General features: G+C 63.3%; 196 protein-coding genes, 2 pseudogenes and 2 riboswitches (2 of these 200 running past the window's edge). Of the genes and pseudogenes, 98 read left to right on the forward strand and 100 right to left on the reverse strand.

Annotated elements, in window-relative coordinates; translation table 11 throughout:
• The 3 genes from LQ788_RS02095 to LQ788_RS02105 all read right to left on the reverse strand — a co-directional run.
• Nucleotides 1-283, reverse strand: the start of a protein-coding gene (locus LQ788_RS02095) for a phosphoglycerate dehydrogenase (RefSeq protein ID WP_231444807.1). Its footprint begins 662 nt before the window's first position; the window shows 283 of its 945 coding nt (coding positions 1-283); it begins with the start codon at nucleotides 281-283; the stop codon falls past the left edge of the window.
• Nucleotides 283-1,755 (reverse strand): Nramp family divalent metal transporter, encoded by a 1,473-nt coding sequence (locus LQ788_RS02100; protein ID WP_231444809.1) that lies wholly within the window; start codon nucleotides 1,753-1,755, stop codon nucleotides 283-285. Before LQ788_RS02100 ends, LQ788_RS02095 begins: the two co-directional genes overlap by 1 nt.
• 463 nt (nucleotides 1,756-2,218) lie before the next feature.
• Nucleotides 2,219-3,661, reverse strand: coding sequence for a lipase family protein (locus tag LQ788_RS02105; protein ID WP_231444810.1), 1,443 nt, complete (start codon nucleotides 3,659-3,661; stop codon nucleotides 2,219-2,221).
• Nucleotides 3,662-4,031: 370 nt separating this feature from the next.
• Here LQ788_RS02105 and LQ788_RS02110 point away from each other — a divergent pair, with 370 nt between their 5' ends.
• Entirely contained in the window at nucleotides 4,032-5,579 is a 1,548-nt protein-coding gene (locus LQ788_RS02110; RefSeq protein WP_231444812.1) for a Na+/H+ antiporter NhaC family protein, read from the forward strand.
• Between the two features lie 76 nt (nucleotides 5,580-5,655).
• Here the strand turns inward: LQ788_RS02110 and LQ788_RS02115 are convergent, their stop codons facing one another.
• Complete coding sequence (locus LQ788_RS02115; RefSeq protein ID WP_231444814.1) at nucleotides 5,656-6,312, reverse strand: response regulator transcription factor; 657 nt, start codon at nucleotides 6,310-6,312, stop codon at nucleotides 5,656-5,658.
• The gene (locus LQ788_RS02120; protein WP_420868414.1) at nucleotides 6,309-7,472 is read right to left on the reverse strand and encodes a sensor histidine kinase; all 1,164 of its coding nucleotides are present in this window, start codon (nucleotides 7,470-7,472) and stop codon (nucleotides 6,309-6,311) included. The genes LQ788_RS02115 and LQ788_RS02120 overlap by 4 nt, the downstream gene beginning before the upstream one ends.
• Before the next feature lie 134 nt (nucleotides 7,473-7,606).
• Here LQ788_RS02120 and LQ788_RS02125 point away from each other — a divergent pair, with 134 nt between their 5' ends.
• Complete coding sequence (locus tag LQ788_RS02125) at nucleotides 7,607-8,077, forward strand: hypothetical protein (protein ID WP_231444818.1); 471 nt, start codon at nucleotides 7,607-7,609, stop codon at nucleotides 8,075-8,077.
• A gap of 56 nt (nucleotides 8,078-8,133) precedes the next feature.
• On the opposite strand, the gene LQ788_RS02130 is transcribed toward LQ788_RS02125, so the two are convergent.
• The 4 genes from LQ788_RS02130 to LQ788_RS02145 all read right to left on the reverse strand — a co-directional run bounded on the left by LQ788_RS02130 (nucleotide 8,134) and on the right by LQ788_RS02145 (nucleotide 13,083).
• Complete coding sequence (locus LQ788_RS02130; RefSeq protein WP_231444820.1) at nucleotides 8,134-9,570, reverse strand: purine-cytosine permease family protein; 1,437 nt, start codon at nucleotides 9,568-9,570, stop codon at nucleotides 8,134-8,136.
• A gap of 214 nt (nucleotides 9,571-9,784) precedes the next feature.
• The gene (locus tag LQ788_RS02135) at nucleotides 9,785-10,924 is read right to left on the reverse strand and encodes an acyl-CoA dehydrogenase family protein (RefSeq protein WP_231444822.1); all 1,140 of its coding nucleotides are present in this window, start codon (nucleotides 10,922-10,924) and stop codon (nucleotides 9,785-9,787) included.
• A 29-nt stretch (nucleotides 10,925-10,953) separates the two neighbouring features.
• Nucleotides 10,954-12,108, reverse strand: a complete 1,155-nt coding sequence (locus tag LQ788_RS02140) for a CaiB/BaiF CoA transferase family protein (protein ID WP_231444824.1) — start codon at nucleotides 12,106-12,108, stop codon at nucleotides 10,954-10,956.
• Between the two features lie 81 nt (nucleotides 12,109-12,189).
• Nucleotides 12,190-13,083: a LysR substrate-binding domain-containing protein gene (locus LQ788_RS02145; protein ID WP_231444826.1), complete on the reverse strand. Its 894-nt coding sequence runs from the start codon at nucleotides 13,081-13,083 to the stop codon at nucleotides 12,190-12,192.
• Between the two features lie 195 nt (nucleotides 13,084-13,278).
• Here LQ788_RS02145 and LQ788_RS02150 point away from each other — a divergent pair, with 195 nt between their 5' ends.
• Together LQ788_RS02150 and LQ788_RS02155 are read left to right on the forward strand one after the other, a co-directional pair.
• A complete protein-coding gene (locus tag LQ788_RS02150) occupies nucleotides 13,279-14,226 on the forward strand; it encodes a CoA transferase subunit A (RefSeq protein WP_231444828.1) in 948 nt (315 codons plus the stop codon).
• Nucleotides 14,223-14,999, forward strand: coding sequence for a CoA-transferase subunit beta (locus tag LQ788_RS02155; RefSeq protein WP_231444830.1), 777 nt, complete (start codon nucleotides 14,223-14,225; stop codon nucleotides 14,997-14,999). Before LQ788_RS02150 ends, LQ788_RS02155 begins: the two co-directional genes overlap by 4 nt.
• A gap of 68 nt (nucleotides 15,000-15,067) precedes the next feature.
• On the opposite strand, the gene LQ788_RS02160 is transcribed toward LQ788_RS02155, so the two are convergent.
• The 5 genes from LQ788_RS02160 to LQ788_RS02180 form a co-directional block, all read right to left on the reverse strand.
• A complete protein-coding gene (locus tag LQ788_RS02160) occupies nucleotides 15,068-16,465 on the reverse strand; it encodes an MFS transporter (RefSeq protein ID WP_231444832.1) in 1,398 nt (465 codons plus the stop codon).
• A gap of 307 nt (nucleotides 16,466-16,772) precedes the next feature.
• Complete coding sequence (locus tag LQ788_RS02165; RefSeq protein ID WP_231444834.1) at nucleotides 16,773-17,681, reverse strand: LysR family transcriptional regulator; 909 nt, start codon at nucleotides 17,679-17,681, stop codon at nucleotides 16,773-16,775.
• Nucleotides 17,682-17,767: 86 nt separating this feature from the next.
• A complete protein-coding gene (locus LQ788_RS02170) occupies nucleotides 17,768-19,093 on the reverse strand; it encodes a benzoate/H(+) symporter BenE family transporter (protein ID WP_231444836.1) in 1,326 nt (441 codons plus the stop codon).
• A gap of 28 nt (nucleotides 19,094-19,121) precedes the next feature.
• Entirely contained in the window at nucleotides 19,122-20,579 is a 1,458-nt protein-coding gene (locus LQ788_RS02175) for an MFS transporter (protein ID WP_231444838.1), read from the reverse strand.
• A gap of 152 nt (nucleotides 20,580-20,731) precedes the next feature.
• Entirely contained in the window at nucleotides 20,732-21,421 is a 690-nt protein-coding gene (locus tag LQ788_RS02180) for a DinB family protein (protein ID WP_231444839.1), read from the reverse strand.
• A gap of 276 nt (nucleotides 21,422-21,697) precedes the next feature.
• Between LQ788_RS02180 and benA the strand changes: the two genes are divergently transcribed.
• From benA to LQ788_RS02205, 5 genes are all read left to right on the forward strand, one after another.
• Nucleotides 21,698-23,080: a benzoate 1,2-dioxygenase large subunit gene (benA, locus tag LQ788_RS02185; protein WP_231444841.1), complete on the forward strand. Its 1,383-nt coding sequence runs from the start codon at nucleotides 21,698-21,700 to the stop codon at nucleotides 23,078-23,080.
• 88 nt (nucleotides 23,081-23,168) lie between these two features.
• Nucleotides 23,169-23,702, forward strand: coding sequence for a benzoate 1,2-dioxygenase small subunit (gene benB / locus LQ788_RS02190; protein ID WP_275901924.1), 534 nt, complete (start codon nucleotides 23,169-23,171; stop codon nucleotides 23,700-23,702).
• A gap of 126 nt (nucleotides 23,703-23,828) precedes the next feature.
• Nucleotides 23,829-25,391, forward strand: coding sequence for a benzoate 1,2-dioxygenase electron transfer component BenC (benC, locus tag LQ788_RS02195; RefSeq protein WP_231444843.1), 1,563 nt, complete (start codon nucleotides 23,829-23,831; stop codon nucleotides 25,389-25,391).
• On the forward strand, nucleotides 25,381-26,199 hold the full coding sequence (locus LQ788_RS02200) for a 1,6-dihydroxycyclohexa-2,4-diene-1-carboxylate dehydrogenase (protein WP_231444845.1): 819 nt from the start codon (nucleotides 25,381-25,383) through the stop codon (nucleotides 26,197-26,199). The genes benC and LQ788_RS02200 overlap by 11 nt, the downstream gene beginning before the upstream one ends.
• Before the next feature lie 56 nt (nucleotides 26,200-26,255).
• On the forward strand, nucleotides 26,256-28,982 hold the full coding sequence (locus LQ788_RS02205; RefSeq protein ID WP_262908366.1) for a helix-turn-helix transcriptional regulator: 2,727 nt from the start codon (nucleotides 26,256-26,258) through the stop codon (nucleotides 28,980-28,982).
• A 118-nt stretch (nucleotides 28,983-29,100) separates the two neighbouring features.
• Here the strand turns inward: LQ788_RS02205 and catA are convergent, their stop codons facing one another.
• Genes catA through LQ788_RS02225 form a run of 4 tightly spaced genes read right to left on the reverse strand, consistent with a single transcriptional unit; the run spans nucleotide 29,101 to nucleotide 33,662 of the window.
• Nucleotides 29,101-29,970 (reverse strand): catechol 1,2-dioxygenase, encoded by an 870-nt coding sequence (gene catA, locus LQ788_RS02210; protein WP_231444847.1) that lies wholly within the window; start codon nucleotides 29,968-29,970, stop codon nucleotides 29,101-29,103.
• 46 nt (nucleotides 29,971-30,016) lie between these two features.
• Entirely contained in the window at nucleotides 30,017-31,120 is a 1,104-nt protein-coding gene (locus LQ788_RS02215) for a mandelate racemase/muconate lactonizing enzyme family protein (protein ID WP_231444849.1), read from the reverse strand.
• On the reverse strand, nucleotides 31,117-32,064 hold the full coding sequence (locus LQ788_RS02220; RefSeq protein WP_231444851.1) for a LysR substrate-binding domain-containing protein: 948 nt from the start codon (nucleotides 32,062-32,064) through the stop codon (nucleotides 31,117-31,119). Before LQ788_RS02220 ends, LQ788_RS02215 begins: the two co-directional genes overlap by 4 nt.
• Complete coding sequence (locus LQ788_RS02225) at nucleotides 32,061-33,662, reverse strand: ATP-binding protein (protein WP_231444853.1); 1,602 nt, start codon at nucleotides 33,660-33,662, stop codon at nucleotides 32,061-32,063. The genes LQ788_RS02220 and LQ788_RS02225 overlap by 4 nt, the downstream gene beginning before the upstream one ends.
• A 350-nt stretch (nucleotides 33,663-34,012) precedes the next feature.
• On the opposite strand from LQ788_RS02225, the gene hutU reads away from it, so the two are divergent.
• Together hutU and LQ788_RS02235 are read left to right on the forward strand one after the other, a co-directional pair.
• Nucleotides 34,013-35,734, forward strand: a complete 1,722-nt coding sequence (hutU, locus tag LQ788_RS02230) for a urocanate hydratase (protein WP_231444855.1) — start codon at nucleotides 34,013-34,015, stop codon at nucleotides 35,732-35,734.
• A 435-nt stretch (nucleotides 35,735-36,169) separates the two neighbouring features.
• Nucleotides 36,170-36,370, forward strand: coding sequence for a hypothetical protein (locus LQ788_RS02235; protein ID WP_231444857.1), 201 nt, complete (start codon nucleotides 36,170-36,172; stop codon nucleotides 36,368-36,370).
• A 36-nt stretch (nucleotides 36,371-36,406) separates the two neighbouring features.
• Here the strand turns inward: LQ788_RS02235 and LQ788_RS02240 are convergent, their stop codons facing one another.
• The gene (locus LQ788_RS02240; RefSeq protein WP_231444859.1) at nucleotides 36,407-37,720 is read right to left on the reverse strand and encodes a PucR family transcriptional regulator; all 1,314 of its coding nucleotides are present in this window, start codon (nucleotides 37,718-37,720) and stop codon (nucleotides 36,407-36,409) included.
• 145 nt (nucleotides 37,721-37,865) lie between these two features.
• Between LQ788_RS02240 and LQ788_RS02245 the strand changes: the two genes are divergently transcribed.
• The 6 genes from LQ788_RS02245 (at nucleotide 37,866) to LQ788_RS02270 (ending at nucleotide 45,927) form a co-directional block, all read left to right on the forward strand.
• Nucleotides 37,866-39,185: a class I adenylate-forming enzyme family protein gene (locus LQ788_RS02245; protein ID WP_231444861.1), complete on the forward strand. Its 1,320-nt coding sequence runs from the start codon at nucleotides 37,866-37,868 to the stop codon at nucleotides 39,183-39,185.
• A 150-nt stretch (nucleotides 39,186-39,335) separates the two neighbouring features.
• Nucleotides 39,336-40,616, forward strand: coding sequence for an imidazolonepropionase (gene hutI, locus LQ788_RS02250; RefSeq protein ID WP_231444864.1), 1,281 nt, complete (start codon nucleotides 39,336-39,338; stop codon nucleotides 40,614-40,616).
• A 169-nt stretch (nucleotides 40,617-40,785) separates the two neighbouring features.
• The gene (gene hutH, locus LQ788_RS02255) at nucleotides 40,786-42,510 is read left to right on the forward strand and encodes a histidine ammonia-lyase (RefSeq protein ID WP_231444866.1); all 1,725 of its coding nucleotides are present in this window, start codon (nucleotides 40,786-40,788) and stop codon (nucleotides 42,508-42,510) included.
• 1 nt (nucleotide 42,511) lies between these two features.
• A complete protein-coding gene (locus LQ788_RS02260) occupies nucleotides 42,512-43,747 on the forward strand; it encodes an allantoate amidohydrolase (RefSeq protein WP_231444868.1) in 1,236 nt (411 codons plus the stop codon).
• A complete protein-coding gene (locus LQ788_RS02265) occupies nucleotides 43,744-45,147 on the forward strand; it encodes a formimidoylglutamate deiminase (RefSeq protein ID WP_231444870.1) in 1,404 nt (467 codons plus the stop codon). The genes LQ788_RS02260 and LQ788_RS02265 overlap by 4 nt, the downstream gene beginning before the upstream one ends.
• Before the next feature lie 3 nt (nucleotides 45,148-45,150).
• Nucleotides 45,151-45,927 (forward strand): IclR family transcriptional regulator, encoded by a 777-nt coding sequence (locus LQ788_RS02270; protein WP_231444871.1) that lies wholly within the window; start codon nucleotides 45,151-45,153, stop codon nucleotides 45,925-45,927.
• 175 nt (nucleotides 45,928-46,102) lie between these two features.
• Here the strand turns inward: LQ788_RS02270 and LQ788_RS02275 are convergent, their stop codons facing one another.
• The 5 genes from LQ788_RS02275 to LQ788_RS02295 all read right to left on the reverse strand — a co-directional run bounded on the left by LQ788_RS02275 (nucleotide 46,103) and on the right by LQ788_RS02295 (nucleotide 52,900).
• Complete coding sequence (locus LQ788_RS02275; RefSeq protein WP_231444873.1) at nucleotides 46,103-47,281, reverse strand: Cmx/CmrA family chloramphenicol efflux MFS transporter; 1,179 nt, start codon at nucleotides 47,279-47,281, stop codon at nucleotides 46,103-46,105.
• Nucleotides 47,282-47,801: 520 nt separating this feature from the next.
• Complete coding sequence (locus tag LQ788_RS02280) at nucleotides 47,802-49,472, reverse strand: BCCT family transporter (RefSeq protein ID WP_231444875.1); 1,671 nt, start codon at nucleotides 49,470-49,472, stop codon at nucleotides 47,802-47,804.
• A gap of 214 nt (nucleotides 49,473-49,686) precedes the next feature.
• Nucleotides 49,687-49,986 (reverse strand): AtuA-related protein, encoded by a 300-nt coding sequence (locus LQ788_RS02285; RefSeq protein ID WP_231444877.1) that lies wholly within the window; start codon nucleotides 49,984-49,986, stop codon nucleotides 49,687-49,689.
• The gene (locus LQ788_RS02290) at nucleotides 49,983-51,380 is read right to left on the reverse strand and encodes an acyclic terpene utilization AtuA family protein (RefSeq protein ID WP_231444879.1); all 1,398 of its coding nucleotides are present in this window, start codon (nucleotides 51,378-51,380) and stop codon (nucleotides 49,983-49,985) included. The genes LQ788_RS02285 and LQ788_RS02290 overlap by 4 nt, the downstream gene beginning before the upstream one ends.
• A 56-nt stretch (nucleotides 51,381-51,436) precedes the next feature.
• A complete protein-coding gene (locus tag LQ788_RS02295; protein ID WP_231444882.1) occupies nucleotides 51,437-52,900 on the reverse strand; it encodes a CitMHS family transporter in 1,464 nt (487 codons plus the stop codon).
• Nucleotides 52,901-52,988: 88 nt separating this feature from the next.
• Between LQ788_RS02295 and LQ788_RS02300 the strand changes: the two genes are divergently transcribed.
• Nucleotides 52,989-53,873 carry a LysR family transcriptional regulator gene (locus LQ788_RS02300; protein WP_231444884.1) on the forward strand — a complete coding sequence of 295 codons (885 nt, stop codon included), beginning with the start codon at nucleotides 52,989-52,991 and terminating at the stop codon, nucleotides 53,871-53,873.
• A 15-nt stretch (nucleotides 53,874-53,888) separates the two neighbouring features.
• On the opposite strand, the gene LQ788_RS02305 is transcribed toward LQ788_RS02300, so the two are convergent.
• From LQ788_RS02305 to LQ788_RS02315, 3 genes are all read right to left on the reverse strand, one after another.
• Entirely contained in the window at nucleotides 53,889-54,608 is a 720-nt protein-coding gene (locus tag LQ788_RS02305) for an endo alpha-1,4 polygalactosaminidase (protein WP_231444886.1), read from the reverse strand.
• A 190-nt stretch (nucleotides 54,609-54,798) separates the two neighbouring features.
• On the reverse strand, nucleotides 54,799-55,179 hold the full coding sequence (locus tag LQ788_RS02310; RefSeq protein WP_231444888.1) for a VOC family protein: 381 nt from the start codon (nucleotides 55,177-55,179) through the stop codon (nucleotides 54,799-54,801).
• Nucleotides 55,180-55,539: 360 nt separating this feature from the next.
• Complete coding sequence (locus LQ788_RS02315; protein WP_231444890.1) at nucleotides 55,540-56,745, reverse strand: methyltransferase domain-containing protein; 1,206 nt, start codon at nucleotides 56,743-56,745, stop codon at nucleotides 55,540-55,542.
• Nucleotides 56,746-56,955: 210 nt separating this feature from the next.
• Between LQ788_RS02315 and LQ788_RS02320 the strand changes: the two genes are divergently transcribed.
• The 3 genes from LQ788_RS02320 to LQ788_RS02330 are packed head-to-tail and all read left to right on the forward strand — an operon-like array spanning nucleotide 56,956 to nucleotide 60,125.
• Nucleotides 56,956-58,362, forward strand: a complete 1,407-nt coding sequence (locus LQ788_RS02320; RefSeq protein ID WP_231444892.1) for an amidohydrolase family protein — start codon at nucleotides 56,956-56,958, stop codon at nucleotides 58,360-58,362.
• On the forward strand, nucleotides 58,338-59,084 hold the full coding sequence (locus tag LQ788_RS02325) for a sulfite exporter TauE/SafE family protein (protein WP_231444894.1): 747 nt from the start codon (nucleotides 58,338-58,340) through the stop codon (nucleotides 59,082-59,084). Before LQ788_RS02320 ends, LQ788_RS02325 begins: the two co-directional genes overlap by 25 nt.
• A gap of 24 nt (nucleotides 59,085-59,108) precedes the next feature.
• Nucleotides 59,109-60,125, forward strand: a complete 1,017-nt coding sequence (locus LQ788_RS02330) for a LacI family DNA-binding transcriptional regulator (RefSeq protein ID WP_231444896.1) — start codon at nucleotides 59,109-59,111, stop codon at nucleotides 60,123-60,125.
• A 79-nt stretch (nucleotides 60,126-60,204) separates the two neighbouring features.
• On the opposite strand, the gene LQ788_RS02335 is transcribed toward LQ788_RS02330, so the two are convergent.
• The 5 genes from LQ788_RS02335 to LQ788_RS02355 all read right to left on the reverse strand — a co-directional run bounded on the left by LQ788_RS02335 (nucleotide 60,205) and on the right by LQ788_RS02355 (nucleotide 64,364).
• Nucleotides 60,205-61,593, reverse strand: coding sequence for a uracil-xanthine permease family protein (locus tag LQ788_RS02335; protein ID WP_231444898.1), 1,389 nt, complete (start codon nucleotides 61,591-61,593; stop codon nucleotides 60,205-60,207).
• Between the two features lie 143 nt (nucleotides 61,594-61,736).
• On the reverse strand, nucleotides 61,737-62,282 hold the full coding sequence (locus LQ788_RS02340) for a hypothetical protein (protein ID WP_231444900.1): 546 nt from the start codon (nucleotides 62,280-62,282) through the stop codon (nucleotides 61,737-61,739).
• A 102-nt stretch (nucleotides 62,283-62,384) separates the two neighbouring features.
• Nucleotides 62,385-63,167 (reverse strand): class I SAM-dependent methyltransferase, encoded by a 783-nt coding sequence (locus tag LQ788_RS02345; RefSeq protein WP_231444903.1) that lies wholly within the window; start codon nucleotides 63,165-63,167, stop codon nucleotides 62,385-62,387.
• 154 nt (nucleotides 63,168-63,321) lie between these two features.
• Nucleotides 63,322-63,681 (reverse strand): DoxX family protein, encoded by a 360-nt coding sequence (locus tag LQ788_RS02350; protein ID WP_231444905.1) that lies wholly within the window; start codon nucleotides 63,679-63,681, stop codon nucleotides 63,322-63,324.
• Between the two features lie 32 nt (nucleotides 63,682-63,713).
• Entirely contained in the window at nucleotides 63,714-64,364 is a 651-nt protein-coding gene (locus LQ788_RS02355) for a TetR/AcrR family transcriptional regulator (RefSeq protein ID WP_231444907.1), read from the reverse strand.
• 116 nt (nucleotides 64,365-64,480) lie between these two features.
• Between LQ788_RS02355 and LQ788_RS02360 the strand changes: the two genes are divergently transcribed.
• A complete protein-coding gene (locus LQ788_RS02360; protein WP_231444909.1) occupies nucleotides 64,481-65,740 on the forward strand; it encodes an Nramp family divalent metal transporter in 1,260 nt (419 codons plus the stop codon).
• A gap of 52 nt (nucleotides 65,741-65,792) precedes the next feature.
• On the opposite strand, the gene LQ788_RS02365 is transcribed toward LQ788_RS02360, so the two are convergent.
• From LQ788_RS02365 to LQ788_RS02385, 5 genes are all read right to left on the reverse strand, one after another.
• Nucleotides 65,793-67,352 carry a lipase maturation factor family protein gene (locus LQ788_RS02365; RefSeq protein WP_394801324.1) on the reverse strand — a complete coding sequence of 520 codons (1,560 nt, stop codon included), beginning with the start codon at nucleotides 67,350-67,352 and terminating at the stop codon, nucleotides 65,793-65,795.
• 212 nt (nucleotides 67,353-67,564) lie between these two features.
• The gene (betT, locus tag LQ788_RS02370) at nucleotides 67,565-69,802 is read right to left on the reverse strand and encodes a choline BCCT transporter BetT (RefSeq protein ID WP_231447536.1); all 2,238 of its coding nucleotides are present in this window, start codon (nucleotides 69,800-69,802) and stop codon (nucleotides 67,565-67,567) included.
• A gap of 220 nt (nucleotides 69,803-70,022) precedes the next feature.
• The gene (locus tag LQ788_RS02375) at nucleotides 70,023-71,216 is read right to left on the reverse strand and encodes a hypothetical protein (RefSeq protein WP_231444913.1); all 1,194 of its coding nucleotides are present in this window, start codon (nucleotides 71,214-71,216) and stop codon (nucleotides 70,023-70,025) included.
• 121 nt (nucleotides 71,217-71,337) lie between these two features.
• Complete coding sequence (locus LQ788_RS02380) at nucleotides 71,338-72,471, reverse strand: hypothetical protein (RefSeq protein WP_231444915.1); 1,134 nt, start codon at nucleotides 72,469-72,471, stop codon at nucleotides 71,338-71,340.
• 65 nt (nucleotides 72,472-72,536) lie between these two features.
• The gene (locus LQ788_RS02385) at nucleotides 72,537-73,217 is read right to left on the reverse strand and encodes a hypothetical protein (RefSeq protein WP_231444917.1); all 681 of its coding nucleotides are present in this window, start codon (nucleotides 73,215-73,217) and stop codon (nucleotides 72,537-72,539) included.
• Nucleotides 73,218-73,303: 86 nt separating this feature from the next.
• Between LQ788_RS02385 and LQ788_RS02390 the strand changes: the two genes are divergently transcribed.
• The gene (locus LQ788_RS02390) at nucleotides 73,304-73,984 is read left to right on the forward strand and encodes a metal-dependent transcriptional regulator (RefSeq protein WP_231444919.1); all 681 of its coding nucleotides are present in this window, start codon (nucleotides 73,304-73,306) and stop codon (nucleotides 73,982-73,984) included.
• 54 nt (nucleotides 73,985-74,038) lie between these two features.
• On the opposite strand, the gene LQ788_RS02395 is transcribed toward LQ788_RS02390, so the two are convergent.
• The 7 genes and pseudogenes from LQ788_RS02395 to LQ788_RS02425 form a co-directional block, all read right to left on the reverse strand.
• Nucleotides 74,039-74,473 (reverse strand): hypothetical protein, encoded by a 435-nt coding sequence (locus LQ788_RS02395; protein WP_231444921.1) that lies wholly within the window; start codon nucleotides 74,471-74,473, stop codon nucleotides 74,039-74,041.
• Nucleotides 74,474-74,507: 34 nt separating this feature from the next.
• Nucleotides 74,508-74,619: riboswitch (SAM riboswitch) on the reverse strand.
• Nucleotides 74,620-74,745: 126 nt separating this feature from the next.
• Complete coding sequence (locus LQ788_RS02400; RefSeq protein ID WP_231444923.1) at nucleotides 74,746-76,248, reverse strand: inorganic phosphate transporter; 1,503 nt, start codon at nucleotides 76,246-76,248, stop codon at nucleotides 74,746-74,748.
• Between the two features lie 615 nt (nucleotides 76,249-76,863).
• Nucleotides 76,864-77,616, reverse strand: a pseudogene (gene erm, locus LQ788_RS02405) (23S ribosomal RNA methyltransferase Erm); the annotation flags it as partial.
• A gap of 393 nt (nucleotides 77,617-78,009) precedes the next feature.
• Nucleotides 78,010-78,603, reverse strand: a complete 594-nt coding sequence (locus LQ788_RS02410) for an HdeD family acid-resistance protein (protein ID WP_231444927.1) — start codon at nucleotides 78,601-78,603, stop codon at nucleotides 78,010-78,012.
• A gap of 47 nt (nucleotides 78,604-78,650) precedes the next feature.
• A complete protein-coding gene (locus LQ788_RS02415; protein ID WP_231444928.1) occupies nucleotides 78,651-79,676 on the reverse strand; it encodes a slipin family protein in 1,026 nt (341 codons plus the stop codon).
• 172 nt (nucleotides 79,677-79,848) lie between these two features.
• Nucleotides 79,849-80,649 (reverse strand): glutamate racemase, encoded by an 801-nt coding sequence (locus LQ788_RS02420; RefSeq protein ID WP_231444931.1) that lies wholly within the window; start codon nucleotides 80,647-80,649, stop codon nucleotides 79,849-79,851.
• Nucleotides 80,646-81,218 (reverse strand): HAD domain-containing protein, encoded by a 573-nt coding sequence (locus LQ788_RS02425; RefSeq protein ID WP_231444933.1) that lies wholly within the window; start codon nucleotides 81,216-81,218, stop codon nucleotides 80,646-80,648. Before LQ788_RS02425 ends, LQ788_RS02420 begins: the two co-directional genes overlap by 4 nt.
• Before the next feature lie 114 nt (nucleotides 81,219-81,332).
• Here LQ788_RS02425 and LQ788_RS02430 point away from each other — a divergent pair, with 114 nt between their 5' ends.
• Complete coding sequence (locus tag LQ788_RS02430; RefSeq protein ID WP_231444935.1) at nucleotides 81,333-82,094, forward strand: helix-turn-helix domain-containing protein; 762 nt, start codon at nucleotides 81,333-81,335, stop codon at nucleotides 82,092-82,094.
• Between the two features lie 2 nt (nucleotides 82,095-82,096).
• On the opposite strand, the gene LQ788_RS02435 is transcribed toward LQ788_RS02430, so the two are convergent.
• Complete coding sequence (locus LQ788_RS02435; RefSeq protein WP_231444937.1) at nucleotides 82,097-82,513, reverse strand: VOC family protein; 417 nt, start codon at nucleotides 82,511-82,513, stop codon at nucleotides 82,097-82,099.
• Between the two features lie 130 nt (nucleotides 82,514-82,643).
• Between LQ788_RS02435 and LQ788_RS02440 the strand changes: the two genes are divergently transcribed.
• Nucleotides 82,644-83,327, forward strand: a complete 684-nt coding sequence (locus LQ788_RS02440) for a 4a-hydroxytetrahydrobiopterin dehydratase (RefSeq protein ID WP_231444938.1) — start codon at nucleotides 82,644-82,646, stop codon at nucleotides 83,325-83,327.
• Between the two features lie 46 nt (nucleotides 83,328-83,373).
• Here LQ788_RS02440 and LQ788_RS02445 read toward each other — a convergent pair whose 3' ends face one another.
• The 5 genes from LQ788_RS02445 to LQ788_RS02465 all read right to left on the reverse strand — a co-directional run bounded on the left by LQ788_RS02445 (nucleotide 83,374) and on the right by LQ788_RS02465 (nucleotide 89,180).
• Nucleotides 83,374-83,775 carry an acyl-CoA thioesterase gene (locus tag LQ788_RS02445; RefSeq protein ID WP_231444940.1) on the reverse strand — a complete coding sequence of 134 codons (402 nt, stop codon included), beginning with the start codon at nucleotides 83,773-83,775 and terminating at the stop codon, nucleotides 83,374-83,376.
• A 189-nt stretch (nucleotides 83,776-83,964) separates the two neighbouring features.
• On the reverse strand, nucleotides 83,965-84,933 hold the full coding sequence (locus tag LQ788_RS02450) for an electron transfer flavoprotein subunit alpha/FixB family protein (protein WP_231444942.1): 969 nt from the start codon (nucleotides 84,931-84,933) through the stop codon (nucleotides 83,965-83,967).
• The gene (locus tag LQ788_RS02455; protein WP_231444944.1) at nucleotides 84,930-85,730 is read right to left on the reverse strand and encodes an electron transfer flavoprotein subunit beta/FixA family protein; all 801 of its coding nucleotides are present in this window, start codon (nucleotides 85,728-85,730) and stop codon (nucleotides 84,930-84,932) included. Before LQ788_RS02455 ends, LQ788_RS02450 begins: the two co-directional genes overlap by 4 nt.
• 3 nt (nucleotides 85,731-85,733) lie before the next feature.
• A complete protein-coding gene (locus LQ788_RS02460) occupies nucleotides 85,734-88,247 on the reverse strand; it encodes a GcvT family protein (protein WP_231444946.1) in 2,514 nt (837 codons plus the stop codon).
• 141 nt (nucleotides 88,248-88,388) lie between these two features.
• A complete protein-coding gene (locus tag LQ788_RS02465; protein ID WP_231444948.1) occupies nucleotides 88,389-89,180 on the reverse strand; it encodes an IclR family transcriptional regulator in 792 nt (263 codons plus the stop codon).
• Nucleotides 89,181-89,301: 121 nt separating this feature from the next.
• Here LQ788_RS02465 and LQ788_RS02470 point away from each other — a divergent pair, with 121 nt between their 5' ends.
• The gene (locus tag LQ788_RS02470; RefSeq protein WP_231444950.1) at nucleotides 89,302-90,051 is read left to right on the forward strand and encodes an IclR family transcriptional regulator; all 750 of its coding nucleotides are present in this window, start codon (nucleotides 89,302-89,304) and stop codon (nucleotides 90,049-90,051) included.
• Nucleotides 90,052-90,075: 24 nt separating this feature from the next.
• Complete coding sequence (locus tag LQ788_RS02475; protein WP_231444952.1) at nucleotides 90,076-90,558, forward strand: nucleoside deaminase; 483 nt, start codon at nucleotides 90,076-90,078, stop codon at nucleotides 90,556-90,558.
• A 17-nt stretch (nucleotides 90,559-90,575) separates the two neighbouring features.
• Here LQ788_RS02475 and LQ788_RS02480 read toward each other — a convergent pair whose 3' ends face one another.
• From LQ788_RS02480 to LQ788_RS02490, 3 genes are all read right to left on the reverse strand, one after another.
• On the reverse strand, nucleotides 90,576-91,340 hold the full coding sequence (locus tag LQ788_RS02480; RefSeq protein WP_231444954.1) for a creatininase: 765 nt from the start codon (nucleotides 91,338-91,340) through the stop codon (nucleotides 90,576-90,578).
• A gap of 80 nt (nucleotides 91,341-91,420) precedes the next feature.
• Nucleotides 91,421-91,828, reverse strand: coding sequence for a universal stress protein (locus LQ788_RS02485; RefSeq protein ID WP_231444956.1), 408 nt, complete (start codon nucleotides 91,826-91,828; stop codon nucleotides 91,421-91,423).
• Complete coding sequence (locus tag LQ788_RS02490) at nucleotides 91,825-93,342, reverse strand: purine-cytosine permease family protein (RefSeq protein ID WP_231444958.1); 1,518 nt, start codon at nucleotides 93,340-93,342, stop codon at nucleotides 91,825-91,827. Before LQ788_RS02490 ends, LQ788_RS02485 begins: the two co-directional genes overlap by 4 nt.
• Before the next feature lie 108 nt (nucleotides 93,343-93,450).
• On the opposite strand from LQ788_RS02490, the gene LQ788_RS02495 reads away from it, so the two are divergent.
• The 3 genes from LQ788_RS02495 (at nucleotide 93,451) to LQ788_RS02505 (ending at nucleotide 97,322) form a co-directional block, all read left to right on the forward strand.
• Complete coding sequence (locus LQ788_RS02495) at nucleotides 93,451-94,953, forward strand: PucR family transcriptional regulator (protein ID WP_231444960.1); 1,503 nt, start codon at nucleotides 93,451-93,453, stop codon at nucleotides 94,951-94,953.
• 173 nt (nucleotides 94,954-95,126) lie between these two features.
• Nucleotides 95,127-96,383, forward strand: a complete 1,257-nt coding sequence (locus LQ788_RS02500) for an aminopeptidase P family protein (protein ID WP_231444962.1) — start codon at nucleotides 95,127-95,129, stop codon at nucleotides 96,381-96,383.
• Nucleotides 96,384-96,533: 150 nt separating this feature from the next.
• A complete protein-coding gene (locus LQ788_RS02505; protein ID WP_231444964.1) occupies nucleotides 96,534-97,322 on the forward strand; it encodes an IclR family transcriptional regulator in 789 nt (262 codons plus the stop codon).
• 4 nt (nucleotides 97,323-97,326) lie between these two features.
• Here the strand turns inward: LQ788_RS02505 and LQ788_RS02510 are convergent, their stop codons facing one another.
• The 4 genes from LQ788_RS02510 to LQ788_RS02525 all read right to left on the reverse strand — a co-directional run bounded on the left by LQ788_RS02510 (nucleotide 97,327) and on the right by LQ788_RS02525 (nucleotide 101,501).
• Nucleotides 97,327-98,910: an FMN-binding glutamate synthase family protein gene (locus LQ788_RS02510; RefSeq protein WP_231444966.1), complete on the reverse strand. Its 1,584-nt coding sequence runs from the start codon at nucleotides 98,908-98,910 to the stop codon at nucleotides 97,327-97,329.
• A gap of 164 nt (nucleotides 98,911-99,074) precedes the next feature.
• On the reverse strand, nucleotides 99,075-99,980 hold the full coding sequence (locus tag LQ788_RS02515) for a sigma-70 family RNA polymerase sigma factor (protein ID WP_231444968.1): 906 nt from the start codon (nucleotides 99,978-99,980) through the stop codon (nucleotides 99,075-99,077).
• Between the two features lie 14 nt (nucleotides 99,981-99,994).
• Nucleotides 99,995-100,495: a carboxymuconolactone decarboxylase family protein gene (locus LQ788_RS02520; RefSeq protein WP_231444970.1), complete on the reverse strand. Its 501-nt coding sequence runs from the start codon at nucleotides 100,493-100,495 to the stop codon at nucleotides 99,995-99,997.
• A gap of 145 nt (nucleotides 100,496-100,640) precedes the next feature.
• Nucleotides 100,641-101,501: a methylenetetrahydrofolate reductase gene (locus LQ788_RS02525; RefSeq protein WP_231444972.1), complete on the reverse strand. Its 861-nt coding sequence runs from the start codon at nucleotides 101,499-101,501 to the stop codon at nucleotides 100,641-100,643.
• Between the two features lie 240 nt (nucleotides 101,502-101,741).
• On the opposite strand from LQ788_RS02525, the gene LQ788_RS02530 reads away from it, so the two are divergent.
• Nucleotides 101,742-102,962 (forward strand): aminomethyltransferase family protein, encoded by a 1,221-nt coding sequence (locus LQ788_RS02530; RefSeq protein ID WP_231444974.1) that lies wholly within the window; start codon nucleotides 101,742-101,744, stop codon nucleotides 102,960-102,962.
• A gap of 463 nt (nucleotides 102,963-103,425) precedes the next feature.
• On the opposite strand, the gene LQ788_RS02535 is transcribed toward LQ788_RS02530, so the two are convergent.
• On the reverse strand, nucleotides 103,426-104,883 hold the full coding sequence (locus tag LQ788_RS02535) for an APC family permease (RefSeq protein ID WP_231444975.1): 1,458 nt from the start codon (nucleotides 104,881-104,883) through the stop codon (nucleotides 103,426-103,428).
• A 216-nt stretch (nucleotides 104,884-105,099) separates the two neighbouring features.
• On the opposite strand from LQ788_RS02535, the gene LQ788_RS02540 reads away from it, so the two are divergent.
• Both LQ788_RS02540 and LQ788_RS02545 read left to right on the forward strand, forming a co-directional pair.
• Entirely contained in the window at nucleotides 105,100-106,434 is a 1,335-nt protein-coding gene (locus LQ788_RS02540; protein WP_231444977.1) for a TrkH family potassium uptake protein, read from the forward strand.
• 40 nt (nucleotides 106,435-106,474) lie between these two features.
• A complete protein-coding gene (locus LQ788_RS02545) occupies nucleotides 106,475-107,209 on the forward strand; it encodes a potassium channel family protein (RefSeq protein WP_231444979.1) in 735 nt (244 codons plus the stop codon).
• A 33-nt stretch (nucleotides 107,210-107,242) separates the two neighbouring features.
• Here the strand turns inward: LQ788_RS02545 and LQ788_RS02550 are convergent, their stop codons facing one another.
• The 3 genes from LQ788_RS02550 to LQ788_RS02560 form a co-directional block, all read right to left on the reverse strand.
• The gene (locus tag LQ788_RS02550) at nucleotides 107,243-107,539 is read right to left on the reverse strand and encodes an antibiotic biosynthesis monooxygenase family protein (RefSeq protein WP_009883449.1); all 297 of its coding nucleotides are present in this window, start codon (nucleotides 107,537-107,539) and stop codon (nucleotides 107,243-107,245) included.
• Nucleotides 107,540-107,685: 146 nt separating this feature from the next.
• Nucleotides 107,686-107,892 (reverse strand): FmdB family zinc ribbon protein, encoded by a 207-nt coding sequence (locus tag LQ788_RS02555; protein ID WP_262908303.1) that lies wholly within the window; start codon nucleotides 107,890-107,892, stop codon nucleotides 107,686-107,688.
• A 92-nt stretch (nucleotides 107,893-107,984) separates the two neighbouring features.
• Nucleotides 107,985-109,205, reverse strand: a complete 1,221-nt coding sequence (locus LQ788_RS02560; RefSeq protein ID WP_231444983.1) for a site-specific DNA-methyltransferase — start codon at nucleotides 109,203-109,205, stop codon at nucleotides 107,985-107,987.
• A gap of 37 nt (nucleotides 109,206-109,242) precedes the next feature.
• Between LQ788_RS02560 and LQ788_RS02565 the strand changes: the two genes are divergently transcribed.
• Entirely contained in the window at nucleotides 109,243-110,895 is a 1,653-nt protein-coding gene (locus tag LQ788_RS02565; RefSeq protein ID WP_231444986.1) for an FAD-dependent oxidoreductase, read from the forward strand.
• 11 nt (nucleotides 110,896-110,906) lie between these two features.
• Here the strand turns inward: LQ788_RS02565 and LQ788_RS02570 are convergent, their stop codons facing one another.
• Nucleotides 110,907-112,358, reverse strand: coding sequence for a helix-turn-helix transcriptional regulator (locus LQ788_RS02570; protein ID WP_231444988.1), 1,452 nt, complete (start codon nucleotides 112,356-112,358; stop codon nucleotides 110,907-110,909).
• Nucleotides 112,359-112,535: 177 nt separating this feature from the next.
• On the opposite strand from LQ788_RS02570, the gene aceA reads away from it, so the two are divergent.
• A complete protein-coding gene (aceA, locus tag LQ788_RS02575) occupies nucleotides 112,536-113,846 on the forward strand; it encodes an isocitrate lyase (protein ID WP_231444990.1) in 1,311 nt (436 codons plus the stop codon).
• Between the two features lie 270 nt (nucleotides 113,847-114,116).
• Nucleotides 114,117-115,721 (forward strand): malate synthase A, encoded by a 1,605-nt coding sequence (gene aceB, locus LQ788_RS02580; protein WP_231444992.1) that lies wholly within the window; start codon nucleotides 114,117-114,119, stop codon nucleotides 115,719-115,721.
• A 101-nt stretch (nucleotides 115,722-115,822) separates the two neighbouring features.
• On the opposite strand, the gene LQ788_RS02585 is transcribed toward aceB, so the two are convergent.
• Nucleotides 115,823-116,419, reverse strand: coding sequence for a mycothiol transferase (locus tag LQ788_RS02585; RefSeq protein WP_231444995.1), 597 nt, complete (start codon nucleotides 116,417-116,419; stop codon nucleotides 115,823-115,825).
• Nucleotides 116,420-116,507: 88 nt separating this feature from the next.
• On the opposite strand from LQ788_RS02585, the gene LQ788_RS02590 reads away from it, so the two are divergent.
• Together LQ788_RS02590 and LQ788_RS02595 are read left to right on the forward strand one after the other, a co-directional pair.
• On the forward strand, nucleotides 116,508-117,500 hold the full coding sequence (locus tag LQ788_RS02590) for a helix-turn-helix transcriptional regulator (RefSeq protein WP_231444997.1): 993 nt from the start codon (nucleotides 116,508-116,510) through the stop codon (nucleotides 117,498-117,500).
• A gap of 123 nt (nucleotides 117,501-117,623) precedes the next feature.
• A complete protein-coding gene (locus LQ788_RS02595; protein ID WP_009883440.1) occupies nucleotides 117,624-118,013 on the forward strand; it encodes a universal stress protein in 390 nt (129 codons plus the stop codon).
• Nucleotides 118,014-118,062: 49 nt separating this feature from the next.
• On the opposite strand, the gene LQ788_RS02600 is transcribed toward LQ788_RS02595, so the two are convergent.
• Entirely contained in the window at nucleotides 118,063-121,032 is a 2,970-nt protein-coding gene (locus LQ788_RS02600) for an FAD-binding and (Fe-S)-binding domain-containing protein (RefSeq protein WP_231444999.1), read from the reverse strand.
• 355 nt (nucleotides 121,033-121,387) lie between these two features.
• Here LQ788_RS02600 and LQ788_RS02605 point away from each other — a divergent pair, with 355 nt between their 5' ends.
• From LQ788_RS02605 to LQ788_RS02635, 7 genes are all read left to right on the forward strand, one after another.
• Entirely contained in the window at nucleotides 121,388-121,543 is a 156-nt protein-coding gene (locus LQ788_RS02605; RefSeq protein ID WP_231447540.1) for a hypothetical protein, read from the forward strand.
• Between the two features lie 444 nt (nucleotides 121,544-121,987).
• Nucleotides 121,988-122,953, forward strand: coding sequence for an inositol monophosphatase family protein (locus LQ788_RS02610; RefSeq protein WP_231445001.1), 966 nt, complete (start codon nucleotides 121,988-121,990; stop codon nucleotides 122,951-122,953).
• A gap of 195 nt (nucleotides 122,954-123,148) precedes the next feature.
• The gene (locus LQ788_RS02615; RefSeq protein ID WP_231445003.1) at nucleotides 123,149-124,141 is read left to right on the forward strand and encodes a siderophore ABC transporter substrate-binding protein; all 993 of its coding nucleotides are present in this window, start codon (nucleotides 123,149-123,151) and stop codon (nucleotides 124,139-124,141) included.
• 30 nt (nucleotides 124,142-124,171) lie between these two features.
• The gene (locus LQ788_RS02620; protein WP_231445005.1) at nucleotides 124,172-125,233 is read left to right on the forward strand and encodes an ABC transporter permease; all 1,062 of its coding nucleotides are present in this window, start codon (nucleotides 124,172-124,174) and stop codon (nucleotides 125,231-125,233) included.
• Nucleotides 125,234-125,241: 8 nt separating this feature from the next.
• Complete coding sequence (locus tag LQ788_RS02625) at nucleotides 125,242-126,324, forward strand: iron chelate uptake ABC transporter family permease subunit (protein WP_231445007.1); 1,083 nt, start codon at nucleotides 125,242-125,244, stop codon at nucleotides 126,322-126,324.
• Complete coding sequence (locus LQ788_RS02630; protein WP_231445009.1) at nucleotides 126,321-127,076, forward strand: iron ABC transporter ATP-binding protein; 756 nt, start codon at nucleotides 126,321-126,323, stop codon at nucleotides 127,074-127,076. The genes LQ788_RS02625 and LQ788_RS02630 overlap by 4 nt, the downstream gene beginning before the upstream one ends.
• Nucleotides 127,077-127,436: 360 nt before the next feature.
• Nucleotides 127,437-128,936, forward strand: coding sequence for an APC family permease (locus LQ788_RS02635; RefSeq protein WP_231445011.1), 1,500 nt, complete (start codon nucleotides 127,437-127,439; stop codon nucleotides 128,934-128,936).
• 100 nt (nucleotides 128,937-129,036) lie between these two features.
• On the opposite strand, the gene LQ788_RS02640 is transcribed toward LQ788_RS02635, so the two are convergent.
• The 4 genes from LQ788_RS02640 to LQ788_RS02655 all read right to left on the reverse strand — a co-directional run bounded on the left by LQ788_RS02640 (nucleotide 129,037) and on the right by LQ788_RS02655 (nucleotide 132,449).
• Nucleotides 129,037-129,753, reverse strand: a complete 717-nt coding sequence (locus LQ788_RS02640) for a cache domain-containing protein (RefSeq protein WP_231445013.1) — start codon at nucleotides 129,751-129,753, stop codon at nucleotides 129,037-129,039.
• A gap of 22 nt (nucleotides 129,754-129,775) precedes the next feature.
• Nucleotides 129,776-130,540: a FadR/GntR family transcriptional regulator gene (locus LQ788_RS02645; protein WP_231445014.1), complete on the reverse strand. Its 765-nt coding sequence runs from the start codon at nucleotides 130,538-130,540 to the stop codon at nucleotides 129,776-129,778.
• Nucleotides 130,541-130,616: 76 nt separating this feature from the next.
• The gene (locus tag LQ788_RS02650) at nucleotides 130,617-131,072 is read right to left on the reverse strand and encodes a flavodoxin domain-containing protein (RefSeq protein WP_231445017.1); all 456 of its coding nucleotides are present in this window, start codon (nucleotides 131,070-131,072) and stop codon (nucleotides 130,617-130,619) included.
• A gap of 78 nt (nucleotides 131,073-131,150) precedes the next feature.
• Entirely contained in the window at nucleotides 131,151-132,449 is a 1,299-nt protein-coding gene (locus tag LQ788_RS02655) for an FAD-dependent oxidoreductase (protein ID WP_231445019.1), read from the reverse strand.
• Nucleotides 132,450-132,752: 303 nt separating this feature from the next.
• Between LQ788_RS02655 and LQ788_RS02660 the strand changes: the two genes are divergently transcribed.
• The 16 genes from LQ788_RS02660 (at nucleotide 132,753) to LQ788_RS02735 (ending at nucleotide 147,978) form a co-directional block, all read left to right on the forward strand.
• Nucleotides 132,753-133,961 (forward strand): cytochrome P450, encoded by a 1,209-nt coding sequence (locus LQ788_RS02660; protein WP_231445021.1) that lies wholly within the window; start codon nucleotides 132,753-132,755, stop codon nucleotides 133,959-133,961.
• A gap of 134 nt (nucleotides 133,962-134,095) precedes the next feature.
• Entirely contained in the window at nucleotides 134,096-135,586 is a 1,491-nt protein-coding gene (locus LQ788_RS02665) for a glutamine synthetase family protein (protein WP_231445023.1), read from the forward strand.
• Entirely contained in the window at nucleotides 135,583-136,308 is a 726-nt protein-coding gene (locus LQ788_RS02670; RefSeq protein WP_231445025.1) for a substrate-binding periplasmic protein, read from the forward strand. The genes LQ788_RS02665 and LQ788_RS02670 overlap by 4 nt, the downstream gene beginning before the upstream one ends.
• Nucleotides 136,305-137,033 carry a gamma-glutamyl-gamma-aminobutyrate hydrolase family protein gene (locus tag LQ788_RS02675; RefSeq protein ID WP_231445027.1) on the forward strand — a complete coding sequence of 243 codons (729 nt, stop codon included), beginning with the start codon at nucleotides 136,305-136,307 and terminating at the stop codon, nucleotides 137,031-137,033. Before LQ788_RS02670 ends, LQ788_RS02675 begins: the two co-directional genes overlap by 4 nt.
• 98 nt (nucleotides 137,034-137,131) lie before the next feature.
• Complete coding sequence (locus LQ788_RS02680; protein ID WP_231445029.1) at nucleotides 137,132-137,914, forward strand: gamma-glutamyl-gamma-aminobutyrate hydrolase family protein; 783 nt, start codon at nucleotides 137,132-137,134, stop codon at nucleotides 137,912-137,914.
• A gap of 298 nt (nucleotides 137,915-138,212) precedes the next feature.
• Nucleotides 138,213-138,515, forward strand: a complete 303-nt coding sequence (locus LQ788_RS02685) for an urease subunit gamma (protein ID WP_262908305.1) — start codon at nucleotides 138,213-138,215, stop codon at nucleotides 138,513-138,515.
• Nucleotides 138,512-139,129: an urease subunit beta gene (locus tag LQ788_RS19985; RefSeq protein ID WP_231445033.1), complete on the forward strand. Its 618-nt coding sequence runs from the start codon at nucleotides 138,512-138,514 to the stop codon at nucleotides 139,127-139,129. Before LQ788_RS02685 ends, LQ788_RS19985 begins: the two co-directional genes overlap by 4 nt.
• On the forward strand, nucleotides 139,122-140,831 hold the full coding sequence (locus LQ788_RS02695; protein ID WP_231445035.1) for an urease subunit alpha: 1,710 nt from the start codon (nucleotides 139,122-139,124) through the stop codon (nucleotides 140,829-140,831). The genes LQ788_RS19985 and LQ788_RS02695 overlap by 8 nt, the downstream gene beginning before the upstream one ends.
• Nucleotides 140,832-140,839: 8 nt before the next feature.
• Nucleotides 140,840-141,535 carry an urease accessory protein UreF gene (locus LQ788_RS02700; protein ID WP_231445037.1) on the forward strand — a complete coding sequence of 232 codons (696 nt, stop codon included), beginning with the start codon at nucleotides 140,840-140,842 and terminating at the stop codon, nucleotides 141,533-141,535.
• The gene (locus LQ788_RS02705) at nucleotides 141,513-142,406 is read left to right on the forward strand and encodes an urease accessory protein UreD (protein ID WP_231445039.1); all 894 of its coding nucleotides are present in this window, start codon (nucleotides 141,513-141,515) and stop codon (nucleotides 142,404-142,406) included. The genes LQ788_RS02700 and LQ788_RS02705 overlap by 23 nt, the downstream gene beginning before the upstream one ends.
• A gap of 61 nt (nucleotides 142,407-142,467) precedes the next feature.
• Nucleotides 142,468-143,199 carry an urease accessory protein UreG gene (ureG, locus tag LQ788_RS02710; protein WP_231445041.1) on the forward strand — a complete coding sequence of 244 codons (732 nt, stop codon included), beginning with the start codon at nucleotides 142,468-142,470 and terminating at the stop codon, nucleotides 143,197-143,199.
• Nucleotides 143,200-143,213: 14 nt separating this feature from the next.
• Nucleotides 143,214-144,806 carry an ABC transporter substrate-binding protein gene (locus LQ788_RS02715; RefSeq protein ID WP_231445043.1) on the forward strand — a complete coding sequence of 531 codons (1,593 nt, stop codon included), beginning with the start codon at nucleotides 143,214-143,216 and terminating at the stop codon, nucleotides 144,804-144,806.
• Entirely contained in the window at nucleotides 144,791-145,732 is a 942-nt protein-coding gene (locus LQ788_RS02720; protein ID WP_231445045.1) for an ABC transporter permease subunit, read from the forward strand. The genes LQ788_RS02715 and LQ788_RS02720 overlap by 16 nt, the downstream gene beginning before the upstream one ends.
• Nucleotides 145,729-146,508: an ABC transporter permease gene (locus tag LQ788_RS02725; protein ID WP_231445047.1), complete on the forward strand. Its 780-nt coding sequence runs from the start codon at nucleotides 145,729-145,731 to the stop codon at nucleotides 146,506-146,508. Before LQ788_RS02720 ends, LQ788_RS02725 begins: the two co-directional genes overlap by 4 nt.
• On the forward strand, nucleotides 146,409-147,404 hold the full coding sequence (locus tag LQ788_RS02730; protein ID WP_231445049.1) for an ATP-binding cassette domain-containing protein: 996 nt from the start codon (nucleotides 146,409-146,411) through the stop codon (nucleotides 147,402-147,404). Before LQ788_RS02725 ends, LQ788_RS02730 begins: the two co-directional genes overlap by 100 nt.
• The gene (locus tag LQ788_RS02735) at nucleotides 147,391-147,978 is read left to right on the forward strand and encodes an ATP-binding cassette domain-containing protein (protein ID WP_231445051.1); all 588 of its coding nucleotides are present in this window, start codon (nucleotides 147,391-147,393) and stop codon (nucleotides 147,976-147,978) included. The genes LQ788_RS02730 and LQ788_RS02735 overlap by 14 nt, the downstream gene beginning before the upstream one ends.
• 43 nt (nucleotides 147,979-148,021) lie before the next feature.
• On the opposite strand, the gene LQ788_RS02740 is transcribed toward LQ788_RS02735, so the two are convergent.
• Nucleotides 148,022-148,516, reverse strand: coding sequence for a hypothetical protein (locus LQ788_RS02740; RefSeq protein WP_231445053.1), 495 nt, complete (start codon nucleotides 148,514-148,516; stop codon nucleotides 148,022-148,024).
• Between the two features lie 127 nt (nucleotides 148,517-148,643).
• Between LQ788_RS02740 and LQ788_RS02745 the strand changes: the two genes are divergently transcribed.
• Together LQ788_RS02745 and LQ788_RS02750 are read left to right on the forward strand one after the other, a co-directional pair.
• Nucleotides 148,644-150,557 (forward strand): amidohydrolase, encoded by a 1,914-nt coding sequence (locus LQ788_RS02745; protein ID WP_231445055.1) that lies wholly within the window; start codon nucleotides 148,644-148,646, stop codon nucleotides 150,555-150,557.
• A 76-nt stretch (nucleotides 150,558-150,633) separates the two neighbouring features.
• A complete protein-coding gene (locus LQ788_RS02750) occupies nucleotides 150,634-151,947 on the forward strand; it encodes an acyltransferase family protein (protein WP_231445057.1) in 1,314 nt (437 codons plus the stop codon).
• A 129-nt stretch (nucleotides 151,948-152,076) separates the two neighbouring features.
• Here the strand turns inward: LQ788_RS02750 and fabG are convergent, their stop codons facing one another.
• The 3 genes from fabG to LQ788_RS02765 all read right to left on the reverse strand — a co-directional run bounded on the left by fabG (nucleotide 152,077) and on the right by LQ788_RS02765 (nucleotide 155,388).
• A complete protein-coding gene (gene fabG / locus LQ788_RS02755; RefSeq protein ID WP_231445059.1) occupies nucleotides 152,077-152,871 on the reverse strand; it encodes a 3-oxoacyl-ACP reductase FabG in 795 nt (264 codons plus the stop codon).
• A gap of 51 nt (nucleotides 152,872-152,922) precedes the next feature.
• Nucleotides 152,923-154,086 (reverse strand): acyl-CoA dehydrogenase family protein, encoded by a 1,164-nt coding sequence (locus LQ788_RS02760; RefSeq protein ID WP_231445061.1) that lies wholly within the window; start codon nucleotides 154,084-154,086, stop codon nucleotides 152,923-152,925.
• A gap of 72 nt (nucleotides 154,087-154,158) precedes the next feature.
• Nucleotides 154,159-155,388, reverse strand: coding sequence for a CaiB/BaiF CoA transferase family protein (locus LQ788_RS02765; RefSeq protein WP_231445063.1), 1,230 nt, complete (start codon nucleotides 155,386-155,388; stop codon nucleotides 154,159-154,161).
• A gap of 139 nt (nucleotides 155,389-155,527) precedes the next feature.
• Here LQ788_RS02765 and LQ788_RS02770 point away from each other — a divergent pair, with 139 nt between their 5' ends.
• On the forward strand, nucleotides 155,528-156,427 hold the full coding sequence (locus tag LQ788_RS02770; protein ID WP_231445065.1) for a LysR substrate-binding domain-containing protein: 900 nt from the start codon (nucleotides 155,528-155,530) through the stop codon (nucleotides 156,425-156,427).
• 24 nt (nucleotides 156,428-156,451) lie between these two features.
• Here LQ788_RS02770 and LQ788_RS02775 read toward each other — a convergent pair whose 3' ends face one another.
• Both LQ788_RS02775 and LQ788_RS02780 read right to left on the reverse strand, forming a co-directional pair.
• Complete coding sequence (locus LQ788_RS02775; RefSeq protein WP_231445067.1) at nucleotides 156,452-157,273, reverse strand: phosphotransferase family protein; 822 nt, start codon at nucleotides 157,271-157,273, stop codon at nucleotides 156,452-156,454.
• A gap of 44 nt (nucleotides 157,274-157,317) precedes the next feature.
• Complete coding sequence (locus LQ788_RS02780) at nucleotides 157,318-157,851, reverse strand: DUF1990 family protein (protein WP_231445069.1); 534 nt, start codon at nucleotides 157,849-157,851, stop codon at nucleotides 157,318-157,320.
• A gap of 120 nt (nucleotides 157,852-157,971) precedes the next feature.
• On the opposite strand from LQ788_RS02780, the gene LQ788_RS02785 reads away from it, so the two are divergent.
• From LQ788_RS02785 to LQ788_RS02825, 9 genes are all read left to right on the forward strand, one after another.
• On the forward strand, nucleotides 157,972-158,772 hold the full coding sequence (locus LQ788_RS02785; protein WP_231445071.1) for an SDR family oxidoreductase: 801 nt from the start codon (nucleotides 157,972-157,974) through the stop codon (nucleotides 158,770-158,772).
• A 303-nt stretch (nucleotides 158,773-159,075) separates the two neighbouring features.
• Nucleotides 159,076-159,199, forward strand: a riboswitch (glycine riboswitch).
• 116 nt (nucleotides 159,200-159,315) lie between these two features.
• Complete coding sequence (gcvP, locus tag LQ788_RS02790) at nucleotides 159,316-162,267, forward strand: aminomethyl-transferring glycine dehydrogenase (RefSeq protein WP_231445072.1); 2,952 nt, start codon at nucleotides 159,316-159,318, stop codon at nucleotides 162,265-162,267.
• Nucleotides 162,267-163,550 carry an aminomethyltransferase family protein gene (locus LQ788_RS02795; protein ID WP_231445074.1) on the forward strand — a complete coding sequence of 428 codons (1,284 nt, stop codon included), beginning with the start codon at nucleotides 162,267-162,269 and terminating at the stop codon, nucleotides 163,548-163,550. The genes gcvP and LQ788_RS02795 overlap by 1 nt, the downstream gene beginning before the upstream one ends.
• A 92-nt stretch (nucleotides 163,551-163,642) precedes the next feature.
• Complete coding sequence (gene gcvH, locus LQ788_RS02800) at nucleotides 163,643-164,041, forward strand: glycine cleavage system protein GcvH (RefSeq protein ID WP_231445076.1); 399 nt, start codon at nucleotides 163,643-163,645, stop codon at nucleotides 164,039-164,041.
• 115 nt (nucleotides 164,042-164,156) lie between these two features.
• A complete protein-coding gene (locus tag LQ788_RS02805) occupies nucleotides 164,157-165,695 on the forward strand; it encodes an L-serine ammonia-lyase (RefSeq protein WP_231445078.1) in 1,539 nt (512 codons plus the stop codon).
• Between the two features lie 686 nt (nucleotides 165,696-166,381).
• Entirely contained in the window at nucleotides 166,382-166,804 is a 423-nt protein-coding gene (gene ectA, locus LQ788_RS02810; protein ID WP_231445080.1) for a diaminobutyrate acetyltransferase, read from the forward strand.
• A gap of 167 nt (nucleotides 166,805-166,971) precedes the next feature.
• Complete coding sequence (ectB, locus tag LQ788_RS02815) at nucleotides 166,972-168,264, forward strand: diaminobutyrate--2-oxoglutarate transaminase (protein WP_231445082.1); 1,293 nt, start codon at nucleotides 166,972-166,974, stop codon at nucleotides 168,262-168,264.
• Nucleotides 168,265-168,419: 155 nt separating this feature from the next.
• A complete protein-coding gene (locus tag LQ788_RS02820) occupies nucleotides 168,420-168,812 on the forward strand; it encodes an ectoine synthase (RefSeq protein WP_231445084.1) in 393 nt (130 codons plus the stop codon).
• Nucleotides 168,813-169,128: 316 nt separating this feature from the next.
• Nucleotides 169,129-169,839 carry a hypothetical protein gene (locus tag LQ788_RS02825; RefSeq protein ID WP_231445086.1) on the forward strand — a complete coding sequence of 237 codons (711 nt, stop codon included), beginning with the start codon at nucleotides 169,129-169,131 and terminating at the stop codon, nucleotides 169,837-169,839.
• Nucleotides 169,840-169,890: 51 nt separating this feature from the next.
• Here the strand turns inward: LQ788_RS02825 and LQ788_RS02830 are convergent, their stop codons facing one another.
• Complete coding sequence (locus LQ788_RS02830) at nucleotides 169,891-170,190, reverse strand: hypothetical protein (RefSeq protein WP_231445087.1); 300 nt, start codon at nucleotides 170,188-170,190, stop codon at nucleotides 169,891-169,893.
• 98 nt (nucleotides 170,191-170,288) lie between these two features.
• On the reverse strand, nucleotides 170,289-171,782 hold the full coding sequence (locus tag LQ788_RS02835; protein ID WP_231445089.1) for an alanine/glycine:cation symporter family protein: 1,494 nt from the start codon (nucleotides 171,780-171,782) through the stop codon (nucleotides 170,289-170,291).
• 326 nt (nucleotides 171,783-172,108) lie between these two features.
• On the opposite strand from LQ788_RS02835, the gene LQ788_RS02840 reads away from it, so the two are divergent.
• Nucleotides 172,109-172,924 carry a glycerophosphodiester phosphodiesterase gene (locus LQ788_RS02840; RefSeq protein ID WP_231445091.1) on the forward strand — a complete coding sequence of 272 codons (816 nt, stop codon included), beginning with the start codon at nucleotides 172,109-172,111 and terminating at the stop codon, nucleotides 172,922-172,924.
• Between the two features lie 120 nt (nucleotides 172,925-173,044).
• Here the strand turns inward: LQ788_RS02840 and LQ788_RS02845 are convergent, their stop codons facing one another.
• The gene (locus LQ788_RS02845) at nucleotides 173,045-173,938 is read right to left on the reverse strand and encodes a hypothetical protein (protein WP_231445093.1); all 894 of its coding nucleotides are present in this window, start codon (nucleotides 173,936-173,938) and stop codon (nucleotides 173,045-173,047) included.
• Between the two features lie 109 nt (nucleotides 173,939-174,047).
• Between LQ788_RS02845 and LQ788_RS02850 the strand changes: the two genes are divergently transcribed.
• Entirely contained in the window at nucleotides 174,048-175,523 is a 1,476-nt protein-coding gene (locus LQ788_RS02850; RefSeq protein ID WP_231445094.1) for a serine hydrolase domain-containing protein, read from the forward strand.
• Between the two features lie 44 nt (nucleotides 175,524-175,567).
• Nucleotides 175,568-177,838, forward strand: coding sequence for a thioredoxin domain-containing protein (locus LQ788_RS02855; RefSeq protein WP_231445096.1), 2,271 nt, complete (start codon nucleotides 175,568-175,570; stop codon nucleotides 177,836-177,838).
• Nucleotides 177,839-177,841: 3 nt separating this feature from the next.
• Here LQ788_RS02855 and LQ788_RS02860 read toward each other — a convergent pair whose 3' ends face one another.
• Both LQ788_RS02860 and LQ788_RS02865 read right to left on the reverse strand, forming a co-directional pair.
• Nucleotides 177,842-179,572, reverse strand: a complete 1,731-nt coding sequence (locus tag LQ788_RS02860; protein ID WP_231445098.1) for an ABC-ATPase domain-containing protein — start codon at nucleotides 179,570-179,572, stop codon at nucleotides 177,842-177,844.
• Between the two features lie 107 nt (nucleotides 179,573-179,679).
• Complete coding sequence (locus tag LQ788_RS02865; RefSeq protein WP_231445100.1) at nucleotides 179,680-180,450, reverse strand: amidohydrolase family protein; 771 nt, start codon at nucleotides 180,448-180,450, stop codon at nucleotides 179,680-179,682.
• Between the two features lie 274 nt (nucleotides 180,451-180,724).
• Between LQ788_RS02865 and LQ788_RS02870 the strand changes: the two genes are divergently transcribed.
• A complete protein-coding gene (locus LQ788_RS02870) occupies nucleotides 180,725-182,947 on the forward strand; it encodes a TRAP transporter permease (RefSeq protein WP_231445102.1) in 2,223 nt (740 codons plus the stop codon).
• Nucleotides 182,948-182,963: 16 nt separating this feature from the next.
• On the forward strand, nucleotides 182,964-183,956 hold the full coding sequence (locus LQ788_RS02875) for a TAXI family TRAP transporter solute-binding subunit (RefSeq protein ID WP_231445104.1): 993 nt from the start codon (nucleotides 182,964-182,966) through the stop codon (nucleotides 183,954-183,956).
• A gap of 406 nt (nucleotides 183,957-184,362) precedes the next feature.
• Here the strand turns inward: LQ788_RS02875 and LQ788_RS02880 are convergent, their stop codons facing one another.
• Both LQ788_RS02880 and LQ788_RS02885 read right to left on the reverse strand, forming a co-directional pair.
• Nucleotides 184,363-184,959: a GNAT family N-acetyltransferase gene (locus LQ788_RS02880; RefSeq protein WP_231447305.1), complete on the reverse strand. Its 597-nt coding sequence runs from the start codon at nucleotides 184,957-184,959 to the stop codon at nucleotides 184,363-184,365.
• Nucleotides 184,959-186,317 (reverse strand): M18 family aminopeptidase, encoded by a 1,359-nt coding sequence (locus tag LQ788_RS02885; RefSeq protein ID WP_231445106.1) that lies wholly within the window; start codon nucleotides 186,315-186,317, stop codon nucleotides 184,959-184,961. Before LQ788_RS02885 ends, LQ788_RS02880 begins: the two co-directional genes overlap by 1 nt.
• A 175-nt stretch (nucleotides 186,318-186,492) precedes the next feature.
• Between LQ788_RS02885 and LQ788_RS02890 the strand changes: the two genes are divergently transcribed.
• A complete protein-coding gene (locus LQ788_RS02890; RefSeq protein ID WP_231445108.1) occupies nucleotides 186,493-188,007 on the forward strand; it encodes a DUF1684 domain-containing protein in 1,515 nt (504 codons plus the stop codon).
• 230 nt (nucleotides 188,008-188,237) lie between these two features.
• Here the strand turns inward: LQ788_RS02890 and LQ788_RS02895 are convergent, their stop codons facing one another.
• Entirely contained in the window at nucleotides 188,238-190,184 is a 1,947-nt protein-coding gene (locus LQ788_RS02895; protein WP_231445109.1) for a M13 family metallopeptidase, read from the reverse strand.
• Nucleotides 190,185-190,290: 106 nt separating this feature from the next.
• On the opposite strand from LQ788_RS02895, the gene LQ788_RS02900 reads away from it, so the two are divergent.
• On the forward strand, nucleotides 190,291-190,806 hold the full coding sequence (locus LQ788_RS02900) for a low molecular weight protein-tyrosine-phosphatase (RefSeq protein ID WP_231445111.1): 516 nt from the start codon (nucleotides 190,291-190,293) through the stop codon (nucleotides 190,804-190,806).
• Between the two features lie 33 nt (nucleotides 190,807-190,839).
• The gene (locus tag LQ788_RS02905) at nucleotides 190,840-191,487 is read left to right on the forward strand and encodes a copper resistance CopC family protein (RefSeq protein ID WP_231445113.1); all 648 of its coding nucleotides are present in this window, start codon (nucleotides 190,840-190,842) and stop codon (nucleotides 191,485-191,487) included.
• A 122-nt stretch (nucleotides 191,488-191,609) separates the two neighbouring features.
• Here the strand turns inward: LQ788_RS02905 and LQ788_RS02910 are convergent, their stop codons facing one another.
• Both LQ788_RS02910 and LQ788_RS02915 read right to left on the reverse strand, forming a co-directional pair.
• Nucleotides 191,610-193,001: an MFS transporter gene (locus LQ788_RS02910; protein WP_231445115.1), complete on the reverse strand. Its 1,392-nt coding sequence runs from the start codon at nucleotides 192,999-193,001 to the stop codon at nucleotides 191,610-191,612.
• A complete protein-coding gene (locus tag LQ788_RS02915) occupies nucleotides 192,994-193,419 on the reverse strand; it encodes a MarR family winged helix-turn-helix transcriptional regulator (protein ID WP_231445117.1) in 426 nt (141 codons plus the stop codon). The genes LQ788_RS02910 and LQ788_RS02915 overlap by 8 nt, the downstream gene beginning before the upstream one ends.
• Nucleotides 193,420-193,618: 199 nt before the next feature.
• On the opposite strand from LQ788_RS02915, the gene LQ788_RS02920 reads away from it, so the two are divergent.
• Nucleotides 193,619-194,602: an LLM class flavin-dependent oxidoreductase gene (locus tag LQ788_RS02920; RefSeq protein ID WP_231445118.1), complete on the forward strand. Its 984-nt coding sequence runs from the start codon at nucleotides 193,619-193,621 to the stop codon at nucleotides 194,600-194,602.
• 693 nt (nucleotides 194,603-195,295) lie between these two features.
• On the forward strand, nucleotides 195,296-197,086 hold the full coding sequence (locus LQ788_RS02925) for an AIPR family protein (RefSeq protein WP_231445120.1): 1,791 nt from the start codon (nucleotides 195,296-195,298) through the stop codon (nucleotides 197,084-197,086).
• 354 nt (nucleotides 197,087-197,440) lie between these two features.
• Here LQ788_RS02925 and LQ788_RS02930 read toward each other — a convergent pair whose 3' ends face one another.
• A complete protein-coding gene (locus tag LQ788_RS02930; RefSeq protein WP_231445122.1) occupies nucleotides 197,441-198,394 on the reverse strand; it encodes a LysR family transcriptional regulator in 954 nt (317 codons plus the stop codon).
• A gap of 77 nt (nucleotides 198,395-198,471) precedes the next feature.
• Here LQ788_RS02930 and LQ788_RS02935 point away from each other — a divergent pair, with 77 nt between their 5' ends.
• The gene (locus LQ788_RS02935) at nucleotides 198,472-200,229 is read left to right on the forward strand and encodes an FAD-dependent oxidoreductase (RefSeq protein ID WP_231445124.1); all 1,758 of its coding nucleotides are present in this window, start codon (nucleotides 198,472-198,474) and stop codon (nucleotides 200,227-200,229) included.
• A 39-nt stretch (nucleotides 200,230-200,268) separates the two neighbouring features.
• Here the strand turns inward: LQ788_RS02935 and LQ788_RS02940 are convergent, their stop codons facing one another.
• The 4 genes from LQ788_RS02940 to LQ788_RS02955 form a co-directional block, all read right to left on the reverse strand.
• Complete coding sequence (locus LQ788_RS02940) at nucleotides 200,269-200,535, reverse strand: hypothetical protein (protein WP_231445126.1); 267 nt, start codon at nucleotides 200,533-200,535, stop codon at nucleotides 200,269-200,271.
• 314 nt (nucleotides 200,536-200,849) lie between these two features.
• Nucleotides 200,850-202,319, reverse strand: coding sequence for an MFS transporter (locus LQ788_RS02945; protein ID WP_231445127.1), 1,470 nt, complete (start codon nucleotides 202,317-202,319; stop codon nucleotides 200,850-200,852).
• Nucleotides 202,320-202,547: 228 nt separating this feature from the next.
• Nucleotides 202,548-203,111 (reverse strand): hypothetical protein, encoded by a 564-nt coding sequence (locus LQ788_RS02950; RefSeq protein WP_231445129.1) that lies wholly within the window; start codon nucleotides 203,109-203,111, stop codon nucleotides 202,548-202,550.
• A complete protein-coding gene (locus tag LQ788_RS02955; RefSeq protein ID WP_009884595.1) occupies nucleotides 203,108-203,317 on the reverse strand; it encodes a helix-turn-helix transcriptional regulator in 210 nt (69 codons plus the stop codon). Before LQ788_RS02955 ends, LQ788_RS02950 begins: the two co-directional genes overlap by 4 nt.
• A 162-nt stretch (nucleotides 203,318-203,479) precedes the next feature.
• Here LQ788_RS02955 and LQ788_RS02960 point away from each other — a divergent pair, with 162 nt between their 5' ends.
• From LQ788_RS02960 to LQ788_RS02970, 3 genes are all read left to right on the forward strand, one after another.
• Nucleotides 203,480-204,154, forward strand: a complete 675-nt coding sequence (locus LQ788_RS02960; RefSeq protein WP_231445131.1) for a GntR family transcriptional regulator — start codon at nucleotides 203,480-203,482, stop codon at nucleotides 204,152-204,154.
• Nucleotides 204,151-205,404 carry an MFS transporter gene (locus tag LQ788_RS02965; RefSeq protein ID WP_231445133.1) on the forward strand — a complete coding sequence of 418 codons (1,254 nt, stop codon included), beginning with the start codon at nucleotides 204,151-204,153 and terminating at the stop codon, nucleotides 205,402-205,404. The genes LQ788_RS02960 and LQ788_RS02965 overlap by 4 nt, the downstream gene beginning before the upstream one ends.
• Before the next feature lie 222 nt (nucleotides 205,405-205,626).
• Nucleotides 205,627-206,970: a replication-associated recombination protein A gene (locus LQ788_RS02970; protein ID WP_231445135.1), complete on the forward strand. Its 1,344-nt coding sequence runs from the start codon at nucleotides 205,627-205,629 to the stop codon at nucleotides 206,968-206,970.
• Nucleotides 206,971-207,310: 340 nt separating this feature from the next.
• Here LQ788_RS02970 and LQ788_RS02975 read toward each other — a convergent pair whose 3' ends face one another.
• Nucleotides 207,311-208,537, reverse strand: coding sequence for an MFS transporter (locus tag LQ788_RS02975; RefSeq protein WP_231445137.1), 1,227 nt, complete (start codon nucleotides 208,535-208,537; stop codon nucleotides 207,311-207,313).
• 246 nt (nucleotides 208,538-208,783) lie between these two features.
• Between LQ788_RS02975 and LQ788_RS02980 the strand changes: the two genes are divergently transcribed.
• Entirely contained in the window at nucleotides 208,784-209,830 is a 1,047-nt protein-coding gene (locus LQ788_RS02980) for an LCP family protein (protein ID WP_231445139.1), read from the forward strand.
• 114 nt (nucleotides 209,831-209,944) lie between these two features.
• Here the strand turns inward: LQ788_RS02980 and LQ788_RS02985 are convergent, their stop codons facing one another.
• The 7 genes and pseudogenes from LQ788_RS02985 to pgm form a co-directional block, all read right to left on the reverse strand.
• The gene (locus tag LQ788_RS02985) at nucleotides 209,945-210,391 is read right to left on the reverse strand and encodes a hypothetical protein (protein WP_231445141.1); all 447 of its coding nucleotides are present in this window, start codon (nucleotides 210,389-210,391) and stop codon (nucleotides 209,945-209,947) included.
• Between the two features lie 430 nt (nucleotides 210,392-210,821).
• The gene (locus LQ788_RS02990; RefSeq protein ID WP_231445143.1) at nucleotides 210,822-212,027 is read right to left on the reverse strand and encodes a HipA domain-containing protein; all 1,206 of its coding nucleotides are present in this window, start codon (nucleotides 212,025-212,027) and stop codon (nucleotides 210,822-210,824) included.
• A complete protein-coding gene (locus tag LQ788_RS02995) occupies nucleotides 212,024-212,332 on the reverse strand; it encodes a helix-turn-helix domain-containing protein (protein WP_231445145.1) in 309 nt (102 codons plus the stop codon). Before LQ788_RS02995 ends, LQ788_RS02990 begins: the two co-directional genes overlap by 4 nt.
• Before the next feature lie 228 nt (nucleotides 212,333-212,560).
• Nucleotides 212,561-212,662 (reverse strand): annotated as a pseudogene (locus tag LQ788_RS19910) (helix-turn-helix domain-containing protein); the annotation flags it as partial.
• A 103-nt stretch (nucleotides 212,663-212,765) separates the two neighbouring features.
• Entirely contained in the window at nucleotides 212,766-213,971 is a 1,206-nt protein-coding gene (locus tag LQ788_RS03000) for an MFS transporter (protein ID WP_231445146.1), read from the reverse strand.
• 3 nt (nucleotides 213,972-213,974) lie between these two features.
• Nucleotides 213,975-214,610 carry a helix-turn-helix domain-containing protein gene (locus tag LQ788_RS03005; protein WP_231445148.1) on the reverse strand — a complete coding sequence of 212 codons (636 nt, stop codon included), beginning with the start codon at nucleotides 214,608-214,610 and terminating at the stop codon, nucleotides 213,975-213,977.
• 125 nt (nucleotides 214,611-214,735) lie between these two features.
• Complete coding sequence (pgm, locus tag LQ788_RS03010; RefSeq protein WP_231445150.1) at nucleotides 214,736-216,376, reverse strand: phosphoglucomutase (alpha-D-glucose-1,6-bisphosphate-dependent); 1,641 nt, start codon at nucleotides 216,374-216,376, stop codon at nucleotides 214,736-214,738.
• A 186-nt stretch (nucleotides 216,377-216,562) separates the two neighbouring features.
• Between pgm and glsA the strand changes: the two genes are divergently transcribed.
• The 5 genes from glsA (at nucleotide 216,563) to LQ788_RS03035 (ending at nucleotide 224,001) form a co-directional block, all read left to right on the forward strand.
• The gene (gene glsA / locus LQ788_RS03015) at nucleotides 216,563-217,567 is read left to right on the forward strand and encodes a glutaminase A (RefSeq protein WP_394801325.1); all 1,005 of its coding nucleotides are present in this window, start codon (nucleotides 216,563-216,565) and stop codon (nucleotides 217,565-217,567) included.
• Between the two features lie 72 nt (nucleotides 217,568-217,639).
• Nucleotides 217,640-219,262, forward strand: coding sequence for an MFS transporter (locus tag LQ788_RS03020; RefSeq protein WP_231445151.1), 1,623 nt, complete (start codon nucleotides 217,640-217,642; stop codon nucleotides 219,260-219,262).
• 161 nt (nucleotides 219,263-219,423) lie between these two features.
• The gene (locus LQ788_RS03025) at nucleotides 219,424-222,351 is read left to right on the forward strand and encodes an FAD-binding and (Fe-S)-binding domain-containing protein (RefSeq protein ID WP_231445153.1); all 2,928 of its coding nucleotides are present in this window, start codon (nucleotides 219,424-219,426) and stop codon (nucleotides 222,349-222,351) included.
• A gap of 39 nt (nucleotides 222,352-222,390) precedes the next feature.
• Entirely contained in the window at nucleotides 222,391-223,737 is a 1,347-nt protein-coding gene (locus LQ788_RS03030; RefSeq protein ID WP_231445155.1) for a TRAP transporter large permease subunit, read from the forward strand.
• Between the two features lie 30 nt (nucleotides 223,738-223,767).
• On the forward strand, nucleotides 223,768-224,001 hold the full coding sequence (locus LQ788_RS03035) for a hypothetical protein (RefSeq protein ID WP_231445157.1): 234 nt from the start codon (nucleotides 223,768-223,770) through the stop codon (nucleotides 223,999-224,001).
• A gap of 42 nt (nucleotides 224,002-224,043) precedes the next feature.
• Here the strand turns inward: LQ788_RS03035 and LQ788_RS03040 are convergent, their stop codons facing one another.
• Together LQ788_RS03040 and LQ788_RS03045 are read right to left on the reverse strand one after the other, a co-directional pair.
• Complete coding sequence (locus tag LQ788_RS03040; protein ID WP_231445159.1) at nucleotides 224,044-224,790, reverse strand: GntR family transcriptional regulator; 747 nt, start codon at nucleotides 224,788-224,790, stop codon at nucleotides 224,044-224,046.
• A 322-nt stretch (nucleotides 224,791-225,112) separates the two neighbouring features.
• Entirely contained in the window at nucleotides 225,113-225,439 is a 327-nt protein-coding gene (locus LQ788_RS03045) for a rhodanese-like domain-containing protein (RefSeq protein ID WP_231445160.1), read from the reverse strand.
• A gap of 154 nt (nucleotides 225,440-225,593) precedes the next feature.
• Here LQ788_RS03045 and LQ788_RS03050 point away from each other — a divergent pair, with 154 nt between their 5' ends.
• From LQ788_RS03050 to LQ788_RS03065, 4 genes are all read left to right on the forward strand, one after another.
• On the forward strand, nucleotides 225,594-225,884 hold the full coding sequence (locus LQ788_RS03050; RefSeq protein WP_231445163.1) for a DUF4287 domain-containing protein: 291 nt from the start codon (nucleotides 225,594-225,596) through the stop codon (nucleotides 225,882-225,884).
• Between the two features lie 41 nt (nucleotides 225,885-225,925).
• Nucleotides 225,926-227,131, forward strand: coding sequence for an FAD-dependent oxidoreductase (locus LQ788_RS03055; protein ID WP_231445164.1), 1,206 nt, complete (start codon nucleotides 225,926-225,928; stop codon nucleotides 227,129-227,131).
• Between the two features lie 70 nt (nucleotides 227,132-227,201).
• The gene (locus LQ788_RS03060; protein WP_231445165.1) at nucleotides 227,202-228,059 is read left to right on the forward strand and encodes an ABC transporter permease; all 858 of its coding nucleotides are present in this window, start codon (nucleotides 227,202-227,204) and stop codon (nucleotides 228,057-228,059) included.
• Entirely contained in the window at nucleotides 228,052-228,855 is an 804-nt protein-coding gene (locus LQ788_RS03065; RefSeq protein ID WP_231445167.1) for an ABC transporter ATP-binding protein, read from the forward strand. Before LQ788_RS03060 ends, LQ788_RS03065 begins: the two co-directional genes overlap by 8 nt.
• A gap of 76 nt (nucleotides 228,856-228,931) precedes the next feature.
• On the opposite strand, the gene wecC is transcribed toward LQ788_RS03065, so the two are convergent.
• Nucleotides 228,932-230,191 (reverse strand): UDP-N-acetyl-D-mannosamine dehydrogenase, encoded by a 1,260-nt coding sequence (wecC, locus tag LQ788_RS03070; protein ID WP_231445168.1) that lies wholly within the window; start codon nucleotides 230,189-230,191, stop codon nucleotides 228,932-228,934.
• Between the two features lie 238 nt (nucleotides 230,192-230,429).
• Between wecC and wecB the strand changes: the two genes are divergently transcribed.
• Nucleotides 230,430-230,686 carry the start of a non-hydrolyzing UDP-N-acetylglucosamine 2-epimerase gene (gene wecB, locus LQ788_RS03075; RefSeq protein ID WP_231445170.1) on the forward strand. Its footprint extends 907 nt past the window's final position, so 257 of the gene's 1,164 nt are visible here — the first part of the coding sequence; it begins with the start codon at nucleotides 230,430-230,432; its stop codon lies off the right edge, out of view.

Here is a 230,686-nt window from a genome sequence, read left to right on the forward strand (position 1 = left end):
CAGTCACCCCCGCGGCGGTGGCTGCGTCAAGGTCGATGTTGTCGACCCCAGCTCCGTGTTTGGCGACGACCTTGAGGTCGGGGCAGCCGGCGAAGACCTCGGCGTCCATCCGGTCGAGTCCGACGAGCACCGCCTCTGCGCCGGCCAGGGCCTTGATGAGCTCCTGACCGGCCTTGGGATGGTTCTCGGTCCGATGCTCAAGCTCAAGACCCAGGGATTCAGCTCGGGCACGGGGCGAATCCGATCGCTTGCCGAATGAAGGGGTGAGGACTCTCAGGCGCATTAGGCTCCGATCTCGATTCCGAAGGTCTCGAATATTGAATAGATACCCAGCAGGCCGATGGCCAGCGAGGCGAAGACGAGCATCACGGTGAAGAAGTTGTTGGACTTGAACTCGGCAGGGACTTCACGGGTGCGAAGGTACCAGACGGCGATGACGACCGCGACGAGGAAGACACCGCTGGCGACTCCACCGATCTGCACCATGATCACCGGGGACTGGATGATGAGGTAGCTCATCGCCCAGATGATGGGGAAGACGACGGTGAGGACGCGGATGATGCGAGTCCGGGTGCGCAGGTTCGTCCAGTCGAAGACACCGAGGATGGATACGGTGTTCGCCCATAGCCTGGGAACGCTGGCCGAGGAAGCGATGAAGGTGGAGAACAGGACGGCGAATGCTCCGATGAGGAAGATCCAGTGGCCGGGTTCGCCCATCACCGAGGAGTACATCGACGACAGGGTCGTGATCATCTCATTGCCTTCGGGGACGAGGTCCTGGGGGTGGAGGATTGCGGCGCCGATGACGTAGAAGGACATAGTGCAAACGGTCGAGACGATCCAGGAGACGAGGACGTCGGTGCGCATGACGGAGATCCAGCCGTGTGCACGACGCGCACGTTCCGCGGAGCCATCGTTGGGTCCGGTGTATCGGGCGTAGCCCTTCTCAAGGCACCAGTAGGTGTAGGTCGTCATCTCGTCAGCACCGACGCCGGTGATTCCGAACATTGCGACCGCGAAACCGAGCGTGCCCGCTGGGATCGCGAAGGTGAGACCTGTGGCGACGTCCGCCGATGAGTAAGCGAAGTCGGTGAAGGGCAGTGAGAGCGCGAGCCCGACCGTGGAGACGGTGAAGATAATGACGGCTGCGACGGAGAATTTCTCGACGATGCTGTACTTGTTCGTTACCAGCAGGGAGATGACGACGGCGAGGGAGACGATTGTCCAGAAGATGAGTGAAGGTGTCGACAGTGGTTCGCCGAAGACAGGGAGCATGATCGACAGGGCGGCGACGGCACCGCCGATGATGCCGCCGCGCTGGAGAACCTTCGCGAAGTCCATGAGGATCCACAGCAGATTGATCCACCCGGCTCTACCGATGAGTCGCGGCCCGACGTGCCCATAGCCTTCAAGCGCGGGCTTGCCTGAGAGGATTGTCCATTGGGCGATCTCGAGCTGAACCCAGACCTTGACCGCGGTCGAGATGATGACAAGCCAGAGGAGGACGAAGCCTGCCTTGGCACCCAAAGCAGTCGTGGTGATGAGCTCACCGGAGCCGATGACCGCTGCCGAGATGACCAGACCGGGACCGAGGTATCTGAGTTTTCCCGCGAACGTGGTGGGCGGCTCGAGCACGTCTGCCGGATCGAGATGATAGGGGTCGACATTGGGTGTGATTGCCGCTGAGACATCTGGTGCGTCTGCGGTAGGGCCGCCGTCGGAGGAATTTCCGTCAGCGGTGTGATTCGTAGTCATTTTCGGCTTCCTTGCGCGATTTCCGGTTCAAATATCATGTCGAGATCGCTGGCGGACTGCGGCCGTGAGTGCGCCGCGCGAGCAAGCCGTCGCCGAGCGATGCCGTTCGGCTCGGCGCGGAGCGCGCAGAGGCCAGGGCGATCGATGGAGTCATTCTGTCAGAACTGCGTGATTCGCGCAACATGAATGCGCGGAATACGCGTGACCTTCGGGTAATCACCCGAAGGTCCGTGCTGTTCGGTGATGTAGTGATTTTGACGGACACCGGAGACGGAGGGGCTACTGCCGAGTTGGCCCCTGCAGGCGCAAAAAGGTGGACGTTCTGGGCTGAAAAGTCGGTAACTTTTCGGACCAAAACGTCCACTCAGTCGGATATGTTGCTGGCAGGTGGCGGCCGGAACCCGAAAGCGGGCCCGGTCGCCACTTTACTGCCTCAACTCATAGTTCCAGCCTCAGCCTCAGGTCACAGCCTCCAGCAGCTGTCGACCGGAGCTTTCCCGGCGAACGTGCGGTTCGTGAAGATTTCGATTCGGGGAACAGTGGCGATGTATCCGCCGATATGAGTCGGTCCCAGATTGTCCCGGAACAGGACCTTGTGCCCGGCATCGCACCAGGTGGACGCGAGTCCCTTCCCTTGCGCAAAGGGCACAACGTCGTCGAGGCGGCTGTGATTGACGAGCAGCGGAATGTCGGGAATCTCCGCCTGGCCGATCTTCTGCCTGTCGGCCACGTCGAGGAAGTTCTCCTCGATGACCTCCTGGAACGAGCCGCCATCCTTGGTCAGGGAATCGGTGTCGAGGAAGGCGTTCGAGACGAGTGCCTCGATGGTGCACTGGTTTGAGGCTCGGTCGACGGCGTCGAGACCCTTCTGGTTGAGGTACTTGGTCATGTCGACATTCGCCTGCCGTGCAAACGAATCGACCCCGTACAGGGCGAAGGCCGTATAGACGCTCGAGAGCCCGGACACTGTTTTGTACAAGTCTGTGGGCACGGCACCTGCCGAGGCGGACACGACGTTGAGTTCGGGCGCCCAGTCCTTCTTGAGTTCCAGGGCCGCCGCGGTGGCCTGCCCGCCCTGCGAATAGCCGCGCAGCTGCAGCTTCGTGTCGGCGTTGATCGAGCTTCCCTTGACCTCTTGCACGGCCTTGGCCGCGTCGAGCACTGAGCGGCCCTCTTCGACTCGATTGAGATAGCTGTGCGCACCCTCGGTGCCCAGTCCCACATAGTCGACGACGACCACAGGTCGCTTGGCCGCCAGCGCCGCGGTGACGGAGATGCCTTCGTATTCGGTGCCCATGCCCATCTGTCGGCTGGGGGCGCACTTGTCGGCAATGCCCTGTGTGCCCGGGGCGATGACGACGGCGTCCTTTGCGTCTCCCTTCGCGCCTTCGGGAGTCAGCAGCGTGGCGGTCGCAGCTCGCGCTGTCCCCTTTTCGTCAGTGGTCTTGTACATGAACGTCTCCGACTTCGCGCTGTGCTCAATCAGCTTGGTCGGATCGAGATAGAACTTCGAAGCCACCTGCTTGACCACTCCGCCGTTCTTCTCCGGCAGCGTCGCTGGGGTCTTGTAGAAGTCCTCGGGGACTCCCGAATCGGGAACGTCCTCGAGTGCTGCTGCGTACTCGACGTCGGCGGCGGTGATCTCATCAGACTTCTCGACGGCCTTCTTGGCCTGCTCGACGCTCAGGCTCTGGGGGACGTTGCTCCTATTGAGGGAGCTTGAGTCCTCGGCCTGCCTGTCTTCGACCATCTTTTTGGCTTCCTTATCCGATTGCGGGACAAGGTCCTGGGCTTGAGCCGGAGCGGATACCGCACCCATTGTGAGCGCCAGTCCGGCAATGGCGGCTGCGCTCGCCGTTGCGATGCGTCGTGCGTGTGGAAGCGTTACATGGCGGGACGTTCTCATCTGCGTGCAATCCTGTTCTGTCGGGTGTCTCGGCGTTGAGAATTCGCGGACAGCTGTCGTGTCTCCGACCGATCTGGCGAGGGTGCTCGTCGTCGCGGTCGTTAGTGATTCGGCTTCCGCTTGGTGACGGACATCACAACCCTACTCGATAGTAGAACTCATTGGTAACTTCTTCTGTCGGTTTTTCGAAGCGTCTATGACACTGCTGAAGGGCCTCGCCCTTTCCGTCAGCCTCGACCTCTGAATCTCATAAGTGAGTCCGGCAAGGTTCGCTGTAGTGATAACCGCTAATGTGAACTAGCTGAATTCGAATGGGCGAGCCGTCCATCGACGTACTACGACCAAGAGGAAACCCCTGGCTATGGACCATATGGGAGTCGTATCTCTGATTCCGCCACTGTTGGCGATCCTGCTTGCAGTGCTCTTCAGAAATGTCGTCGTTGCGCTGTTCACCGGAATCTTCGTCGGCCTGCTGATTGTCATTGGGCCCAACCCGGTGACCACGACCATGGGGCTCGTCACCGATCATCTCGCACCGGTGGTGACCGACAGCTACAACGCGGGTGTCATGATCCTGCTGTTCTTCATCGGAGGCTTCGTCGCTCTCGTCGAGCGCTCAGGTGGCGGGGCCGCGCTGGCAGCGAAGGCTGCTCGACTCATCAATACACGGGGAAAGGGGCAGATCTCCGCGTGGTTGGGCGGATTGATCATCTTCTTCTCCGACTTGGGCACCCCGCTCATCGTGGGGCCGATCTTCGAGAAGATCTTCGACAAGCTCAAACTGTCTCGGGAGAAATTGGCCTGGATCCTCGACTCGACCTCGTCTCCTGTGGCTGTGCTCATTCCATTCATCGGGTGGGGCATCTACATTATGGGACTCATCCGCGAGGAGTTCGACAGGGAAGGACTTCAGACCTCCGAGTTCACGGTCTTCGTGCAGGCGATCCCGTTCCAGTTCTACGCCATCCTCGCTGTCACCGCGATCCCCGTTGTAGCGCTGACGCGCACTGACTTTGGCGCTATGCGTCGAGCCGAGCAGCGTGTCCGGGATACCGGAGAACTCCACTGGCCCAACTCGAAGCCCCTGCGGCAGGCCGATTCCGCGGTCAACGCTGAGACGAACGGTGAGAGCCGCCCGATCGTCATCTGGCTGCCCCTGCTCGTACTCTTCGTGACCCTTTTCTCGATCCTCGTGACTCTCGGTTTCCCCGCCGAGCCAGTCCCGGGTGAGGAATTCCGTGCCGCGCTGAGCACCGCCTACCTCTTCGCTGCGATAGTCCTGATCGCTCTCATGCTCATCTTCAAGGTCAACCCGATCGGCGCGATCCTCGGCACGTACGTCAAGGGCATGGAGAAGATGATCAGCGTGGTGCTGATCCTGGTTCTGGCCTGGACCTTGGGCGGGCTGCTCGAAGCGATGGGAACCGCGAACTTCCTCGTCGAGATGATGTCGGGTGTTGTCCCCGCCGCTCTCGTGCCGGTCCTCATCTTCGTCTGCGCAGCTGTGATGTCCTTTGCCACAGGCAGTTCGTGGGGCACCTTCGCCATCATGATTCCTCTGGCGATCCCGGTCGCCTTCGGGCTCGATGCAGCTGTCATCGTGTGCATCGGGGCCGTGCTCTCCGGGGGAATCTTCGGCGACCACTGCTCCCCGATCTCCGATTCGACGATCCTCGCTTCCACAGGGGCCGGCACTGACCTGGTCGATCACGTCAAGACTCAAATTCCCTATGCGGTCATCAACGCGATCATCGTCGCTGTCTCATTTGTCGTTGCCGGGTTCGTGGACAGCCCCTATATCGTCATCTTCAGCGTTGCCGCGATGGTCATCATCTACCTCGTCATCTCCCGGGTGAGTGCCGCACGGCAGTCGCGCGCCGTCGGGGCAGGCACCTCGAGCCCTGCCGAGGTTGACTGACCTTCGTCACTAAAGTGACCGGCCGCGGACTCTCCGGAAGTCCTGCGGAGGAGTTCACCGTGAGCTCTACTGAGCCTCAGCCGTCGTTGTAGAGGCCCGAGAGGTGGGCGATGACGGCGAGTTCTGTGCGATCGCGAGCGCCCAGCTTGAGGAGAATCCTGCTGACATAGGTGCGTGCTGTGGCGGGACTGATGAAGAGAACACTCGCGATCTCGGCGTTGTTCTCACCCCGGGCGACACGGCGCAGCACATCCAGCTCTCGCTCAGTGAGGTCTACAAGTCGTGGATCCGGAACAGGCTGGGAGGGTATATCGGCGACGTGTTCCATCACTCGCCGGGCGATGTGCGGGGACAGAGCATTGTCTCCGCGCGCAACCGTGCGCACCGCAGCCCGAAGATCATCAGCTGGTGTGTCCTTCAGAAGATAACCGGCTGCGCCGAGGCGAATCGCTTCGAGGATGTCATCGTCGTCATCGAATGTGGTCAGAATGAGGATCCGTGTAGCGGAGAGTTCCGAGTCGGCGCGGATGCGGCGAGTCGCCTCGATGCCGTTCGAACCGGGCATGCGAACATCCATGAGAACGACATCGGGGTGATGTTCTCGAGTTTTGGCAATCGCCTCATCGCCAGTGGCAGCCTCGGCGACGATGATCATCTCCGGATCATTGCTGAGGAGAGCACGGAGGCCCGCTCGAACAAGTTCTTGATCATCGGCAAGGAGGATTCGTGTCATGCGGATCTCCCACAGGGGAGTGTCGCGTTCACAGCGAATCGTCCTTCGCTCGAATCGACTTTCAAAGTGCCGCCCAAAGCGGTGACGCGTTCATGCATCCCGCTGAGGCCGTGCCCGAAGCCCACTTCTGAACTGGGATTATTCTGCTCACCATTGTCAGTGATGGAGACGCGGAGTTCATTATTGCGACAGTCGACTTCGACATGGGCACGCGTGGCGGTGGAGTGCTTTACGATGTTGGTCACTGACTCTTGGATGATCCGAAATGCTGTTGTGTCGACCAGCCCCGGCAGAGCGGCAGGCACGCGAATGTCCGTCGTGAACGTCACCTCGGACACAGGATCGATCAGGCTCCCGATATTGGAGAGGCTCGCTGCGCTTCGCGAGGACCGATCGGAAGCACGCAGCATTGCCACTGTGCGGCGCACCTCGACCATGGTTGTGGCTGTTGTCTGCTTGATCAAGGTCAAGGCCTCAATCGCTGCAGCCTCATTCTTCCGTTCGAGGGCCTCTCGAGCGACATCGGTGTGAAGAGAGACCACTGTTGTCGAATGGCCAAGCGAGTCGTGGAGGTCACGAGCAACGGCGATGCGCTGAGTTTGAGCCTTCGCCTCGGAATCGCGCTGGGCACGGTCCGTCGTGAGGGCCACGATTTCTCGGGAACGCTTCAGCAGTGCGCGACGAGAACGAATGCTGTCCCCCATGGCAATCGAGCCGGCGATGAGAAAGGCATGACCTGCGAGCTCGTATCCAACGACAAGGGAGACGTCCTGACCTTCGAAGAGTCGGAAGAACACGCTGGTGGCGAGTGCGACCGCTCCAGCGCAGACGGCCCACCAAATGCGGCCGAACTCAGCGGCTGAAAACAACGCTGCTGCAATCGGCACAGCCACACCTACGGCGGGATAGCCGGCCGTGTAGTAAGCGAACAGGCCCAGCACAGTGATCGCCAACACGAGCACGGGGTGGCGTCGTCGAACCAGCATCAGTGAGCCCAAGCCGAACGCCCACACATACGAAAGGGCGTCGGGATCGTTGCGTCCACCGTGATTGGCACTGATCACAGCTGCCATGATGATCGCCACCGCCGCACCTAGCAGCGCATCGGTGACCCAAACAGGCCGAGGCCTGCCCGCTGACCTGTTCACCACTGTGCCCATACAGCCCAGAATATGCCGGAAGCACCCGACCCGACAGTCTTCCACAGGCGACTGTTGGCGTCGCCTGCTGACGTACTTGAAACGAGATCAGCGGCGGACGCGGTGCACGATATGAGATCTCTAGAGTCGAAGATATGACAAACTTCGATTCTCCACAGCTACCCGCACCCAGACAATCGCGACTGGGCTTCCCGCTCATTGCGATAGTCGGACTTGCACTGCTTGCCGTGCCACGAGTCGTCCTCCATGACCTTGACCTGATCTCGGAAGGGGGCTTTCTCAACGCTGTCTTGGTATTCCTCCCGCCACTGATCTGGATCGCGGTCGTCCTCTGGAAGCGGCCGGGCAGCCCGTTCCTGACACTGTTGATTGTCGGTGCCTTCTACGGTGTGTTTCTCGCACTGGGCCACCAGATCTTGTGGAACATCAGCTTCAGAGACAATCCTCCCCAGCTGGGCGGGAATCTCACAGCACTCGCACCGGGGCTTCAGTCAGTCATCATGAGAACCTTCGCCACCATATCCAGCCTGTTCACCGGAGTGATCGTCGGCGCGATCACCGGACTGCTTGCCTGGGGTCTCAGCGTGGTCCTGCGCAGACGGTGAGACCCCAGGCAAGCAGACAGTTCCCACCGCATAAGCTGCGCTGGACGTCCGCAGTCTCAGCTGCGCTGGCTGTCCAATGCCTCCACGTCCGGGTAGATGGTCTCCGAGGGGGCAACGCTGCGGTTGCGGAGCATGAAGAAGTAGAAGAGGAAGGTCACCACGATGCCGATGATCCACGAGATATCTGCGCCTCCGAGCTTCTCGACCATGGGGCCTGTGTAGAAGGACTGGGCGAGGAACGGAATCTGCACAACGACGCCGACTCCATAGGCCACCAAGGCACGCCAGTTCCACTTCCCGTAGCGACCCCTGTGGTCGTAGAAGGCCGGGATGTCGAAGCGGTCCTTCGAGATCAGGTAGTAGTCGGTGAGGTTGATGATGCTCCATGGGGTGAAGACCATGAGCAGGGCGAGGACGAAGTTCTTGAAGTTCGCGAGGAAGTCCGCCGAAGCCAACAGCGCCACGAGAACGGTGAGGGTGACGATGCCGATGACGAAGACCGCGCGAGTCCAGCGTCGGATGTTCGTCTTCTCCCCGAAGGAGGTGAGGATCGTCAGCGTGCACATGAACGCACCGTAGGCGTTGAGAGTGTTGACGGTGAGCTTGCCCAGCAGGATCACGATGAAGATGAGCAGAGCGTAGACCCCGCCGCCGACGATGTCGCCGACGAAGCTGACCTGGTTCTCGACGAAGGCGTTGCCGGTCTCGGTCATGGCGGCGGCGCCGATGAGGGCGCCCAGTGTCATCGACCACTGTGAGCCGATGACGGACCCGCCGAAGGTGAACCAGAAGGTCTTCGACGCCGGAGTCGAGCGCGGCAGGTAGCGTGAGTAGTCGGCGACGTAGGGGCCGTAGGTCAGCTGCCAGCCCACGGACAGTGCGATCGCGGACAGGAATGCTGGGAACGCGAAGGACGAACCGGAGATCAGTCCAGGAACGTCGACCTTCGTAAACACGCAGTAGGTGATGAAGAGGAATCCGAGCAGGCCCGTCACCGAGGAGATGCGACCGAGCACGTGGATGTACTTGTAGCCCAGCAGCGCCACAGCGGCAGTCAGTGCACCGAAGATGATGATGCCCACCGCCGGTGTATTGACACCGATGATGAGGTTGACGGCCTGTCCGGAGAGCACGGCTCCGGTTGAGGCGAAGCCGATGTACATGAGCACGACGAGCACCAGCGGGATGATGGCCCCGATGATGCCGAACTGCGCCCGCGAGGAGATCATCTGCGGCAGACCCAGCTGTGGTCCCTGGGCCGAGTGCAGGGCCATGACGATTCCGCCGATGACGTTGCCGATGAGCAGGCCGATGATGGCCCACAGTGCATCGGCGCCGAAGACGACGGCGAGTGCTCCGTCGACGATGGCGGTGATCTGGGTGTTGGCTCCGAACCACAACGTGAACTGGGATCGTGCGGTGCCGTGACGTTCATTGTCCGGCACCATTTCGATGGACCGTTTTTCGATCCCCGAATTGGATGAGCTCGCCATGGGTTTCTCCTTCGAAAGTTGAATCAGGATCAGTGTGGCACCGCCTTGAGGTCCCATACGAGGTCCACATCACATCTTTTGTCCGATATCTCGGAAAATTAGCGGAGCCGTTGAAGTGGTGAATCAGCGCGGAGCCCGAGGATCGGTCTCCCGTCCTCAGGCTCCGTGTCGATCGTAGATCGAACTGCGTTAACGCAATGTTTCGCGCTCGTCCTCAGGCTGAGAGGCTGCGGGCGATGATTGTGCGCTGGATCTCCGAGGAACCCTCGTAGATCCGGTAGATTCTGGCGTCGCGGACGTAGCGTTCGAGCGGGAAGTCCCTGGTGAAGCCGTACCCGCCGTGGATCTGCAGAGCCTCGTCAGCGATGAACGCGGCAGCCTCGGAGGCGGCGAGCTTGGCCGTCGCCGAAGACCGGGTGAAGTCCACCTCGGCGTCCCTCTGCTCTGCGGCGTCCATCGTCAGCAGCCACGCCGAGCGGTACTTCGTGTACATATCGGCGAGTTTGAAGGCGATGCCCTGCAACCGGTTGAGGGGCTTGCCGCTGATCCTGCGCTCGCTGGCCCAGGCCACAGCCGCGTCGAGGGCGGCCTTGCCGATGCCCAGACTCATCGCCGCCACCTCGATGCGACCCCGGTCGAGCACGCGCATGGCCGTGGTGAAGCCCTCGCCCTCGACGCCCAGCAGCGCGTCGTCGGGCACGATCGTGTCGATGACGAATTCATAGACCGGGCTGCCGCGCAGACCCATGGTCTTTTCCGGAGGATTGAAATCCAGCCCCGCCGAGGCGGCCTTGGTGTCGACGATGAATGCGCTGATCCCCTTGTGCCCCGCATCGACATCGGTCTTTGCGTAGACGACGATGAAGTCGGCGAATCCGGCGTTCGTGATGAAGCATTTGGTGCCTTTGAGGTGCCAGCCGCCGTCGACCTTCACCGCCTTCGTCGACATCTCAGCCGGGTTGGATCCCGCACCCGGTTCGGTCAGCCCGAACGATCCGATGACGTCGCCGGACGCGGCGCGCGGCAGCCACGATTCGCGCTGGGCGTCGGTGCCGCCGAGCAGGATCGAGTCGGTGGCGAGGAACTGCGCGGTGATGATCGACGCGGTCGAGGCGCATGCCTCGGTGACGGCGGCGACCATCTGACTCATCGCCACGGACCCGACTCCGGGCCCACCGAATTCCTCGGGAAGATTGAGACCGAGCACGCCCACCTCGGCGAGGGTCTGCAAGGTTGCGTCCGAGACGCGTTCTTTCGCATCTGCGGCCGCGGCCTGCGGCACGAGGACGTCTTTGCTGATCTGTGTGACGGCGTCGACGAGTTCCTGCTCGTCCGCGCTGATGTCGAGTCCCATGGTCCTGCTCCTTCGCTGAGTGGCGGTGTCTACGAGTCGGTGGTCGTCTGCGGCCGCGCTGCGCGCAGGTCGTCATTGTGCTCGCCGAGGTGGGGCACCGGAAGCGCGGATGTCGGCCTGGTGCCGTCGACGAGGAGGGGGTGGCGCAGGTGAGCATGCCCGGTGCGGGCGTCGGTTGCGGTGAGGCCGCGTCCGGCGGCGATGGGTCCGTCGATGGCCTCGGTGAAGTTGAGGACGGGGGAGTTGGGGACTCCGGCTGAGTCGAAGATCGTACACAGCTCGGTCACCGTGTGGGTGCTGGTGAAGCCCTCGATCTCGGTGCGCAGTGCTTCGTCGTTGTCGGAGCGGAGTCCGTCGGTAGCGAATCGGGCATCGGTGGCCAGCTCGGGTTTGCCGAGCGTGGCCGCGAGGACACCGAAGAGCTTGTCATTGGCCACGGCGATGACGACAAGGCCATCGGATCCGGCATAGGTGTCGAAGGGTGCCGAGATCGGGTGACGGTTGCCGACGCGGTTCGGGGCCGAGCCGGCGGCGTGGATGGCCGTGTTCGTCGGCTGCATGGCGAGCATGACGTCGAGCATCGGAATGTCGATGTGGGCGCCCTGACCCGTTGTCTGTCGGTGGAAGAGTGCACTCGAGACGCCGAAGGCGGCGAAGACTCCGGCGGAGACATCGGCAATTGATTCGCCGACTCGGGTGGGGGAGCCCTCGGGGAAGCCGGTGGCCGACATCAGTCCGCTCAATGCCTGGATGACGGTGTCGTAGGCGGGCCGTTTCGCCTGTTCACCGGTCTGGCCGAACCCGGAGATCGAGGCGTAGACGATGTCGGGTTTGACCGCCTTGATGTCCTCGAAGGACAGGCCCAGTTTGGCCGCGACTCCCGGTCGGAAGTTCTCGACGACGACATCACAGGTGCGGATGAAGTCGAGCAGCTGCGCATGCGCCTCGGGGTCCTTGAGATCGGCCTCGATGGAGCGCTTCCCTCGGTTGAGCGAAGTGAAGTAGGTCGATCCGGTGTCGGTGAAAGGACCCAGGTGACGGGAGTCGTCACCGTGCCCGGGCATCTCGATCTTGAAGACCTCGGCGCCCTGATCGGCGAGCATGGCGGTGGCGTAGGGCCCGGCCAGCACGCGCGAGAAGTCCGCGACCCTGACCCCGGAGAGTAGTTGCTTCGTTGCGTCCATGAGGACAATCCTCGAGGTGAGGAGAGTGGAAGACAACGAGTCCCGAGCGAGATTCGTCCGATATGTCGGAAGGGGGTTTGGTCACCGCACGGTGGGCAGGACCGCCTCGGCGATGTCGAGGACCGAGTCGAGCGCGGCGTCCTGATTGTCGAGGCGATAGGCGAGGTAGAGCTTCGTCGTCTCGTTGTCCGCGTTGAGGGGGACGGCGACGACATCTGCGCCATAGCCGGCAGCCACCGAGTCGAAGGTGATCGCAACGCCCATGCCGGCAGCCACGAGTGCCGCAATCGACTGAGAATCGGGAGCTTCCTGAACGACCTTCGGCGCGAACCCTGCGTCGAGGCACAGACGCATCCCGGTTTCGCGCAGATTCGAATTGGGGCGCGGTGGCAGGAAGACGAAACGCTCCTCGCTGAGCTCGGCCACGTCGACCGATGAGCGTTGGGCAAGACTGTGATCAGGGGGAACGGCGACGCACGGGCGTTCGATCTGGACCGGACGTCCGGCGATGAGCGAGGGCCGCTGCTGCCACCTGACAAGCGCGAGGTCGAGTGTGCCGTCGATGATCCGCTCGAGGCCCTCATCGGCGTACACTCTCGACTCGAGCTGGAACGAGATGCCTGGATTGTTCTCTTCCGAGGCAGCGACCAGGGCGGCGACCAAGTGACGCGACGAGGGATGGGAGTAGCCGAAGCGGATCCGGCCGATCTGCCCGCTCGATGATCGATGCACGGATTCCACTGCAGCCTGCTGGGTGGTGAGCATGTGCTTGGCGGGTTCGTAGAAGGCTTCCCCTGCTGAGGAGAGGCTGACGGAACGGGTGGTGCGCTGGAACAGAGATGCGTCCAGTTCGGCTTCGAGTGCGCGGATCGTCCGGCTCAGGGGTGGCTGGGCCATCCCGAGGCGTTCGGCGGCACGGCCGAAATGCAGCTCTTCGGCAACCGCGACGAAGGCGCGGATCTGACTCAGTTCCATGTTCGGTCTCTCCGTGTACTCACTGGTGTTCTGCTGCTTGGTGGGACCCGCTCGCTGGTGGTCTGCTCACTGGCGCAAACTCTGGTTCGTGAACGTGGCATCCACAATCCCCACGACAGCCACTATTATTGCACGATACGGTAATAATTGTGTGAGTCTTTTGCAGAACTCGGTCTTTAATATAGTCTGCGAATCATGGACAGTGACACAGTCGTCAGTTTGCCGCACGCGGTCGAGAAGCTCGTCAACCATGGAGACACGATCGCCCTGGAGGGGTTCTCTCACCTTATCCCGTTCGCCGCGGGCCACGAGATCATCCGCCAAGGGATCACAGGGCTCACATTCTGCCGGATGACGCCCGATCTGCTCAGCGACATGATGATCGCTGCCGGATGCGTTGATCGGCTCGTGTGCTCGTTCTTCGCCTCGGGCTCAGCAGGCAGCCTCTACGAAATCCGCCGACGCATCGAATCGCAGGATCCCGCTCCTCTGCCGGTCGAAGAGTACTCCCACCATGCGATGACCCTGCGCTATCACGCCGGTGCCGCCCGACTCCCGTTCGCACCGATCAGTTCGTTCGTCGGATCCGATATGCCGGGCATCAACCCGGACATCCGCGCGGTCGTCGACCCGTACACGGGCAAGAAGATCCACGTGGTGCCCCCGCTCAACCCGGACGTCACGATCATCCATGCTCAGCGCGCTGACCGGAAGGGCAACGTCCAGATCTGGGGCATCGCCGGAGTCCAACAGGAAGCCGTCTACGCAGCCGACAAGGTCATCGTCACGGTCGAGGAGATCGTCGACGACGAGGTTGTCCGGGCCGACCCGAACCGCACGCTCATCCCCGCCCACGCCGTGGACGCGGTCTGCGTCGTCCCGACCGGCGCTCACCCCTCATACGTGCAGGGCTCCTATGACCGCGACAACGCCTTCTACCGCGAATGGACACCGATCTCAAAGGATCCCGCCCGGCTGCGCGAATGGATTGATGCGCACATACGTACCACGAAGGACCACGAGGAATACCTCGATGCGATCGGCCGTGATCGGATCGAGGCTCTGCGGATGGCGCCCAGACCTTCCGGCAGCGTCGACTACGGACGACGACCGGATGCCTCGACAGAACGGAGCCTACGATGACCACAGCTGCTGACTTCACAGAGACCGAACTCGTCGTGTGCGCGGCGGCGAAGATGCTCGCGCGCAGCACCACGGTCTTCGCCGGCATCGGCCTGCCCACGCTGGCCGTCGACCTGGCCTACCGCACCCTCAACCCCGACATCCAGCTGGTCTACGAATCCGGTGTGGCCGGAGCCCATCCGGAGTCGATGGCCGAGGGCGTCGCCGATTCGGTCGTCGTCTCCGGCGCCGATGCGGTCGTGAACATGCATGCCCTGTTCGGCTACGTGCTCCAAGGCGGCAATGTCGACGTTGGGTTCCTCGGCGCAGCGCAGATCGACCGCTTCGGTTCGCTGAACACCACGGTCATCGGAGACTGGGAATCGCCGAAGGTGCGCCTGCCCGGTTCCGGCGGCGCCGCTGACATCATGGCCAATGCCGGCGAGGTGTTCGTCATCCTCCGCCGCCACGACCCGGCGGCAATGCCGCCTGAACTCGACTTCGTCACCTCGGCCTCACCGGTGCGGGCTGCCGAACATCCCGACTTCATCCAGCCGCGCGGATTCGGGGTCAGCACCGTGATCACCCCGTTGGGGATACTCCAGCGCAAGGACCGCCTCGGCGAGCTCGAACTCACCCACGTCCACCCCGGCGTCACGAGCGAACAGGTGCAGGAGCAGACCGGGTGGGACCTTGCGATCTCAGACGATCTGAGCGTCACGCAGGAGCCCACCGCCGAGGAGGTCCGGCTTCTCCGCGACGAGATCGATACGGTCCGGCTCTACCTGCGATAAGTAAGTGAGGCGTCCCCGCGGGGACGCCTCACACAACGGACCGCGTCCCCGCGGGGACGCCTACGGAATCAGGCCCGGGAGACGTCCTCGCGATCGAGGGCGGCGAGGCGCTCGTCCTCAGCGGTCTCCTCAGCGAGTTCGATCTTCTCCGCCTTCTCGGCATTCGAGTCCTCGGATGCCACCCAGCCGGTCTTCTGCAGCAAGATGAGCGTGCAGATGAGCGAGACCACGGCATAGGATGCGCCGAGAATCGCCACCGGCATAATCGTGTCTGTGCTGGTGTACATCCACTGCGCCAGTGCTGGGGTGGCTCCGGCCACGGTCATCGAGCACAGCTGGTAAGACAGCGAGATGCCCGTGTAGCGCACCTTTGCTGGGAAGGCGCGGGCCAGGATGCCGCCGATTCCTGCATAGAACATCGAGTGCGGAACGGTGGCCGCAGCCATGCCGAGGATGGCCAGCCAGGTGTTGCCGGTCTGGATGGCGAAGAACATCAGCGGCATGAGGACGAATTCGGGAACCACGATCCAGAAGATCGCCTTGCGCATGTCCTTGACCCGGCTGAGGATGACTGCGCCGAAGGGCTGGACGAGGAACTGCACGACGAGTGCGATGGCGACGATGCCGAGGAAGCTCGACGTGCCGTAGGCCCAGTCGTGGGACTGGTCCGTGGCCCATGCCGTGGCGAAGGTGGTCTTGAGGTAGGTGACCTGCACGAGCGGCAGAGCGCCAGCTCCGATGAGGATGATTGCCCAATGCTTCTTGAACGCCTCGACCACAGGCACCTTGACCACAGCGTCCTTCTTGCGGGCCTGCTGCATGATCTGCGGCTCTTCGAGCTTGAGCCTGATGACGAGCCCGACGACGATGAGCAGGATGGAGGCGAGGAAGGCGATCCTCCAGCCGTAGAGGATGAACTCCGGGGTGGGCATCATCGCGAGGAAGAAGAAGGCGCCGGTAGCCAGCAGGTTGCCGGTCGGTGATCCCTGCTGGGCGAAGGCCGAATACAGGATGCTCTTGCCCTTCGGTGCGCTCTCACTGGCGATGAGCACGGATCCGCCCCATTCGCCGCCGACGGCGATACCCTGCAGGACTCGCAGGAGAGTGAGGAGGATGGGGGCCGCAAGACCGATCGTCGAGTAACCGGGCAGCAGACCGACGACGAATGACGCCGCGCCCATGAGGACCAGCGTGACCACAAGTGTCTTCTTGCGACCGTACTTGTCACCGAAGTGGCCGAAGATGATGCCGCCGAGCGGGCGAGCGATGAAGCCTGCCCACATGGTGACGAAGGAGAGCAGAGTGCCGACTCCATCGGGCAGATTCTCCGGGAAGAACACGTGACCGAAGACGAGGGCCGAAGCCGCGCCGTAGATGTAGAAGTCGTACCACTCGATGGTGGTTCCGACGTAGGAGGCGATTCCTGCCTTACGTGCGCTTTTGGCGGTATTGACGGAGTCTGACATGCGAGTCCTCTCAGATGGAGCATCTTTGCACCAGCCGACGGCCAGGTCAGCGCCGTCGATGATGGATTCACAGTAAGCGGGTGAAATGCCGGCGGCAAATAACCTTGCGCTATAAATTCATAACCAACAGTGATGTAGGTGAGTGAAGCCCAGGTCACAACCGGTCTTCTGGCGGGACAGATTCCCGATAACTTCTTTTCACTCTTCAGTATCTGAGACAAATGCAGTGGCAAACGACTGTTGTCATGTGAGTATCAATCGGCGCTGTCAGGAAGTCGTGGGCAGCGTCAGGAGGCTGTCCGTCCCGTCACGAGGTCGCAGCCCCTGTTTCTGCCGACGCTTCGGAGGCGACGACGATGGCCATGCTCAGGTCGCCGACCGGACCGGTCTGATCCTCTCGTCGGATCGTCACCCAAGCCTGCGGCGCGTTCCGACCCGACTCGATCCGACTGAATGACAGACGCTCGTCGCGGCGGTAGGCGCGAGCCAGGGGAGTCGGGGCGAGGGTGATGCCCAAACCGTGCGCGACCATCTCCAGCGCCGTCGCCCAGCTCGTGGTCTCGTGCTGGATGCGCGGCTCGAACCCATGATTACGGCAGATTCCGACGACAGTGTCGTGGTAGATGGGGGAGGCGCTCCTGCGGAAGATGACGAAGGGTCGGTCGGCCGCCTCGGCGAGGGATATGCCTTTCAATTCCGATGGCACGCACAGCCAGAAGTTCTCCCGTGCGGCCGGAGTGCAGATGACGCCGGGGTGCTGCACCGGCATGTGCCCGCACGAGATGTCGATCTCGTGGCCCAGCAGCATGTCGCTCTGACTCGCCGAGGTGGCCTCCCGGGTGGTCACGGAGATGCGCGGTCGTTCGGTGGTGAAGTCCTTCACCGCTTCCGGCAGACCGCGGTGGAGAAACGTGGCGACCGTGCCGATGGCGATCGTCGTCGGATCACCGGAGCCGACCTCGGTGGCAACTCCGTTGAAGCGATTCGCTGCCCCGACCGCGGCCTTGGCGTGGGGGAGGAGCGCCTGTCCGGCGGGTGTGAGCCTGGTGGACGGGGTGCGCAGGAACAGCGGTTTGCCGACGAAGTCCTCGAGTCGTCTGAGCTCGGCGCTCAGTGCCGGTTGGGAGATGTTCATGGCATCGGCGGCGGTCTGGAACTTCCCGTGCTCGGCCAAGGCGATGAAGTAGCGCAGACGCCGGAGGCTCGGTTCGCTCATGATCCCTCAGTCCTCCGATGCTCGACGTTGCGTGCCTCCATCACTGTACGTGCAGGAGTCGCTCGGTCGGCAGTCGGAGTTGAGTGTCAGGAGCGCTCGTTGCCGGCCGCCACCTTATCCCGGTGGGCCTCCTCGCGCTCATGCGCCGCGGCACGGTAGTCACCGGGTTCGAGGAACCGCGAGGCGATGCAGCCGATGAGGATTCCCCAGAAGGCTGCGTGGATGTTGAACAGGTCGAACTCGGCGATCGTGACGACGAAGGTGACCAGGGCACCGAAGGTGTACTTCGAGGAGAACCCGGAGACAAAGGCCTGCCGCAGCGCCCCGAGCATCGCCATTCCGCCCAGAGCCAGAATGTAGGCCTCCGGGGTGCCGAGCATGAACCGAGTGACCAGCGGCGAGAACAGTGCCGCGATGAAGCACAGGAGTGAGTAGAAGACCGCCGCCGAGTACTGCCGCTTCGGGTCACCGGAGGAGGTGAGCAGGGCGTTGGTCGGTCCGGTCAGGCAGGCCGAGACCGCGCCGAAGCAGGCGTTGAGCACCGACATGATGCCCGAAGTCACTGCTGAGGCGTTGACGGGTGTCGCATGTCCGGCGGCGCGCAGCACGGCCTCACCCTGTCCGTTCTGGACGACGAGGACCGTCAGCGTCAGTGGAATGACGAGCTCGAGCTGCGCGGCCCAGGTGAACTCCGGTGGGGTGAACACAGGATGAGCGAGGATCGGGCCACCGGATGAGAGGTCCAACTGCCCGAGGAGTACGACGGCGATGAAGCCCACGAGGAGGGCACCGAGGACAGGAGGCATGAAGCGAGCCAACCCCGGCAGCGCAGTGAGGGCGATGAACGCGACGATCATCGGGATGACGATGGCCGGGGTCGTTCGCCCCGCGTCGACGATGTCGATGCCGAAGCGCAGGAAGATCGCGGCCACCATGGCCATGACGATCGGGGGCGGGATCGCGGCCATGGCCTTCCGGACCAGCCCGCTCATGCCCAGCCCCAGGGTCAGCACACCGGCGACGAAGAAGGCCCCGACGACCTCCCCGAAGCTCAGATGCTGCAGGGAAGGCCCGAGGAGAACGGTGCCCGGAATCGACCAGGCGAAGCCCAACGGCCGCCGGTAGACCAGGGACATGACCAGGGTCGCCAGACCAGCGGAGAGGAAGATCCCGAAGACCCAGGACGAGAGCTGGGCGTCACTGAGACCGCCGGCCAACCCCACCGCCATGGTCACGGCGATGGGGCCGGTGATGCCGAAGATGAGACCGACGACCGCGTTCAGGCAGTATTCGAGTCCGATGTCCCTGCGGATGTCCCGCAGCCTGGGCAGCCGCATCGTCGGGCGCTCGATGAGGGGTTCTTTCCCCGTCGAGCTCGGATTTGCCGAGGTGGCGTTCGGGTTCTCGTGCATACAGTCAGATCTCGTCTCGTGGTGGTTGTCAGCTCTGAGGATGGGATGCCGCTCCGGCATCGTCCGTGGCCAGAGCGGGTCGGTCGGCAGGTGCAACAGCGGTCGCAGCGGGAGCCGGCGCCGGGGCGGTAGCCGCCTGATCCGTTCTGGTCTGGTCCGTGCCGACCTGAGTCGTGCCGGCCGATTCCAGGTCGGGCTGCTTGGGGACCAGGTAGGCCATCAGTGCGCCGAAGAGGGCGACGCCGGCGAAGACGTAGAACGCCTGCGCCCCGCCGAGGCCGATGGAGGCGATGAACCCGCCGATGAATGGGCCGATGACTCCGCCGATGCGACCGAACCCGGCGAACCAGGCCACACCTGCCGATCGGGCGTTCGTCGTGTAGTACGTCGACACGTACCCGTAGCCGAGCACCTGAGTGCCGAGCGTGCCGACTCCTGCCATCGCGATGAACGCGAAGAGGAAGGCGATCGGCAGCTGGAACGTCATCAGGGTGAGAGTGATCGCGGCGAGGATGAAGGTGGAGACGATGATGGGCCGGGGGCTGAAGCGATCGGCGATTGTCGAGCCGATGAGAGCACCGATGACCGCACCGCCGTTGAGGATGAGGAGGAAGGCCAAGGACCCCGAGGTGTCATAGCCGTAGCCCTGCATGATCTCCGGCAGCCAGGTGTTGAGGCCGTAAGTCAGGAGCAGGCCCGCGAAGGACAGGAACCCGAGGAAGATGGTGGCCATGCGCCAGCGCGGGGTGAGGAGTGCGGCGAAGCCGGTGCGTTCGACCGAGGCCGAGTCGGTGACCAGTTGGGAATCGTCGACCAAGGGGGTGCCGGCACGACGTGCCGTGGCGATGGCCTCCTCGCGGCGACCGCGAGTGAGCAGCCACCTCGGCGATTCGGGGACCTTGAAGAAGGCGATGGGCACGAGCACGAGTGGGGCGGCACCGATGATGAAGAGTCCGCGCCAGCCCAGCGGCTCCAGGAGGATGATTCCCAGTCCTGCGGCAAGCACACCGCCGGCGGGGACGCCGGAGTAGACGATGGCGTTGTAGAGGTTGCGCTTGTTCGCGGGAGCGAACTCCGCCATGGTGGCACCGGCGACTGCCAGCACCGCCCCGAGACCCAGGCCGCTGAGGAAGCGGAGGATTCCGAAGGCCATCACCGAGGTGGCGAAGGCGGTGAAGAGCATTCCGAGTGAGAACCAGGAGATGCTCACGAGCAGGAGGCGACGGCGTCCCAGCCAGTCTCCGACGGCCCCGCAGGTGAGCGCTCCGACGAGGACGCCGAGCATGGCGTAGGAGCCGAGGAGCCCCGCCGTGGATGGGTCGAGTGCGCCCAGCTGGGAGGGGTCGTTGAGCAGCGTGGGCATGATCGTGCCGTAGACGGTGAGGTCGTAGCCGTCGAAGACGAGAGCGCCGCAGGCGACGAACGCCACCCACCCCGCTGTCTTCCGTTCCTGCGCAGGTGCTGCGCTGACAAGTGTGTGCGACATGGTCTTCAGTCCTTCAGGTCGGTGCAGAGATCGGCCCTCGGAGAGATTCCGGGGCACCCCCGCCGAGGTGGTCAGGGGGTGTGGTCGAACGTGAGCGTCGGTGCTCAGGTCCGGCAGTGCTCAAGTCAAGTTGTGTTCAGGTCAAGTCGTGCTCAGGTCCAGCGAGGAAGAGTGGGCAAGGTGGGCAGCTCAGAATCGGATTCCAGCTCACCGGGGTAGCCCCAGGCCAGCCAGTGCACGAGATCTTCGCGGTCACCGTTGACGGCTTGGCCGTTGTTCCCGATCTGCCAGTGGTCACCCTCGGTCGAGTCCACAACCAAGGCGGGAGCCGCCTCGGCGATCCTCAATCGTCTGATCAGGGTCTCCAGGGCATCGAGGGCGGAATCGGGGTCCGCCTCCTCGATGGTCCAGGCGGTGCCCAGGGAGTCGTGGGCGATGACGATCTCCCCGATGCGCTGGGGCACGATGTCACCAGGGGTCAGCTGCAGGCCGCGGTAGTCGAAGACGGTGTCCTCGGGCAGTTTGGTCAGCTGAGCGGCGGCTGCGGTGAACGCGAGATGGCACCGGCGATACCGGATGCGGACATCATCGGCCGGGTCATCGCTGAGGTCACCGGAGGCGTCAGCGGAATCAGCGGAGGCGGTGCTGAGCTTGTCGTTGATGAGTCCGGCAAGTTCGAACCCTCCGTCCACGACGCGGGAGATGACGACCTGCCTGCTGTGCCCATCGGCGGTCGTTGACTCCATGAGATCGTCGGCGAGCATCGTGATGACGGTGTCCATCATCTCCGTTTCCCGGCCGAGACGTGAGAGATCCGAATACAGCGCTTCGATGCGATTCACGATTGCGGTCCTTTCCTCTTCTGCGCAGAACACCCTTGTGCGCGCAGAGACTTCTCTGAACTCCAGCAATGGTGGTTGCCGGGTCGACAGCAGTTTTCGCTGTGAGGTCACCGGTCACACTACGGGTCGCAGTGCCCAGTGACAGTCCCTGAGAACCCCAGTCCTGATGCCCTGGGTCAGTCCTAGGGGTCCCCCTGGTGTGAACTGCATCACCGGCCACCAGGATGGAGTGATCAACAAGAGACCTACTCAACGAGAGACCAATGGAGGCTCACCATGACCGATACCCTCGATTTCAGCGCTGACACTCGAGATCTCATCGCGAACGGAGTCCAGGAGCGGCCCGACGAAGGCGTGCGCCGAGTCAACCGGCAGATCTTCACGGACGAAGAGACCTTTGAACTCGAGATGAAGTACATCTTCGAAGGCAACTGGATCTACCTCGCCCACGAATCCCAGATCCCCGAGATCGGCGACTACTTCACGACCTACATCGGTCGACAGCCCATCATGATCACCCGGGACAAGCAGGGCGGGCTCAACTGCCTCATCAACGCCTGCGCCCACCGCGGAGCGATGCTCTGCCGCCGCAAGACCGACAACCGCACCACCCTCACCTGCCCGTTCCACGGCTGGACCTTCCGCAACTCCGGTGAGCTGCTCAAGGTCAAGGACGGACGCAACGGCGGCTACCCGGAGCAGTTCAACAAGGAAGGCTCCCACGACCTGACCAAGGTCGCACGGTTCGAAAGCTACCGCGGGTTCCTCTTCGGCTCACTCAACCCTGATGTGCAACCCCTGGAGGATCACCTCGGCGACACTCGGGTCATCATCGACTCCGTCGTCGACCAGTCCCCGGACGGCCTCGAGATCCTCAAGGGCGCGACCACCTACACCTACGAAGGCAACTGGAAGCTGCAGACGGAGAACGGTGCCGACGGCTACCACGTGACCTCCGTGCACTGGAACTACGCGGCCACCACCGCGCGTCGCAAGTCCGGTGAGTCGGAGAACGAAACGAAGGCCATGGACGCCGGCGGCTGGGGCAAGGTGGCGGGCGGCTTCTACTCCTTCCCCTACGGCCACCTGCTGCTATGGCAGGAATGGACGAACCCCGAGGACCGGTCCCTGTGGTCAGAGCGCGAACGCCTCGTTGAGCAGTACGGCGAGACGATGGCGAACTTCATGACCAACATCTCCCGCAACCTCTGCCTCTACCCCAACGTCTACCTGATGGACCAGTTCAGCTCGCAGATCCGGCATATCCGCCCGATCGCCGCCGACCTGACCGAGGTCACGACCTTCTGCATCGCGCCGAAGGGCGAATCCCAGGAGGCTCGGGCCAACCGCATCCGCCAGTACGAGGACTTCTTCAACGCCACCGGCATGGCGACACCGGACGACCTCGAGGAGTTCCGGTCCGCGCACAAGACCTACCGCGCCTCGGCGTCACCGTGGAACGACATGTCCCGCGGTCAGGAACACCAGATCGATGGACCCGACGAACAGGCCAAGGAACTGGGCATCAACCCGATCGCCTCGGGTGCCAAGACCGAGGACGAAGGCCTCTACCCTGTCCAGCACGAGTACTGGCAGTCGGTCATGAAGGACGCGCTCGCCGCAGAGGACGCACGTGCCGCAGCACGGCAGCAGCAGTAAGTCCCGAAGCAGCAGCCGGCGCAGTAGCTGGCACGCAGCGCAGTAGCTGGCACGCAGCGCACAAGCACCAAGGAAGGAACCCGCAATCATGACCATGACAGCACCCGCGACGAAGTCCGGCCTGATCGTCGACCCCGAAACCTCCGAATGGATCCGCCAGTTCCTCTACCGTGAGGCTCGACTCCTCGACGAATGGAACTTCGAGGAGTGGTTGGAGTGCTACCACCCCGACGCCCCGTTCTGGATGCCGGCCTGGGATGTCGACGACACTCTCACGACGGACCCCCAGAACGAGATCTCACTCATCTGGTACCCGAACCGCAGCGGACTCGAAGACCGAGTCTTCCGCATCAGGACCGACCGTTCGGCCGCCACATCCATGCCGGAACCGCGCACCGAGCACAACATCAGCGGCGTGGAGTTCCTCAGCCGCGACGGTGACACGGTCGAAGCCCGCTTCAGCTGGACCACCCACTACTACCGGTACCAGTCGACGCTGACCTATTACGGCCACAGCCTCTACACCCTAGACATCTCGGGGGAGATACCGGTGATCACGGCCAAGAAGGTCATCCTCAAGAACGACACGGTCCATCAGCTCATCGACATCTACATGATCTGAGCCGGTCGATTCGACCGTGGCGGGTACCCGCCGAGTGCTGGGCGATACCCGCCCGGTGCCGAGCGGCCCGCCGAGGAGTGACCATCTGCGTGAGGACGCGCAGCCCGAGAGAGAAGAAGGACAACCATGAGCAACGACGTAGCCATCAGCTTCGAAGATGGCGTCACCAAGATCATCAAGGTCAACCAGTACGAGACCGTGATGGAAGCCGCCTTCAAGGCGCGGATCAACCTTCCCTCCGACTGCCGCGACGGGGCCTGCGGGACATGCAAGTCCTTCTGCACCTCGGGCGAATTCGACCCGGGCGACTTCATCGACGACGCGATGACGGAAGAGGAGCTCGAAGAAGGCTACGTACTCACCTGCCAGGCCACTCCCGAATCCGACATGGTCATCGACGTTCCCACGACCTCCGACATCGCCAAGACCTCGGCCTCGGAGTTCGAAACCGAGATCGTCGACCTGGAATTCCACGCAGACTCCACCGTCAGCTTCACCCTGTCCGTGGACAAGCGTGACGACCTGGCCTACCTGCCTGGGCAGTACATGAACCTGCAGGTCCCGGGCACAGACCAGGCCCGCTCCTACTCCTTCAGCTCGGGCCCGAAGGTCGAGAAGACCTCCTTCATGGTCCGCAACACCCCGGGTGGTGCCATGTCGACCTTCCTGACCGAACGCGCCGCGGTCGGTGACAAGCTGACGATGACCGGACCCTACGGCACCTTCTTCCTCCGTCCGCCGAAGCGTCGCATGCTGCTGCTGGCCGGCGGCACTGGGCTCGCCCCGATCCTGTCGATCCTCGAGAAGATCGCCGATGACGGCACCGACCAACCCATCCACCTGGTCTACGGAGTCACCAACGACTCCGACCTCGTGGGCCTCGACATCCTCGAGGATTACACGAAGAAGATCAGCACACTGACCTACAGCTACTGCGTGTCCAACCCGGAATCGACCGCTGAGCAGAAGGGTTACGTCACCCAGTTCCTCGATGACGAGCACCTTGCCGGCGGCGACGTCGACATCTACCTCTGCGGTCCACCGCCGATGGTCGACGCGGTCTCGAAGTGGCTCGGCGATGAGGGCATCACCCCGGCGAACTTCTACTACGAACGCTTCGCACCCAAGGGCTCGACCGATGATGATGAGTCCGGGGCACCGATGAGCACCGAGGAGATCAAGGAAGCCGGAGACAAGGTCAGCGCCGGTGACGCAGTGTCGTCGATGGAGACCGGTCGTCTCTCCTTCACACACCAGGATTCTATGGCCCACCTCGAAGCCCGCACGGGTCTCGAACTCGCCGTGACAGAACTGCTCATGGGCCGGCTGACCGATAAGCAGCTCGAACAGTTCCGTCGCCTGGCGAAGAACGTCTCGACGGTGCTCAAGGGCAACGAGATCGTCGACGCCGAGGAGTTCGGCAAGCTCAACGAGGAATTCCACGAATACCTCTTCATCCTCTCCGACAACCCCGCCTTCCTCGAAAGCTTCCGCCGACTCCAGGTCCAAAGCCAGATCGTCGAAGCCCTGAAGAACGGCGGCTGGATCGCCCCCGAAGTCGACCAGGAGCACTTCGAACTCGTCGACGCCTTCGAGAACAACGACATCGAGGCCGCACGCCGTGTCCTGCGCGCCCACAGCGAGCATTCCCGCGCCACCATGAGCAAGGTGGTCCCGCATGAGGTCTGAGCCGCTCATCGACCAAGGGCTGCTGGCCGGCAAGCTCGTCCTCATCACCGGAGCCGCCCAGGGCATCGGGCGCGAGACGGCTCTGCTCGCCGCCGCGCAGGGGGCGGATCTGATCCTCTCCGACCGATCGGACCTCGTGGAGGATACGGAAGCGGAGGCGAAGGACATCGCCGATGCACGCGGACGCAGCCTCACCTCGGCGACGGTGTTGGGCGATCTTGAGACCTGGGAGGGCGCGGAACACGTCGTCACTGAGGGAGCGAAGAAGCTGCGCTTCCCCGACGTGGCCATCAACGCCGTCGGCGGGACGATCTGGGCCAAGCCCTTTGAACTCTACGAACCGGAGAAGATCGAAGCCGAGATCCGCCGCTCCCTGTTCCCGACGCTGTGGATGTGCCGGGCGCTGCTTCCCGAGATGAAGTCACGGGGGACAGGTACCATTGTCAACGTGTCGTCGATCGCGACGCGCGGCATCAACCGGGTCCCGTACTCCGCCGCGAAGGGCGGGGTCAACGCGCTCACCGCATCGCTGGCTATGGAGGCCGCCGAGGCGGGCGTGCGGATCGTAGCCACCGCACCCGGCGGCACCGAAGCACCAGAACGCCGGATCCCCAGGGGTCCGGGCGCCCAGACCGAGGAGGAACAAGGATGGTTCCGCGAAGTCGTGACGCAGACGACCGAATCCAGCCTGTTCAAGCGCTACGGAACCCTGGCCGAGCAGGCCTGGCCCATCGTCTTCCTCGCCTCGGACGCGGCGTCCTACGTCAACGGGTCCGTCCTGCCCATCGGTGGCGGTGATCAGGGATAGACCAACCACAAGCAGGCCCGGAACAACGCGATCTGCTCCCCGGTCCGGCACAGGCGCTGCGCGCCGTACTGGGTCTGTGGGAGACCATCGACGACGGCGGTCGGATCGTCGTCCTGGAGGGCGGCGCAGGCTCTGGCAAGTCCAGTGTTCTGCGCGCCGTCCAGGACGAGACCGACGCATTCTGTGAGGTCCTCGCCGGAGCCGAATGGAGCCGTGAGGTGCCCTATGCGCTGATCGGACAGCTGCGCACCCGGGACCCCATCTGGCAGTCCGTCGACGGTGAATGCGCGGCCAGCGACCGGGTGCAGATCGCGGAATCTCTGCTTGAGGAACTGCTGACGGAGGATGAGGAGAAGCGCATCGTCATCCTCGATGATGTTCACCTCGCCGACCCCGAGAGCCTGCAGATCTTCAGTCAGCTGGCCCGGCGTCTGCGCGCGACCCGGGTCCTCCTCCTCATTGCCGTCGACCCATCCACCGCCGCCGAGGTCGACGCCGATTTTCTGCGCATGACGACCAGTCCCGTATCCGAACGGGTCACGATCCCCGCCTTCGGTCGCGACGATGCCCTCGAGCTGGCACGCGCCCACGGGATCTACGACATCGGCGAACACGGTGCCTCCGTGCTCGTGACCGAGAGCTCCGGGCGCCTGCGCACCGCTCTGGAGATCCTCGACCTGCTGCCCGATCGGCAGTGGCCCACCGATCCGGCCGACCTGCCGCTGCCGCTCAGCGTGGTCCGCGAAGTCCTCGACCCGATTGAGGCCACCGAATCCGCAGAGGTCAGGGATGTCGCCTCCGCTCTGGCGATCCTCGGCGGACCCCAGGACCTGCACCGCCTTGCATGCGTGGCCGGTCTGGCCGAACCCGGCAGCGCCGTGGACCTCGGAGTCGCCCAAGGGATCTTCGTCGAAAGGAACTCGGCCGGCCGGCTGACCTTGGGCCTGAAACGACCAATGTCGGCACGGGTGATCAATGCCGACATCGCAGCCTCCACTCGACGTCTCCTCCACGAAAGAGCCGCGGAGTCCGCTCCACGCGAGGATGAGCGTCTCGTTCATCTTGCCGCGGCCTCAGCCGGCACCGACGAGGTGCTCGCCAAACGCTTGGCCGAATCCGCGGTCGTGGCCGAACGCTACGGGCGCTGGGCCGACGCCGCCGAGCTGCATTTCGGTGCGGCCAGAGTCCTCGCGCCCTCCCCAGCCCGTGATGATGAGCTGCTGGCCGGCATCGATGCACTGGCCAGCGCCGGTCGAGTCATCGAGGTCCTGCCGTGGATCGACATCGGCAAGAGCATCGCACCCTCGACATTGCGCGAGACGGTGCTGGCCAATGTTGCCATCCACCGCGGCCAGGCCGCGCAGGCCGACGACCTGCTCTCAAGGGCGGAGGCCGCCCCGACCGATGATGACGGTCTGATGGCCCAGATTGCCCTGCGCCGCACACTTGATTCGCTGGTGCGCTGGGACGGGCCGAAGGTCCGCGAATGGGCGAACCGGGCGATGTCCCTTGGACATTCGGACGCACCTGCCAACGTCGAATCCCATGCGATGCGCGCCCTGGGATTTGCAGCTCAGGGCAAGATCGTGGAGGCCGTAGAAGACCTCGATGACCTGGGTGATCGTCACCTCACCGGGGCCCAGAACCAACGGGTGCGACTCTGCATCGGCTGGGTGTCGATGCTGGCCGGTGACCTGCGGAAGGCGGTGCGAGAATTCGAGGCGGCCGTTCCCACCCAGCACGAACGCGGGTCCCTGCGGATCTCGCTGTGGGCCCATGGCTGGTTGGCTCGTGTCCAATACCTCCTCGGCGAATGGAATGAGGGCCTGCGCACGGCAGAGATCGGTCTGCGAAAGGCCGACGACGCCAACATCACGCTCGTGGCACCGTTGCTGAACTGGACCGCGGCCGAAATCAAACTCTGGCGCGGCCATCCCGTCGACGAGGTGATGAGGCGAGCAGACAGCGGAGCCATCCTCAGCGATTACCTGGCGATGCAGGTTCCGGCCAGGATGGTGAGGGCCGTGGCCGCCGATGTCAGGGGCGATCACGACGGACGCGCCGCTGCTCTGCGAGCGCTGCTGGACGTGGACCCCTGGACGCAGGAGCGGAACTCGTTCTGGCCCTGGGCCACCGAGTTCGTCGATGCCCTCATCATTCTCGGTCACTCGGACCAGGCCCGGCAGATGGCGACCGACTTCGTGGCCAACACCCACGAATCCAGGTCCCACGTGCGCGCGTTGGCGGCGGTCGCCTCGGCGCGGATCAGCCAAGACAGCGGCGACATTCCCGCCGCTCAGGAGAGCTTCTCCCAAGCGCTCAAGCTCTTCACCGACGGACAGCAGGACACGGCCGCCGCGCGGGTCCTGCTCAGCCGCGGGCAGATGCTGCGCCGAGCCAACCGCCGCCGTGACGCTGTGGAGAGCCTGGTCAGAGCGCGCGAATTCTACGAAGGCGTGGGCGCCACGGTCCTCGTCAAACGCTGCGACCAGGAGCTGCGCGCCACCGGCATGTCCTGGCGCGGGATGTCGGAGTCAGAGACCACACGCACCTCGGCGAAGAACTCCACCGACTCAGGCGGATACGTCCCGCTGACCCCGCAGGAGATGTCAGTGGCCGACCTCGTGGTGCAGGGAATGACCAACGCCGAGGTCTCGCGCAAGCTCTTCATCGCAGAGAAGACCGTGCAGTACCACCTCACGCACATCTACGGGAAGTTCGGGATCCGGTCGCGCACCGAACTCGCCGCCGTCCACCTATCCGGTGACGTGCCGCCGGTGTGAGGGTCTGGTCTGCCGAGATGTGAATGAGCGAGGGCGTCACGGCAATTGCCGTGACGCCCTCCGCGTTGCTCTGTGACTGAATCAGCCAGACCGAATCAGTTCAATATGCGAGTTCTGCTCAGCCTTCGGGATCGAGGACGAAGTTGTAGATCGTCATCTCACCTTCGGCATCCGGGTTGTCCTTGGGCTCGAGCAGCAGCTCGGGCTTGACCGCCGAGGCGATGTCGTCATCGTTGTGCGGATCGCCGGGGAAGTAGAGCTGCGAGGTGATGAGCTTGTGCCCGGGAGCGTGCACCTTGAAGTGCAGGTGCGCCGGACGCCAGGCGTGCCACCCGGCAGCGTCGATGAGCTGGCCGCAGGCACCCTCTGTGGGGATCTGGTAGGGCGCAGGGCGGATCGTGTGGATCTCGTACTCTCCGTCTTCGTTGGCGACGAAGGTTCCACGCAGGTTCCACTCGGGCAGGCCCGGAGCGAACTGCGAGTAGAAGCCCAGGTTGTCGGCGTGCCACAGCTCGAGCTTGGCTCCGGGGATGGGTTCACCGGTGGTCGAGGTGACCTGGCCTTTGAACATGAACGGGGTGCCCGGTTCGTCGGGGCGCATGTCGATGGTGCCGTTCCACTCAGCCTCAGGCGATCCGTCGAGGTAGTAGGGTCCCTCGATGGTGCCCTTCGTGCCCTCACGGTCCTGGTTGGCGACCTCCTCAACCGCGTGCTCGATCCACACGTCGAGGAAGAGCGGCCACTCGCCGTCTTCGCCGACCTTGATCAGCCAAGCCTTGAGGGCGTTGTACTCCTCGTAGCTGACCTGCTCCTCTTCGACGATGTCGGTCAGCGCCTTGACAGCCTTGCCGGCCAGAAGTGCCACGCGCTCGTGGTCGATGACTCCGCCGCCGGCCTGAGCCTGGCGTTCGCGGAAGCGGGCGGAGGCATTGGCGCCCGAGTCCGCAGCCTTGGCGGTGGTCTCAGTCTGGAAACTGTTCTCTGACATGTCTACTCCTTTGTTGATGTTGTGTACGTCAGGTTTGTGGGGGTGGTCAGCGGTCGATGCGGTAATGGGCCAGCTTGTCCTCGTCGACGGCATTGCCGACGCCGGGAACGGTCGGGGCCTGAATGTGCCCGTCTTTGATCTCCAGCGGCGAGGCGATGAGATCATCGGCCATGTCGAGGAAGTTCGACATCTCGCCCGGGTACCGCGAGGAGTGCTCGAACGCCGCACCGAAGGTCACAGTGGCGATGCTTCCCAGCTGGGTGTCGATCTGATTGCCCATGAGCACGTCGAGCCCGAGGGCCTCGGCGTAGGACAGGATCTTCTGCGACTCCGTGAAGCCGGTTCGCGCGGTCTTGATCGACAGGGCGTTGGCTCCGCCGGTCTGGATCTCGCGAGCGGCATCGCCGAGGTTGGGCGCCGATTCGTCGGCGACGATCGGAATCGGTGATTTCGTCACAAGCTGACGGCGGGTGAGCACCTCGGCGGCATCATTGGGTTCTTCGAAGAACCGGAGGTCGAGCTCGGCTGTGGCCGCTAGCACCTGGGCAGCTTCGGTGGCGTTCCAGCCACGGTTCGCATCGAGGTAGAGCAGGGCGTCAGGCCCCAGCGTTTCACGCAGGGCGGCGACGAGTTCGACGTCGAGAGAGACAGGCCGGCGTCCGACCTTGATCTTGAATGAGCGGACTCCGTAGGTCTCCGTGAATGACAGTGCCTCGTCGACGACCGCCTGGGTGGGTGAGAAGCCGAGCATATGCGAGACCTCCAAGGAGGAGGCGAACCCGCCGAGAAGGCGGTGGACAGGGGTCGAATACGCCTGGCCGATGAGGTCCCAGAGGGCGATGTCGACGCCGCCCTTGGCCGTCTGGTTTCCGATCGTGCGATGCAGTTTGGAATGGATCGCCGCGCGATCGAGGGGATCAGCGCCGATGAGTGCATCGGAGAAGATCGTGTTGATGACGGCGATGACAGACTCAACGGTCTCCCCGTAGGTGTAGGGGCGGGGCGGAATGTCCGCGGTGCCGACGAGGCCGTCGTCGGTGTGGAGGCGAAGCAGCACGTGTTCGATGTGGTGGACGGCGCCGCTGGCGAATTTCAGCGGCTTCTTCATCGGGATCCGGTAGGGCACCGTCTCCAGGTGGGTGATCTTCACGATGCGTGCTCCTTCGGTTCGGCGGGTGATGCGGCCGGATCGCTTGCTGTTTCGTCGATGACGTCGGAGACCACCTCGGTGATGATCCTGGCCATGCGAGTGACGGTCTGGGTTTCTTCGTTTGTGCGCCACGCCAGCGCGAGTTCTGTCCGGGGCGCTTCGGTGATCTCACGGAAGTGGACGCCGGGGATCTCCAAGGCCGTGGCCGTGCGGGGGACGATGGCCGGTCCCAGCCCGGCGGCGACCAGTGACATCAGAGTCGAAGTCTCCGAGGCGCGGATCGAGTAGTCGGGGGACGCCGATTGCTCGGACAGGAACGCCGTCGTGACCGCCGAGACCACGGAGTTCTCCGGGTAGCCGACCAGGGCTGTCTCGGCCAGTTCGGCGGCTGTGATCGATTCGAGGTCGTCCAGCGGGGAACCGGTCGGTACCGCCAGGATGCAGGTCTCATGTCCGAGCACCTGGTAGCTCAGTCCCTTCATCGGGGAACCGTAGCGCAGGAGCGCGATGTCGATGCTGCGCTCGAGCAGCTGGGAGACGAGCCGGGGAGTGGTCATCTCGCCGCTGACACCCAGCTGCAGGTTGGGTGCGGCCATGGCTGTGCGGCGCACGACCTGCGGCATCACCCCATAGGTTGTCGAACCCGTGAAGCCCAGACGCAGCGGACCCTTGAGCCCCGCGCCGATGAGTTGGACCTCGGAGCCGAGAGTGTCGAGTTCGGACAGGACCCGGCGTGCCTGTTCGAGGAGGTGGCTTCCCGCCGGGGTCAGGGCGACGGTGCGGGTGGTCCGGTTGAGCAGGGTGGTGCCCAGCTGTCGCTCGAGCTTGCGGATCTGCTGGGAGAGGTAGGGCTGTGCCAGCTTGAGGCGTTCCGCGGCCTTGCCGAAGTGGCGTTCCTCGGCCACGGTGGCGAAGTACTGCAGCTGGCGGGTCTCGAGCATCATTGCGAGGCACCCGTCAGGTGTGCCGACTCTTCGTCCACCGTGTGGATTCCGCGGAAGTGCGCGGCGTGGACGAAGTCATCGAAGCTCAGAGCGGCACCGCGGTGGGCGGCGATGCGCAGTGCCAGACGCAGCACCATCTTGATGTCACGGGCGGTGATGTCGACGAAGTCTTTGACCAGGCGGTTGAGGAGGTCCGCGTCGAGCTCGATGTCGTTCCCGCGGGCCATGATCTGCCAGATCTGGCGGGCATCCTCGGGGCTCGGGGCGTGGTATTCGATGACGGCGGCACAGCGGGCGAGGATCGCCTCGTCGACGCCGTTCGTCCGGTTCGTCGTGAGGAAGAGCAGTCCGTCGAAGTATTCGAGGGTGCGCAGGAACTCTGCGACGATCGCGTTCTGGACGAGGTCGAGGCCGCGTTCGAGGACGAAGACATCAGCTTCGTCGAGGAGGAGTACGGCGTCCCAGCGCTTGGCCCGGTCGAAGATGACCTCGAGGTTCTTGCGTACGGCCTCGGGTGTGATGCCCAGCGATCCGGAGTGGATCGAGTACAGCGGTTTGCCGATGACCTCGGCATACACCTCGGCGGTCAGGGTCTTACCGACTCCGGGGCGACCCTTGGCGAGGATGACGTTGCCGGCGGACTTGCCGTTGATGATGTCGCCGGTGAAGACGCCGATGTCTGAGGTGAGGATGGTGAGCAGTTCGCGCTGTTCGTCGGGGAGGACAAGCTTGTCCTGCAGGCTCGGGTCGTAGGCGTACTCATCGAGATCGCCGGTGTTGACGTCGAGGTAGTCCTGGGCGCCGAGGTCGAAGACGCGCACGGCCGTGAGCAGCGGAATCGTTCCCAGTTCGTCTTCGTCGAAGAGGACGGCAGGGGTGGATCCGCGCAGGCCGGCGATCTCATCGGGGGCGACGTCGTTGACGACCTTGCGTCCGGCACGACGATTGGCCGCGCGATGGTCGTCGGTGCGGATCGCGCGCCCGGTGAAGATGTACTGAGAGCCGAAGCCGTGGTCGATGATCTCCTTGAACTCGGCCAGACGGGTCGAGTATTCGTCCTTGAGTGACTGATTCTCACGGAAGGCTCCGGCCGCAGTCAGTGCCTCCTCGGGGGTCTTGCCGACGATCTCGGTATCTTCGAAATAGAGGACGCGGGGAACTCGGGAAGGGCGCTTGACCGTCGGATTGTCGGCCTCGAGAGTCAGCTTCAGGCGCGGACCACGTGTCTTGTCCCCGTGTTCGACCGCGATGGCCATCACAAGGTAAGGGTGGACGTAGCCGTCGGATTCGCGGATGTAGAGCCAGCCGTCGATGCGGCCCGCGCGGAGGAATTCGCGCAGGACCTCGGCGGCCGAGGTGATGTCGGGGATGACCGGGTAGTCCCCGCTGCGGCTGGCCTGGATCGCCGCGACAGTGCGTTCGAAGGGACGTTCGCCGAGGTTGGCCGCCGTTGTCGCGAGATCGGCCAGTGCCTGGTCGGTGAGGTCGCGGTCGGGGATTCCGATCTCCTTCGAGCGCCAGCTCTGAGCCCGGGTGCGGGTGGTCAGAAGATCCTGGGACTCGGTGGCCGCGACGACCGCGGTGAGGGCAGTGAACATCGTCGTTCCTCTTCTCTGATGCTCGGAGATTCGGTGTTTCACTCGTCACACTATTCCCTTTTCATCTTTACTTACAGAATCGATATCGTCTCGATTGAGAAGTAGGTGGCATAAATGGATGGGGAAGTGACATCGACGTCTGCGAGGTGGCGCGGATGCCCAGGCCCCACCTCGGCGAGGGTGTCCGATATTTCGGACGGAACTTGATCCAGACCACTTTCGCAAATCTCGCCAGCCGTCAGAATGGATTGTGTAGTCAGGGACGACAACGGCTCTGGGGAATCAATCTCCGCACAGCCGAACCCCCGGAACCATTCCGCTCTGCCGGACACGATGACAAGGAGAGTCACATGACCACGAAGCCCGGCTTCACCCAGCACGATCCCTCACGCGTGATCCGCGCCGACCGCGGCACCGAGATCACCGCCAAGAGCTGGCAGACCGAAGCACCCAAGCGCATGCTCATGAACAACCTCGACCCCGAGGTTGCCGAGCGTCCCGAGGACCTCGTCGTCTACGGCGGCACCGGTCGTGCGGCTCGCTCCTGGGAGGCCTACGACGCGATCGTGCGCACCCTCGATGATCTCGAGGATGATGAGACTCTCCTCGTTCAGTCGGGCAAGCCGGTCGGTGTCATGCGCACCCACGAATGGGCGCCTCGTGTGCTTATCGCCAACTCCAACCTCGTCGGCGACTGGGCCAACTGGGAGCACTTCCGCGAGCTCGAGGCCGAGGGGCTGATGATGTACGGCCAGATGACCGCCGGCTCCTGGATCTACATCGCCACCCAGGGCATCCTCCAGGGCACGTACGAGACCTTCGGCGCCATCGCCGACAAGCGCTACAACGGCACCTTGGCCGGCACCCTGACGATCACCGGCGGCTGCGGCGGCATGGGCGGGGCCCAGCCACTGTCCGTGACTCTCAACGGAGGCGCCTGCCTCATCATCGACGTCGACAAGACCCGCCTGGATCGTCGCAAGTCCAAGCGCTACCTCGACGAGGTCGAGACCGATCTCGACACCGCACTGGCCAAGGTCATCGAGGCCAAGAAGAACAAGCAGGCACTGTCCGTGGGACTCGTCGGCAACGCCGCTGAGATCCTGCCGATGATCCTCGACCGTCCCGAGGCCGCAGAGGTCGACATCGTCACCGACCAGACCTCGGCACATGACCCGCTGTCCTACCTGCCCATCGGCGTCAGCGTCGATGACTGGCACGACGAGGCCGAACAGGACGCGGAGAAGTTCACCATCCGCGCCGAAGAATCCATGGCCAAACATGTCAAGGCCATGGTCGAGTTCCAGGACCGCGGTGCCGAGGTCTTCGACTACGGCAACTCGATCCGCGACGAAGCCCGCAAAGCCGGCTACGAGCGCGCCTTCGAATTCCCCGGCTTCGTCCCGGCCTACATCCGCCCGCTCTTCTGCGAAGGACTCGGACCCTTCCGCTGGGTTGCCCTCTCCGGTGATCCCAAGGACATCGAGGTCACCGACAAGGCGCTGAAGGAACTCTTCCCCGAAAACGAGCACCTCCACACCTGGCTCGATGCCGCCAACGAGTACGTCGAGTTCGAAGGCCTTCCGGCACGCATCTGCTGGCTCGGCTACAAGGAACGTCAGCAGGCAGGTCTGCTGTTCAACCAGCTCGTCGCCGAAGGCACAATCTCGGCCCCGATCGTCATCGGCCGCGACCATCTCGACTCCGGCTCGGTCGCCAGCCCCTACCGTGAGACCGAATCCATGCTCGACGGCACCGACGCCGTGGCCGACTGGCCGCTGCTCAACGCCATGGTCAACACCTCATCGGGTGCCACCTGGGTGTCCATCCACCACGGCGGCGGCGTCGGCATCGGCCGCTCCATCCACGCCGGTCAGGTCTCCGTCGCCGACGGCACCGAGCTCGCTGCCAAGAAGCTCGCCCGTCTGCTCACCAACGACCCGGGCATGGGCGTCATCCGCCACGTCGACGCCGGCTACGACCGCGCCGCCGAGGTTGCCGAAGAACGCGGCATGCGCGTTCCTATGATCTCGGAGCTCGACAAGCGCGACGAGGAGTCCGCCGCGCAGTAACGGCCGCGGGGTAGGTGCGCCGAGACGCGTTGGGCCTGACTCGCCTGCACGCCTGGCTCGCCTGCACGCCTGGCTCGCCTGCACGCCTGGCTCGCCTGCACGCCTGCACGCCAGCACGTCTGCGCGCCTGACTCGCCAGCGCGCCTGCACGCCTGGCTCGCCTGCACGCCAGCGCGTCTTCGAAAGGGATCGATCGAAGTTGAATAGCCCAGCTTCAAAGAGGGGCTCTGAAACTTCGATCGGTCCCTTTCTCGTGATGCGTCCAAACCGTTGGGCGTACCACGCTCGAGCCGCGACGCTTCACTCTGCGGAACAGTACATAGGTTGCAACCTGTGTACTGTTCCGCAGAGTGATACAGGTATCTGGTCCTGTCGGTGAGCAGGGCACGCGGTTGCCTGAGTTTGCGAGGTCACAGTCGCAGCTACTTTTGAGTCATGACGACATCGGACACAACTTCCGCACCGGTTCACAGCAATGGAGGAGGCGCCGAGGCCGCTGACGACGTCCTCTTCCCCGTTGCCGAGCTGGTCGGATTGCCCTTCACCCGCGCCCAGAGGAATCCGGGTGGTGTCTGCCTGAGCTGGCCCTGTGCGTCGGAGCCGCCTGAGCTGGCCCTGTGCGTCGGAGCCGCCTGAGCTCAGTCCGGACCTCAGTTCAGTCCGGGGCAGGTCTCAGTCCGGAACGGATTCTTGTGACTCGAATATGTAGCTGTGGGCGTAGAGGGCTGCCTCGATGTTGAGGCGATTCGATCCCAGATCCGTGCCGAGGATCGACTCGGCCATCTCCACGCGGTAGCGGATCGAGTTCTTGTGCATCGACATCGCGGTCGCTGTGGCCGTGTAGCTGAGATCGTGAAGCATATAGGCCAGCAGCGTCGAGCGGTGCCGGGTATTGGCCTCGGAGTCCTCTGCCAGCGGACCGAGGACGGAGCGCACCCAGTTCCGGCCCGCCTCGACATCGGTGGACAGCAACGAGACGAGAGCCATTCCGGGGTCGTCGTGGGAGCGCAGCGGCACCGGCGTCCGTCCGGCAAGGCACACTTTCTGGACTCGCAGGGCTTCCTGGTGAGAGAGCCGGAATCCTTGTGCCGCGGTGTGGGCGGAGCCGAGCGCCAAGTGCGCGGCTTCGGTGGAGCTGAGCCGAACTCGATCGCGGAGGGACTCCTCGTACTCCCAGTCCTCTGGCACCGTGATCCATCCCCAGGCGGTGTCCTGGTCGCGGCTGATGATCAGGGCCGAGCGTGGGGAGCCCATTGCGGCGGCCGTGGCGTTGATGGCGGAGGTGAATCTGCCCAGACCATCGTTGGTGTCGGGTGCCGAATGGTGGGTCCAGGCGATGACGGCCACGTGTCGGGCGGTGAGACTGTAACCCAGGGTTGCCGCGGCCGCAGCGGCGTCGACATCCCCGCCTTCGATGAGGCCTCTGACCTGAGATTGGCGTGCAGTTGTGCGATTGGCCAGCCAGGCTTCGCGTTCCTGTTCGTAGAGGACGGCGACCTTCTGCGACATCCAGTCGATGTATTCCGAGACCTCATCGACCAGCCGCTGGAACACTGCCGGAGCCAGGTCGATCGGAAGCTCGGCCTCGGTGCTGATGAAGTCGTAGGCGGCCTGCAGCAGCCGTTGCTGACCGAGGCGATAGGCCCTGACCAGGGCGTTGACTGAGATCCCGCGTTGGGCCAGTCGTCTCGCGTATTCGTAGGCGGCGACCGGCGGTTCGAGGTTGTCCGGAGCGATCCCGTGCCGGAGCGCATGGAAGATGGTCTCGATATTGCCCTCGATGCTCGCGCGGAGCAGATCGAGGAGCGTGCGCTCCTCACCGAGTTCGGCGATCCGCGTGGCCAGATAGTCGTAGACGGTCGCGGTCAGCTCCGGCAAGCGCGGACTCAGCTTCCCGGCGATCCGGGAGAGCTGTGCCACCACCTCGGCGGTGGCAGGCGTGGGACCGGGCCCGTCGCCGGGCGTCCACGAAGGAGAGGCGACCATATGAGAAGACTAGCGCGAACTGTCGGCTGTGGTGAGGCGTTCGTCGAAAGCTCTGACAATCTGTTTGTAGCTTTGACCCAAGGATGGGGAATGCTTTGACATCGCGACCAGTGTGCTGACCATCATGCCTGGATACGCTTGATCTATGCAGACTTCGAATACCGCAGCAGTGCCCACCAGGAGCAAGGCGACGACGCACGCCGATGCGTCGACATGCGAAGGTTGGGAGGCTCACGCAGGGCGGAAGGTCGCCGAGGCGGCCCTGACCTCGGCCTTCCCCGTGGCCGATCTCGTCGGGCTCCCCGCCGACCGTGCCCGCTCCAACCCGGACGGGCCGTGCCTGAGCTGGCCCGGCGGGAGCTGCGACAACGCCGAATTCGCCTCTGCCGTGGCCACGACCGCGCACGCCATGAGTGCCCGCTTCCGCGTGGGCTTCGGTTCCGTGGTCGGTGTGCTGCTGTGCAATGCCCGCGGAGTCATCACCACGATGTTCGCAGCTTGGTCCCTGGGCGCGGTGCTCAACCCGATCGACCCTGCCCTGGACGATGACGCGGTGGGCTTCCAACTCGATGACTCGGGCGCCGTTCTGCTCGTCGGCGACACCCGCGCCGAGGTGGTGGCCGACGTCAATAGCCTCAGCTTTCTCTCCGTCGACGACGACTGCTACCGCGGCGGTGCCGAACCGCTCAGTGCCGTCAACGTCCGTGACAGCGACGGATCGCTCATCGTCTACACCTCAGCTGCGACGGGCCCGCCGAAGGGCTGCCTGCTCAGTCACTCCAACGTCTCGGCCATGGTGTGGTCGATCCTCAGCGGAATCGATTTCGACGAGGACACGCGCAGTCTCCTCGTGCTGCCCCTCTTCGACGGCCACAGCCTCCTTGCCGGGGCCGTCTCGCCCCTCATGTTCGGCGGCAGCGTTCATCTGCTGCCGGAGTTCGATCCGACAACCTTCTGGGACATCGTCGAAGAGGAACGACCGAGCTACTTCTCGGCAGGACCGGCGATCTGCTCGGCCCTGGAATCCAGCAACGAACCCACAGTCGATGCCACATCCTTGCGGTTCGTCTTCAGTGGGGATGCCCCGATGTCGATTGACGCGATCACCCGCTTCGAAGCGAAGTTCGACGTGCCCATCCTTGTAGGCTACGGTCGCTCGGAATGCTCGGCAGCGGCAACGATCAACCGCAACGACGGCACCCGCCGGCTGGGAACCGTCGGAACAGCACTGCCGGGAATCACCGTGGCCATCCGGAACCCGCACGGCCAGCACCTGCCTGCAGGAGAAACCGGTGAGGTGATCATCTCCGGACAGACTGTGATGCGCGGCTTCCTCGGCCGCCCCGAGGCGACGGCCGAGGCGATCAAAGACGGCTGGCTGCACACCGGAGACCTCGGATTCCTCGACGAGGACGGATACCTGACGCTTGTCGAATGCAGCAACAGCGCGAATGAACGCAGGTGACCGAGGCTCGAAGAGTCGGCAGACAGTGGTGTGAGTCGCCGATCACGAACTGTCCGAAATATCGGACAAATTCCTTCGCTGACGCTTCAGTGGTGAGCCTGTGCGGTCCATACTGAGAGTGAACTACTCTCGACCGCGAAGGACACCCCCTTGCAGCTCATCACCGGGATCAGCGAACTCGTCGTCAATGACCTCGACACAATCGGCGCTCTGAACGTCATTGAGGACGCCGCAGTGCTCATCGACAACGGTCGGATTCTGTGGTCGGGGCCGTCCGCCCAGGCGGACACCGCTCTTCAGGACCACCTCGGCGAGGCCGATTCCACCACCGCCGAGGTGGTCAACGACGATGACATCGAAAACGGCACCCTCACCTCGGCGAGCGGGGGAGTGGAACTGGAGACGATCGACGTGGGAGGCAAAGCCGTCCTGCCCGGCTTCGTCGACAGCCACAATCACCTCATCTTCGCCGGTGATCGGTCCGAGGAATTCGCCGCGCGCATGGCCGGGCAGAAGTACTCCGCCGGTGGCATCGCCACGACAGTGGCGGCCACTCGGGCTGCCAGCGATGAGGAGCTCGAGGCCAACCTCGTCCACCTCATGGGCCAAGCCACCCGGCAGGGCACGACGACCTTCGAGATCAAGTCCGGCTACGGACTCACGCTGGAGGATGAGCTGCGCGCACTGCAGATCATCAACCGGCACACCGAGGAGTCCACACTCATCGCCGCCCATGTGGTGCCGCCGGAGTTCAAGGAGAACCCTCAAGGCTACGTCGACCTCGTCATCGACGAGATCATCCCGGCCGCGACCGGCCACGCCAAATGGATCGACGTGTTCTGCGAAAAGGGCGCCTTCACCGAAGAGCAGACGAGTCGCATCATCGAAGCCGGCAAGGCTGCGGGCATGAAACCACGACTGCACGCCAACCAGCTCACCGAGGGGGGAGCGCTCAAACTCGGAGCCGAACTCGGCTGCGTGTCCGTCGACCACGCGACATTCGCCTCCGATGAGGACCTCGCAGTCCTCGCCTCAGCCGGCACCGTCGTCACGCTGCTGCCGAGCATCGAATTCTCCACCCGCCAGCCCTACCCCGACGCTCGTCGCTACGTCGAGGCCGGCGTGAGCCTGGCGATCGCCACGGACTGCAACCCGGGCTCGGGCTTCTCCAACAGCATCCCCTTCACGGTCGCCATCGGCGTGCGCGATATGCACTTCACCGTCGAACAGGCCGTCTGGGCCGTCACCGCCGGTGGAGCCAACGCCCTGCAACGAACCGACGTGGGCCACCTCGGCGCCGGAGCTCGGGCTGACCTCATCATCCTCGATGCCCCCAGCTATCGGCACCTGGCCTACCGGCCCGGGGTCCAGCTCGTCGAACGCGTCTACTCCGGCGGCGAGCTCGTCGCCGACAACCGACCACAGGTCTGAACCACCTGTCTCAACCGCAGGTCTGTGAACCGCCGGTCTGAACCACCTGTCTCAACCGCAAGTCTGAACCGCCGGTCTGAACAACCCAGGGCCGGGCTCGACCCTCCCACGTCGTCACCATCTGATGACACCACACGAACGTATAACTCACTCAACCGAAAGGTCCCAGATGTCAGTCTTCATCGATCTCGATCCCGATACCCTCACATTCGCCCAGGTGGTCGACGTCGCCCGCCACGATGCGAAGGTGGCCCTGAGCGAGACCACTCTGGCGCGAGTGAACAAATACCGCGAAGCCATCGACGCCCTCGCCCAGGCCGAGAAGCCCGTCTACGGAGTCTCCACCGGCTTCGGGGCACTGGCCCAGCGCCACATCCCCGCCGAACTGCGCACCCAGCTGCAGAAATCACTCATCCGCTCCCACGCCGCCGGCGTCGGCGAACCCGTCGAACGCGAGGTCGTGCGCGCCCTCATGCTCCTGCGCGCCCGCACCCTGGCCACCGGCCGGGCAGGGGTGCGCGCCGAGGTGCTCCAGACCTACGTCGACCTCCTCAACGCCGGCATCACCCCGGTCGTCCACGAGTACGGATCACTGGGCTGCTCGGGTGACCTCGCCCCACTGTCTGCCTGCGCCCTCGTCGTCATGGGCGAAGGCGTGGCCGCCGGACCCGACGGTGTCGCCGGACCCGCCGACGAAGTGCTGGCCGCGGCCGGAATCGCTCCAGTGACCCTGGCCGAAAAGGAAGGCCTGGCGCTGGTCAACGGCACCGACGGCATGCTGGGCATGCTCATCATGGCCCTGACCGACCTGGAGAACCTGCTCACCGCCGTCGACGTCTCCGCTGCCATGAGCATCGAAGGCCTCTTCGGCACCGACGCCGTCTTCGCCCCCGAACTCCACTACGCCCTGCGCCCCCACGACGGGCAGTCCGCGGCAGCCGCGAACATGCTGACCTCGCTCAAGGACTCCGGCATCACCGCCAGCCACCGCGACTCGACCCACCTGGTCCAGGACGCCTACTCGATGCGCTGCGCCCCACAGGTCAACGGTGCGGCCCGTGATGCCGTGGCCTTCGCCACGCAGGTCGCCGAGCGCGAACTGCGTGCGGCCATCGACAACCCCGTCGTGCTCACCAACGGCATGGTCTCCTCCAACGGCAACTTCCACGGCGCACCCCTGGCGCATGCCCTGGACTTCCTCGCCATCGTCGCCGCCGATGTGGCCTCAATGTCCGAACGCCGCACCGACCGGATGATGGACGTCACCCGCAACCAGAACCTCACCCCGTTCCTCGCCGACGACGCCGGCGTCGACTCGGGCCTGATGATCGCCCACTACACCCAGGCCGCGATGGTCTCCGAGGCCAAGCGCAACGCCAGCCCCGCCTCGGTGGACTCGATCCCATCCTCGGCAATGCAGGAAGACCACGTGTCCATGGGCTGGTCGGCCGCCCGCAAGCTGCGCAAGGTCGTCGACAACCTCGCCAGCGTCGTCGGCATCGAGTTCTACGCCGCCTCCCGGGCCTGCGATATGCGCGAAGCAGCACCCGCCCCTGTCACCGGCGCCGTGATCTCCGCGATCCGCGAAACCGTTCCCGGCCCAGGCCCCGACCGCTTCCTGTCCCCGGAACTCGCCGAGACGATCGCCAAGGTCAAAGACGGCTCCCTAGTCGCCGCAGCCGAGTCGGTCTCACCGCTGCAGCACACCGTGACCTCCGCTGCCGGAACCTGGCTGCCAGAAGGCGGATCACCAGCGGTCAACGACCCCGAGTTCACCGCCCTGGGCAACCTCGACGCTGCCGCCGCAGCCTCCGGTACCGACGCGGCAACGACTCACCCGGACGAGGCCGGCACCAACGGCGCGGCTTCCAACGTTTCGGGCGAGGCGAACTGAGATGAGCGACGTCGTCTCCCTCCTGGCCCAGATCGAGGACACCGGCCGTGACACCCGCGGCCCCGGCTACCAACGCGCCGGCTTCTCGAACACCGAACGCGAACTCCGCGACTGGTTCCTCGCCGAGGCGGCCCGACGCGGCCTCGACACCGAGATCGATGACAACGGCATCACCTGGGCGTGGGCGACCGCGCCCGGTGACAACGCCGTCGTCACCGGCTCCCACCTGGACTCCGTCCCCGGCGGCGGTGCCTTCGACGGCCCCCTCGGCGTCGCCTCGGCGCTGGCAGCCTTCGACGAACTCAAATCCTCCGGTGCACTCGACCGCGCCCAGCGTCCACTCGCGCTCGCCGTCTTCCCCGAGGAAGAGGGCTCACGCTTCGGAGTCGCCTGCCTGGGATCACGCCTCATCACCGGCGCCATCGACGCCGACCGTGCACTGGGTCTCACCGACGCCAACGGTGACACCTTTGCCGACGTCGCCCGCGGATACGGTCTCGACCCGAACCGCATCGGCACCGACACAGCCCGACTGGAGAAGGTCGGATCCTTCATCGAACTCCACGTCGAGCAGGGCATCGGGCTCATCAACACCGACCAGGCTGTGGCGATCGGTTCGTCGATCATCGGCCACGGCCGCTGGCACTTCGCGTTCTCCGGCCAGGGCAACCACGCCGGAACCACGCCGATGAGCCACCGCGCCGATCCGGTCGTCGCCGGCAGCCGCGTCATCGGTGACATCCCCGTGCTCGCCGCCAGCCACGACCAGGCAGTCGCCACCGTGGGACGCACCCTCATCCACCCGGGCGGGACGAACGTCATCGCCTCGGGCATGAGCTTCTGGCTCGACATCCGGCACGCCGATGACGCTGTCGTCAAGCAGGTCCTCGAGGCGATCTCGAAGCGCGCCCGCGAGCATGCTGAAGGTGCCGGCGTCGAGGTGTCGATCTCTCAGGAGTCCTACTCTCCGACGACGTACTTCACCGCCGAACTCAACTCCCGGCTGACCTCCGTGCTGCCCGACGCACCGCTGCTGCCCTCGGGGGCCGGACACGATGCGGGCATCCTCGCCCCACACGTGCCCTCGGCGATGCTCTACGTACGCAACCCGACCGGCGTCTCCCACGCACCAGAAGAGGCCTGCGAGGTCGATGACCAGCGCGCCGGAGTCTCCGCCCTGGTCAAGGTCCTCGAAGGGGAACTGGGAGTGGCAGATGCACCAGGAGATGAGTCATGAGCACGCGCTTCTGGTGCGAGACCGCCTGGGTCGACGGGAAGGTCGCCGCCGGCGTCCTCCTCACCGCCGATGAGACGGGCACCCTGACCTCGGTCGAGACCGAGATCGACACCCCACCCACCATCGCCGAGGTGGTTCCCGGCTTCACCCTGCCCGGTGGAGTCAACGCCCACTCCCACGCCTTCCACCGCATCCTGCGCGGACGCACCCACGGTGACGGCGGCACCTTCTGGACCTGGCGCGAAGTCATGTACTCCGTGGCTGCGAAGCTGAGCCCGGAGAACTACGAAACGGTGGCTCGCGCGGTCTTCGCGGAGATGCTCGCTGGCGGCTACACCTCGGTGGGCGAATTCCACTACGTCCACCATGCTCCTGACGGAACACCATATGGCTCGGGCACATCTGGCGCCGCCGCCGACGACACCGCCGCTGCAGATTCCACCCGCGCCCACGCGATGGAACGGGCGCTGGCACGTGCGGCCACCTCGGCGGGGATGCGGATCCGACTCCTCGACACCTGCTACCTCACCGGTGGCATCGACTCCGAGCTCTCGGCAGAGCAGGCCCGGTTCGGTGACGGGACCATCGACGGATACATGGACCGCCATGCTGCTCTGTCTGAGTCCTTCGCCACCGAGTTCCCGGTCAATGCCCCTGGTGAGAGCTTCGTCCACGTGGGATCGGCCATCCACTCGATCCGCGCGGTCCCGGCAGCCAACCTGCCCAGATTCGCCGAACTCGACGAACCGGTCCACGTGCACCTATCCGAGCAGCCAGCGGAGAACGAAGCCTGCCAAGCCGCCTACGGCACAACGCCCACGCAGGTCCTCGACCGCTCGGGTGTGGTCGCGTCGAATCTCTCTGCCGTCCACGCCACCCACCTCAGCGATGACGACATCGCGAGCCTGGGTGGGGCCGAAGCCAACATCGTGATGTGCCCATGTACGGAGGCCGACCTGGCCGACGGCATCGGACCTGCCCGCGAACTCGCCGATGCCGGAGCGACGATCTCGATCGGCTCCGATCAGCACGTCGTCCTCGACGCGCTGCGTGAAACCCAGGGTCTGGAAGCCGGGGAGCGACTTCGCTCGGGCCAACGCGGACGATTCTCACCGGCCGAGCTCATCAGCTCCCTGACCACGGGCGGGGCACGCAGCCTCGACCTGCCCGTCGGCGAACTGGCCGTGGGCAAGGCGTGTGACTTCATCGCGGTGAGAACCGACAGCATGCGCACCTTCGGATCGGTGGGGGAGCAGGTCATCCTCTCGGCCACCTCGGCGGACGTGGCAATGACCGTCAGCGGCGCCCATGTGCGAGTCCGCGACGGCGTGCACACCGAACTCGGCGAGATCTCGGAACTCTACCGGGCTGCGTTCGCCGCCCTGGGGATGGAGGACTGAGCCGTGGCTGAGGTTCCGGCACTGCGGCGCTCGATCGCGATCCTTCGGCATCTGGCCTCATCGAATCGTCCGATCACCGCCGGTGCCCTGGTCCGGGCGCTGGAGATCCCGCGCTCGAGTGCCTACGAGCTGCTCACCGTGCTCGAGGAACTCGGGCTCGTCGTGCGCACCGAATCCGGTTATGTGCTGGGTGCCGGCGTGCACGAACTGGGCAGCTCCTACCTGCGCACGAACCCGCTGCAGCGCCTGGCTCAGCCCATCGTGCGTCAGCTGGCGGAGGAGACCTCGGCCACGGCACAGTTGGCCGTCATCCGCGGCTGGGAGACCGTGTACGTGCTCAAAGAGCAGTCCCTGAAGTCCGTCGCGGTCATCACCGCCACCGGTGTGCGCATGCCCAGCTACCTGACGGCGACCGGGCGGGCGATACTCGCGCAGCTGCCCAAGTCTGAGGTGCTGGCGATGTTCCAGTCCGAGTCCGGATTCGTCACCCGCACCGGCCAGGGCCCGACCACGGTCAAGGCGCTCAACGCAATCCTGGCCCAGGACAGACGGGCCGGATGGGCGATCGAACACGGCGAGGTCACCCCCGGGATCTCGACGATCGCCGCCCCCGTCTACGATGTCCTCTCCCGGCCGATCGCCGCGATCGGGCTCTCGCTCGCTGGGGATGCGCTGGGCTCAGGAGCCTCCGGTGAAGCGCTGGACGAGGACGCTGTCACTGAACCGCTCGTGGACAAGGTCCTCGCAGCCGCCGCAGAGGTGACCGCAAAGCTGCGGTGACCTCTCAAGAGTCGGTGACCATCCTCAGCCAGAACAATCGAGCGGACCACTTGTCGTCGAGGGAGCAGGTTATAGTGTCTCCCGTCGAAGCTAAGTGGTCCGCTCGATGAAGCGTGGGGCCAGAGTGAGGCCGATCGGAGACGGACACGAAGTGCGAAAAGTGCATTCGGATGAATCACCGGTTGGCCTCCGGACCGGTCTTCATGAGCGTGCACCGTAAGAGGAACATGATGATGAGTGATACTGCAGTAAGCGCCGAGGCGACATAAACCGGCGCCAGCAGACCCAGGTCGGTAGATAGTCCGAATGCGCCAAGCACCGGCCCAGCGGCAGCTCCCATGTTCAATGCTGCGGTTGCATACGAACCGCCCATGGTCGGTGCACCCGACGCTGCATACATCACACGAGCGATCAATGTGCTGCCCACGCCGAACGACAGGACGCCCTGAACTAAGACGAGAACGATAAGAGCAACGGGGTTCGACGCTGTCGCGGCCAGCATGACCCAGCCTGCCAGCAGCAGAGGTCCACCGACAGCAAGCACTGTGCCGGGTCGTTGATCTGATAGTCGTCCAGCGATCGTGACGCCGAAGAACGAACCGCTGCCGAACATCACCAGGGCGAGCGGCACCCAGAATTCGTCCAGCCTCGCGGTCTCAGTCACGACCGGCGCGAGGAAGGTGAATACCGCAAAGGTCCCTCCGTTGATCAGCGCGGCAAGTGCCATGGTTAAGACGAGCCGCGGCGTCGCCAACTGGCCGAGTTCCGTAAGAAGACTTGGCGAAGATGCGGTGGATGCAGTCTGAGCGGCAGTATTCGCGATGCCTCGTATGATTCCGAAGATCGCGGGAAGACAGAGTAAGGCGATCGCCCAGAACGTGGCTCGCCAGCCCAGTGCTGTGCCGAGTAGCGCCCCACCAGGGACACCTGCGACGGTTGCGATCGTCGTGCCGGCAAGCAGGATCGACAATGCACGCCCCTTCTGGTTCTCCGGCACAAGGATAGCGGACGTGCTCAGAGCTACGGCGAGGAACCCGGCGTTTGCAAGAGCGCTGAGTATCCGGGTGATGAGCAGGAGGGAGAAAGCGGACGTCATCGCTCCGATGATGTGGCTTCCTGCGAACACGATTAGGCAGACGACTAACGTGTGCCGCGGTGGCCAACGGCGACCGAATGCTGCCATCACTGGCGCGCCGATGACCATACCGACCGCGAATGCGGAGGTCAGCAGCCCCGCCGTGCCGACCGATATTTCAAGTTCGGTTGCGATCGCGGGGAGGAGTCCCGCGAGCATGAATTCTGAAGTACCCATGACGAAGACCGCCAGGGCAAGCATGTAGAGAGCAAAAGGCATCGAGTACTCCGAGGTGAGAGATCAAAAAATGGATCTTCTTGCCACCACGGTCAGCGCCCAGATTGCGCCAGACATACACCCACGCAGATTGTGGGCGTCGAAACTAGTGGTTCAAGGGGCTGACGGTGTGACCGACAGCCCTGACTTGTCTGATTCGGGACTCGACATGTCCCAGACTCTACCCGAGCTCGATGGTGAGTGGTTAGGACAGATCGGTTCTCAACCGGCTTAACGTTATTGCGAACGGGGTCAGCGCAGAGGCGCGCGGCAAACCAGTCAGAGCTCGCGATGATCCGCTCTAGTTTTTATGAATTGGAAGTGTTTCTCATAAAAATGATTTCCGTGCTTTATGAGTTCTGCCGGCACCGAGATGACCGCAAAGCTGCGGTGACCTCTGGCTGCGGTGACCATCCTCAGCCAGAACAATCAAGCGGACCACTTGGCGTCGAGGGAGCAGGTTATAGTGTCTCCCGTCGAAGTTAAGTGGTCCGCTCGATGAAGCGTGGGGCCAGAGCGAGGCTCAGAGCCCGAGCACGCGCTTTTCGCGGGCGATCTCTTCGACGATCTGGTGGTCGCTCTTCAGCTCCTTGATCAGAGCGATTCCGAGGACGACGACGATGACGGTGAATGGCACAGCAGAGAGCATCGCCGCCTGTTGCAGAGCCTGGAGTCCGCCGAGGAGGAGCAGCACGATCGCACAGGCGCCGGTGAGGAAGCCCCAGGTGGCGATGACTGGCCGGTTCGGCTCGAACGAACCTCGCGAGGACAGCGAACTGAGCACGAAGGTGTTCGAGTCAGCAGAGGAGACGAAGAACAGGATCACCATGATGATGGTGAAGATCGAGGCCAGAAGCGTGAGCGGGAGTTCCTCGAGCAGACTGAAGAATGCGGTGTCGAGATTGGCAGACGTCGCCTCACCGATCTTCGCTCCGCCCATGTCGAGCTTGATCGCGGACCCGCCCATAATGGTGAACCAGAGGAAGAACACGGCGCTTGGAACGAGCAGCACACCGGCGACGAACTGGCGGATCGTTCGGCCCTTGGAGATCTTGGCCAGGAAGATTCCGACGAAGGCGCTCCATGACAGCCACCAGGCCATCATGAAGTAGGTCCAGCCGAGCATCCATTCGCTGTCTGCAGCGCTGGAAGGCGTCATGAAACTCAGCTGCAGGAAGTCGCCGGCGAAGGAACCGACCGAGCGTACGAACAGATTGGCGACGAAGCCGCTGGGCCCGGTGATGAAGACGAACAGGCCGAGGATGGTCGCCATGGTCAGGGTGATCTGGGAGACGTATTTGATGCCACGGCCGACGCCGGACAGAGCCGAGCCGGTGAAGAGCAGCGTCAGCACACCGATGACGACGACCTGCAGAGTCAGGGTGGCGTCGACGCCGAACACGACTTTGAGGCCTTCGCCGATCTGAGAGGCGCCGAGGCCCAGCGACGTTGTCGTTCCGAACAGGGTGGCGATGATGGTGAGGATGTCGATGAACTTGCCGACCCAGCCGTCGACGAAGCGACCGAGCACTGGGCGCAGCATCGTCGAGACGAGAGCCGGCCGACCTTTCCGGTGTGTGGAATAGCCGATGGCCAGGCCGAAGACTCCGAAGATGGCCCAGGCTTGGAAGCCCCAGTCGAGGTAGGAGAACTGCATTGCCCGGACCGCGGCGTCCATGGTCTCCGGCTCTGCCAGGCCATGTGGTGGGACCATGAAGTGCGACATCGGTTCGGCCACACCGTAGCTGACGAGGCCGATGCCCATGACCGCGGCCAAGACCATCGCCAGCCAGGCGAAGGTGCTGTACTCTGGCCTCGAATCCGCTGACCCGAGCCGAAGACGGCCGAATCTGCTGGCGGCGAACCACACGAGCATGACGATCGCGGCGAATGGCACGACGAGGTAGATCCAGCCGAAGCCCGATGACACGGCGGTCATCGCTGTGGTCATGATGGTGCCCAGGCTCTCAGGTGAGATCGCGGCCCAGAGCACAAAGGCGATGACGAAGGCCACCGACCAGTAGAAGACGCTGCCGATATTGCTGTGCTGAGCGGAGTCGGCGGCTTCCTGTGATTCTGCCTGTGCGGTATCGGTAGTGCTTGCCGCGGGGTCAGGCTCCGAGTCGGCTTCAGATCCGGGGTCAGTCCCGGGGTCAGGCTCCGGTTCGGGTACGTGGTTGTCCATCATCGTCATCGTGGTCTCCAAACTCGAATCCACCTGGGCGGCGGGCAGGAGTCTTCGTCAGGGGGCGGTGGGGGTAGTGCGCTATGGCAAGAAACAGGCTCCGCGAACTGGGGTGTTCGTGGAGCCTCGTAGGTGACGAGTGTATGCGCTTATGTCAGCAAAGCCTGCCTCGATTCGGCACTCTGACGAAGAGTGTGAGGTATCTCGCGTGGCCTGCCAGCCCTCAGACTTCGAGCGTGAGCAGGTGGTAGCTCATGGTCTTTCCGTGCCCGTCGAGGTTGGGAGAGCCGGTGACTCCGCCGCCGAGCAGCCCGGTGAGTTCGAAGCTGAAGGAGTGCAGAGTCGGCAACTCACTGCGAGTGACAGTCTGCGCGTCGAGGCCGAAGTGGAGGGCAACGCGTTCAGCGCTGAGCTCCTGATCGAGGCGGCTATACGCGGACTGGTCATGGGCGATGACGCCGAGGATGAGGGTATCGCCTTTGTCTCCGGTGCGTACCGACGCGAGTTCGTCGATGGTGGTCATTCGTTTCCTCCCATTCCTCTGGCGGCCGGGCCATTGTCAGTGATGCTGCCGGGCACCGGTCCTACCGGCGATCCGTTGACGAACTCGACGTTCACCGACTCCTCGATAATCCTTCGATCCACACTGCACGACTTGACCGAGACGACGCTGTGCACGGTCTTCCGGGCACCACCACCGCCGGCCGGACCGTTGGTGTAGAGCGCCTCGACCTCATCACCGATGATCGCAGCCTCCTGCCGGGTCGCTGCGCTTCCGACGATGCGCAGACGCACCTCGGCGGGGTCATCGACCTTGACCAGACCGCGGAAGGCCGCGGCCATTCCGATGTATTCGACGAACACCGACTCGGGATCGACATCGTAGAGATCTTCGAGGCGCTCGAGGACGATCGCCGCCGCCAACTCGGCCCGTTCCTTCGACCGGAGTCCGGAGTAGCTGATCTGTCCTTCGCCCTGCCACCCGGAGTTGTAGCCGAGAGTGACCTTGAGGTCTCTGGGCCGAGGTGATCCCGTCCCCCCGCTCACACGTACCTGGTCGTCGCCGACCTCTTCGAAGCTCACCCGGGAGAAGTCCGCGATGACATCGGGGGTGATATAGGCGCTGGGGTCGGCGACCTCGTAGAGGAGCTGTTCGGTGCAGGTGCGCGTGGTGACTTCGCCGCCCGAACCCTTGAGTTTGCTCAGGAGAGCCTGCGCATCGGCGTCGACATCGGCGAAGGGGAACCCGAGACGGGCGAGGCCGGCAACAGGCTTCGTCACCGGGTCGGCGAAGTAGCCGCCGGTCACCTGACCGGCGCATTCGAGCAGATGCCCGATGACCGTGGCACGGCCGATGAGATCGGCATCGCCGTGGTCCCAGCCGAAGTAGTGTGCCAGAGCGCCGACATAGAGCGAGGGATCTGCGACACGACCGGTGATGACGATGCGCGCACCGGAGTCCAGAGCACGCCGAATCGGCTCGGCACCCAGGTAGGCATTGGCCGAAATCAGTTCGCCGTCGGAGGCGGATGCCGGCTGCCCCGTCTCCCAGGTCAGCGGATCCTCATCGTTGACGATGCCAAGGACGTCATCCCCGGTGACATAGGCAACGGGCAGGTTGATATCCAACTCTCGAACCACCTCGGCGACGGCATGAGCAGCAGCCCGCGGATTCGCGGCACCGCCGTTGGTCACGATGCGGGTGCCGTTGGCGAAGCAGTGGCCGGCCACTGACCGGATGCGCTCGACCAAGGTCGGATCGAAGCCGGTATCCGCGGTCTCTCGCTCGCGTCGCTGAGCAGCGGCGACAGTCCGCTCGCCGAGGAGTTCGAAGACGAGGAAGTCGAGCTTGCCGTGCTCGGCCAAGGCAATCGCGGGGTCGAGACGATCCCCGGCGAATCCGGCGCCGGCTCCCACCCGCACATGGTGTGCAGGTTTGGGCGGTGACGAGAGCCCGGATTGGCTCGATAGGTTCAAGCTACCCACAGGGGAATCACTCCGATCACGATTGCGGCGATGAGCACGATGATACTGACCAGCCAGGCCCAGCCGATGAGGCCGAGGATGTGCTTGCCGATCGGGACGTTCGCCAACCCGACCAGCAGATAGAACGACCCGGTCAGAGGGCTGATGGGGAACCCGAGGGTCTCCTGCCCGATGACAGAGGCCTGTGCGAGGACGACCGGATCGATGCCGTAGTTCGAACCCACCGCGGACAGGACGGGCAGGACGCCGAAGTAGTAGGCGTCGGGGCCGAAGAACAGGCTCATGGGCACGCCGAGCACCGCGACGACGATGGGCAGGATCGGCATGATCCCGGCCGGCAGGACGTGGACTGCGGAGTCGGCCATCGACTCGATCATTCCGCTTTCATCGAGGACGCCGAGGAGGACCCCTGCAGCCAACAGCGTGCTGGCCATGAGCATGGCTGATTTGGCGCTGATGTCGAACTGCCGGGACTGATTCTCCAGGCCGCGGAAGTTGATGATGAGCGCGAGGATCGTGGCTACGAGGAACGCGATGGCCGGTGAGACGATGCCCCACATCAGCACCACGAGAGTCGCGAGCAGGATGAGGCCGTTGACCCACAACGGGATGTTGCGGTGGTCCTTTTCGACGACGGCGTCAGCCTTGCCAGCATCGGATGCTCCGTCGCCAGTGACCGCAGAGCTGCCAGTGGCACCAGAGGCGGTGCCGCGGGCGTTGGAATCCACCATCACCGAGGTGGTCTGTGCCCCTACGTCGTCAGCACCGGAGGACCGTGTGGTCTGGTTGGCATCGTGAGTATGGACCGCCTCGGCGAATTCGGAGGGCTTTCCCTTGGCGATGCGCTTGGCTTCGCGACTGCCCAGGAACCAGGCGACGCCGAGCGCGGCGATGACTCCGACGATCTGAGCGGGGATCAGCGGTGTCCACACTTCATTCGCCTCGACACCGACGGTGGCCGCAGCGCGAGCGGTCGGCCCACCCCAGGGGAGCGTATTCATGGCACCCGCGCCGAGACCCACACATGCTGTCAGCGTCAGGCGGCTCATGCCCAGACGTTGGTAGATCGGCAGCATAGCCGGAATGGTGATGAGGAACGTGGTCGCGCCCGCGCCATCCAGATGGGCGACCGTGGCCAGCAGCGTCGTTGCCAGGGCGACCGTCTTCGGTGACGAACCGCCGAATCTGATGATCTTGTCGATGATCGGGTCGAAGAATCCGACGTGGCGCAGAATGCCGAAGAAGACGATCGCGAACACGAACATCACGACGACACTGGCGACACTGGTGATGCCGGCCAATGCGAATTCGCTGACTTGGGACGGTGAGTTGCCTGCGATGAGAGCCGCGACGATCGGGACTCCGGCCAGTGCAACGATGGGTGAGACCTTCTGCATGAGCAGCAGAGCGAGGATCACCAGCATTGATACGTATCCAATGAGTGAAAGCACCTTTGATTCCTTTCTCAGAGATCAGCTTCTATGATCCAGGGTCATTGAGGGGCGCGTCCAATACCGATTCGCTCTACACTGATGATCTATGGTTATCAATCTGGCGATGTACCACCTGCGCACGATCGAGGCGCTGCACCGGCTGCGGAGCTTCACTCTCGCCGCCGAGGACATGCAGATCTCTCAACCTGCCGTCAGCAGGGCGCTGGCCGAAGCCGAACGGCGCATCGGCGGCAGACTCTTCGATCGCAGCACACGCTCGGTCGTGCCGACTCGTTTGGGCGAGGAGGTCTCCGCTCATGCCTCGATGGCCGTCGCCACCTACGATGAGGCGCTTGATCGAATCTCTCGGCACATGAATGGTGATGACGGGGTTGTGCGGGTGGCATGCCTGCCCTCGGTGACGGCGACGCTGCTTCCCTCCGTGATCTCTGACTTCCGACGCGATTTGCCGCAGGTGGGTCTGAAGATCCATGACGAGCCGCAGGAGAACGTGGCCGAGAAGATCCTCAACGGCACAGTCGATCTGGGAATTCTGGCACTCGACTCCAGCATCCCGGCCGAGCTTGAAGTCGAAGGGGTTGCCTCAGACCGGTTGGTGGCGATCATGCCCGTTGGTCACCGACTCGCTCACCGGGATGAACTCGACTGGTCCGACTTCGCTCGCGAGAAATTCATCGGCTTCGACGCCGTGACCAGCATCGGACCCTTGGTCACCCACGCCTTCGCCAAGCACGATGTGGACGTGGACATCGTGCAGACAGCGCGCAGCATCCCGGCCGTCGGAGGACTGGTTTCAGCGGGCCTGGGTGTCTCCGTCGTGCCAGAGATGGTCGTTCCATTGGTGAAGTTCGAGGGCATCGAAAGCGTACCGATCGCACCAGTCATCGAACGCACCTTAGTTGTCGTCCACCGCAAGCGCGGTCCACTCCCGGCCGTCGTCGAGCGGTTCCGCCAGAGCCTGCTGTCGTGACGAGTCGCGCGCCCGTCAGCAGTGGCGAGCGATGTGCTTCGGGCTGTCGGCGACAGTGAGGTCGCGGTCGCGAAGTACGACTGAACCCGGTGTCTCGGGGTCTTCGCAGATCTCGTCCCAGTCGCGAGGGAGATTGTCGGTGTATTCGATGTCGATGACCGCCTGTCCGTAGACGCGACTGTGTTCCTCGCACTCTCGGAAAGCAGAGCACTCTTCGGCGACGGCAAAGTCGAAGCCGACCTCGTCGTGCAGGGTGCGTGAGAATTCTGCGGCGTTCTTCTGTCCGACGGCGAGGCCGAGGCGATGAGAGAGCTCAGCGTAGGAACTTGCAAGAGCCGCATTGTCTTCGATGTCGATTGCCTTCTGTGCCCGGGTGAACGAGTCGAAATTGTCGAACTCGATGGCATCGAAGCCTGCCGCTGCGCACTCGCGTATCCACGGACTGACAGTGTCGAAGACCTTCTCACGTTTGTCACCGGTCGACGTGTCGATCAGAACTTCATCGGGCCACTCGGGATCGACAAGCGGATTGCCGCCTTTGGACAGCAGCAGATCAGAGTCCCAGGCCTCGAGTTCATCAGGCTGCGTCTGAAAGCCGTTGACGTAGCAGATCGAGTAGCGACCAGGGGCGGGTTCGTCTGATTTGTCACGCGCAACGATGCTGACGTCCTCGGTCGGCTCGTACGCGCCGCCGAGCTGGTAGTCGGGGAGACCCCCGGCCGGCGGAAGCTCCACCGCATGCGCCGATGGCGTGCCGTCAGAAGGAGAGCTTCGGGGTGGATTCGATGCGCAAGCTGAGAGCAAGGCTGCGACCAGTGCTCCGACCACCAGGATTGAGCCTTCACGCCGCATGAATCAGATCCTACACAGCCTGGTCTGCAGTTCATTACGACCAGCAAACCAGACCGTGCAACGGACCCGAGCCTCACAGGTATGGCTTCGTGATGAGCTCCAGGTACATGCCCGAAGGGTCCAGGAAGTACACGCCTCGCCCCTCGTGCTCGGTGTTCGTCTCGTGCAGGCGCTTCCGTTGCGGATCTGCCCAGTAATCGAGGCCACGTTCGTCCAACAGCGCCACCGCACGGTCGAAATGATCATCCGTGCAGATGAAGGCCATATGCACGGGCTGGATTTCGAAGTTCGGCGGGGGAGATGCGAACTGCAGCATCACGCCCTCGTCGAGCATGATGTTGGCGAAGAGTCCCCACGACTGAGTGTGCTCGGCCTCGAGGATGTCGACATAGAACTGAGCCGATTCCGCCGGATCGGCGGCGGCGATGATGGTGTGATTGAAGATTGCTGACATGGTGTCCTTTCGAAAAGTGGATTCTGTGCGGGAGAACTTCTCGAAAGGGGAGGACCGCGAATTCTGCGCTCGCGGCCAATGCGGCTCAACGGTCGACCGGGTTACCGATCCGTGAGCGGCTGAAAGCCTGTCCGGTCATAGACAACAGCATAGTCGACTCGAGGATCATTCGCCCGTACGTAAGGGCCATCGGGTTCTCTGGATTCAACCGCTCTCAAGCCATGGAACCTCGAAACGGTTGGTAAGTTCTGCTCGATCCAGACGCCTGAATCGAGCAGAACTTACCAACCGTTTTCGCTTCGTCTGGCGTGTGTGAGGATCCGTTGAGTCAAAAGGTGCGCGGACTATGAGCGGGCGCCCTTAGTGACGTTTCAGCACCACCGCGACCTCGAGGTGCTTCGTGTGCGGGAACATGTCGAAGACTCGCGCCCGCTCGACCGTGTAGCTGGGCATCCGGTCGAGGTCCTTGGCGAGAGTGAGCGGATTGCAGCTCGAATAGACGACGTGTTCGATCCCGGATTCCTCGAGTGCTGCCGACAGCCTGGACCCGATCCCTCGCCGAGGTGGATTGACGATCACGCAATCCGGTCGTTCGGCTGTGCCAAGGTTCGACTCGGCGAATTCTGTGGCATCAGCGGCGATGAACTCGACGCCGGCACCCGTTCGAGATTCGAAGCCGAGTTCGCCGGCGCTGATCTTTGCCGATTCGATGGCCTGCTCGCTGAGCTCCACGCCGGTGACCTTGCGCGAGATCTGCTGGTCAGTCGCCTCCGCACAGTACAGCGCGAACCCACCGACTCCGCAGTACAGATCCCACAGTGAGGCCGGCGCAATCTCATCGACCCACTCAGCGACCTGGTTGTAGAGACCGATCGCCACCTCGGTGTTCGTCTGGAAGAAGGACTGCGGACGCAGGTGCAGGTCGACCCGATCGAGATTCATGCGCAGCGAGTCACCGAGCAGCATCTCCTCGCGGCTGCCCTCGAGCACGGCCTTATGCTCGGGTAGCAGATTGACGGAGATGACAGTCGCTGTGGGAATCAGCTCCATGAGCCGGTCGCGTCTGGAGCGCAGCACGTCGAGTCCGTGCTGGGAGCGGACGACGAACCGGATCATGAGGTCCCCCGACGGAGCCGCGGTGACGTGGACGAACTTCAGCTCACCTCGGCGCGCTTTGACGTCATAGGGCGCAAGCCCGGTGCCGTTGAGGAAGTCCGCGATCGTCGGGATGACCGCGCGGATCTGCGGGGCTTGGATTCCGCACTCGCGCAGGTCGACGCCGTGGAAGTCCTGATCCAGGATGCCCATGGTGACAGCGCCGGTCGCACCGCCCACAGCAAGCTTCGCGCGATTGCGGAAGTCGCGGTCGGCGCCGACGGCCGCCGGCAACCAGGAATCGGGGGAGTGGTCGGCCAGCACCTCGGCGCACCAGGCCTCTTTGTCCGCCACCTGATCGTGGTGGGGCGTCTCGATGAAGGTGCAGGAGTGGCACAGTCCATCGTTGAAATAGTGGCAGTTCAATTGCCCGGTAGCCGCCGAGGTGGGGGTGAGGGGCAATGATGTCATGTACCTATTTTACGGGGTTGATTCTGTGCCCTGCCCACGGTCGATTGTCGAGTAGGCCGCGGCCTACTCGGCCGTTGACGCGCGCGACCGAGGCCCCGTAGACTGATTGTGACCAAATCGATTTGGCCGGCGGTTGTCCGAAGGGACTCCGATATCGTTGACCACGACGAAAACAGGGTCGCCGAGGCCCCTGTGACGACGAAGGATGACATGACTCAGCTGCGCGCTCTGCACCAGGCCCCGACGCTGCTCGTTCCCGAACAGGTCCTCCTCCCCGAAGGTCCCCAGCGCGATCACGCGATCCTCATAGCCGACGGACGCATCGCCGCAGTCGGACCGCTCGAATCGGTGGCTGCTGAAGCGCCCGCCGATGTCTCCCGCATTGATCTGCCTGGCCGTCTCCTCATGCCCGGTTTCATCGACGCGCATCATCACCTCACGCAGTCCTTCGGCAAGTCACTCGTCTTCGGCGAACCCTCCGAGATCTTCCAGCGCGTGTGGGTGCCGATGGAGGCGAACATGGACGCCGAGGCCATCGACGTCGCCACCCGCCTGGCGGCATGGGAATCCCTGCGCGGGGGCTTCACGACAGTCGCCGATGCCGGCACCCGCGCCAGCGTCGACGTCTCCGCGATCGCCGATGTCACCGCCGAGGTGGGACTGCGCTGCGTCCTCGGCGTGATCTGCAATGACCTCGGCGGGGGGACGAAGACCGCTGAGGTCGCCGAGGTGGTCGCCGCCGCCGAACGCCACCTGAACAGGTGGGACGCCGAGAGTCTCGTCCACCCATCCCTGGCCGTCTCGATCCCCGAGGTTGCTTCGGACGAGGCCCTGATCGCGGTCACGCGGCTGGCACGCGAGGCCGGAGTCCCCTTCCAGACCCACCTCAACGAACATCTCGCCGCGGTCGAACGGTCCCTCATCACAAGCCGGGAGCGTCCACTGGAGCGCCTGGCCCGCCTCGGCGCGCTGGGTCCAGAACTGCTGGCCGCGCACGCCACCCTTCTGACTCCACGCGAGATCCGGCTCCTGGCCGACAGCGGAGGAGCCGTCGCCTACAGCCCGGTGGCGAGTTCCTGGAAGGGCAATGCCGTCTCCCCGGCTCTGCTCATGCACGAACTGGGAATGCGCGTCGGCCTGGGCACAGATGGCACCCGCTCCGACGCCTTCCGCCTCCTCGATGCGGCCGAGACCGCGCAGCGACTGACCGCAGGCATGGATGTCGGGGATTCCTCGAGCGGCGGCGGCTGGACCTGGCTCGAGCAGGGACTGCGCGGGGGAGCCGACGCAGTTGGACTGGCCGGAAAGGTCGGAGAGATCGCGCCCGGAGCATTGGCGGACCTGCTGGTCATCGACCTCGACGTTCCCGAATTCGTGCCCTCCTGGGATGTGCCCTGGGAGCTCGTGCGCATCGCCAATCGCGACCAGATCGAGGCCGTGATCGTCGACGGCAGACTCCGGCTCGAGAAGGGGTGGCCCGTCGACTGGGACGGACGTGCCTTCCTTGAACGTGCCCGCGAGGTCTCACACCGCGTCGTCGCCGATTCTCCGATCACCCGCATCGACCCGTCGGCAAGTGAACATCGCGCCGCGTGGATGAGCGAGCACCGCCCGTGACGGTCCTCGGCCTCTCGATCCTGGCCTTCTCCATCGTCGCGATCACTGTGCTGCTCTCTGCCTTCGTGCAGGGCTCGACGGGCATGGGCTTCGCGATGATCACAGCCCCGGTCGTGAGCTTCATCGACCCGAGCCTCATCCCCGTGATGCTGCTGGTGCTGATGATCCCGCTCAACTTCTACGTTGCCGCTAGAGAGCGAGCCGACATCCACTGGCACGGGGTGAAATGGATCAGCGTGGGCCGTTTCGCCGGCACGTTCTTCGGGCTCTGGATCCTCGTCATCGTCAACCTTCACCAACTCGCCCTGCTCATCGGCTGGTCGACGCTGGTGGCGGCAGTCATCGCGCTCCTGGCACCGAAATTCACCCCGAACAAGCCAGTCCTGGCCATCGTCGGACTCATCACCGGCGTCACCGAGACCTCGACGGGCATCGGCGGACCGCCCTACGCCCTGGCCTACCAGCACAGTCCCGGCCCGGAGCTGCGGTCAACGGTGGCCGTGTGCTTCCTCGTCGGAGAGGTCATCTCCCTCATCGTGTTGGCCATCAGCGGGCAGGTGAGTGGGCCCGTCATGCTCTTCACCCTCGCAATGCTGCCCTTCCTGGCCATCGGATCCTTCCTGTCCAAGTACGTTCACCACCGCCTCGACGGCCCCGTGCTGCGCTACATCGTCCTCGGATTCGCGATCATCTCCGGCGCCATCGTCATCATCCAGTCCTGAATGTTCGTCCAGTAGTCTGAGGTCATGGGAGATTCTTCGCGTCCGAGCCGCGCCACGATCGCCGATGTGGCACGTGAAGCCGGTGTCTCGCGCACGACCGTGTCCCATGCGCTCAATGGTCTGGGCAAGGTCAACTCGGCGACACGGGACAAGGTCAAAGACGTCGCCGCTCGCCTCAACTATCGTCCCAGCGTCCGCGCCCAAGGCTTGCGATCGGGCCGCTCCCAGGCGCTCGCCCTTCTGTCATCGATGCCCTCCGCGATCTCTGCTGGTCCGTCTCAGCTGGGCTTCTTCACGGAGCTGGCAATGGGGTGCGCACGGACTGCTCTGCTCAAGGGCTACGTCTTCGTCCTCGCTCCACCCGACGGCGATGCCAATCCCGTCGACCGGCTCGACATCGACGGTGCGATCCTCCTCGAACCGGCGACCGATGACCCCATCGCTGCGGCGCTGAATGACCGCGGAATCCCCTTCGTGGCCATCGACGGTCCCTCGAGCCAACGCGTCGTGGACCTGCACCATTCGGAGACTGCAGAGCTTCTCGTCTCGCATCTCATAGAGCGCGGAGCACAGCATCCGGCGCTCGTTGTGGGCGCGGATCGACGCCGATCGCAGGCCGCCGCACGAGAGGTCTATGAGGGTGCTGCCGCTCGTATCGGCTTCACCCCTGTGATCGCCGAGGCGGATGAAAGCGATGGTGAAGACGGCGGGTACCGTGCCTCGTCCCGGCTGCTTGCTGAGCATCCGGAGGTCGACGGACTGATCGTTCCCATCGATGCCTTCGCCACCGGTGCCGTGCGGGCAGGAGTCGAGGCAGGACGGACGATCGGTGACGATCTGCTCATCGCCACGAGGTACGACGGTCTGCGCGCCCGCACCAGCACACCGCCGCTGACCGCTGTCGACCTGGGACTCGACGAGATCTCGGGCGAGGCCGTTGAACGCCTCGTCGCTATTCTCGACGGTGACTCCGGACCAGAAGCCTCGAGCGCGTCCGCCCCGAGACTCGTCATCAGGGAATCGACGTCAGGGCCCGCCTGATCTGATCAGCCGGACCGGCCTGAGCAGCTCAGCAGAGCCTGACTGAGCAGCTCAGCAGAGCCTGACTGGTCTGATCGACTCAGATCCGGTAATCGCCGGGGCGCTGCTCCAGGTGGCTGGGATCATCGATCGCGGTCCGGCTCTTCGGGTGCCTGTTGCGCTTGCCGGTGTGGTGGAAGAGCAGGTTGAGCAGGACCGAGACGAAGGCCGCCATCGCCACTCCGCTGCCCAGCAGCGACGCGAGGTTGGGGGAGAGCTGCGAGTACATGCCCGGAATGAGCACCGGGAGAAGCCCTGCAGCCAATCCGACGGTGGCCGTGATGAGGTTGCCGGTCTGGTTGAAGTCAACCTTGGCGAGCATCTGTATGCCCAGGACGGCGATGATCGCGAAGACCACGACTGCGGTTCCGCCGACGACTGCCGCCGGAATGCCGTTGAGGATCTTGGCGATGGGGCTGATGCCGATGATGATGAGGAGGACGCCGGCGAAGGCCGTGACGAACCTGCTGCGTACACCCGAGGCGCGCACAATGCCGACGTTCTCACCACTGGTGACCATTGCCGGTGTGCCGAAGAGTCCACCAAAGATCGTGACGATGCCATCAGCGCGGATCAGCCGTGGAACGTCGCGACTGGCCTCGACCTTCTTCTCGACGATCTCGCCGTTGATGATCGTCTGTCCTGTCGCCTCGGCCATGGAGGCCAGGGCCCACAGCAGCATCGGGATTGCGGCGATGACATCGAACTTCGGGGTGCCGAAGGGGAAGAGCGTCGGGGCCGCGAGCAGCGGGCCGCCGGTCTGTGCGGCGAAGTCGGTGGCACCCATGAACGCGGCGACGATGGTGCCGCCGATGAGTCCGAGTGCGATCGAGAGTTTGCCGAGCATTCCGCGCAGAAACCGAAAGCACAGCACGGTGATGACAACCGTGATGAGGCCGAGCAGCAGGTTCTGCGGATCGCCGAACTCCTTTGTGTCGGCCTCACCGACGATGAGTTTGCCGGTGACTTGGACGAGGTTGACGCCGATGACGATGACCATGATCCCGATGACCAGCGGCGGGAAGAATTTGAGCAGTTTCACGAACAGGGTGACTGCCAGGATGTAGAAGACGCCGGTGAGGATGACTGCGCCGACGGCAGTTTCGATGTCGGTTCCCTGGCCGATCGTGATGAACAGGACGGTGGCCGCGCCGCCGGGGAGCATGACGAAGGGCAGCTTGACGCCGATCTTCCACACCCCGACTGACTGGAGGATCGACCCGAGACCGGAGAAGATGAAGACCGCCGCTAAGATCGCCGAGGTGGCAGCTTCGTCGAGGTCCAATGCGCCGGCGATGAGGAAGACCGAAGAGATCGGTGTGGCCACCATGACCAGGACGTGCTGGATCGCGAACGGGATGAGCTTGTGCATCGGTCGAAGCTGATCGACGGGATGGACGGTCTCGGCTGCTTCGGGTGCGGCGGTCATGGGACTCTCCTCGGAAACGCATCTTGATCGGGCCGTGCATCATTGGCGGCCAAATCGATTTGTTTAATCGTCCCCGGAGACACGGATCGTGTCAAGAGTCAGTCTGAATGTCGGACGAATCCGAGGCTGAACTGCCCGCTGCGTCAGGCGAAGGTGAAGCTGAGGATCATGAATACCCCGAAGGAGATGAAGGGGGCCAGGACCGCGATGGAGATGGCAACAATGCCCTGAGTCCTGGCGCGGCCGGTAACAGCTGCGACGATACCCATGATGAGGCCGGTGAATCCGAGTGCGGCACACAGAACCTGCAGTCCGGCGAATACGATCGCGAGGTTCTGGTACCAGCTGGGGGCGTCGGTGAAGTAGTAGCCGTTGGCGTTCTCCATCGGGCCGATGGTGATGCCGAGAATGATCGAGATGAGCAGGGACAGCCCCGCGGCGATGATGGTGAGGACAAGGGCGAGCTTGCCGAGCAGCGGGCGGTTCGCACCTGCGGGAGACATCCCGCCGTGATTAGTCTCCGTGTTGAGCGAGGCAGGTGTTTGGCCGATGACGCTGCCGTGACTGTGACTGGCGCCGTTGCTGCCACCGTGCACGTGATGTCCCAGTCCCAGCGCTGCGGTAGAGGGCTGCTGCGATGCCAGCTCATCATCGGTGGGCTGGGGATACATGAAGTCCGGCGAGGTCATGTCTTCGACACTATCGACGCCGACTCCTGCCCGCCCATGCGGCTTCCCTGTGTCCGGGGTCGGGAAAACCTGACCATCTGCTGGGGGGGGGCAACGGACTGACTACCGTTGGGCGGCGATGCGGAAGCGTTTCTGCGTCACCTCGATCGGAGTTCTGCGGGTCGCGAGCCGATCGAGGGCGACGAGGTTGTCTGCCACCGTGAATCCTGGAACGTCCCAGGGGATGTAGGCGAGGTACTCGATGATCGCCTCGACGTCGGCGAATTCCATCGTGCCGGTCCACTCATCGGCATCGGTGATGGTGAAGCCCTGGGCCTCGAGCTCGTCGAGGCGGGGCCCGAGCTGATTCTCCGGGGTTTCGGGCCGGCCACCGAACCAGAGGCGGAATTCGCCGGCCTCCGTGCCGTCGACCTGCTGGGTGAGGAAGCGTCCGTCGGGTGCGATGACACGGGCGAGCTCCGCCGGGTCGTAGCTCTCATGTCGGTTCATCACGAGGGTGAAGTAGTCGTCGGGCCAAGGCATAGGCTGCCCGGTCTCGCTGTCGTACTCACGCACCTCGATGCTGTATTCGGCCAGCGCCGAGGTGGCCAACTCCAGGTTCGGCTTCCACCCTTCGCTGGCGTGGACCGAGGATCTGCGACTGATGAAGCCTCCTACGGTGCTGACACTTTTGACGAGTTTGCTCAGGCGCTCGCCTCCGCCGGTTCCCATATCGAGGCACGGCTGCAGACGCGCCATCGCCTTGGCGCAGGTCAGGTCAAAATCCCAGGGCGGATCGTCGGCGACGAGACGCGAGCCGAGGGCGGCGAAGTCCCACCCGGTCATCACCGCTGTCTCGTGGATCCATTGCCATCGGGCGTATCGGTCCTCTGCAGATTCGGCCACGCTGCCAATCCTTCCGTCTCGGTGCCGTCCTCTCGGCCCTGACTCCACTATGAAATCTCCGAGAAGGGAAAACAAGCAGCCGGGCACGCCGGTTCGAGAATGATCGGAAACTGCAACAACTCAGGTCTGGCGGTACCTATGGTTGGGCGCCACCTCAGACGAGGAAGCAGATGACGAGGACGAGGACGTTGAGCACGAGCATCCCAAGGCAGTTGAGCCAGAAGTCGCGGCCGATGTAGCCCGCGCGCAGATGGGCCCCGGCTGCGGTGAGAAAGTAGACGATGAGTCCGACGATCGCGGCCAGTCCGACCCCCGGGATCCAGAAGCCTGCGATCAGCCCCGCCGCCGCGAGGAACTTCACCACCGCCAGCACCCACCACCAGTCGCGGGGGAGTCCGACTCCGTCCAAGCAGTCGGCGATGACCTTCGGCGGCCAGAAGGTCAGGAGTCCGTCGACGCCGACGATGAAGGCCATCACCGCCACCGGCCACCAGGGATCGGGGAGCAGGGTCATGGTGAATCATCTCCGTGATTCGGGGCGCAGTCTCATACGGGCCTGCGCAGCTGGGTGTGGAAGGCGATGCTCTGTGAGAGGGCATCGGTGGCCTCGTGCAGACTCATATCGCTGGCCGCCCACCTAAACAGGATGCCCAGATAGGAGTCGTAGAGCGCGACAGCACTGGCCTGGGCATATGCTTCGCTGATCCCGATCGAGACCAGACTTGACGACAGTTTGTCCTGCAGGTCGTCCGCCAGGGTCTCGAACACCTGGGGTTTGCCCGCCTCGCGTATCAGTGCGGCCGCATAGTCCCGGGACAGATCCTCGTGAGAGGCGAAGAATTCGAGGAAGGGCAGGAAGATCCCCACGAGGTGGTTCTGCACCGCCGAGGTGGCCGCTGGCTTGGCGCCGCCACGTGCAGGAGGTGCCTCCTCGGTGATGGCACGGGCCCGAGCCGGAAGAGTGTAGGTCCCGGATTGGAGCTGTCCGATCCACCGGTCGTAGCAGCGGACGAGGAGGACATCCTTGTCGCCGGCGGCCATCACTCTGCCCACGGACACCTCGGAGTGTTTGGCGATGCCTCTGACCGTCGTGGCCTTGTAGCCGAGCTCGAGGAAGAGATCGGCGGCGGAGGAGATGATCTTCTCCTCAGTCCTCAGACGACGACCAGCGCGTGAGTGAACATGTTCAGTGGGCATAGTCGGATCATAAGCCTTTCCGTGTTCAGTTACCAGGGCGGTCGCCCAGATTGCTCGTCAGTTGAAGTAGAATGCGCGGTGTTGCCCACAAGTAAAAGTTAATGTACCTTAACTTTATGACCGTCGATCCAACCAGCTCCGGCACTTCCGTCACTGCTGCACGCCCGAAGAAGGTGTCGACATTCTTCCTGCTGGGGCCGGCCTTCGTCGCGGCAATCGCATACGTCGATCCCGGCAACGTCGCCGCGAACCTCAGCGCCGGCGCCCAGTACGGATATCTGCTCGTGTGGGTCCTCGTCGCGGCCAACCTCATCGCCGTGCTCGTCCAATACCTGTCCTCGAAGCTCGGGCTCGTCTCCGGGCAGTCACTGCCCGGACTCCTCGGCAACAGGCTCAGCCGACGGTCGCGACTGGCGTACTGGGGGCAGGCGGAGGTCGTGGCCATCGCCACCGACGTCGCCGAGGTGATCGGCGGTGCCATCGCCCTGAAGATCCTCTTCGACCTGCCGCTGTTATTGGGCGGCCTCATCGTCGGCGTCGTGTCCCTGTTCCTGCTCTCGATCCAGTCCACCCGCGGTCAGCGCCCCTTCGAAACGGTGATCATCACCCTGCTCGCAATCATCGCCATTGGCTTTCTAGCAGGCCTGTTCGTCGGCGATGTGAATTGGGGACAAGCGGCAGGTGGAATCGTACCCAGACTCGAAGGCACGAACTCAGTGGTCCTGGCCGCCAGCATGCTGGGCGCGACCGTGATGCCCCACGCGATCTACCTGCATTCGGCGCTGTCCGTTGATCGCCACGGCACCGCCCCGCGAGCCTCGATTCCTCAGCTGCTCAAGGCCAGTCGCTGGGACGTCGTGCTCTCCCTCGTCATCGCCGGCTCGGTCAATATCGCGATGCTGCTCCTGGCCGCGGCCTCACTGCGCGGTCAGGACGGTACCGACACGATCGAGGGCGCACACGCGGTCGTGAGCGCCAACCTCGGCGAGATCGTGGGCCTGTTCTTCGGCATCGGACTGCTCGCCTCCGGCCTGGCCTCGAGTGCTGTCGGGTCCTACGCGGGGGCATCGATCATGCAGGGACTGCTGCGGGTCAACGTCCCGATCGTGTGGCAACGTGCGGTGACGATGATTCCCGCGCTCATCATTCTCAGCCTCGGCGTGGACCCGACCTGGTCGCTCGTCCTCAGCCAGGTCGTGCTCAGCCTCGGAATTCCCTTCGCCATGGTGCCCCTGGTCCGGCTGACGATGAATCGGAGCGTGATGGGCCAGTACGCGAACTCACGGATCATCACGATCGTTGCGATCCTGGCCTCGGGACTCATCATCGCCCTCAACGTCGTCCTCATCGTGCTCTTGGCGCTGGGTATCGACTGAGGTCAGCCCGCGCACGCAGTTGAACTCGGGCACGCAGGCGAGCCTGTCGGTTTCACCCGTCCCGCAGGTCCGTGGGCTCGACCATGGTGCGAGGATTCGACCGCACCCACCACGGCCGAGGTTGGCCTTCGTTCGCGGCCGCACGCCGTTCCTCGCCGGTGGCGTAGCGGTAGGTGAAGACTCGTACCCGGATGAGGGCCGGTGCCTGACCGTCGAAGGGATCTGGTCCCAGCTGCGTGCGGATCTGCGGGTCGCCGTTCCCGATGCGCTCGAGCAGCGCGTAGAACCAGGACTGCCGGTAGTCGCCGAGGGCTGCGAACCACATCAGCCAATCCAGGCGCAGATGATAGGGCGCAACAATGGGGGAGCGCCTCAGCACATTCCCTGGCTTGCCCTTGAACACGTAGGGTCGCCAGTCGCCTGAGTCCATGGTCGCGCCCGGGTCGAGGGTGCCTTCGATGATGATCTCATCACGGGACTCGGTCATCGAGCCGAAGGCGCCATAGGCGTTGCCCAGACCCCACCGGTTGAAGCTGGCGTTCATTTTCTGACGTGACGAGAACAGGTTGCGCAGAGCGGGGACGTTGAGTACGCACTGCCAGATGACGAAGACCGCGATGAGGATCGCCCACCACAGGGAGAGGACGTCGGCCGACCCAGCCGACCCGAACTCAGCGTTCGACGTCGACGACCCGGCCACCTCGGCGAGGGACCCGATGGGCCACCCCCATCCGGGCCAGGGCCCACCGACGATCCAGGCGAGGAACGAGTCGCTGATCCCGGCGAAGGCGAGCAGGATCGTCGCCCAGTTCAACCAGGCATAGTTGCCGGTGATGACCAGCGCCAGCTGCGTGATGATGATGGCGGCGGCCGCGAACGAGGCGATGGGTTGGGGGAGGAAGAGCAGCCACGGTGCGATGAGCTGGACGAGATGGCTGCCCAGCGTCTCCCCGCGATGCCACCACCCGGGCATGAGATGGGCGCGGCGGCTGAAGGGACCGGGCATCGGCTGAGTCTGATGGTGATAGTCCATGGCGGTGAGATCCCGCCAGGAGCTGTCGCCGCGCATCTTGATCATGCCCGCCCCGAACTCGACGCGGACGACGAACCAGCGGAGGAAGAGGATCATCAGCAGCGAGGGTGCCACCTCGTGGGAGCCGAGGAAGCCGATGAGGAACCCGGCCTCGAGAAGGAGCGATTCCCAGCCGAAGCCATAGAAGCGCTGCCCGATGCTCGAGATCGAGAAGTAGAGCCACCACATGAGTCCGAACACGGGAATCGTGGTCCATGCGGGCCCGGCCTGGGGGAGACCGATGACGACGGTCATGGCTGCGAGCATGCCGATTCCGCACACGATGCGCAGTCGGCGGTCGGTGTAGGCCAAGCGCTTCCACCGAAACAGGCTCGGTGCTTGAGCGGAGGTGGTGGCCGCGATGAATCGTGGTGCCGGAGTCAGACCACGTTCGCCTAGGAGAGCGGGAAACTGGTTCCAGGCGCTGAGGAAGGCGATGAAGAACAGTGCCGCGAACCCGCGTTGGATGATCTCTCGGGCGATCGTGTAGTCACCGGCGGCCAAGAATGACAGCACCGCGGTCGTGTCCACGGTGATCACCTCCCGGTTCTCGCGTCTGCGTGAGTCTCTTCAGGCCCACACTGTCCCTTGCTCTGACTATGGTGCCCGGAGCGCGATCGCGCAACACCTCGAAGTGGGGCACCACCGGGAAGTGGCGAAGCGCCCGATGAATGCGCCGAGGCTGCCCCCGGTGTCGGGGACAGCCTCGGTTCACATTCGGCTGAGTTCGCAGCCAGCAGCGGTTCAGTGCGTCAGCGGGGACCGTCTGCCGGTTCCGGCTCGACTTCCTCCACATCATCGGGCGACTCGGGCACGGCTGGCACGGAATCCGTGGCCGGGGGAGTCGGCGGGGTCACGACCGACTGGTAGGAGTGTTCGTGCGAGTAGGCGAGGAACGACAGGTGGTTCTCGTAGCGGTCGAGGACATCGTCGATGATCTGCTGCCCACTCAGGCCCATGAGGTCATAGCCCTCGGAGCCGGTCTGGGTGAAGACCTCGATCCGGTAGTACACGTCATCGCCGCGCGGGGCATTGCGTGCACCGAAGGAGGGAACGTTGTGTTCGACAGCGGCGACCTGATAGTGGAAGTTGCGCTGTTCGTCCATGTCGACGATGAGCGTGGACTCTGTGATTCCCGATTCTGGGCCTGTCTGCTGAGTCAGCTCGACCGTGTAATCGAGTTCGCGGAACTCCGCGGCCACGGCTTCCAGCGCGGGTTCGACCACTTCGTTGACGAATCTGTTGACGGACTTCTTCGATGGGTAGGAGCGCAGAGTCGCCAGGCGCTGACGCCAGGTCTTCTCCGGAGTCCTGCCACCGTGGGCGGCCGTGGTCCGGCGCTTGCGGGTCCGGCCCTCTCGTTCGGCTCGTTCCATGCGCAGCACCTTCGAGAAGGAGGCCATGACGAGGTAGGCGATGACCGTCACCGGCAAGGCGAAGATCAGGGTCGCGTACTCCATCGTCGTCACCCCTCCCGCGACGAGCATGGCGATGGTCAGCACAGCGGTGACGACGGCCCAGAAGATCCGCAGCCATTTCGCGCCGTCTTCTTCCGGGTTGGGGATCGTCGATGAGAAGTTCGACATCACCATCGCACCGGAGTTCGCACTGGTGAGGTAGAAGAGCAGACCGGAGAGCGTGGCCAGACCGATGAGGAAGGTCGAGCCAGGGAACATGTCGAGGAGGGCATACCATCCCTGCTCAGGGGAGTCGATGGCCTGCTGTGCGAAGTCATCATTGCCGTTGAAGACCTCGGACAGGGCGGAGTTGCCGAAGATTGAAACGATGAAGAAGTCGCAGAGCACCGGGGCCGTGATAGCCGCGATGACGAACTCACGCAGAGTGCGTCCGCGGGAGATACGGGCCAGGAACAGCCCGACGAAGGGACCCCAGGCCAGCCAGAACGCCCAGAAGAACAGCGTCCAGGCGCCCATCCAAGCGGAGCCGTCATCGACATAGGCGAAGGTGGCCAAGGTGCGTTCGGGCAGGGTGAAGATGAAGCGCCCGATGTTCTCGACCAAGGCATTGAGGAGGAAGGCCGTCTTGCCGGTGACGAGGATGTAGAACATCATCGCCGCACAGGCCCAGAGGTTGAGTTCGGAGATCAGGCGGATGCCCTTGTCCACACCGGAGGTGCAGGCCGCGATCGTCATGACGACGGCGACGAGGACGAGAGCGATCTGGAGGGCGAGGCCCTGCGGAAGACCGAAGAGTTCGGAGAAGCCGACGTTGAGCAGGACGACGCCGATGCCCATCGAGGTGGCGACACCGAAGACGGTGCCGACGAGGGCGAAGATGTCGATGACGTCGCCTGTGGCACCGCGCACCCGCTTGCCCAGCAGAGGGTAGAGGACCGCGCGGATCGACAGGGGCATGCCCCAGCGGTAGGCGAAGTAGCCCATGGCCATGCCTAGCAGCGAATACATCGACCAGCCGGCGATGCCGTAGTGGAACATGGTCCACACGACGGCGTCCTGGGCGGCGGCGGCCGATTCGGGATCGGCATTGACCGGCTGGAGGAACTGGGTGATCGGTCCGGTCACCGAATAGAAGAGCATGTCGATGCCCACGCCCGCGGCGAAGAGCATGGCGACCCAAGTGAAGAGGTTGTACTGGGGGCGGGAATGGTCCGGTCCCAGACGCACGGAGCCTTCCTTGGACAGGGCGACCCAGAGGACGAAGGCGATGACGACGGTGACAGTCAGTACGTAGTACCAGCCGAGGTTCGTCGCGATCCAGTCGACGATCGACTTCATCGTCGTCTGCGCGAAGTCGGGCATGAGCATCGCCCAGATCGAGAAGCCGAGGATCACGGCCGAGGAGATGATGAAGACCTTCCAGTTGACCCGAGATCCCCGCTCGTCCGTGAGTTCCGCGGGGCCGCGGCTCATCTCCGTGCTGGAGATCGGAGGGCGCTTCTCGGGGTCGACGTCTCGGCTTGGTCTGTCGGTTCCGCCGAAGCGCTCACGCTCGACGATCGGCCGTTTCATCTTCTCATCGTTGGGATCCTGCACGCATAACCTCCGGTCGGAAACTTGGGACTCACCCCAAAGGGCACCGATCCATCTTAGGCTCTCGGGATTTTGCCAGAGAATCCGCCCCCTGTTTTCAGCCCACCCTCGCTATGGTTCGGTCCTCCCTGAAACGCCGGTCTTCTGCGCTCTGACGAGGGCCGACGAGGCTGTCAGAGGAGGAACAGGAGACTTGTCGTCAGCGGTGGATCTGCGTCGTTCCGAACGGTCGAGTTCGCACCTGCTTCACTCGGTTCTGCTGTAATCGATTCGGTCCGGTTCTTCTCCATCGTCGCTGTGTCGTTCGTACGAACCGGCCGACCGCCTCGGCGAAGGCCCGGGACTGCATCGGGTCCCCACCGACGACGTGCATGTCCTGACGGTCGTGGAAGTGCGCAGTCGTCATCAGGTCGTGTCCCACGCGCTGTGAGGTGACTTCTGACAGCTGCCCGGGCTCGGTCTGATCGAGGATGAAGGTCCTGTCGGATCCGAGGATCGAGGCGCGGACGAACCGCTGGTTCGTGACGATGAGGAGCTGCGGTTCCGGTGTGCGCTCACTCTTGAAGTGCATGAGCAGCTTTTCGCCGCGGCGGAGCATATCGAGCGGCGGCCCACCGGGGTAGTGAGTGCCAGGAGCTGTGGGATCGATGTCGTCCAACTGAGGTTGCGGCTGCGGCATCGGGCGAGGATGGACTGCGTCCCAGCGAGCTACCCGAGCCTTCGCCCATGCGCGGCTCCCGACCAGGGCGAAGAGGCTCACCGGGAATGCGATGGCACTGCTGATCAGAGCACCGCCGGTCGATTGCACGGGGAGGAACAGGAAGCCGACGGTGATCCCGAGGCTGACGACAAACATGGCAAAGAGGATCGTGACGAAGAGTCCGAACAGGTTGCGATGGCATGCCTCGGCGCAGGAGGCAAGCGTGAAGCCGATGTTGACGGCACTCCAGCAGGCGAGGAAGACGCTGAGGGCTGGCAACGGTGAGGACCCGTAGTCTCCCCACACTGTTCCAGATTCTCCCGGGACGGCGGCGATCGCATGCCAAATGAAGATCGAGGCAGCGGCGAAGACTGAGAAGATCGGTCCCACGGAGAACACTCGATACCCCGCCTGCCTGATGAAGCCGGTGGCCGAATCGGGGATTGTGGGTTCGACACGGCCTCCATCTGCGGCGAGGGCATCATCGTCGGTGAAGTAGATGATGGCTATGGAGTGGACGAGGCCCAGAATTCCGAACCCCACCGTGGCCGCATACTTGGGGTTGATGGTCCCGCGGTCGACCATCCGAGGATCGATACCGGCATTGATCGCGGAGAAGGCGACCAGTGCGAGGACAGTGAGTACGACGCCGTAGACCACTGTCATGAAGAATTTGTGTGTTCTTAACCTCATGCTCTGCAGTCTTACAGCTGCGGTCGTCGCAGACGATGCAGGAATGTTCCAGATCTGTGTCGCGTTCAGCCCGGCCCGTCACGCTCAGGCCAGAGCGCTCGGTCACGCTCAGGCTGGCGCGTCAGCGGTGGATCTGTCCCGTGCGTGCAAGGTGCGTGACCGCCTCGGCGAAGGCTTGGGATTGTTCGGGGCTGCCGCCGAGAACGCGCATGTCCTGACGGTCGCGGAAGTGGGCGACGGTCACGATATCGTACCCTTCGCGATGCGAGCTGGCACCGACCAGCTGGCTGGGACTGGCCTGCTCGAGGACGAAGGTGCGGTCGGATCGGACGATCGAGGCGCGGACGAACCTGGAGGTCGTGGCGATGAGCATCTGGGGTTCTGGGGCGTGGTCGCCGTGAAAGTGCATGAGCAGCCGCTCGCCGGGCTCGAGCATGTCCTGCGGCGGAGGTCCCTGAAGACGGCGCTGATTCTGGGAGCGGCGCTCGTTCTGGGAGCGGCGCTGGTTCTGGGAGCGGCGTGGTTTTGAGGAGCTGCCGTGGGGATGGGCCGCGTCGTAGCGATTGACTCTCACGATCGCCCATGCGCGAGCACCGATGAGGGCGAGCAGGCTCAACGGAAAAACGATGAGGGCCAATGTCAGTGCCTCGACTGTCGGCTGGTCGGCAAGGAGAATGAAGCCGACGGTGTTGCCGATGGCGACGAGGAACATCACGAGCATGGCAGCGATGAAGATGCCGGCGAGGTCACGGTTGAAGGCCTCGGCGATGGCGGCGAACATGAGCCCGACATTGGTGCAGGCCCAGCACAAGAGGAAGAGAGTGAGCGCGGGGGTCGCCGAAGTGGCGTAGTCGCCCCAGACCGTGCCTGGAATTCCCGAATACTCGGCGAAGGAATGCCAGACGAAGACGGAGGCTGCGCAGATGAACGCGAAGATCGGCCCCACGGACAGCACCTTGTACCAGGCCTGGCGAATGAAGCCGGTGTACGAATCAGGTGGGCGGGGAACATGCGGGTCGGGAGGGGCTTCGGAGGATTTCGGCGAGTCATCCTCGTCGAACAAGATGATCGCTACGGAATGGTAGAGACCGAGCAGACCGAAGCACACCGTGGCTGCGCCTTTGGGATCGAAGTCTCCGAAAAGACGGTTGGCTCGAGGGTCGATCCCGGCGTTCGTGAGGGCGAAGACGATCAGCATGAACAGCGCGAGCACGACTGCATACAACAAAGTGGTGCTCAACTTATGCGTTCTCATCCTCATACCTGCAATTCTTGCAGGCCGGGACTGCACTCGCAGTCGAAGGATGTTCCAGATTCGTCTCAGACGCGCTCCGGGCCAGTCGTCAACGCCAGCTTCCGTGCTCCGATGACCAGAGGAAGAGTCACCAACAGGACGACGACGGCGACGAGGAAACCGGCGAGGGGGTTAGCCGCCTCCAACCATCCGAACGCCATCATGATGCCGACGCCGAGTGCGACGAAGAGGAGGAGACCCAGGACCGACAGAATTACGATCTTTCGGACGAGCATGGCCCAAGATAAATACGAGAGCCCGATGTTCGTACTCGCCCATGCAGCTGCGAAGACCGCGAGACAAGGCAGGGGACCGGAGAAGAATTCAGCCCACATGGAGCCCGGTGTGCCAGTGTCGACGGCGAAACTGCGGCAGATCAGCGTTGCCAGAGACAAGCAGACGCCTTGGACCGGGCCCATCAGCAGGATCCCGGACAGCGAATACTTGTGGAGCGCGGTCTGGAAGGTCGGTCCCGACCCTTCACGTTGCTGCTGCTCGTGCATCGGGGACCGGCGCCCGAATGAGACCACGGCGGAGAACACCGATAACAGCCCGAGCAGACCAAACGCCAGACCGGGCACATTCGATGGGTCGGCACTGTCGTCAGCCCGCAGCGGTTGGCCGGCGTTCACGGCGGCAAAGATGCCGATGAAGAGGGCAGCGGTGATCACACCGGTGGTGATGGTGCGTCCGAGGTGCATGGTCATGGTCGTCTGCTCCGCTGGGTCTGCTCAGGTCTCAGGCTCGACCTTAGACGAGGACCGCGTCCGATCCCATCGGCTACGCTGACTGCATGCGTGCAGGTGAAGTGTCCGAGGTCAGCCAGGACTATCTCAAGGCGATCTGGTCGGCCCAGGAGTGGGGCGGGACACCGATGACCGCGACCGAGCTCGCGAACCGCTTCGGCACGACGAAAGCCAATGTCACCGAGGTGCTCAAACGACTCGACGAGCTCGGGCTCATCGTCCGCGTCCCCTACCGCCCGCCGGTGCTGACTGCGCAGGGCGAGACGATCGCCGTGTCGATGGTGCGTCGGCACCGCCTGCTCGAGACCTTCCTTGTCGAATCCCTGGGCTACGGCTGGGATGAGGTCCATGACGAAGCGGAAATCCTGGAACATGCGGCCTCTGACCGGCTCGTCGACCGCATCGACGCCTTCCTCGGCCGCCCCAAGACGGACCCCCACGGTGATCCGATCCCGGGTCCCGATGGACAGGTCGAGTCCCATGATTCCTCGCTTCTCCTCGCCGAAGCTGGCCCCGGGTCCTACTCGGTCATCCGGGTCTCGGACGCGGATCCCTCAGTCCTTGCCCACCTCGCCGAGGTGGGGGTGCGCCCGGGTGCGACAGTCGAGGTGGCAGACGCGGACAGTGAGCTGTCTGCCGACACCTCGACTGTAACGGTCACGATCGACGGCGAACCGGTCGCGATCGACCGAACGGTCGCCTCGGCGGTGTATCTGGCTCAGCGCTGAGGCAGACCATCCGGGCTAAGGCCCTCGGATCTGCCTGGCACTCGTCAGATCTGCTTAACGCTCTGCGTAGCTCGCGTCCGCGAAGTAGAGAGCGAGTTCTGCCGAGGCCGCCGGGCTGTATCCCTCGTCTTTCACGAGCCGCGGTACGTCTGCCCACAGCTCCGGTTCGAAGGGGACTCCGGGCACGTGATTCGGATGTGTGTGCCGTCGATGGGCAGGATGAGCGGGGTGCACTTTGGCATCGATCGACTGCAGGGAGTCGAAGACAGACAGGTAGAGATCCGGAGTGAAACCGCAGTTGCGGGCTTCGGTGGCAACCTTGACCCAGCTGGCGGAGCCGACGATTCGTCCGGCCTTGAGTGTGTTGTTGATGAGGTTCTTGATGGTGGCATTCTGCGGATGCGGAGAGTGCAGGAGAAGGACTCGGCCCCAGATGAGGGCCTCTTCGTCAGTGAATCCGGGCCAGTGATTTCCAGAAGATGCAGACACGGTGAAACCAGCTTCCTCGGGCGCAGTGCACCCGAATCGAATCTTGCCAACGCCGTGTGGCGCTGACCCGTTCTATCCCTGGGGCACCCGGTCGATGACGGGTTGCCGCGCGGCCGGCCAGGTACCGATGGCCACGACTCGTGAACGTAAGATTGATCCTATCCGCCGAGGCTGACACGAGCTTCGCCGAGCTCCGTGCCTGTCGAAACGCGCTTCGGCCCGGACCGATGCATCAGATGCTGGTCCGGGCCGAAGAGGTGAACGAATGTGCCTCAGCTGAAGAACGTGCGCAGACTCAGTACGCTGATTGCGCCGATGGTCGCCGCAGCGGGCAGGGTGATGATCCAGGCCATGGCGATCGGCTTCATCAGTTTCCAGTTCGCTGAGCGGTTGACCAGTCCCACGCCGATGATCGCACCGATGAGGATGTGGGTTGAGGAGACGGGCAGGCCGCTGATCGAGGCGGCCATGACGACGCCGGCAGCAGCAAGCTCGGCGGCGAAGCCGGAGGCCGGGTGGATCTCCGTGAGCTTGGTTCCGACCGTGGCGATGACCTTGCGGCCGATGAACCAGAGACCGGCAACGAGGGCGATGCCACAGGTGAGCATGGCGGCGAAGGGGACGGTCGCTTCGGAGTCGATGGTGCCGGTCTTGAGGACGTCGAGGACGGCGGCGAAGGGCCCGATCGCGTTCGCAATGTCATTGGATCCGTGGCTGAAGGCGAATGCGGAGGCGGTGAACACCTGCATCCAGGAGAAGAGGATGAACGTCGCGCGGGGCACTGTCTGCTTGCGAAGGGTCTTGGCGAAGACGAACACTGCCATCCACACGGCGAGGCCGATCATCGTCATGAGGAGGGTGCCGCCGATGGGGCCGACCGTCACGTCGAGATTCTTCAGGCCCTTGAACAGGAGCATCGCGGTGAGGATGATGGCACCGCCGGCCGCGATGAGCGGAACCCAGCGCTGCAGCGTGGAGTGTGAACCGACAGTGGAAGCGGATGTGGCTGAAGGGTCGCGTTCGAGATCCATTTCCGCCTCTGCCGCCTGATTGTCGCTGCCGGTCGACGTCAGCATGTGGGGCTTCAGGGTCTGTGACAGGGCATTGCCGAGGACGTACTTCTTGATCGCCCCGTAGATGAGGAAGGCGACGATGGCGCCGAGGGCGGGGGAGAGGACCCAGGAGATCGCGATCATGCCGACCTCTGACCACTGCACCATGGCGAAGCCGCCGGTGCCGGTGACGAAACCGATGGTCAGGGAGGCGCCGATGATGCCGCCGATGATCGAGTGGGTGGTCGAGACGGGCCAGCCCATGCGGGTGGCGATCAGCAGCCAGACTGCGGCACCGAGGAGGGCCGCCATCATGATGTAGACGAATTCCATCGGGTTGAGGGAGACCGCATTGAGGTCGACGATCCCGCTCTTGATGGTGTCGGTGACCTCGCCACCGGCAAGCAGTGCACCACTGACCTCGAACACGGCTGCGACGAGGAGCGCCTGCTTCATCGTCAGCGTGCCGGCGCCCACCGAGGTGCCGAAGGCGTTTGCCACATCGTTGCCGCCGATGTTGAAGGCCATGAACGCACCGAAGATGACTGTCGTGATGAGCACCATGCGAGGTGCGTCCTGATCGACATAGCCGAATGACCACAGAGTAAAGGCGATGAGACTGCCCGCAAGCAGCAGGCCGAAGGCGAGGTGCCAGAGGCGATCATTGCTACGACCGACGGTCTGCGTCGGCGTGAAGGTCTCTGGGGCCAGAGCCTGGGTCATGCGCTTCTCCTAGCGAGGTTCATGAGATGTGTTTCCGGTTGATTCCCATGATTCTCACTCCAAATGTCCGCTAGGTTAAGAAGCAGATGAATGGGAGGTGAACACACTGCACGCGGGTAGAGAACATCAGGTGCACAATAGATGTAGTTTGCCTCGTGTTCACGTGAAATTCCAGGTCAGATGCTATGTAAGCGTCTTCTGGTGCAAGAGGGGCTTGCCTGTGGAGCGGCGAGATTTCGGATTGTGATGATGGACACGCGGGCACGAACGAATCGTGCCCGCGTGTGAGAGGTGGTGCCGAGGGTGTGCTGAGTCTCAGCCCTGGCGTCGCGGCAGGTTCCACCGCGGCTGCGGCTGGGACGGCTTGCCATGCTGTGGCATATAGCCGCGCTCGGCCTGCAGGTGTCCCTTGTCATGGCTCTTCGACGTGGCATCGGGATCGAGACCAGGGATCTGCGCCTCGAGCTTCCTGTTCGCCTGGTCGGCGCCGATGATCGGCATCTCGCCCGTGATCACCGGTTTTTCGTCTCCTTTGTCGTTTCGCATGGTGTTTCCCTTCTCTCGTGATTTCCTGCTCTGCTTCTGTGCAGCCGATGGGGTTTCAGTTGTGCGCAGTGCCGCATACAGTCCGGCCCACTGCTGGGGTTCAAGGTTTCGTGGCAAGGTGTCTCCTCTGACGTCATTGCGGTCCATGGTCGATTGCAGTGTGGAGCGATCAGTGAGATTCATTGTGGTGAGGATTCCTTTCATCCCACGTCCGCGTCCGGTGAAGGCCGTGCGGACGAACTGTTGGTAATCCGACCTGTGCCGGTCAGGCACGAGGCTGGCTGTGAGGCGATCAATGGTGAGGATGCCACCGTCGACGCTGGGCTTCGGTGTGAAGGCGTGGGCAGGTACGCGGTCGATGAGTCGGAAGTTGTACCACGGCGCCCATTGGGCGGTCATCATGGTCGAGCCGCCGACTCCGGCGCGTTTGCGGGCGACTTCCCATTGGGTGAGTAAAATCGCGTTCTGCCATTTCCGGGCGCGCAGCAGTCTGCGCAGAATGGGTGTGGTCAGGTGGAAGGGCAGGCTGCCGACGATCACTGGCTGGTCGAGCCTGGACGTCAGAATATCTGCGTGCCTGACTTGAGCGCGCGGGAATGTGTGTTCAAGGTGACTGATCCTCGTCTCGTCGAGTTCCACGAGCGTGAGCGGCCTGCCGAGCTTGTACAGCTGGGCAGTCACCGCGCCGGTGCCGGGTCCGATCTCCAGAATGGGGCCGGTGGTGGCGCGGGTCAGGTTCGCGATCGTGTGCAGGGCTGAGCGTGAGTGCAGGAAGTTCTGGCCGAGTTCGTGTCGGCCGCCGAATGATGAATGAGTTCGCAAGGGTGCGCTCCGGAAGTGAAGAAGGGAGCACCCAAGGCAGCGCAATGCGCAGTGACATACGTCAGTGAATTGCGGCTTCGCCCCGGATGCAGATGATCGTCCGGGTCGACAGCGCGCTGCTACAGATCCTGCTCGAGGGGCTCAGCGCCGACAGATTCGTCAGTGGACTGTTGGTGCCGATGCCTCGATGAGGTCAGTGGATCACAGAAAGTGAATCGAGCGCGCCGTCAGGCGCGGCGATCACGAATGTAGAAGGTCAGCGCTGTCGTTGCGCTGCAATTTAATGTTCCCATACCCGATAAGTTAGCACGTGACCTTGCTGATGTTCCAGGGTTTGGGCCGAAATCGATCGAAACCAGGACGAGTGGCTGAACTCGCCGAGGTGGCCGCGAGCTATTCGATGATCTCGCCGCTGATGACATCGCCGCCGTTCTCCGGGGGCCTGCGGTGCGGATCCTGACGAATGGCCTGAGCGGTCTTGCGCAGGCGCCAACCGAGTGCGACCAAGGCGATGCCGACGAGAACGATGAAGCCGGCAAGAGTGAAGATGAGCGCAGTGACGCCGGCGTCGGGGGCGAAGAGGAAGAAGAAGCCGAGGACGATGCCGACGGCACCGATGAGCGTGAGCGCCCACCACATCCGCACACCTAGACGGCGAATGAACAGGGATGCGGTCAGGGCGAGGAAGCTGAAGAAGATAACCGCGAACCCGGTCAAGATGGTGACGAAGGCGGCGAAGAACATGGGGGAGAAGAAGATGAGCGCCCCCAGCAGAATCAGTAGCACCGAGCGAGCCGCCAGGCTTCCCGAACGCGTGCCCTTCGGCGCCAGGACGAAGGAGGAAACGGCGATGACGGCCAGCCAGATGGCGAAGATGCGCACGACCACCTCGGCGCTGGTGCCGGGCCAGACCATCATCAGGAGTCCGACGAGAATCGCGATGACGCCGTTGATGATGACTGATCTGCTGGTGCGTTTCAGGTCCATGCCTCAAGCGTAGTCACTCGGGATGGTAGCTCGCTGAACACCACAGCCTACGCGGGCGCCCGGTTGTCCTCCGTGCTTTCCTCCACGGAGGCGGTCGTGTCGTTCTCGCTGCCCGGCAGCTTGATCGATGAGGGCAGATGCATCGTCTCGTTCAGCCTCATCGAATCGGACAGGGCACGGACCATCCCGCTGAGATCATCCAGCGAGTGGCCAGTGTCCTTGGCCCCGAAGGTGGCGCTCAACGAGGGGTTCGCCGCCGAGGTGGTGCCCTCGGTGCTCGACGTCCCCGCGGGGACGTCCTTGGCTGAGGTTGCCGCCTTCGGGGTGTTGCCCTCGAGGAAGCGCAGCAGCTCGACCGGGAAGGGCAGGACCAATGTCGAGTTCTTCTCGGAGGCGACTTCGACGATGGTCTGGAGCAGGCGCAGCTGCAGGGCTGCGGGTGTATCGGCCATCGCACTTGCGGCCTGGGCGAGCTTGTTCGAGGCCTGGAACTCACCGTCGGCGATGATCACACGTGAACGGCGTTCACGTTCGGCCTCTGCCTGACGAGACATCGAACGCTTCATCGACTCCGGCAGGGCCACGTCCTTGATCTCGACTCGATCGATGTGCACACCCCAGTCGACGGCAGGGCTGTCGATCATGATGGCCAGGCCCTGGTTCAGCCGCTCCCGATTCGTGAGCAGATCGTCGAGTTCGCTCTGGCCGATGATCGAGCGCAGGGACGTCTGCGCCACCTGTCCGACGGCGAGCTGATAGTTCTCGACATCGATGATGGCACGTCTGGGATCAACGACCTTGAAGTAGATGACCGCATCCACCCGGACGGTGACATTGTCACGGGTGATGCCTTCCTGGGCAGGGATCGGCATGGTGATGATCTGCAGGCTGACCTTCTCCATCCTGTCCACGAACGGGACGATGGCCGTCATCCCGGGGCGCTTGGGTTCATCAATGACTCGACCCAGGCGAAACACGACACCGCGCTCGTACTGTTTGACGATCTTCAGACTGTTTCCGAGGCCGATGGCCCCGAGCGCGATCAGACCGAAGATGAGAATTAAGAGGAACATCGAACCGCCTCCTCAGACGACTGACTGTCCCTTCAACGCTACGCCTGCGCGGGCAGAAAAGACCCGCCTCGGCGAAAATATTGATCCGCTTCCCGGGCACAGCTCAAAGATCCGTGCACAGTTCGAAGAGCAGTCAGCTGATTGAGGGTTCGACAGGCGAGACGTCGGCGACTCAGCGCGTCGGTGCTGTTGCCCGTTCCCGAGCCAGCAGCCGCTTGCCCGCGGGGTAGGCGGCAAGGGACTGCGGCAGGCTGATGGGCCGGCCCGAAGCATAGGTGGCGATGACCTCGCCGGTATCGGGTTGGTTCGGGCTCACACCGTGGGCTTCGACGCCGATTCTGCGCAGGGTCTGCTTCGCCACCGGAATCGGGGAGTCGAAGAGCGTGATCGCACCGGCCCGGGCGGCCATGATCCGCTCGGCGACCAGGCCGTAGTGGGTGCACCCGAGCACGATGGTCTCCATGCCGGGATCCATCTGGTTCAGCGCGGCATCGATTGCGGCATCGATGGTGGGCAGATCAGCGTCGTTGATCGCCTCGGCGAGGCCCGGGCAGGCCACCTTTGACACGGTGACCTCAGCGGCGAAGGTGTCGATGAGGTTCTGCTGGTAGGCGCTGCCGGTTGTCGCCGGGGTCGCCCAGATCGCGAAGTCCTGACCAGTTCCGGCCGCCATCTTCACCGCTGGAACGGTGCCGATGACGGGAATGTCCGGTTCATAGCGGGCGCGGACGGCTTCGAGTGCTTGGACGGAGGCGGTGTTGCAGGCGATGACGATGGCATCGGGGTCCCACTCGGCGAGCACTGCAGCCGAATTCAGGGCCCTGGCTTCGAGCGCTTCCGGGCTGAGGCTGCCATACGGTGTGAAATCCGGGTCCATGGCGAGGACCAGGTCCGCGTGTGGTGCCAGATGGAAGAGGGCATCGGCGGTGCCGAGCAGCCCGAGTCCGGAATCGAGCAGGCCGATACGCGTCATGAATCCTCTTTCGGGTAGGCGAATTCCTTGATCTCCTTCAGGTGTGCCTTCGTCAGGCCCTGTGCGAATTTCGGAGCGATGAGCTTGAGGCGGTTCGGCGAATAGTGCTCGGCGAAGTAGTCGCGCGTGGCCGGTGCGGCGAGGTCATCATCGATCCACACTGCCCGACCATGCTCATGCTCAGCCAGCCAGTCCTCCATGGCACGGGCCTTCCACCACAGGTGCGGATCGTTGGCATACCGGTTGTGGGTCTCATCGGGCATCTCGATGACCTCGAAGGAGTTGCGGAGACCGAACTTCGGCTCCAACTCCGTTTTGCAGCGCTCTGACCAGGTGGAGAGCCACACGATGTCGACTTCGTGAGTTTCTACGAGGCGGTCGAAGAAGGCGATGACCGCGGGTTTGTAGTGGAGTTCGTAATGCCAGGCCTGGAGCTTCTTGCGACCTTCGGCCATGATGCGCAGCTTGGGCACCGGGTAGGAGTTGAGGACTCCATCGACGTCGAGGAAGACAGTGACATGCCGTGCCTGCCGACGCGCTGATGTCGGCGAGGGGGATGCAGCAGCCATTGTTCCTTCCTGGGGAGTCGAGTACCGGCTAGTCTGAGAGCAGACGGCGTCGGCCTGCGATGGGCCGATGGATTCCAAGAATACCGCTCGAAACTGAAGAAGGACGAGCACCACATGTATACGGAGATGCGCATTCCCCGGCTGCGCGCCGCACTGTGGACCTCGACCCCGGAGGACACCCCATCGCCTGACCTCGCCGAGGTGGCCGTGCGGGTCCCGCCCGCGACCATCGCACCAGCGGCGTCCCTGATCGTACCCGACGGTTGCATGGACCTCATCGTCATCGAATCCAGCGTCGTCATCGCCGGAGCAGACTCCAGCGCTCGCACCTTCAGTGCTCCGGCGACTCACGGAGGCGCAGCTGGCGGGGCGTCGGAGCAGCCCGCTGCAGAGCCGATTGTGGGGCTGAGGTTCGACCCCGGTGTGCTCCCGCAGCTGCTGGCGACCTCGGCGGCCGAACTCGTCGACCAGGTCACCCCGCTTGATGCGGTCATCGGACGCAGAGCCTTAGGTACTGGACCTTTCGCGGACGACTCCGCCAGCCGGCTGATGAGCATTGCCGAGGAGCTGACGTCCCGGGTCGAGTTCAATCACAGGCCGGTCGAGCTGGCGACGCTCTTGGATGTCAGCCCTGACCAGCAACCCAGTCATATCGCCGAGGTGGCCGCGCAGTTCGCGTACTCACCGCGGCAGCTGCGGAGGCTCTCTGCCGACTGGTTCGGGTACGGGCCCAAGCACTTGGCGAAGGTTCTGCGTTGGCGGGCCGCTCGGGCGCACATCGACGCCGGGCGCACCCGCACAGCGGCCGCGGCTGCGGCAGGATACGCTGACGCGGCTCATCTGTGGAGAGACGAGAAGTCACTGCTGGGACTGTGACGTCATTGCTCGGGCTGGGAAGTCAGTGCTGCGAAGAGGTCGATCGTGTTGTCATCGGGATCGGAGACCACGGCGTAGCGCTGGCCCCAGAACGCGTCCCAGGGTTCATGGACGACGCCGGCCACGGGGTCTGCACCGTTGCCACCGGCAGTGAGCTGGGCGAAGGTCGCATCGACAGCCTCGGCGGTGGAGCAGTCGAAGGCTAAGGACATTTTGTGACCACCGGTCGGCCGCGTCCACTCAGGGTCGATGCTGAGTATGACCGCTTCGGTGTCGAGCAGCAGGCGGAGGCTGCCGGAGGAGAACTCCGTGTGTTGTGCATCCGCGCCACCGTCGACGAGGTCGAGGCCGAGCACGGAGTAGAACTGTACGGCGGAGGGCATATCTGCGGTGATGATTGAGATCGCGTCGAGTTTCATGCCTTCAGGCTATGCGCATGAGAATCGGCCGAGCATGAACAGAACGGCCATCTTGGCGCAGGAATCGAGTTACTCCGTTAGCGTGAATGAGGGAGCCAGGCACAATTGCGAAGCACAGGAAGAGTGGAACGTGGGAAACAATGAAGTCCTCACCAGCTCACAGATCTTCGACGCCGGTATCGAGGATTGGAGGCAGCTGGCCGGACCGATCAGAGCACGGTTCCCGACTGACGACTTCGCCCAAGGGCTGGTCTTCGTCAACGCAATCGGCGAAGCTGCAGAACAGGCGAACCATGCTCCGGACATCGCTCTCACGAGCACTGGTGTCACTGTCACCTTGAGCAGTCACAGTGTCGGCGGGGTGACCGACGATGATATTGCTCTTGCTCGAAAGATCAGCGAACTTGCTGCTGAGGCGGGACTGGCCGCTGACACTGCGAGCCTGATGCAAGCCGAGTTCGCTCTCGACACGGGTTCAGGGGATCGAACATCCGCCTTCTATGCGGCGCTTCTCGGCGGTGAAACTGCTGGTGTGCACTCGGGAGGCGACCTCGTCGACCCCACTGGTCAGATGAACTCGCTGCTGTGGTGGCAAGAACCGCGAGAGAACAGCCGGTTCCCGTTGCCGGAGTCAGCGGTCCCGCAGAGCTGGCACCTTGATGTCTGGGTCAGCCATGATGAGGCCGAGAACAGGATAGCTGCGGCGCTCGCCGCGGGTGGCCATCTCGTCAGCGACAAGGCTGCGCCATCCTACTGGGTTCTAGAAGATCCCGATGGCAACCGAGCCTGCATCTGTGCACCGATGGTCCACTGAGCAATCGGCCGACGGGCCAACCGTCGAGCTGTAAGACGGCCGGGCTTTAGTCGGCTTCGGGGAGGTATTCCTCGAACACGGCTCGCAGCTGCGGGGTCAGAGGCGCGGGCTTCGCAGAATCACGATCGATGTGGACGAGCACGACGCTGTGGTCGAAGACCTGTCGTCCGTCCTGGTCACCGCGAGTGTTGATGGTGAACGAAGAGTTGCCGAGTTTTGTCACGGACACGCTCATCGTCAGCGTTGGTCCGTACATCACAGGCACCAAATAGTCGATGGACTGGTGTGCGACGAGGAGGCCGCCGCCGGTGATGTGGCCGGCCTTGATCTCATGCATCCATCGGATCCGACCCTCTTCGATGAGGGTGATCAGGCGAGCGTTGTTCACGTGGCCGAGCATGTCCTGATCGGACCAGCGCACCTCGGGGGAATACTCGAACGTCTTCACAAATGACCTCTTATCTCTCGGCAATCGGCACTCATCGTGTCAGATTATCGATAGGTGCCGAAATCGACCTCAGTACCGTCCTGATCGATCGTTCTATAGTTAAACAGGACTGGTCGACGAAAGGAAATTCCGACGGAGTTCGATGACGTTCGGCCTCAGATGTGGTGTTCTCAGCCGCGGCGTTCGACTTCAGCCGCGGCGATTCCTGATCTCCTCGTTGACTGCGCCGACGACCTCGTGAAGGTCACCGATGATCGCGTAGTCGGCGCGCTGGACCATCGTCGACTCCTCATCGGTGTTGATCGCGATGAGCGTCTTCGCGCCTTCGATTCCGGCCATGTGCTGGATCGCGCCGGAGATTCCGCAGGCAATGTAGACATCCGGTGCGATCCGGCTGCCGGTCTGCCCGACCTGCTCCGCATGCGGCCGCCACCCAAGACCGGTGACGACGCGAGAGACGCCCAGTGCCCCGCCGAGGTGGTCGACGAGTTCGAGGACCTCGCCGAATCCGTTCTCCGAACCGACCCCGCGGCCAGCTCCGACGACGGCCTTAGCCTGTGTCAGGCCCGAGGTGTCGTTGCCATCCACGGTGTGAACCTCGGTGCGGACCACGCGGGTCCGCAGATCCTCGGCCGCAATGTCGAGTTCGTAGTCGAGCACCTCGGGGCTCGTCGCAGTGGTCTCCTCCGGAGTGCAGGCGTGACCGGCGATAGTGAGAACCTGCAGGTCACCGTCGAGGACGAGCCTTTCGAAGGCCGTCCCGCCGAGCACCTGCCGCAGCAGACCCTCCTCATCGGCGGCCACGACATTGGCCGCCATCCGCGACCCGGTCCTCACAGCCACATGTGCCATGAGCTCCATGCCGCGCGGGGTGCCCGAGGCCAACACGGTCCCCGTCTCCGGCGCGATATCGACCAGAGCCTGCGCCCAGGCAGGTGCCGAATACGCTTCGAGGTCAGAGTGTTCGAGGTGGTGGATGGTCTCCACGCCGAGTGCTGCGAGCTGCTCGGTGGCGGTGTCGGGGAGGGCGCCGATGACGGCAACGTCGAGGGTCGACCCGGCGAGGACGTCGGCGTTCGTGCGGGCGAAGGTGACCGCCTCGGCGGAGGTCAGCACCACCTGGCCGGACTCATCTGTTTCGACGAATACGAGAGTCATGACCTGATCACTCCGATCTCTTCCAGAACATCGACCAGGGCATCGGCCGCATCGGGCCCCTCGCCGAGGATGGTGACTTCGCTTGTCTTCTCCGGCGGCAGTTCGAGGCCGATGCGCGGGTTCCCGGTGCCCGGTTCGGGCGCTACGTATTCGGTGATGCGAGCCTTCTTCGCCTTCATTCGCCCGGTGATCGAGGGATAGCGCGGGTCGACGCCGCCTTCCTGAATAGCGATGACGGCAGGCAGATCGAGGGCGAAGACCTCGGTCCCCGCTGGCCCGATTCCGCGTGCCTCGATCGACCCCGATCCGCCGCCGCTGCCTGCGCCGCCTCCACTGGACGTCAGTGTCTGGATTCCTGTCAGCACGGGATACTCCAGGTCGTAGGCCAGGCGGATGCCGACTTGGAAATCGCCGGTGTCGGCGGCATCATTTCCCAGCAGCACAAGATCGAAGGACTGTCCCTGTTCGGCGCGATCACGGACGATATCGCCGATGATCTGGGCGATATCCTCGGGCCCGAACGCACCCGGGTCCTCGGCCTCGATGAGAATCCCGTCGTTGGCGCCCACGGCCACGGCCGCGCGCAGCTGTTCGACCGCCTCGGCGGGGCCCACAGTCAAGACCGTGACCGTGCCGCCTGTGGCTGCGGCCGTTTGAATGGCCAGTTCCACCGCACATTCCTCGTGCGCCGAGGTGGTGTGGCCCAGACCGGCATCGTCGATGTCCGTGCCGGAGGCGTCGAGCGTGATCTGGCCCGAGATGTCGGGGATGCGTTTGATGCAGACGAGGATGTCCATGGCCTACCTCCGGATGCTCTCGTTGTCGGGATCGAAGAGGGGAGTGGCGTCGATCGAGGCCACCGTGATGGGGTAGGCCTCCTCCATGTAGACGACGGTGAGCTGGTTGCCCAGGACCGCCTCGGCGGGAGGAAGGAAGGCCATGAGGACATGCTTGCCCAGGCTCGGGGCCGACCCCGCCGAGGTGACCCATGAGTGCCGTCCATGTCCATCGACGAGCGGTTGCCCCTCCTTGGACAGGATGGGTTCCCCACCGAGCATGTAGCGCTTCTCCCCGCTGCTGCTCGTGTGGTCATCGACCGTGAGTGAGCAGAGGACCGTCTTCGGGTCCTCCTCGCGGTGGCGCAGGTGGGCGTCGCGGCCGACGAAGTTCTGCGCCTTCACCTTCGGTCGGGCCATACCGACCTCGATGACGCTGCGTTCGGAGTCGAGTTCGGCACCGAAGGCGCGGTAGCCCTTCTCGATGCGGCCGGTGGTTCCGTAGACGCCGAGCCCGACGGGCACGAGCCCATGCTCACGGCCCGCCTCGGTGAGGACATCCCAGAGTTTGAGCCCGGATTCCATGGGGACGTAGAGCTCCCAGCCCAGATCGCCGACGTAGGAGATTCTGGAAGCCAGCACCGTCAGCGAACCGATCTCGATGGAACGGGCAGTACCGAACTTGAAGGCTTCGTGGGACACGTCTGCCTTCGTGACCTGGGAGAGGATGTCCCGTGCTCGTGGCCCCCACAATCCGATCGTCGTCCACGAAGAAGTGAGATCGGCGATCTGCGCCCCGGTCTCCGGGAGCCGGTCGGCGAACCATTTGACGTCGACCATGCCGTGGGCGGCACCCGTGACGACGCGGAATCGGTCGTGGGCCAGTCGCATAATGGTCAGGTCCGAGCGGAATCCGCCGGCCTCGTCGAGGACCGGGGTGTAGACGACGCGGCCGATGCTCACATCCATCTGCGCCAGCACGATTGATTGGACTGTGTCGAGGGCGGCGGGGCCGAACACGTCGAAGATGACGAAGCTCGAGAGGTCGACGAGACCGGCACGCTCACGCATCGCCAGATGCTCCGCGTTGGTGATCGGTGACCACCAGCGTGAGTCCCATTCGGCGGTGCGATCCATCACGCGCTCGCCGAATTCCTCGAGCAGGGGTGCATTGGATTCGTACCATTGCGGGCGCTCCCAGCCGGCGACCTCGAAGAAGACGGCGCCGAGTTCCTTCTCGCGCTCGTGCATGGGGGAGAGGCGGACGTTGCGATCGGAGGTCCACTGCTCGCCCGGGTGGACGATGCCGTAGGTCTTGATGAAGGCCTCTGAGGTTCGAGCCTTCACATGCTCGCGGGTGCGCTGGTGGGGGTGGAAGCGGGCGATGTCGGCACCTTGGACGTCGACCTCGGGCAGGCCGTTCGTCATCCATTCGGCCACGGCCCGGCCCACGCCCGGGCCTTCCTTGACCCACACCGCTGCCGCCGACCACAGGCCCTTGACCTCGGGTGATTCGCCGAGGATGGGGGCGCCGTCCGGGGTCAGTGAGAGGAGGCCGTTGATGGCGTAGCGGATCTCGACGTCTGGGTTGGAGAGGACATCGGGCATGAGTTCGAGGGCCTGTTCGAGTTGCGGGTCGAAGTCATCATCGGTGAAGGGCATCTCCGTAGGGGAGAGCTTCGCGGCTTCGATCGAAGGGATCTCCTCGGGGTCGTGGAGGATCGCGCGGTGAGCGTAGGAGCCGATCTCCATGTCCGCCCCGTGCTGTCGTTCGTAGCAGAAGGTGTCCATGTCGCGCACGATCGGGAACGTGATCTCACCCGACTGCTCGGCCAGCTGCGGGACCGGGCCGACGCTGATCATCTGGTGCACCGCCGGTGTCAGCGGGATTGCGGCACCGGCCATGGCCGCGATGCGCGGACTCCAGACTCCGCAGGCGATGAGGATCTTATCGGTCTCAATCACACCCTTCGTGGTGTGCACTCGTGCGATCGCCCCGTTCTCGACGTCGATGCCGGTCACCTCGGTGTTCGGTGACACCGTCAGTGCTCCCTTGGCCTGCGCGGATTCGCGCATCATGGTGCCCGCACCCACGGAGTCGACGACGCCGACCGTCGGTGTCCAGAAGGCGCCGACGATGACGGATGGGTCGAGGAAGGGCACCTTCTCGACGACCTCTTCGGGGGCGACCAGGTGGGATTCGATGCCCCAGGCCTGCGCCGAGGCCATCCTGCGTCTCAGCTCCTGCATGCGCTCCTGGGTGCGGGCGACTTCGAAGCCGCCGGTCTGCGTGAAGACGCCGAGTTCTTGGTACTGTCGCACGCTGTCGAGGGTGAGGTCGGTGATTTCGCGGGAGTGATCGACCGGGAAGATGAAGTTCGAGGCGTGCCCGGTCGACCCGCCCGGATTGGGCAGTGGGCCCTTGTCGACCTGGACGATGTCTCTCCAGCCGAGTTCGGCCAGATGGTGGACGAGGCTGTTGCCGACGATGCCCGCGCCGACGACAACGACACTGGCCTGAGTGGGAACGGAAGCCATGGCAGGCTCCTCTCCGAAGGCATCTTCGCCTTCAACGGCACATGTTGCGTAATAAGCAACTTGACGCACCATGTGAGACTGAGTGCTTTGATCGTCCTCCGCTCGCCGAGGTGTGTCAAGGGTGTGTTCGGCAGTCGATCCTCAGCCCTCGCGCCATCCGAACCGTAACGAGATGTCAGTCGCCGCAGCCACCAGCAAGTCCTTTGCGGCATCGACCTTGTCGTCGGTGAAGCGAAACCCCGGACCCGAGGCAGAGATCGAGGCGATGACATCACCGTGGGCATTGCGGATCGGGGCCGAGACAGCGGTGAGGCCAACCTCGAGCTCATCGATGACGACCGAGAATCCGGCGGCGACCACCTCGGCGACTTCCGTGAGCAGGCGGGGGATCGAGGTCACCGTGTGCGGGGTGTAGGTCGGCAGCTTTGACTCGAGCGCTGTGCGAATGCCGGCCTCACTCAAGCCGGATAGCAGTACCTTGCCGTTCGAGGTCGCGTGCAGAGGGATGCGCTGGCCGACCCAGTTGTGGCTCTGGACCGAGGCATTGCCCGATACCTGGTCGAGATAAAGAGCTGCTCCATCGGAGAGGACTGCGACGTTGATCGTCTCACCGGTGCGTTCGGCCAGAAGCTTGGCGATGGGGCGGGCTTCCTGGACGATGTCGAGGCGGGCAGTGGTGGCCCCGGCGAGGCGGAGGATGCCCAGGCCCAGACGGTACTTGCCGCGATGCTGGTCCTGTTCGACGAGGCCGCGAGCTTCGAGCGTGGAGACGATGCGGGAGGCCGTTGACTTGTGCACGCCGAGTTCGGCGGCGATCTCGGTGACGCCTGCGAGTCCGGTGCGGGCGATGACTTCGAGGATCGTCACGGCACGGTCGACCGACTGCACCGAACCGGAGTGCACGGAGCCGGAGTGCGTCTCGCTGTTGCTCATTTCGAAACTGTAGCTCACATGACACAACGCGGACAGGGGCGAACCACGCGTGATGTAGGGTGAATGCCGCCGGAGTGCCGATGGTGCCGCGGCGTATCTTTCCCCGACGGAGTTGAGCGTTATGACCAATGGGACCCAGTCGATCGATCGTGCGGCAGAGATATTGTCGCTGGTGGTGAAGGCGGATGACCCGATCTCCTACACCGAGGTGGTGGAGTCGACGGAGTTGGCGCGCTCGACGGTCTCACGCCTGCTCTCCGCCCTCGAACGCAATGGGCTCGTCGAACGTGACGGGGACGGGCTCTATCGCGGCGGGTCTCTGTTCGCGACCTACGCGTCGCGGTTTGACCGGGTCGAAACTCTGGTGACCGCCGCTGATCCCACTCTCCAGCGGCTGAGTGAAGAGACCGGTGAGACGGTCAACCTCGCCGTTCCCAGTTCCACCGGCGTCGTCCAAGTCGCACAGGTCGATTCGACCTTCGTCCTCGGCGCCACGAACTGGGTCGATGTCGAGGTGCCGCCGCACTGCTCGGCGCTGGGTAAGATCATGTACGCCTACGAGATCATTCCGGTCCCCGCCGGCCGTTTGGAACGCCGCACCCCATACACATTGGGTTCGCGAAAAGAGCTCATGGACAACCTCGCCGAGGTGCGCGAACGCGGGTACGCAATCGTGCACGAGGAATTCGAAGAAGGCCTCGATGCTCTGGCCGCACCAGTGTACGGCGTCGACGGCAGAGTTGTCGCAGCTGTCGGCATTTCGGGTCCGACCATGCGGATCGCTGACCACCACGAGACTGTCGGCAAACTCCTCGTCGACGAAGCCGGTCTGCTCTCCCGCAGCCTTAAGCGCAAGGTCACTCACCGGTGAGTTACTGATTGGATTGGAGTTCTCATGTCGAATGCGCAGTCCCCGCGGACATCTCTTTCAGCACTGGATCGGCGAATGCTCGATCTGGCGATCGAACAGGCCGAGCTCGGATGGGATGAAGGTGGCGTGCCGATCGGTGCGGTCCTCGCTCACGGAGATGAGGTTCTTGCAGTGGGCCGCAACCGACGAGTTCAGCAGGGCAGTGCGATCCTTCACGGCGAGACCGATGCTCTAGAACGAGCGGGACGGTTGCCGGCATCTGTCTATCGCGAATGCACTCTTTACACGACCCTGTCACCGTGCTTCATGTGCGCTGGAAGCGCGCTGCTGTACAGAATCCCCCGCATCGTCATCGGTGAGAACCGAAACTTCACGGTCTCCGAAGACCTGCTGGCCGCACACGACGTGGAACTCCTCGTCGCTGACGACGAACGGTGCGTAGCCCTGATGAGACAGATGCTCGATCAGCGCGGTGAAATCTGGAACGAAGACATCGGCGAGCAGTGATACCCAGTCGCCAGTGATCAGGCGAACTCGGCGAGGATGGCCTCGCTCATGCCTCTGCTTGCCCTTTCCAGCAGGATCTTTCCCTTGCCCGCGGTGGCGTCTGCGCCGGAGGACAGGCAGCCTGAGGATGGTGTCAGCTCGGGGCGCACCGGCAAGACATCGTAGTTCGGCAGTTGTGCGGGAGGGGCATCGATGACCTGCGTCATGTCGACCTGGTCGGGGAAGAGGTGGAGCATGAGCGATGTCTCGAGGACTCCTCCATGTTCGAGATCCCAGCCGGTGAAGCCATTGGGGTAGAGCTCATTGATTGTTGTGTCGTCGACGAAGTCCCAATAGGACATGAGCATGACTGTGACATCGTGGGTGCGCGCCGACGCGAGTTCACGCAGAGCGAGGTCGGTCCCTTCGTAGAGGAACTGATAGTTCTCGTAATGTCCGTTGATGAATGCAATGTGCTTGATTCCATGTCCGGCGAATTCCAGGACGAGTGACTTGGCGATCGCCGTGATGATGTGCCCGTCAAGGCTCGTTGTCCCAGGGAGGTGATTTCCTCCGCCCGAACGCTGTTGGGACTTATAGCCGTAGACGATCGGCGCGGCCACGAGCCCATTGACAAGGCCTGCGGTCTCTCCAGCTATTCTGCGGGAGAGCAGGGTGTCGACGCCCAGCGGCATGTGTGGCCCATGCTGCTCTATCGATCCCGCGGGAATGAGCACAGGAGAGCCCGATCCGATCTTAGTGGAATAGGCGAAGGCATCGAGCTCGTCCATATATACGGTCATTGAGGTATGTCCTGTTCTTTTGAATTGCCGTGGAACACGGTGACCCGTGCTGGCGACTTGAAGTGATTTCGCTCGTGGAATCAGCGAGGATTGAGCGCTTTTACAGCGAGAACCGGACACGAGGCATTCATGAGCACTCCTTGGGCGGTGCTTCCGAAGATCATCTTTCCCACCGATGACCGTCTGCGCAGCCCGATGACGATGAGTGAGGCGCCGAGGTTGTCCGCCGTATCGACGATTTCCCCAGCCGGGTCCTGTCCGCGAAGGGTCTGTTTGATGTCGAAGTCGATGCCTGCCGAAGTCAGCCGATTCTTTACCGCTTCGAGCTGCCTGCGATCGGCGATGGCCCGATCGTCCTCGATGGGATCGCTCTTCGAAGCGTTGAGGACAACGAGTCTCGACCCGCAGTCACGTCCTGCTTCAACAATCGCACGGTCGAGGGCGGCTTCGCCTTGGGGTGAGGGGACGTATCCGACGACGATGGTCATGGCTTCTCCTTGATCAGTGTGGGGGCCGGTGCATCGGGTGCGGTCTCTGCTCGCGCGGTCTCAGCGGAGAGCTTGGCCGCGTACCGGAAGTGGGTGCGGGGGCCGAAGATCGCGTAGATGGTCGCGCTGACCGTCAGACCCGCGAGCCAGGAGAGGTCGAGGCCGCCCATTGCCGTAACCAGCGGACTCTGCAGGACCTCGAGTGACTGGGCCATGAACAGCCAGGTCGCGAAGATGCCGCCGATGAGTGCGCACACGCCTGCCCAGTTGATGTCGGGCAGTCGCTTGGAACCGATCGGGTCGAAGAGACGGTCTGCCGATATGGGGCGGATTCTATTGAGCCAGTAGTAGTGGACGAGCATCAGTCCGCCCCACGATGCGACCCAGGCGACGAGTGAGCTGAGGAAGCTGTCGAGCACCGCTGCCAGGTCCTCCTGGTAGATGAAGAAGATGACGGCGATGAACGAGAAGATGCCGACGAAGAGGTTGAGGACATTGCGCTTGACCTTGATGTCGAGGGCTTGGCTGGCCACCGAGAAGGTGTAGATGTTGAGGATGTTCGTCGCGATCGGCCCATGGATGACGAGGAGGAGGACCGGGATGGCCAAGGCGCCGAAGTTGTCGACGACGAGTTTGCCGGGGTCGACTGACTGTGACTTGGTGGCCAGACTCGCGCCGAGGACGCCGAGCCAGACGACGGGGAGGAACTGGCCCATGGTCGAGACGAAGTACAGCTTGCGCTTGGGCACCGATTTGCTGACGAACCGCGAGTAGTCCGCAGCGTAGGTGAACCAGGTGATGCCCCAGCCGATGCCGATGACCGTCATCACCGAACTCATCACGGCGATGCGCTCCCAGCCGTGCAGGATCTGCCCAGGAGGACCGGCGTAACCCCAGTCGATGTCCATGCCGAACCAAGCGAAGAGCGACATGGCGATGAGGATGACGATTGTCGGCGGCACTGTCCACCGTTCGAAGGCGGCGATCGCTCGATAGCCGAACCAGGCGATGAGCACCTGTGACGCCATGAGGAACGCCGCCGTGCCGATCTTCCACCCGTAGTTGTGGTCGGCCGGATCAAGCCATCCGATCTTGCCGAAGAGTGCAAGAACGAGGTCGAGGATCACATAGGTGTTGATGGCGCACCAGCCGATCGTCACCGCAGCCTGAATTGCTGCAGGAAGATAATCGCCACGGCGACCGAAGGCTGCCCGGGCGAGCACCATGCCGGTGGCACCCGTCTTCTGGCCTAGGAGAACGAAGAGTCCGAAGAGGGACATGCCCACGAGGTTGCCGAGGACGATCACTATGATGGTGTCGCGGACGCCGAGGCCCAGGTTGATGCCGAGGGCGCCGAGCACCCAATTGATCGGTGCGAGGTTGGCTCCGGCCCAGATCCAGAACTGGCCTCCGACGCGGGTGGTGCGTGTTCTCTCAGGGATTGCCTGAAGCTGGTCCTCTACGTCGGACTCGCCGAAATCTGTTGCGGACGTGTCGGTGGAATGCACGGTCATCGGGGCCTCCATTGGTCGATGTGTGTCAGCCTATGTGCGTCGAACCCGCGCAACAACGAGTATTCTGTCAATCAAATTCCCGCACCGACATGACGGAGTGTCATTCTCGTGAATCTGCTCGACATCCTTGCTCATCCTTCGTTCAAGTCCGGCGACCCGATCGTTCGAGCCGGCGGCGCAAAGCTGGACGATGCTCGTGTGCGCTGGGTCCATTCGAGCGAGGTTCTCGATATCGGGCCGCTGCTGCGTGGTGAGGAGCTGCTGCTCTCAGGCGGAACAGCTTTGGCTGTGGCATCAAAGTCGAGACGAAGCTCCTACATACGAGAGTTGGCGGCCCATCACGTCTCCGCGTTGGCCGTTGAAACCGGCAGCGAACTGCCGGAGATCCCTTCTGACATCATCCAGACAGCCATCGAAGTCGGCTTGCCGCTCATCGAGCTGCGACGAGTCGTCCCCTTCGTTGAGATCGCCGAGTCGATCAACAGCGCTCTGGTCAGTGACTCGGTATCGACTCTTCAGCGAGCCGACGCAGTCTCCCATGCGGTAGCGGTCGAGCTCGTCAACGGGGCGGGCATCCGACAGCTGCTCGAGGTGATCGCGGTCGAACTCGAAGTCTCGGTCTCTTTGCTGGTTCCGGGGACGACCTCCGATGAACTTCTCGAAGTCGGAGAGGTCCGGGTGAACTCTGGGGTGACAGTCGACGTCGAAATCGCCATGCGCGGCATCATCGCGGCCACGCTGCGGATGGATCTCGCGTCCTCACTGCAGCAACCCCTGGTCCAGAGCGTCGGAGATCGAGTCGCCGATGTGCTCTCCCTTGCTCTGCTCCAGCAGCGGCCCCCATCGCTGGGAGATATGGCGGGTATCGAGCTCATCCGCGCCGTTGCGGCCGACGGGAGAGAAGCGGCACTTGCCGACCTATGCGGGCCGGCAGGCATCGACCCAGAATTTCCGCTCGTGATGATCTCTGCTCGGACAACCGACGCGAATCGTCTGCGCGGACGAGTCGATCGGGCACTGGATGGGCGCGCGGAACGAGTCATCGTCTACGCGAATCCGGGCGAGATGATCGGGCTGGCCGTCCTCTCTCCGCGCCAGCAGCGGCGGGCGCGCAATGATGTGCTGGCAGGTCTCGAAGAGAGCATCGACGAGCTGGGTGCCTCAATCTGCGTCGGCCCGGTCGTCGACGGAGTCCGGGGTGGTGCTTACTCCCTCGAGCAGGCGCGGCTGACACTGGAGCTGGCCGCCGCGAGCCCGAACCGGGCAGAGGTCTTCGACTCCGATGGTTCCATCATCGACCGGATGGTCTCGGAGAACCTCACATCGGCGGCGAAGGTGCGCCTGGTGGAGGAACTGCTCGGCGAAGTCATCGGGCATGACGCGCAGAAGGGCACCCACCTCGTCGATACGCTCGAAGCGTGGCTGCGCTCGGGATGCAACACCGCTGAGGCGGCGAGGTCACTCTTCCTCGAACGGCAGTCCATGCACAATCGGCTGCAGCGGATATTCACGCTCATCGGCGGCGATCCGCGAGGTACCGGCAGGATCGCAGGACTCATGGTCGCGCTTCGCGTGCTGCGGCAGATACCCAGCAAGTATCACTCGGTCTGAACGCGCTGACGGTGGGCCACCTCGGCGAGGGAATGTTCTCTGAACGCTTGACGGGGGCTTCAGCGGAGCTTACGGTGAGTGCAACATGGTTGTAATGAACGCAACATGTTCACGGTCTCGATGATGACGACGAGCGTCAACGAGGACGGATCGAATTTCTCAAAGGAGCACACATGACTGTCAATACGTCGACTCCGGCCACCGATGTCGCGGAACTCGAACGCCTCAAGGTCCTGCACAACGGGTCGAAGACCAAACTCACCTTCTCCGATGCCGAAATGGAACGGCGCCTCACCGGGCTGCGCTCGATCATGGTCGAGAAGGAGCTGGACGCGGTCGTCCTCACCTCGTATCACAACATCAAGTACTACTCGGACTTCCTCTTCACCTACTTTGGGCGCTCCTATGCGATGGTGGTGACCCCAGACGACACCGTGACGATCACTGCGAACATCGATGCGGGCATGCCATGGCGCACGAGCTATGGCGAGAACATCGTCTACACCGACTGGCGCCGCGACAACTACCTCTTCGCGATCCAGGAGGGGCTTCGTCAGCGAGGCATTAAGGCCAAGCGTCTCGGCGTCGAAGACGACAACCTGCCGCTGGAGAATCGCAATAAGATCCAGAGCGCCTTCCCCGATGCGACTCTCATCGACATCTCGCAAGAGTCGATGCGCCAGCGCATGATCAAATCCGCCGAAGAGATCGAGGTCATCAGACACAGCGCCCGGATCGGCGACCTCGGTGGCGAAGCCATCAAAGCGGCGATCACCGAGGGCATCAGCGAATACGAGTTGGCCCTGATCGGTACCGAAGCCATGGTCCACGAAATCGCGAAGACGTTCCCCGAACAGGAAATCCGCGACACTTGGGTCTGGTTCCAGTCAGGTATCAACACCGACGGGGCTCATAACTGGGCGACGACGAGGAAGATCCAGAAGGGCGATATCCTCAGTCTCAACTGCTTCGCAATGCCCACCGGCTACTACACCGCACTCGAACGCACGCTCTTCTACGGTGAGCCCGACGACAGGTCGCTCGAACTGTGGAATGTCAATGTCGAGGTGCACAAACGCGGTATCGAACTCATCAAACCCGGTGCTGTGTGCAAGGACATCGCTGCCGAGCTCAATGAGATCTACATCGAGCATGGCCTCTTCGCCAACCGCACCTTCGGCTATGGCCACTCGTTCGGTGTTCTCAGCCACTATTACGGACGCGAAGCTGGTCTGGAGCTGCGTGAGGACATCGAAACCGTCATCGAGCCGGGCATGGTCGTCTCGATGGAGCCGATGATCACCGTCCTCGACGGCGATCCAGGAGCAGGCGGTTACCGCGAGCATGACATCGTCGTCGTCGGTGAGAACGGCGGCGAGGACATCACGAAGTTCCCCTTCGGCCCGGACCACAACATCATCCCCGCCTGAGGACGTCCTCGCACTGTCTCCCCGATCGGGAGGGCCGACCAGCTGAACGCCATCTGGCCGGCCCTCCCGAATGCGTTCTCACGCAGTTCCCCTCGGCCAGACCAGCTCGGTGCAGACCAATTGGCCTGGGCGCAGATTAGGATGTGGCGTATGCCCCGACAGAAATCGTCAACCGACTCCGGTGGCCGCGGTGCATCGGTCATCGAGAACGCGGTCGCGGTCCTGCGCTGCTTCAGCCCGGATCGACAGGAACTCGGCGTCACCGAGATCGCCCCGAAGGTCGGCCTGCACAAGAGCTCGGTATCGCGGATCCTGGCATCCTTGGAACGCGAAGGCATCGTCGAGCAGGGGCAGTCGCGTCGGTACCGACTCGGATTGGGCATCATTGCGATTGCCGGGCCGCTGCTCGCCGATCTCGATGTCCGACGCGCCAGCTACCCGATCCTGCAGGACCTCACGGCCAAGACCGGCGAGACGAGCGCACTCATGGTTTGGAACGGTACTGAGTCGATCACAGTTGAACAGATCCCCAGCTCACACGAGGTCAAGCACACCTCCAGCCTCGGCTCTCGGTATGGGACGGCTCTGAGCGCATCCGTCCAGGTGTTCCTGGCAGATGAGGATCCGGGTCGGATTCGCGAGATGATTGCTGACGGCGCCATTACGGCATCTGGCCAAGATGACACTGGTCTGGACATCGACGGATACCTGTCGCGGCTGGAGCAGGTCGCAGAGACAGGTGTCGCCGTCAACTGTGGTGAGACTTCTTCAGCGGCGGTCGGGATAGCCGCGCCCGTTAAGGATCATCGCGGTGTCACAGTTGCAGCGATCCTCATCCCAGCACCGCGATTCCGGGTCGGTGACGAAGCCGTTGAGAGGTTGAGCCGAATCTGCGTCGACGCTGCCCGCCAGGTGACTAAGAGACTCGGCGGCAGCTGAGAACTCAGTTCCTGAAGGAGCCTGAGTCTGCGTGGGCCCAGTCCTGCGCCCACGACTGCGGTGCCTGAGCCAGCAGCTCTCCCGGCTGCAGCCATTCGTAGAGTTCGGCATAGGAGCGATGCTCATTGCGCGAGACATTGCACTGCAGGAACTCCGGGCGCAATTCCCGTGGGTGGCTGACACCCATTGACGCCATGATCTCGACGGCCTGCTCGACCGTCGCCTCCTGGTAGTTCTTCACGCGTTCGCTCTTGTCGCCGACGTGCAGGGCCCGCTGCCGCCTCGGATCCTGAGTCGTCACGCCGACGGGGCACAGCCCGGTGTGACAGATCTGGGCCTGGATGCAGCCGACGGCCATCATCATCGCTCGCGCAGAATTCGTGTAGTCCGCTCCCTGGGCGAGGCGTTTGACGATGTCATTGCCGGCAGCGACCTTGCCGCTGGCCCCGATTCGAATCTGGTCGCGCAGACCGGTTCCGACCAGCGCGTTGTGGACGGTGAGCAGTCCGTCGGTCAGCGGTGTGCCCATGTGGTCTTCGAACTCGAGAGGAGCCGCACCCGTTCCGCCCTCGGAGCCGTCGACGATGATGAAGTCCGGGGCCGTACCGACATCCATGATGGCCTTGCAGATCGCCAACACGTCGACACGGGAGCCGACGCACAACTTGAAGCCAGCCGGTTTGCCACCCGACAGTTCACGCATACGGGCGATGAATTCGATGAGTTCGGTCGGAGTGCTGAAGGCAGAGTGGGCTGGGGGACTGACGCACTTCTCTCCCTGCGGGACTCCGCGGGCCGCCGCGATCTCCGCATTGACCTTCGCCGCCGGCAAGACGCCTCCGATGCCCGGCTTCGCTCCCTGACTCAGTTTCAGGGACACACACTTCACCTGGTCACGTGAACTCTGCTGCGCGAACTGGTCCGGATCGAACCGGCCGTCGGCGGTGCGTGTGCCGAAGTATCCGGAGCCGACTTCCCAGATCAGGTCGCCATTGTTCTCGAGGTGGTAGGGCGAAATTCCACCCTCGCCGGTGTCGTGGGCGAAGCCGCCCAACTCGGCTCCGCGATTGAGCGCTCGCACCGCGTTGGGGGACAAGGCACCGAAGCTCATCGCCGAGACGTTGAGCAGCGACATGCTGTAAGGCTGTGAGCAGTCGGGGCCGCCCACCATGACCCGTGGCGGCGTCGAAGGGGCGGGCACCGGGGCGGTGGAATGGACAAGGTATTCGTAGCCTGCGGCGTTGACGTCGCGTTCGGTGCCGAAGGCCTTCTCCCCGTGGATGCCCTTGGATCGTTCGTAGACGATCGAACGTGTGTCGCGGTCAAAGGGGCGGCCGTCCCAGTTGCGTTCGATGAAGTACTGCTGGAGTTCTGGTCGCAGACTCTCGAGCAGGAACCGCAGGTGCCCGACGACCGGATAGTTGCGCAGGATCGCGTGCTTCTTCTGCGTGAGGTCGTAGATCGCAAGAACGATGACGGCGGCGACGAGTGCCCCGATCACCCACCATGCCCACAGTCCGACTGCTGCCGCCCATCCCAGGGCGACAAGGATGCTGAGTGTCGCAGCGATTGCCAGAAAACGCCCCATCACGATCTCCTCCCGAGCGAAAGATGAAGCCCCGAGTTTCGGGTCACGATCTCAGCGACGGGCGCCACAGGCTGTGATTGCACCACAGCGGCGTCGGGCAACATCCCTCTCTGAGGTCATGGTATGCCTCAACCCGGTGAGGAGTGAGAGGTTTTCCTGCGAGTTCAGATCCGACCCAGTTTGTCCGGATTGCTCACCAGGCGCAGGCTGGCGATGCGAGAGGCGGCATCGACCTGCACCTCAAGGACATGGTTGTGACCAGCACGGACAACGTCGACAGCCACCCCGCCGTTGACTTCGACGATTCCCTTGAAATCCTGACCGCTCGGGTCGCCCGGGGTGATGACGGAGTCGAGGAACCGAGTGATCCGTTCGGCACCGAAGATCGGGTTGAGGGCCGAGGCGACCTTTCCTCCGCCATCGGCCCAGAACACGGCGTCCTCGGCCAACAGCAGCGAGAGCGCTGTGGACAGATCTCCGCTGTGGATGGCGTCGATGAGGCGAGTGAGCGCTCTCCTGTCCGCTGCACGAGTCACCTGCTGATCCACGTCGAGGCGGCGTGCTGCGCGTGAGACCATCTGCCGCACAGCGGCCGGCTTCTTCTCGAGAATTCGGGCGACCTCCTCGGCGCTCATGTCGAATGCCCGGGTCAGGACGAAGGCCGCTCGAGCCTCCGGGCTCAGCTGCTCGGCAAGGTGGAGAAGCGTCAGTGACAGCAGCTCCCGGTTCGCGACCGCGTCCTCGGGCAGCTGATCGTTTGCGACCGGCTCAGGCAGCCACGGACCCGGATAGTCCTCCTTGATGCTGGAGAGGTGCCGGGAGCGGTCTATCGCACGCCGGACGCTCACTGTTGTCAGCCAGGCCGGCCAGGAAGCGATGGCTTCGTCGGCCTTGCGTTCGTGGACGACCGCAGCCATGCCGACTTCCGAGACCACATCCTCAGCGTGGCCGGCATCGCCGAGGATGCGGTAGGCGATACCGAACAGACGACCCTTCTCAGCGTCCCAGGCGCGGGTCGCCTCGGTGATGGTGTCTGTGTCCTCAGCGATGCCGAGCTCGATCTCGTCCACCTTCCCAATGTAGATCAGTCGGCCGATGATTCCGCGCCCGAGTCAACGGCCACCTCGGCGGGCGCTGCTGTTTCATCGTCGACCGGCGGTGTGGTCTCGGTGGCGATCGCCAGGCGATTCCAGATGTTGATCGTGGAGATGGCCAGGAGCAGGTCGCCGAGCTGCTCGGCGTTGAAGTGCTTGGCTGTCTCGTCCCAGATCTCATCCGTGACAGTCTCCGGTCCGAGCTTCGTCACCGCATCCGTAAGGGCGAAGACGCTGCGCTCCCGCTCATCGAACAGGGCGCCGGCGTGCTGCCAGGCTGAGACAGCGAAGAGCTTTCGGGAGGGGACGCCGAGGCGCTCCAGGTCGGTGGAGTGCATGTCGACGCAGAAGCCGCAGCCGTTGACGATTGAGGCGCGGAGCTTGATGAGATCGTAGAGTTCGTCGCCGAGTGCGGTGCGGCAGTAGGTGTCGAGTCGAGCGACATGGGAGTAGCCCTTCTTGCTGACCTGGTTGAGGCTGATACGAGTCATGAGTGTCCTTTTCTGACAGGAACTGCTCGTTCCGCTGGGAACGCTGCGGCAGGCGTATTTCGCCTGTCACCTACCTTGTCGGATGGCGGGCTCGAAGTGTGACATGGTCACGCGAATCTGTTGTCGGTCAGGCACGCCTGCTGCCTCAGGAGGTGCTGGGGACCTCGTCGCTATGGCCGAGAGCCGCAAGCTGCCTGCGCCGCCAGATCTCGGTGTCCTTGATCTGGTTGAACGTGTAGATATGGAGACCGGCCACACCCATTGACGGGTTGTCCAGGACGGGTGCGAGTTTGTCGAGGAACTTCCGTGGGTTGTACCCGCCGGGCTTGGCCATCTTGGTGAATGTGACGGTGTTTTTGCGCAGGAACCGCGTCGATTCGCCGACGCCGATCTTCGATGCGACCCGGGCCAGCTTCGCCAGTTCCACCTTGCCCGCGATGCCGAGGACGAGCGGCAGGTCAATCCCGCGTGCTCGCACCCTGGCCAGCCAGGTGGCGATGGTTCCGGGGTCGAAGCACAGGTTCGACACGAGGTGGGTGGCGTAGTCGCGTTTGTCCCACATCGCTTGGACGGTGACATCGTCGGGGATGAGCGGATGGGTTTCCGGATAGGCGCTGACGCCGAGATGCTGGATCGGTGCCGCCATGCTCGCGAGGTCGATGATGAGGTCGAGTGCACCCGCATAGCCACCCGCTGGAGGGGTGGCGTCGCCGGCCGGGACGAAGATCCGATCGATGCCGGCCTGGGTCAGGCGGTCGACGATCTCCTCGAGTTCGGTTCTGCCTTGGACCATTCGTGCCGCGATGTGGGGGACGGCAGTGAAGCCGAGCGCCTGCAGCTGTTCTGCCGTGGACAGGGTCGCCTCGAGGGTCAGGCCGGTCGAGGCGGTCACGGTGATCACGCGGCCGGGTACGACATATTCGTGGACACGGTCGACCACGCCCGCGGTAGGAAGGATTTCGTACCGTGCGGACTTCAGCAGTGAGGCCAGAACTTCCTGTGACATCCTCGGCTCCCTTGAGAGACTCCTGGGAAGTGGTCGACGAATGATGATTCTCTTCGGAAACCCTTGCGTCCGTCGATACTTCGATCCTACACTAATTGTACCCATAATATGGGAATCCAGTTCCATATTATAGAACTGTTTGAGGCAGGGAACATCATGGACAACAACGTTCCATCAGTGGACCAAAGCGACAGACAAGTCCCAATCAACCTACGCCAATCAGGCCCCACACCGGTCGAGATGCTCATCGACACTCGAGTGCGGAAGTCACCGTACTGGGAGCTGTCCATGCAGGAAGGCTGCTGGCGGGCCTCGATCTACAACCGGATGTATCACCCGCGCGGCTATGTGCCCCGCGAAGACGGCGGGATGATGGTCGAGTACCAATCCCTCGTCAACGACGTGACCTTGTGGAACGTCGCCGTCGAACGTCAGATTCAGGTCAAGGGCCCCGACGCCGAGGCGTTCGTGAACTATGTCATCACCCGTGACGCGACCAAGATCCCCGTCATGCGCGCTCGCTATGTGATCCTGTGCAATGAGGCCGGAGGCATCCTCAACGACCCGATCCTGCTGCGAGTGGCGATCGATGAATTCTGGTTCAGTCTCTCCGACACCGATCTCATGCTCTGGCTGCAGGGCGTCAATGTCGGCAAGGGATTCGACGTCACCATCGCCGAGATCGACGTTTCGCCGGTGCAGGTTCAGGGGCCGAAGTCCGTCGATGTCATCGCCGATCTCGTCGGGGAAGAAGGACGCACACTGCCCAGCTACGGACTCATGGAAGCCCAAGTCGGCGGCCACGACGTCATCATCTCCCAGACCGGATTCACGGGGGAGAAGGGCTACGAGATCTACCTCAAGGACTCGACGAAGTACGCCGAGGACATGTGGAACGCGGTGCTCGCCGCCGGCATACCCTACAACCTCAAGGTCGTTGCTCCCAGCCATCACCGCAGGATCGCCGCGGGCATCCTCTCATGGGGCCAGGACATGGACTTCGAGACCTACCCGTTCCAGGTCAACCTCTCTTACCAGGTGCCGCGGAAGAAGGAAGCCGACTACATCGGCAAGGCGAAGCTCGAAGCTGTTCGTGAGCAGATCGCAGCCGGAACTCCGCCGTTCAGGACGCAGCTCGTGGGTCTGCTGGTCGGCGGCAAGCCGATCACGGACTACGCGCCGGACTTCTGGCTTGTCAGCGCCAGCGCCGATGGTGAGGCGGTCGGCTACGTGACCTCACCGTGGTATTCGCCGGAACTCGAGGCCAATATCGCGATGGCCCATGTGCCGGTCGAGGCCACGGCGTTGGGCACAGAGTACTGGGTGCACCTGCCCGAGCCCTTTGCCGACAACCCGGGAGAGCCCGTCCGCGCCGAGGTGGTGGAGATGCCGTTCCGTTCGAGCGTCAATCCCAACCAGCGCGAACTGCTCAAGGGCAGGGGTCTCGACGCCGCCGTCTGAGGCAGCGGCGTGCGACTGGATAGCGGGAGGTCTCTGCCTCTAGGCTCCGTTCCCCTGATCCGAGCGCGGTCACTGTGCGATATGCCGGTGGCCGCGCTCGCCTCTGCCTGCCTCCCGCAACTCCATTTCCTCCCCGCGCAGCTGCTCCCTCTCCGCAGTGCCAATAACCACCGTTGGTTTCACTCGAGGCACCGGCAGCGCCAATTCATACACCTGCGGCGGGGTGTTTTGCTGCTTATGGTGACGGGTATCCCGCCAGCGATCCCGCAATGAAGTCCGGTCATTGAAGTCCGGTCAAAAGAGTGCGGCCACCGGAGCTGTCTCCGATGGCCGCACTCTTATGCAACAGGAACCGTTCTGCGCTGCGGATCAGCCTCCAAGTCTCAGGCTGCCGAATCTGTAGCTGCCGCGTCTCGGGCCGCGCGTCGTTGGCGGCTTCTCCCTGCGGCGGTTCCTCCGCGCGTCACTTCTTGCGCAGCGACTTCACCTTCGCGAGCAGTTCGTTCTCCGCATTCGGTCCTGCCTTGACACCGGTGGGCAGTCGGAACATGAAGACGATGCCGACGGCAAGCCAGAGCCCGAACATCGCCCACGACTGCCACGCCAGCTGCGCGGAGTACGGGGTGATGGGCAGGTAGAGGATGAAGAGTGCCAGGGTGAGCACGGCCGAGACGGTGCCGATGATCATGCCGCCATTGCCCTTGCCGCCAATACGCAGGGGGCGGTCCATTGCAGGTTCGCGCTTGCGCAGAATGATGAATCCGACGCTGACGAGGAAGTAGGCGATGACAATCGCCGGTGACCCTGCGTCGACGATCCAGCCCAGAGCCGCTGAGCCCAGGAACGGAGCCAGGGCTGAGAGGATGCCGATGAAGATGATGGAGTTGACGGGGGTGCGGTATTTAGGGTGCAGCTTGCCGAACCAGGCAGGAATCATGCCGGCCACGGCCATGGCCCACATCAGGCGGGACGAGCCCATGAGGAATGCGTTCCACGAGGTGATGATTCCGGCGAGCCCACCGGCGATGACGAGCTTGCCCCAGAAGGCGGAATTGAACATCGTCGCCAACGCGTCGGCCGTGACGAGGTCGTGGGTGGCCAGTTCCGAGGCAGGCATCGCCAGCGAGGTCATCCAGATGATGATGATGTAGAACGCGATCGCCATGAAGACTGAAGCAACGACCAGCTTCCCGATCTTTGCCGGTGGAAGCTTGATTTCCTCTGCCGACTGCGGGATGACGTCGAAGCCGACGAACAGGAACGGTACGACAGCGACTACGGCGATGAAGCCGGCGCCGCCACCGGTGAAGAGAGGTTGGGTGTTGGCAGCTTCACCTCCGACGAGGCCACCGGCCAGGAGGAGGAAGGCGACGATGATGAGAAATGAGACGACGAAGGTCTGCACCAGCGAGGCAAGCTTGACGCCGCGGATGTTGATCCAGGAGATGATGATCGCGGTGACGGTGCCGACGAGGGCCCAGGTGAGGTAGACGTCGAAGTCGGCGATGGTCCACAGCTTGATGTGTTCGAGGTTGGGGAACAGATACAGGGCGGTCTTCGGAACTGCGACTGCTTCGAACATGACAACGCTGATGTAGCCGCCAGTTATCGCCCAGGACCCGAAGAGTGAGACCTTGGGGCCCATCGCCCGGATGAGATAGTTGTGCTCACCTCCAGCGTGCGGCATGGCTGCGACCATCTCAGAATAGACGGTGCCGACGAAGCACATGATGATGCCGCCGACGACGAATGCGAGAATCGCGCCCAGGGTGCCGGCACCGCTGAGCCATTCGCCGGTGAGGACGACCCAGCCGAAGCCGATCATCGCCCCGAATCCGATGAATAGTGCATCGACTGAGCCAAGCGCCTTGACGAAACCGTGGCCTCGGTCATCGACCTCTGTCTGCTGCTGTTGCGACATCGCATCCCTCTCTTCAACCGACTCTGCTGTTGTGCACAGTAGCAGGATTCTGAGAGTTTCCGGCCGGTAATCTCAACGTCAGCTCCGAAACGGACGTGGGTGCCATTGCGCAGCGCAAGTCGGCTTTCAGCCAGAGCATGTGAAGCGGTGAGAACACGACCTGTGAGTTTGTCGTGCCATGGTTTTGGTGGGTGACTTGATGCTAGATTTCTCGCTGTGCACAGCACTCATCGTGATGCCATCACCCGTGTGGTGATCGGATACCTCACAGCCCTCGTGATCGGTACGGGACTGCTGATGACGCCTGCCGCCACGGTGGCACCGGGCGGCATCTCGCTGCTGTCAGGACTCTTCACCGCCACCTCGGCGCTGAGCGTGACCGGATTGGCGGTTCTCGATACCGGAGGAGATTTCACCTTCTTCGGTCAGGCGGTCATCCTCGTCCTCATCCAGATCGGTGGCCTCGGGGTCCTTCTCTTCACCGCCCTCCTGGCAATCGTGGTAGCAGGCAAGGCGGGTCTGCGGCTCCGCCAATCCGTGGCCACGGAGACCAGGAGCTCGACGATCGGCGGAATCGCGCCCATGGTGCGGCGCATCGTCGCGCTCGCCTTAGGGGCAGAGTTCGTCGTCGCTGTGGCACTCTTCGTGCGTCTGCGTCTCTTCTACGACGAGCCGCTGGGTGCCGCGGTATGGAATGCGGTCTTCCACTCGATCTCAGCCTTCAACAACGCCGGCTTCGGTCTGCGCAGCAACAGCCTCATGGACTTCGTGGCGGACCCATTCATCTGCGGCCCGATCAGCTGCGCCGTCATCCTCGGCGGCCTCGGGTATCCGGTGGTCATCGAATTGGCCAGGCGTTACCGGTCACCGTTGACCTGGAGTCTGACCACCCGAGCCGTCGTCGTCATGACGCCGGTGCTGCTTCTCGGTGGAGCGATCTACATCGCGGTGATCGAATGGAACAACCCGAACACCATGGGGACTCTCGACGTGTGGGGAAAGATCCAGGCGTCTGCGTTCCAGTCCACCATCACCCGCACGGCCGGGTTCAACTCGGTCGACATCTCGCAGATGCATCCCGCGACCTGGCTGGGAATGGACATTCTGATGTTCATCGGAGGAGGTCCCGCCGGTACCGCCGGTGGTGTGAAGATCACGACGTTCCTCGTGCTCGGTGCCATGACCTGGACCGAGATCACCGGTGGTCGAGCAGTGAATCTGCTCGGCCGGCGAGTGTCCCGGTCCGTGCACAGGCAGGCAACGACGGTCATCGTGTTGTCCTTGGGACTCATCGTTGCGGCAACCATGGTCATCATGCTTGACGCTCCGTCGCTCGGCTTCGATCGGATCCTCTTCGAAGTCATCTCAGGCTTCGGAACCGTCGGGCTGTCGACGGGGATCACAGCGGATCTGCCGGGACTCAGTCAGGTGGTCATCATCATCACGATGGCCCTGGGGCGACTCGGCCCGGTGACGGTCGCCTCGGTGCTGGCCCTGCGAGTGCGCCCACAACGATTCGAACTGCCGAAGGAAAGGCCGCTGATCGGCTGATGGATGACAGTACTGTTGACAGTCCAGAGAGGATCTCGAAATGAATGAGAAGTCATGGTTGTCTCGGCCAGCGGTGTTCTTCGCCGGCAATCCGAAACCTGCTGCCCGGCATGGAGCGGTGGCCGTGATCGGTCTGGGCCGCTTCGGCGGATCCCTGGCGAGGGAACTCGTCAAACACGGAGTCGAGGTCATCGGGATCGACATCTCCGAGGAGGTTGTGTCGGACCACGCCGAGGCGCTGACCTACGTCTCCCGCGGTGATGCCACCGATGAGACTGTCCTGCAGCAGACCGGTATCGAGGAGGTCGACAGGGTCGTCATCGCAGTGGGCAGCGACCTCGAAGCGAGCATCCTCATCACCTCACGCATCCTCAAATTGGGCAATCGGCATATTTGGGCCAAGGCCATCACCGAACCCCACGCCGAGATCCTCCATCAGCTGGGGGTCAAGAACGTGGTCAGCCCGGAAAACGACATGGGCCGACGCCTGGCTCACCTCATCAAGGGACACATCTCGGACTTCCTGCCCATCGATGAGGATTTCGTCCTCGCCAGAACCACACCGCCGGTGCGAGTCGCCGACGTTCCGCTGGCTTCGCTGGGTCTGCGCACTGAGTACGGGGTCACGATCGTCGCCTTCAAACGCGATGGAGGCGGTTCTTGGGACATCGCCGACCGCGAAGTCACGCTCTATGCCAACGATGAGATCCTCATCGCCGGCACGCCGCGGAACGTGGAGACCTTCAGTGAACTCGACAAGGACAACGACAGCTAGAGCGCGATCCGGTGCCCTCGTCGAGGGCGGCCCTCACTCGCCGAGGTCGACGACCTCGAACTCGAGGAGGTTGGCCTGCTCCGAGACGGGTTCCTTGCCGCTGGTCTCGTGTGAGGGCTTGCGGCCCTGGCGCCAGTTCTCGAAGTCTTCGCGGGTGGCCCACTGGGTGTAGACGAAGTACTGGTCGCCGCCGGAGACCGGGCGCAGCAGCTGGAAGCCTTCGAAGCCGGGTGAACCGTCGACGGAGTGCTTGCGTGCCGCGAAGCGCTTCTCGAGTTCGCCGCGTGCAGCTTCGGGAACGGTGAGGGTGTTGATGGCGACGACTGACATAGACGCTCCTTGTGAAGAGGGTTCGTGACGTCGAGGTGAGTCCGAGGACTGGGCCCGACGCCGAGTTGTAGTGTCGACCGGCATCCAGTGGTAATGGCCGGTCGGTCTTCAGCCTACGATCCGATTCTGGATCTCCGCTGAAGTTCTCACCGAGTCAGTTCGTCTTCGCTCTTCCTCGTTGCATCGATGACGCCGAAGGCAGTCCCGGAACCGGCGCCGAGGTGGGGCGAGGTGAACGCGGATTCGGCCGTGCCGTGGCAGCCGGGGCACGTGACGGATTCGGGTTTCCGGCTCATCGGAGACTCCTGTTCGGTGTCGCCGCAGGTCGTGCATCGATAGACATAGGTGGGCACAAGATCACTCTTCTCGAAATCATTGCCGACAGATCAGCCTTGATGTATTCCTACACCGCCACCAGAAAAGACTCAAGGGTGCCGGTGAGAATTCACTGCTCGGCCACCGTGATTTCGGTGAAGCGAAGCTCAGGGTCGTGGCGTTTCGCGGCACGTCGGATCCGCTCCGCTGTCAGGCGGCTGATCTCGGGGAAACCGTCCTCGGAATCCGCGCCCACCAGGCTGCGCGCATTCTTCGTCTGCAGCGGTTCCGGGGTCTGGATGAGGATGAACGTGCGTGAGCCTGCATCGCGTTGGTTGGCCGCCATCACCGCCTGCGCGGTTGTGCCCGAGCCGGCGAAGAAGTCGAGGACGATCGCCTCGGGATCGAAGAAGGTCTGTGAGGCCACAAGCGTCTTGACCAGTTCGACAGGCTTCGGATAACTGAAGATCCCACCCAGCCCGAGATCCTCGAGGTCGTTCTGCCCGCCCAGGGCCTTGACGATCGAGTAGAGCTTGGAGCTCGCCTTCTCCGCCGGCGTCACCCGCACGACGGCATGTTTGCCCGCTGGACCCCAGGGGCGCAGAACATATTCGCCCGACCCCAACTTCGCATCCACCTCGGCGAGCTTCTTCCCGCCCTTGACCTCAAGGATGTCCTCGTACATGAGTCGACGTTCCTGACCGCGGGCGTAGCGGCCGAAGCCGGCGCGCAGCACATCGGTTTCGACGAGCATGCGTTTGCCGTCGATGATCTCGAGCTTCGCCGGTGCCTTCTTCTCCGTCAGGAACGCACCCGCCTGATCAGCGACTTTGGCCCACACATGGACATAATCGTGACCGCGGACGAAGGAGGGGGAGTTGCCTCCGCCCTTCGCTCGCTGATGAATGAGGGTGCCCAGCGAGTTGGCTTCGCCGAAGATCTCATGCCCCAACAGCTGCGCCCAGGCACTCTCACCATCGTCGAGGTGGATGAAGATCACCCCATCCTCGCGCATGAGTTCACGCGCCAGCATGAGCCGCGGCGTCATGAAGTTCAGCCAGCTCGCGTGATCGTGCCCGTGATCCTTATACGCCAGCGCATTGCCCGTGTTGTAGGGCGGATCGATGTAGACGACCTTGATCCGCCCCCGATGCGTGGCCAACAGTCCGGTCAGCGCCGGCAGATTGTCCCCGACGACGAGCATGTTCTCGTCGATCGTGGGCACGTAGGCCTCACCCTCGCGAAGAAAGTGCGGACCCTCGCCGAGGTGACCGGAAGCATCCGTGGAGATCAGCCTTCGACCGAGGGCGAAGGCGGCGTCCTTGCCAGTCCAGTTCAGGGCCGTCGACATCCTTCTCCTTCTCCGCGATCGGTGCCAAGATTGCTGTATGAGTATTTCACGAGTGGCCGTGGTCGGTGCCGGGATCGTCGGAGTGGCGCTCGCCCGCGAGGTCACCAACAGGTTCCCCGACGCCGAAGTCACCGTCTTCGACAAGGCCGAACGCCTCGCCGCACATCAGAGCGGGCACACCTCGGGGGTCGTGGATCCTGCCCTCGCTGCGCAGCCCGGGTCGCCGGAGGCGAAGCTCGCCCGCCGAGGTGTGGAGCTGTTGGTCCCGTTCGTGTCCGAACGCGGCATCCCCTACCGGGAGTGCGGCCAGCTGCTGGTTGCGCAGAACACCGATGAGGCCGATCGTCTTGAGGAGATCCTCGCCCGGGCCGAAGCGAACTCGATCCCGGGAGTCCGGCTGCTTGACCGCAAGGAGATGCGGGAGGTCGAACCCAACGCCAGGGGCGTCCTCGCGCTGTACGCGCCGCACACGGCTGTCACCGATTTCACGGCTCTCGCCGAGGCGCTCGCCTCCGATGTCAGCGCAGCCGGCGGTACGTTCCGCCTGGGTACCGAGGTCACCGGTTTCGACGTGATGAGCAACGAGGTGCGCCTGCGCATGCGCGCGGCAGCACCGGAGTCACACGACGATGTGGCAGGCGATGGCGATGCTGTCGGCAGTACCGATTCCGAAGGCCACGACGATTCTTCAGGCCACAGCAATTCTTCTGGCCGCGACGAGACTTCCGAGCGCAGCGATATCGACGATCAGGTGCACGAGGCGCCGCGAACCTACCGCGGGGACAACACCACCGGACCGGTCATCGACTTCCGCGACGAGCTGCGCAGCCGCTTCGGCGAAAAGGACTGGTTCAAACAGGTCGAAGACACGATCGGCAGCCTCAGCGAGCGATTCACCAATCCCACTTCGGGGCGTGAACGCCCGGGATCACAGAGCGGTCGCCCAGTTGGCGAACCTGAGCGTCCGACCTCGGAGAGCGATGGTCCGGCGACCCATGAGCGTGAACGCCCGGCGGCTCGCGAGCGTGATCGTCCGGACCGTGCTGAGGACACGGAGGTGTTCGACCTCGTCATCGTCTGCGCCGGCCTCCAGGCCGACCGGCTGGCGGTGGCCTCCGGCTTCGACGACGACCCCCGCATCGTCCCGTTCACCAGCGACTACTACGCCGTCGAGGCCCCCGCCGAGGTGGTCCGGGGCATCATCAGCACTGTTCCCGATCCGAGCTCCCCGTTCTCCGAGAGGTCCGTGGTCAGAGGCATCAACGATGGACTCGTCCTGGGCCCGAACACCATCGTGTCCTTGGGGCGCGAACGCTATGACAAGCACGGCTTCAACCTCGGCGATATGGGGTCGACGGTCGGCTTCAAAGGGTTCTGGAAGTTTGCGGCACAGACAGCGAAGACCGCCGCTCGCGGAGCCAAGTCGGCCGTGAGCACCTCGGCCTTCGTCGAGGAGATCCGGAAGTTCGTTCCGGCCATCGACGCCACTGCCGTCCGGGCGGACTCGCGCGGCATCCGCGCACAGGCCATCGACGCCGAGGGCACGCTCGTGGACGAACTGCGGGTGACCACGCGCGGCAGGCTCACCATGGTCAGAAGCCTGCCAAAGTCAGGGGCCACCTCGGCGTTGGCGACGGCCGAACGCATCGCGAACCAGGTCTTCGACGGGCCCGCCGACGCGGACGACTGAGGCGTGCGAACTTAGCCGGAGTGGCGTTCGAGGAACTCGTAGACCTCGGTGTCATCGACGCCGGGGACGGCGCCCGGGGGCACAGCCGCGAGCAGGGATGCGTGCATCTGCGCCGAGGGCAGTGCCTGGTTCTCCCACTTCTCGGCGAGGTCCTCCGGTGCCTGCCGGCAGCAGGCGGGATCCGGGCAGGCCGACTTCGACCGGATCGGTGATTCCCGTCCCTCGAACCACTTCACGTGGGCGAATGGAACGCCGACGCTGATGGCGAAGTCACCGCCGGGGAGCACTCGAGCGGTGCACCAGAATGATCCCTCTGGGGTGTCCGTGTACTGGTAGTACGGGCTGAATCTGTCGGCGACTCGGAACACCGTGCGCGAGGTGAACCGTTTGCACGCGAATTGTCCTTCGATGGCGCCGAGCGGGTCGGTCGGGTAGGGCAGACCGTCATTCGAGTACGCCTTGTGGATCGTGCCCGAGCGATGGACCTTCATGAAGTGCACGGGCAGCCCCAGATGCTCGGTGGCCAGGTTCGTGAACCGGTGGGCGGCCATCTCGTAGCTGACTCCGAACATATCGCGCAGGTGCTCGACCGAGATCTCACGCTTGCGCTTCTCCTCGACAAGCATCGGCACGGCAGCGCTCTGCGGCAGCAGCACCGCCGCGGCCAGGTAGTTCGCCTCGACCCGCTGCTGGAGGAACTCGCTGAAGTCCTTCGGGGAATCATGACCGAGAACGTGGGCGGCAAGGCTCGTGAGGAGATGGGAGCGCGGATCCGCGGCGGCATCGGCGTTGGGCAGGTAGAGACGGTTGTTCGCGGTATCAGAGATCGACCGGGTCGAATTCGGCAGGTCAGAGACGTAGTGGAGGCTGAAGCCCAGCTTCTCCGCGATCATCGCCGTCTGCCGCTGTGACACGGTGCCGGACTCGTAGTCGGCCAGGCGCAGCAGCTCCGCAGCCTGGGCCTCCAAGTCGGCGAAGTAGTTGTTCTTCTCGCGCATCCGCTCGCGCAGCTCCCGGTTGGCCCGACGGGCCTCTTCCGGTGTCGCGGCCCGACGTTCGAGAACCTGGCCCAGCTGTCGCTGCAGGCCCACGATCGCTTCAAGTGCGTCGTGGGGCAGCGACTTGATCCGCACCTGCGGCAGACCCAGCGAGGAGTACATGGGCGAGGCCTGGTTGCGCTCGGCCTCGAGTTCGAGGCCCTGCCTGCCGTCGACAGGAGTGGGGTCGAGGAGCTCGGTGACCTCCGTGTGCAGGGCCTTCGCGATGGCGCTGAGCAGAGTGACAGAAGTTTCTCGCTTACCGTTCTCGATCGTCGAGATCTGGGAGGCAGCACGCCCCACCTGCTCGCCCAGCTCCGTGAGGGTCAGCCCGCGCTGTTTGCGAAAAAAGCGAATTCTTCTGCCGATGCTGAGAGTATCCGCCTCCTGTTCAGCGGCCCTCGTATCCGTCTCGTTGCTTGTCATTGCGGCTCCCGTCGACAGCGTGGCCTGGTTCACATGCAGTGAGAATCAGTATGACAGAACGCCAGAATTTCTAAAACCGGAAAACAGGCGATTATTCATCAAAGAAATCTCTATCGACCCCCTTGCGGCCACGGCAGACTGATCTCACCAACCCCGAACGACGAGGAGTGAATGAGAATGACTGAGAACACCACGCAGAGCAACTTGCACGATGCTGAGGCCATCCGCCGCGACTGGGCCACCAACGCCCGCTGGTCGGGAGTCGCTCGTGACTACGAGCCAGAGGATGTCGTCAAACTGCGCGGTTCGCTGATCGAAGAGCACACACTGGCTCGCCACGGCGCCGAGCGCCTGTGGAACCAGGTGGCCTCCACCGACATCAAGTCCGGTGACTACGTCAACGCACTCGGTGCACTGACCGGCAACCAGGCCGTTGAGCAGGTCAAGGCCGGCCTCAACGCCATCTACCTCTCCGGCTGGCAGGTCGCCGCCGACGCGAACAACGCCGGACAGACCTACCCGGATCAGTCGATCTACCCGGCCAACTCGGTGCCGCAGGTCGTGCGTCGGATCAACAATGCGCTGATGCGCGCCGACCAGATCGAGACCTCGGAAGGCAAGAAGAACGTCGACGACTGGTTCGCTCCGATCGTGGCCGACGCAGAAGCAGGCTTCGGCGGTTCGATCAACGTCTACGAACTCATGCGCTCGATGATCTCCTCCGGTGCAGCCGGTGTGCATTTCGAGGATCAGCTCGGTTCCGAGAAGAAGTGCGGCCACCTCGGCGGCAAGGTTCTCGTCCCGACCTCGCAGCACATCCGCACCCTCAACGCGGCTCGCCTCGCGGCCGACGTCGAGAACGTGCCCAGCCTCGTCATCGCCCGTACGGATGCTGAGGCAGCCACGCTGATGACCTCGGACATCGACGAACGCGATCAGCGCTTCGTCACCGGCGAGCGCACCTCCGAAGGCTTCTACAAGATCACGAACGGCATCGAAGCAGGCATCGCCCGCGGACTGTCCTTCGCCCCCTACGCGGACATGCTGTGGATGGAGACCTCCACACCGGATCTCGACGCCGCCAAGCAGTTCGCCGACGCCATCCATGCTGAGTACCCGGACCAGATGCTGGCCTACAACTGCTCGCCGTCGTTCAACTGGCGCAAGCACCTCGACGATGCCACCATCGCGAAGTTCCAGCGCGAGCTGGGAGCCATGGGCTACAAGTTCCAGTTCATCACGCTGGCCGGCTTCCACGCACTCAACTACTCGATGTTCGATCTGGCTCACGGCTACGCCCGCAACCAGATGACCTCGTACGTCGAGCTGCAGGAGCGCGAGTTCGCTGCCGAGGACCGCGGCTACACCGCAACCAAGCACCAGCGCGAGGTCGGAACCGGTTACTTCGACCTGGTCTCGACGGCCCTGAACCCAGAGTCCTCGACGACCGCTCTGGCCGGCTCGACCGAATCCGCTCAGTTCAGCTGAGCCCTCGGTGACCCGAGCGGTCACCGGATGACAGGCACCGGCACTGCCGGTGGACCGGTCACCTAGTACTCGGCGCGGGTCGACAGTGTTTTCACGGGGTTTGCACTGTTGATCCGCGCCGGCCCACCGGTCATCTCAACACCAACCACAACCTCGGCGACACAAGCAGCACCACCAACACACAGCAGCACCATCACCATCGAAGCACCGCATCACCGCCATCGCACCACACATCAGCAGCACACATTCCGACGGGTGAGGAGAAGCCCCATGTCTCACATCAAAATCAACGCCCCCATCGAACCAGGCTTCGACACAATCCTCTCGGAGTCCGCCCTCAACTTCATCGCGGCACTCCACGATCGCTTCAGCGACCGTTTGGGCAAACTTCTCGGTGTCCGCGGACGTCAGGCGCAGAGCATCCGGAACGGCACGTTCCCGAGGTTCACCCCCGACACCGCCGGAATCCGGGCCGACACCACCTGGAAGGTCGCCGGCTCGACCGGAGCTCCCGGTCTCGAAGACCGCCGCGTTGAGCTGACCGGCCCCGTCTCCGAACCCGAAGTGATTGCGGCGCTGAACTCCCGTGCGAAGGTCTGGCTCGCCGACCTCGAAGACGCGACCAGCCCGACCTGGGCCAACATCATCGGCGGACAGCTCAACCTGTTCAACGCCATCCGCGGCAATCTGCCCGGCGTGAACAACCGCCAGCAGCCCACCATCGGACTGCGCCCCCGCGGCTGGCACCTGCCCGAGAAGCACCTGCTCCACGTAGACGGCCAGGGCCGGGAAACAGAGACCTCGGGCGCCATGGTCGACTTCGGTCTCTACTTCTTCCACAACGCCCGCCGGCTCGTCGACAGCGGTTCGGGACCCTACTTCTACCTGCCGAAGCTCGAATCCTTCCGCGAAGCTCGCCTGTGGAACGAGATCTTCGTCTTCGCTCAGGACTACATGGGCCTGCCGCAGGGAACGATCCGGGCCACGGCGCACATCGAGACGATCACCGCCGTGTTCCAGATGGAAGAAATCCTGTGGGAACTGCGCGACCACTGTGCAGGACTCAACGCAGCCGGCTGGGACTACCTGTTCTCGCTGGTGAAGAACTTCCGCAACTCCCCGGAGTGGGTGCTGCCGGATCGTGAGCACCTGACCATGGGACTGCCGCTGCTGCAGGCATTCGCCGACCGTCTCGTCTCAACCTGCCACCGTCGCGGAGCACACGCGATCGGCACCATGAGCAACCTCATGACCACGCACCCGGACAAGGAATTCGTGGCTTCAGAAATAGTGAAGATGCGCGAAGACAAGGCTCGCGAAGCCTCACGCGGCTTCGACGGCACCTGGGTGGCCGAGCCGGGACTCGTCGATGACGCGCTGGAGGTCTTCGACGCAGCACTCGGCGACAAGCCGAACCAGCTCGACAACCGCCGCGTCGACGCCCACGCCTGCGCCGAGCACATGCTCGACGTGTCGGGACTGGACAAGACGGTGACCGAGGAAGGTGTTCGCCTCAACATCCGCGTGGCCATCGGCTACATGAACGAATGGTTGGGCGGCACCGGCAACGTTGCCCTCGAGAACCTGCTCGAGGACGCCTCGACCGCAGAGATCTCGCGGTCCCAGATCTGGCAGTGGATCCGCCACTCGGTGACCTTGGACAACGGCAAGCAGCTGACCCGCGACCTGGTCGAGCGCTACATGGGCGAGGAGCTCGCAGTCATCGAGCGCCACCCCGCCGACCACTACACGGAAGCGGTTGAGGTCTTCCGCAAGAGCGCACTGGGTGAGGACTTCCCCGAATTCCTCACGATGCCCGCCTACTCCGACCACCTGGTCGACAGGGTGTCGAAGGGTGCGGTGTTCGCGGCCTGATCTGAACTCACCGACTACCCGGATGTCGGACAGCAGCCACTCGACAGGCTGCGGTCCGACATCCGGGTCTCTCTGTTTCGGCTCAGCTCGAGCGGAAGAGCTCAGCTCCACTCAGCGGGAGGCCACGGCTGGCCGTCGGCCTGGGCGTTGAGCTGGTAGGAGATCGCCCCATCGATGGACTCGCGGATGATGTCGGCATGCCCGGCATGGCGAGCGATCTCTGTGGTGAGATGGCACAGTATCCACCGGACGTTCATGACGAAGTCCTTGGGCATCCAGGGATTGCCCGGCATCGGAACCACGGTGCCCAGGTCGGTTCCATTGACTTCGACAGCCTGACGAGCCACCTCGATTTCGGCGATGCTCTTCTCAAAGATCACCACCACCTCGGCGATGTCGAGGTCAGGAACCGCTGATCCATCGAACATTCCATCGAGTCCGAGCCCGTCGTTGATCGTCGGATACTCCTCTTCATCGATGTATCGCTCAGGCTCCTTCACCTGCAGCAGCCACCCGTTGAGGACCTGCGCCGCATGGGCCAACAGGCCCGCGATGCTCAGCCCACTCGTGGTCGGGGTGCTGCGAGCCTGTTCATCGGTGAGGTCGAGGGCCGTGAGCTTGAGCTGCGTGCACTGCTGCTCGAGGTAGGTGAACAACGCGTCGGCTTCGGTCGTGACTGACGGGGCGAAGAATGCCATGAGAGCTCCTGATCGTGTGTCGTCGATCCGGTCGTCCCCGGATCGTTGATACCAGTGTCTCCACCTATGCGGACATATAATGTCCGCTATGACCGTTGAATCTCGCCTATTGTCCCTCTTGGGGATGCTCTCCGCGGGACGGACCTACACCGCGAGTGAACTGGCCGCACGCTTCGGCGTCACTCCACGCTCGATCCGCCGCGACATCGCGAGCCTGCGCGAACTCGGCTATGTCATCGAATCCCTCCCCGGAGCCGCTGGCGGATACCGCGCCCATTCGCGCACGGTCCTGCCTCCACTGCAGCTGCAGACCGGTGAAGCCCTGGCCACAGCCGTCGGTCTGGCCCTGCTCAATGGCGCCGGGCTGAGTACGTCTGATGCGGAATCGGCCACCGCGAAGCTGCGCACAATGCTGCCTCCGGCCATGCACAGGACAATCGGGGACATCAGCACGGCCGTGTCTGTCCTCCCCGGTCATGAACCCGGCGTCGACATGACCGCGGTGATGACGACCACTTCGGCGATCGCGTCGAGAAACGTCCTCACATTCGCCCATGAGAAACAACGCCCGACCAGATCAGAGACGAGATCCGAGACGATGCAGCGCCGCGTGGAGCCGGTGCGCATGGTCGTCCTCGGCGGGCACTGGTACCTCTACGCCTGGGATCTCACCCGCAGCGACTGGCGGGTCTTCCGGCTTGACCGGATGAGTGAGATCCACGAAACGACGTTCGCCTTCGCTCCCAGAGACCATCCCGACGCCGAGGTGGCCGTGAGTTCCGCTGTCACAACCGCTGCGTACCGCCACACGGTGATCCTGGACGTGGACGCCACCGTGGCCGAGGCCAAGGCGTGGTTTCCGACGCGGACCGCGACGATCACGAAGTCCGGCGACGGTGCCCGTGTCGAATTCGGGGTCGAGGACCTGGCGTGGGCGGCCGTGATCACTGCCGCGACTCCCGTGGATTTCCGGGTCATCGAGCCACCGGAACTGCTCGGTGCGCTGCGTGAACTGGGACAGCGGGCGGCTCACGTGAGCAGAACCGGCAGCACGGAACCGGCGCGCGGCCGAACGGACTGAGCGGTGATGTGCGCCTGGATACGGGGCGCGGCCGGTCTTGGAGTGCGGCGGCGGTGACCGTGGGATGTCCTGTGGATGATACGGGAATGAACGAATCAGGGCCGAGCCAATATACTTCTCGATATGACGATTCTCATTGGCTATCTTCCTGCTCCTGAGGGTGAGGCGGCTCTGCGCGCGGGCTTCGCAGAGGCCAAACTTCGGTCGAGCAATGCTGTCGTGATCAACTCCCAACGACGCGGAGCCAGTGGAACCCCAACCGAGATCGACCAAGACGTCATCGACCGCATCGTCTCTCTGGGCAAGGATTCAGACGTCGAGGTTGAGGTGCTCCAGCCCGATCACGAGGACGACCTGCCGGGAACGCTCAACGAACTCGTCGAAGAACACGACGCTCAGCTCATCGTCATCGGACTGCGCAAACGCTCGGCGATCGGGAAGTTCATCCTCGGTTCACAGGCACAGCGGATCCTGCTCGAGGCAGAGGTCCCGGTCCTCACCGCCAAGGCCTGAGGGTTCAAGCCGCAGCTTCCAGCCACTCGAGGCGATACGCCTCGCTGAACTAGCGGCTGGGTTCGAGACCCCAGCCCCAGGCGAGGAGCTCCGGCAGTGACACGCCCTGGGCGTTGCTGAGGTCGGCGATCTGAGTGCGACAGGAATAGCCATCGGCGAGAACGACCCGGGCGCGGTCACCAGCGCCGGCAACGACTCCCGTCCCCGCAGTTCCACCGGCCCCGACCGCATTCGGGGTTCGGTCACGCAGCGCCTCCTGCTCGCGCAGCGCCGGCAGCAGAGCCACCTCGGCCACGGCGACCGAGGTCTCGTAGTGGCCCTCTTCAACGCCGAAGTTTCCGGCCAGTCCGCAGCACCCGCCCAGGAATTTCGAGGCGGCACCGGTTCGGGCCAGGAGTTCCTTGTCTGCGGCGTTGCCGAAGATCGCCGACTGATGACAGTGCGGCTGCACGAGAGCCTCGACCCCATCCAGGTGCGGGAGTTCGGCGCCGACGCTGAGCAGGTATTGGGCGAAGGTCTGCACCCGTGCCGCGACCCGGGCCGAGGCCTCATTTGCCAAGAGCTTCTGCGAATCGTCCTTCAGGGTCGCCAAGCATGAGGGTTCGACCCCGATGATCGGCACATCCCCGGTCGCATCGAGTGCACTGATCGTCTCTCCCAGATTCGCCTTCGCCGCGTCGAGCTGCCCGGTCGAGATCAGCGGCAGGCCACAGCACACGGTCTGGTCGATGACACGCACGGTGACACCAGCACGCTCGAGCACGGCCACGGCGGCAGCGAGAATGCGAGGAGCGAAATGATTCGACCACGAATCGGCGAACAGAACGACCTCGCGTGTCATCGTCGCGGCCCCCACCTCGGCGGGGGCGGAGCCTGAGGTCTTCCACCACCTACGGAAGGTCGTGGCCGCGAACTGGGGAATGGACCTGCGGACATCGATCCCGGCCATCTTCTTGGCGACACTCGTGAGCCCAGGCAGCCCTGAGACGCGGTTGACCACCGGCGCCAGGGGAGTGATGGCGCGTGCCAGCTGCGGGAGGAACCCGAGCGAATAGTGCTTCATCGGGCGCAGCCTGCCCTTATAGGACTGATAGAGGACCTCGGCCTTGTAGGTGGACATGTCCGTCCCCGTCGGGCACTCGGTGCCGCAGGCCTTGCAGGACAGGCAGAGATCGAGGGCGTCGGCGACCTCGGGGGACTGCCAGGAGGAATCGAGGAGATCCCCGGACACCATCTCCTGCAACACCCTGGCACGACCACGGGTGGAATGCCGTTCATCGCGCGTGGCCTGGTAGGACGGACACATGACGCCACCACTGTCGGCGGAATCGGCGCGGCACTTGCCGACACCGGTGCACCGATGCACAGCCGAGGCGAACCCGGCGGACTCACCCTCGTAGCTCATCGCCAGATTTCCGGGCAGCTCCTCGCGCAGCGGCAGCTGGGTCAGTCGCAGCGATTCGGTCAGCGCATCGGGATCGACGATGACCCCCGGATTGAGCAGATACTGCGGGTCGAAGAGCTCCTTGACCTCCTTGAACAGATCGAGCACCGCCGGCGGATAGACGAGACGCAGCAGCTCGGATCGCGCCCGGCCGTCCCCATGCTCACCGGAGACGGACCCGCCGTAGCGGGCCACGAGCTTCGTCGCAGCGACCATGAACGTCCGCATCACCTCCGGACCGTCGGGGTCTTCGAGCGGGAAGTCCACACGCATGTGCAGGCACCCGTCACCGAAGTGACCGTAGGGAATGCCCCACAGCCCATGCTCGGTGAGCAGGTCCATGAGATCACGCAGGTAGTCGCCGAGGTTGTCCACCGGAACCGCCGAATCCTCCCACCCGGCGTGGGCGTCACGACCATCGGGTGTCCGCGACACGAGTCCGGCACCGTCGGCACGGATCGCCCACACCTCGGCGGCGGCATGGGCACCGAGCACCGCAGAGTCCAAGGCAGCAGATTCGCGGATCAGCCGTTTCGTCTCATCCACCAGCTCGGCTTCGTCCTCGCCGGTGAGCTCGACCACGAGCCAGCCGGCGCCCTCGGGCAGACGGGGGACCGCCTCGGCGCCCTTGGTCTCGATGACCCGATCGAGCATGCGCTTGTCGAGGCCTTCGCAGGCCGCGACCGGGAAACCCTTGAGCAGGGGAGCGTCGTGCGCGGCCGCGACCATGTCCTCATATCCGAGCACCACCGCCGCGGTATGGGCTGGGTCCCTGACCAGACGCATCTTCGCGGCGAGGACGATGCCCCAGGTGCCTTCGGACCCGGCGAAGGCTCGACGCAGGTCGAAGTTGTTCTCCGGCAGCAGGGATTCGAGTCCGTATCCGGAGACCTGACGAGAGAAGGTGCCCAGGTTCGTCCGGATGGTGCCCAGCTGCCCGGCAACGAGCTCGTGCAGGCGCGGGAACGTCTCTGTGGAGTCGGTGTCGTCGAGGGTGACGACGGTGCCGTCGACGAGCATGACGACCAGGGCGAGGATGTTGTCACCGGTGCGACCGTAGCCCAGCGCACGTGGTCCGCAGGCATTGTTGCCGATCATTCCGCCGATCGTGCAGCGGGTGTGGGTGGAGGGGTCAGGGCCGAAGCGCAATCCGTGGGGTCGCGCCTGCGCCTGCAGATGGGCGTGGATGCATCCGGCCTGGACCCAGGCCGACTGTGCGTCGGGGTCGAGTGAGAGGACCTCATTCATATGGCGGGAGAAGTCGAGGATGATGCCAGTGCCGATCGCATTGCCGGCGATCGAGGTGCCGGCTCCGCGGCTGGTGACGGGAACACCCAACCGACGTGCGATGGCCAGCGTGGACGAGACGTCTGCTTCGTCGTGCGGGAACACGATGGCCTGCGGGACCAAACGGAACAGGGACGCATCCGAGGTGTAGGCGGCACGGTCGGTGTCATCGACGCTGAAGTCACGGACGCCCGCCGTCCTCAGCTCGGTCGAGAGAACATCGGCGAGGGACATCTCTGTCTCCGCAGACGTTCGAAGTGCACCAGTGCTCTGCGCCGAAGTCGTCATGTTCGCATTGTGCCACTTCACGTATTTCCCGTGTACTCCCGAGCTCAGCGTGGGACAGCGCCGACTCTGTCCGGAGCTGGTCGCCGCTCCAGGGAAATCGAGCCGGGATGTTATTGAACTGTTATAAAAAGGTGCCGGAAAAGCGCCTTCTCTTCTGTAATTCGGGAATTATTGGATTATTGTCATATGCATGGTATTTAATGGAACTACATCATTAGATGGCATCGAGCCAGAGTCGTAAGCAAGGGAAGAAACCATGTCGCGTCGAGCCCGTGAATTAACAGTTGATCAGACAGCCTTAGTTGGTGCGGTCCGGAAGGTTTCTCGTCAGCGTGCAAAAATCAACACTGATTACGTGATGGCGATTCTTCGCGCCCGTGAAGAGGGTGCGACCTTCGGTTCCATCGCCGAGGCGGCAGGCACCTCATCGCAGGCGGTGCAGGAGATCGTGCGTCGGCATGGGCAGGTTCAGCGCCCCGATGCCGCAAAATCAGCTCCAGCCACCGCATAATAAGGCCAGCAGGGTGCTGGTGAAGCGCTCAAACGCTGCAGGTCGACCGAGGTGGGCAATGCTGCCCGCGCATCACAATGAGGTGATCGGCGCGGGCGCCCGCCTCGGGCGTTGAGTCATGGTCGAAGTCATTCGTTTTATTACTATCTGATAACAAGACCTCTTTATTGTGGAAACCATGTGAAGAGCGTGCATGTGACATTAACGGAGCGATTGCACTCGGGTATTGAAAAGTCGTCCTGAATGCGAACGAATGTGATCGAAAAGCTTGCTTTCAGATCGTCGATTTCAGTTCTCCGCAGTGAGGTGCAGTTGGTGGAATTCTCAGCAGCAGTCGTCCCTGACAGGGTGTCTGAGCGGCTTAGATACAAGAAGTACACACTCGCATCTGTATTGCAGTGTTGTTACACGAGGTGGTCGGCGAGGGCCGACTAGAGTTGAGCCATGAGCTCCGAGACAAATCTTCTGCCCAGTGATGTCAGTGAACTTCCCCTGATCCGGATCGCCTCGGATCTGGCCACGATGGCGTGGGAGCAGATGGTGGCCTGGCGCAGTTCCCTCGGCGCGCAGCTTGACGCCTCGGTGGTGGACACGAAGACCTCACCCAATGACCTCGTGACTCTCGCGGATGCGCAGATCGAATCACTGGTCCGCGGCTACCTGGCGAAGGTTCGACCCGCTGACGTCATGGTCGGCGAAGAAGGTGCCCCAGCGCTGGATCCCACCGGCTTCTTCGACACCCAGCTTCTGAGCCGACTCAACTGCTTTGATCCCGGCAGCAATGACCTGCTCGACATGAGCGATGACGGTCAGCCCCTGGAATGGCACGTCGATCCCATCGATGGCACCGTCAACTACGTGCGCAACATCGAGCACTATGCGTTCTCCGTCGGTGTCTGCGTGGCAGGCGGAGACCATGGGCGAGGACTGGATGAGGAGGGGTGGCTCATCGGACTCGTGGCATCCCCGGGGCTGAATGCCACTTGGCTAGGTGCGAAGGGTCAGGGCGCCTACCGCGTCGAGGGGAAGCTGTCCGGGTTCCGAGGAGCGACACCAGCCATCCCTGCTCGACGGCTGCACGGCACGCCGGCCGAGCTTTCGGGCCGACTGCTGGCAACCGGCTTCGCCTATACCGGGGACAATCGCGGTCCGCAGCTGGCAAAGCTGCTGACCCTTATGGACGGCTACGACGATATCCGCCGCTGCGGTTCGGCAGCCATCGATCTGTGCATGCTCGCAGAAGGCAAGGTCAACGGCTACGCCGAACGAGGACTGGGAATCTACGACTATGCCGGGGGCGGGGTTATCGCTGCCGAGGCCGGTGCCCATGTCCACCGTGGTGGATCCGGTGGCCCCACCGCCGCAGCAGAATCCGAGCAGGAAGTGCGACGACTCATCGCCTCGATCTGACAGCCCTCGATCTGGCTGGGCGATTCCCCCTGTTCTGGCACGCTGGCTGTTCTGGCTCACTGCCTGACTATGCCCGCAGTGAATGTGAGATGAATAACGTTAGATTACTGTCACGTATTGTGTGAAGCTTAGGCTAAGCTAATTCACGGTTCGTGTTCATCTGACGTCAATGACTTTTGCAGGAAGTAGATCACTATGGGTTCGTCTCGCCTTCGTTACACCGCCTTGGCCGGTGTGGTTGCACTCGCTCTGACCGGTTGCGGCCAAGCAGCCGCCGATGACACCGGCGCCGACGCCAAAACCGGCAGCACCATCGACATCGAGGACAACAACGGAGCGCAGAGCGTGGCGAGCCCTCCTGCTTCTGTGGTGGCCACAGACAACCGTACCTTCGAGACTCTCGACACCTGGGGCGTCGAACTCAGCGCCGGCGCTGTCTCCTTGATGTCTGAGGATCTCAGCTACACGAATGACGATTCGGTCCTCGACCTCGGTTCGCACCGCGAGCCTGACCTTGAGAAGGTCGTCGAGGCCAAGCCAGACCTCATCATCAATGGTCAGCGGTTCGCGCAGTTCCATGACGATCTCGCGAAGTTGGCTCCCGACGCTACCGTTCTCGAGCTCGACCCCCGCGACGGCGAGGACTTCGGCTCCGAACTCAAACGCCAGACGACCACTCTGGGAGAGGTCTTCGGCAAACAGGACGAAGCGCAGAAGATCATTGACGACTACGATGCCTCGGTGAAACGAGCCAAGGCCGCCTATGACAGCAATGACAGCGCCATGGGCCTCATCACCTCGGCGGGTGACATCGGCTACGCCGCTCCTTCGGTCGGACGAACCGTCGGGCCGGTCTTCGACATCCTCGGTCTCGACCCGGCACTCGAGGTCGAAGCGAGCAGCGAAGATCATCAGGGCGATGACATCTCCGTCGAAGCGATTGCCGATTCAAAGCCCGACCTCATGGTCGTTCTTGACCGTGACGCCTCATTCGCACCCGAGGAGCGCGATGAAGGATCGGCGCCTGCCGCCGAGGTGCTGGAGAAGTCCGAAGCACTCAAGGACGTCCCCGCGGTCAAGGACGACAAAATCGTCTACTTCCCGCAGGACACCTACCTCAATGAAGGCATCCAGACCTACACCGAATTCTTCAACTCCTTCGCGGACAAGCTCGAAGAGCAGAAGTAATACCGATAGACCGCATCTGAGATCGCGAGAATGACGAGTACACGCAACGGCTCTGCCGATCACACGGCCGCCCCCACCTCGGGGGCGGCCGGTGTCGCGGCAGCCGAGGCCACCTCGGCGAGGAAGAATTCTGCGGAGACGAAGAACCGACTGGTGAGCTGGAAGCTGGCGGTGGGCATTGTTGTCGTTCTGCTCCTCCTCGTCCTCTCACTGGTCACCGGTGTCTACGACATCTTCGGCGGTGACGGGGGAGCCGAGATGTTCCAGATCACCCGTGTCCCGCGCACCATCGCCCTCGTCCTCTCCGGCGCGGCGATGGCCATGTGCGGCCTGGTCATGCAGCTGTTGACGCAGAATCGGTTCGTCGAACCGACGACGACCGGCACCACGGAATGGGCCGGGCTGGGCCTCATGCTCACCGTCATCGTCTATCCGGATGCCTCGATCCTGGCACGAATGATCGGCGCCATCATCGCCGCCTTCATCGGCACACTGGTCTTCTTCCTGTTCCTGCGCCGAGTCTCGCTCAAGTCGTCGCTCATCGTGCCCATCATCGGCATTATGCTCGGCGCAGTGGTCGGAGCGATCTCGACCTTCGTCGCCGTCCAGACCGATATGCTCCAGAGCCTGGGCATCTGGTTCGCCGGCAGCTTCACCTCCATCCTGCGCGGCCAGTACGAGATCCTGTGGGTCGTCGTCATCGTCGTCATCGCGGTCTTCATCGCCGCCGACCGCTTCACCGTCGCCGGTCTGGGCAAAGAGGTCGCGACGAACGTCGGACTCAACTACAGCCAGGTCATCCTCATCGGCACCATCCTCGTGGCCATCGCCACGGGTGTCGTCACGGTGGTGGTCGGCAGCCTGCCGTTCCTCGGCCTCATCGTGCCCAACATCGTGTCGATGATCCGCGGCGATGATCTGCGCAGCAATCTGCCCTGGGTCTGCTTGTTGGGCATCGCCATCGTCACGGTCTGCGACCTCATCGGCCGAGTCATCATCGTGCCCTTCGAACTGCCCGTCTCCGTCATCCTCGGAATCGTCGGTGCCGCAGTCTTCGTCGGACTCCTCCTGCGACAGCGAAAGCGGGGCTGAGGCACACCATGAGCGCAGACACGACCGAGTCCACAGCATCCACAACCACCTCGGTGGCGAATCACTCGCAGCGGACCACAGGTCCACCTCGGCGATCCTCCGGGTCCTTGGCCACGTCGAAATCAAAGTGGCGGTACTGGTCGATCATGGCCGGGCTCATCGTCGCCTCGGTGGCCATCGCGTTCGGCCTTCTGGCCTGGGACAACCCGATGCCGATCACCGACGAGGGCTTCTGGCTCATCGCGCAGATGCGGATGAAGAACCTCGTCGTCATCGCAATCGTCGCCCTGTGCCAGGCGTTCGCGACCGTGGCCTTCCAGACGGTGACGAACAACCGGATCATCACGCCCTCGATCATGGGCTTCGAATCCCTCTACGTCGCGATCCAGACCGGGGCAATGTACTTCTTCGGAGTTACCGCGATCGTCGACCTCAAAGGTCTGGTGCCCTTCACCGTGCAGCTGCTGCTCATGGTCGGACTCTCGCTCGCGCTCTACGGCTGGCTGCTCTCGGGCAAGTACGGCAACATCGCGATCATGCTGCTCATCGGCGTCGTCATCGGCGGCGGGCTCGGATCGATCGCAACCTTCATGCAGCGGACCCTGACACCCAGCGAATTCGACGTCCTCGCGGCCCGACTCTTCGGCTCGGTCTCGAACTCGGACTCCAGCTATCTGCCGGTCTCCATCCCGTTGTGCCTGTTGGCATGTGCTGCGATCTACATGATGTCCTCGCGGCTCAATGTCCTGGCTCTCGGGCGGGACACAACCAGCAACCTGGGGCTCAATCACAAGTTCGAGATGATCAAGGTCCTGTTCTTCGTCTCGATCCTCATGGCCGTGTCTGTGTCGATGATCGGACCGATGATCTTCCTCGGCTTCCTCGTCGCGATGCTCGCCTACCAATTCTCCGATACCTACGACCACAAATACGTGCTGCCGATGGCGGGCCTCCTCGGGTTCGTCGTCTTGGGTGGGGCGTACTTCATCATGAAGAACCTGTTCTACGCCGAGGGCGTCGTCTCCATCATCATCGAAGTCATCGGCGGCGGCGCATTCCTCTTCGTCATCATGAGAAAGGGACGCCTGTGATCACTCTCAGCGATGTCCGCAAGTCCTACAGCAACGAGGTCGAGATCGGTCCCGTCGATCTGCAGATCCCTGCCGGGGGAGTCACGGCACTGGTCGGGCCCAACGGCGCAGGGAAGTCAACGCTGCTGACGATGATCGGTCGCCTGCTGGGCATCGACGAGGGGGCGATCGAGGTCGCCGGCTATGACGTGTCGTCGACGAAGTCGAAGGACCTGGCGAAGATCGTGTCCATCCTGCGCCAGGAGAACCACTTCATCACCCGGCTGACGATCCGCCAGCTCGTCGGCTTCGGCCGATTCCCCTATTCCAAAGGACGCCTGAGCGCCGCCGATGAGGAGATCATCTCCCAGGCCATCGACTTCCTCGAGCTCAATGACCTCGAGGACCGGTTCATCGACGAGCTCTCCGGCGGACAGCGGCAGCGTGCCTATGTGGCCATGGTGCTGGCTCAGGACACCGACTACGTCCTGCTGGACGAACCGCTGAACAATTTGGATATGAAGCACTCGGTGCAGATGATGCAGCACCTGCGTCGGGCCGCCACGCAGATGGGGCGGACCATCGTCATCGTCCTCCACGACATCAACTTCGCCGGTCATTACGCCGACCATATCTGCGCTGTGAAGACCGGCAGCGTCGTCGAGTTCGGAACGCCGGAGGAGATCATGACCGCCGAGGTGCTCTCGCGCGTCTTCGACACCCCGGTCGAGGTCATCGACGGCCCGCGCGGTCGGCTGGCCGTGTACTACTGAACCGCGGTCGGCAACGCGCCTTGAGGGGCGCTGAAACTGTTGCCGAGTAGTTACTCTGAGTCTATTGGCTTAAACATCTAGAGTTGATAGTATTCCAACTGGTTATCACGATGGATCGTTGTCGATCCATCTCGACAGTGAAACCCAGAGCCCTAGTATTTCAAGGGGGAAAGCTGGCAGTTGCGGGCTCTGGGGGCTATGGCGTCATCCGAAATCAAATCTATTCGGCGCCATGTTTGCTTTAAAGACGCAGTATCAAAGGTTTAGTTCGGCGAATTTTGTCGAGACGGCGGTCCGCGACTCGCAACGCGGAAGAACGCTGATCCGACAAGCTTCGACTCCAACGAAGGAATCGGGAGCATGGATATTCAATCGACTTCAGTCCCCAGTACGGCCAATGACGGTCATCACTCAGGCGGAGACTTCAAACGCGATATGGGATTCTGGGGCAACCTCGCCCTTGGATTCACCTATCTTTCGCCGGTCGTGGGCGTCTACGCCACGTTCGCGGCCTCTATGGCGCTGGCAGGGCCTCCGGCCTTCTGGATGCTGATCATCGCCGGCGCCGGTCAGCTGCTCGTGGCCACAGTCTTCGGCGAAGTGGTCTCGCAGTACCCGATCGCAGGCGGCATCTATCCGTGGAACAAACACCTTTGGGGCAAGAAGTGGGGGTGGATGAGCGGTTGGATCTACATGATCGCCATCAACGTCACCATCGCCTCGGTAGCCTATGGTGCGGGTCCGTTCCTGGGAGCTCTGCTGGGCATCGAGATGTCACCCATCGCCAATGTGCTTCTGGCGCTGCTGATCATCTTCCTTGCCACCATTGCCAACCTGTGCGGAACCAAATTCCTCGCCAATGTCGCATTCGTCGGCTTCGTCGTGGAGATCATCGCATCGGCTGCCATCGGTGTCTGGCTCCTCCTCACGGTGCGCAAGCATGATCTCTCCGTGCTGTTCCAGGACTTCCGCCCGAGCGACATGCAGGATCAGACCCCGTTCGTCGTCGCCTTCGTCGGCGCGGCGATTATGGGAATCTACCTCTACTACGGCTTCGAAGCCAACGGCGACGTCGCCGAGGAGGTCCGCAATCCCGGTCGGGTCATTCCCAAAGCCATGCGGATGACGATCTACGTGGGCGGTCTCGCCTCGATGTTCATCGCACTAGGGCTGATTCTGGCAGTCGGCAGCTTTGAGGACATCATCAACGGGACGATCCCCGATCCGATCACGACGATCTTCATGGAGGCGTTCGGGCCAGTCGGCTTCAAGCTCGTCATGGCGATTGTCCTCATCTCGTTCCTGTCGTGCACGATCTCTCTGCAGGCTGCGGCCTCGCGCCTGATGTACTCGATGGGTCGCGATGATCAGCTGCCGTTCTCGAAGTTCCTGCGCAAGTTCAGCCCGACCCGTGCGGTGCCTCCTTACGCCCTCATCGTGGCCGGTGCCATCCCCTCAGCCGTCATTCTCATCTCCCTGCTGAGCGAGAACGCACTGCTGGCGATCATCTCCTTCGCTTCCTTCGGGATCTATCTGGCATTCTCGTCGGTGGTCTTCGCCTCGCTGAGAGCTCGCATGAAGGGTTGGAAGCCCAGCGGAGAGTTCACCATGGGCAAATGGGGTTGGCTGATATCGATCTCAGCCTTCGTCTACCAGGTCTTTGCGATGGTCATCGTCGTCTGGCCGGTGGCCGGAGTGCCCTGGTACGACGCCTGGATCGTGGGCCTCATGACGCTGGGAGTGGTCCTGGTCGGAGCGCTCTATCTGTTCGGCGCTCATCCGGAGCGTCGGAGCGGAATCAGGGGCGCAGCCGGAGACGCTGTGCAGTCGGCGGTACCAAGTCATGAGCCTCGACTATAGGGGCCTGAGCCAGAGACGAACTGAGCCCCCATGTCACCGGCAGCAGCCGATGACATGGGGGCTTCTCGTTATGTGGGAGGCTGCCTGCTGTGATGCTGAATCAGCTGAGCTGAGGGTCCGGGTAGACGAGACTGAGGTCGACATTGTCGACGGCGATCGGAATTCGGGAATACCCCGGAGGCATTACTGCGATGCGCACTCCGGTGCTCAGCTGCGCTGAGTTGCCGACGAGAACCTGATTGTGGCGACTGAGCACTGCACACCCGGAGATGGGTGAGAGGATCCGCAGAAGCTCTGCCTCGACGTCATTCATGAGGATATCGATGCCGGCGACCCCGACCTTGACTCCGTCGACGGAGCAGGGCACAGCCATTGTCAACAGGTAGTCGTCGACGCCCAGGTGGTCGATGTAGGGTCCGGCCACGGTGCGGGTGCCGGCATGGAAGGCGCCTTTGAACCATTCGAGGTACTCATAGTCATAGAACCGATCGGAGTCGGGATCGAGGATGAAATCGCGACGATTGATCTTCTCTTCATCCCGCACCCACCACTCGATTCTGGCGGTTTCCGGTTTGAGCTGCGAGAGCTGGAAGATGAGGCCGGCGCCGTCGAGTCCCGGATGCTCTTCGAGGAAGTCGGCGACGTCTTTGCCGAGGGCTCTGCGGGTCTTCGAACTCACTTCATGAGGTGGATCGCCTGCGAAGTCTGAGACGAGCCGCGGGCTGAGGGATGATTCCAGGCGCTCGAGATCGACGAGGAGGTCTTCGACCCAGGCTGCCAATCCGCGCGCGACTTCTTCTACCTGTGAGTGGGCCATGCCGCCCCTTCCTGTGGCTGTTTCACCGTGCCGACGCAGTGTCGGCGCCGTTCGAGTCGAGAGTGAGCTTCACATCGATGAGACTATAGACGGTCTTTCGGATGTTCGCCTCAACGGCTCGTTCCGCACGGTCGGAATCGCGATCGCTGACGGCTTCCAGGACTTCGCGATGATCGGCGATGACGTCAGAGACCTGTGCGGCTGCTCCTGCCGGAGACCATTTGAGAGCGAGGATCTCACTCTGCAGGCGCATCTCTGCCCGCAGCAGACGCGGTGACTGCGACACGATGGCCAACTGCATATTGAACCGGCTGTCGGCAGCCGAGCATTCGGCCGGGGTGCTCGCATTCTTCATGCGGGCAGCGGCATGCTCGAGTTCCGCCACAGCCTGGGTGTGAGCTCGTTGGCAGGCCAACCGGACGACGCCGGTCGATACCGCAGTGTGCTCATCGCCGTAGTCACGGTACTGGACGATGGAGAGGCTCGCGAGATAGTTCCGGATCTGCTCGTCCGTGGGGAAAGGCACCGTGACGATGAAGGTTCCGCCGCTGCGGCCACGGTGGGTCTCGACGATTCCGTTCTCTCGCAGAACCGCCAAACTCTTACGCAGGGTGGCCACCGCGACATTGAACTCCGCGGCGAGCTCGATCTCTGCAGGCAGGCGCTCTCCCACGGAGATCGATCCCAACGAGATCGCAGTGACGATCCGATCGGCCAGAGCATCGCCGTAGCCGAAAGGGCCATGGGGTCCCTGGGACGCCGGAACGAATGCAAACGAATTCGCCAACGGCCCCACCCCTCCTGACTTCACGTTTCTTCAGATCCTAGCCTCTGCCGAAATCCTAACCTGCATAGCCGTAGGTTCAGGCAGCCTCGGCGGCCTCGATGACAGTGGGCAGCCATTCCAGCGCGACATCACTGGGCAAGTCCCAGGAAGAGGCATCATGCCTGCCGTATTCACCGATTCGAGTAGCGCCGAGTTCGGTGAAACGGCGATCGAGATGTTCACTGCCCTGGCTGTAAGTCTCTTCGTAGAAGGAATCTCCGAGGCCGAACATCGCGTACTTCACACCGGTGAGGTCGCCGGAGAACGCAGTGAACTTCTCATGGAATTCGATTGCGGTATTGGGGAGTTCCCCGTCGCCGTGAGTGGAGCAGACAACGAGGTAGAAGTTCTCAGGAGTGAGACTCTCTGGTTCGAAATCCTGAAGATCGATGGCCTCGGCGGAGTGACCGTCCGCGTTGAGCTTGTCGGCGAGGTCCTGAGCGATGAGCTCCGAGTTGCCGGATTCGGTTCCATAGAGGACGACGGTATTCATTTCATCTCTTTCGTTCGATGTTCCCAGTTGTGAAGGTCTTGCGCTCGGCTGCGCCGTTCATGTCTTCGGTGGTACGAGTCATGCATTCTGCGGGTGTGCGGCGGCGAGCATGTCCTCGTGGTCATGGAACTTGCGCCGGATACGTGATTCGTCCGCATTCGCGAGCTCCGCAGCATCGATCCGCCCCCAGTCGGCGAAACTCACCGCTTGGTCTCTCAACGTTTGGGGGAGGGCTTCGTAGCCGCCGGCGGACTTCAACGGAGAGTCAGCCGAGTCGACGTCGGTTGACTCGAAATCAGCGATGATCTCCTTGGCGACCTGATGGGCATCGGAGCGGTTCGCAGGAATTGCGCCCACCGGTCCGCGTTTGAGCCATCCCGAGCGGTAGAGTCCGGGGCCGACGCGGCCGAGGTCGTCCGAAGGGGCGAAATCGTACTCCTCGGCATAATGCCAATGCCCCGGAGCGTTGACGTCGAAACCGATCGCAGAGATGACTGTGTTCGCAGGAATCACGCTCGCCTCTCCGGCCGGTGCGGCAGACAGATGGACGGTCTCCACATGTTGGGTGCCGCCGATCCGCGAAGGAGTGGCACCGAAGACGAAGTGAACGTGTGCGCGTGCGTCCTCGACCTCATGCGAGGTGAGGTCTGCGAAGGCGGCCTCGCGCTTGCGTCCGAGGGTGTTGTCCTCGGTGGCAGGGCTCGAGTTCGCAACGGTGATGCGGACTCCCGGTATCTTGCCCAACTCTCGGATCATCGCCACATCAGCCTTCGCCGAGGCGATGGGGGATCGGCTGAGGACGGTGACGTGCGTGGCTGGTGAGTCGAGGTAGGAATCGAGAGCTTCCGGGCTCACATCGCTGTCCGCGTAGTCCGCGGCAGTCTTGATGAGGAAGCGCACCATGTCGAGGGCGACATTGCCCGCACCGACGACGACGACCTTCTGGCCGATTGCAGGCATCGGGATATTGGGTCGCGGCACGGTGTTGAGCGCGTTGACGATGTCTCCGGAGACGAGCACTCCGTCGAGATGGGCTCCCGGAACCGTCAGCGTCCGATCGCGCCAGCGTCCAGTGGCCAGAACGACGATGTCGAACTCGGCACGGATAGAAGCGAGGTCGATGTCGGTGCCGACTTCGACATTGCCGGCGAATCTGAAGTCACCGGAAGAGAAGTTGCGGTCGAACTGTCGAGTCACGGCCTTCGTATGCTGATGGTCCGCCGCGACGCCGTACCTGATGAGACCGTAGGGAGCGGCGAGGCGATCGAAAATAGTGATCTCTGCATCTTTCCAGTGACGGCGCAGAGCCTGCGCCGTGAAGCAGCCGGCAGGACCGCTGCCGATGATCGCAATATGTCTGGGTGTCTGAGCATTCATGGTTCGACCTCCATCTGTCGACGAATTCTCCGTTGAACTCCGAGCCGAGGCCCGCCGGTCGCAATGATCGCCGAGGAGCTGTCAGCCTCACGACCATAACATTTGTTTCTCAATCATTGCGGATCGGGGAGACTTCGGCAAGTGCTGCTCCGAGAATCCCGCTTTCTTGCTCATCGACCAGATAAGTTACCGGCAGGGAGGGGCTTGCGTGCCATGAGTCACATATGGTTTGATTCATGCAGAAGTGAATGTTTGATTCACTGTAAGCGTTGATCAAAGACGATTGGCTGGAGAGTGACGCTGATGAGCACAACCATCGACACGACCGAACTTCCCTATCTCGACATCGCTGCGCCGGGCTTCGCCATGGCGTCAGAAGAGGTTCGCGATGCCCGCGAGCGATCCTGGATCGCCCGGACCAACTACGGATACGCCGTCCTGAGATACGACGAGGTTGCGGCACTGCTGAAGAACCAGAGCCTTTCCCAAGGCAGCGCCCGTTGGCCAGACCACCATGGAGTTCACTCCGGAGCGTTCCACGAATGGTGGCGGAAGAACCTCTTGGTGCTCGAGTCCGATGAGCACCATCGGATCAGGCGGCTGCTCAACCCGGCGTTCTCCCCGTCGATGGCGCGCAAGCTCGAGCCCGAGTTCGCAGAGATCGCCACCGAGCTCATCGATTCCTTCGCGGACAACGGGGAATGCGATTTCGTGCGCGATTTCGCCGAACCCTTCGCCACCCGCGCTCTGTGCGCCATGATGGGTCTCGACCACAAGAACTGGCCTTTCATCGCCTCCCGCGCCAACACCGTCGGCTATGCGCTGTCGGTATCGATCAAGGAGAAGATCGACGAGGTCGACGAAGCGGTCCGCGAACTCTACGAATTCGTCGAAGGCCTCATCGAGGAACGACGGGCAGATCCAGGCCAGGACGTCGTCTCCCGTCTGGTTCATTTCAGTGAGTCCGGGGACAAGCTCGACGCCGAGGAACTGCGCAATGCGCTGGTGCTGATGCTCTTCGGCGGCATGGACACGACTCGCAATCAACTCGGCCTCGCAATCCAGACCTTCATCCGAAACCCGGAGCAGTGGGAGATCCTCGCGCAGCGCCCGGAACTGGCGAAGCCGGCTCTCGAAGAAGTGCTGCGAGTCAATCCCACGACTCGCTGGGTGACACGTGAGGTCATCGAGGACTTCGAACTGGGCGGAATCGAGTTCACCGCCGGCACCACGGTGCACCTGTTCACCCACACCTCAGGCTCGGACGAGCGTGCCTTCCCGAACCCCGAAGTCGATATCACCCTCGAAGATCGCAAACCGCACTTCACGTTCGGCGGCGGCATCCACCACTGCCTCGGTCACTACATTGCGCGGGCAGACATGAGCCAAGCTCTGCCGATTCTCGCCTCCCGCATCACGAATCTCAACTGCCCGGGCGGTGACACCTGGCTGCCGGACTCCGGAAACACCGGCCCGATCAGTCTGCCGTTGACGTTCGAAGCCCGCGGCTGACACCGAGGGCGGACACCGACTGTTGATACCCGCAACAGAATTTTCATCCCACAACTGAGACCGCATCACTTCCGGGTGCTCCCGGATCGACCGTTCGGCAGAGCTGCCGAACCGCGAACAGAGGAAAATGAACAATGACGATCACTGACCCGCTCACCGCCCAGACTGCTCAGGAGGATCCCGCCGTCGAAGCGATTCGCCGCCGGACCGCCTCCCACGGGACCAACCTCGCCGAGGTGTTCCGCTCCCGCATCGCTTCAGAGCTCGACGACAACAGCGCCCTCGACCGTCACCGGGAAGCGAACACCGACAACGACACTGTTGAGGCGCTCAAAGAGAAGATCGAGCGCTCGGGCGTCGAATACATGTACTACATGGTGCCCACCCTGCGTTCGCGCACCGTGGCCAAAGTGGTCCCGGCCAAACACTTCGTGCGTAACCTCGAGAAGGGTGTGAACTTCACCCGTAACGCGCTCATGGACTTCCAGAACGATGTCCACGGCAACCCCATCGGTGCGAACATCAACTCGAAGGAGTTCGTGGCGATGCCAGAGGCCGATTCCTTCAACCCGTTGCCCTGGGACGGGGAAGTCGGACGGATCTTCTGCTCGACCTACGAGCCGGACCACCTCGGTGACATTGCGGGACGACCAAATGTCCACGACTCACGTGCGCACATGAAGCGGACGCATTCGCTGCTCAAGGACGTCTTCGGGCTGACGATGAAGTCCGGCACGGAGCCCGAAATGGTCTGGGTCGGCGAATCCATCACGCCCAAGACCATCCCCGGCTACAACCCTGCCTACCAGGTGGAATACCTCGAAGGCATGCGCCCGATCTACAAGCGTATCCATGAATACGCCGATGCACTCGGGTTCGACATGATCGAAGGCGACTATGAGGACCGGGGGCAGATCGAGCTCAACTGGAACTTCGACGACATCGAGAACACCACTGACCGCCTGGTTACCTACCGTCAGATCTGCTCCCAGGTTGCTCGGGAGTTCGATGTCGAAGCCTCCTTCATGCCCAAGCCCTTCATCGGTGAGATGGGCGCCGGCTGCCACCACAACATCTCGCTGTGGGACGAAGCCGGAGTCAACACCTTCGAAGATGAAGGCGTCAAGGAACTGCACCTGTCCCAGTTGGGACGCTGGGCAGTGGGCGGCATCATCAAGAACTCCCCGGCGATGATGCTCATCTTCGCCTCGACCGTGAATTCCTACAAGCGGTTCTGGGATCCGGGTCAGTTCGCCCCGGCTCGCGCCGACTGGGGTCTGGACGACCGTGCCTCGATGATCCGGATCTCCTCGAACGGACGCGCCGAGGTGCGTGTCCCCGATGCTTCCGTCAACCCCTACCTGTCCCATGCCCTGCTCACTGCGGCTGTCGCCGACGGAATCGGCAATCAGGTCGAGCCGCCGGAAGCCGGCAGCCAAGGCATCGAACTGCCGCGCACCCTCGGTGAAGCCGTCGAGGCCTTCCGCCATGACCAGTTCGTCCGGACAGCACTGCCTCCTGCACTTGCCGACACCTTCTTGGAGATGAAGGAGAACGAATGGGCACAGTACTGCGGTGTGCTCACCCAGTGGGAGTTCGACCAGTACTGGCAGGCAATCCCATGACCGGCACGAACATCCGCTTCGCCTGCATCGACTCGGAGGCCGCACCGCTGTTTGATAAGTCGAAGGACGGCGGCATCACCCGCACCGGGTACGAACCCGAAGCTGCGCAGCTCGTCGCCGAGGTGCTCGGCCGTGAGCTCGAGTGGGTCATCGTGCCCTGGGACGACATGATTCCGGCTGTGATCCGTGGCGACGCCGATGCCGTGTGGTGCGGGCAGGGCATCATCCCCTCTCGGCAGGCTCAGGTGGACTTCACCCGCCCGTACGCGGTCTTCAACGAATCGGTGCTCGTCCGCGCCGGTGATCGGGCCACCGCACCGGACCACCTCGGCGGGTACAAGGTCGCAGCCATCGAGGGCAGTGCCAACATGGTGTTGGCAGAGACGTTCCCCGGTGCGCAGCTCGTGCCCTTCGGCCCCACGGACGATGTCTTCGCCGATATGATCCAGGCGGTCCGTGATGGCACCGTCGACGCAATGGTCGACGATGATGTCGTCACAGTTCCGCTCGGTGATGAACCCGAGTTCGATCTGGCCTTCACGGCACAGACCCGAAACCCGTGGGGAGTGGGAGTGGCAAAGGACAACGCCCCGATGCTTGAGCTCCTCGACACCGCCTTGGCGCAGGTCATCGCCGATGGTCGCCTCGCCGAGGTGTGGGCGCGGTGGATGCCGCACCTGCCCTTCCCAGCCGACACTCTGTCTGCAGGACGACCCTCATGACCGCTGCCTCAGATACGGCTTCATCGCGGCCGCTCATCGCCGTCCCCGCCATGTCGTCCGGGCAGGTGCGGGGATTGCGGCATTCGGGCAGTGTTGTCGCCGATGCTGTGCTCAGGTCGATCTCCGCTGCTGGCGGGGAACCGGTCATCGTGCCGCCGGTGATCGACAGCGGCCTGTACTCCCGTGTCGACGGCATCGTCCTGCCCGGAGGATCGGACATCGATCCGAAGCGCTATGGGCAAGAGCCTGACGAGTCCTACGCAGGGACGGACCTGCCGTCTCAGGATGACGCTGACGCTGCGGCCATCGCCGCGGCTGAGAACCTCGGCATCCCCGCTCTCTTCATCTGCCGGGGACTGCAGCTGTGGAATGTGGAGCGCGGCGGGACCCTGTTCCAGCATTGGCCAGCTGGTGACGTCGACCATGTCGGCCAAATCCACCCGGTCAGCGTCGAAGCGAGTTCGCTCTTGGCCCAGGCCCTGGATACAAGCGAGAACGTCACTGTGTCGAGTTATCACCACCAGGCCATCGACGAACTCGGTCGGGGACTGCGCGTGACCTCGCGCGGAACCGATGGCTGTGTCGAAGCCGTCGAAGATGACGACCACACGATCCTTGCGGTGCAGTGGCACCCCGAAGACCGCGCGGAATCAGAGCCCGTGGACCGGGCACTGTTCGAATGGATCGTCACCCAGGCGGAAGAACACCGCCAGAAGCGCAGCTGAACAACCGACACTGATCTCGTGCGGCCAGCGCGCAGCCGAACAACCACAGCCAACGAAAGCGAATCGCAGTGACCGTGCATGACCTTGTTCCAGCAGACGTGCTCACAACATCTCCCACCGCCGAGGCGGATGTTGAGATCGCAGTGATCGTGGGGTTGAATATGCCCGGGCAGACCGAGGGCTCGATCTCACTGCAGAAAGATCTGACGATCACTGCCGTCGATTCGATCCACGAGCTCGGCGGAAAGGCCGTCATTCACGATGTGAGCGATGGCGGTGAACCGGACTATGAGGCGATCGCAGCCGCTGACGGAATCCTCGTTCTCGGTGGGGGAGACGTCGACGCGACGATCTACGGCCACACCGAGGTCGTCCCCAACGAGTACGGCAAGGACCGGCGAGCCGATGAGCGTGAGCTTAAGATCATTGCTCGCGGGATCGGTGAGGATTCGATCATGCTGCACCTGTGTCGTGGATCCCAGCTGCTCAATGTGGCTTGTGGTGGCACATTGATTCCCGATCTCGACCCGTACCACTTGCACAAAGGCGCCCCAGGGGAGCCGCTCTTCCTCGACGAAGTGGTGCAACTTGAACCAGGGCATATCATCCACGACCTCTATCAGGTTGAGCAGTTCACCGTCCGCAACGGGCATCATCAGGCAGTCGGTCGGGTCGGCACTGGTCTGTCCGTGGCCGCGCGGGCTGCTGACGGAATCGTCGAAGCAACACAACGCGTGGACAACACCTGGATCCTCGGGGTGCAATGGCACCCGGAAGAAGCTGGGGCGAGCAAGACCGACAGAGACGTCCTCTTTGCGGCCTTTCTCGAGAGAGCGCGGACCCGGACCCGCTCCCGGGGACCGGCGATCGCGCAGAACTGACTCCGCTGCGACTCCGAACCGACCCAGAACTGCCCCCGAACAGACCCCGCGCCCACCCCGCACTGGCCCCTTCCTGACCCCGCGCTGAAACCCCGGCCGCAGACGACCTCCGTTGTGGACTTGACTGCCAAAAAGCGATGGGTAAGGTTGCTTGCATGAGCGTATTCTCGCGGGTGAGACGCTGCTTCAGGACGTCATTCGACGTGCCCTGCCCGGGTCTCGAGCACCCGGTGTGACAGGCAGCCTCCGCATCACCTTTGCGAATTGATACATACCTTTCGAGTGCACCGGGGGAAAAGTGTTTCTCAGTTTGTATGAGCAAGAACGTCTGATGATCTACACGGCCGGAAAATTGGCCTTGGAGCGCAAAGACCGCGGCCTCAAACTCAACCTGCCCGAAGCGACAGCCATCATCACCTCCTATCTCTTGGAAGGTGCAAGGGACGGCAAGAGTGTTGCTGACCTGATGGAATCGGGCCGACACGTGCTCAGCAGAGATGACGTCATGGAAGGGGTACCGGAAATGCTCACTCAGGTTCAGGTCGAGGCGACCTTCGCCGATGGGACCAAGCTTGTGACCGTGACAGGACCGCTCCAATGATGAGCAACGAACACGGACCGGCGGGAACGGGACCCGACGACGAGAAGCAGGGCGCGAACCCGTTCGAGAACGAAGAGCTCCAGCCCGAGCATCGCGACATCGACGCCGAGCATCCCAGCGATGATCCGGGCCGCGACTACGACGACGTCGCACCGACAGTGGTCCAAGAACCGGGCATCGACGAGCGTGAACGACATCCTTCCTCGGGACCCAGCGGCCCCAGCGAACCCCGACGCCCCGGATCGGGTTCAAGGCAGGGTCCACGTGAGGAGTCCGCAGCACCGGTCACGGCCGCGGACAAGGTCATCCCCGGACAGATCTTCCTCCGCGACGAGCCCGTCGAGATCAATGTCGGTCTGGCCGTGACGACCCTGCGCGTCGCCAATGTCTCCGACCGACCGATCCAGGTCGGGTCGCACTTCCACTTCGCCGAGGTCAATCCCGGATTGGAATTCGACCGCGAACGGTCCTGGGGCAAGAGGCTGAATGTGCTCTCCGGTGGCGCGATGCGCTTCGAACCGGGAGCCGATGAGGAAGTCGAACTCGTTCCCATTCAGGGCGCCCGTATTGCCCTGGGGTTCCGAGGAGAGTGCAGAGGAGAGTTGGATGGTTGACATATCGAGGTCCGAATACGTGGCATCGTTCGGCCCCACCGTCGGTGACCGAGTCCGACTGGCCGACACGGACATCGTCATCGAGATCGACAAGGACTACTGCGTCGGCGGCAACGAAGTCGTCTTCGGCGGCGGCAAATCCGCCCGGGAATCCATGGCCCAATCATCACGGACCCGCGCCGAAGGCACCCCCGACCTCGTCATCACCGGCGTGATCATCCTCGACCACTGGGGAGTCATCAAAGCCGACGTGGGCATCCGCGACGGCAGATTCGTCGGCATCGGACGCTCCGGCAACCCCGACACCATGAACGGAGTCGACCCCAACCTGGTCATCGGTCCGAACACGGAGATCGCCAGCGGCAACGGACTCATCATGACCGCCGGCACCGTTGACACCCACGTCCACTATGTCGGACCCGATATGTTCCAGGTCGGCCTCATGGCCGGAACCACGACAATGGTCGGCGGCGGAACGGGGCCAACCGAAGGCTCGAAGGCCACACTGGCAACCCCCGGCCCCTGGTGGTTGGCTCGCATGTTCGAGAGCATGGACCCCTGGCCGGTCAACGTCCTCTTCCTGGGACGCGGCAACACCATGAACGACGAAGCACTGCTCGAACAGGTGCGCGGTGGTGCCGGTGGCTTCAAGATCCACGAGGACTGGGGTGCAACCCCGGCCGTCATCGACAACGCCCTGCGCGTGGCCGATGACACCGGAGTCCAGGTCGCCATCCACTCCGACACCCTCAACGAGGCTGGCTTCGTCGAAGACATGCTCGCCGCAGTCAAGGGGCGCACCTTCCACGCCTTCCACACCGAGGGCGCAGGCGGCGGCCACGCACCCGACATCATCACGATCGCCTCGGAGCTCAACGTCCTCCCGGCCTCGACGAACCCGACCAGGCCGTTCACGACCAATACCGTCGATGAACACCTCGACATGGTCATGGTCGCCCACCACCTCAACCCGCAGGTGCCCAATGACCTCGCGTTCGCCGAGAGCCGGGTGCGGGCGGGAACCATTGCCGCCGAGGATGTTCTCCAGGACATGGGGGCGCTGTCGATCATGTCCTCCGACGCCCAAGCCATGGGCCGCATCGGTGAGGTCGCAATGCGCACCTGGCAGACCGCTCACCAGATGAAACGCCTGCGTGGACCGTTGGCAGGCGATGATCGGGCCGATAACAACCGCGCCATGCGCTACGTCGCGAAGTACACGATCAACCCGGCCATCGCCCACGGCATCGACGCCCACGTCGGCTCGATCGAGGTCGGCAAACTTGCCGACTTCGTGCTCTGGCAGCCTTCGATGTTCGCAGTCCGCCCGCACACCGTGTTCAAGGGCGGCATGGCGGCGGTGGCGGCCTTGGGTGATCCGAACGCCTCGATCCCGACCCCGCAGCCGGTATCGGAGCGGATGGGCTTCAACTTCCGATCCTCCGCGGCCGCTGCGACGAGCCTGGCGTTCGTGTCCGAACATGCGATCGCCGACGGCATCGCGGACAAGGTCAACGTCGACAGGCCCTTCGTGCCGATCACCTCGACGCGTGGAATCACGAAGGACGACATGATCCACAATTCGGCACGTCCGAAGATCGAGGTCGACTCCGACACCTACGCGGTGACCATCGATGACGAGCTCATCGAACACGAACCCGCGAAGTTCGTGCCCATGGCCCAACGCTATTTCCTGTTCTGAGAACAGGGATGACACGAAACACCTCACGCGCGACCCTCCTGATGCTCGGCGACGGGCGACTTCCCTCAGGCGGGTACGCGCACTCCGGCGGACTCGAACAGGCCATCCGCCAAGGATGGGTCACCGACGTGACCGACCTGAAGGACTTCCTGCGCGGACGCCTGCACACGACCGGACTGATGAACGCCGCCTTCGCGGTCTCGGCCCGGCACATCCTCGGTGACCACCATTCTCTCGCCGAGGTGGGGGACCGACTCACTATTCTCGACGCGGAGCTCTGCGCCCGCACACCTGCCCCCGCCCTGCGGAAGACAGGGGAATGGTTGGGGACGCTGATGCTGCGGTCGATGCAGCGGATCCATCCGCACCCGCTGCTGGAGAACCTGCCGAAGGGACTGCAGCAGCCACTCGTCTACGGGGCAGTCGGTCAAGCCCTCGGGGTGGGGGCTGCGGAGACCGCGGCAGTCGTACTCCACGAAGCGGTCACCGGACCGGCCACCGCCGCGGTCAAGCTCATGAGCATCGACCCTTTCCAGGCCCACGGCGCGATCCTGTCCCTGGGTGAAGAACTCGACGTCGCCGCCGAGGCAGCCGCGGCCTACGAACTCACTCCGGCCCGGGACCTGCCGGCACTGAGTTCGCCCCTGTCAGATTTCGCCGCCGAGATGCATGTGAAGGATCATGTTCGACTATTCGCATCCTGAGAGCAGGATCTCCGACACCGCTGCGACTGCCGACGTGAAATCCAATGGCCCCAGCGGAATGACGTGTCGGGCGTCCGTGGCGACCGAACTGAGCGAGCCCGGCCAGCCGGGGACACGCGTCTCGGGTCTGCGCGCGCAAGCTCCACTGGTGCCCCGACCCACCGGTGCCAGCGGCCACGAACCCTTCATCGATCGTGATCCGAACGCCGCCCGCATCGCGCTGACCTCGGGAGCCGCCGGGCCGCTCGGCGGCGACCACTACCGTTTCGACGTCAGCGTCGGCGACGGGTCGAGCCTGCTCATCAGGGAAGTCTCGGCCACGCTCGTGCTGCCCGGCGTGCACGGGCACCCCTCGCTGTTGGAATCGCACGCCCAGGTCGGCGAGGCCGCGACCCTGGTGTGGGTGCCCGAACCGGTGATCGCCGCGAAGGGATGCCGACACTCACACACCGTCGACATCGACCTCGCCGCCGACGCTCGACTCTTCTACCGCGAAGAACTCGTCCTCGGCCGTCACGGCGAAGACCCCGGAGACCTCAGCTCCGCCCTCAACGTCCGCCGAGGTGGTGCCCCGTTGAGCATCCAACGCTTCGACCTGGGCCCGAACAGTCCCGGCTTCGACTCACCCGCCGTGGCCGGTCGGGGTCTGGGAGTCGGATCCATCGTCATCGTCGACCCCGACGGCGGCCTGCCGAACGAGACCGTGGTCATCGACCCGCAGACAGTGATCCTGCCCGTCGACGACACCTGCGTACAGATCACCGCGGTGGGAGCCGATGCTCTAGCGCTGCGCAAACGCCTCGACGCGGCACTGACGCACATCGGCGAACCCTGGGGCCGCGAACAGACCTGGTCGGCCGTGCCACGCTGACCACCACAATCCACCTGACCACCACAACTCACAAAAACCACCACGAAGAGAAGGAGAGACAATGAGCAACGGAAAACGCGCACTTCGCTTGGGCATCGCCGGACCAGTCGGTACCGGCAAGAGCTCCTCGATCGCCAACATCTGCACCGCACTCGCGCAGGAGTTCCGCATCGGCGTCATCACCAACGACATCTACACCGACGAGGACGCCCGCTTCCTCAAGGCAGCCGGAGTCCTGCCCGATGAGCGCATCCGCGCCGTCGAGACTGGAGCCTGCCCGCACACCGCGATCCGCGACGATGTGAGCATGAACCTGCTGGCCGTCGAGGCTCTCGAAGAGGACTTCGATCCGCTCGACATCGTGCTCGTCGAATCAGGCGGCGACAACCTCACCGCGACATTCTCCCCGGCCCTCGTCGATGCCCAGATCTTCGTCCTCGACGTTGCCGGAGGCGGCGACGTCGCACGCAAGGGAGGACCGGGAATCGGCCGGGCCGACCTGCTCATCATCAACAAGATCGACCTCGGCCAGTACGTCGATGTCGACGTCGACCTCATGATCGAGGACGCGAAGAAGGCCCGCGAAGGCGGACCCGTGCTCGGAGTCTCCCGTAAGGCCCCCGAAACCGTTCAGGCTCTGGCCGACTGGGTTCGCGAAGTCCACGCCCGCTTCGTCAAGGGCGACCACACCCCGGTCGACCCGGGCCCGATGGCACCGCACTTCCACGCCGAAGAAGACGGCGAGGGTTATATGCACACCCATGCCGAAGGCGAAGAAGCCCACCAGCACTGAACCGAGCAGATCAGATGAGACGAAGGACAACCTCGGCGTGGGTGGCCTCTCTGGGGGCACTCGCACTCGTACTTACGGCGTGCGAGGCCCCCAGCGGAGGCGACTCACAGCTGGTCATCGGCACCGAGAACCTCGGCGGGTACAACCCCGTCAACGGCTACTCGGTGGACGGCAACTCTCCCTTCTACGACGGACTGCTGCGCCTGCAGGAGGACTCGGGTACGGGGGAGATGCCGGAGCTGGCACCGGCTCTGGCCGAGGCGGCGCCGAGGGCGAATGAGGACTCCACGACGTGGACGGTGAAGCTGCGTGAGGGCGTGAAGTTCTCCGATGACACCGCCTTCGACTCCTCAGACGTGGCGGCCACCTATCGGGCCGTCATCGACCCCGATTCCGCTTCGGAGGTCGTCGACGCCTTCCGGATGATCGAGACCATCGAAACACCGGACGAGTCCACGGTCGTCTTCGAACTCAAGGAACCGACCCCCACCTTCGCCTCGCGACTGACCTTGGGCATCCTGCCCAGCGAAGCCATCGAGAAGGGCACACCGGCCGCCGACTGGAGCGTCAACAGCGAACCCGTCGGCACCGGCGCCTACGTCCTGGACTCCCTGACAACGGACACCGCGGTGCTGAAGGCCAGGGACGACTACTGGCGCACGACACCGGAACTGAAATCGGTCACGGTCCAGGCCTACGCGGACTCGTCGGCCTTGGCGGCGGCGGTCGCCGACGGAAAGGTCTCCGGAGCCGCCGTGCCGCCCCGCTCGGTCGACAAGATCGCCGGTGAGAACCACGACATCGTCACCGCGAGAACTGCCGATTGGCGGGGACTGACACTGCCCTCTGACAACCCATTCACCGCCTCGGCGACGGTGCGCAAGGCCCTCAACATCGCCATCGACAGGGACAAGATCGTCAACGAGGTCCTCGGCGGTCACGGCACACCGGCCTCGACCCCGGTCGGTGAGTTCTACGGTGACGCCTACGAACCCTCGGCGAAGTTCGCACTCGATGTCGACGGTGCGGAGAAGATGCTCGACGAGGCGGGCTGGACGAAGGGCGCCGACGGACTGCGGTCCAAGGACGGGAAACAGGCAAGCATCCCCTTCACCTACCCTGCCGGGGACTCGGTGCGCGGGGACATCGCCGCCGAGGTCGCCGCCCAGCTCAAACCCCTGGGCATCACCGTCGAGGTCGAAGCCGGGGAGTGGGACCAGATCGAGAAGTCCATGACCAAGCAGGCAATCGTCTACGCCGGTGGGGAGCAGCCCTACAACATCGACCACCAGATCAGGGCGGCCCTGCACACCCACACAAACACCTCCGGAGTCTTCGACAACCCCTCCGACGTGGCAGTCCCCGGAGCTGACGAACTCCTCGACCATGCCGCCAAGGAAACCGACGAGACGAAGGCGAACGCGGACTACCGTCGAGTCCAGGAACTCTACATGGACGAGCCCAGCTACCTCATCGTCGCCTTCCTCGAACACACCTACGTCGCCGACACCGATGGCTGGGATGTCCCGGACACCACGTTTGAACCCCATGTCCACGGTTCCGACTGGGGCCCGTGGTGGAACCTGGCGGAGTGGACGAAGAGCTGAGAGCCGCCCCGAGCACAAGCGTGGTGTGCCGGTGCGCGATCATTCTCGGCGGGATGATCTCCGCCGTGCTGGCCGCCGGCGCCGGCGTGTTCGCGCTGGCCGCGGCTTCACCGGCGAACCCGTTGGCGCACACCATTGGCAGCTGGGAATTCGCCTCGGCACAGGCCCGAGCCGACCTCGAGGCCGCCTATCAGACGGGTGGCTGGTTCTCCGCCTGGTGGCAGTGGCTGGTCACGGCTGTGACCACCGGTGACCTGGGCCAATCCAGGATTCTTCACGCCCCGGTCGCAGAGATCGTGGCCTCCCGCGGACTCAACACCATCGCCGCCAGTCTCTGCGCCGCGGCCATCACCCTGATCGTCGTCGGCGCGGTCTCCATCGCCTTGGCCCGCTTTCCGGGCCTGGCCCAGAACCCGAGCGCCTCGGGTGTCCTCGGCGCCTGGCTGGCGATCCCTTCTTTCCTCATCGCGCTCATCATCGTCGTGGTCTGGGGCGCCCAGCTGCCCAACCCCGCCACCAGCGCCCCCGTCACCCTCATCCCCGGGGTGGCGATCACCATCGCGCTCGCGTGGGCCGCCCCGCTCATCGCCGCCGCCCGGTCCTCCGCCGCCGAGGTGTGGTCGACGCCGTGGGCCCGTTCCCTCATCGGCCGCGGATTTGGCCACAGAGCCCGGATCCGCACAGTGCTGCCCACCATCCTCGGTGCCGTGCGCAGCCCGGCACTGGTCTACCTGCCCATGATCGTGCTGGGTGAGGCCGCTGTTGAAGCGGTGTTCGCCTACCCGGGACTGGGCAACGCACTCGTCCAAGCCGCTGCCGGAGCCGACCTGCCATTGCTGGCCACCGTCACCGCGATCGCAGCGGGCGTGACCACCGGGCTCGTGCTGCTGGTGCGCACCACGAGGACAGGTGGTGACCGGTCATGAGGCTGCGACTGCCCATCATCGCCATCGCAGCAGTCCTGGTGCTGCTCATCATCGGACGCTTCCTGCCCGCACAGGCCACCGACTTCGCGAACTCCCTGCTGCCCCCAGGTGAGGGCGGCATCGCCGGGACGGATCATTACGGTCGCAGCGTTGTGACAACCACCTGGACCGCGGCCGGGGGATCGGCTCTGGCGGCACTCATCACCGCCTCGGCGACCACCCTCATCGGGGCCGTGATCGGCCTCGTCTCCACACTGTCGCGGGCCCTGTCGAGGATCTCGACGGCGCTGCTCATCGCCACCGTCACCGTGCCTTCCATGCTGCTGACCTTCATCGTCGTGGGCATCCTCGGCGGAGGACGTGAGGCGATCATGGTCACGGTGGCACTCACACACTGGCCGATCGCGGCCCAGCTCATCGGACCCAAGATCAAGGAGGAATGGAACTCCGGATGGGTGCGCTTCGACCGCCGACTCGGCGCCACCCGCCGCCAGATTCTGGTCTGGCATCTGCTGCCGGCCGTATGGGGGCGAGTGGCCGCGGCCATGGCGATCACCTTCCCCTCCGCCGTCGTCCACGAAGCCACCACCTCGTTCCTGGGCATCGGAGTCGACCCGGCCGCGATCTCGCTGGGACCCCTCATCGCCTGGGGCCGCAACGACATGACTGTGGGAGCATGGTGGACACTGCTCGTCCCGACCCTGGCACTGATGCTGCTGCTCCTGCCGCCGACGATCATGTCCCGCCGATTGGGAGAAAGGCCACGATCACTGTGAATGCTCTCTCCGTGGCTGGATGCTCCCTGCGGCTGCCGTCTGCTGGAGCCCATATCCTCACCGACCTGTCCCTGACCCTGCCGTTGGGACACATCACCTGGCTGGTGGGAGAGTCCGGGGCCGGAAAATCCACGCTCTGCAATCTGCTCGCCGGACTGACCCCGCGCCGAGCCGTCGTCGCCGGTCACCTCGACATGGGGACTGAGCAAGTCGACTTGGGCACCCGACGGGGGCGGAAACGGTTGGCGGGCCTGCGGGAACGCAGGGATTTCGCATGGGCTCCGCAGAATGCGATGGACACCTTCCCGCCGCACCTGCGCCTGGGCCGATGGTTCCAACGCGCGGGGATCAAGGACCCAGATCTGCGTCCCTTCGGACTCGAGCCCGCGCTGCTGCGGCGCTTCCCGCACGAACTCTCCGGTGGACAGATCTCTCGCATCTCCCTGGCCACGGCCCTGTCGCACACTCCGAGGCTGCTCGTGTGCGACGAGCCCACTGCCGGACTCGACCCCCGACAGGCCGATGCGATGGTGGCCATCCTCGACGAGAGTGCCCGCACCCGCGGAGCCGCCGTCCTCGCGGTCACCCACGATCTCTCCGGCATGGCCAGGAACGCCCGTGACGATGACCACGTCGCCGTCATCTTCAACGGCCACATCGTCGAGAGCTGCACCGTCGGCACCTTCTTGGGAATGGAGGCCGACAATGCCTACAGTCGAGCCCTGGCCGCAGCCGCCCCGGACGCGGGAGCCCACCCGCTGCCGCTGACGTCGGGCCACCTCGGCGGGCAGGAATATCGAGACGGAGACGAACTGCGTCGTCTGGACGGGGCGCTGCTGCACCTTCACGATGGCTGGGACCAACAGATTCGAGGCGACGCCGATGGAGCTGCATGACCTCGAAATCGACTATGGGACCACCCGGATCGGACCGGTCAGCGCCGAATTTCCCGCGGGTCATGTCACCGTGCTGCGTGGCGGATCAGGCAGCGGCAAGACGAGCCTGTGCCTGGCCATGACCGGGTTCCTCACCCCCACCTCCGGCCACATCCGCGGTGAGCGCGGGGTGCTGGTGCCACAGAACCCACGCGAATGGCTCAACCCCAGGCACACCGTCGCCGAGGTGATCGACCGGACCGCTGACATCCGCGGCCACAGCATAGACGCTGAGGAACGCATCGACATTCTCTCCCGGGCTCTGCTGGGACCCGAACTTCTGGACCACAAGTGCGGTGAGCTCTCCGGGGGACAGGCCGCCAGGGTGTGTTTGGCCAGGGCCCTGGCCAGCGGAGCCGACACGATCATCTGCGATGAGCCGACCGCGGCACTCGATGCCTCGAACGCCGCGCGCTTCGCCCGCCTGATCAGAGCCTTGGCCGAAGCCGGAAACACGATCGTGTGGGCCACCCACGATCTGCCGCTGGTGATGGCGACCAATGCGAACAGTCGGTTTGTGTCCCTGGACGATTAAGCGCGTGTGGGCGGTGGGGTCTGCTGCGTGACGTTCGCCGACATCAACTCCGGGGTGAGGCCTCGACTGCAGGCTGGACCCGCACCCAACGGCGAGCTGCCACGATGAGCATGGTGATGAGGCCGAGGATGAGGAGCCCGTCGGCGGCGATGTAGAACAGGTGCAGGCTGGACCCGCCGTCATCGACACCGGCGAGCACAGCATCCGTGCGGTCGTTGAGCAGGGGGCGGATGACGGTGACCTTGATGATGAGGACGGCGATCATGCCGCAGGCCAACCACCGGTAGAACCGGCCCACATGGTCCTTGAGCACCGACCACAGCATGATCACGGCGATGGCGATCTCCACCCAGTTCATGGCGGTGAAGACCAGACGTCCGATGCCCAGACCCAGCGGGATCGTGATGCCCGGCGCGGTGAACTTCAGCGGCGCCTCGATCAGCGAGATGCCGATGATGAGGCCGAGCCAGATGGCGGGGAGGGTGAGGCGGGCACCAGCAGAGAGTCGGGTGTCCTGGGAGCTGAAAACATTGGCCATGACACGGATTCTACTCCCGGTAGAAAGTGTGGCGTGCGGGAGTGCGAGACCAGGGCCATCGGAGTAGGAAAGAACTGCCGTGCACACCTGTCAGGAAGAGCACTCCCTGCGCTCTAGACTGGTGCTCATGCGTCTGTTCTCCAATGCCGTCGTGCGAAGTTTTGACCCCGCCGCCCCCGACACCACCTCGGCGGTCGCACCCGACTCGATCCTCGTCAACGGCGAGACGATCGTGGCCGTGGGCACCAGGGCTGAGCTGCTCGACATCGCCGCCACGGAGTCCTCGACGACGGCAGCGCTCGCCTCGGCGGGCGGAATCGGTGCGACCACGGTGATTCCGGGCCTCGAGATCGAGGAGATCGACTGCGCCGGCCAGGTTGTTCTGCCCGGCCTCGTCGACGCACACATGCACTCCGTCCACTACGCAGACTCCCTGACTGACCTTGATCTCTCGAACGTCCGATCCCTCGCCGAGGCGGTCGAGGCCATCCGTGAACGCGCCAGTCAGATGCCCTTCGGCGAATGGGTGGTCGGGTCCGGGTGGGACCTCAACAAATGGGATGACCCGCGATACCCCGATCGGCAATTGCTCGACCAGGCCGTGCCCGACCACCCGGTGGCGATGTGGTCGGTCGATCTGCACACGCTGTGGACGAACGCCCATGGACTCGAGATCGCCGGCATCGACGACCTCACTGCGGATCCGTTCGGCGGGGAGTTCGTGCGCGATGACGAGGGATGGCTGACCGGGCTGGTCCGCGAAGACGCCACCGACCTGGTGGCCCGCTACATTCCCGAACCCACGCGTGAGGAACAGGTCGAACGACTCGACCGCACCCAGAAGCTGTTCCTGTCCCAGGGACTGACCGGAATCCATGACTTCGACTCCATCGCCTCAACCCTGGGCTGGTATGACCTGAGGGAGGCCGACCGGCAGCACATTCGCGTGACGAAATACCTGCGCGGACCCGAGGTGCCCTGGGCGATCGAAACCGGATGGCACACCGGCGACGGCGATGACTGGCTGCACCGAGGCGGACTGAAGCTCTTCTCCGACGGAGCCCTGGGCTCGCACACCAGCCACATGTCCTCACCGTTCCCGGACCCGAACGCGCACGAAAGCGAGCGGGACGGCGAGCGGGACGACTCAGCCGAGGAGATCGCAGCGTCCGGGGACCTCGGCGTCTCCGCAGAAGCATCCGAGCAGGAGTACTACACGTACCCCGGGACGCTGCCCGAAGAGGCACTGAGCACCGAGGCGGTCGACGCCAACTACGGGATCGCCCAGATGTCAGAGGACGACCTCTTCGACAACGCCAGGCTCGCCACCGAGGCTGGCATCTCGGTGGCCATCCACGCCATCGGCGACCAGGCCAACCACCACGTGCTCAACGTCTTCGAACGCCTCCGCGAAACCACGAAGGACGCCGAGGAGCGCTTCGAGCGACCCCTGCGCCACCGGGTCGAACATGCCCAGTTCATCCAGCCGGACGATGTAGCCCGATTCGCCGAACTCGAGGTCATCGCCTCGATGCAGCCTCGCCACTGCATCTCTGACCTGCACCTGCTCCACCTCATCGACGAATCGGCCCAACTCGCCGCCTACGCCTGGCCGGACCTGCTGAGCGCGGGAGCGCATGTGGCCTTCGGCTCCGACGGTCCGGTCGAACCCGCCAATCCCTTCGCCGCAATCTATGCGGCCATGACCAGGGCGAACATCTCCGGAGATGCCACGACGAGTTTCCAGCCTCGGCGTCGGCTCTCCGCAGTAGAAGCCGTTCGGCAGCACACTCTTGGCCCGGCATATGCCGCAGGACTCGAAGATCGCCGAGGTTATCTGGCACCGGGCATGGACGCCGACTTCATCGTCGTCGACACTGACCCCTGCGCCGCCGATGGTCTGACGGAGTTGAGTACGCTCGACCACGCTGGGCTGCTCGGCTATGAGTCCGAGGAGGCGCTCTTCGCCCACGCCGAGGCGATCCGTGACACCACGGTCGCACTGACCGTGGTCGGCGGCCAGGTGAAGTACCAGGCCTGACCTGCCGCGCACCCGCCGACCGTCTCGTTGTGACGGCCCACCCCTCATCTCGTCCTGCCGATAAGGATCCTTACGCATGCCTCGTTCGTTCATGGCTCAGGCACAGAAGATCGATGCCGCCACCCCCGCTTCCCGCAATCGTGAAGTCGACTTCCTCCGTGCTGCTGCGATCACCGTCGTCGTGCTGGGGCACTGGACGATCATCGCTGTCAGCTCCACCGGAGGCATCGAACCCCATGGACTCCTCGATGAGGCCCGCTGGACGCACCCGCTGACCTGGGTGTTCCAGGTGATGCCGATCTTCTTCCTCGTCGGCGGCTACTCCAACGCACTGTCCTGGCGCTCGGCCAGGCGGAAGAACACCGGCTACGCCGAATGGCTGCGCGCTCGCCTGCGCCGATTGGGGTTGCCGCTCATCCCACTGCTGCTCGTCTGGCTGGTCACCTGCGTCATCGCCCTGAGTACTGGGTCCGAACCGGCTGCGGTGCAGCTGGCCTCACAGATGGCGCTGGTGCCCACCTGGTTCCTCGCCGCCTATCTGCTCGTCGCCATCGTGGCCCCGCCCTGCCTAGTGCTGTGGGAGAGATGGGGCTGGTGGTCGATCATCCTCGGCATCACCGCGGCCGGGGTCATCGACCTCATCAGCATCACCACAGGCAGTATCCTGGCCGGCTACCCCAACTATCTCCTCGTATGGGCCAGCTTCCACCAGTTCGGCTACGCGTGGCTCGACGGCAGACTCTCGAGCCTGAAACGCTGCCTGCTGCTGTTCGCCATCGGTGCGATCGGGCTCGGACTCCTCGTCGGATTCGGCCCCTACCCGGTCTCGATGATCACCGCTGGTACCGACGCGATCTCCAACTCGGCCCCGACCCGGGTGACCATGGCCTTCCTCGGAATGGCGCAGGCCGGAATCGTGCTCATGCTGCAACGGCCGCTGGCGGCACTGCTGCGCAGTCCCGGACTGTGGATGCTCACCGTTCTGGTGAACCAGCGGATCATGACCTGGTTCCTGTGGCATCTCACCGCACTGACGGCACTGGCCCATGTGCTTCTGGCACTCGACGCCGAGGCGCTGCTGCCTACCCCGCTGACCGGTGTGTGGTGGCTGACCCGACCGCTGTGGTGCCTGGGACTGCTCGCGATCACCGGCCTCCTCGTGGTGATCTTCGGCCGGTTCGAAACTCCGCAGCCCGATGATCGCCCGGCACCGAGAATATGGATGCCGATCGCCGCCGCGGCATCGATCTGTGCAGGACTGGCGATCATGGCAGACGTGGGAATGGTCGACGCCAACGGTGTGACCTGGATGTGGCCGCTGCTGCCGCTGGCGGGCATGCTCGTCTTCGGTGTCGTCAAACTCCCGCGCAGGAAGTCGCGCCAAGACTGACCTCGCCGATCCTCGCCGAGGTTGCCCGGCAGCGGGCACCCTCAGTTCAGCTGATCTTCGGCCTAGCAACGCGAAGACCCGACGTCCCCGCGGGGACGTCGGGTCACCTCGGCGAGGGCTCGCTGTTGATCAGATGTGGCGACCGCCGGAGATCTCGGTGACGGTGCCGGTGAGGTAGCTGGAGAGGCCGGATGCCAGGAACAGCACCACCGAGGCAACCTCTTCGGGCTCTCCGGGACGGCCCAGGGGGATCTCGGCGAGCTTCGAATCGATGGCGTGCTGGGGCATGGCCGCGGTCATCGCGGTGTTGATGAAGCCGGGCTGGATCGCGTTGATGCGGATGCCCTTGAACGCGACTTCCTTGGCCACGGCCTTCGTCATGCCGACGATGCCGGCCTTCGCCGCCGAGTAGTTCGACTGGCCGAGCATTCCGACCTTGCCGCTGATGGAGGAGACGTTGACGATCGCGCCGCCGCGGTCCTGTTCGCGCATGAGGCCGGTGGCGACCTTGAGTCCGTTCCAAGTCCCGCGCAGGTGCACGGAGATGACGTCGTCGAACTCCTTCTCGGTCATCTTCCGGATCGTCGCATCGCGGGTGATGCCGGCGTTGTTGACCCAGATGTCGACGCCGCCGAAGGTCTGAATGGCGGCCTCGGCGAGTTTCTCGGTGTTCTCCAGAGAGGCCACATTGCACACTACTCCGGCGGCAGAATCGGCGCCGCCGAGTTCAGCGACGGCCGCCTGCAGGCTCTCCTCGTTCATGTCGCCGAGGACGACCTTCGCCCCGGAGTTCACGAGACTGCGGGCCATGGCCAGGCCGAGTCCCTGCGCGCCGCCGGTGACGACGGCGACCTTGCCGGTGAGCAGTCCGGGGATCTCGGACACAGCCTGGACGTTGGATGCGGCGGTGGTGGAGTCAGTCATAAGAGCTCTCTTTCGTGGATCGTGATGTGCGAAGGATTGGACGTGCGTGACTTACAGGTTGAACTGCGGTTTGTGGGCACCCTTGAGCAGCTGCCGGGCGACGACGACGCGCTGGACCTCCGAGGTTCCCTCATATATGCGGAAGAGGCGAGCGTGACGGTAGAAGCGTTCGACGGCGGATTCGCGCATATAGCCCGTGCCGCCCTGGATCTGCACACCCTTGTCGGCGATGCGACCCAGCGCCTCGGAGGCGAAGAGCTTGGCTGAGCTGGGGCCCAGCTTTCGGTCCTCGTCGCTGTCCCAACGTTTCGCGGCAGCGAGGACCAGGGCCTTGGCGGCGGCGGTTTCGGTGTACATATCGGCGAGCATGGCCTGGACCAGCTGGAACCGGGCGATGGGCTCTCCACCCTGTTTCGCCTCGGCGGCGTAATTCACGGACTCATCGAGGATACGGGTTGCCTGACCCACGCAGATCGCGGCGATGTGCAGGCGTCCCTTGTTCAGCGAGGCCATCGCGGCGTAGAAACCCTTCTCCTCCTCACCGCCGATGAGGTTGGCAGCGGGCACGCGGACGTCGTCGAAGAAGATCTCCGAAGTCCACGCCCCGGCCTGACCCATCTTGTTGTCGTGTGTTCCGACCGTGACACCGGCCGTCTTCGTCGGGACGAGGAAGACGGAGATGCCCTTCGAGCCCTTCGCGTTCGGGTCGGTGCGGGCGAAGACCATGAGCACATCGGAGGACTCGGCGTTGGTGATGAAGCGCTTGCTGCCGTTGATGACGTAGTCATCGCCCTCACGCACGGCGCGGGTGCGCATTCCCGAGGGATCGGAGCCGGCCTCGGACTCGGTCAGAGCGAACGAGGCGACGACGTCACCGGAGGTCAGCTTCGGCAGCCACTGGCTCTTCTGCTCATCCGTGCCGTAGTTGACGAGCACCTGCCCGGCGATGCCGTTGTTCGTGCCGAACACGGACCGGAACGCCGGTGTCGTGTAGCCGAGCTCCATCGCCAACTGGGCGTCCTGTTCGGCATTCATGCCCAGCCCGCCGTACTCCTCGGGCAGGGCCCAGCCGAAGAGGCCCATCTCGGCGGATTCCCTGATGATCGTCTCCGGGATGGCATCATCGGTCTCGATGTCAAGTTCGATGGGCACGACCTTCTCGCGGACGAATTCGCGGACGATCGAGAGGATGTCGTCGAGTTCCGAAGTATCCATTCTTCGTTCTCCTTGTGGTTGAGGTGATGTTCGTGTGGTCGCCGAGGTGGCTGTCTGGTTTCGCCGAGGTGGTCAGAGGCTGTCGAGCCAGGCTCGGACCCGATCGGAATCGGCGCCGAGTTCTGGTGGCGCGAGGTCGTAGGAGACCTCGGATTTCGACAGGGTGATCGGATTGCGGATCGTGGGGATGACGCGCTCGCCGCCGCCGGTGTCGACGATGGGTTCGAGGCCGAGGTCCTTTGCGCGTTCGACTCCCTGGGCGATCGAGTTGATCGGCGCACAGGGTAGGCCGACGGCAGTGAGCTTCTCGAACCACTCCTGAGCTGTGTGGGCCTGAAGTGCAGCGAGGAGTTCGGGTTCGAGCTCGTCACGATTGGCATTGCGGGTCTTGGCCTTGGCGAAGCGTTCGTCCTCGGCGAGGTCCGGCCGTCCCAATGCGGTGGCGAGCTTGGCGAACTGACCGTCATTGGCTGCGGCGACGATCAGGTCACCGGACTTCGTCGCCATTGGCTGATACGGGTAGAGGCTTGGGTGAGCATTGCCCATGCGTGCGGGTGTCACACCCGCGGCGGCATAGGCGCCCGACTGGTTGGCCAGCCCCGACATCGCCGAGGACATGAGGTTGGTTTCGACGAGCTGTCCCTCACCGGTGAGATTCTTGTGTTGGAGGGCGGCCATGATGCCGATCGTCGTATGAAGTCCGGTGATGACGTCGAAGACGGCGACTCCCGCACGGTAGGGGGAGCCGTCCGGGTCGCCGGTGACGCTCATGAATCCCGACATCGCCTGCACCAGCAGGTCATATCCGGGCAGCGCATTGTGGGCGCCGAAGCCGGTGACCGAGGCATAGATGACCTCTGCGTTGGTGTCCTTGACCGAGTCGTAGTCGAGGCCGAACTTCTGCAGCCCACCGGGTTTGAAGTTCTCGACGATGATGTCGGCTCGGGCCGCGAGCTTCTTCGCAACGTCGAGGTCGTCTACATCGGAGAAGTCGAGGACGATGTCGTACTTGTTGCGATTGATCGACAGATAGTAGGTCGCATCGTCCTCGCGAACCGGGGGCGCCCAGTGCCTGGTGTCGTCCCCACCCGGGCCCTCGACTTTGATGACTGTGGCGCCGAGGTCGGCGAGCATCATCGTCGAATACGGGCCGGCGAGGACGCGCGAGAAGTCAATGACGAGCTGACCGCTCAAGGGGCCATTACCGGTGCGAGGGAGGAAGTCGGCGAGGGACTCGGCCCGATCGCTTGCGGTCTTGCCCTGATCCGCTGGCGCCTGGCTCGCGGCTGTCTCGCCATTCATCGATGAACGCTCCCGGTGATTCTGCTCGTCTCTGAGGCTTCTCAGAGTGTTTCACCCCACAATATAGCAAAGTGAGCAATAATGAGAAGCAATTGTTATCGGAAATGATATTTAAGAGAGCGGCAGAGGAGAGCGGAACATGATGGAGATTGCGCAGGTGCGTGCATTTCTCGCCGTCGCCGAGGAGCTGCACTTCGGTCGCGCCGCCGAGCGTCTGGGAGTGCTCCAGCCCCCGCTGAGCCGCACGATTCGGGCGCTGGAGGACGAGCTCGGGGTTTCGCTGTTCCAGCGCACGACCAGGAATGTGAAGCTCTCCCCGGAGGGTGAGGCACTGATCGAACCTGCCCGGAAGATGCTCGAATATCAGAGTCTCGCCGTCGATTCCGTCCAACGGGCGGCAACAGGGGAGACGGGGCGTATCAGCTTCGGCTTCGCCAGATCCTCCTCGCGTGCCCTGGCTGCGGCACTAGTGGCAGCCTCGCGGAGGCGGAATCCGGGAATCGTCTTCAGCCTCGAATCCAATGTCTTCGCCGAGGAGGGGCTGGCCCGGCTCGTCGACGGAACCCTCGACCTCGCGCTGGTCAGATGGGACAAGCAGCCGACGGAAGTGACGGGACGAGCGGTTATGATCGAACGCCTGTGCGCAGCGCTGCCCGAAGACCATCGGCTGGCAGGGCGCTCCTCCCTGCGCGTCGATGAGCTCGCCGACGAAGACTTCATCACGCTGCCCGCCCATCCCAGTTCGACGCTGCGCGAGAATACGCTGCGACTATGCCACGATGCCGGTTTCACGCCTCGCGTGGCTCAGGTGGCCCCGGATTCGCAGACGATCGGGGCCCTCATCGCCGCAGGGCTTGGGGTCTCAATCACCTTCGACTCGGTCTCTGCGAATACGCGTGAGGCGGGAACCGTGGCCGTGCCGCTCGACATCGAGCAGGAACCCTCGACGCTGTACCTGGCCCACCGGACCGACCATGGAAAGTCGTCGCTGGAGGCGGTGCTAGCCCTCGCCGAGGATGTGCTGCCGACCGTGGAGTGATCTGGGCCGGATCTGCAGTCGAATCTACAGCGCGGAGTTCCATCCATCCAGTCGTTCGCGCAGCAGCTCCGCAGTCATTTCAAACCTGCCGATGCCGAGGTAGTTCGGCAGCCAGGTCTCGACCCGGTCATGAGCTAGAGCCGCAGCTTGGACATCCCAGACAGTGATGTCATCGACCCTGGCGCCCAGCAGCCGCTCGTATTCGTCAAGGAACATGCCTGCGGCTTCGGGGGATCCGAGGAGAACGAGGTCCTGACGGCACCATGCCAGGTCAACTCCACGTGGACCCGATCGCGCTCCCGACCAGTCGACGACTCCGGTGAGTCGATCGGCTTCCCACAGCGCATTCCCGCACCAGAAGTCACCGTGTGTCAGCACCGGGTCGCCGATATCCAACGTGTCCCATTCCTGTTGGGCGCGAAGAGCAAGTGCAGACTGTCCACGCGGCGGCTCGGCTGGAATGGGGCGCAACCCGGTCCCGTCGAGTTCGTGGATTCGAATCAGGGCGGCTGCCATCTCGGCAGCGATCACCATGAGCGACAGGTTAACGTCGGGAGCGGCGCCCGTCACGCGAGAGGTGACTATGACAGGTTCGCCAAGGTCGCGGTTGACTGCGACCAGTTGAGGAACCCACACGCCAAGGCCCGAAATCCGACTGAGAATCTCCGCTTCTCTCACCGCGGCATCCTGATGAGCGGGAAACGCCCGGACGACGAATTCAGACTCTCCGTCATGTGCGAGAAGCGTGGTTGCGTGCTGGCCACCGGTGAAAATGTCGACGAGGCTGAGCTCCCTGCTCATCAGGGCAGAAGCAGTGCTGAGAGCCCGGTCAGGTTCATCCGTCATGACGTCAGCCTACCGAGCGTGATCGCCGACCAAGTTCGATCTGACTACCGCTGCAAACTCGGATTCTGCGCTCCCGAGCTCCGCAGCAACCGAGCGAGTCCCTTGGTGTAGCGTACGGCCATCACCTTCTGCGCCGAGACCGACAGCGGGGCGAAGGCTCTCAGCAGCGAATGCCCGGGAGCCGATTCGGACGTGATGGTGACGCGCAGGCGGTCGTCCGTACTGACTGTCACTAGGAAGGTCTGTTCCCCATACTCCAGGTGACCCGGCAGCGTGCGATAGGCGAATCCCGCCGCTCGCTGAAACCGCCGTTCTCTGTCGGGCACTTCCGTGTCGATGACCTCGATGACTTCGCATGAGCCGACCGGAATCGAGAGCTCGCGACCGCGCAGGCGCACCGCTCGACGCGGCCAGAGCGGGTTGAGCCAGAGATCGACGATCTGACCGACATGCGCTCGCCGCACCGGGCGCGAGATGACTCCGGCAGATTCCTGCAGCTTCCACGTCAGAATCGCCTCGCGTGCCAAGGGAAACAGGTCGGCAGATCCGAGGTCGAGGGTGTGCTCCAGGTGGTTCATCCGCGAACTCCTTCTGCGTTCCGTTGGCTTCTCCTTGTGATCCTCGCCTGCTCGTGCCTACGATACAAATACAGTACTGAGCGAACGCTCGGTTTCCTTCACGAACGACGGAGTTCACACATGACAGAGCACGCCACCACGGACGCCCAGGCTCACTTCGGCAAGCGCTTCGCCGGCCAGGTTGCACTCATCACCGGCGCCAGCCGCGGCATCGGCCTCGGCATCGCCCAGCGGCTGCAGGCCGAGGGCGCCACCGTCGTCCTCACCGCGCGCAAACCCGAGGCCCTCGCCGAGGCGGTCGCTCAGTTCCCCGAAGGCGCCGCACTGGCCATCGCAGGCAAGTCGGACAACCCCGAGCACCGGGCAGAGGTCTATGACACGATCGCGGAGAAATTCGGTCGCCTCGACGTGCTGGTCACCAATGTCGGCATCAACCCCGTCTATGGTCCGCTCATCGATCTCGACCTCGACGCGGCCCGCAAGATCCTCGACGTCAATGTCCTCGGCACACTCGCGTGGGTTCAGGAGGCCGTCCACCATGAGAAGCTGAACTTCCGTGAGAACCAGGGACGCGTGGTGAGCATCTCCTCCGTCGCAGGGGAGCGGCCGAGCCCGGGTATCTCCTTCTACGGCATCTCGAAGGCAGCGGTCTCGCACCTGACCAAGTCGCTGGCCGTCGAGCTCGGCCCGGATATCAGGGTCAACGCTGTCGCCCCTGCCGTGGTGAAGACTGACTTCGCCACCGCGCTCTATGAAGGCAGGGAAGAAGAAGTCTCCGCCGCCTACCCGGCAAAGCGCCTCGGGACTCCCGAAGACATCGCCGCTGCCGTGGCCTACCTCGCATCCTCGGATGCCGACTGGATCACCGCTCAGGTGCTCACGGCAGACGGGGGAGTCATCACCGCCGGCGGAAGCGCCTGACCTGCCTCATTCGATGAAGGGGAACGGTCTGGGTCTGCGTCACGGACTGAGGAGAGATGGTCGTCGAATTCGGTTTCGGCGACCGTCTCTCCACATCAATCTCCGTTTCTCCTCAGGAAATGAGTGGCCTTCAACTCTCGACCACTCGAGCTGGCCCGATGCCCCGGTCGCCGAGTCCCATCACGGTGTTTGTCCGCCGTGAACCCAGCCACTAGACTGAGCGCCATAAGTACATAGCCACACCAGCAACACGCAGCATCAGACAAACAACAAGCGAAACCACACAATTGAATACTGCCGTTAAGACATGACGTGGGAGAGCTGCGCAGTCGCCGCAACTGATTCAGTTGCCGCAACTGCACATCGCAGCGCCGTAGGTGCAATTCCCTCCCCGGGAAACTCTCAGGCCCAGTACCACCGATTGCAGGCATATCTGAAGGACCGCCACCGCGCTCGCGCGCTGTCAGTCTGACAGAACGGGGAGGACCACCACTGCTCAGTGCGTCCTCCATAGGCGGGCGCGACACCGACCCGAGGACGGCAATGACCAGTTCACTCGCCCACACAAGTTCACTCGCGCACACCACAGCGCCCACCGGAGACACCCAACGCCCCTTCTCCGACCGGCACATCGGCCCCCGTGCCGACGACACCGCGGCCATGCTGGCCGAACTCGGCTACGACTCCCTCGAAGCGCTCTCCAGTGCAGCCGTCCCAGAATCCATTCAGATCGACGGACTCGACCTGCCCACCGGTCGCTCCGAGGCCGAGGTCCTCGACGACCTCCGCGCAATCGCCGGCCAGAACGTCATGCGCACGCAGATGATCGGTCAGGGCTACTACGACACGATCACCCCGGCCGTCATCCGCCGCAACCTGGTCGAGAATCCCGCCTGGTACACCGCCTACACTCCGTACCAGCCCGAGATCTCCCAGGGTCGCCTCGAAGCCCTGCTCAACTTCCAGCAGGTCGTCCAGGATCTCACCGGCCTCGACATCGCCAACGCCTCCCTCCTCGATGAGGCCACCGCCGTCGCCGAGGCGGTCCTGTTGATGCGTCGGGCCGTGAAGAAGGGGACAACCGTCGTCCTCGACTCCGAACTCCACCCGCAGACCATCGCCGTCGTCCGTGCCCGCGCGAAGGCCATGGACTTCCGCGTCACCGTCGCTGACCTGGCCGAAGGACTCGCAGGCGAGGACATCTTCGGCATCGTCTGCGCCCAGCCCGGCACCACCGGCGTCATCCGCGACTTCACCGAGGCCGTCGACGGCGCCCATGATCGCGGCGCCCTCGTCACCTTCGACGCCGACCTGCTGGCCCTGACCCTGCTCAAGGATCCCGCCTCTCAGGGCGCCGACATCTCCGTGGGCTCGGCCCAGCGCTTCGGTGTTCCCCTGTTCTTCGGCGGACCTCACGCTGGCTTCATGGCGGTGAAGTCCGGTCTCCAGCGTCAGCTGCCCGGCCGCCTCGTCGGTGTCTCCAAGGACGCCCAGGGCAAGCCCGGTTACCGTCTGGCCCTGCAGACCCGCGAACAGCACATCCGCCGCCAGAAGGCCACGTCCAACATCTGCACCGCTCAGGCTCTGCTGGCCAACGTCGCCTCGATGTACGCCGTCTATCACGGTCCCGTCGGCCTGACCCGTATCGCCTCCCGCATCCACCGCCTGGCCCAGGCCTTCGCGACCGCCGCGGACACCGCACCCGGCGCCGAGGTGGTCACCCGTGAGTTCTTCGACACCGTGGCCATCCGCGTCGCCGACGCAGAAGCCGCCCGAGTCGTGTCCGAACGCGCCGGCTTCAACATCCGCGTCATCGACGACTCCACCATCGGCGTCTCCTTCGGCGAGTCCCACTCGGTCGCCGATGCCAACGGCCTGCTCGAAGCTCTGGGCATCATCGCCCGGGTCGATGAGGCGGACTTCGAAGCCGCCTCGGCGGGCACATTCGGAGCCAACCACGTACCCACCCCGGCCTTCGACGAGAAGTTCCACCGCACCACCGAGTTCCTCACCCACCCGATCTTCAGCGCACACGGCTCCGAGACCTCGATGATGCGTTACCTGCGCACTCTGGCCGACCGGGACCTGGCACTGGACCGGACGATGATCCCACTGGGCTCGTGCACGATGAAGCTCAACGCCGCGGCAGAGATGGAACCCATCACCTGGCCCGAGTTCGCCTCCATCCACCCCTTCGCTCCGGCCGAGCAGACGCATGGCTGGCGCACCCTCATCACCCGCCTGGAGAACTCGCTCGTCGAGGTCACCGGCTATGACCGTGTGTCCCTGCAGCCCAACGCCGGCTCCCAGGGCGAACTGGCCGGACTGCTCGCGATCCGCAACTTCCACGTCGCCAACGGCGACACCGACCGTGACGTTGTCCTCATCCCGCAGTCGGCCCACGGCACCAACGCCGCCTCGGCAGTCCTGGCCGGACTCAAGGTCCAGGTCATCGCGACCGCCGAAGACGGATCGGTCGACATCGCCGACCTCGATGCGAAGATCGAGAAGAACGCGGACAAGCTCGCCGCGATCATGATCACCTACCCGTCGACCAACGGAATCTTCGAATCCGAGGTCCGTGACGTCTGCGAGAAGATCCACGCAGCCGGCGGCCAGGTCTACGTCGACGGTGCGAACCTCAACGCCATGGTCGGACTGGCCAAGCCCGGCGAATTCGGCGGCGACGTCTCCCACCTCAACCTGCACAAGACCTTCTGCATCCCTCACGGCGGCGGCGGACCCGGAGTCGGACCTGTCGCGGTGCGCGAGCACCTCGCCCCGTACCTGCCCGGCGATCCCACCTCGGCGGAACTCGTGGCAGGGAAGGAAGACGCTCACGAACTGCCGATCTCGGCCTCGATGTTCGGCTCCGCCGGCGTCCTGCCGATCAGCTTCGCCTACCTCGAACTCATGGGCGGCGACGGTCTGCGTGAGGCCTCCCGTGCCGCACTCCTGGGCGCGAACTACCTGGCGTCCAAGCTCCACGACGTGTTCCCCATCCTCTACTCGGGTGAGCACGGACTCGTCGGCCACGAGACGATCCTCGACCTGCGTGAGCTGACCGCGAAGTCCGGCGTCACCGCCGAGGATGTGGCCAAACGCCTCATCGACTTCGGCTTCCACGCCCCGACCCTGGCGTTCCCGGTCCCCGGGACCCTCATGGTCGAACCGACCGAGTCCGAGGACAAGGACGAACTCGACCGCTTCATCGAAGCCATGCGCACCATCCGCGCAGAGATCGATGCCATCGGCGACACCTACTCCTACGAAGAGTCACCTCTGGCCGGTGCCCCGCACCCGGCCACCGTGGTCATGGATGACTGGGACGCCAAGTACTCCCGCGAAACGGCCGTGTTCCCGGTCAAGGGATTGCGCCAGACCAAGTACTTCCCACCGGTGAGCCGGATTGACGGTGCCTACGGCGACCGCAACCTGGTGTGCAGCTGCCCACCGCCAGAGGCCTTCGAAGACAATGAGGAAGAGGACGACTGATGAGTACTGATAATTCGCCGCGGGAGACTCCGCTGCACGATATCCACGCCCAGCTGGGCGCATCCTTCACCGACTTCGGCGGCTGGGACATGCCGCTGAAGTACGGGTCCGAACTGGCTGAGCACCGCGCGGTGCGCGAAGCCGCAGGCATCTTCGACCTCTCCCATATGGGCGAAGTCCGCCTCACCGGCTCCGACGCTGCCGCATTCCTCGACTACGCACTCGTGGCGAAGTACTCGAAGATGAAGATCGGCAAGGCCAAATACGGTGTGCTCGTCAACGAGGCAGGCTACCTCCTCGATGACCTCATCACCTACCGGATCGGCGACGAAGAGTTCCTCATCGTCCCCAACGCCTCGAACACCCCGACCGTCGTCGCGACCCTGAAGGAACGACTGCAGGCCTTCCTGCGGGACGAATCCCCGGGAGCCGATGCCAAACTCTTCGACGAGTCCGAAGACACTGCCCTCATCGCCGTACAGGGGCCGAACTCCGAGGCCATCATCCTCCGCGCCCTCGACGAGGGTGCACATGGGGAATTCGGGCCAGCGACCACCTCGGCGGACGGATCATCAGCAAACGATGCAGCCGTCGACGGCTCCGCGGATGATTCCTCGGTGAACTCAACCGGAATCACCGTCGGCGAGGCGGTCCGGGAGCTGAAGTACTACGCGTGGATGCCGCTGACGATCGCAGGCATCGACCTGATGCTGGCACGCACCGGCTACACCGGCGAAGACGGCTTCGAGCTCTACATTCCCAACATCGCCGCACAGCGCCTGTGGGAGACCCTGACGACTGCCGGAGTCGACTACGGCCTCGTGCCCTGCGGCCTGGCCTCGCGTGACTCGCTGCGTTTGGAAGCGGGCATGCCGCTCTACGGCAACGAACTCAGCCTCGAGACCTCGCCCTTCGACGTCGGACTCGGCCGCATGATCGGGTTCAAGACGAAGGAGAACTTCGCTGCCCGTGACGCGTTGGCCAAGCTGGGGGAGACCGAGCCTCCGCGTGTGCTCGTGGGACTCACCTCCGCAGGTCGTCGTGCCGCACGATCCGGTGCCAGCGTCTTCGCCTCGGCAGACGAGGTCGGCGCCGAGGGCAGCACCGCCGTCGGCACCATCACCTCCGGACAGCCCTCGCCGACGTTGGGCCACCCCATTGCTCTGGCGTTCCTCGACCGCGGACTCGCCGATCCCGGCACGCCCGTATTCGTGGACATCCGCGGCAAGGCACATGAGTTCTCTGTGACCGAGCTGCCGTTCTACAAACGCGACGAGAACTGATCCGCCGATCCTGATGCTGTTGCCCCCGGTGGCTCGTACACTGGGGGCACCTGCTCACCAACTAGCTGTCAACCAAGCAGAAAAGGACCATCATGGCGCAATTGCCCCCGCTCCCACAGAACTTCACCTACTCCGCTGAGCACGAGTGGATCAACGCCGGAGCCGACGCCATTGTCGGCAACACGGTGAAGATCGGCATCACCGCAGTCGCCGCTGACGCCCTCGGCGAGGTCGTCTACGTGGACCTGCCTGAGGTCGGTGACACCGTCACCGCCGGCGAGACCTGCGGTGAGGTCGAATCAACCAAGTCGGTCTCCGACCTCTACTGCCCAGTCACCGGCGAGGTCACGGCCATCAACGAGGCCGCCACGGACAACCCCGGCGTGCTCAACTCCGACCCCTACGGCGACGGCTGGCTGTTCGAAGTCAACGTCAACGAACTGGGCGAAGTGATGGACGCAGCAGGCTACGCAGAGGCCAACTCCCTCTGACACACCCTCCGACCGATGGGACCGACCACAGCTGGAATCACCCGGCTCGAACGGGCCGGAACGACCCGGCCCGGTCGGTCCCATCGATCACCCGAAAAGAATCGGAGTATCTTCCATGCCATTGAGCGTCTTCGATCTCTTTACCGTCGGCATCGGCCCGTCGAGTTCCCACACCGTCGGCCCGATGCGAGCGGCATCGAGCTTCCTCACACTTCTGGGCGACAAGCTGGGATCCGTTGCAAGCATCAAGGTTGATGTCTTCGGATCCCTCGCCGCCACCGGTGCCGGACACGGCACCTTCGACGCCATCCTGATCGGCCTGGAAGGCTGTGCACCCGACGCCGTCGAAGCCAATGAACTCACCGCCCGCCGGACCCGCATGTCCGAAACCGGGACGATCTTCCTCGGCGACGCAGTCGGGGACGGCGTCGAAATCGCCTTCACTGAGGACGACATGGTCAAGCGTCCCCTGACCATCAAGCCTCGCCACACGAACGCCATGACCATCACAGCCTTCGACGCCGAAGGCCAGACCCTGGCCGAAGAGACCTACTATTCCGTCGGCGGCGGCTTCGTCACCTCCGAGACCGAGTTCGTGGAGAAGGAGCAGGCCGCCGAGGCTGCCGACGCAGCCGAATCAGTCGACGACGATTCCGTCGATGATGAGAACGATGATCCCTCGAACTCTGACGAGGTTGCCGGGGGTGATCCTGAGTTCGCCGTTGCCGACGCAGTCATCGACGCCGAGCTGCAGTCCTACAGCGAAGAGCTCCCATACCCCTTCCACTCGGCCGTCGAGCTCCTGCAGCGTTGCAAGGACAGCGACATGTCGATTGCCGAGATCATGCTCGCCAACGAGAAGTCGATGCGCGATGAGGACGAGATCCGTCACGGCCTCCTCCACATCTACTCCGTGATGGAAGAATGCGCCTCGGCGTCTCTGGACCGTTCGGGCTACCTGCCGGGCGGGCTCAAGGTGCGCAGGCGCGCCCACGACTGGTACCTCAAGCTCAAGGCCGAGGATCCCGACCGCGACCCCGGCTACTACTTGGAGTGGGTCAACCTCATCGCCATGGCCGTCAACGAGGAGAACGCCTCGGGCGGACGCGTCGTCACCGCACCGACGAACGGTGCTGCCGGCATCATCCCCGCAGTCCTCCACTATGCACTCAACTACGTGGAGTCGGTGACCAAGGGCGGCGAAGCTGCCAAGCACGCGGCGATCGTGGACTTCCTGCTCACCTCGGCGGCGGTGGGTGTCCTCTATAAGGAGAGAGCATCCATCTCCGGCGCCGAGGTGGGCTGCCAGGGCGAGGTCGGATCCGCCTCCTCGATGGCTGCCGGGGGACTGGCCGCGATCATGGGCGGCACCCCGGAGCAGATCGAGAACGCCGCCGAGATCGCCATGGAGCACAACCTGGGCCTGACGTGCGACCCCATCTCCGGGCTCGTGCAGGTCCCCTGCATCGAACGCAACGCGATTGCGGCAGGCAAGGCCATCAACGCCTCACGGATGGCACTGTGGGGCGATGGCCAGCACCGGGTCAGCCTCGACGAGGTGATTGAGACGATGCGCCAGACAGGTGCGGACATGAGCTCGAAGTACAAGGAGACAGCGCAGGGCGGCCTCGCCGTCAACGTCGTCGAATGCTGAGGTAACCAGGGGGAGCTGCCGTGTGGGCGGCCCTGGGTGGCCGCCCTGCGCAAGGCTGCGCGGGGTCTTCACCCACCCACGCCCTCGAGACCACGCTTGCGCGTCACAACACCGGAGTGCGCACCAGCACTTGGGCACGCAGGCGCTGTCTCGGTGCGAGGTCTCTCCCTGCTGCCTGATTCGGCTGCGGGGGAGGCCGGTATCTGAGACCTACCTGCCCCGCCCACCTCCATCCATGGGCTCCATCCACACCCTGGATTCCGCCTCACATCCCCAGTCACAGTGATCCAACAACCCTCCCTGCTATTCACGCCATCCGGCCGAATGCCTGTCTCCAGCACTCCGAATAGTCATCCCGAAGTCATGCCCTGAGGTAGTGCCGGAACGTGGAACAACCGTGGAACCGCTGTTCCAAAAGCGGTGAAATGTAACGAAACGATAACGAAGCTCTGCCGCGGAATGAGCGCCCAAGAGCGCCCTGGCGCATCCCAGAGATGCCATGGGGAAACCCCGGTTCGTTACGTTCGGAACACGCGCGGGAATCACCACTGAATGTGGCGTGAATCGCCGGTTTTCGAGTTGACGCTCATCCTCAGGTCGTTAGGTTTGAAGGCGTGAGAAACGCAGTCGCTGAACCTCAAACAGAAACCGATGTCCGTGTTCCAACTATGGAAGACGGTCAACACATGTGGAGACTGGCTAAAGATTCGGCCGTTCTCGACCTGAACTCCTCGTACTCCTACATTCTGTGGTGCCGAGACTTCTCGGCCACCTCGACGATCGCGCGAATCGGCGGAGAGCCCGCCGGATTCGTCACCGGCTACACCCGCCCGGATCGGCCTAACACGCTCATGATCTGGCAGGTCGCAGTCTCGTCGGACTTCCGCGGACACGGATTGGCGAAGACCATGCTCAACGAGCTGGCCGATCGCACCAATGCGCTCCGCCTGGAGACGACGATCACCGATGACAACGACGCTTCAAACCGTCTGTTCCAGTCATTCGCCGAGCAGCGTGACGCAAATTGCGAACGTAGCGCGCTGATCACTCCGGAACTGTACCCGGACGGTCACGACACAGAATACCTGTACGAAATCGCACCACTGTGATGCACCGCTGAAAAGCTTGGTGCCACCTGGCGTCCGAGGGATCAGCTGATCCCGTCTGAGGGTGCCGACCGGCGAGAGTCGCATCCGATGCTGATCGGTCGCGGCCACCGCCTTGGCGCTTGCTCACGAGGCAAGTGCGTAATCCAGAAGTCGAAAGGACTCAAGTGATGACCGACAACTCTAAGACCACGAAGCCCGACATCTTCGAAACCCGCGAATCAGAGGTGCGTGGATACTCGCGCTCCTGGCCCGCCACCTTCGCCAAGGCACAGGGTGCGAAGCAGTGGGGCGAAGACGGCAAGGAATTCATCGATTTCTTCTCCGGCGCTGGAGCCCTCAACTACGGGCACAACAACCCCGTCGTCATGAACCCTCTCATCGAGTACCTCCAGTCGGGTGCAGTCCTGCACTCGCTGGACATGAAGACCCCAGCCAAGCGTGAGTTCCTCGAGACCTTCCAGGACCTCATCCTCAAGCCACGCGGACTCGACTACACCGTGATGTTCCCTGGGCCAACGGGAACCAACACCGTCGAGGCTGCCCTCAAGCTGGCTCGTAAGGTCACCGGACGTCAGCACATGCTGTCCTTCACCAACGCATTCCACGGGATGACCCTGGGATCGCTGTCGGTGACCGGCAACTCGATGAAGCGCGAAGGCGCAGGCATCCCGCTGACCAACAGCTCGAAGATTCCCTACGACGACTACTTCGATGGCGAGATCCCGGACTTCCTGTGGCTCGAGAAGGTCCTCGAAGACTCCGGCTCCGGCGTCGACAAGCCAGCCGCTGTCATCGTTGAGACCGTGCAGGGTGAAGGCGGCCTCCGTGCCGCACGCGCCGAATGGCTGCGCGCTCTGTCCGAGCTGACCAAGAAGCACGACATCCTGCTCATCGTCGATGACGTGCAGGCCGGCTGTGGCCGTACCGGATCCTTCTTCAGCTTCGAAGAGGCCGGCATCGAGCCAGACATCGTCTGCCTGTCGAAGTCGATCTCCGGCTCGGGTCTGCCGATGGCGCTGACCCTCTTCCGTCCTGAGCTCGATGTTTGGGAGCCGGGCGAGCACAACGGAACCTTCCGCGGAAACAACCCCGCATTCGTCACGGCGACCGCCGCGATCAAGAACTTCTGGGCCGACAACACCTTCCAGAACGAATTGGCCGACACCATCGCCGCACTGCACCAGCGCCTCGACTCGATCGTGGAGAAGGCTGAGGGAGCATCCATCCGTGGACGTGGCCTCCTCGCCGGACTCCACTTCGAGGATGCCGAGGTCGCCGGCAAGGTGGCAGCAGAAGCCTTCGACAACGGCCTGCTCCTCGAGACCTCAGGTCCCAAGGATGAGGTTACGAAGATCATGCCTCCGCTGACCATCTCCTCGCACGATCTGGAGCAGGGTCTCGACATCATCGAGGCTGCTGTGCTGAAGTTCGCTCCGGCCGCAGAACCTGCGGCGGTCTGAGCCTGCTCCCAGCTGAGCGCGAGAGCCTGGAAAGCTGAGCTTCGGTTCGCCGAGACTCAACCATGAAACTTGAATGACGCGTTGCCGGTGGATCGGTCGACATTTCGACTGATGCATCGGCAACCCGTCTGATACCCCGTTTGAAAGGACCACGAATGTACGTAGTCAACCGCGATGACCTCAACGACACAGACCGCGACATCAAGTCAGAGACCTGGCGCAGCCGCCGCATGGTGCTGGGCAAGGAGCGCGTCGGCTTCTCGCTTCACGACACCGTGATCTACGCCGGAACGACCTCGACCTTCCACTACCAGAACCACGTCGAAGCCGTGTACTGCGTGCAGGGCAAGGGCACTCTGACCGATCAGGAGACCGGCGAGACCTACCCGCTCTCGGACGGCACCATGTACCTGCTCGACGGACACGAGAAGCACACCGTGGTCGCCGAAGAAGAGCTGCGCATGGCCTGCGTCTTCAACCCGCCGGTCACCGGCCGTGAGACTCACGACGAGAACGGCGTCTACCCGCTCATCGTCGAAGAGGACTGAGATCCTCTCATGAGCTGAAAAGCTCCATCGCCGAGGTGGCTGATCCCTTGATCAGTCACCGAGGTTGAGTCCGGCCCCCGGACCCCATAGCTGGTGGTCACGGAACTGAGGAAGATCCGCAATCTGCGGATTTCGCCCCGGTTCCGTGGCCGCCAGCTTTTTGTGCTGGTGCAGCCACTGCTGCGTCCACAGACTTCAGCTGTGAAACTCTTCGGCTTATTGACACTTCAAGTATCGTGACGCTGCCTGCCGACTGACACACTCCAAGACTCCGACTCTGGCATTCCTCTGCTCAATTCCACCCTATGGAGTCTCCATGAAGTTCATCAGGCGTGCCCTTGTCTCTGCCATTGCCGCTGTAGCGCTCGTTGTCGGTCCGGCTGTGTCCGCGGAGGCGGCAAAAATGTCGTTCGACGTCACGAAGCTGTCGGCGAAAAACATGGTTGTCTCAAACGGCAACTGCAAATATTTTGATGTTCACATGAAGTACAAGAAGTCGAAGGTGGACAGTTGGGATGTGGAGGCAGATATTGCTGGCCGCCATGGAAGCACCACCTCCGCGTACTTTGGCAATTATCATTCGCCTTCAACGAAAGATCGGGCAATGATTTGCCCGAGTTTGGAGGGACTAGGGAAGTACAGGATCGGGCCTTCTGAGATCAGCGCTGACTATGATGATGCCAACTACAACTCGCATTGGTATGCGCGCACCGACTACACCAAGGGATACTTCTACGTCCGCGGCAAGACCTACGCTTCCCTCGCATCTAAGCGCAGCGGGAAGACTGTCACACTGACTTCGAAGACGAAGGTCTATAACCCCGAGAAGTACGGCAAGGTCAGCTACAGCCCGAAGGTCAAGTTCCAGGTCAAGTCCGGCAGCAAGTGGAAGACGCTCAAAACGGTCACGGCCAAAAAGGGCAAGGCCACGTACAAGGTCAAGACGAAGAGCAAAAAGACCTACCGCGTGACCTTCGGCCAGTCGAGCTGGGCGACCGGCGCCACCTCGAAGTCGGCTAAGCGCTGACCATCTGCGAGTGATGTCGGCTAACTGACCTCCCTGGGCAGTACACCGAGGTCACTCACGGATGCTCAGGTCAGTCCCGTGCATATATCCGCGAGACCCTTCGAACGGACCCAGTGCTTCGCCGAGAGGCAGCCCCAGGACGCCGGGCTCAGCTGTCTTGCTGCCTTCGTATCGTGCTGCGCGGAGGTTCTCGTTGTAACGGAGTTCGCCGATCTCGGCGTCAGTGACCGTCCAGACGACCACCTGCGGTGGATCATCATTGGTAAACGTCACTCGATGGGCATCGGCCGTGACCGACCACCCGGTCGCCTCGGCGAGGGACTTGGCCAACTCCATGCGATCCACAGCCATGGCAACTTCCTACTCGGTATAAAACAGTGACAACCACATCGGGCGCCCCCCAGAGAAGGGACGCCCGATGTGCATTCAGGATCAACGTGCCGACAGCATCACTCGTCGTCCGGGCGCACCTTCTTGCCGCGGTCCTGCCAGAACTTCGCAGTGGTGACTTCGTCTGTGCCGTCCCAGGCATCGACGTTAGTGTTGATGCGCTTGAACGTGGGCAGATCGGATCGGTGGAAGACCGGCTCCAGGCCCTGTCGACGCTGCTGCTGGTAGTTCTTCAACAGGTTGAACACCAGCGGTGAGAGCATCAGCAGAGCGAAGAGGTTGATGAGAGCCATGATCGCCATGAAGATGTTCGCCGCGGTCCAGACGATGTCCAGTGCCGCGATCGCCCCGATGAACACCGACACCATCACGATCACCTGGTAGACCCGCATGGCGGCTTTGCTGGTGGTCAGATGCTCGATATTGGCTTCGCCATAGTAGTAGTTGCCGAGGATCGAGGAGAAGGCGAAGAGGAAGATCGCCAAGGTGAGGAAGTGGATCGCCCACTGGCCCAGCTGCCCGCTCAAAGCCGTCTGCGTCAGCTGGATACCTTCGGCAGAGCTGCCGTATTCGGGGTTCGACAGCAGGATGATGAACGCTGTGATCGAGCAGACGAGGATCGTGTCGAAGTACACGCCCAGTGCCTGCACGAATCCCTGCTTGGCCGGGTGCGACGCCGATGCTGTGGCTGCGGCATTCGGGACGGAGCCGATTCCGGCCTCGTTGGAGAACAGGCCGCGCTGCACGCCGATCAGCATGATCGAGCCGAGCGTTCCACCGGCGATGGAATCCATGCTGAACGCATCGGTGAAGATGGTGAGGATCATGTCGGGGACGGCGCCGAGGTTGAGCACCACGACGATGATCCCGACGATCAGGTAGAGACCGGCCATGATCGGCACGAGGTAGGCGGAGACGTTCGAGATGCGCTTGGCTCCGCCGACGAAGATCAGGTAGGCGCCGACGGCGATGACCACACCGGCAATTGCTGAGAATGCGAAGTTCGAGTCCTCGACGTTGAATGATGCACCGACCGCGTCGACGATCGAGTTCGACTGCACCGTATTGAACACGATGCCGTAGGTGATCGCGACGATCACGGCGAAGACCAGGCCGAGCCATTTCATGTTCATTCCGTGCCGGATGTAGTAAGCCGGGCCGCCGCGGAAGTTCGGGCCGTCCTTCATCTTGTAGACCTGGCCGAGCGCGGACTCGGCGAACGCGGTGGCACCGCCGACGACGGCCGTCAGCCACATCCAGAACACCGCACCGGGGCCGCCCAGGGAAATGGCCAAGGCCACGCCGGCGATGTTGGCCGTGCCCACTCGCGAGGCAGCGGAGATGGAGAAGGCTCGGAACGGGGAGATGTTCTTATTGCCCTCGGAGTCTCGTCCACCCGGCTCGACGAGCGTGCGGAACATCTCGGGGAGCATCCGCACCTGGATCACTCCGGTGCGGATTGTGAAATACAGACCAGTGGGAATCAGCACTGCAACGAGTACATAGGACGATACGGAATCGATCCCGTTGAGTGCGTTCTGCAGCATCTCCATGGAACTGAGCCTCCTTCGGCAATCATGCGGTCAGAGGTTCGGGCAGAAGAGTGCCTGAACGTCCGCTGTGTTTGCCTTCAGTCTGCCATTAACCCACTCCTGCAGCGCGTAAGCAGGCGGCGATTGGCTCATTGAAGACTATGAGGCAGTCGAGTGAGAAGACGGAATCATGGCTGCACTCTTGAGCTCTGCTCTGCCAGGGTTCACGTCGCGTCTACCCAATCATCACCCTGCCCTTGCTCTGGTTGCCTAGTCTGATCCGCAACGAACTGCGTCACCGGCCGCTCACCGCCGCTCTGAGCCGCCACCCCTGAGGAGTCCCCGCCATGCCAATCACTCTCTTGAACCAATCCACCGCCGAAGTCACGCACACCCGCGTTCCTCCGCTGGTCATCGCTCACCGAGGAGCATCCGAGCAGCATCCCGAGAATACGATCCCCGCCTTCGTCGCCGGCATCGATCAGGGTGCGGACATGATCGAGATCGACGTCCACATGAACAAGGACGGCGATCTCATCGTCATCCACGACGCCACCCTTGACCGCACCACCAACGTCCGCACGATCTACCCCGACCGTGCCGAAACCAGCGTGAGCGACATGACGACCGCTGAGATCGCCACCCTCGACGCGGGTTCGTGGAAGGGGCAGGTGTACAACGGAGTCAAAGTCCCTCACCTCGCCGAGGTGCTGGATCTGGTGCACGTGACCCGCACCGGGCTGCTGCTCGAGGTCAAGAAGCCCGCCCAATATCCCGGAATCGCCGAGGTGCTCGTTGAGTCCCTGACTGCCGTGCCCGAATATCTGGACCGGGCTTTGGCCGCGGGAATGCTCGTCGTCCAATCCGGGGACTGGGCCTTCGTCCGCGAGTTCCACGCTCTGGCACCAGAAATCCCCGTCGGTGTTCTGGGTCGGCCCTGCCCAGACGAACTGCTCGACTTTGCCACCTGGGTCGATCAGGTCAACCCGCAATACACCGCAGCCGACGCGACCTTCCTCGGCCACGTCCACGAGTTGGGAATGTCGAGCCTGGTGTGGACTGTCAACAGTGTCGAGGACATGGAGAAGGCCATCGACCTCGGCGCCGACGGCATCATCACCAACAGTCCCGATCGACTTCTCGAGGTCGTCGAAGACCTCTGAGCCGGGCTTCAGATCAGCTGGGCCTCAGAACTGCCGGGCTTCAGATCAGCTGGGCCTCAGAACTGCCGGGCTTCAGTGCAGCTGGGCCTCAGAACTGCCGGGCTTCAGTGCAGCTGGGCCTCAGGACCGCCGAGATTTCGCCACTGCCACAGAGACGAACAAAGCCGAAGCACCGATGAAGAGCCCCAACACGGCTCCCTGCCACAACGCTGGGATCAGGTCGCCAAGAGGTAAGAAGGCCACCAGCTGACCTGTGGCGAGATTGCACAGATACATTCCGCAGACCAGGGTGATGAAGCCGGAAGCTCTGATGGCCAGCGACCAGCCTGGTGACGAAGCGTTGACCTGCGCGCGCAAAAGCAGGAACACTGCGGCGACCGTGGCGACTGCAGAGCTCAGGGCGATCGGCCACTCCGACCGATACCACGAGGGCAGTGCAATCTGTTCGAAGGCTTGGAACATCGGCACGTGGCAGCAGAACACGATCACCACGCAGGCCAGGAGAACGATTCCCGGGCCGGTTGTCGCCCGGTCTGCCGCCGCAGCCTTGCCCACTACAGCAATGAGGACCCCCACAATGACGAAGGGGAACACGAACGCGCCGATGAGCAGTGCGGATTCTGTGAAGGTCAGCGCCAACATTTCCGGCCTCGGTCGTTCGATACTTCCGACTACCTCGGCGATGGCCGAGATTCCGAAGATGGCGATGCTGAGCACGGTGATGATGCTGCGCGGGATGGGCGAAAGCTCGCGCGCGATGACGATGGCAGCGGCGCCGGCCAGGCAAGCCAGGGCGGACATGGCAATTCCAGCGGGCAAGCTCTGGGCTGAATAATACTCAGCCTTCGCGAACATGAGAGCACAGAAGCCGACCCAAGCGACGAAGTGAACGACGAACGCGAGTGCGACGATCGTGAAGCGGATGGGGCTCGCTTCACTCTTGGCAACCGCTTCATTCTTAGCAACCGCCTCATTCAGGGCGGTCGATTCGTTCAGCGCCGTCGGGTCATGCATGTAGGAATCCTCTCATGGAAAGCTGGTCAATACAGATGGGGTTCCCTCCCTCGGACGTGGGGATCGACCCCCTAGTTGTGACCGGTCCGAAGTCCCTAGGCTGGTGGCCATGATCAGTATCACCTCCTCCACGGCGCGGCGCATCTTTTCGATTGCCGCAGCTCTCGTATTGGCATGCAGTCTTGCCGCAATGATGTCGGCAGCGCCGGCGAATGCTGCTGGCAACCAGGGAAATGACGCTGAAGAGTTCGTCTCCGACTACACCTCCCGACACGGCCTTCCCGGCGCCAGCTACGCCATGGTCAAAGACGGCGAGGTCGTGACGACAGGAGCTTCCGGAGACGTCGCCACCGACACCCCGATAGCAATCGGGTCGGTGTCGAAGTCCTTCACCGCCTTCGCCGTTCTTCAGCTCGTAGACTCTGGGAAGGTCGATCTCGACGCTCCGATCACCGACTACCTGCCCGACTTCTCGATCCGAGGCGCCGACGCCTCGGCGATCACCGTGCGTATGCTTCTGTCCCACACCTCCGGACTGCCGAACCCCACTTTTGTGGCCTCCACCGGGTCTTTGGAGAGCAGCGTCGCATTGATCTCCGATTTCGACGTGGCCAGTAAACCAGGCTCCACCTATGCATACAGCAACTTCAACTACCGCACGCTCGCCCGCATGGTCGAGGTCGTCGACGGTCAGGACTTCGATGCCTACCTCGACGAGAACATCTTCACTCCGCTGGGGATGGACGACACCACCTCGGAGGTCACTGCCGCCGATCGGCCAGGGCTCGATGCTGGCCATGTCACCGCTTACGGGCTGTGGCTCCAGGTTCGGGAACTGACTGCAGACATCGGCGGATCCGGCGGGGTGATCAGCACCGCTGAGGACATGGCCAAGTGGATGGGGATGCAGCAGCGGGCAGGCACGACAGCTGACGGTACCCGAATCCTCAGCGCGGACCTCGTCGAAGAGTCCCACACTCCCCAGCCCAACGCCGGCACCTACGGTCTGGGGTGGCAGCTCACCAGCACAGCTGACCCGGAACGTGTCGGCCACGGCGGATCACTGACGCGCTACACCGCACGCCAGGACCTCGTGCCATCCAGCGGCTGCGCCACCGTTGTGCTCCTCGACAGCTTCACGCCGATCCGCCAGCACCAGTACGACATCAGCACCGGCCTCATCGATATCTCCGAGGGGACGGACCCCGACCTCGGATTCCCACTGGCAACCGTCGTCGACCTCTGCCTCGCAGCGTTGACGCTCCTCGCCCTCGTCTTGGGCATCCGCGGGCTGCTCCGCTCGGACAGATGGGCGCGGAAGCGAGCGCAGCATCCCTGGTGGCGTCGTAGTCTGCGCCTGCTGCCACAAGCGATCATGCCCATCGTCGCTGTGAGTGTCTTCGTCGGGCTCACCTTCGGGCAGGCAAATCCTGCGACCACACTCGACATCTTCGGGCTGTGGCCTGCATTCATGGTGCTCATCGCCACCGGCGGCCTCGTCGGGGTGGTGCTCATCGTGGCCCGTCTGAGGGCATTCGGCACCCATTCCCGCCTGCTGAACGCGGCGTCCTCGTCGGTGGAATGAGACGCCGGTTCTCAACTCGGGCTGCTCAATGAGACGCTGGGTCCATGGCCAATGAACTCGCGTCCTCCACCAGCCCGTACCTCCGCGCCCACGCGGACAATCCCGTCGATTGGCGGATGTGGACGAAGGACAACCTCGCCGAGGCGGCCCGTCGTGACGTGCCGCTGCTCATCTCGATTGGCTACTCCACCTGCCACTGGTGCCACGTCATGGCCCACGAATCCTTCGAAGACGAGGCCATCGCGCGCGTCATCAATGAGAACTACCTGCCGATCAAGATCGACCGTGAAGAGTTGCCGGACATCGACTCCTATTACATGAACGCCCTCCAGTCGATGCGCGGGCAGGGCGGATGGCCGATGACGATCTTCGCCACCCCTACTGGCAGCCCCTTCTATGCCGGGACGTACTTCCCACCGGCTCCGCGGGGGAACCTGCCCGCCTTCACACAGGTGCTCGCGGCCGTGACCCAGTCGTGGACCGAGCGCCGTGACGAGGTGACCGAGATGACCAAGCGAATGGATCGTGGCCTGGCCGATATGGCCAGCGCCGTCTCGGATGCCCTGCCGGCCGAGGCCGCGTCCGAGCTGCTCAGCGCTGAGGAACTCGACTCGGCTGCCGAGTCCCTGCTCGACTCCTATGACCCTGCATGGGGCGGGTTCGGCAAGGCCCCGAAGTTCCCACCGCTGATGAACCTGATGCAGCTCCTGGCCACGTTCGTACGGTTGGGCGGAACCACCTCGGCGAGGGAAGGAGCTCTGGCTCAAGGTGAAGTCGACAGGCCGGGAGCCGACGGACATCTCGAGGGCGAACTCGTCCTCGACTGTCTCATTGCGGTGCGCAGCACCTTTGCGCGGATCGCCAGCGGCGGCATGCGCGACCAGGTGCGCGGCGGCATCGCCCGCTACAGCGTCGACCGACAGTGGTTCGTGCCGCACTTCGAGAAGATGCTCTACGACAATGCGCTCTACCTGCGCGCCGCCGTCCAGTGGGCGAAGGTCGAACGTGCCCTCAACCCAGAATCGAAATGGCTGGCGCTCGCCGAACGCGAGATCACCGACACCGCGAACTTCCTCACCACGGACATGTCCGACGGTGATCGGTTCATCGCAGCCCTCGACGCGGACTCCCTCAACGGCGACGGGGTACTCGAAGAGGGGGCCGCCTACGTCGTCACACCCGAGGAGTTCGCCGAGGTGGGGGAGGAGGGGCTGCTCCAGCTCGTCGATTCCCCCGCCGCCGCAGAGCTGTCTGGCTCCGTCGTTGCCGCGATCCGCATCATCGACTGGTTGGGCATGGACGAGGTGCCCTTCGATGAGAACCACCCAGCTCCGTGGGAGACTGCCGCGACGGCCGCGCAGAGGGACGGGCTCAGGAAGCTGTTGGACCAGCGGCCCCAGCCTGCTCGCGATGAGAAGACGATCACCGAATGGAACTCGCTGGCGATCACTGCCCTGGCCGAGGCGGCGCTGTACACGGATGCTGCGCTGTCCACTGATGCAGCGGCGGGCTGGGGGAGTCAGGCCGCGCACCTGTGGGATGCGATGGTGGCGCGCTTCGGCGGCTCGGGCTCCGGACCGAGTGCCGACGCTGGTTCCGAACTTGGTGCCGGTGCGCTGCTCGACGTTCGTCGCAGCTTCACCGGTGACACCCCGGGACCTGGTCAGGCGGGCCTCGCCGATTGGGCGCAGTTCATCACCTCAGGGATCACGGTCCGCCAGCTTCCGGATGCATCGGTGCGGGTGAGCGACCTCAAGTCATGGGGCGCGACAATGTTTGCCAACTTCACGGCCGAGGATGAGGTGCTCGAGGTCTTCGACTCCATGGGTGATGAGATCCTCGATGTGAGAGCCTCCGACCCGGTCGACAATACGGTGCCCTCCGGCCGCTCGGCGGCAGCAGAAGTGGCTCTTCTGCTCGCTGAGATCGGCGTTGACGTCAGTGCAGGCAGCAGCGCTCATGTTGACACCGACGTTGCCGATGACCTCAGCACCGGAGGGCTACTTGAACTGCGTGACCGACTGCTCGGCGTATACCGGGCGCTTGCCGGCCGAGCGCCTCGCGGCTGCGGCCACGCGCTGTGGCAATCAGAACGGGCTCTCAAGCCGGTTCGCGTTGCAACACGGAATGCGACGCTGAGCAGCATCGCGGCCAAGCACCCGGCGGTCACGCTCGTTACCGGCGCAACAGGCGTCCCTGCCGAAGACGGTGCAGAGGTTGAGGTGCCCAAAGGCGCCGCCATCGTCTGCCAGGGAACGCAGTGCTCATTGCCGGTGACGACGGCCGAGGATCTGAAAAAGCTGCTCGACGCTTAGGCGTCACTCGACGAGCTGCAGCCCTCGGAAGCGGTTAAGCGCTGCCGCGATCTCCTGGGCCCGCGGTCGGGCGACATGTCCCGGATGGTCGCGGTTGCCGGTCAGGCCATCGACGCCTTGCGCATCGAGCATGTCATCGATCTCGGCCAGGGCCTCGGTCAGTGAGGTCCGGTTGTCGAAGATCTCTGCCATGTACTCCAATGCCTCGGCGATGCCCGCCGTCTGCTGCACATCGACGAGCTGAGCCACGGCGCTGAGGTCGATGAATGCCTTGCCGAACTGGACCTGGCCGAGACCCTTCGCCTTCGCCGACTTCGTCTTCGAACTGGGGCGCAGTGCCTTCGCCGTCGGAATCCGAGGCCGAGGTGTCGCAAACGTGTCACCGCTGCGACCGGCTGAGTTGGACTTGTCATCGCCTGAGCCGGCTGGGTTTGTACTCGCGAAATCTGCCGGGTTCACACCGACAAGTTCATGCGCCTTCTCAGTGACCTCCTGCGGCACGTAGGCGTCGAGGGCGATGACGTGGTCGGCGACCTCGAAGAACGCACTCGAGCCACCGGCGACTAAGACCGTGGACACCCCTCGTTCGGAAAACAGCGGGCGGATGCGGTCGACGAACGGTGTGATGGGTTCGCGATCGGCTGGGATCAGCGCACGCATGCGCTCATCGCGGATCATGAAGTTCGTCGCCGAGGTGTCTTCGTCGATGAGGAGTGAACGGGCACCGACCTCAACGGCCTCGACGAGGTTGGCCGCCTGCGAGGTTGAGCCGCTCGCATTCGTTGTGGTGAAGGAGCCTGTGTCAGTGCCGGATGGGAGATTGTTGATGAAGGGCGAGATGTCGTCGCCGGTCACGGCGCGACCGTCCTCGGCCCGGATGGAGGTGGCACTGGGTTCAGTGATGACCCATTCGCGTCCGTCGCCTGCGATGTGCGGGTAGACGCCGCGTTCGAGAGCACGCAGGATCGTCGACTTGCCGTGGTACCCGCCGCCGACGATGACGGTGACGCCACGCGGGATCGCCATGCCCGTGAGGCTGCGTCCGCTCGAGAGCGTGACGGTGTGCTCCAGCGAGCTGGGGCTGGTAAACGCCACAGCGTGAGAATCCATCGGCAGGTCCGAGTCTCCGGATCGCCGCGGCAGGATCGAATCGTTGCCGATGAACGCGAGGAGACCTTCCTCGCCGAGGTGGTTCTGCAGCTCCAGCTGATCCCGGTGGAGCTGGACGTGCTCATGCAGATCATCTGCGCGCAGATTGGAGTGGACGAACATGGCCTGAGCGAGCTCGGGCACGTCGCGGGTGAGGATGTCGGCTGCCTGATGGCCCAAGATGCGCCGGCCGCGAGCCGGGAGATTGACGAGCAGGCGTGCTTCGAAGCCGTCATCGTCGATGACGACATTGGTGCGTTCGAGCACCTCCTGGCCCGGACGTCCGAGGATGATCGACCGTCGGTTAGTGCGGTGCAGGAACGAATCACCGACGCGGAGGAGGAAGTCAGAGGCCGCGATGCGATCGGCCCGTTCGGTGGTGATGTCAGTGGGGAAGCCTGCCTCGGCGCGGTTGACCCTGATCCGGACCTTCGATGGGGAGGCGAAAGGGTCGACCTGGACCCGGTCGATGAACACGGTGACTGGCCCGAACTCGTAGCTGCCACGGATCTGCTTGTAATTTCCGTAGCTGCGGCCATCGAGACTGTGCAGGGTGGAGGCGAGATTCGATCGTTGGGAGTTCATCCGTGGAATGCTACTTGATCGAGGTCAACAGAGGCCAAGATCTGGGCATGGGCTGCGAGCGCCAGGCGCGCCTTGGCCCCACTGCCAGGCGCACCTTTCCGCCGTGATCAGTCGCGTTCGCGCCCCAGGTAGAACTTGGCGGCGTTGTCCCAGCACACGGCGGTGAGCTCGTCGGGTGACAGAGTGTCTCGGATGATGTCGAAGTCTGCGTTCTCGAATGGTCGAGGTGCCCTGGTCGAGGGCAGGTCCGTGCCCACCATGAGGGCCGAGGGGTCGACGTCGACGATTGCTCGCATCGTGGTGACCGGGTCGAGTTCGACGCGGCCGAAACCTGTGGCTTTGACCTTCACGCCTCGTTCGACCAAGCGCAGCAGGGCAGGCAGCCCGTCGCGGTGCATCCCGAAATGGTCGATGCTCACCGCGGGCAGTCCGGCAATGCGGTCACCTAGGTCCTCGTCGATGCTGCGGGAATCGATATAGAGCTCAGAGTGCCATCCGGCGAGGTCATGGACCCGACGGGCCATGTGTTCCATGTCGTCCAGGACCGCGGAGCCGCCTCGGGCGACGTTGAAGCGCAGCGCTTTCACTCCGTCGCGGTCGAGTTCGAGGATGCGTTCATCCGTGGTGTCGGTGGGCAGCTGGGTGACGCCGACGAAGTCCGGGCCCAGCGTACTCAGAGCATCGACGAGGTAGCACTGATCGAACCCCTGGAAGGACCCGGCGACGACGGCTCCTCCCGCGATGCCCAGGCCGCTGATGCGCATGAGGTAGTCCTCGACCGTGAACGGGTCCGGCAGATAGCCGTTGTTCTCGACCAGAGGATGTTTCGGATCGATGATGTGGAGATGAGCGTCGAAGACCGGAATCGGGGAATTCATAGCTCAAACATACCCTCGTATTCGACAAGTTACGTTTCATCTCAATTGGTGGTTTCTGGGACGAGAGCAGGCAACCCGAGGTGTCGTTCTATTTGGAAGTCGACGCTGCCGTCCCAACTATCGGTACTGCGGGTAACGATCTCGACAATATGACCACGGGTCGGGACGCTAGAGGGGAAGGTGAGTGGACGCTCGGTATATTGTGAGGTGGTTCACAACAGGCCCTGAGCAAATTGGCTTGAGCTTTTCGGCCCGAGCATCTGAAAGGACAACGATGTCCGGACGACCTTCCGAGGCGCCGCCTGCAAGTCCACTTCCGCAGACGAACGTCGACGAACTGATCGCGCAGTACGACGAGGAACTTCCTCAGCGCACCCTGACCCGCCGGCTCGATCTCGGCGTGGGGATCGTGTGCTTCGTCGTGTCACTGTTCGTGCTCAAGCAGGTCTTCTTCCCGTTGGCCCAGGGCAACCAGTACTACCTCATGTGGTTCCTGGCATTCGTCCTACCGCTTGTCTTCATCTGCTATCGGCCAGGATTCGGACGCAAGACCGACGTCGCAGACCAAGCAGCGGACGCCGCCGAGGCCGTCGACGGCACCGACACGGTCGACAGCACCACGACAGCAGACACCATCAAGACTGCTGGCCGAACTAAGGCGAAGCGTCGGTCGAATGACAACCCTTCGATCATCGATTGGGTCCTCGTCGTCCTCACGTTCCTCACCTGCGCCTACCCGGTGCTGCCCTTCTTCTCCGGCGGCTTCAATGAATTCCTCAACCGTCAGGGTTCGCTGACCTCGCTCGACGTCATGATGGGCGGAGTTCTCCTGCTCCTCGTCCTCGAGGCAACGCGGCGAACCACGGGCCTGATCCTGCCGATCTTCTGCCTCGTCTTCTTCCTCTACAGCTATTACGGCGCCTACATTCCGGTCAGCTGGCCCGGCTCCCACGCCGGCCAGAACTTCGACCAGATCGTCAACGCTCTCTACAACGATGCGTCCGGCTTCTACGGCATCCCCCTCGACGTCGCAGCCACCTACATCGTCCTCTTCACGATCTACGGAGCCGTCCTCGACAAGACCGGAGCCGCAAGCTTCTTCATCGACCTCAGCTTCTCACTATTCAAGAAATCGAAAGCCGCACCCGGGCGCACCGTCGCACTCTCCGGATTCCTCCTGGGCACGGTCTCCGGTTCCGGCACCGCCACGGCAGTCTCACTGGGCGCCGTGACCTGGCCGGTGCTGAAGAAGGCCGGGTATCCGAAAGAGAACGCAGGCGGAATGCTCGCGGCCTCCGGCATCGGCGCGATCCTCTCACCCCCAACGCTTGGCGCAGCGGCCTTCATCATCGCAGAGCTGCTCAACGTCTCCTACGGTCTCGTCCTGCTCTGGGCAGTGGTCCCGACCCTCCTGTACTACCTGGGCATCTTCCTCGCCATCGAGATCGACTCCCGCAAGATCGAGGTCGACTACACGCCACCCCCAGGCCTGCGCGCGTGGCCCATCCTCAAGAAGGGCTTCTACCACTTCATCTCGTTGAGCATCATCGTCGTCTTCCTCTCCATGGGCATGGCACCCTTCAAGGCCGTCGTCTACGCCACCCTGGTCGGGATCGGCTTCGGAATCATCGAAATCGTGCTCTCCCGCCTCAACGAGCCGAAGACCATCCTGGCCGCAATCTGGGACGTCTTCTACGGTGCTCTGTCATCGGGTATCCGTTCGGTCCTGCCGGTGACAAGCGTGTGTGCGGCCGCGGGCATCATCGTCTCAACGATCACGAAGACCGGCCTCGGCCAAGTCATCTCCGACATCCTCATCAAGGGCGCCCAGGCACTGTCGACAGACCCGACCGCGGTCCTCATCTTCACCTGCATCTTCGCTGCCGTTGCCGTGACCATCCTCGGCCTGGCAGTGCCCGTGACGGCTTCGTTCATCATCAGCTGGGTCATCGTCGGCCCGGCGCTGATCTCACTCGGTGTCCCCGAGGCGGCCGCCGCGATGTTCATCTTCTACTACGCGGTCCTATCCGAGGTCTCACCCCCGACCGCTCTGGCGGCCGTCGCATCCTCAGCGATCACCGGCGGTCGGGTCATCGCAACCATGTGGCAGGCCTGCAAGTATGCGATCCCCGCCTTCCTCGTCCCGCTGGCCTTCACCTTCACGCCCGAAGGTGCCAGCCTCGTGGCCCAGGGCGGTTTCATCGGCGCAGTGTGGACCGGGCTCGTCTCCGCCTTCGCCGTGGCCGCACTCGCCGCCGGTGCCGGTGGCTGGATCATCCGCCGAGCGGGCTGGCCCGAGCGCATCCTGTGCTTCATCGCCGCAGGAGCCCTGCTCTACCTCCAGCCCATGTCGATGATGATCGGGTTCTCCGCTCTCATCCTCGCCGTCATCGTCCACCTGCTGCTGCGTCGCAAACCGAGAACCACCTCGGCGACTACCAGCGGTATCGGATCCACCGAAACACACTCGACCGGATCTCCGGCCGAGTCCAACTGAGAAAGGGACGAAGTCCATGAAGCGAACAAGGATGTTCACAATCACGGCGTCAGCCGTTGCCGCGGTGCTGGCGTTGAGCTCATGCGGCGGTAAGCAGGAAGCCAAACCGGCAGGCGAGGGAGGTGGCGACTGCACCGCGGCCTCGGGACAGATCACGGTTGCCACAGGTAACTCGACGGGCGTGTACTACGTCCTCGGCGGCGGACTGGCGCAGATCATCTCCGACAATACCGACCTCAAGGCCACCGCGGCCGAGACCGGCGCCTCCGTGCAGAACCTGCAGCAGCTGGCATCCGGGGACTACGACATCGCGTTCTCGCTCGCCGATACCGCAGCCGACGCCGTCAACGGAGATGCCGACTTCAAGCAGCCCGAGGACATCTCGGCCCTGACCCGCATCTACTCGAACTTCACACACGTGGTCGTGCGCAAGGACGCGAACATCAAGTCCGTCAAGGACTTCAAGGGCAAGACGATCTCCACCGGCTCACCGAAGTCGGGCACCGAGGTCATCGCCAACCGTCTCATCGAAACGGCCGGGCTCAAAGAGGGCGACGTGACCACCCAGCGCCTCGACCTGACCAAGACGGTCGACGGAATGAAGGACGGCACGATCGACGGCATGGTGTGGTCCGGCGGACTGCCGACAGCCGGCGTCACCGACCTCTTCACCTCCAACGGCAAGGACGTCGAAATCCTCGACATCTCCAAGCTCGAGGCTCCGATGAAGGAGATCAACCCGGTCTACGAGGTCGACGAGATCCCCGCCGACACCTACAAGGGCGTCAAAGCCGTCAAGACCATCGCCACCCCCAACGTCCTCATGGTCCGCAACGACATGGACGAAGGCACCGCGTGTGCGCTGACGAAGCTGGTCTATGACAAGAAGGCCGATCTGGAGAAGGTCCACGCAGCGGCGAAGGACATCAAACTTGACACCGCCGAGGCGCCCGATCCGATCAAACTCCACCCGGGTTCGCAGAAGGCCCTGGATGAGCTGAACAAGTAAGTTCGGGTCGTCGTGAGGGCTTCGGCCTCCCACCGGATGGGCTGAATTGGTCGCTCACCGATTGGGCTGAGCCGGAAGCTTCCGGCGACAGCGTCAGGTTGCGGAACAAGGAGTCGTTTCGCGTAGCCACTTCAGGTTGCGGAACAGTACATAGGTTGCAACCCGTGTACTGTTCCGCAACCTGTTCATTTGAGCGTGGCTGGCAACCGTGCCCCGTGGGATCGAAGCTCCGCAAGATTCAGCTGCGCGGGGTCGGAACCCCACGGGAGTTCAGACTGGGTGAAACTCCTCGGGAAATCGGAAAGGGATCGATCGAAGTTTCATAGCCCATGTTCAAAGCGGGGCTATGGAACTTAGACCGGTCAGTAACTGCGTGTGGGCGCGGAGTGGACCCGGGGCGCAGCAGCTATGCCTGCGGTGAGGCCCACTCCTCGGCGAGCATCGCGTAGGTGCATCCGTCGAGCCAACCATGGTCGGCGTGCCAGGAGTCACGGACTCCGTACTGTTCGAGCCGCATGCCCGACTTCTCGAGGATGCGCCTAGAAGCAAGATTGTCGGCGAAGCAGCCTGCGGCTACTCGACGCAGGTGAAGTTCGTCGAAGGCCAGGCCCAGCATCGTCTGGGCAATCAGGGAGGCGAAGCCGCGACCGCGAAAACGAGGGTCAACCAGATAGTCGATGCCTGCCTCTCGGTTGCTGTAGGCCTCGGGGTCTCCATGGACCTGGCCCATACCGTCGACGATCCACAGTGACCCCGACGCAACCACCTCATCACCGAGTCGAGCGATGACAACATGCTGCGAGGGGATGGTGAGGCTGCTCAGCCATTCCTGCTTCAACGACTCGGGGTCGACGCGCGTTTGAATCAGCCATTGCGTCACCGAGGGATCATTGCGCCAGCGCAGGACCGCATCGATGCCCGCAGGATCAGGCAGAGACAGCGTGAGAGGCCCCACGCTGCGCGGCCATTCTCCCGGCGACACCGGCAGCTCCTGCGGCAACATCACCCCTGCAGGAACGCCTTCGCGGCAGTACCGAGTGCCACTACGTCGTCGATGGCGACCATTTCGCGCGCCGAATGCATTGAGTACAGGGCCGGTCCCACATCGACGGTGGTCATGCCCAGGCGGGTCGCGGTCAGGGGGCCGATCGTCGATCCGCAGGGCATCGCGTTGTTCGACACGAAGTTCTGGTACTCGACGCCAGCCGCCGCACACGCCCGTGACCAGGCCGCGGTGCCCACAGCATCCGTGGCATAGCGCTGCTGGGCGTTGAGTTTCAGCAGGGGACCGCCGCCGAGGTGGGGCCGGACATGAGGGTCGTGACGTTCCGGATAGTTCGGGTGGGCTGCATGCCCGGCATCCGAGGACACGCAGATCGACGAGGCGAGTGCAGTCAGGTACTCGCTGCGCGACGAGTTCGGGAATAGGGAGGCGATGATGCGTTCGGTGACGTCGGCGAGGAACGGCCCGCAGGCACCGGAGCGTGAGTTCGACCCGATCTCCTCATGGTCGAATCCGGCGAAGAGCGCGATGGAATCCAAGGACGCAGCATCGACGTCGACCAGAGCGTTGACCCCGGCGTGGACGGACAGAAGGTTGTCCAACCTCGGCGCCGCGAAGAACTCTTCCTGGGCACCGAAGAGCCCGGGGGACTGGGCGGGGATCGTGTAGACGTCGTGTCCCACGACCTGCTCAGGATCCACCTCGGCGGAGGCGGCGAGGATCTCGATGACATCGGCTTCGGCGAGATCTGCCAGGCCGATGATCGGTGTGGTGTGACGCTGCTTGTCCAGCGTCAGACCGTCGTTGACCTGACGGTCGAGGTGGATGGCCAGCTGCGGGATGCGCGCAATCGGCGGGGTCGTAGCGAGGACGACGGAGCCGTCGTCGAGACTGAGTTGCCCGGCCAACGCCAGTTCTCGGTCGAGCCACGAATTGAGCAGCGGACCGCCGTAGATCTCGACGCCGATCTGGCGGGTTCCCTCTGTGGTGAACTCATTGCCGGGCTTGAGCTTGAAGGCTGGGGAGTCCGTGTGAGAACCGAAAACGCGGAAGCCGGGAATCGTGGCGGAGCGTCCACCCGAGTTATCGGACTGTTCACTCGAGTCAGCCACAGAGTCGCCGGCTTTGCCTGCCGGAGTCCGCCATGCGATGATCGCACCGTCGCGAATGACATAGTGGCCCTGACCTGGCTCGAGAGACCAGATCTCGCGCTCATTGAGTCGGCAGAAACCTGCGGCCTCCAATCGTGCAGCCGCCGTGGCGGTGGCATGATAGGAGCTGGGAGAAGAACTGATGAAGTCTGTCAGATCGGCTGCGACCTGGGTTTTCGTACGTGATCTCACGGGCGATGTACTCATTTCCACAGCCTATCGTTTGCGGTAGCTTTGGCCACAAGGGCATTGTTCTCGAATCCGGGTCGACACGTCGGCGGGTGAGGGGCCAGTGTCACAGGAGCCATCGACCGCTCGGGCTTCGTCATCCATCGCCCGAGTACCAGCGCCGAGAAGTAACGCAATGCAAGGAGTGTTCGAAGTGAACCAGTTCGTGACCGAATGGAACACCTGGCGGGATTCTAGGAACTCGGCACTGGCGACTCCCTTCGGCTGGCTCAGCGTGTCCGGTCTGCACTGGCTCGAAGAGACGACGACCTGGCCCGAGGCCCCCGGCACCTTCACCATTGACGACGATGGCTGGGTCAGCGTGGCCCTTGAACCCGGGACCAAAGCCGGTCCTGCTGCCGCGACCTTCGACCTCATGAGCAAGTCCGCCGAGGCGGGCCCGAACACCAATGATGCGTCTCCTTCCAGCTCGGCTTCGGTGCCGAGCGACACCACGATCCTGCCGAAGATCCCAGAGATCTCAGGGCCGGAGGTGCGCGTGGAAGAGAACGGATTCAGCGCCAAGCTGCCCACCGGTGGGTCCCTTCAGTGGTTCACCGTCGGCAGCGTGCTCTACGAACTCATCGACCGTGCCGGCCGAATCGGGATCCGGGTGCGCGATTCCAAATCGCCGCTGCTGGGCAAGTTCTTCGAAGTTCCCGTCTTCGACCCGAACCCCAACTTCGTCTTCCTCGCCAAGTTCACTCCGTTCGACAAGCCCGAAGCGCACACGATCAACACAGCGCAGAATGACCTGCAGGTCCAAACGTCTGCAGTCGGAACCGTGTCCTTCACAAGCGAGGCGGGCGAGGTGACACTCCTGGCCACAGGCAACCCGGCCAGCGGGTTGCAGCTGGACTTCCACGACTCCACGAACGGCGTCTCCACACCCGCGTGGAGAACGCTGGACCTGGGCATCCCGAACCATGACGGCTCACTGGTCGTCGACTTCAACAGGGCCGTGAACTACCCGTTCGCGTTCACCGCCTTCGCCACCTGCCCGGCCCCGATCGAAGGCAACGTCGTTCCCTTCGAAGTCACCGCGGGCGAGCGCACCCCGCCGTTCTACTTCTCGGAGGCCGGCATCAACGTGCCGTTCCTGTTCTACGTTTGGTGGGACGAGGAGAGCGCCAAAGTGACCCGGCCGTGGTACGACCGCTTCGGACTCGACATCACCCTGCTCAACCCGAATCACGAACACAGTGCCCTGTCGCTGGTCGGCTTCGACGGCGTCGCCATGTCCGGAGGCGAAGTTGCGCCGCTGACGCGCAAGGCGAGGTCGCGCCTGGTCAAGGTCGCGACCGAGGCTCTGACCTCCCGCATCCCCGTGATCGGCATCGGCGCCTATGCCGAGTTCGTCATCCGAGCCCAGCGCGAGCTGCGCGAGTCCGAAGGCTACGTCGACGGCATCGAAGAAGAGTACGCGGGCACCGAGGGCAAACTGCTCATCGTGATGAACAATGAGCTCACGCCCAAGAACGCCGGATTCGACGTCGTGCACACCGATGCGAGCGGACTCCTCTACATCGAGATGCCCTATGACATTCCGCTGGAGTCGAGTCTCGCTGAGATCGAGGACTTCGAAGCCGCGATGGAGTCCGATGCCCCGATCAACAGTTGGGAAGAGTTCGACTTCCGCGTGGTCAGCCTCATCCGCCAGCACCGCTGAAGCGCCGCTCCACTCACCCTAAAACTCCGCGACGTCACTAAACGCGCCCGGCGCCGCGCGTCATCAGTGACGTCGGAGCGGTTTAGCGGCCACCGTTGCTGCTGGCTGCACAAACAGACGGCGGCCCGGACACTTCGCAGTGTCCGAGCCGCCGTCAGGTAGTTTCAGCGAGTCAATCTAGCTGGCCAGCTCTGCAGCATGCTCACTGGCCTTGCCTATCAGCACCCTACTCACCAGATGGTGACGCGCTCCTCGGGGGCGAGGTACATGCCGTCGGTCTCCGTGACGCCGTAGGTGTCATGGAAGGCGGTCATGTTCTTCACGACCTGGTTGCAGCGGAACTCCTCCGGGGCGTGGGGGTCGATGCTCAGCCGACGCACGCGCTCCTCAGTGCGCATCTTCGCCCGCCAGGCCTTCGCCCAGGCTTCGAAGAATGTCGCGGCCTCATCAGCTGACGGCACCCGACCGAGCTCCAGCTCGAGGGCCTTCCAGCCGATGGACAGTCCGCCCAGGTCGCCGATGTTCTCGCCCACGGTCAGTGCGCCGTTGACGTGCTGCGCTTCGTCCAGACCGGCGGGAACAAGTGCCTCGTACTGGGCGATGAGGGCATTGGTGCGCTCCTCGAAGCGCTCCCGATCCTCGGCCGTCCACCAGTCGACGAGGTTGCCGTCGCCGTCATAGCGTGAGCCCTGGTCGTCGAAGCCGTGGCCGATCTCGTGGCCGATGACCGCGCCGATGGCACCGAAGTTCGCCGCGACATCACCGGCGGCGTCGAAGAACGGCGGCTGCAGGATCGCGGCCGGGAAGACGATCTCGTTCATCACCGGGTGGTAGTAGGCGTTGACGGTCTGCGGCGTCATCAGCCATTCGGTGCGGTCGATCTCCTTGCCGATGCGCTTGATCTGACGCGCATGCTCGGCGCGGGCGCAGCGGCGGACATTGCCGACCAGATCCGAGGAATCGATTGCGGCCGGGTACTCGCGCCACACCTCGGGATAGCCGACCTTCGGCGTGAACTTCGAGAGCTTGACCAGGGCCTTCTTCTTCGTCTCCTCACTCATCCAATCGAGCTCGTTGATCGACTTGTCGTAGGCCTTGATGAGCATTGCCACGAGATGGTCGATGGCGTCCTTGGCCTCCGGTGGGAATTCCTGGGCGACGTAGAGTTTGCCAACAGCCTCGCCGAGGAGGCCCTGCACCAGTCCGACACCGCGCTTCCAGCGCTCCCGCAGGGCAGGGGTGCCCGAGAGGGTGCGAGCGTTGAAGTCGAAGTTCTCCTCGACGATCTCGTCGGTCAGCAGCGAGGCCGTGGCGGAGAGGACCGAGAAGCGCAGCCAGATCTTGATGGTCTCGATGTCGGTGCGCTCCCACACCTCGGCCATTCCGGTGACGAAGGAGGGCTGGCCGATGACCAGGTAGGTCAGCTCGTCGTCGGCATCGGCGGTCAGGGTCGAGAACCAGGAGTCGAAGTCGAAGCCCGGCCCCAGTTCGCGCAGCTCATCAAGGGTGACCTTGTTGTAGGTCTTCTCCGCGTCACGGCAGGCGACCCGGTCCCAATGGTGGCGGGCCAGGGAGGTTTCGAACGCCATCACCTTGGCGGCCACCTCGGCGTCGGAGATGTTGCTCCGGGTCCCGATCCCACCGAGGGCGGACATCTTCTTCACATGCTCGACGAACTTCACGCGCACCTCGGCGTGGTCGTCGTTGAAGTAGTAGTCCTCGTCGGGCAGGGAGATCCCGGCCTGGTCGAGGTAGAGGGCGTAGATGTCGGAGTCCTTCGCATCGGCGGTGACGTAGCCGCCGAGCACGCCGCCGATGCCTTCGACCTCGAGGCGGCCGAGGAGGTTGGCCAATTCGGACTTGTCCTCGGCGGCGTCGATGGCGGCGAAGGAGGAGTCCAGGGGAGTGACGCCGAGTGAGTTGATCTGGTCGAGGTCCATGAACGAGGAGAACACGTCGGCGACCTTCTGGCCTTCGCTGCCTGGTTCCTGCGGGGCGTCGGAGACGGCGGTGATGATGTCGCGGACCTTGGTCTCTGCAGTGTCGAAGAGTTCGCGCATGGCGCCGTCGCCGGCACGGTCGTCGGGGATGGTGAACGAGTCGATCCATTCGCCGTTGATGTGGCGGAACAGATCGTCCTGAGGGCGCGCCGAGGCGTTCGATGTTTCAGAAGTCATGGTGCAACAGTATCGTGATCAGTAGACAGAATGGCCAGGTGTCACCGGTGCGGATTCGCTGGTGGCCCGCGACAGTTATGGGTATCGGATCGAGCAGGAGAATCGTATGAAGATGGCATCCGTGGTGTTCGTGTGCACGGGCAATATCTGTCGTTCGGTCACGGCCGAACGTGTGCTCCAGCATCATCTGGAGCTCAACGACGCCGAGGCTGTTGTTGACTCGGCCGGCATCAGTGATGAAGAGGCCGGCAACCCCATCGACCCCACCCAGGCGCGGGTGCTGACCACGGCCGGGTACCGCACCGATGATCATGTCGCCCGGCAGATCACGTCCGAATGGTTGGCCGAACGTGACGTGGCCATCGGGATGACCCGCAGGCATTACCGTGCCCTGCAGAACCTCATCGCAGACCTCCCCGCCGAGGTACGTCCGCGGTTGCATATGCTGCGCGAATTCGATCCCCGAGTGACTTCAGACGATGCCGTCGATGCCCCGGCACCGGACGTTGAGGACCCGTGGGCAGGGGAATTGAAGAAATTCGAAGAAACTGTTGAGACAATTGAAGTGTCCGTGCCGGGAATCACAGACTATCTGCACTCTTTGGCCGAGCAGACTCGGTGATACTGAAGGTAATTGTTGAAGGAGAAAACTGACATGACTCGAACCACGTGGTCCGCCCTCAAGCTCGGCTTCGCTGCCCTGCTGGTGGCTGCCTTGAGTGTCTTTGCTTTTGCCCCGGCCAGTGCTCACGACCAGCTCGTCTCCTCGAATCCTGAGGACGGATCGACGGTCGACCAGCAGCCGGAATGGATTGAGATGGTCTTCTCCGGTGAGGTCCAGGAGGTCGGCTCAGAGGTCAAGGTCGTCATCGACGGCAAGAACGTCTCCGCTGGTGAGCTCGCTGTAGACGGCAAGAAGCTCACCGTGGCCCTGCCCGATAACCTCAAGCCCGGCGACTACAAGGTCACGTGGCGGGTGGTGTCCTCGGACGGTCACCCGATCTCCGGTGACTTCGACTTCACAATCGCTGACGCCGAGGGCGCCGGCGGCTCGGTCGAACAGTCCTCGCAGGCCGGACTCGGCGGCGGCGTCGTCGACGAGCCCAGCAAGGACACCGAAGAGCGCGGCGAGATCGGCGAGTCGACCGGAAGCGATTCCGGCATGTCGACTCCGATGATCGTGCTGCTCGCTGTTGGTGGCCTGGCGATCATCGTCATCGTCGTCCTCCTCATGCGCCGCAAGGCCCAGGGCCTGCCCGGCACCAGGGACGACGACTCGGGAGACGGTCCAAAGCGCGACTGAGTTTGTGACGTGATGCGTGCAGGGCACGTAATCCACAGAGCGGGGCCCCGGGAGTGATGAACTTCCGGAGCCCCGCTCTGTGCTGGTAGTGCGGCGTGGACGCGCTGGCCTGGCCGCATGCGTCAGGCGGCTGTGCAGCTGCCGCGCGCTCGGTCGGCGAGCAGGCCGATGAGCACCGCGACACACCCGATCGCCGATATTGCGAGGGCCAGGAAGATGCCGTCCCCGCTCGGATGGCCATCTGCACCCAGGTGTGCGGCCAGCACCGCCCCGGAGATCGCGCTGCCGAAGGATCCGCCGACAGTGCGCAGCACCTGATTGAAGCTGACGGCGCTGCCCAATTCCTCTGTTGCCACGCTGCGGGCGATGAGCGCTGGCATCGCGGCATAGGTGGTGCCGACGCCCATTCCGACGACGAACATTCCGATCAGGATTTCCCAGAGTTCGGTGTGAGCGAATAGGAGCAGTACTGATGACGTGGTGACCAGCGTTGCGCCCAGCGGCAGCAGGGTCGTCATCTGGATCCGCTTCGTCAGATGCCGGACAAGACGGTTGGCGAGGAAGCTGCCGACCGAGAATGGCAGCATCACGAAGCCGGCCCAGAACACCGGCAGGGCGACACCATAGCCGGTCTCGCTCGGCGCTTGCGCGATGATGCTGCCGATCGACAGCACCATGTACATCACTGTGCCCAGCGTGATGGCCGTGAGGTTCGCGACGAGTGCGTCCGGGCTGCGGAGGACCCGAAGGTTGATCAGCGGATGCTTGACCCTCAGCTCCAGCAGGACCCAGATCGTGAGCAAGACGAGAGCGACCGCGAAGCAGCTTAAGGTCGCAGGGGTCGCCCAGCCCCAGGTCTCTCCCTCGCTGACTCCGAGCAGCAGCGCCGCGAGCCCGAAGGCGAGCACTGTTGCACCGGGCACGTCGAAGCGGACTCGCGGTGCTTGGGTGTCTGGTCCCGATGGGACGGCGACGATCACGACGATCATGGCTGTGGCGACGAAGAGCGCTGCGAACCAGAACGCGAACTGGTAGTCCAGCGATCCTGCGATGAGTCCCGTCAGGGGGTACCCGATGCCCATTCCCGTCGACACGGTCACCGACAGGCTGGCGATGCCGCGCGTGCTCTTCTCCGCAGGCAGATACCGGCGGGCAAGTGCGATCGTCATGGGCACGATGCCGTAGCTCAGTCCCTGCAGGGCGCGCCCGATGAGGAAAACGGCAAAGTTCGTGGCAAGAGCGGCGACCACTGAACCGACCAGGATGATGGTGAGAGCGCCGACGAGGAGTCTCTTTTTATGCGGGCCGTCGCTGAGGCGGCCCATCACCGGGGTGACGATCGCGCCGACGAGCAGGTTGATCGTGAGCATCCATTGTGCGGCGCTGATCGAGACGTGGAATTCTGTCGAGATCGTCGGCACGAGGAGCATGCCCAGCGAGCTGACGATCGCCGTCGACAGTGCCGCATAGACGAGCGCGGGAAGCAGCCGACCGCCTGGTTGAGGCTCACTCATCCACGGACTCCCGCATGAGCTTGCGCAGCACGGGAACTGCCGCCGACAGCGTTGCACGCTCGGAGGCATCGAGATGTTCGACAAGCGCGTCGGCGAACCACCGTGTACCGGCCTCATGTTCGCTGGCGAGTGCGCTTCGCCCTGTCTCGGTGATCTGGACGCGGACCTTGCGACGGTCGATGTCGTCTCGTGCCCGGGTGACATACGACAGCTCTTCCAATTCGCGCAGTGCCACGGCGACCGCCTGCGGAGTGATCCGCTCTGCCACTGAGAGTTCGGATGCCGTGGCCGGTCCCCGTTCGTTCAGGTGAGTGAGGATGCCGGATTTCCCTCGCGAGGTCGTTCGTTCCGCGTAGAAGCGGCGGATGAGTGGGCGGAGCGCGCTGCGGAACTCGGCAGCAAGGTTCGGATCGGGCATTACCTCATTGTACAAACAAATTGATCAATCTACTTGCCTATTTCGGAGTGAAGGGTCACAGAGGCACGGGAAGCGCTAAGGCGCACGGACCAGCAACGCGACTGCAACGGGACAGCAGAGTCGGAATAGAACCACGTCGAGCCGCTGTTGTCCCTGGTAACTGAACTTTTTGCTTTCTCGAACGAAGGACCGCATCGCTTTGTCCGTTCCACTGAATATTCTCGACCTCGTCCCTATCCGTGAAGGATCCACCGCCAGCGAAGCTATCGACACCTCGATGCAGGCCGCACGCCTGGCCGATGAGCTCGGCTACAGCCGTCTGTGGTTCGCTGAGCACCACAACACCATGGGACTGGCCGCGAGTGCGACGGCGCTGCTGATCTCCCAAGCCGCGTCGGTGACCGAGAAGATCCGTGTGGGATCAGGCGGAGTGATGTTGCCCAACCATGCTCCACTCATGGTCGCTGAGCAGTACGGAACACTGGCCAACATTCACGGCGATCGCATCGACCTGGGGTTGGGTCGCGCGCCCGGCACCGATGGAATGACAGCGCAGGCGCTCAGCCGTTCCTCGGCCGAACCGCAGTCCTTTGCCCAGAACATCTATGACATGCAGGGCTGGTTCAGCTCCGAGGGCAAGGCACATACGATGCCCATCGAATCTGCTGTCTCTGCCAACACCGAGGTTCCCATCTGGGTGCTGGGGTCGACGACGAACGGTGCCGCGATCGCCGGTCAGCTGGGGCTGCCGTTCTCTCTGGCCTCTCACTTCGCGCCCGACCAGATCGATGCAGCGATCCGCGTCTACCGCGAATCCTTCACCACCGAGGCTCCTACCGCACAGATCGACAAGCCCTACGTCATGGCTGGGATCAATGTGCTGGTGGCCGAGACAGACGAAGAGGCCGAGCGCGAGTTCACGACAGTGAAGCAGATGTTCGCCGACATCGGCCGCGGCCGCCGCCGTCATCTCCAGCCACCCGTCGACCCGAGTGAACTCGCCGGAGGCGGAGAGAGCCCGATGCTCCGAATCAGCGCTGTCGGTTCACCGGAGACGGCAACCCGTCAGCTGTCGGAGTTCGTTGAGCGCACCGGTGCCGACGAGCTCATCACCGTCACCTACGCCTACGACCCGGCAGTGGCGGAGCGGTCCCTCAAGCTGCTCGCCGACGCTTGGTTCTGAATAAAGGTCCTGCCTCACGTGCCGCACGTGTGCCGCCAATCCGGTGTCCTCTTCGGTCGGCACTCGCTTGGCGAGGCTGAATGTTCTCGCGACGCGCGCGGCTCCACCAGCTCAACTGAACCCAGCTGGGGACGGTCAACGAGGACCAGGGTCGGGACGATCGCGACTCCAAGCCTGCGCTCGATGAACCGGAGTAATGCATCCATCTCGGCTCCTTGGACGACAACCGGATGCCATAACGTCGTCCAAAGAGAGCAAGTCGCTGCGTAGGTAGGTGGAGCGAGGACGTTTCTAGCCGGGATCCGGACGCGCGCCGTGCTTGGAGTCACCGGCCGTACCGTGCACAACCAGACATTCGCCTGGCTTCCCTTATGCCCATATACGAAGCAACCTGCCCGCAATCGTATGTAATTGCACGGCTAAAGAGGGATGCAGAGTCTTGAAGGATGGCTAGGTTCGTCATCTCATTGAGATGCTTGTGAATGAAGAGGCCCTCTACTCCGTGCTTGTACAGGCGGTAGGGCGTATGGAAGCGCTATAGATACGCGACACATTGTGTGCAGGGATCGGATGAACTTTTCACGGCAAACAGCTGCATGCCATCCGGGATATGATCCGTTAAACGAGAGTCTCGCCGCGCTTAGAGCGTCCAAGGACCCGCGCAGGTTCCTGCAGTTGCTAATAGGAGATAGAGTGCACACACTAACAAGCAAGCGCGTCACTAAATTTGCCCGTGATTTCGGATTCGATGGCTCAGAGGCTGAGCTATTCGAGCGATATGTATCGGCAAACTATCTTTTTCAGTATCTGCGCGACGATGTGCAAGCGATTGAGCGGTCTGTGTTGGGCGGTGGCAATGATGAAGGCATTGACATCGGTGCAATAGTCGTCAATGGGCAGATTGTTTTCGAACCAGAAGAGATCGACGAACTCATTGTAGAGCAGAGTACTAACTCCGCTAAGGTGATCTTTATTCAAGCCAAGACAAGCGAATCTTACGACTCGAAGCTCATCGCCAAATTTCTCCACGGAGTCGAGGCCGTGACGCAATACGGAATGAAGCCTGGCAGCATCAGCCTGCCGCCGAGACTTGTGGACCTTGGCAATCTTATTGACCGGATTGCTGAGAACGGTGACAAATTTCAGGACAGTCGCATTCCGTGCGAACTTTACTATGTCACTACCAGTTCGAGGGACGGCAAGAGCGCACAGTCTGAGCTTCAGGTCACGAAGGCACTTGAACGAATCCGTGAAATCGGTGCCTACTCTGAAGGTTTGGAAATGCGGACACACGGTCATGAAGAGCTCGCTGCGAAGCAGAAGGAACGATTTGGGCCGCAGAACATCCAGTTCAATTTCGAGAAACGTCAGACAATCCCCGCCACTGCGCGCGTCAGTGAAGCCTACATCGGGTTGGTCTCCGCTTACGAGTTGATGAAGCTCCTAAAAGATGATTCAGGAGAATTCCGTTCTGGGATCTTCGACGACAACGTTCGTTTAGATCTTGGGTCGCAGAATCCAGTTAACGGTCGAATTCTGGATACTCTGGAGTCGGAAGAGAGGGAACATTTCCCATTTCTGAACAACGGACTGACGATCATCGCTACCGAACTTCGTGGGCTTGGGGACCGATTCTTTATCTCGGGCTACCAGGTTGTCAACGGTGGGCAAACTAGTCATCAGTTGGTCAGATGGGCGGAGACAGAGGAAGTGATGTATGACCGAGAGCTGTTAACCAATCTATGGATTCCGGTAAAAATAGTCAGCTCTACGGATCCGGGAGTTCGCACTAGCGTAGCTATCGCTACCAATCTCCAGACGGCCATTAATTCATCAGACATTCAGGCGAGTTCGCAAGTTGCTAAGAATGTCGAGGAGTACTTCGCTCAAACCGGGGCAGATGGTCTCCGATACGAGCGGCAAGGCCGTGGTGCCTCACTTGAGTTTGCACGGACTCGGGTTGTCACTACGCCCGAGCTTAATCGGGCTGTGGCGGCGACGCTTTTCGGAGACTCTTCCCGCGCGATTGCGTCACCGAAAGACCTCGAAGTGGAAGACTCTTATGTTTGGGATGACTACCCGGTCGAAGCGTACTACTACGCGGCTTGGATCATCTATCGAATTGATCGATATTTTGCTCGTACCCCTGAATCATCAACACTCAAGGCGGCGAAATATCATATCGCGCTGGTGGTTTCCGCACTGATCAATCCGAATCTTGTGCCGCTGTTTGAGTCCGCGGACTTCGACCAGGCGAAGAGCAAGCTTAGGAGTCCGAAGAAGCTAAAATTTCGCGTTACGGAAAAGATTTTCTCGGAGCAGATTGAAGCGGCTATTGTGACCGCCGTAGAACTGGCCACAGAAGTATTTAAGATGCCCCTCGAAGAAGGGCGTAGCTTGCGCAAGGACGATGTTAGAAATAGGCGAAGCCAGGAAGCAATGTTGGAGCGAGCTAAGGCGGTTGCGAATGTTAAACCGGCTTGACCAAACATGCTTTGGTAGTTCAGCGCGGCGACTCAATATCCAGAGGTTGGGCAAGATCTGGACACTCCAGCAAATAGAAAATCCGTCTTAATTTCGTGGCTGTGTCTTCGAAAGCGAATTGTGCTGATATGTTTCGAGCGATTGACGTTAGTCTTAGACGGTTATTTTTTGGTTCAGTCGCCATCAGTTGATGGGCATCGCAACTGGCCTGCGTCCACGCCCGTTCGGTTCTAATGAGACCCAAAGTGGCTACACCTGATATTGAACTTCTATGTCGGGGTGAAATGAGATTAGACAAGGTAGTTCGCTCGGACTGAATGTGGAATCAGCTCAGTCCAGCTTCCGCTGGAGACCTCACCCAACCAGCCGCACATGCGCCGCCAGTCCGGTGTCCTCTTCGGCCAGCACTCTCGCTGTTGAGAGGATCGTTGTCTCCATCGCCGAGGCGGCCCTGGTCGGCCGTACGTCCGCTCGGGTGGCGAGGCTGACCGTGCGTGACAGGCTCGGTTCCAGCAGCTGTGCCGAGGTCAGCCGGGGCCGGTCGACGAGGACCATGGCCGGAACGATTGCGACCCCCAATCCGCGTTCGACGAAGCGCAGCACCGCGTCCATCTCGGCTCCCTCGACGACGATGTTCGGTGCCAGTCCCGCGGCATCGAAGGCCGCCGAGGTGGCTACACGCAGATCGTATCCGTGATGAAACAGCACCTGGGGGAGTGCGGCAACGTCCGCCAGAGTCACCGTGTCGCCGGGCAGAAAGTCAGCACCGCCCCGAGGTGACTCGGCCGCGGCGATGACCACGAGGTCCTCGCTGAGTACCCCCTGCATCCGCAGCCTGGGCATCTGCGCACTCGGGCTCAGCGTCCGCGTGATGAGTGCAAGGTCCAGTTCGCCGGCACCCAGCGCCTCGATGAGTTCTCGCGAGCCCTTTTCCACGAGCTCGAGCTCGACCCCGGGGTGCTCGTGATGGAAGCCGCTGATGGCCTCAGCGACCAAGCTGACGCACAACGTCGGGGTCGCACCCAGGCGGATGCGACCCTTGCGCAGTCCCGCGAGCTCATCCATGTCACGGCGGACCGCCTCGGCGTCGGCGAGCATTCGTCGGGCACTCGGCAACAGGGTCTCGCCCGCGGCGGTGAGACTGATGTGTCCGTGGGCGCGATGGAAGAGCTCGGAGCCGAGTTCCTTCTCCAGTGTCGAAATCTGCCGACTCAACGACGGTTGTGCCAGGTGAAGAGTGGCGGCGGCCTTTGTGAAGTGACCCGTGTTGGCGACCTCGACGAAGCTCGCGAGCTGTTCCAGATTCATGACCATAGCGTATCGCTATTGAGTTGAGCGAAACAATACATTGGACGCATGAAGTGGCCGAGCCTAGCGTGGAAGACATGAACACCACTCAGGGAAATGCCCGCACCAAAGAACACACGATCTCCACCTCGGTGCTGGTCATCGGCACCGGCGGATCCGGCCTGCGCGCCGCGATCGAGGTCGCCGAATCCGGCACCGACGTCCTCGCCGTCGGCAAGCGACCCAAGGACGACGCCCACACCTCGCTGGCAGCCGGCGGCATCAACGCGGCCCTGGCCACGATGGACCCCGACGACTCCTGGCAGCAGCACGCGGCCGACACGATCAAGGAATCCTATGACCTCGCCAACCCCCGCACCGTCGAAATCGTCACCCAGGGAGCCGAGCAGGGAATCGCTGACCTGGAGCGATACGGAATGGACTTCGCGAAGGAGGACGACGGTCGGATCTCGCAGCGCTTCTTCGGCGCCCACACCTGGCGTCGCACCGCTTTCGCCGGCGATTACACGGGACTCGAAATCCAGCGCACCCTCATTCATCGTGCCGAGGCCCTGAACGTCCCCATCCTCGACCGCGTCTACATCACCAAACTCCTCGTCGCCGACGGCCGCGTCTTCGGCGCCTTCGGCTTCGACATCGTCGACGGCTCCCGCTACCGCATCCATGCCGACGCGGTCATCCTCGCCGCTGGCGGGCACAACCGGATCTGGCGCCGCACCTCCTCGCGTCGCGACGAGAACACCGGCGACTCCTTCCGCCTGGCCGTCGAAGCCGGGGCCCGCCTGCGCGACGCCGAGCTCGTGCAGTTCCACCCCTCGGGCATCATCGAACCCGAGAACGCCGCCGGGACCCTGGTCTCCGAGGCTGCCCGCGGTGAGGGCGGAATCCTGCGCAACGGACTGGGGGAGCGGTTCATGGAACGCTACGACCCCGAACGCATGGAACTCTCCACTCGCGACCGCGTGGCCCTGGCCGCCTACACCGAGATCGCCGAGGGCCGCGGCACCGAAAACGGCGGCGTCTGGCTCGACGTCTCCCACCTGCCGCGCGAGACCATCATGAACCGCCTGCCGCGCGTGTTCCAGACGATGATGGAGACGCAGATGCTCGACATCACCCAGTCACCGATCGAGATCGCCCCGACCGCGCACTACTCGATGGGCGGGGTGTGGGTCGACCCGGTCGAGCACAGCACCGACGTCGAGGGACTGTGGGCCATCGGCGAGGCCTCGTCCGGGCTGCACGGGGCCAACCGCCTCGGCGGCAATTCGCTCATCGAGCTTCTCGTCTTCGGTCGCATCGTCGGTCAGTCCGCGATTGCGTACTCGTCGGATCTGGGTGCGCAGGTGAGGTCGCAGTCTGCCATCGCCGAGGCGCGGGCTGAGATCGATGATCTCCTGTCCTCCGAGGGGACGGAGAACGTCCGCGCCCTGCAGCGCGAGATCCGCAACCTCATGACGGAGCACGCTGGCGTCGTCCGCGATGAGGCCGGACTGCTGGCAGGGCTCGAGAAGCTTGCGTCGATCGAAGCCCGAATGAGCGAGGTGGGCATCCACCCCGACATCGCCGGCTACTCCGACCTCTCGCATGCCTTCGACCTCAAATCCTCGGCACTCGCCGCCCGGGCGACGTTGGAATGCGCGCTTGAGCGCCGTGAGACCCGCGGCTGCCACAACCGCAGCGACTACCCCGAGCAGGATGAGAACCTGCAGGTCAACCTCGTCTGGTCACCTTCGACCGGGGTTGTGAAGGAGAGCATCCCGGCAGTCGATCCCGAGGTCGCCGAGCTCATGCGCCACGAGGAGATCAGCCAGGTCGGCAAGCTCGTGGAGTGAAGCGGCATTCCTTGGTCCGCGAGCTCACCGCCTGAATCTTTAGGCGGTGAGCTCGCGCTTCCAATCCCCGACCAAGCTGATCAGAGTGAAGCCTGTGGGGAAGGCTGGGAAAGTGGCGAGTAGTCCGAGCCCGACGATCTCGATGTTGGTGTCGGTGGTGTCTTTGATGAAGAGAGCTGCGGTCACTGCCAGCGCGGTGGCTCCCCACGCGGTGCCCACGGCTGCGCCGGGAACCCGAGGCAATGCCTTCGACAGCATTCCGGTGATGAAGCTAAGGGTGATGGCGCTCCAGATAACTGATTCCACGTTGATCACATCACCGAATACCCAATTCGTGGGTGCCCGGGAAACTCCTCCGCTAGTGTGCTCGGCTTTGAGCGCAGGAATAGCGCCGAGGACTACAGTAACCGACAAGGTTCATTGAGTAAAGAATATGTCGCAATATGTACTGACGACGTTGGCTGTATCGATAGCGTTATCGGCATTACCGGCGTTGTCTTCGCTGCCTTGAGGTGCGATGAGGACGTTGGCACCGACTCTGCTGCTCCTACAGTCAGCGCCAAATCACCCCACTGCAACAGGGTGATATGGCGCTGATGGTGCGAGGTGAGCGGCGCTTACTAGACCGCGGGCAGTTCCTCTTCATGCGCACCCACATCCGCCGACTCCGACGCACCCGAACCCCAGCCACGCACAGACCGGTACGCCACAATCGCCAACACAATGCCGATCGCCGAGGTGAGCACGACAAGCCCGACGGACCCGTGGAACCCGGTCAGCAGCGCATCGAGCTCGCCGGCCCCAGCATCGATACGAGCAGCGCTGAGCGCGCCGTAGAGTCCTGCGGCCAGCGAGGTCCCGACGCAGCCGGCGATCTGGAAGCTCGTCGAGACCACGGTGACGCCGTGTGGGCTGGTCTCACGGTCGAGATGAGACAGGGCGAAGGTCTGTGCCGGTCCGATGACGAACGCGGTGGCCAGCACAGCCGGGATGTAGAGGATTCCAAACAGCAGGATCGACGTGCCGCCGGCGGCCACGCCGACCAGGGTCACGAAGACAGCCATGACGAGGAAGCCCAGCGGAATCGACCACTTGCCGCCATGGCGATCGAACAGGCGACCGGCCACGGGGCCGAGGATCACGGTCAGCAGGATTCCTGGGGCCAGGGTGATCGAGGCACCCATGGGCTCCATGCCGCGCGCACCCTGGAGGAAGAGCGGGATGACGACGTTCATGGCGAAGACGAAGAGCAGGCCGAGCATCGTGATGATCACGCCGAGCACGAAGGGTTTGCTGGAGAAGGGACGCAGGTCGAGCAACGGGTGTTCGATGCGACGCTGACGGACGATGAAGAGCCACAGGGCAATGAGTCCGACGACGAAGGCGCCACCGGCGATCAGAGCAGAACCACCGAAGGCCGCGGTCACACCATAGAGGATGCCGACGAGGGCGAGGGCCACGAGCAGGAACGATGGAATGTCGAGGACGGGGCGGCCCAGCTCGGCGACGGTGCGCAGGAAGATGGCGCCGGCGATGAGTGCGACGACGCAGAGGGCGCCGAAGACCCACATCAGGGTCGTCCACGGGGCGATGGTCAGCAGCGCGCCGGAGAGCACGATGGCCAGCGAGGGCCCGAGCGTGGTCATAGCGGCCATGATGCCCATGTTCATGCCGAGCTTCTCCCGCGGCGAGACCGCCAGAGTGATGTTCATGCCGATGGGCGTGAGGAGGCCGGTGCCGATGGCCTGGAGCAGGCGGCCGATGAGAAGGACGCTGAAGGTCGGGGCGAGTGCGCCGATGACGGAGCCGATGACCATGATCGCGACGACGCTGATGAACAGCGTGCGCGTGGGGAAGCGGTGGTAGAGGACGTTTGCGACGGGGACGAAGACCGCGGCGACGAGCAGATATCCCGTGGTCAGCCACTGGACGCTGCTCACGTTGATGCCGAAGTCGGACATGATCGGCGTGAAGGCGACGTTGAGGAAGGTCTCATTGAAGGTGGCGAGGAACGCGGCGGCTGCGGCGACGGCGATCATCCAGCCTGCGCGTCCGGTGGAGCGCGGGCGGGTTTGGACAGATGAGGTCATCAGTTCTCCTGACGTGTCGGCGGGTGTTGTTGCTCGACCGTGCCGTGTCAGAAGTGCCCAGAAGGGTCTTCGCGTGTCGTGTCATCGAAGCGCATGATGGCCAAATGGCCAGACATCAATGTAGCAGTTCTCAGAAGTTTTCATAAGCGAAAGACAATCCCAGACCACCACGAAAGCCGCCGAGGTGATCCTCCACCTCGGCGGCTCCCGTTGGGTTGTCGTAGTCGCTCAGTCCACGTCTTCGATCTCGTCGGCTCGGGCGGCCTCGATGCGGGCCTGCTTGATCTTGCGCTGGCGAGCGACCAGCATGAGGGCGAGCGCAATGAGTGCGCCGACGGCTGCTCCAGTGATGAGCGACGTGCTGCTCGAGCCTGCGATCATCGTGCCCAGGCCGACGTCGATGAGCGGGTGCCCGGCGGTCTGGTGGAACACGATGGCAACCAACCAGAGGATGACGAATACTGCACCGATGATCTGAGAGAGAACAAGTCGCTTAGGAGCGACGCGTGCCGTGGCGGATGCAAAATCCAAGCCCTCACGCTTGCAGTAGCTCGAGACTGCAAAGCCGATGACTCCTGAGCCGAGGACGATGGGCACAGTCCACAGCCCGGCTCCGATCACGGCGAAGAGCAGTCCGAGGGCGAAGAACACATAGATCGCTACGACCGATCCGAACGTGTACGCCCGGAGGACGACATCGCGCTCGCGCTCATCACCCATCGAGGGGTCATTGAGTCCGGCGAACCTGTTGGCCAACTCGTTGGGCTTGCGGCTCTTGCTCATACTGTTCATGATTCCTCCTGAAGCGAGAAGATCTCTTCGACTGTCGTGGCCAGGGCCTTCGCGATCCGCAAGGCGAGGTACACGCTGGGTGCATAGTCGCCGCGTTCGGTCGCGATGATGGTCTGGCGGGATACGCCCGTGAGCTGGGCCAGCTGAGCCTGTGTCAGTCCGGCTGATTTGCGGACCTGCTTGAGGCTCGAGGTCTGAACTTCCACTTCGCCTCCCGACGTTCACTTCGTAATGTCAATGATGCTTTACATAAAAAGTAAAACATCCTTGACATCTCCATGTCAAGAGTCTTTGACATTTGAACATGCCTGCCGGTGCCGCACGTGGCTGATGCATCTATCAATGTATGCATCTGTTAGCGTGGAGGCATGAACGATCTGCTGACGCTCCCGTGGGAAAGCACCGACGACTCCTCTCCGATCGCCGCTCGGATGGCCGCCTGGGCCGCACGCGAAGTCATCGAACAGCGCTACGAGCCGGGCGCTCTCCTCACAGAGGCCGACCTCGCAGAGGCGCAGAAGGCCAGCCGGACACCGGCTCGGGAGGCGATGCTCCAGCTCGAGCGTTGGAGACTGGTCCGCCTCGTGCCGAAGAAGGGCGCGATCGTCACCACAGTCACGCGTCAGGAGCGCCGCGACCTGCTTGCGGTGCGCGCCATGTTCGAGACCGACGCCGTCCAAGCACTGACTCTCGACAGCGACTTCGCGCCGCTGGCGGCAGACCTGCGCACGCTCCTCGACCGACAGCAGAAGGCGCTGACAGCCAGCCATCACCTCGACTTCGCCAGCGCCGACTACGCCTTCCACGCCCGCATCATCCGCAGCGGCGGCAACGCCATCGTCGACGAAATGCTGACCACGATGGGCCCGCGCCTGGCCCGCCTGACCTACCAGGCCGTCATCGACAACCCGAACCCACTCGACCTGCTCTTCGACGAGCACGCCGAACTCACCGACCTGGCCGAACGCGGCGACGCCAAGGGCTTCGGCACGGTCGTGCGCGAGCACATTAAATCCTCGCACTTCCCCGAAACCAGGAAATGATGAAGTCCAATCCCGCGCTGAGCGCCCACACGCCGACAGACACAGACCAGGCCCCTCACCCTCGACGAGGCGGTGCTTGGCTTCGCGTCGTCCCCGCCATGTTCCTGCTCGCCTGGGGTGGCAACCACTTCACGCCACTGGTCCACATGTACGAAGAGGACGGCGGCTACGCCATCTGGCAGGCCAACCTCCTGCTCGGCATGTACGTCGGTGGACTGATACCGGGACTCCTGGTCGCCTCGGCGCTCTCGGATCGACGCGGACGCAAACCGATCATCATCGCCGGAACCATCGCCGCGATCATCGGCAGCGTTCTTCTTGGTGTCGGCTTCGACCTCTTCTGGCTGCTGTGCGTGGGCCGCGTGTTCGCCGGAGTCGGCGTAGGTGTCGCGATGTCGGTGGGTACGAGCTGGATCAAGGAACTCTCCTCCCCACCGTATGACCACAAGGCCGGAATCACCGCCGGCGCTCGCCTCCCGGCACTGACGCTGACCGTGGGATTCGCCATGGGTGCTGCCGTCACCGGATGCCTGGCGCAATGGGGGCCCTTGCCCGGGGTGATTCCCTACGCGGTTCACGCTGTGCTGAGCATCGCGGCGCTGATCATCGTCTGCACTGCGCCAGAGACTCTGACCAGGGAACGTAGGCTGGCCCAGCACTGGTGGCGAGGCCTGCGGATTCCGCTCGTCGGTCACCGTACCTTCATCAGGCTCATCATCCCCGCCGCCCCGTGGGTCTTCGCCGCCGCAGGTGTCGCCTACGCGGTCATGCCCGCCCTGGTCCAGAACGCGCTGGGGGAGTGGACGACCATGTACGCAACCGTGCTCACCGTCGTCACCCTGGGCGCCGGAGCGCTGGTGCAGAACCTCGTCCCACGCATCAACAAATGGACGGGCGGACGTGCGCTGGTCGTCGGGCTCACGCTCATGACCATCGGCATGGGGCTGGCAGTCGTCGCGGCCCTGGTCGCCGACCCGATCGTCGCCTTCGTCGTCGCCATCGTGCTCGGCATCGCGTACGGAATCTGCGTCGTCGCCGGGCTCGTCATCGTCCAGGCCATCGCCGAGCCGAAAGACCTCGCGGGGATCACCGGCGTCTACTATTCGCTGGCCTACTCCGGTTTCCTGCTGCCCACGGTGCTCGCGGCCCTGCTGCCGATCATGCCCTACGGCATCTCGTTGGGCGCAGTCGCACTCGTCTGCCTGCTCAGTCTTGGCTGCGTGACACTGGCGTCGAAGGGCCGCGCCTGAGGCCTGTGCTTCGGCAACGCCTACATTCAGCACCAAAACGCCCCGTTGCAGACCGCCGTAACGCCCACAGTTAGCGCCAAAACGTCCCGTTGCAACGGGGTGCTTTAGAGCTCGTGATGGTGGGTGTGCCATTGTCTGGGAACAACTGCCGCACAAGATCCGTTCACACGAGCACAGCCACCGCTGCACCTAGGCTACGAAGATGAAGATGGAGGTGACATTGTGAGCCAAGAACCACCGTCATTGTTTGAGCCTGACGACGTGGGCCGTCCGCTGGCCGATCGTCTGCGCCCGGAATCCCTGGAAGATGTCATCGGGCAAGATCATCTTCTTGGCGATGAGGCACCGATTGGTCGGATGGTCGTCGAGAGCAGGCTGGTGTCGATGGTGCTGTGGGGGCCGCCGGGGTGCGGGAAGACAACCATTGCCAGACTGCTGGCCGAACGCACCAACCTCGTCTTCGAGTCCGTCTCAGCCACTTTCTCCGGTGTCGCAGAACTCCGGAAAGTCTTCCAATCGGCAGCTAAGCGGCGCGAGATCGGTCAGGGCACGATGCTGTTCGTTGACGAGATCCACCGCTTCAACCGCGCCCAGCAGGACTCCTTCCTCCCCTACGTCGAGGACGGCACGATCGTGCTCGTCGGCGCGACCACGGAGAACCCCAGCTTCGAACTCAACTCCGCACTGCTCTCCCGCTGCCAGGTATTCGTCCTCAAACGCCTCGACGAGGAAGCGCTGACCACGCTCATCGCACGGGCAGAGGAAACCACCGAGCGAGAACTGCCGCTTGATCCACAGGCACGGCATGGCCTGGTGGCAATGGCCGATGGTGATGGCCGCTACCTGCTCAACCTCCTCGAGCAGCTTCAAACTGTCAGCGGGAGACTCGACACCTCTGGCCTTGTCGAGCTGGTTCAGCAGCGAGCACCCATCTACGACAAGGCCCAAGAAGGGCATTACAACCTCATTTCCGCTCTGCACAAATCAATGCGCGGTTCTGACCCTGATGCTTCGTTGTATTGGTTGGCGCGCATGCTAGAGGGTGGCGAAGATCCCCTCTATATCGCTCGACGGCTGGTCAGATTCGCCAACGAAGACATCGCGATTGCCGACCCTCAAGCCGTCCAGCAAGCGCTGGCGGCATGGGATGTGTTCGAGCGGCTCGGCTCCCCGGAAGGTGAACTCGCGATCGCCCAGGCCGTCGTCTACCTTGCAACCGCGCCGAAGTCCATTGCCGTCTATCGTGGGTTCAATGCGGCAAAGAAGCTCGCGAAGAAGACCGGCTCACTCATGCCTCCGGCCAATATTCTCAACGCCCCGACGAAGCTGATGAAGAACCTCGGCTACGGAGAGGGCTACGAGTACGACCCGGACAGGCCAGGAGGCTTCTCCGGCGCGAACTACTTCCCCGAGGGCATGGAACCGCAGAAGGTGTATCGGCCCACCACCAATGGCTACGAACACATCATCGGCCAGCGAGTGGCCGAATGGGATCGGATGCGCGCAGATATCCGCGGACAAGAAGAACGCGCCGACACCGAGTGGCCCGACGACGGCGACAAGTGAACAAACCACAGACTCGCTGCCGAAAACCTGCTGCCGACTTCTACCGTCAGTGCCAACTCATACCGTGGCAACGGGGCGTTTTGGAGCTAAGAGTGGTGGGTGCGGGGCCGTTCGCAAGGTGCTCGAGGCGCAGGCCCACTTCGCCTACATTTCGCGTTAAGTCATACTGTTGCGACGGGGTGTTTTAGCGTTCCGGGTGCCGAATGACGCTCCGGGTGCGAAGCGACGCTAAGGGTGCCGCGTGCGATTCGCTTACGCCCGCCCGAACTGAGACCACCCCGCGACCGCACAACCCCGCGGGCGCGCCACCTCGCGCGAGCCATCAAGCCTCCGGGGAGACTCACCCCCGCAGCGCGTCCTTGCGCAGTCGGGCCTCGTGGCTGGACCGCGAGGGGTTGAGGCGCTTGAGCAGCGAGAGTGCGAGCACGGCGCCGACGATGGCGCAGCCGGCGGGCAGCAGCATGGCGGTCTTTGCGTCCGCGGAGTCGATGATGTTGCCGGCGATGGCGGAGCCGAAGGCGACTCCGAAGGCCAACGAGGTGCCCAGCCACGCAAACGCCTCGGTCAGGCGCCTGGGCGGGGCCAGCTGTTCGACCACGGAGTTCGCGCCGATGAGGCTCGGGGCGATGGTCGAGCCGACGAGGAAGAGCAGCACGCCGAAGGACCACATGTTCTGTGCCAGCAGCATGAGGCTGACGGTGATGGCCAGGAGAGACACGGCGACGCCGAACCGGTGATGGCTCGGCGTGCTCCAGGTCTTGGCGCCGTAGAGTGCACCGCACAGCAGCGACCCGAGAGCCAGGGCGCTGAGCAGCAGTCCGGCCAGGGACTTCACGCCCTGCTCCTCGGCGAAGGCCACGGCGATGACGTCGATCGCGCCGAAGTTCACGCCGAGGAAGACGTTGACGATGATGATCGCGAAGATGCCGGGGTTGGACACGACGTGTCCCTTGGCCTCGGTGCTGCGCTCGATCGGTGGGGGCTCGGTCGACTTCTGGATGTAGAGCAGCGTGGAACCGACCGCAGCGGAGACCATTGAGAGGATGATGCCGGCAGGTGGCCATACGGCGGTGGCGAGGACGGTGGCCACGACCGGTCCGGAGACGAAGAGAAGCTCATCGGCTACGGACTCCCAGGAGAAGGCGGTCTGCAGCTGGTTCGGGCTCTTGACGGCGTGTGACCAGCGCGAACGAATCAGCGATCCGACGGAACCCACGGTGGCTCCGCCGAGACCGGCGAAGATGAGCAGCAGGACGACCGACCATTCCTCGTAGACGCTGACGATGAGGAGGGCCAGGGCGATGAGGTGGACGATGACGATGGGCACCATGACCCGGGCTTGGCCCAGGCGGTCGACCATGCGAGCAATCCCGGGACCCGCCAGCGCCTGCACGACCATGAAGACAGCGGCGACGATGCCAGCCATTCCGTAGGAGCCGCTCACGCCTTGGATGAAGAGAACGATTCCCAGGCTCAGAACGGCGATCGGCATCCGCGCAACAAGACCGGCCAAAGAGAACTTGAGAGCACCGGGAAGAGACAGAATTTCCCGATAGTTGTTGAACACCAGGAAAGTCTACCCAGCGCACGCAGCGTCCACCATACGGATACGGCGTTATTACCGGTGAGTCGAGTCACCTCGGCGAGGGCAGGCGAGTGCCGAACCGCAGCTCCAGGCACACCTCTTGCCACGTATCCGCCGCGCACTCCGACCAAGGTGTCCGGGGGAATGTAACAAAAGCTATATAATTGCCGAGATTGCAATCTTCTCCCCGCCGGCGTTCCCGCCGCATTGACTGAACCCGGAGTGCCGATGACGGACAACAGCAGTTTCGATGAACTGTTCGACAGCCAGGAAGAGCGACCTCAGCGACCCCGCCGCAAGAAGAAGGTGTGGCGCAAGATCCTTGTCGCCCTGCTGGTGATCGTCATCCTCGGCGTGCTCGGTGTCGGCCTCTACCTGTGGAATGTGGGTCGGACCTTCGACAACAACGCGAACAAGCTCACCGACGAGCAGATCTTCGGCACGCAGCGTCCCGATGACCAGAAGGAAGACGGCGGCACGAACATCCTGCTGCTGGGCTCCGATGAGCCGATGGACCAGGTCGACGTCAACGACTCCCGCGGTCTGCGCTCGGACACGATCATGGTCATGCACATCCCGGAGTCCGGCTCCAACGTCCAGGTCATGTCGATCCCGCGTGACAGCTGGGTCGACATCGAGGGCCACGGCAAGGCGAAGATCAACTCCGCCCTGTCGACCGGAGGTCTGCCGCTGGCCGTGTCCACGGTCTCGGACTTCATCGGCACCGAACTCGACCACGTCGCGATCATCGACTTCGAAGGCTTCAAGGCCCTGACCGACAGCCTCGGCGGAGTGATGGTGAACTCGGAGCAGGCGTTTGAGAAGAACGGCTACACCTTCGAAAAGGGAGAGAACGTCCTCGACGGCGACGAGGCGCTGACCTTCGTGCGCGAGCGCAAGTCCTTCCAGGACGGTGACTTCCAGCGCGCCCGCAACCAGCAGGCCTTCATCCGGGGCCTGACCAACGAGATCATCTCCGCCGACACCCTGTCGAACCCGAAGAAGATCCAGGACATGGTCAAGAACTTCTCCCCGTACATGTACGTCGACTCCGGTCTCGACGCCCAGTACATCTCCGCCACGGCCTTCGCCATGCGCGACGTCCGCCCCGGCGACATCGAGTTCTTCACCTCCCCAACCGCGGGGGTCGGCACCTCGAGCGACGGCCAGTCGATCGTCAACGTCGACGAAGAGGAACTGAAGAAGGTCCAGGACGCCTACAAGAACGACACCCTCGACGACTACGTCAAGAACGCCCCGGAGTCGCATCTGTAACCGTCAGTCCCGATCCCTCGCCGAGGTGTCCCCGCCCACCCGTGCACACGACGAACCCCGCCCCTTGAGTATTAAGAGGCGGGGTTCTTCGCACCCACGGTGGGTGCCGTCAGGTCAGTTGTCGAACTGAACCGTGTGGACTCCGTGGGGTGCGCCCCATTCGCCGCCGTTGGAGACTTCCTCATTGGAGACACCGACGGACATGGTCTCTCCTGTCGCGGTGTTCTTATAGGTCGAATAGATGGTCCCCGCGGCTCCGTCACCGCCTGTTCGAACCCAATGCTTCGCATCCTCGGCCCCGTGCTCGTTCAGGGCCTCGACAACCTCAGGCGTGGCGAATCCTTCGATCCGCTCCGTGTTGTCCGCGCCCCAGGCCCTGACGAGCTCATCGGCGTAGATGCTGGTGTCCGTCGGGTAATGGACCGACTGCGGTGAGGCGTCTGCGCTGGTGACTGCTGCGGGAGCCGCCAGTGCGGGGCCGCTTGCCAGTGCGATTCCGGAGACGCCGGCGACGGCTGCGATTGTCAGGGCTGCTGCGCGATTGCGAATGGTGGTCTTCATGATGTGGCTCCTTCTTCTTCGAGAGATGTCTCTTGCGAGTGATGTCTTCTGTGCCAGAGGCCACCGCACCGGTGACACATCAGCAACGCGGCCCAGTATTGCGTCCGCGCTTGAAGTCAGAACCATGGCGGCTGGGAGGACGCTCGGAGCGGGTAACGGCTTGGAGACGAGAAGTTTGCAGTCGTGCGGCAGCGGCAGAAATATGTCTGCGCAATGACAGCCACACGGCAACATCCATTGCCTGATAGCGCGGTCCGCTGCAGTTCACGTCTGAGTCGACCCGACCGTGACGAACGGTTATTGCCGAGCACTGTTTGCTACGTTTTCGACTGAACAGTGAAACCCGATCGTGATCGGACCTCGCCGAGGTGGCCCGACGTCGCCGTCGCACAGCTGCGTACCAGTTTTGCTGCGAGCAGTACTGCCGGGGCTAGCCGCGTAGGGACAAGGTCGTTGTTCGGTCGATTTCGGTACGCAGGCGCTCGGCCTGGGAAGCAGAGACCGTATTCCACGCCGTTGCCGACTGCTCACGGAGTCTCTCGGCAACATCGGTGACGATCTGCATCATCCGTTCGGCATCCACTCCTGCCGAGTGGGAGAACTTTCGCCAGTGTGCTGCGGTGACTGCCCGTGAATACCTTGCTCCGGAAATGCGCATGGCGAGCTGCTGATCGTACTGCGGATAGAGCGATACCGGAACTGCGTCGTACAACGGTGCGAACTCGATTCGTTCGGGGCGCAGGACGAGTGAGTAGTTCTTCACGTGAGCATCAGCGTTTCCGATGAGCGTGTTGAACACAAGCTGCCGGAGAAATGCTTCCTGGAGAGTGCGATCATCGGTGTCGTGGGCCTTGAGCAGATCGACGATCTGGATCGCCGTCGGATCGTACTTCGACCCCGGGGCGAGTCCGAGGGCCTGAGCTAGGTCTTCCGTGTGCACGCGACGTGCCAAGGGGGACCGGTCGGAGGGCACTCGGTCGAACCTTTCGATGAGGTACGCCGTCTGCCCCGAGGCAGTCAGGATTTCTGCAGGTGGCGCAGGCACGCCAATGCGATCAGCGAGTGCGAGCGTTGCCGCTTCGACTTCCTCCAGGCCCGGGAGGTCGGTGCGTGCGGGTTTGACGATGTGCGTCGACGGTACGGTTGCATTCGACCAGTACCAATCGGTCTCCACCTTCGCCAGAGTGAACTTTCCCTGCGTTCCGGCAAGTGAGAACCGTTCCACTGCGCCTTGCACTGTCCATGCATCCGAGTTGTCCTTGAGGGCGCGGATGCGGGCTGCGATGTCTCGCTCCAGAGCCGGGTTCAGCTCCGGGACTTCTGGCGCGGGCTCCTGGCCCTCGGGAAGGAGAACGAGTCCGCCGGCTACGTCGCCCCCGGCCGCCATGAGCAGGTCGATTGTGTCGAGAGAGCCGACCCCGTACACGTCGGCCATCCACCTGCGGGCACGCGGGTTGTCCGGCAAGAGGTTCTCTAGGAAACGGGTCGCTGCCAGCTTTGCCGTCCGGCCCTCACGCGGCAGAGACAGCGAGATCGGTGTGGCCGCATCGTCGTCGTAGGCGAAGTGGAGACGGCCGTTTTCTTCGATGAATGTCCCTGCATGCTGATGTTCCAGCCACGCCTCGAGCCTTCTCACGTCGATACCTCGAATGGGGGCAGCGCAGTAGGAGAGACATCAAGTGAACGCAATATGCTGCGCAGAGCGGCAGGTGAAGTGTATGTTCCACTCTTCTCCAGGGCTCGGATGACGTCGACCGTGGTGTCCGCCCGCACAGCCAGATCCGCCATCGAAAGCCCGCTGATCACCCGTTCACTCGCAACAATCTCCGCAAGATCGTCAGGCGACCTCAGATACTCTGGTGTCTTCCTCGCCAGAAGCTCGTTGATTTCCTGGTCCTTGCCCAGATGGGCAAGCGCCACGATCCGGTGGCCGAAATTCACTGGAATGCCGTTTCTGAGGACGGCGCCTCGCGGGAACCAGCGACGCAGCAGAAGAGCAGGGTCTGAAGAGGAACGCAGTGTTCGGAGCCGTTGGGCTGTGCGCGTCCGATCGTGGCCGCGAAGTCCGGCGAGCGATCGGTTGTGGAGCGCTTCGGTGAGTTGGCGTTGAGCCGTTGGCGCGAGCGGCCTCCCGCGCCCAGGTCGGGTTGCGACACCATCGACAACCCAGGCAGTTCCGACCTTCCGTGCAGGAAGCAAGCCACTGGCAGCCAGCGCCCTGGCTCTGCGCTCGGACACACCCAGCCGCTGTGCCGCCTCCCTTGTCTTCATGTCACAAATATACCGCAAACGTATTTGCGTATGCTGGATAACCTCGCCGAGGTGGCCCGCCGTCACCGTTGACCGCGCAGACCAGCACGTGGTCCGTCACGGCTCACTCCAAGGGCACTTCCCGTCGGCTCCGCTGTCCCCGCGTGAAGTAGACCGCGGCCAGGACCGTCGCGATGAAGAGCAGCCCGAGAGCTGCGACAAGGGCTGCCGTGAGCCCGAGCAGAGCGAGGAGCCCGCTGGTGGCCATGATGCCCAGGGCATTCGTGGTTCGCAGCAGTGCGAACATCTCCGCCCGACGCTCCTCCGGTGCAAGACTGTCGAGGGCGAGCAGATAGAAGGTGTCGAGCATCGGCAGGAACCAGCCGACGATGAGAGCCCCGGTAAGAGTCAGGGCAATGTGTCCGTCGATGAGGAGTAGGGAGAAGGCGAGGGTGGTGATGGCGAAGAACGAGGTGACTTTCCAGCGCCCGGGCATACGGTTGCGGATGCTCACCCACACCCCACCGAGGACCGAACCGATGCACATTGCCAAGGCGAATAGGAAGGCCCAGGCGGGGCTGAGCCCGAACGACAGTGCGAAGGACACCGCTCCCACCTCGATTCCGGCAATGGAAGCTCCAGTCGCACCGGAGGCGAACAGCCAGATCCAGACCGCACCCGGCACCGGAGCTCGCCGCCCCGAACCTGACACGGTTGCAGGTGCCGACCGGGCCTCGGGAATTGCAGGGATGAGCAGCATTGGCCCCGCGCCGAGGACGGTGACCACTGCCATCGCCGCGACAGGTGACCACGCCCCGAGCATGGATGCCAGGACCGGTGAGGTGGCGAAGGCGACCTCGTTGAGGGTGGCCGCGATTCCTAGGGTGCGTGGCATTCCCGAGGGTTCGACGAGGTGGTTGAGCAGTGTGCGCATGTACCCGTGGGCCGCACCGTTGACCAGGCCGGCCACGATGACGGCGACGACGAGGTAGCCGAAGGGTGCCGAGACCGCGGCCAGGATCGTCACCGCCAGCAGGCCAAGCGTCCGAAAGGCGATGAGTGTGCGCAGGTAGCCGACGCTGCCGAAGCGGTGCCCCAGGCGGGTGATGGGCACCGAGCCCAGTATCTGGGCCGCCGTCATCGCGAACACCAGGCCGGCACCCGATTCGGCGGATCCGGTCAGGGGCAGTGCGAGGAGGGCGAAGGCGATCGGTGCCGCTGCCTGCGGGACACCGAAGGTCCCGTACCCGATCTGCCAGCGCAGCACGTTGATGCGAGTTCGCGAAGAACCGCGCTCGCCCGGCGATGATTCAGCCTCTGGTTCCGTCATCAATCAGGCCCCGATGACCACACGGATGAAGTCGACCGGGTCCTCCTGGCCTGCCGTATACGAATATCCCTGGTCGGTCGAAATTCGAGTCGACGAACCCGCCGCCAGACTCAGGGACTCACCGCTGATCTCGACCACGAGCTCTCCGGACAGGACGTGAAGGATCTCCTCGGTCCCGGCACGGTCGGCTTCAGCCTGATAGGCCACGCTCGGCCCCAAGTGCCACCGCCACAATTCTGTCCCAGGAGTCGACGAGGCGCCGAGGATATACGCGGTGCTCTCGTGCGGACCTTCCCAGGCCAGTGTGTGTTGATCACCGGGATCCGTATGCGAGGTGCTGCCGAGGTTCGCAGACACCCTCAGGACTGATGGCGAGGCCGTCGGGCCGCCTGGACTAGACGTAGCAGGGTCGATCAGCGCCAGATCGGCGAAGGTCACGTCAAGTGCGTGGGCGATACGGTCGATGGTCGCCAGGCTCGGGTTCGCCTGGCCCAGCTCGATCTGAGTGAGCATTCGTCTGCTCAGCGCAGCCTCGTCGGCCAGCCGTTGAATGGTCCATTCCTGCGTCTTGCGAAGGCTGCGTACCCGGTGCCCGACGCGATCGAGGAAGGTCTGAATGCGTGGACTCTTCGTGGACATAATGAGCACTATACTGCACATCGCGAACCGTCATCGCGTCGTCCAATGGAGAGTCCAAAGGAGAAGACCGGCCCTGGACCTGCCGAAGCAGGTGAAACCGGTCTTGGCCGAAATCAGCGCAGCTCCTACTCCAGCACCCCGTCGACCAAGGTCCGCGCATCGTGCTGGACGGTCCGCAGATGGTCCTCGTCCTTCAGCGACTCGGCGTAGATCTTGTACACGTCCTCCGTGCCCGAGGGGCGCACGGCGAACCAGGCGTTCTCGGTCGTGACCTTGAGTCCGCCGATGGGTGCGTTGTTTCCCGGCGCCGAGGTCAGTGTTGAGGTCACCGGTTCACCGCCGACGGTCTTCGCCTTCACCTGGGAGGCATCGAGTGCCCCCAGTTTCGCCTTCTGCTCCCGGGTGGCCGGGGCATCCTGGCGGGCGTAGGCGCTGGTGCCGAAGTTCGCGGCCAGTCCCGCATAGCGCTGGGAGGGAGTCTGACCGGTCTTCGCGGTCATCTCCGCGGCCAGCAGGGCCATGATGATGCCGTCCTTGTCTGTTGACCAGACCTTGCCGTTGCGGCGCAGGAACGATGCGCCCGCAGATTCTTCGCCGCCGAAGGCCAGGGTTGAGTCGAGGAGTCCGGGGACGAACCACTTGAAGCCGACGGGGACCTCGAACAGTTTGCGGCCGTGGGCGGACACGATGCGGTCGACGATCGAGGAGGTGACCAGCGTCTTGCCGATGCCGGCGCTGGTGGACCATTCGGGTCGGTTGTCGAGCAGGTAGTCGATGGCGGTCGCCAGGTAGTGGTTGGGGTTCATCAGTCCGGCATCGGGGGTGACGATGCCGTGGCGATCGGCATCGGCGTCATTGCCGGTGGCGATGTCGAAGTCGTTGCGGGAGGCGATGAGCCCGGCCATGGCGTAGGGCGAGGAGCAGTCCATGCGGATGTTCTCGTCCCAGTCCAGGGTCATGAATGACCAGGTGGGGTCGATCTCGGGGTGGACGACGGTGAGGTTGAGGTCGAAGTCCTCGGCGATCGCGGCCCAGTAGTCGACGCTGGCTCCGCCCAGGGGGTCAGCACCGATGTGGATGTCGGAGCTGCGGATGACGTCGAGGTCGATGACCGACTCAAGGTCCTCGGTGTAGTTGGCGATGAAGTCGAAGTTCTCGGTGTTCTCCAGGTGGAAGGCCCGCTGGAAGCCGGTGCGTGGGATCTTCTCCCAGCCGGCCTCGAGGTAGGAGTTCGCGCGCTCGGCGATCCACGTCGTCGTCTCCGACCCGGCAGGGCCGCCGTGCGGTGGGTTGTACTTGATGCCGCCGTCGGAGGGCGGGTTGTGGCTGGGGGTCACGATGATGCCGTCGGCCTGCGCATCCGTTGTGGACTTGCCAGCATTGAAGCCGAGGATCGCGTGAGAGAGCACCGGTGTGGGCGTGAAGCCATCACGCTCATCGATGCGCGCGGGCACCTCCGCTGCGGCGAGGACCTCGAGGACGGTGAGGAAGGCGGGTTCGCTCAGGGCATGGGTGTCACGACCTAAGAAGATGGGCCCGTGGATGCCCTGCTTCTTCCGGAAGTCGACAATGGCGGCAGTGATCGCTGCAATGTGGGCTTCGTTGAATGCACGGTTGAAGCTCGAGCCGCGGTGTCCCGAGGTCCCGAAGCTCACGGCCTGCGCGGGCACGGAGGAATCGGGGACGAGATCGTAATAGGAATCAAGCAGTGCGGAGATATCGACGAGATCCCTGTCCTGGGCCAGCTGGCCGGCGCGAGTAGTCATAGTTCTACCTTGCCAAAGACCAGCCACCCCGCACAGTTGTGTCCACGGAGTTCCCGCATCGTGGACGGCGAGTGTCCATCGGGGGCGAGTATTCGCCGGTGCCATCTATCCAGGAACCGTTCAGGGGACTACGCTGACAGTAACGAGATATGGCAACAAAACCTGTTCTCGACGAGGAGATCACACGTGTTCGAAGGCGAACAGACACAGACCGAGCAGCGTGCCTTCACCGGCCAGTTGCCCGCTCCTTCTGCGACGTCCCGGACCCTCGCCGAGGCTCATCATCGTTACCGTGACCTCGACGAAGGCGAGATCGCCGACTACATCCCCATCCTCGCCGAGGCTGATCCGAGCTGGTTCGGCCTTAGCTTCACCGACACCACGGGCCGTGCCCATGAGGCCGGTGATGTGGAGGTGGCCTTTTCGATCCAGTCGATCTCGAAGGCCTTCGTCTTCGCCCTGGTCTGTCAGGCTCGCAGCCACGAGTTCGTCCACGAGCGTATCGGGGTCAACAACACTGGACTGCCGTTCAACTCTGTGATGGCCATCGAACTCAACGACGGACACCCGATGAATGCGATGGTCAATGCCGGAGCGATCGCCACCTCGGCGCTGGTGACCGGTGAGACTCCGGCCGAGAAGTGGGAGACCATTCGCACCGGACTCTCCCGGTTTGCCGGTCGGAGCCTTGAACTCGACGGGCGCGTGTATCGCTCCGAGATCGAGACCAATCAACGCAACAAGGCGCTCGCCCGATTGCTGGAGAGCTACGGACGAATCATCACGGACCCCTTGGACAGCGTCGACATCTACACCCGCCAGTGTTCGCTGTTGGTGAGCGCCCATGATCTCGCGGTCATGGGCGCGACACTGGCCGATGGGGGAGTGAACCCGGTGACCCGTGAACGCGTCGTCTCGGCTGAGGTCGCCCGGGACACGCTGGCTCTGCTGGCATCGTGCGGAATGTATGAGAACAGCGGAGAATGGCTCTTCGAGATCGGTCTGCCGGCGAAGTCCGGGGTCGCTGGCGGGATCGTGGCGATCGCTCCGGGCAAGGGCGCGCTCGGCACTTTCTCACCTCGACTCGACTCCGCCGGAAACAGTGTCCGCGGACAACGGGCCTGTTTCGATCTCTCTCGGGCTCTTGGCCTCAACCTCTTCGCTTCGTCTCCAGAACCGCCGCATCGTTAGCCGCAGCGCCGATAGTCGCACTCCGCCGATAGTCGCACTCGTTGCTAGTCGTACCCGCTGAAAGGAAATGCCGTGTCTGCCGCCAAGTCGTCGCCCGAAGCAGTTGAGGAGCGCACCTCGTGGACTCCCATGATCGGGCTCTTCCTCGCCCAGGTGCTCATGTCCTTCAACGTTGCGGCGCTTCCCATTTCGCTGGGCGGAATGGTCGAGGACTTCGGTGTGGCTCCCACCGTCGCCTCATCGACGATCGTCGTCTACGGTCTCGCGGTCGCAGCCCTGGTCATGACGGGCGCGAAGATGGGCCAGCGCATCGGCTGGGTGATCATCTTCCGGGTTGTGCTCATTGTCTTCGCCGGGTCGTCGCTGCTGATGATCTTCTCCCGCACCGTTGCCTGGGCTATCGGCGGGCAGATACTGGCCGGTGCTGCCGCCGCTATCATCGTGCCGGCGCTCGTGGCTCTCATCGCGGAGAACTACCGAGGAGCGCAGCAGGCAGCCGCTGTCGGCTCACTGGGTTCAGCACGTGCGTTTTCGGGAATGAGCGCCTTCCTCATCGGTGGCACGCTGGGCACACTGGTCGGGTGGCGACCGATCTTCTTCATCACCCTGGGTCTAGCTGTCATCGTCTTCGCCTTGAGTTTCAAACTGCGCTCGGACAAGGGTGACCCGACGATTCGCATCGACCTGGTCGCCTCGGCGCTCATCGGCGCTGCGATCGTGCTGCTGACAATGGGCTTCAACAATCTCAACGCCTGGGGCATCATCCGCGCCGAGGACGGAGCCCCGTTCTCCATCGCAGGCCTCTCCCCGGCACCGGTCTTCGTCATCATCGGAATCGTCCTCGGCCAGGCGTTCTTCATGTGGACGCGCAGGCGCATCGCCGGCGGGAAGGTGCCACTGGTCGACATCAGTGTGCTCGCCAGACCCACAGAGCGCGCCGCGGTGTACGCGATGTTCGTCGTCGTGGCGATGGAGGCCGCGGTGAACTTCACCGTCCCCACCTATATTCAAGTGGTGCAGGGCCGGACCCCGTTCGATACATCTTTGGCGATGCTGCCGTTCAACCTCACTGTGTTCGTCACCGCCACACTCATCGTCCGCTTCTACAAACGCTACGCACCACGAACGATCGCCCTGTTCTCATTCGGCCTGACGACTCTGGCCCTGGTGTGGCTGGCCTTCGTGGTCACGAACAACTGGGAGACTCTGCCGACGATCCTCGGCCTCATAGTCTTCGGCATCGGCCAAGGTGCTCTCGTCACCCTCGTCTTCAACGTCCTCGTCACTGCCGCACCCAAGCGCCTGGCAGGAGACGTCGGCTCAATCCGCGGCACCGCACAGAACCTTGCCTCGGCGGTGGGCACCGCGGTGATGGGAGGCGTGCTCGTGACCGTGCTGAGCGCGGGGATCATGAACGCCGTCGATGACCACGCAGGCCTGCCCGAAGGCATCGTCGCCCAAGTCGACCTCGACAACGTCAACTTCATCAGCAACGACGAACTCGAAGAGGTCCTCGCAGAGACGACGGCAACGCCGGATCAGATCGAACAGGCAGTCGAACTCAATGCCGAACAGCGCTTGCGCACACTGAAGATCGGCTTCCTCATCCTTGCCGGCATCAGTCTGGTCGCGGCACTTCCGGCCTCACGCCTACCCAAATACCGTCCCGACGAGATCCCGGACCCAGCGGGGTAACGCTCACCAGCACAGCTTCTCTTATACAAGGCAGTGAGTCCTGCAGGGACACAGGGCCGTTCTATGAGATTTCACGGCCCGATTTGTGGACTACCACGAGTAACATGCTACCGTCTTCTCTCGTGGTGATTTCCGCCACAAGGATCTTTCAGGAGAATTCTGTGACCGTCCCTGTTGGCGTAGGCGCCACCGCTGATGTCGAGCTGCCCGATGTCGAACCACTGCTGCGGACCGATACCGCGACTCGCGGCGCCTATACCTCCGATGCAAGCATCTTCCGACGTATCCCGCAGGCTGTGCTCGAACCCGACTCTGTCGACCAAATCAAGGCGGGGCTCGCTCTTGCCAGGGAACGCCAGTGGTCAGTGACAATGCGCGGCGGCGGCACATCGGTGGCCGGCAACGCAATCGGCGAGGGGCTGATCATCGATGTCTCGCGTCACTTCAACCGCGTCATCGACATCGACCCGCAGACGCTGACGGCTCGCATCGAACCCGGCGCGATCTGCGATGACCTTCGCGCAGCGACAGCACCCTACGGCCTTACCTACGGCCCCGACCCGTCGACTCACTCGCGCTGCAGCATCGGCGGAATGATCGCCAACAACGCCTGCGGCTCCCATTCGCTAGCGTGGGGAACAGCCGCCGACAACGTCGAAGAACTGACTATCTTGCGCGCCGATGGATCCACCGTCATCCTCCGCCGAGGCGGCACCTCCGACCCAGCGCTGGATGAGCAGCTGCGTACCCTTCGTGACAACCACCTCGGTGAGTTCCGGACGAAACTGTCACAGTTCCCCCGACAGGTCTCCGGATACGGACTGCACTACCTTCTGCAGGAGAACGGCTTCGACACGGCTAAGGCCTTCGCCGGATCCGAAGGCACCCTGGGCATCATCCTTGAAGCAGTCGTCCGCCTCGTCCCAATTCCCAAGCAGAAGGCACTGGCCGTACTGGCCTTTCCCACAGTCTTCGACGCAGCAGCTGCCGCCCCTCTGACGCGGTTGCCTGGCGTTGCGACCTCCGAAGGCATGGGTGGTGACCTGCTGGACACACTACGCATTTCCCAAGGCTCCGAAGCCGGGTCCAACCTCCCCGGTGCTGTGACCGACGAGAACGGCTCCCGCCCGGCCGGAGGGTGGCTGTTCTGTGAGACCACGGGTGAGACCCACGCCGAGGCGACTGGTCGTGCACAGGATCTGCTCGATCGATTCGCCGCACACCCGGATCACCCGACCATTGCATCCGTACTCGTCTCCGACCCGGGAGAGATGCGAGGACTGTGGCGCATTCGCGAATCCGCCGCCGGCCTGGTTACGAGGCTGCCCGACGGGGGAGAGGCCTGGCCGAACTGGGAAGACTCCGCCGTGCCACCAGAACGCCTGGCCGACTACCTGCGTGCTCTCTACGCACTCTTGGACCAGCACGGGCTCCGCGGCATTCCCTTCGGGCACTTCGGCGAAGGCTGTGTGCACCTGCGAATCTCCTTCACCCTGGGAACCGATGAGGGCAAGGCCGTCTTCCGTGCGTTCATGCAGGACGCCGCGAAACTCGTTGCCCGACACGGAGGTTCACTCTCCGGTGAGCACGGCGACGGTCGCGCCCGGTCCGAACTGCTACCGGTCATGTACACACCAGAGATCATGCGCTCCTTCGTCGAGGTCAAGTCGATCTTCGATCCCCAACGCCTGCTCAACCCCGGTGTGCTCATCGACGCCGATCAGATCGATTCGGGCATCCGGCCGGCACCAGGACAGCGCACTTTTGAGTTCCTGCCGGTCCATGACCTCAACCGCGATGGCGGGTCCCTGGTCAATGCCGTCAACCGCTGTGTGGGTGTGGGGCTGTGCCGGTCGGAGGAACACGCCATGTGCCCGTCCTTCCAGATCACCAAAGACGAGGTGCACTCCACTCGAGGTCGAGCCCGAGTGCTGTCCGAAATGTTCCGCGGCGAGCTCTATCCCGATGGCACCGACTCCGAAGAGGTTAAGGATGCCCTGGACCTTTGCCTGTCTTGTCATGCCTGCGCCGATGAGTGCCCGGTCAATGTGGACATGTCCAAGTACAAGACAGAGTTCCTCCACCAGCACTACAAGAAGAAACGCCGACCTATGGCGCACTATTCGATGGGCTGGCTGCCGCTGACCAGCCATTTCCTGCACCTCGTGCCGGGACTGGCTACCTTGGCCAACGCTGTCCTGTCGATCAAGCCGGTGGAGAAGATCGTCATGCGCCTAGGCGGTGTCGACACCAGCCGCTCAATGATCACCTTCGCCTCGCGCAGCTTCCAGTCGATTGCGAAGAAGCGGCGACAGAGACAGACGGCTGCCCGTGAAAGGGTGGTCCTGTGGCCGGACTCCTTCACCAACCACATGGACACACATGTAGCCGAGGACGCCTACGAGGTGCTCACCGCCATGGGCTACGAGGTTGTGGTGCCCAGCGGCTTCGTTTGCTGCGGACTCACCTGGCACTCCACCGGTCAGCTCACCGAAACGCAGCGCATCCTCAGAGGCACCTTCGATCGTCTGGAAGAGTGGATCGACGGGTCGACTCCCGTCGTTGTGCTCGAACCTTCGTGTGCGGCAATGCTGGCAGACGAAGCTCCACTCTTGATGACCGATGATCCCCGAGCGGCAACTCTGAGCCCTCAGATTCTAACGCTGGGAGACCTCGTCGAGCGCCGTGGCGAGAAGGCCGATGCAAACGAGGCGGCGTGGCCCTTCGCATCTCTCGACGTGCACGGTCTGTCCCAGGTGCACTGCCACGAACGTTCACGTCGTGCCCACGGAACGACCACCTCGGCGTTGGAGAGGATCGGCGTAGACGAATCCGCCATCGAAACCGGTTGTTGTGGTCTGGCAGGCAACTGGGGCTTCGAACCGGGCCACGGTGAGATGTCGCGTGAACTTGGCGAAAGGGAGTTGCTACCACGTGTTCGCGAACTTCCCGATTCTGACGCGGTGATTGCCGACGGCTTCTCCTGCCGCACGCAGATCCGCGAGGGCCTGGCTGGAAGTCAGCACGAAACGAAACGCGGAGTGCACACTGCGCAGCTGCTCCGGTCGGCACTGCGCCCACACATCTGATCTGATTCATCAAACTTATCCATCACCAGGAGTACACCTATGGGCATTCTCGCTCTCGCTGTGTTCATTGCGATCACAGTGGTCCTCAACGTCCCGTTCAAACGGCCCATTGCCGAGGCGCTGCTCGTCGCGCTGGTCGGCACCGCTGCGGTCGGTGGTTCACGATTCTTCGAGCTACTGAGCGCTGGCGTCGTCAGCGCGTTGGACAATGACGTCACATTCGCTGGAATGGCCTTTGTCTTCATGGGCGTCATCGTCAGTCAGACGGGCCTGATCGAGCGGCTGATCACCATCTTCAACTCGATCTTCGGCAGGCTGCGCGGCGGTGCAGCCTATGTATCCACAGCAGGCTCAGCGGCAATCGGCCTGGTCGCGGGGTCAACGGCAGGCAACGCTGCGACTGTTGGTGCGGTGACGATTCCGTGGATGAAGGAAAACGGCTGGACCTCCACTCGGGCTGCCACTCTTGTCGCGGGCAACTCGGGTCTCGGTGTATCTTTGCCGCCGAACTCCACCATGTTCATCGTCCTTGCTGCTATCCCGGCCACGCTCGGCGTCACCGGTGCCGACGTCTACGTCTCGCTCATGGTCGCCGGTGCTTACTGCGTGCTGTACCGGATGATCGTCGTCTGGTACTGGGCTCGCAAGGACGGGCTGAAGCCAGCGAAGGCATCGCACATCCTCTCCTTCGGTAATGCTCTGAAAGATGGTTGGTCCTCCACACTGATCTTCCTCGGGATCCTTATCCCCGTGGTCCTGACCTTCGGGCCGCTCTTCGATTGGCTCTCCGCCGAGGCACGAATCGGCGAAGGGCCCATGGGAGAGGTCTCCATCATCGTGTGGGTGCCGATCCTGATCTCGATCATCGCGCTCGTTGAAGGACGCCACCGTCTGGCCGGCCGGTGGTCGCAGGTCGGTGATGCACTTCGCAAGGAAGCACCACAGTTCGCCACGGTCGGCATTTCTTTGTTCGCAGCGCTGGCGGCCTCGACCATCATGTCCGAGCTCGGCGTGGGTGAGCAGCTGACCTCGGCGCTGGGTGCCGTCGACCTGCCTGTGCCGCTGCTGGTGCTCATCATCTGCATCGTCGCAGTCATCGTTGCCACCCCGCTGTCCTCAACGGCTACTGCGGCTGCGATTGGTGCTCCGGCGGTCATCGCCATGGATGCGATGGGCATTCCTCCCGTTGTGGCAGTGTGCGCGATGCTGGTGTGCACGTCCACCGAAGGCGCCTCCCCGCCGGTGGGTGCTCCCATCTATCTGGCTTCGAGCATGGCGAAGGTGGAACCGCGCAAAATGTTCGTTCCGCTCATCGTCTGGTTCGTGGCACCGGTCATCGCCATCGCCTGGGCTATCGCCATGGGCTTCCTCCCAATTCCAAGTTGACCCACCACTTTCAGATTTGAAGGAGACATCATGAAGAAGGCTGTTCTCGGACTGTTCTGGTTCTCGCTGGCCGCATTCCTGCTACTCGGAGTGGGAATTGTGGGTGGTCAGCTCATCGGAGTGCTAACCGGCCAAGGAGCAATCGTCGCCGGTGCTGCGTCCCTGCTCAACTGGCCTGCGTTCTCGCTGGCCACAGTCTGTTCGCTGGCTGCATTCGCGCTGGGCTATTTCCCCTCGGAGAAGCAGCCTGCACATGGGGAATGACCGGCCGATGGTGCACGGCACCTGACGGGTGCCCGCTCCCGGCTAGCCGCTGCTCGTCTCGCCGAAATACCCTGCGGTCAATTGGTCCCACAGTGTCGTTGCGTCACGTTCATCACCTGATCGGCTGAGGGCCTGTTGAACCAGCAGTCTTCCGGTGGCCGCGAGGTGCCGATCCATGGCATCTCGCGCCGCTTTCGTATCTCCGCCGAGGACGGCAACGATGATGGGTTCGTGTTCCTTGGAGATGTCTTCAAGTGTGCGAAGGCCCTGGGACGTCGAGGCCCCGAGCATGCGGGTGGAGACGCGGAGTTTGTTGACCATTTCGCGGGCCCGGTCCATGCCCGCTGCGTCCAGGATCACTGCGTGCAGATCCTGGTCGCGATCGAAGAAATCCTTCTCATTGGAGTCCGCGGCGGCAGTGTCCATCGCCTGGCGCAGCTCGGTGATGCGATCAGCCTGATCATCCGTTTTTGACTGGGCGGCCCTTCCCGCGGCTGGGATCTCTAGGGCTGCACGGATCGAGAAGATCTGAGCGACATCCTCCGGCGTGGTCGGCACCAGCTGGAAGCCACGGTTCTTGGCGAAGCGGATCACTCCGATCTCTTCGAGGCGCAGCAGTGCGTCGCGCACAGGGGAGCGAGATATCTCCAATTCATCGGCGAGGCGGTAGACGCTGTACCACTCGCCGGGAGCCATGCTTCCCTCGACGATCGAGGTACGGACGTGTTCCATGACTGAGTCGGTCATCGACCCCCGGGCGTTGGGACGATTGTCGGGAGTCGGTAGCATGTCACCACCTTATCGGAGAGAGCTTCGCAATCTGCTTCCCTCGTCAAGCCGACTAACGGCTGAGATGGTGATGGCGAGTTCCTCTGCCAGTTCTTCCACAATCAGTGGACCGGATCCTTCCAACAGGGAACCGGAGGCGGCGCGACGTACTGCCAACCTTCAAGCTGAGGCCGGTCACCTCTAAATGATCGGCAACATCTCGGACTTCGTAGTCTTCTGGAATCGGGGTCGACATGTTCGCACCTCCATGCCTCAAGTGTAGCGATGAAGCGCATGAGACGGAAGAGCTTCAGGTGATACTTCGCGGATAGGGAAGCAGTCCTTACTTCACCCACGGCTCCTGGCCGTTCTCTGACACGATCGGCTTCCCGTGGTCGAGGTTCCAGGACCCCATGCCGCCTTCGACGTTGATGGCGTCGAAGCCGTTGTTGCTCAGCCAGGCCACGGCGCGGTGGGAGCGGCCGCCGGTGCGGCAGATGATGTACATGTCGTCATCGAGGGGGAGATCGTCGAGTCTGGTGGGCAGTTCGCCCAGCGGCACGTGCAGTGCGCCGTCGATGTGGCCGGCCTCCCACTCGTCGTCCTCGCGGACGTCGATGATGGCGGCACCTTCGGGGATCTCTGTCACGGAGACTGATTCTTCATCCATGCCCACAGTCTAAACACGGACCCCGCGGCCTGCATCCACCCGTAAGTCACCGCCCAATGTCTCCTCGCCGTTGCCCTCTTGTGATGTCCCACTCCGCGCTATAGGTTCAACACAGAGCGGCACATCGCAGTGCCCACAACTGAAGGACACTCGCATGTCATTCCAGGCCTACCTCGACACCATCGAAGAAAAGACCGGACTCACTCCGCGCGAGTTCATCGACAAAGCTAAGTCCCGCGGCTATGACGACCCGTCGGTGAAGGCAGGAGTCATCCTCGACTGGCTCAAGACCGACTACGAGCTTGGCCGCGGCCACGGCATGGCCCTCGTCCATGTCATCAAGAAGGGTCCGCAGATCGACGGTAAGCACGTCGGCACCACAGGCAGCCACAGCGACGAGTCCGATCTCCTCTGGCTCGACGGCAAAGCGACCAAACCTGCCTAGCACTTCCGTCCAACGCAACCACCGGGGCATAGCATGAAGGCATGGCAAAGACGATCGTCATCATCGGTGCAGGGCTGGCCGGAACCACCGCCGCCCGGGAGCTCAGCGAACGCGGTCAGGCGGTCACACTCGTCGATCCGGCCGCGGGGGAGACCAGCGAACGGCCCCCACTGTCGAAGCACCTCTTCGACGACTCCAGGTACCACCTGCCCTTCCATCTCGAGGCAAGTGACCTCATCACCTTCGTCCGTGACAAGGCCACAGAGATCACCCTCGCCGAGGTGGCCGACCAGTCCCAGCAGGCCGGCACCGTTCACCTGGCGTCGGGGGAGACCCTGGACTTCACCCACTGCATTCTCGCCACAGGCATGGAGGCGAACCGACCGGAGATCCCCGGATATCCCGATGCCCTGCCCGTGTACAACCTGACCGAAGCTGAATGGATCCGAAAGTTCGTCGCCGAATCCGATGGACCATTGAACGTCGGAGTACTCGGCTCCGGTTACCTCGGCATGGAGGTCGCGACTTCGGCGGTCGCTGCCGGACATGAGGCCACCGTCTATCTGCGCGGTGACGAACCACTGCGGAAACAGCTCTCAGCACACGTGCGCACGGCACTGTTTGAAAAGCACAAAGACGCCGGTGTGAAGTTCGTGGCCCACACCAGCAGCCCGGACGACATCCCGGCAGATACTCACAACCTGTTCGTCACCAGCGTCGGAGCTCGCCCGGCTCTGATTCCCATCGATGGCGTTCGACCCGCCGAGGCGTGGGAGGTGAATGAGAAATTGGCAACATCTCACGCCGGAGTCTGGGCTGCGGGTGATTGCGCACTCATCACCGACGGAGCCTTCGCCCTCGACCACCCGTGGGCATGTGAGCCCGTGGCTGAGAGCCACGGCAAGTACCTTGCCGAACTGCTCAGTGCCGACGACGGGGACACCGACGAACCCTGGTCAGATATCCCGTGGCACTGGAGCTTCCAGGGACCGGAAAAAGTCTTCACTGCAGGCCTGACCAGCCCCGATGCGACAGATACGATCATCAGGCACGACCCCAGCGGGAAGAAATTCCAGGTCTTCCACTTTGATGAATCAGCCCCAGACGCACAGCTCATCGGAGTCGAGACGCTCAACTGGCCTCCTCTGCAAGCCGCGGCTCGTCGCGTACTAGCGGGTAATAACATTCCGACGAGGGCTCAGATCGAGGACCCTGACTTCGACTTCAAGGCTCATAGCCGACTGTGAGAATCGGCTACCCTCATCACGTAGACTTCCTGATGTTCGCCCCAGTCGCCGACGAGAGAAACTTCTGTACATGGATATGGCTAAGCTAGCTGAGGAGCATGGGCTCGAAAGAGTCGGCGGGCGGCCATCACTGCCCGAGTACATCAAGCAGCTGATCACTCGCAGCGACTTCACCTTCACTCTGGCCAAGTACAAGATGCAGAGTGAGAACGAACGCAACCGCCTCGGCATGCTCTGGGTGCTGTTGCGTCCAGCGTTCTCAGCACTCATCTACGGCACGGTATTCGGCCTCATCATGCAAGGCGCCACCGCGCGCCCGGCCGATTTCGCCCCCTTCGTCGTCATCGGCGTCTTCGTCCTCGAATTCTTCAACACCTCGATGAACGGCGGTGCGAAGTCGATCATCACGAACGCATCCCTTGTGCAGTCCTTGCCGTTCCCGCGCATCGTTCTGCCTATTGCAACTGTGTTCCAGAATCTGCTCAACTTCATCCCCACCTTCATATTCATGGCCATTCTGGTCATCCTCTTTGGTGCTCGGCCTGACTGGGACTGGTTCCTCTTCATTCCATTGGTGATCTTGTTCTGGATCTTCAACCAGGGTGTGGCATTCATCTTCGCGCGCGCCACGGTCCACTTCCGTGACCTCTCCCAGGTCACCCCGTTCATTTCGCGGATGATCTTCTACACATCGGGCGTCTTCTTCGACCTGAAGGTCATGGTCGACAAGATCAATCCAGACCTGCAGCCCTTCGCCGATTGGCAGCCACTGAACAATGTGCTGTCAATCGCTCGCGGCATCCTCATGAAGGACGGAGTCATTCCCTACGACTACTTCTGGCACCTTGCCATCTGGGCTTTCGGTATTTTCATCATCGGCTTCGTCTTCTTCTGGCAGGCCGAGGAAAGGTTCGGTCGCGATGAGTGAGACGGAAGAACCGGAAACTTTCGACACAGGCAGTATGCCCGACGTGACGAGGAACAACCCGCCCGTCGTGGTCTGCGACAACGTCCACGTCCGTTACAAGACCTTGGCTACGGGCAAGAAGCTCAAGCTCGGCAGCAAAGACGTGATGACGAAGCGGCGCGGTCTCCGAGAGGTTCATGCCCTCAAAGGCGTCAGCTTCGTCGCCCACAAAAACGAATCCATCGGAATCATCGGCAGCAACGGCTCCGGAAAATCCACCCTCATGCGGTCGATCACGGGCCTGACACCCACCTCGGAGGGTGCGATCTACGCGACCTCGAGGCCGAACCTCCTCGGCGTCGGCGCAGCGTTGATTCCCGACCTCTCCGGTGCGCGCAACATCGTTCTCGGCTCCCTGGCTCTCGGGCTCACCCGCGCCGAGGTGGAGGAGAGGTTCGACGATATCGTCGAGTTCACCGGACTGAGCGATTTCATCGATCTGCCGATGCGAACGTATTCCTCGGGCATGTCCCAGAGGCTGAAGTTCGCCATCGCGACCTCTGTCCAGCACGAGATCCTCATCGTCGATGAGGCGCTCAACGTCGGTGACAAGAAGTTCCGTGACCGGTCCGAGGGCCGAATCCGTGCGATCCGAGAGAACGCCGGTACGGTCTTCCTCGTCTCGCACTCGATGCGCACGATCAGAGACACCTGCAACCGTGCGCTGTGGATCGAGCAGGGTGTCCTGCGCGCAGACGGACCGGCTCTCGAGGTCATCAGGGAATACCAGGCGTTCACAAAGGCGCAGAAGGACTGACTTTAGTGTGAATGCAGGTGGGCGCCCGGTTCCTTGAACCGGGCGCCCACCTGTATCTATTGCGCAGTTGCACCCCTCAGCTCCACACACCCCGAGTGTCATGCACGATCATCTGTGCCAACAACGTCCGGTCCAGGCGGACGAACTCGTTGTGATCGACGAGCAGCAGCACGATGTCGGCGGCGCGGACGGCCTCGTTCATCTCCGTCAACGTGACGTTTTCTCTCGCGTCCAGCTCGGACGGCAGTTCCTCGATATTGGGTTCAACTGCCATGATGTTCGCCTGCGGAAGTTCGTCTGCCAGCCGTCCCACGATCTGCCGGGCAGGACTCTCACGTAGGTCGTCGATGTTGGGCTTGAAGGCCAGCCCGAGCGCTGCGATCTGTACATCGTTGATGCGCTTGGCCTGGGGGAGGAGCTTGTCGAGGACGAACCCCGGCTTCGCATCATTGACTTCGCGAGCGGTCCTAGTCAATGAAGAACGCTCCGGATCGGTTGCCACGATGAACCACGGGTCGACGGCGATGCAGTGACCACCGACTCCGGGCCCCGGCTGCAGGATGTTCACGCGCGGGTGGTGGTTGGCGAGACGAATGAGTTCCCAGACGTTGATGTCGAGGCCATCGGAAATCATCGACAGCTCATTCGCAAAGGCGATGTTGACGTCGCGGTAGGCGTTCTCTGTCAGCTTCGCCATCTCGGCCGTGCGAGCATCGGTCATGAGGAACTCGCCCTCACAGAAAAGCTCGTAGAGTTCACGCGCTCGCTCGCCAGCTTCACCGTTGAGGGTGCCGACGATGCGGTCATTGGTGCGCAGCTCGATCATGATGCGGCCTGGGAGGACGCGTTCAGGGCAGTGGGCGAAGTAGATCGAATGCGCGCTGCCGGGCTTGAGCGTGAGGTCCGGACGAGCGGCGAGGACCGTCTCGGCGAGGAACTCGGTTGCACCGGGAGGCGAGGTCGATTCGAGGATGATGAGCTCATTGCCTTCGAGCAGCGGTGCGATCTGCTTGCCCGCTGTCTCGATGTAGGACAGATCCGGCTTCTTACCATCGGTGAACGGCGTCGGGACGGCGACGATGTAGTTGTCCGCGTGCGGAGTCTCGGTGGTCGCCTGGAGGTATCCCTGGGAGACGACGCCGGCAACAGTTGTCGCCATATCGGGCTCGACGAATGGCACCTGGCCGGCGTTGATGACGTCGACGGCATTCTGGTTGATATCCACCCCCACAACATCCGCACCGGAGCTGGCGAGGACCGCGGCAGTCGGCAGACCGATGTAGCCGAGCCCGATCACTGCGACCGAGGGGCGGTTATTGAGAGCGATGGCGTTCATGGATGGTGCTCCAAACTGTTGCTGAACAGATTCTGATGCTACCCGAATCGCAGAATGGGCAACTACATCAGAATGGTCGACGGAAAGGCACTTAGTGTGGCGATCCGGACAATAGTGAGTGAACGAGCGGCGAAGGGTCGATAATCGGTGCACGATTGTGCCGCAAACGTGATGGGATAATGGGGATGATTCGTCCGCGTTCTATGCGGTGCCCCAGTTCTCTTGACCAGGAGTGCTTTTGACCCCCACAGTCCTCACTGTCTTCGGCACCAGGCCGGAAGCCATCAAGGTGGCCCCTCTCATTCGGACCATCGAGGCCAGCAGCTCCTTGCGCTCTCGCACTCTAGTCACCGCCCAGCACAGGGAGATGCTTGACCAGGTCAACGACCTCTTCGGCATCGTGCCCGACACGGACCTCAACATCATGGCCAAGGGCCAGACGCTCAACGGCATCGCCTCCCGAGTCATCGCTGAACTCGACTCCGTCCTGGCAGA

Source organism: Brevibacterium zhoupengii (assembly GCF_021117425.1).
GTDB classification, from domain to species: Bacteria; Actinomycetota; Actinomycetes; order Actinomycetales; family Brevibacteriaceae; genus Brevibacterium; species Brevibacterium zhoupengii.

What these genes read in the sequence shown, in the direction of transcription:
- LQ788_RS02100 (WP_231444809.1), bottom strand. Translation starts at nt 1,755, where the DNA reads ATGACTACGAATCACACCGCTGACGGAAATTCCTCCGACGGCGGCCCT.
- LQ788_RS02105 (WP_231444810.1), bottom strand. Translation starts at nt 3,661, where the DNA reads ATGAGAACGTCCCGCCATGTAACGCTTCCACACGCACGACGCATCGCA.
- LQ788_RS02110 (WP_231444812.1), top strand. Translation starts at nt 4,032, where the DNA reads ATGGGAGTCGTATCTCTGATTCCGCCACTGTTGGCGATCCTGCTTGCA.
- LQ788_RS02115 (WP_231444814.1), bottom strand. Translation starts at nt 6,312, where the DNA reads ATGACACGAATCCTCCTTGCCGATGATCAAGAACTTGTTCGAGCGGGC.
- LQ788_RS02120 (WP_420868414.1), bottom strand. Translation starts at nt 7,472, where the DNA reads ATGGGCACAGTGGTGAACAGGTCAGCGGGCAGGCCTCGGCCTGTTTGG.
- LQ788_RS02125 (WP_231444818.1), top strand. Translation starts at nt 7,607, where the DNA reads ATGACAAACTTCGATTCTCCACAGCTACCCGCACCCAGACAATCGCGA.
- LQ788_RS02130 (WP_231444820.1), bottom strand. Translation starts at nt 9,570, where the DNA reads ATGGCGAGCTCATCCAATTCGGGGATCGAAAAACGGTCCATCGAAATG.
- LQ788_RS02135 (WP_231444822.1), bottom strand. Translation starts at nt 10,924, where the DNA reads ATGGGACTCGACATCAGCGCGGACGAGCAGGAACTCGTCGACGCCGTC.
- LQ788_RS02140 (WP_231444824.1), bottom strand. Translation starts at nt 12,108, where the DNA reads ATGGACGCAACGAAGCAACTACTCTCCGGGGTCAGGGTCGCGGACTTC.
- LQ788_RS02145 (WP_231444826.1), bottom strand. Translation starts at nt 13,083, where the DNA reads ATGGAACTGAGTCAGATCCGCGCCTTCGTCGCGGTTGCCGAAGAGCTG.
- LQ788_RS02150 (WP_231444828.1), top strand. Translation starts at nt 13,279, where the DNA reads ATGGACAGTGACACAGTCGTCAGTTTGCCGCACGCGGTCGAGAAGCTC.
- LQ788_RS02155 (WP_231444830.1), top strand. Translation starts at nt 14,223, where the DNA reads ATGACCACAGCTGCTGACTTCACAGAGACCGAACTCGTCGTGTGCGCG.
- LQ788_RS02160 (WP_231444832.1), bottom strand. Translation starts at nt 16,465, where the DNA reads ATGTCAGACTCCGTCAATACCGCCAAAAGCGCACGTAAGGCAGGAATC.
- LQ788_RS02165 (WP_231444834.1), bottom strand. Translation starts at nt 17,681, where the DNA reads ATGAGCGAACCGAGCCTCCGGCGTCTGCGCTACTTCATCGCCTTGGCC.
- LQ788_RS02170 (WP_231444836.1), bottom strand. Translation starts at nt 19,093, where the DNA reads ATGCACGAGAACCCGAACGCCACCTCGGCAAATCCGAGCTCGACGGGG.
- LQ788_RS02175 (WP_231444838.1), bottom strand. Translation starts at nt 20,579, where the DNA reads ATGTCGCACACACTTGTCAGCGCAGCACCTGCGCAGGAACGGAAGACA.
- benA (WP_231444841.1), top strand. Translation starts at nt 21,698, where the DNA reads ATGACCGATACCCTCGATTTCAGCGCTGACACTCGAGATCTCATCGCG.
- benB (WP_275901924.1), top strand. Translation starts at nt 23,169, where the DNA reads ATGACCATGACAGCACCCGCGACGAAGTCCGGCCTGATCGTCGACCCC.
- benC (WP_231444843.1), top strand. Translation starts at nt 23,829, where the DNA reads ATGAGCAACGACGTAGCCATCAGCTTCGAAGATGGCGTCACCAAGATC.
- LQ788_RS02200 (WP_231444845.1), top strand. Translation starts at nt 25,381, where the DNA reads ATGAGGTCTGAGCCGCTCATCGACCAAGGGCTGCTGGCCGGCAAGCTC.
- catA (WP_231444847.1), bottom strand. Translation starts at nt 29,970, where the DNA reads ATGTCAGAGAACAGTTTCCAGACTGAGACCACCGCCAAGGCTGCGGAC.
- LQ788_RS02220 (WP_231444851.1), bottom strand. Translation starts at nt 32,064, where the DNA reads ATGATGCTCGAGACCCGCCAGCTGCAGTACTTCGCCACCGTGGCCGAG.
- LQ788_RS02225 (WP_231444853.1), bottom strand. Translation starts at nt 33,662, where the DNA reads ATGTTCACTGCCCTCACCGCGGTCGTCGCGGCCACCGAGTCCCAGGAT.
- hutU (WP_231444855.1), top strand. Translation starts at nt 34,013, where the DNA reads ATGACCACGAAGCCCGGCTTCACCCAGCACGATCCCTCACGCGTGATC.
- LQ788_RS02235 (WP_231444857.1), top strand. Translation starts at nt 36,170, where the DNA reads ATGACGACATCGGACACAACTTCCGCACCGGTTCACAGCAATGGAGGA.
- LQ788_RS02240 (WP_231444859.1), bottom strand. Translation starts at nt 37,720, where the DNA reads ATGGTCGCCTCTCCTTCGTGGACGCCCGGCGACGGGCCCGGTCCCACG.
- LQ788_RS02245 (WP_231444861.1), top strand. Translation starts at nt 37,866, where the DNA reads ATGCAGACTTCGAATACCGCAGCAGTGCCCACCAGGAGCAAGGCGACG.
- hutH (WP_231444866.1), top strand. Translation starts at nt 40,786, where the DNA reads ATGTCAGTCTTCATCGATCTCGATCCCGATACCCTCACATTCGCCCAG.
- LQ788_RS02260 (WP_231444868.1), top strand. Translation starts at nt 42,512, where the DNA reads ATGAGCGACGTCGTCTCCCTCCTGGCCCAGATCGAGGACACCGGCCGT.
- LQ788_RS02265 (WP_231444870.1), top strand. Translation starts at nt 43,744, where the DNA reads ATGAGCACGCGCTTCTGGTGCGAGACCGCCTGGGTCGACGGGAAGGTC.
- LQ788_RS02275 (WP_231444873.1), bottom strand. Translation starts at nt 47,281, where the DNA reads ATGCCTTTTGCTCTCTACATGCTTGCCCTGGCGGTCTTCGTCATGGGT.
- LQ788_RS02280 (WP_231444875.1), bottom strand. Translation starts at nt 49,472, where the DNA reads ATGACGATGATGGACAACCACGTACCCGAACCGGAGCCTGACCCCGGG.
- LQ788_RS02285 (WP_231444877.1), bottom strand. Translation starts at nt 49,986, where the DNA reads ATGACCACCATCGACGAACTCGCGTCGGTACGCACCGGAGACAAAGGC.
- LQ788_RS02300 (WP_231444884.1), top strand. Translation starts at nt 52,989, where the DNA reads ATGGTTATCAATCTGGCGATGTACCACCTGCGCACGATCGAGGCGCTG.
- LQ788_RS02310 (WP_231444888.1), bottom strand. Translation starts at nt 55,179, where the DNA reads ATGTCAGCAATCTTCAATCACACCATCATCGCCGCCGCCGATCCGGCG.
- LQ788_RS02315 (WP_231444890.1), bottom strand. Translation starts at nt 56,745, where the DNA reads ATGACATCATTGCCCCTCACCCCCACCTCGGCGGCTACCGGGCAATTG.
- LQ788_RS02320 (WP_231444892.1), top strand. Translation starts at nt 56,956, where the DNA reads ATGACTCAGCTGCGCGCTCTGCACCAGGCCCCGACGCTGCTCGTTCCC.
- LQ788_RS02330 (WP_231444896.1), top strand. Translation starts at nt 59,109, where the DNA reads ATGGGAGATTCTTCGCGTCCGAGCCGCGCCACGATCGCCGATGTGGCA.
- LQ788_RS02335 (WP_231444898.1), bottom strand. Translation starts at nt 61,593, where the DNA reads ATGACCGCCGCACCCGAAGCAGCCGAGACCGTCCATCCCGTCGATCAG.
- LQ788_RS02340 (WP_231444900.1), bottom strand. Translation starts at nt 62,282, where the DNA reads ATGACCTCGCCGGACTTCATGTATCCCCAGCCCACCGATGATGAGCTG.
- LQ788_RS02350 (WP_231444905.1), bottom strand. Translation starts at nt 63,681, where the DNA reads ATGACCCTGCTCCCCGATCCCTGGTGGCCGGTGGCGGTGATGGCCTTC.
- LQ788_RS02355 (WP_231444907.1), bottom strand. Translation starts at nt 64,364, where the DNA reads ATGCCCACTGAACATGTTCACTCACGCGCTGGTCGTCGTCTGAGGACT.
- LQ788_RS02360 (WP_231444909.1), top strand. Translation starts at nt 64,481, where the DNA reads ATGACCGTCGATCCAACCAGCTCCGGCACTTCCGTCACTGCTGCACGC.
- betT (WP_231447536.1), bottom strand. Translation starts at nt 69,802, where the DNA reads ATGAAACGGCCGATCGTCGAGCGTGAGCGCTTCGGCGGAACCGACAGA.
- LQ788_RS02375 (WP_231444913.1), bottom strand. Translation starts at nt 71,216, where the DNA reads ATGAGGTTAAGAACACACAAATTCTTCATGACAGTGGTCTACGGCGTC.
- LQ788_RS02380 (WP_231444915.1), bottom strand. Translation starts at nt 72,471, where the DNA reads ATGAGAACGCATAAGTTGAGCACCACTTTGTTGTATGCAGTCGTGCTC.
- LQ788_RS02385 (WP_231444917.1), bottom strand. Translation starts at nt 73,217, where the DNA reads ATGACCATGCACCTCGGACGCACCATCACCACCGGTGTGATCACCGCT.
- LQ788_RS02390 (WP_231444919.1), top strand. Translation starts at nt 73,304, where the DNA reads ATGCGTGCAGGTGAAGTGTCCGAGGTCAGCCAGGACTATCTCAAGGCG.
- LQ788_RS02400 (WP_231444923.1), bottom strand. Translation starts at nt 76,248, where the DNA reads ATGACCCAGGCTCTGGCCCCAGAGACCTTCACGCCGACGCAGACCGTC.
- LQ788_RS02410 (WP_231444927.1), bottom strand. Translation starts at nt 78,603, where the DNA reads ATGGACCTGAAACGCACCAGCAGATCAGTCATCATCAACGGCGTCATC.
- LQ788_RS02415 (WP_231444928.1), bottom strand. Translation starts at nt 79,676, where the DNA reads ATGTTCCTCTTAATTCTCATCTTCGGTCTGATCGCGCTCGGGGCCATC.
- LQ788_RS02420 (WP_231444931.1), bottom strand. Translation starts at nt 80,649, where the DNA reads ATGACGCGTATCGGCCTGCTCGATTCCGGACTCGGGCTGCTCGGCACC.
- LQ788_RS02425 (WP_231444933.1), bottom strand. Translation starts at nt 81,218, where the DNA reads ATGGCTGCTGCATCCCCCTCGCCGACATCAGCGCGTCGGCAGGCACGG.
- LQ788_RS02430 (WP_231444935.1), top strand. Translation starts at nt 81,333, where the DNA reads ATGTATACGGAGATGCGCATTCCCCGGCTGCGCGCCGCACTGTGGACC.
- LQ788_RS02435 (WP_231444937.1), bottom strand. Translation starts at nt 82,513, where the DNA reads ATGAAACTCGACGCGATCTCAATCATCACCGCAGATATGCCCTCCGCC.
- LQ788_RS02450 (WP_231444942.1), bottom strand. Translation starts at nt 84,933, where the DNA reads ATGACTCTCGTATTCGTCGAAACAGATGAGTCCGGCCAGGTGGTGCTG.
- LQ788_RS02455 (WP_231444944.1), bottom strand. Translation starts at nt 85,730, where the DNA reads ATGGACATCCTCGTCTGCATCAAACGCATCCCCGACATCTCGGGCCAG.
- LQ788_RS02460 (WP_231444946.1), bottom strand. Translation starts at nt 88,247, where the DNA reads ATGGCTTCCGTTCCCACTCAGGCCAGTGTCGTTGTCGTCGGCGCGGGC.
- LQ788_RS02465 (WP_231444948.1), bottom strand. Translation starts at nt 89,180, where the DNA reads ATGAGCAACAGCGAGACGCACTCCGGCTCCGTGCACTCCGGTTCGGTG.
- LQ788_RS02470 (WP_231444950.1), top strand. Translation starts at nt 89,302, where the DNA reads ATGACCAATGGGACCCAGTCGATCGATCGTGCGGCAGAGATATTGTCG.
- LQ788_RS02475 (WP_231444952.1), top strand. Translation starts at nt 90,076, where the DNA reads ATGTCGAATGCGCAGTCCCCGCGGACATCTCTTTCAGCACTGGATCGG.
- LQ788_RS02480 (WP_231444954.1), bottom strand. Translation starts at nt 91,340, where the DNA reads ATGACCGTATATATGGACGAGCTCGATGCCTTCGCCTATTCCACTAAG.
- LQ788_RS02485 (WP_231444956.1), bottom strand. Translation starts at nt 91,828, where the DNA reads ATGACCATCGTCGTCGGATACGTCCCCTCACCCCAAGGCGAAGCCGCC.
- LQ788_RS02490 (WP_231444958.1), bottom strand. Translation starts at nt 93,342, where the DNA reads ATGACCGTGCATTCCACCGACACGTCCGCAACAGATTTCGGCGAGTCC.
- LQ788_RS02500 (WP_231444962.1), top strand. Translation starts at nt 95,127, where the DNA reads ATGACTGTCAATACGTCGACTCCGGCCACCGATGTCGCGGAACTCGAA.
- LQ788_RS02505 (WP_231444964.1), top strand. Translation starts at nt 96,534, where the DNA reads ATGCCCCGACAGAAATCGTCAACCGACTCCGGTGGCCGCGGTGCATCG.
- LQ788_RS02510 (WP_231444966.1), bottom strand. Translation starts at nt 98,910, where the DNA reads ATGGGGCGTTTTCTGGCAATCGCTGCGACACTCAGCATCCTTGTCGCC.
- LQ788_RS02520 (WP_231444970.1), bottom strand. Translation starts at nt 100,495, where the DNA reads ATGACTCGTATCAGCCTCAACCAGGTCAGCAAGAAGGGCTACTCCCAT.
- LQ788_RS02525 (WP_231444972.1), bottom strand. Translation starts at nt 101,501, where the DNA reads ATGTCACAGGAAGTTCTGGCCTCACTGCTGAAGTCCGCACGGTACGAA.
- LQ788_RS02530 (WP_231444974.1), top strand. Translation starts at nt 101,742, where the DNA reads ATGCTCATCGACACTCGAGTGCGGAAGTCACCGTACTGGGAGCTGTCC.
- LQ788_RS02535 (WP_231444975.1), bottom strand. Translation starts at nt 104,883, where the DNA reads ATGTCGCAACAGCAGCAGACAGAGGTCGATGACCGAGGCCACGGTTTC.
- LQ788_RS02545 (WP_231444979.1), top strand. Translation starts at nt 106,475, where the DNA reads ATGAATGAGAAGTCATGGTTGTCTCGGCCAGCGGTGTTCTTCGCCGGC.
- LQ788_RS02550 (WP_009883449.1), bottom strand. Translation starts at nt 107,539, where the DNA reads ATGTCAGTCGTCGCCATCAACACCCTCACCGTTCCCGAAGCTGCACGC.
- LQ788_RS02560 (WP_231444983.1), bottom strand. Translation starts at nt 109,205, where the DNA reads ATGTCGACGGCCCTGAACTGGACTGGCAAGGACGCCGCCTTCGCCCTC.
- LQ788_RS02565 (WP_231444986.1), top strand. Translation starts at nt 109,243, where the DNA reads ATGAGTATTTCACGAGTGGCCGTGGTCGGTGCCGGGATCGTCGGAGTG.
- LQ788_RS02570 (WP_231444988.1), bottom strand. Translation starts at nt 112,358, where the DNA reads ATGACAAGCAACGAGACGGATACGAGGGCCGCTGAACAGGAGGCGGAT.
- aceA (WP_231444990.1), top strand. Translation starts at nt 112,536, where the DNA reads ATGACTGAGAACACCACGCAGAGCAACTTGCACGATGCTGAGGCCATC.
- aceB (WP_231444992.1), top strand. Translation starts at nt 114,117, where the DNA reads ATGTCTCACATCAAAATCAACGCCCCCATCGAACCAGGCTTCGACACA.
- LQ788_RS02585 (WP_231444995.1), bottom strand. Translation starts at nt 116,419, where the DNA reads ATGGCATTCTTCGCCCCGTCAGTCACGACCGAAGCCGACGCGTTGTTC.
- LQ788_RS02590 (WP_231444997.1), top strand. Translation starts at nt 116,508, where the DNA reads ATGACCGTTGAATCTCGCCTATTGTCCCTCTTGGGGATGCTCTCCGCG.
- LQ788_RS02595 (WP_009883440.1), top strand. Translation starts at nt 117,624, where the DNA reads ATGACGATTCTCATTGGCTATCTTCCTGCTCCTGAGGGTGAGGCGGCT.
- LQ788_RS02600 (WP_231444999.1), bottom strand. Translation starts at nt 121,032, where the DNA reads ATGACGACTTCGGCGCAGAGCACTGGTGCACTTCGAACGTCTGCGGAG.
- LQ788_RS02610 (WP_231445001.1), top strand. Translation starts at nt 121,988, where the DNA reads ATGAGCTCCGAGACAAATCTTCTGCCCAGTGATGTCAGTGAACTTCCC.
- LQ788_RS02615 (WP_231445003.1), top strand. Translation starts at nt 123,149, where the DNA reads ATGGGTTCGTCTCGCCTTCGTTACACCGCCTTGGCCGGTGTGGTTGCA.
- LQ788_RS02620 (WP_231445005.1), top strand. Translation starts at nt 124,172, where the DNA reads ATGACGAGTACACGCAACGGCTCTGCCGATCACACGGCCGCCCCCACC.
- LQ788_RS02625 (WP_231445007.1), top strand. Translation starts at nt 125,242, where the DNA reads ATGAGCGCAGACACGACCGAGTCCACAGCATCCACAACCACCTCGGTG.
- LQ788_RS02635 (WP_231445011.1), top strand. Translation starts at nt 127,437, where the DNA reads ATGGATATTCAATCGACTTCAGTCCCCAGTACGGCCAATGACGGTCAT.
- LQ788_RS02640 (WP_231445013.1), bottom strand. Translation starts at nt 129,753, where the DNA reads ATGGCCCACTCACAGGTAGAAGAAGTCGCGCGCGGATTGGCAGCCTGG.
- LQ788_RS02650 (WP_231445017.1), bottom strand. Translation starts at nt 131,072, where the DNA reads ATGAATACCGTCGTCCTCTATGGAACCGAATCCGGCAACTCGGAGCTC.
- LQ788_RS02655 (WP_231445019.1), bottom strand. Translation starts at nt 132,449, where the DNA reads ATGAATGCTCAGACACCCAGACATATTGCGATCATCGGCAGCGGTCCT.
- LQ788_RS02660 (WP_231445021.1), top strand. Translation starts at nt 132,753, where the DNA reads ATGAGCACAACCATCGACACGACCGAACTTCCCTATCTCGACATCGCT.
- LQ788_RS02665 (WP_231445023.1), top strand. Translation starts at nt 134,096, where the DNA reads ATGACGATCACTGACCCGCTCACCGCCCAGACTGCTCAGGAGGATCCC.
- LQ788_RS02670 (WP_231445025.1), top strand. Translation starts at nt 135,583, where the DNA reads ATGACCGGCACGAACATCCGCTTCGCCTGCATCGACTCGGAGGCCGCA.
- LQ788_RS02675 (WP_231445027.1), top strand. Translation starts at nt 136,305, where the DNA reads ATGACCGCTGCCTCAGATACGGCTTCATCGCGGCCGCTCATCGCCGTC.
- LQ788_RS19985 (WP_231445033.1), top strand. Translation starts at nt 138,512, where the DNA reads ATGATGAGCAACGAACACGGACCGGCGGGAACGGGACCCGACGACGAG.
- LQ788_RS02695 (WP_231445035.1), top strand. Translation starts at nt 139,122, where the DNA reads ATGGTTGACATATCGAGGTCCGAATACGTGGCATCGTTCGGCCCCACC.
- LQ788_RS02700 (WP_231445037.1), top strand. Translation starts at nt 140,840, where the DNA reads ATGACACGAAACACCTCACGCGCGACCCTCCTGATGCTCGGCGACGGG.
- LQ788_RS02705 (WP_231445039.1), top strand. Translation starts at nt 141,513, where the DNA reads ATGTTCGACTATTCGCATCCTGAGAGCAGGATCTCCGACACCGCTGCG.
- ureG (WP_231445041.1), top strand. Translation starts at nt 142,468, where the DNA reads ATGAGCAACGGAAAACGCGCACTTCGCTTGGGCATCGCCGGACCAGTC.
- LQ788_RS02715 (WP_231445043.1), top strand. Translation starts at nt 143,214, where the DNA reads ATGAGACGAAGGACAACCTCGGCGTGGGTGGCCTCTCTGGGGGCACTC.
- LQ788_RS02725 (WP_231445047.1), top strand. Translation starts at nt 145,729, where the DNA reads ATGAGGCTGCGACTGCCCATCATCGCCATCGCAGCAGTCCTGGTGCTG.
- LQ788_RS02730 (WP_231445049.1), top strand. Translation starts at nt 146,409, where the DNA reads ATGGTGGACACTGCTCGTCCCGACCCTGGCACTGATGCTGCTGCTCCT.
- LQ788_RS02735 (WP_231445051.1), top strand. Translation starts at nt 147,391, where the DNA reads ATGGAGCTGCATGACCTCGAAATCGACTATGGGACCACCCGGATCGGA.
- LQ788_RS02740 (WP_231445053.1), bottom strand. Translation starts at nt 148,516, where the DNA reads ATGGCCAATGTTTTCAGCTCCCAGGACACCCGACTCTCTGCTGGTGCC.
- LQ788_RS02745 (WP_231445055.1), top strand. Translation starts at nt 148,644, where the DNA reads ATGCGTCTGTTCTCCAATGCCGTCGTGCGAAGTTTTGACCCCGCCGCC.
- LQ788_RS02750 (WP_231445057.1), top strand. Translation starts at nt 150,634, where the DNA reads ATGCCTCGTTCGTTCATGGCTCAGGCACAGAAGATCGATGCCGCCACC.
- fabG (WP_231445059.1), bottom strand. Translation starts at nt 152,871, where the DNA reads ATGACTGACTCCACCACCGCCGCATCCAACGTCCAGGCTGTGTCCGAG.
- LQ788_RS02760 (WP_231445061.1), bottom strand. Translation starts at nt 154,086, where the DNA reads ATGGATACTTCGGAACTCGACGACATCCTCTCGATCGTCCGCGAATTC.
- LQ788_RS02765 (WP_231445063.1), bottom strand. Translation starts at nt 155,388, where the DNA reads ATGAATGGCGAGACAGCCGCGAGCCAGGCGCCAGCGGATCAGGGCAAG.
- LQ788_RS02770 (WP_231445065.1), top strand. Translation starts at nt 155,528, where the DNA reads ATGATGGAGATTGCGCAGGTGCGTGCATTTCTCGCCGTCGCCGAGGAG.
- LQ788_RS02775 (WP_231445067.1), bottom strand. Translation starts at nt 157,273, where the DNA reads ATGACGGATGAACCTGACCGGGCTCTCAGCACTGCTTCTGCCCTGATG.
- LQ788_RS02780 (WP_231445069.1), bottom strand. Translation starts at nt 157,851, where the DNA reads ATGAACCACCTGGAGCACACCCTCGACCTCGGATCTGCCGACCTGTTT.
- LQ788_RS02785 (WP_231445071.1), top strand. Translation starts at nt 157,972, where the DNA reads ATGACAGAGCACGCCACCACGGACGCCCAGGCTCACTTCGGCAAGCGC.
- gcvP (WP_231445072.1), top strand. Translation starts at nt 159,316, where the DNA reads ATGACCAGTTCACTCGCCCACACAAGTTCACTCGCGCACACCACAGCG.
- LQ788_RS02795 (WP_231445074.1), top strand. Translation starts at nt 162,267, where the DNA reads ATGAGTACTGATAATTCGCCGCGGGAGACTCCGCTGCACGATATCCAC.
- gcvH (WP_231445076.1), top strand. Translation starts at nt 163,643, where the DNA reads ATGGCGCAATTGCCCCCGCTCCCACAGAACTTCACCTACTCCGCTGAG.
- LQ788_RS02805 (WP_231445078.1), top strand. Translation starts at nt 164,157, where the DNA reads ATGCCATTGAGCGTCTTCGATCTCTTTACCGTCGGCATCGGCCCGTCG.
- ectA (WP_231445080.1), top strand. Translation starts at nt 166,382, where the DNA reads ATGTGGAGACTGGCTAAAGATTCGGCCGTTCTCGACCTGAACTCCTCG.
- ectB (WP_231445082.1), top strand. Translation starts at nt 166,972, where the DNA reads ATGACCGACAACTCTAAGACCACGAAGCCCGACATCTTCGAAACCCGC.
- LQ788_RS02820 (WP_231445084.1), top strand. Translation starts at nt 168,420, where the DNA reads ATGTACGTAGTCAACCGCGATGACCTCAACGACACAGACCGCGACATC.
- LQ788_RS02825 (WP_231445086.1), top strand. Translation starts at nt 169,129, where the DNA reads ATGAAGTTCATCAGGCGTGCCCTTGTCTCTGCCATTGCCGCTGTAGCG.
- LQ788_RS02830 (WP_231445087.1), bottom strand. Translation starts at nt 170,190, where the DNA reads ATGGCTGTGGATCGCATGGAGTTGGCCAAGTCCCTCGCCGAGGCGACC.
- LQ788_RS02835 (WP_231445089.1), bottom strand. Translation starts at nt 171,782, where the DNA reads ATGGAGATGCTGCAGAACGCACTCAACGGGATCGATTCCGTATCGTCC.
- LQ788_RS02840 (WP_231445091.1), top strand. Translation starts at nt 172,109, where the DNA reads ATGCCAATCACTCTCTTGAACCAATCCACCGCCGAAGTCACGCACACC.
- LQ788_RS02845 (WP_231445093.1), bottom strand. Translation starts at nt 173,938, where the DNA reads ATGCATGACCCGACGGCGCTGAACGAATCGACCGCCCTGAATGAGGCG.
- LQ788_RS02850 (WP_231445094.1), top strand. Translation starts at nt 174,048, where the DNA reads ATGATCAGTATCACCTCCTCCACGGCGCGGCGCATCTTTTCGATTGCC.
- LQ788_RS02855 (WP_231445096.1), top strand. Translation starts at nt 175,568, where the DNA reads ATGGCCAATGAACTCGCGTCCTCCACCAGCCCGTACCTCCGCGCCCAC.
- LQ788_RS02860 (WP_231445098.1), bottom strand. Translation starts at nt 179,572, where the DNA reads ATGAACTCCCAACGATCGAATCTCGCCTCCACCCTGCACAGTCTCGAT.
- LQ788_RS02865 (WP_231445100.1), bottom strand. Translation starts at nt 180,450, where the DNA reads ATGAATTCCCCGATTCCGGTCTTCGACGCTCATCTCCACATCATCGAT.
- LQ788_RS02870 (WP_231445102.1), top strand. Translation starts at nt 180,725, where the DNA reads ATGTCCGGACGACCTTCCGAGGCGCCGCCTGCAAGTCCACTTCCGCAG.
- LQ788_RS02875 (WP_231445104.1), top strand. Translation starts at nt 182,964, where the DNA reads ATGAAGCGAACAAGGATGTTCACAATCACGGCGTCAGCCGTTGCCGCG.
- LQ788_RS02880 (WP_231447305.1), bottom strand. Translation starts at nt 184,959, where the DNA reads ATGTTGCCGCAGGAGCTGCCGGTGTCGCCGGGAGAATGGCCGCGCAGC.
- LQ788_RS02885 (WP_231445106.1), bottom strand. Translation starts at nt 186,317, where the DNA reads ATGAGTACATCGCCCGTGAGATCACGTACGAAAACCCAGGTCGCAGCC.
- LQ788_RS02895 (WP_231445109.1), bottom strand. Translation starts at nt 190,184, where the DNA reads ATGACTTCTGAAACATCGAACGCCTCGGCGCGCCCTCAGGACGATCTG.
- LQ788_RS02900 (WP_231445111.1), top strand. Translation starts at nt 190,291, where the DNA reads ATGAAGATGGCATCCGTGGTGTTCGTGTGCACGGGCAATATCTGTCGT.
- LQ788_RS02905 (WP_231445113.1), top strand. Translation starts at nt 190,840, where the DNA reads ATGACTCGAACCACGTGGTCCGCCCTCAAGCTCGGCTTCGCTGCCCTG.
- LQ788_RS02910 (WP_231445115.1), bottom strand. Translation starts at nt 193,001, where the DNA reads ATGAGTGAGCCTCAACCAGGCGGTCGGCTGCTTCCCGCGCTCGTCTAT.
- LQ788_RS02915 (WP_231445117.1), bottom strand. Translation starts at nt 193,419, where the DNA reads ATGCCCGATCCGAACCTTGCTGCCGAGTTCCGCAGCGCGCTCCGCCCA.
- LQ788_RS02930 (WP_231445122.1), bottom strand. Translation starts at nt 198,394, where the DNA reads ATGAATCTGGAACAGCTCGCGAGCTTCGTCGAGGTCGCCAACACGGGT.
- LQ788_RS02935 (WP_231445124.1), top strand. Translation starts at nt 198,472, where the DNA reads ATGAACACCACTCAGGGAAATGCCCGCACCAAAGAACACACGATCTCC.
- LQ788_RS02945 (WP_231445127.1), bottom strand. Translation starts at nt 202,319, where the DNA reads ATGACCTCATCTGTCCAAACCCGCCCGCGCTCCACCGGACGCGCAGGC.
- LQ788_RS02950 (WP_231445129.1), bottom strand. Translation starts at nt 203,111, where the DNA reads ATGAACAGTATGAGCAAGAGCCGCAAGCCCAACGAGTTGGCCAACAGG.
- LQ788_RS02960 (WP_231445131.1), top strand. Translation starts at nt 203,480, where the DNA reads ATGAACGATCTGCTGACGCTCCCGTGGGAAAGCACCGACGACTCCTCT.
- LQ788_RS02965 (WP_231445133.1), top strand. Translation starts at nt 204,151, where the DNA reads ATGATGAAGTCCAATCCCGCGCTGAGCGCCCACACGCCGACAGACACA.
- LQ788_RS02980 (WP_231445139.1), top strand. Translation starts at nt 208,784, where the DNA reads ATGACGGACAACAGCAGTTTCGATGAACTGTTCGACAGCCAGGAAGAG.
- LQ788_RS02985 (WP_231445141.1), bottom strand. Translation starts at nt 210,391, where the DNA reads ATGAAGACCACCATTCGCAATCGCGCAGCAGCCCTGACAATCGCAGCC.
- LQ788_RS03000 (WP_231445146.1), bottom strand. Translation starts at nt 213,971, where the DNA reads ATGACGGAACCAGAGGCTGAATCATCGCCGGGCGAGCGCGGTTCTTCG.
- LQ788_RS03005 (WP_231445148.1), bottom strand. Translation starts at nt 214,610, where the DNA reads ATGTCCACGAAGAGTCCACGCATTCAGACCTTCCTCGATCGCGTCGGG.
- pgm (WP_231445150.1), bottom strand. Translation starts at nt 216,376, where the DNA reads ATGACTACTCGCGCCGGCCAGCTGGCCCAGGACAGGGATCTCGTCGAT.
- LQ788_RS03030 (WP_231445155.1), top strand. Translation starts at nt 222,391, where the DNA reads ATGGGCATTCTCGCTCTCGCTGTGTTCATTGCGATCACAGTGGTCCTC.
- LQ788_RS03035 (WP_231445157.1), top strand. Translation starts at nt 223,768, where the DNA reads ATGAAGAAGGCTGTTCTCGGACTGTTCTGGTTCTCGCTGGCCGCATTC.
- LQ788_RS03040 (WP_231445159.1), bottom strand. Translation starts at nt 224,790, where the DNA reads ATGCTACCGACTCCCGACAATCGTCCCAACGCCCGGGGGTCGATGACC.
- LQ788_RS03045 (WP_231445160.1), bottom strand. Translation starts at nt 225,439, where the DNA reads ATGGATGAAGAATCAGTCTCCGTGACAGAGATCCCCGAAGGTGCCGCC.
- LQ788_RS03050 (WP_231445163.1), top strand. Translation starts at nt 225,594, where the DNA reads ATGTCATTCCAGGCCTACCTCGACACCATCGAAGAAAAGACCGGACTC.
- LQ788_RS03055 (WP_231445164.1), top strand. Translation starts at nt 225,926, where the DNA reads ATGGCAAAGACGATCGTCATCATCGGTGCAGGGCTGGCCGGAACCACC.
- LQ788_RS03060 (WP_231445165.1), top strand. Translation starts at nt 227,202, where the DNA reads ATGGATATGGCTAAGCTAGCTGAGGAGCATGGGCTCGAAAGAGTCGGC.
- LQ788_RS03065 (WP_231445167.1), top strand. Translation starts at nt 228,052, where the DNA reads ATGAGTGAGACGGAAGAACCGGAAACTTTCGACACAGGCAGTATGCCC.
- wecC (WP_231445168.1), bottom strand. Translation starts at nt 230,191, where the DNA reads ATGAACGCCATCGCTCTCAATAACCGCCCCTCGGTCGCAGTGATCGGG.